The organism is Arthrobacter sp. TJ-263, assembly GCF_058269155.1.
Genome location: NZ_JBZCNE010000001.1, coordinates 1 through 229,942 on the forward strand (window position 1 = coordinate 1; position 229,942 = coordinate 229,942).

Here is a 229,942-nt window from a genome sequence, read left to right on the forward strand (position 1 = left end):
CTGCACCCGAGAGAGTGTGGGAGAGTAGGACACCGCCGGACAACCACTCACGAGCAAAGACCCCACCACGGTGGGGTCTTTCCTCGTTAACCACCCACCCACCACAAGCCGGCCGGCGGTATGCCCGCACACGCGACGTCGTGGCGCAGAGGCATGCACCACAAGCGGCCGTCCCGGGTAGCACGATGAAGTAGAGGCGATCGCTTCGTGGTTCCATAGATGGGTAGAACCCACAGCACAATAGAGACCCGCCGGTAGAGATGCCGGAACCTGATGAGAGGACCGCGCTGCCATGGCTGAGCAGGAGCACACTGCCGGACGAGACGGAGATGCCGACCCGTCGGACGGGGCGCCGGAAGGCAATCAGGGAGGGTCCGGTCAGCCCGAACGCCACCACTCCTGGGGCTCGAAGTCGGCCGGCAAGGACTCTCGCTCGTCGACTCCCCGTGCGTCGGCTGACAGTCGCACCGATCGGCCGGCCTGGAAGGGGCAGTCGGACGCGCATGGTGCTGGAAGCCGGGGCGGGCGGCCTGAGCGAGCCGGCCGGGACCGTGCGGATCGGCCACGCGACGAGCGGACGGGTCAGCCCGGGGCCGCTGGCAGCAGGCAGCAGTGGAGTGACCGCAAAGGTCAGGATCCCGATCGGACAGCACCGCGGTCGACAGGTCGTCCGGCACGAGGCTCCGAGGAGGGGAGAGGCGCCGAGTTGCGTGGATCGGCCTCCCGCGGTGGGTCGTCGTCGGGCTCCGCCGCCGACCGGCAGTCGCGTTCCTCCGGCCGCGGCCAGGCTCCGACGCGCCGGTCCGATGAGGGTCGCGACCGGCCGTGGCAGTCGCGGTCCTCGTCCGGTGAGGGCCAGTCCGGGCAGCGGCGTTCACCCGAGCGCGGCAACGCCAACCGGCGACCATCGGATCGCCAGGAGAGAGGTGCCGGCCCCGAGCGCAGGGACAGTGACCGCCATCAGGGCTACGGGGCGGAGGAGTCCGCAGCGCCACGCCCCCACAACGCACGGGACCTCCGGAGTGCCAACAGGCCGGACCGCGAGCGTTCCCCGGAGATCGACGAGGACGTCAAGGGCGACGAGCTCGACCGCGTGACGCGGGCGCAGATCCGCAACCTCGAGGAACGCAGCGCTCTGTGGGTCGCCAAGCACCTCGTGATGGCGGGTCGACTGCTCGACGTCGACCCGGAGCTCGCCTTCCAGCATGCCCTCGCTGCCAGCCGCCGCGGCGGACGACTCGCTGCCGTCCGGGAGGCCGTCGGGCTGACGGCGTACGGTGCGGGACACTACGGTGAAGCCCTCCGTGAGTTCCGGACGTTCCGCAGGATCAGCGGTTCCAATGTCCATCTCCCGGTGATGGCCGACTGTGAACGCGGTCTGGGGCGTCCCGACAGGGCGCTGGACCTCGCCCGCAGCGAGGAGGCCGAATCGCTGGACGCCGCGGGCAAGGCCGAACTCGCCATGGTGGTGTCCGGTGCGCGCACGGACCTGGGCCAGCTGGATGCCGCCGTCGCCGCCCTGGAGATCCCTCAGCTCGACCTGCACCGGGCGTTCTCCTTCACACCCCGCCTGTTCCGTGCCTACGCGGCGGCTCTCGACGCGGCCGGACGGTCCGGTGAGTCGGAGAAGTGGCGGCGCCAGGCCCGGGTCGCGGAGAAGGCCCTCGGCCTGGACGACGAGCTCGAGCCCGACATCATCGACCTCGGCGAGGACGACGAACCTGCTCCCGGCCCGGTGCCGAAGGTGGCGGAGATCCTCGGTGCACCAGCACCAGCGCCCGCAGGCGCCGCGGCCGACAGGCCTGCCGGTGAGGCGTCAGCAGTGACCGGCGAGTCCGCCGACGAGTCCGCCGACGAGTCCGCGGAAGCCGCTTCGCTCTTCGACGCGGCGGACGCTACGGACGATGTGTCAAGAGTGGACGCAACGGATGATGCCGATGCCGTCGGAGCGGCAGCAGCGGTCGAAGAGCCTGCTGACGGCGAGCGGCCTTCCGCCGCCGTGTCGGAAGGCGCTGACGAGGATACGGACGAGCGCGAGCACGAGGGCGCGCCTGAGCCGGCGGGTGCTTCGACCGAAGCGGATGAGCCGGCAGTGAAGGCCGACCCGGTGCCCGTCGACGCCATCCCGGCCGGTGAGTCGGCTGCTGCGGTGCAGCCGCTCCAGACCGAGATGCTGTTCAGCATGGATGACGCGGGAACCGCTGACCTCGCGCCGTCGGATGCCGGGGATGCCGAAGACACCGAAGATGCCAAGGATGCCGGCTCTGCAGTGGCACCGTCGACGCCGGTCGAGTTCTCAGCGGCGTCCGACGTGACGGGGCCGCAGGACGCCGTCGATGAGTGATCGGTTGATCGACGCCTACGACGGCGTGCTCGCGGACCTCGATGGCGTCGTGTACGCCGGACCTCGGGCCATCCCGGGGGCCACGGCCGCCCTGGAACGGCTCGCGGACGAGGGCAAGAGCCTTGCATACGTGACGAACAACGCGTCGCGATCCTCCGAGCAGGTGGCCGCACACCTGCGGGAACTCGGAGCGCCGGCCCGTGGCGACCAGGTCTTCGGGTCCGCGCTGGCGGGCGCGGAACTGCTGGCCGGCCTGGTGCCCGCCGGCTCGTCGGTCCTCGTGGTCGGCAGCAGGTCCCTCGCCGACTGCGTCCGACAGCAGGGGCTCGTCGTCGTCGGATCAGCGGCTGACACCCCGGACGCCGTCATCCAGGGATTCTCGCCGGACCTCGGGTGGAAGGACCTCGCGGAGGCGGCCTACGCCGTCGCCGCGGGCGCGGTGTGGGTCGCGACCAACACCGACCTGTCCATCCCGCAGGAGCGCGGGATCGCCCCCGGCAACGGGACCCTGGTCGCTGCGGTCACCGCCGCGACCGGACGATCACCCTCTGTGGCCGGCAAGCCGGAGGCGGCTCTCTTCCGGACGGCCGCACGCCATTCGGGCGCCGAGCGCGCCCTCGTGGTGGGGGACCGCCTCGACACGGACATCCTGGGCGGCAACCGGGCGGGCATGGCCACAGCCCTCGTCCTCACCGGCGTGGACTCCGTCAGGACAGCCCTGGCGGCACGCGCCGACGAACGCCCGGACTACCTCCTCGGCTCCCTCGCGGAACTGTACGAGGAGTACCCCGCGGTCACCGGCGAGGCCGGCGCATCCACGTGTGGCGACGCGACGGCGCGCGTCTCCGGTTCGACGGTGACCATCACCGGCCGCGAGGACGACGTCGACAGCTGGCGTGCGGCCTGCGCCGCCTGGTGGGCCGCCCACCCTGGAACGACGACGGCGACCGTACCCCACGTGAGGTTCGACGCCGCTGGCTAGGCCGGACGCAGCACGCGCCGGACACGCAGGCCACACCGCTACACGCAGACCACACCGCTACACGCAAACCACCGGGAGGGGATCAGATGGACGAGGCGCAGGCCGACGCCCCGGAGGGCGGCACGCCGTCGTCCTGGACGGGGGACACACACGTCGACCGGATCCTCCGACTCCTCGACGGGCTGGAGGACCTCCCGGTCGCGGAGCACGCCGGCGTGTACCTGGACGTCCATGACCGGCTGAGCGGGGAGCTGGACCAGGACCGGACGCCCCGTCAGGCGGGAGCCCATGGCTCGGCTTGACCAGGAACTCGTGGCCCGGGGGCTGGCACGCTCCCGCTCGCACGCGGCCCAGCTGATCGCCGCCGGCAGGGTGCTCAGGGGCGGCGTCGTGGCGCGGAAGCCCTCGATCCCGATCCCGCCCGGGGACGTCCTCTCCGTCGAGGAGCAGGGCGAGGACTACGTGAGCCGTGCAGGGACCAAGCTCGACGGCGCCCTGCGCGCCTTCCCCGGCGTCGACCCGGCGGGTCGGCGCTGCCTCGACGCCGGAGCCTCCACCGGCGGGTTCACGGATGTCCTGCTCCGCCGCGGTGCACGCGAGGTCGCGGCAGTCGACGTGGGTCACGGCCAGCTCGTGCAGCAGCTGCGCGACGACCCGCGGGTGCACGTGTTCGAGGGCATGAACGTCCGGCACCTCGAGCCCGCGGACATCGGCGGGCCCGTCCAGCTGACCGTCGCCGATCTCTCGTTCATCTCCCTCCGGCTCGTGATGGCGGCCCTGGCGGGCGCGACGGTCCCCGGCGGAGATCTGCTCCTGATGGTGAAACCCCAGTTCGAGGTGGGGCGCAGCGGCCTCAACCGCCTCGGCGTCGTCACGTCGCCGGAGGCCCGCCGGCGCGCGGTGGCCGGCGTGCTGCGCAGCGCCCTCGAGTGCGGGCTGGACATCGGCGGCCTCGCGCAGAGCGAATTGCCCGGACAGGATGGCAACCTCGAGTACTTCGTGTGGATAAAGATGCCGAGCCGGGCGATGGTGCCTAGGATCGAGGGGGAGCTCGACCGGTTGACGGAACAGGCGCTCGCCCAGGCAGCACTCTTCCCGCCGCCCCGACCGACCAATCAGACGGAGCTTGATGAGTAGACGAATTCTGGTGCTCGCGCACACAGGCCGCAGGAACGCGATGATCGCGGCGCAGGAAGCGTGCACGCGCCTCCACGACCTCGGGCTCACGCCCGTCATGCGCCAGGAGGAACTCGCCGACCTCCAGGGCGAGTACGGCGCCCTCGCCGCGCCCGCCGAGGAGCTGGCCGACGGCGTCGACTTCGGCGACGTCGAGCTCGTCATGGTCCTCGGCGGCGACGGCACCATCCTGCGCGCCGCGGAGCTGGTGCGGGAGGCCGACATCCCCCTGCTCGGCGTCAACCTCGGGCACGTGGGCTTCCTCGCGGAGAGCGAGCGGGCCGACCTCGCCGAGACGGTGCGCTGGGTCGCGGACCGCAGCTACACCGTCGAGGAGCGGACCACCATCGAGGTCCTCGTCTGGCAGGGCGATACCCTGCTCGGGCAGAGCTGGGCGCTGAACGAGGCCGCCATCGAGAAGGCGAACCGCGAACGCATGATCGAGGTGGTCATGGAGGTCGACGGCCGCCCGGTCAGCTCCTTCGGTTGCGACGGCGTGGTCCTCGCCACCCCCACCGGATCGACCGCGTACGCATTCTCCGCCGGCGGACCCATCGTGTGGCCGGAGGTCGAGGCACTGCTCATGGTGCCCATCAGCGCCCACGCCCTGTTCGCGAAGCCGCTCGTCGTCGCGCCCACCTCCGTGCTCGCCGTCGAACTGCTGACCCGCACCGACGCCGCCGGCGTGCTGTGGTGCGACGGACGGCGGAGCATCGACCTGCCGCCCGGCGCGCGCATCGAGGTGCGACGCTCCGACAACCCGGTACGCCTCGCCCGCACCCGGCAGACGCCGTTCTCCGAGCGCCTCGTCCGCAAGTTCGAACTGCCCATCCAGGGGTGGCGGGGCCCCCTGCAGCACCAGGACGGACCCACACGATGATCGAGGAAATGCGCATCCGCGACCTCGGCGTCATCACCGACGCCACCCTCCGCCTCGGGCCCGGCCTGACGGTCGTCACCGGCGAGACCGGCGCGGGCAAGACGATGGTCATCACGGCCCTCGGACTGCTCCGCGGTGCCCGGTCCGACGCCGGCGCCGTCCGGCTCGGGGCCGGATCAGCGTCCGCCGAGGCCGTGCTGCGGCTCGAACCGACGAGCTCCCCCGCCCTGCGGGCCGCGGAGGCAGGAGCCGCCCTGGAGGAGTACGACGGCATGGCCGAGCTGATCCTCGCCCGTACCGTGACCAGTGAGGGTCGCAGCCGGGCGTACGTGGGAGGCCGCGCCGCGCCCGTAGGGGTCCTCGCCGAACTGGGCGACGAACTCGTCGTCGTGCACGGGCAATCGGACCAGTTGCGGCTGAAGGGCGCAGCCGCGCAGCGGCAGGCGCTCGACAAGTTCGGCGGCAAGCCCGTCGACGAGGCGCTCCGCGCCTACGGTGAGGCGTTCCGCCAGTGGCGCGACGCCCTCACCGAGCGTGACCGGTTGAGGAGCGAGGCTCGGGAACGCCTGCGGGAGGCCGAGGGCCTCGAGGCGGCGCTGACGGAGATCGGCGACCTCGACCCGCAGCCGGGAGAGGACGCCGCCCTGAAGGCCGAGTCGATGCGCCTCGGCAACCTCGAGGAGCTCCGCACCGCGGCGCTCGTGGCCCATCAGGCCCTCGTGTCCGAGGAGATCGGGGCCAGCGCGGACGCGGTCTCCCTGGTCGACGAGGCGAAACGCCAGCTCGAGGCCGTCGCGGAGCACGACGCCGACCTGGGCAGGCTCGCCGAGCGGCTCGCCGAGGTGGGTTACCTCCTGGCGGACATCTCCGCGGAACTGGCCGGTTACGGGACGGCGCTCGACAGCGAGGGCGCCGGCCGGCTCGAGGAGGTCGAGTCGCGGAGGGCCGCACTCTCCGTCCTCGTCCGGAAGTACGCCCCCACCATCGACGAGGTGCTGGCGTGGCAGGAGGACGCCGTCAAGCGGCTGCTCGAACTCAGCGGCGACTCCTCCCGCGTGGAGGAACTCGACGACGTCATCGCCGACCTCGACCGGCAGGTGCACGGGCTCGCCGACACCCTGTCCTCCCTCCGCCGCGCGGCGGCCGAGAGCCTGGCGCGGAAGGTGAGCGACGAGCTGACGGCGCTGGCCATGCCGGACGCCGAACTGCTCATCGAGGTCACGCCGGGCGAGTCGCTCTCCGTCCACGGTGCGGACGACATCTCCTTCAACCTGCAGCCGCATCCCGGCTCCGCGCCGCGTGCCCTGGGCAAGGGGGCGTCGGGCGGAGAGCTCTCCCGTGTCATGCTCGCGATCGAAGTGGTCCTCGCCGCCGTCGACCCGGTGCCCACCTTCGTGTTCGACGAGGTGGACGCAGGCGTCGGAGGCAAGGCCGCCGTCGAGATCGGTCGGCGGCTGGCCATGCTGGCCGAGCACGTACAGGTCATCGTGGTGACCCACCTGCCGCAGGTCGCCGCGTTCGCCGCCCGGCACATCCGGGTCACCAAGAACGTCTCCCGGGACGGGGAGGGCGGGGGAGTGACGGCCAGCGACGTCGAGGTGCTGTCCGACGACGAGCGCGTCCGCGAGCTCGCGAGGATGCTCGCCGGCCAGGAGGACTCGGCCTCGGCGCGCGCCCACGCGGAGGAACTGCTCGCTGATGCTGCCCGGACCGCCGCTCGGTGATAGTCTCGAATTCCGTGGCGCAGCAACTAAACTCCCGGTTCCTTAAATCCGCAACGACCAAGCACATCTTCGTGACTGGCGGCGTGGCCTCCTCACTCGGCAAGGGACTGACGGCCTCCAGCCTGGGTCACCTCCTGAGGGCGCGTGGCCTCTCCGTGACGATGCAGAAGCTTGATCCCTACCTCAACGTCGACCCCGGCACGATGAACCCCTTCCAGCACGGTGAAGTCTTCGTGACGGACGACGGCGCAGAGACCGACCTCGACATCGGGCACTACGAGCGGTTCCTCGACGAGAACCTCGACGGGTCGGCGAACGTGACGACCGGCCAGGTGTACTCGACGGTCATCGCGAAGGAACGCCGCGGCGAGTACCTCGGCGACACAGTGCAGGTCATCCCGCACATCACGGACGAGATCAAGCGGCGCATGCGCCTGCCGGCGGAGCACACTCCGGGCAAGAAGGCACCGGACGTCATCATCACCGAGATCGGCGGGACGGTGGGCGACATCGAGTCGCAGCCCTTCCTCGAATCGGCCCGCCAGGTCCGCCAGGACATCGGCCGGAACAACGTCTTCTTCCTGCACGTCTCCCTGGTCCCGTACATCGGACCCTCGCAGGAGCTCAAGACCAAGCCCACCCAGCACTCCGTGGCGATGCTGCGCTCCATCGGCATCCAGCCCGACGCCATCGTGATCCGCTCGGACCGCGAGGTGCCCATGGCGATGCGGGAGAAGATCGGCCGCATGTGCGACGTCGACATCGACGCGGTCGTCAACGCGGCCGACGCCCCGAGCATCTACGACATCCCGAAGACGCTCCACGCCCAGGGCCTCGACGCGTACATCGTCCAGGCGCTCGACCTGAAGTTCAAGGACGTCAACTGGACGCGGTGGAACAAGCTCCTCGACGTCGTCCACAACCCGAAGCACCACGTCGAGGTGGCGCTCGTCGGCAAGTACATCGACCTGCCCGACGCGTACCTCTCCGTCACCGAGGCGCTGCGCGCCGGCGGGTTCGCGAACAAGACGAAGGTCACCATCAAGTGGGTCCCCTCGGACGAGTGCCAGACCCCCGAGGGGGCCAAGCAGGCCCTCGACGGCGTCGACGCCATCTGTATCCCGGGCGGCTTCGGCATCCGCGGCCTGGAGGGCAAGCTCGGCGCGCTGACCTACGCCCGGGAGAACAGGATCCCCACCCTGGGCCTCTGCCTCGGACTGCAGTGCATGGTCATCGAATACGCCCGGAACGTCGTCGGCCTCGAGGGCGCGTCGTCGAGCGAGTTCGAGCCGGACACGAAGTACCCGGTCATCGCGACCATGGCGGAGCAGCTCCACATCGTCAGCGGTGAGGGTGACATGGGCGGCACCATGCGCCTGGGCCGCTGGGAGGCCAAGCTCCAGGAAGGCTCCGTGGTCGCCGGGACCTACGGCAAGACGACGGTGTTCGAACGCCACCGCCACCGGTACGAGGTGAACAACGAGTACCGCGAGCAGATCGCTGACGCCGGCCTCGTGTTCTCCGGCACGACGACGGACGGCAAGCTGGTGGAGTTCGCGGAGCTGCCGAAGGACGTGCACCCGTACTACGTCTCGACGCAGGCCCACCCCGAACTGGGCTCGCGCCCCACGCGGCCGCACCCGCTGTTCGCCGGCCTGGTCAAGGCCGCCCTCGAACGCCGCGGCGCGAAGGTCTGACGTGCAGCCCTCGGGGAGCAGCGACGCCGGCTTCGGCGACGAGCAGAGCCCGCGCCGGCTCCTCGGGACCACCACGGTCTACGAGGGGCGGGTGTGGGACGTCGTCAGCGAGCAGTTCACGCTGACCGGCGACGGTGAGACCATCACCCGGGACTTCATCCAGCACCCGGGTGCCGTCGCCGTGCTGGTGCTGAACGACGACGGCCAGGTCCTCCTGCTGCGCCAGTACCGGCACCCGGTGCGCATGGCGCTGTGGGAGATCCCCGCCGGCCTGCTCGACGAGGAGGGCGAGGACTTCGTCGACGCCGCGGCCCGCGAGCTCGCGGAGGAAGCCGATCTCACCGCAGGGCGATGGAACGTCCTCGTGGACCTGTTCCTCTCGCCGGGGTCCTCCTCGGAGGCGCTGCGCGTCTATCTGGCGCGCGACGTCGGGGATGTCCCCGAGGCGGACCGGCACACGCGCACCCATGAGGAAGCCGAGATCGAGCTGAAATGGGTGGACCTCGACGCCGCCGTGGACGCCGTCCTCGAGGGGCGCATCCACAGCCCGTCCGCGGCCGCGGCGATCCTCGCGGCCCGGGTGGCACGCGAGGACGGCTTCGCCGCTCTCCGCCCCGCGTCGGCCCCCTGGCCCGAGCACCCCAGCCAGCACTCCGCCTGGCCGCGCGGTGCAGTACTCGGGGACTGACGATCATGCCGGGAACGGCACCCGCGGGCGACGACGGACCGCTGACCGTGCTCGTCCGCGACTATCTGCAGCACATGTCCGTGGAGCGAGGCCTGTCGGCCAACACGCTCGCGGCCTACCGGCGCGACCTGCGGCGGTACGAGGCGTTCCTCGGCGCCCGGGGCGTGGAGGACGCCGCCCGCATCACGCGCCATGACGTCTCCGCCTTCGCGCAGGCCGTCGTCTCGGGGGAGGACGGCCTGTCGCCCCTGAGCCCGCGGTCCGCCGCGCGGACCGTCGTCGCAGTCCGGGGCCTGCACCGGTTCTGGGCCCTGGAGGGCATCACCGCGGGGGACCCGGCCCGCGACGTGCACCCGCCCCTGGCGGGGCGCCGCCTGCCGAAGGCGATCCCCGTCCCGGAGGTGGTGCGCATCCTCGAGGCCGTCGACACGGGCTCGCCCTCGGGCCAGCGCGACCGCGCCCTGCTCGAGTTCCTGTACTCGACGGGGGCCAGGATCAGCGAGGCGGTGGGGCTGGACGTCGACGACGTCTCCGTGACCGACGCCGCGGACGGCCCCGCCGTGGTCCGGCTCACCGGCAAGGGGTCGAAGGAGCGCCTCGTCCCCGTCGGGTCCTACGCCGCCCGGGCCGTCGAGGCCTACCTCGTGCAGGGCCGCCCGGGTCTGGCCTCGAAGGGCACGGGCAGTCCTGCCCTGTTCCTCAACATGCGGGGAGGGCGCCTCAGCCGCCAGAGCGCGTGGACCATCCTCAAGACCGCGACAGAACGCGCCGGGGTCACGCGCGAGGTGTCGCCCCACACGCTCCGGCACTCCTTCGCCACCCACCTGCTCGAGGGCGGGGCGGACGTGCGCGTGGTGCAGGAACTCCTCGGCCACGCCTCGGTCACCACGACGCAGGTCTACACGCTGGTCACCGCCGACACGCTGCGGGAAGTGTACGCGGCGGCCCATCCGCGGGCCCTTGCCTGACACGGGAGCGCCGGGGCGGGACGCGGGTCCCGTGCCATCCGGCGAGTGGGTGCGCATCGACGGCGTCGACTACCGGCGTGTGGTCCTGTGCTTCCTCTTCCGGGACGGTGACGGTGACAGGGTCGGTGACGGCGACCAGGGCGGTGACGGTCGCGGCGGCAGGCAGGTACTGCTCGGTCTCAAGCGCACCGGGTTCGGTACCGGCCGGGTCGTGGCCCTCGGCGGGAAGATCGACGGTCGGGAGACCGCCCGCGAGGCGGCGGTGCGCGAGGTCGCGGAGGAGAGCGGCATCGATCTCGTGCCGGCGGACGTGCATGCGGCCGGGGAGATCACCTGGCACTTCCCCGCAGAGCCCGCCTGGAACATGGCGGCGTCGCTGTTCACGGCAGAGGCCGGGGACGCCGCAGCCGAAGCCTGCGAGGAGATCGAACCGCGCTGGTACGGCGTCGACGCCATCCCCTGGCAGGACATGTGGCAGGACGCCCCGCACTGGATCCCGGCGCTCCTCGCAGGACGGCCGGTCCGTGCCCGGTTCGTCATGGCCACCGACAACGAGAGCGTCGCCGGCGTCGTCGTCGACTGAGCACGACGACGACGACGCCGCCGACGGCGGGCTCAGCCCCCGACGTGCCGCTCGTCCGGCCCGTTGTAGAGGCTCAGCGGGCGGATGAGCGAGTTGGCGGCCGTCTGCTCCATGATGTGCGCGGTCCAGCCGGTGATCCGCGCCGCGATGAAGAGCGGTGTGAACATCTCCGTGTCGAACCCCATGAGGTGGTAGGTGGGCCCGGCGGGGTAGTCGAGGTTCGGCTTGATGCCCTTGGCCTCGTCCATCGCCGTCTCGAGGCCGGAGTACAGCCCCAGGATCTCGCTGCGGCCGTAGTGTCGAACCATGGCGTCGAGCGCGGACTTCATGGTGGGGACCCGGGAATCGCCGTTCTTGTAGACGCGGTGGCCGAACCCCATGACCTTCTTCTTTGCGGCCAGCGCCTCCTCCATCCACGCCTTCGCACGGGCCGCGGCCTCCTCGGTCGACTCGTCCTCGCGGATGCCGATCTCCTCGAAGGTGTGCATGACGGCCTCGTTCGCCCCGCCGTGCAGTGCTCCCTTGAGGGCGCCGATCGCGCCGGTCACGGCCGAATGCAGGTCGGAGAGGGTGGAGGTGATGACCCTCGCGGTGAAGGTCGACGCGTTGAAGGAATGCTCCGCGTACAGGACCATCGAGACGTCGAACGCGTGCACCACCTCGGCGGGGGCCTCCTCCCCGAAGGTCATCCACAGGAAGTTCGCCGAGTAGCCGAGATCGTCGCGGGGCTCCACGCGGGCCTGCCCGCGGCGGCGGCGCTGATCGTACGCGACGACGGCGGGGAACACCGCGAACAGCGTGGCGGCCTTCTCCATGTTCGCCTCGACCGAGGTGTCGTTCGCCAGCGGGTGGCAGGCGCCCAGCACGGAGACCGCCGTCCGCGCCACGTCCATGGGGTGGGCCGTCAGCGGCAGCAGGTCGATCGCCGCGACCACCTGCTCGGGGAGGGCCCGGTGCGCGCGCTCGAAGGCGTCGAACCGCGCCCGCTCCCCGGGGTCCGGCAGTTCGCCGTTCCACAGCAGGTAGGCGACGTCCTCGACGTCGCGGTGCCCGGCGAGCTCCTGCACGGGGTATCCCCGGTACAGGAGCGAATTGGTGTCCGGATTGACCTTCGAGATCGCGGTGTAGTCCACCACGACTCCCGCGAGCCCCTTGTGGATCTGTGGTTCTGTCACGCCTGGTCCTCCTGTGCAGTCGGTCGTGCGGATCCGGGGCTTCCCGACGGGCGTCCGTCGGGAATCTCGAAGTCGAAGACGGAGGAGTCGAAGCGGTTGTAGCCCTCGTAGTCCACCAGCTCGTAGAGCCGGCTCCGCGTCTGCATGCCGGCCACGGCCGGCTCCTGCGTCCCCTGCGTCCTGATCGAGTCCAGCGTACGCTCGGCGGCGCCCATCGCACTGCGCAGCAGCGTGACGGGATAGATCACCATGGTGACGCCCACCTCCTGCAGCTGTTCGACGGTGAAGAGGTCGCTCTTGCCGAACTCGGTCATGTTGGCCAGGATCGGCACGTCCACGGCGTCACGGATGGCGCGGAACTCCTCGAGGCTCCGCAGGGCCTCGGGGAAGATGGCGTCGGCCCCGGCTTCGACGAGAGCCCGCGACCGCTCGCAGGCGGCCTCCAGGGTGTCCGTGCCGCGGATGTCCGTGCGCGCCATGATGAGGAAGTTCGGGTCCCGGCGGGCGTCGGCGGCGGCACGGATGCGCTTCACGGCCGTGTCGAGGTCGACGACGTTCTTCCCGTCGAGGTGGCCGCAGCGCTTCGGGTTGAACTGGTCCTCGATGTGGCAGCCCGCGAGGCCCGCGTTCTCGAGCTCCTGCACGCTGCGGGCCACGTTCATCGGCTCGCCGAACCCGGTATCGGCGTCGACGATGCACGGCAGGTCGGTCATGCGCGCGATCTGCCCGGCGCGCTGCGCGACCTCCGTCAGCGTCGTGAGGCCGATGTCCGGCAGGCCGAGATCGGCGGCGATGACCGCCCCGGAGATGTAGACCCCGTCGAAGCCCTTGTCGGCGATCAGGCGGGCCGAGAGCGGGTTGAAGGCGCCCGGGAACTGCTGGACGCGCCCGGAGGCGAGCCCGTCCCTGAGGGCTCTGCGCTTCTGGTCGGGGGTGACGCTCGAGTACAGCACGGCGGCCTCCTAGAGGAGTCCCTGCGGCGCGGCGGCCGCATCGACGACGCCCGGGCGCGCCAGGATGTTCAGTTGCCCCAGCGAGCCGGCCGGCAGGTCCGGCAGCTGCTCGACGGCGGCGACGAAGCGGTCCAGCTCGGCGTCGTCGACGACGCCCGTGGCGAGCATGCGCAGCTTCGCGATGTAGTCGGCACGGGCGAAGGGACGGGCGCCGAGGGGGTGTGCGTCCGCGACGGCGATCTCGTCGGTGATGACGGTGCCGTCCGTGAGCGTGATCTCGACCCGCCCGCCGAAGGCCTTCTCCGCGATGTCCAGGGAGTGGTAGCGGCGGGTCCACTCGGGGTCCTCGAGCGTGGTGACCTTGTGCCAGAGCGCCACCGTGTCCGGCCGTGCGGCCCGCTCGGGGGCGTAGGAATCCTCGTGGTGCCAGCGACCGTCCTGCAGCGCGACGGTGAAGATGTAGGGGATCGAGTGGTCGAGCGTCTCCCGGGAGGCCGAGGGGTCGTACTTCTGCGGATCGTTGGCGCCGGAGCCGATTACGTAGTGGGTGTGGTGGGAGGTGTGGATGACGACCGAGGCGACGTTCGCCGGGTCCGTGGCCTCGGGGTGCGCGCCGTGGAGACGCCGGGCGAGGTCGATCCAGGCCTGCGCCTGGTACTCGGCGGAGTGCTCCTTGGTGTAGGTGTCGAGGATGGCGCGCTTCGGCTCGCCCTGCGTCGGCAGGGGCACCTCGTAGGCGGCCTGGGGGCCGTCGAGGAGCCAGGCGATCACGCCGTCCTCGCCCTCGTAGATGGGCGTGGGGGAGGTCTGGCCGCGCAGGGCGCGGTCGATGGCCTCGACGGCCATCTTCCCGGCGAACGCCGGGGCGTGCGCCTTCCAGGTGGAGATCTCGCCCTTGCGGGACTGGCGGGTCGCCGTCGTCGTGTGCAGGGCCTGTCCGACGGCGTGGAAGATGACGTCGGCGTCCAGGCCGAGCAGCGTGCCGATGCCCGCTGCGGCGGACGGGCCGAGATGTGCGACGTGGTCGATCTTGTGCTCGTGCAGGCAGATGGCCTTCACGAGGTCCACCTGGATCTCGTAGCCCGTGGCGATCGCCCGGACCAGGTCCCGGCCCGAGGCGCCGGTGTGCTGCGCCGCGGCGAGGATGGGCGGGATGTTGTCCCCCGGGTGCGAGTAGTCCGCCGCGAGGAACGTGTCGTGGTAGTCGAGCTCACGGACGGCGACGCCGTTGGCCCAGGCGGCCCACTCGGCGGAGACGGGGGAGTCGACGCCGAAGACGGCGGCACCTGAGCCGTGCACGGAGACCGGGTGGCTCAGCGCCTGGGCGCGGGCTGCGACGACGGGCGCGCGGTTGAGCGACGCGAGGGCCACGGAGGCGTTGTCGATGATCCGGTTGATCACCATGTCGGCGACCTCCGCCGTGACCTCGACGGGATCCGTGGCGACCTCGGCGATCTTCCAGGCGAGTTGGCCCTCCCGGGGGAGGTTCTCCTCACTGCGGTGGACGCGGACGGGGTGGAGTTCGACCATGGTGTTCCTCTCGGTGCTGCGGGGCTGGTTCGGGGTTCGGTCCAGGAGTGGTTCGGGGGGTCTCCGGGTGCGGGGCGAGCAGGTGGTGGAGGCTCGTGTGGAGGTGCACGCGCATCGAGGCCTCGGCGAGATCGGCGTTGCCGGTGCTCAGGGCGAGGGCGATCTGCTCGTGCTCGCGGGCGGAGGCCAGGAGGCGGGCCGGATGGTCCCGGGCCAGCCGCCGGACCCGCGCCAGATGGGTGCGGATCGGTTTCTGGGCCTGCAGCAGGTAGCGGTTCCCGGCCGCGTCGTCGATCTGCTGGTCCAGCCGCGCCACGAGGGCGTAGTAGGCGTCCTGGCCGCCGTCGTCGTCCCCGATGAGCCGACCGGCCCGGGCGAACTCCCCGGCGAGCGCCGCGAAGACGGTGCGGTCGCCGCGCACGGCGGCGAGCCGGACGGCGGCGCATTCGAGGGGTACACGGACGTCGAAGAGATCGGCGACCGCAGCCAGGGAGATCGTGGAGACGACGACGCCGCGCCCGGCGTGCGGGCTGGCGAGGCCTTCGGCGACGAGCCGTGAGAGCGCTTCGCGCAGGGGGGTCCGCGAGACGCCGAGCCGTGCCGACTGCTCGACCTCGGCGAGCACGTCCCCCGGGGCCAGCCGCCATTCGACGATGTCCGAGCGCAGGAGCGTGTAGGCGCGATCGCTGGCCCGCATCCCGTCTCCTCCCCGCTCGTCCTGGTGGTGCCGGTCCGGCCGCTGTCACGGCGCAGTACCGACTCCAATGTATGCAGAAGTGGCCACTAGTACAAGAATGTACGGCGTTCATCCGGAAAGAATCACGTCTGTGTATACAGAAGGGGATGGTGGATACTGGTCCTCACCATCCACGCGCGACGAGGGGCGATCATGGCTGCTGAACACGATGCCGGACCCGGGGCTCTGCCCGGCCAGGACTACCGACGCCTGCACGCGGAGAGCCTCGCGGACCCGGAACGGTTCTGGCTCGCGGCCGCGCGTGCGATCGACTGGACGAGCCCACCCGCGGCGGCCCTGGACAGCGCGGACGCCCCCCTGCACCGCTGGTTCCCCGGGGCGTCCCTCAACACCAGCTACAACGCGCTCGACCGCCACGTCGAGGCCGGCCGGGGGGACCAGGCGGCCCTCGTCCACGACTCCGCGATGCTCGGGACGGTCCGCACCCTCACGTACGCCGAGCTCCGCGACGAGGTCGCCGTCTTCGCCGGCGTCCTCGCACGCCTCGGCGTCGGCAAGGGCGACCGGGTGCTCGTCTACCTGCCGATGATCCCCGAGGCCGCTGTCGCCATGCTCGCCTGCGCGCGGATCGGCGCCGTCCACTCCGTGGTCTTCGGAGGCTTCGCCGCCGTCGAACTGGCGGCCCGCATCAGGGACGCGAGGCCGGCCGCGATCGTGACGGCGGACGGCGGCATCGAACCTGCCCGCCGCGTCGAGTACCTCCCCGCGGTCCAGGAGGCGCTCGCGCTCGCCGACAGCGTCGGGACGCCCGTCGTCGTCAGGGCACGGGACGGGTTCAGCCACGGTGTCGCCGAGTACCGGGAACCCGGGACGCGGTGGCTGGACTGGGACGAGGCGGTGTCCGACGCCGAGGCCGTCCCGCCCGTGGAGGTCGCCGCGACCGACCCGCTCTACATCCTCTACACCTCCGGCACCACGGGCTCCCCCAAGGGTGTGGTGCGCGACAACGGCGGGCACGCCGTCGCGCTCACGTGGTCCATGCGGGCGATCTTCGGCGTGGGGCCGGGAGACACCATGCTGACGGCGTCCGACGTCGGCTGGGTGGTGGGTCACTCCTACATCGTCTACGGGCCGCTCCTGGCCGGCGCCACGACGGTCCTGTACGAGGGGAAGCCCGTGGGCACCCCCGACGCCGGGGTCTTCGGCCGGCTCGTCGAACAGCACCGCGTCACGGCGCTGTTCACCGCGCCCACCGCACTGCGATCCATCCGTCGGGCGGACCCGACCGGGGCGGCCGTCCGGTCCCACGACCTCTCCTCGCTGGAGACGCTCTTCTCGGCCGGCGAGCGGCTCGACACGGGGACCTCGGAGTGGATCGGGGAGGTCCTGGGGGTGCCCGTCGTCGACAACTGGTGGCAGACGGAGACCGGGTGGCCCATCTGCGGGAACCCGCGCGGACTGGGCGGGGTGCCGCTGAAGGCGGGGTCGCCGTCCCTGCCCTCACCCGGGTTCGACGTCGTGATCCTCGACCCCGGCGGGTCACCGGTCCCGGCCGGGACCGAGGGGAGCATCGCCCTGCGCCTCCCGCTCCCGCCCGGCACCCTGACCACCCTGTGGGGGAGTGACGACCGCTACCGGGACGCCTACCTCAGCGACTTCGAGGGCTTCTACACGAGCGGCGACTCCGGGTACCTGGACGAGGACGGCTACCTGTTCGTCATGGGCCGCACCGACGACGTCATCAATGTCGCCGGCCACCGGCTCTCGACGGGCGCGATCGAGCAGGTGATCGCCCAGCACCCCGCCGTCGCCGAGTGCGCCGTGCTCGGGGTGCAGGACCCGGTCAAGGGACAGCGCGCGAGCGGCTACGTGGTCCTCAAGGCGGGCGTCTCCATCGACCCGGCGACGCTCGAGGACGAGCTCGTGGCGATGGTCCGCCGCACCATCGGCCCCGTGGCCGACTTCCGGTCCGCCGTCGTCGTCGAGGCACTACCGAAGACGCGGTCCGGCAAGATCCTGCGGAAGACGATGCGGCAGATGACGGCCGGCGGCGCGTACGCCGTCCCCTCCACGATCGAGGACCCCTCGGTGCTCGACGCACTGGAGCCGCTGCTGCGCCCGTCGCCGGCCGGGTGAGCCGCCGAGGACCGTCGGGACAGTCGCTACCGTTCCGGCGGGGTCCGTGCCCAGGTGTACTCGAACTCGGGGCGGCCCCGGGTGCCGTAGCGCGGTGTCCTGAGGACCGACCTCTGGTCGGCGAGGTACTCGAGGTACCGCCGTGCCGTGACCCGGGACATGGACAGGGCCTCCGACACCTCGACCGCGGAGGTGGGCTCGTGCCTTCGCTTCAGGACCCCCGAGACGGCGCGCAGCGTCTCCGCCGAGATGCCCTTGGGGAGGGCCGCCACGGTGGCCGGCCTGAGCGAGGCGAAGGCCTGGTCCACCTCCTCCTGCGTGGTCGCCGAGGCCTGCTCCACGAGATTCCGGCGGAAGTCCCGGTAGGCGTCGAGCTTCTCCCGGAAGGCCGAGAAGGTGAACGGCTTGATGAGGTACTGCACGATGCCGGAGGAGATCGCCGAGCGCACCACCTGCAGGTCCCGCACGGCGGTGATCGCGATGATGTCCACGGGGAGGCCGAGGCCGCGGAGGCGGCGGATGATGTCCAGGCCGTGCGCGTCCGGCAGGTTCATGTCGAGCAGGATGAGGTCGACGGCGGCCCCTCCTCGGCCCGGCTCCTCACCGGCCAGCCGGAGGAACGCCGCGAGGTCCGCGCCGCTCCGGGCGACTCCCGCGAGCTCGAACCCCTCGAGCCGCCGGACGTATTCGGCGTGCGCGTCCGCGGCGAGCGGATCGTCCTCCACGACGAGGACGCGGATGGCACTCATACGCCGACCCGGTCGTCGGGAGCCGACGCGACGGGCAGCCGGACGGCGAACCGCGCCCCGCCGTCGTCCGTGTCCGTGACCTCGATGGCTCCCGCGAAGCGCCGGACCGCCTGGCGGACGAGGGCCAGACCGATGCCGCGTCCCGCCGGGGTCCCGCCCTCGGCCGCATGCGGCGGTTTGGTGCTGTACCCGAAGTCGAAGATCCTCGCCTTCTCGGAGTCCGGCAGGCCGTTGCCGTTGTCCTCCACGACGATCTCCAGGACCGGCGCGTCGCCGTCGACCGCGCGCCGCACCGTGAGGCGGACGCGGGGTTCCTCGGACCGCGCGGCCTCGTCGAAGGCGTTGTCGAGGAGGTTCCCGAGGATGGTCACGAGGTCCACGGGATCGAGCAAGCCGGCCTGTGCGGCGGGGTCGATGTCCGAGGTGAGCTCGATCCCGCGCTCGTTGGCCTGGGCGGCCTTGCCGACCAGGAGGGCCGCGACGAACGGCTCGTCGACGGCCTGCACCACTTCGTCCGTGAGCCGCTGCGACTGCTGCAGGTCCCGGGTGGCGAAGTCCACGGCCTCGGCGTCCCTGCCGAGTTCCACCAGCGAGACGATGGTGTGCAGTCGGTTCGCGTGCTCGTGCGTCTGCGAGCGCAGCGCGTCCGTGAGGGTCCGCATGGTCTCGACCTGCCCGGTCAGGGCCTCGATCTCGGTGTGGTCGCGCAGGGTCGTGACGGTGCCCAGGGCCCCCGGGGCCTGGGAGGCGCGGCCCGGGGGAGTGGGCGGGACGGCGGGCTCCTGGTTGACCACCAGGACGCGGGAGTCGGTGAGGTGCACCTCGTCCAGGGCACGCCGGCCCGAGGCGAGCAGCTCGCGCAGCGACGGCGGCACGGCCAGGCGCGACGCCGGGACGGGCTCCTGCGACCCGTCGAGTCCGAGGAGCCGGGCCGCCTGGTCGTTGTAGAGCACCAGGCGCCCCGCCGCGTCGGTCAGGAGCAGCCCTTCCCTCACGGAATGCAGCACCGAGTCGTAGAACACGAACGTGCGGGAGAGCTCGGCCGGTCCCATGCCCAGCGTGACGTCGCGGAGGCGCCGGCTGAGCAGGAACGAGCCGAGGGCTCCCAGCGCCAGCGCGCCCAGGGCGATGCAGGCGACGAGCGGGAGCTGCGCGTTCCGCGCGATGGCGGCCCGGTCCACGGTGATGCCCGAGGCGACCATGGCTCGCACCGTGCCGCCGTCGTCCACGACGGGCACGATCGCACGGATGGACGGGCCGAGGGTCCCGACGTAGGTCTCGGAGTGCGTGGTCCCGGCCAGGGCCTCGGCCACGGACCCCAGGTAGGGCCTGCCGATCTCCTCGGGGTTGCGGTGCGTGAACCGCGTCCGGTCGGTCGCCATGATCGTGACGAAGTCCACGCCCAGGCGGTCCATCACCTCCACTGCGTACGGCTGCAGCGTCACCGTGGGATCCGGGCCCCGGACGGCGTCCAGGACGGCGGGTTCGAGGGCGATGGACGTGGAGACCGCGATCATCCGCTCGGCTGCGGCGTCGTTCACGCCCCGGGCCGCGTCGAGATAGAGGATCACCGACAGGGACGCCGACAGGACCACGATGAAGACGAGCTGGGCCAGGAAGAACTGGCGGGCGAGGCTCCATCGACTCACGCGGCTCCGCGCTCCTTCCGAATGATGCCGGCACCGCCGGGTGGGCCCACGTCCCGCAGGCGTGACCAGTATGAACGCAATCGTGATCCGGGTCACTCGCGCAGGCACGATGGGGAGGAACGACTCAACACTACGCTTCCTGGCCAGACCCCCGCGGACGAAGAACGACCTTCCCCGCCGGCGCCGCCGGGCGGCCGACACCAAGGGAGAACAGCATGGCCATGGCGCCAGCGCGGTCCGACAGCGGACCAGTACAACCCCGCAAGCGGGTGGACAAGACCCACTTCCTGTACATCGCCGTCATCGCGGCCGTGATCCTCGGCGCGGTCCTCGGACTCGTCGCCCCGGAATTCGCGAAGGCCCTCAAGCCCCTCGGCACCGGATTCATCAACCTCATCAAGATGATGATCGCCCCGATCATCTTCTGCACCATCGTGCTCGGGGTCGGCTCGATCGCCAAGGCCGCGACCGTCGGCAAGGTGGGCGGACTGGCGCTCGGCTACTTCATGCTCATGTCGACCTTCGCGCTCGCGATCGGGCTCGTCGTCGGCAACCTCATCCAGCCCGGTGAGGGCCTGGACATCTCGTCCTCGACCTACGCGGTGCCCGAGTCCGCCGAGGGCGGCGAGGGCGGGACGGTCGGCTTCCTGCTCGGCATCATCCCCACGACCCTGCTGTCCGCGCTGACCGGCCCCAGCATCCTGCAGACGCTGTTCGTCGCCCTGCTCGTCGGCTTCGCCCTGCAGAAGATGGGCTCGGCCGGGAAGCCGATCCTCCGGGGCATCGGCCACATCCAGGCGCTGGTCTTCCGCATCCTCGTCATGATCATGTGGCTGGCGCCGATCGGTGCGTTCGGCGCCATCGCCGCCGTCGTGGGCGAGACCGGGGTGCAGGCGATCATCAGCATGGCCACCCTCATGGTCGCGTTCTACGTCACCTGCATCCTCTTCATCGTCGTCGTCCTGGGTGGCCTGCTGCGGCTCGTCACCGGCGTCAGCATCTTCAAGCTGATGAAGTACCTCGGCCGCGAGTACCTGCTGATCTTCAGCACCTCCTCCTCCGAGGCGGCCCTGCCCCGCCTGATCGCGAAGATGGAGCACCTCGGCGTCTCCAAGCCCGTCGTCGGCGTCACCGTACCCACCGGGTACTCCTTCAACCTCGACGGCACCGCCATCTACCTCACGATGGCCTCCCTGTTCGTCGCCGAAGCCATGGGCACGCCGCTCGCCCTCGGCGAGCAGATCTCGCTGCTCGTCTTCATGATCATCGCCTCCAAGGGCGCGGCGGGCGTCACCGGCGCCGGCCTGGCCACCCTCGCGGGCGGCCTGCAGTCGCACCGTCCCGACCTGGTGGACGGCGTCGGCCTCATCGTCGGTATCGACCGCTTCATGTCCGAGGCCCGCGCACTGACCAACTTCACCGGCAATGCCGTCGCGACCGTCCTCATCGGCACCTGGACCAGGGAGATCGACCGCGCCCGCGTCGACGAGGTCCTCGAGGGCCGCGAGCCCTTCGACGAGGCGACCATGAGCACCGACCACCGCTTCGACGACGACGGCATCGAAGAGGCCTCGGCCGTCAGGACCGGCGCCGCGGTCAGCGCACCGACCGCGCGCTGACCGAGGGACGGCGGGAGCCACCCGCCGCGCAGTAACAGCACGAGAAGGACCGACGGCGATGCACCGGGTACCCCCGGTGCGTCGCCGTCGTCGTTCCGGGAGGGAACCCGTCCCCGCGGGAGGCTTCGACCTCAGGTTGAGGATCAAGGCTCGTCGCCCCCGGACGTCGATCTTCACGGCGGCCGCCCTCGGCGTTGTACCGTTGACCTAGAGAAACGCGGCCCCGAGCGATTACGGGCCGGCCTGCACCGACATCGATGGAAGCGTGGAGACATACGTGAGTAGCGACCAGGGTTCAGCGACCCTGCCCAGCGCAGCGGACACGGACCTGGGGCCCACCGGCCGTCCAGTGACGGAGTTCCCGGAACCGAGGGTCCTGGATTCGCACGGCCCTGCGAGGGTCATCGCGATGGTGAACCAGAAGGGCGGGGTCGGCAAGACGACGTCCACCATCAACCTCGGTGCCGCGTTGGCCGAAGCGGGCCGCAAGGTCCTGCTGGTCGACTTCGATCCGCAGGGGGCGCTCTCCGCCGGCCTGGGCACGAACCCGCACGAGCTCGACGTCACCGTCTACAACGTCCTCATGGACCGCAAGGTCTCCATCCAGGACGCCATCCAGCACACCGCGATCGAGAACATCGACCTGCTGCCCGCCAACATCGACCTCTCCGCTGCCGAGGTGCAGCTCGTCAACGAGGTGGCACGCGAGCAGGTCCTCGACCGCGCGCTGCGCAAGGTCTCGGACGACTACGACGTCATCCTGATCGACTGCCAGCCCTCGCTGGGGCTCCTCACCGTGAACGCGCTCACCGCGGCACACGGCGTCATCATCCCGCTGATCTGCGAGTTCTTCGCGCTGCGCGCCGTCGCCCTGCTGGTCGAGACCATCGAGAAGGTGCAGGACCGCCTGAACCCGCGCCTGCAGATCGACGGCGTGCTAGCCACCATGTACGACGCCCGCACGCTCCACAGCCGCGAGGTCATCGCGCGCCTCGTCGAGGCGTTCGGCGACAAGGTCTTCGAGACCGTCATCAAGCGCACCATCAAGTTCGCCGACGCGACCGTGGCGGCGGAGCCCATCACGTCCTACGCAACCAACCACTCCGGCGCGGACGCCTACCGCAGCCTCGCCAAGGAGCTCATCAGCAGGGGCGGAGCACCCTAGTGCAGGTCCCCACCGGATCCTTCCGGTCCCGCTAGGGTGGTGCGCGTGGCGGTCGCCCCGGCGGTCGAGAAGCCGGCGGAGGCCGGAGCCCGCCAGGTCTTCGAGGTGCAGCTGACCAACTTCAGCGGGCCCTTCGACCTGCTTCTGAATCTCATCTCCCGGCGTGAGCTCGACATCACCGAGATCGCCCTGGCCCAGGTCACGGACGAGTTCATCGCCCACATCCGCCGCATCCAGGCCGCCGAGGGGGAGTGGAAGCTCGACGAGGCGAGCGAGTTCCTCGTGGTCGCGGCGACCCTCCTGGACCTGAAGGCGGCACGCCTGCTGCCGGCCGGCGCCGTCGAGGACGCGGAGGACGTCGCGCTCCTGGAGGCGCGGGACCTGCTGTTCGCCCGGCTCCTGCAGTACCGGGCCTTCAAGGAGATGGCCCGGCACCTCGCGGCCCGCCTCGAGGAGGAGGACGCCCGCCACCCGCGCGACGTGCCGCTCGAGCCGCGCTTCACCCGCCTCCTCCCGGAACTCCTCTGGCGGCACTCCCCCGAGGAGTTCGCAGCCATCGCCGCAAAGGTGCTCGCGCCGCGCGAGGAACAGCCCGCCGCGGTGGGCATCGGGCATCTGCATGCGCCGACGGTCAGCGTGGGCGAGCAGGCCCTGCTCCTGCAGGAACTCCTGCAGGGCCGGGGAGCGCTGTCCTTCCGCCACCTCACCGAGGACGCGGCGTCCCGGCTGGTGCTCGTGGCGAGATTCCTCGCCCTGCTCGACCTGTTCCGGGACGGCGCCGTCTCCTTCGAGCAGGCGGCCCCCCTGTCCGAGCTCGTCGTGCGGTGGACCGCCGAGGACGAGCGGTGGACGGCCGAGGCGGACGAGGACGACGACGAGAGGGGTGCGGCATGAGCGAGGAAGCCGCTCCCGACGGGCGGGAACTTCCCGTCGAGGAACTGCCCGGCGGGCTGCGGGCGGCGGTGGAAGCGATCCTCATGGTCGCGGACCGGCCCGTCACCGACGAGCAGGTCGCGGCGGCCCTCGACCGGCCGGCCGGGCAGGTGAACGCGGTGCTGGTGGACCTGCAGCGGGAGTATGACGGCTATACTGGGTCAGGCTCCCAGGGCGCCGAACACTCCGTGCCGCGTGGTTTCGAACTCAGGAACATCGCCGGCGGGTGGCGCATCTTCTCGCGGAAGCACTTCGCGTCCGTCGTTGCAGACTTCGTGCTCGACGGCCAATCAGCCCGGTTGTCGCAGGCGGCGCTCGAGACCCTGGCGGTCATCGCGTACCGCCAGCCCGTGTCCCGTGCCCGGGTTTCCGCGATCCGGGGCGTCACTGTCGATTCCGTGGTCCGCACGCTGCTGCAGCGCGGGCTGGTTGTCGAGCTCGAGACCGATCCCGAGACCGGTGCCGTCCTTTATGGGACCACTGTCCTGTTTCTGGAAAGATTGGGGCTGGGCAGCGTCGACGAACTGCCCCGGATCGCTCCCCATCTGCCGGGCCTCGAGAGCCTTGGGGAGTATGACGAAACGACGTACTGAGCACGACCGACGAGAAGGACTTTCTACATGACACAGCAGCCAGGATCCGGTTCCGGACGCAATACGCCGCGCCGCGGCGGGTCGACCGGGCGCCCATCCGACGCTGCCCGCGCCAGGAAGTCCGCCCCCCGTACCGGGTCGGCGCAGGGCGGCGGACGCTCCGGTGAGGGCCGTCCCTTCCAGGAGCGTTCCGACCGGGGCGGACGTCCGGGTGAGGGCCGCCCCTCCAGGGACGACACCCGCTCCTCCGGAGGCCGCCCCTCCAGGGACGACACCCGCTCCTCCGGAGGCCGCCCCTCCGGCGCGGGCGACCGCCGCGAATCGACTGATCGTCGCGAATCCGCCGACGGACGCGCCCGGTCTGCCGCGGGCCGACCCTCCGCAGGCACCCCCTCGAGCCGCTTCGGGACGAAGGCAGGAGGGCGTGCAGGCAGCAAGCCCGGCCGCCCCGGCGCCGCGACCGGCGGACGCCCGGGCGAGCCGAAGAGTGCTGCGCGCCAGAAGCCTGCCGGCGCCAAGCCCTTCGGGCGCGAGCGTTTCGGGCAGAACCTCGGACCGGTGCGCGCAGCCAGGCCCAAGCGCTCCGGCCGTCCCGCCGACGAGATCGACGTGCACAACCCGGAGGGCGTGCGCCTGCAGAAGGTCATGGCCCTCGCCGGCGTCGCCTCGCGCCGTGTCTGCGAGGAGATGATCCTCGACGGCCGCGTCGAGGTGGACGGCACCGTCGTCACCGAACTCGGGGTCCGTGTCGACGCCGCGCAGGTCGCCATCCACGTGGACGGCATCCGCCTGCAGCTCGACGAGAACCTCAAGTACTACGTCTTCAACAAGCCCCGCGGCGTCGTCTCCACCATGGAGGACCCCGAGGGCCGTCCGTGCATCAGCGACTTCCTGAAGAACAAGAACAAGAACGAGCGGCTGTTCCACGTAGGCCGCCTGGACGCCGAGACCGAGGGCCTGCTCCTGCTCACGAACGACGGCGAACTCACCAACCGCCTCACCCACCCCTCCTACGAGGTCCCGAAGACCTACCTCGTGCAGGTCCGGGGCCCGATGGGTCAGGGCATCGGAGCGCAGATGAAGGCGGGCATCGAACTCGAGGACGGCGTCGCGAAGGTCGACTCCTTCAAGCTCGTCGACTCGACGCCCGGCCACATCCTCGTCGAGGTCGTCCTGCACTCGGGCCGCAACCGTGTGGTCCGCCGGCTCTTCGACGCGGTCGGCCACCCCGTGGAGCGACTCGTCCGCACCCAGCTCGGCCCCATCCGCGTGGGCGACCAGCGCCAGGGCAGCATCCGCGTCCTCGGACGCCAGGAGGTCGGGCACCTGCTGGCATCGGTGGGCCTCTAGACCATGACCATCCGCACGGAGCAGGGCACGCACCTCGCCGGACCGGTCCTCGTCGTCGGGGCCGGCCTGCTGGGTGCCAGCATCGGGCTGGGCCTGCGCGCCCGCGGGCTCGACGTCGTCCTGTCCGACAGCTCGCCCTCCACCGAGGCCGTCGCCCGGGACATCGGGGCCGGTCGGCTCCTCGCGGAGTCGCAGGCCGCGGGGGAGCGGCTGGCCCCGGAACTCGTCGTCGTCGCGACTCCTCCCGACGTCACCGCGCGGGTCGTGGCGGCCGCGCTCCGGGACTACCCCGACGCCGTCGTCCTGGACATCTGCAGCGTGAAGGAAGCGATCCTGCGCGAGCTCGAAGCGACGCCGGACGCCGCAGCGCACCTCTCACGGTACGTGGGGACGCACCCGATGGCCGGCCGCGAGACGTCCGGGCCCGTCGCGGCCCGCGCGGAGCTGTTCACCGGTGCGCCCTGGGTGCTCTGCGGCGCCGAGAGTTCCGCCGAGGCCGTCCTGTGCGCCGAACGGCTCGCCGTCGACCTCGGGGCCGTGCCGGCGAGGATGACCGTCGAGGAGCACGACCAGGCCGTGGCGCTCATCTCCCACCTCCCGCAGGTGGTGTCCTCGCTCGTGGCGAGCAGGCTTCAGGACTCGCCCGTCCGGGCGCTCTCGCTCGCGGGCAACGGGTTGCGGGACGTGACGCGCATCGCGGCGAGCGACCCCCGCCTGTGGGTGCAGATCCTCTCCGCCAACGCCGGCCGTCTCGTCGAGATCCTGTACGGCGTCCGTGAGGACCTGAACCGCCTGATCAGTACCCTCGAGGATCCGACGGGCGGCGGCTCACGCCTCGACATGGCCCAGCTGATGTCCGAGGGGAACGCGGGCCAGGCACGCGTGCCCGGGAAGCACGGCACGCCGCCGAACTCCTTCGCACGCCTGACGGTGCTCGTCGACGACGTGCCCGGGCAGATCGCGAAGCTCCTGACCGAGATCGGCCTCATCGGCATCAATGTCGAGGATTTCCGCCTCGAACACTCTCCCGGCCGTGAAGTGGGCCTCGCCGAACTCTCGGTGATCCCCGGCAAGCGACTAGAACTGACGGAGTCCCTCACGCAGCGGGGCTGGAAGGTAGTGCAGTGATGCAGGTTTCAGCAGTCCAGGCGCCCATCGCGCCCGGGCCGGAGGGCGAGTCCGCGCCGTCCAGTCCGTATTCGGGTTTCCGGCTCGGGAAGTCCCTCGTCGTCGCGATCGACGGTCCCTCGGGCTCCGGCAAGTCGAGCGTCAGTCGGGAAGTGGCACGGCGGCTCCGCGCCGCGTACCTCGACACCGGGGCGATGTACCGTGCCGTCACGCTCCACTGCGTCGCGCAGGGGATCGACCTCGAGAACGGTGCCGCGGTCGAGGCGGCGGCGCGGGACATCGAGCTGTTCATCAGCACCAGTCCGGACCACGAGTCCGTGACCATCGCCGGTGACGACGTCACGGCCGCCATCCGGAAGCCCGAGGTCTCGTCGGCGGTGAGCGCCGTCGCGACGACCATGGGGGCCAGGGCCGAGCTGATCCGGCGCCAGCGCGCGCTGATCGCCGGTGCAGGCCACCGCATCGTCGCCGAGGGGCGGGACATCACCACCGTCGTCGCCCCCGACGCCGAGGTGCGCATCCTCCTCACCGCGAGCGAAGAGGCGCGTCTGCGTCGCCGTGGGGACCAGCTCGGCGGCACCCAGACCGACGCCCAGCTGAAGCGGCAGGTCACCGACCGGGACGCCCGGGACTCGACCGTCGTCGACTTCCACCAGGCGGCGGACGGGGTCGTCACCCTCGACTCCTCGGACCTCGACTTCGAACAGACCGTGGACGCGGTCCTCGGCATCGTGCGCACGGTGGCGCACTGACCGTCCCGCGACGGACCACCGCCAGACCTCGGGCGCGAGCCCACCAGGATTGCCGTCGGGAGACGGCGAACACCAACCGAAGGAATACCAGATGAGCGAGAACCTTTCGCCGGACGAGCAGGGCCCCGGAGCCGACGAGGACTACGAGCCGAGCGGCGAGGACCAGGTCGGCGCACTGCTCGACACCCTCGACGACGCCGAGGCGGAGCAGCGCGCCGCCTCCCTCCGTGCGGGCCTCGAGGACTACGAGCTCGACGACGAGGACGCCGCGCTCCTGGACCGCCGGCACGAGGACTTCGACGAGGAGGCGGAGGGCCGGCTCAACCCCGTGCTCGCCATCGTCGGCCGCCCGAACGTCGGCAAGTCCACGCTCGTCAACCGCATCCTGGGACGCCGTGAGGCCGTCGTCGAGGACACGCCCGGCGTGACCCGCGACCGCGTCTCCTACCCGGCCCAGTGGTCCGGGCGGAACTTCACCCTCGTCGACACGGGCGGGTGGGAGCAGGACGCCAAGGGCATCGCCGCGCGCGTCGCCGACCAGGCGGAGATCGCCGTCGACATGGCGGACGCCGTCCTGTTCGTCGTCGACGCCACCGTCGGCGCCACCGCGACCGACGAGGCCGTGGTGCGCATGCTGCGGCGCAAGAACAGGCCCGTGATCCTCGTGGCCAACAAGGTGGACGACATCCAGAACGAGGCCGACGCCTCCGTGCTGTGGGGGCTCGGCTTCGGGCAGCCCTGGCCGGTGTCCGCGCTGCACGGCCGCGGCACCGCCGACATGCTCGACCAGGTCAACGAGATCCTGCCGGAGTTCTCCGAGCACGGCGGCATCGAACGCTCGGGCGGGCCCCGCCGCATCGCGCTGATCGGTCGGCCCAACGTGGGCAAGTCCTCGCTGCTGAACAAGCTCGCAGGATCCGACCGCGTCGTCGTCGACCCGCTCGCCGGGACCACGCGGGACCCCGTGGACGAGATGATCGAGCTCGGTGGGCGCACCTGGCGTTTCGTCGACACCGCGGGCATCCGCCGCCGCGTCCACATGCAGCAGGGCGCCGACTTCTACGCCTCCCTGCGCACCCAGTCCGCGCTGGAGAAGGCCGAGGTCGCCGTCGTGCTCCTCGCCGTGGACGAGGTGCTCAGTGAGCAGGACATCCGCATCCTGAACCTGGCCATCGAGTCCGGCCGCGCGATCGTGCTGGCCTTCAACAAGTGGGACCTGCTCGACGACGAACGCCGCCGCTACCTCGAGCGCGAGATCGACCAGGACCTGGCCCACGTGGACTGGGCCCCGCGCGTGAACATCTCGGCGCTCACCGGCTGGCACAAGGACCGCCTCGTTCCCGCCCTCGACGTCGCCCTCGAGTCCTGGGACCGCCGTATCCCCACAGGCCGCCTCAACGCGTTCCTCGGGGAACTCGTGGCCGCCCACCCTCACCCCGTGCGCGGCGGCAAGCAGCCCCGCATCCTCTTCGGCACCCAGGCCTCGAGCCGCCCGCCGAGGTTCGTGCTGTTCACCACGGGCTTCCTGGACCCCGGCTACCGCCGTTTCATCACGCGCCGCCTGCGGGAGACGTTCGGCTTCGAGGGCACGCCCATCGAGGTCAGCATGCGCGTCCGCGAGAAGCGCAGCCGCAAGCGCTGACCCCCTCCGCCGGTGTGCGGTTCCGCTGCCGGATGCTGTAGTGTTATCCGAGTGGTTTGGCCTGCTGGACGGGCCGTTCGGGATGTGGCGCAGCTTGGTAGCGCACTTGACTGGGGGTCAAGGGGTCGCAGGTTCAAATCCTGTCATCCCGACCATATGATGTCCTCCGACATCGGCCACGGAACGCCTTCCTTCGGGAGGGCGTTTCGTGTTTCCCGGCTCTTCCACGGGACTCTCGGCCCTAGGCGGGTCCGGCGGCGCGGGCGAGGATCGACGGGTGAACAGCGATCAGCCGCCCGCCGTCGCCGGAGGAGTCCGACCGGACGAGGCCTCCGCCCACACAATCGCTACGCCGTCGGGTCGACGGCCGGGTCCGGGTCTCCTCCAGGACGACACGGGGGGCACCCCTCCGTTGCGTCCGGGGGCCGCATACGGTCTGTCCGCCGCGCTGGGGGCGGCGACACTGCTCGCCGCCTCCGCGTCCTTCTTCGTCCCCGGGGTGCTGGAGGGGCCCGCCGTGACGCGGGGAAACCTTCGCGGAACGGCACTCGTGCTGATGGTCCTCGCCGTCCCGCTGCTCTTCGCCTCGATGTCCTTCGCGGCGAGGAACTCCGCCCGGGCCCTCGTGGTGTGGCTGGGGGTGGTGGCCTACATCATCTACCAGGCCGTGCTGTTCCTGTTCGGTACTCCCTTCAACAGCCTGTTCCTCGTCTACGTGCCCATGCTGTCGCTCGCACTCTGGTCCGCGGCGGCCCTGATGCGGCAGATCGATCTGGGGGAGTTCAGTGCCCGCTTCGACGAACGCCTGCCCGCACGCGGCATCGCGACGTACGCGTTCGTCATCGCAGCCCTCAACGCGCTGGTCTGGTTGCGGACGATCGTCCCCGCAATGCTCAGCGATGCCCCGCACGCATTCCTCGACGGGTCGGGCATGACGACCAACCCCGTCTTCGTCCAGGATCTGGCCGTCTGGCTTCCGCTCCTGATGGTCGCCGCGTGGTGGCTGTGGAAGGCTCGCCCGCTCGGTCGGCTCATCGTCGGTGCGCTGCTCGTCCTGCTGGTGGTCGAGGGCATCGGCGTGGCCACCGACCAGTGGTTCGGTGCGGTCGCGGACCCCGATACGCCGTTCGCGTCGATGGCCGCGGTCCCCCTGTTCGCAGCTCTGGCCGTGATCGGCATGGTGCCGCTGCTCGTGTACCTCCGCCATCTGGAGGCGGGTGGCGGGGAGGCCTCCCGGTCCACGCGGTGACCCTGACCCCGGCCGGGGAGCGGCTGGCTGCGGTCGACGAGGCCAATCTCGTCCTGGACCACGCCGGGCAGGCCAACGTGTTCCTCGTCGCCGGATCTCGATCATCACCTCCGGCTCGTGGACGCCGTGACGGGACCGGCCGGGCTCGCAGGGGGCGGTGGCGATCGTGCAGCGCCCGTGTCCGTCCCGGTGGCGCTGCAGCGTCGGGGACCATCGGGCAACCACGTCGGTGTCATGCTCGTGCACCTGCCGCTCGGCGAGCCCGATCCGGTGGAGCGCCTGCGCCTCGTCGCCGCCCGGACCCGCACCGAGAAGGTGCGGCACGGCAGCAGGGCACGCTCGAGTCCATGCGCGGGCCGCTCGGTGCGCGGGTCCTGCGCTGCAGTGTCCACTTCGACGCGACGGGCGTCCCCGGAGCCGTGTTCGCACGAGGCATGGGGGAGGAGTTCGAACACCGCACCGGGCGTCCTGCGACCGACCGCCCCGGCTGAGCAGCATTGCCCGACGCCGGATCACTCCCGGCGGGACGCCACCGGGACGAGCGACAGTGCCCAGTCGCGGGCGCGCTGCTGTTCTCCCCGGAGGAGATGACTGCCGGAATCGACGAGGAAGTCCTGGTGGGCGTCGAGGACGAGATCCCTGCGGTGGAGCTGTCGCCGGATCACGGCCGTGGCATCGCCGGCGAAGATGCGCGGGATGTCCGCACGCGTCGAGAACGCCGCGAAGCGCGGCTCCGAAGCTGCCAGGGTCATGCGCTCGAGCCACTCCCGAATGCCGGGCTCCAGGGCATCCGCCTCGAGCATGAGGCCCCGGGTCGGGTCGTCGGCCCAGGTGGCTGCCTCCTGCCGTGACGACGGTTGCGGGAGGGTGTGTGCGTGGGTCGGCGCACCGATGACGACGAGGTCGTACCCGGACAGCTGCACCGGGGCCTCGGCGGCGGTCGACACCGCGACGCCCCCGGTGGACCGGAGGGCGTCGGCGACGGCCTCGGCGATCATCCGGGTGCTGCCGAACATCGATTCGTACACGACCAGTGTGTTCATCTCCCGCACCTTTCCTCGGTCTGCGCAGAACAGTCTGCGCCGGCGGCCGGGACCCCAGAAGGGTCCAACGTCCCGTCGCAGCACCGATCGGGTGACCCGATGCCCTGCCTGCAGGCTCCGCCCGGGCACGATGAGAGGCGCGTCACGGTGTCGCGCGTTGTGCCTATACTCGACCAGTACTTGTACCGGGCGGCGCCCCGCGCCGCCGCCGCTCCAGCCCGCGTCCGAAAGGCAACCATGAGCAACATCCCAGACGGCCTCTACTACACCGCGGAGCACGAGTGGATCAGTGAGCCGGCTGTCGACGGCACGGTCCGGGTCGGCATCACCGACTTCGCGCAGGACGCCCTGGGGGATGTCGTCTACGTACAGATGCCCGAGCCCGGGACGGGGGTGACCGGCTCGGACGTCATCGGCGAGGTCGAGTCCACCAAGAGCGTCAGCGACATCTACGCCCCGGTGACGGGTGAGATCGTGGCGCGCAACGAGGCCCTCGACGACGACCCCTCCCTGATCAACTCCGACCCCTACGGTGAAGGCTGGCTGCTCGAGATCAAGGTCGCGGACCCCGGGGTGGTCCAGGGCCTGCTGAGTTCAGCCGACTACTCGCAGCAGGTAGGCTAGATCCACCTCGCAAAGGCAGGGACGGTATGGTCGGCGTCACGCCGGGCCACCGTGCAGTAGGTGGAGGAAAGACCATGGTGCCCGACGTGAATCCAGCCGGAAACGGAGAAGAGCCGAACATGACGTCTCCTGAGACAACGACCATCGGTCTGCCCCCGCAGGTCGAGGTGACCGAACTGGAACGGCATCTGACGCGCGAGGAGCAGGCATCCGTCGCGGCCCTGCCCGCGGGCTCGGCCCTGCTGATCGCCCACTCCGGCCCCAACGCCGGTGCACGGTTCCTGCTGGACGAGGACGTCACGAAGGCCGGCCGCCACCCCAACGCCGACATCTTCCTCGACGACGTGACGGTCTCACGCCAGCACGCCGAGTTCCGCCGTACCGAGAACGGGTTCATGGTCGTGGACACGCGCAGCCTCAACGGGACGTACGTCAACAACGACCGCGTGGACAGTGTGGCACTGCGCAACGGCAACGAGGTGCAGATCGGCAAGTTCCGCCTGACCTTCTACGCGGCGCGTACCGTTTCGGGCCGGGGCGGCCGACACACGACAGCGCAGGCGTAGTCCGCTCCATGCCCGTCTCCCAACCCGCCCGGCATCCGGCCGGCGTCGTCCCCGGTTCCTCCGGCAGCGGTGTCCGCAACATCGGCGAGGTACTGCGTGAGCTGGCCGAGGAGTTCCCCCAGGTCACGGCGTCGAAGATCCGGTTCCTCGAGGAGAAGGGCCTGATCTCCCCGCAGCGCACACGGGCCGGGTACCGGAAATACGCGTCGCACGACGTCGAGCGCCTCCGGTTCGTGCTGGCCCTCCAGCGCGACCAGTACCTGCCCCTCAAGGTGATCAAGGACTACGTCGACGCCATCGATCGCGGTGAGCGTCCGGAGTCCCTGCCCGGCGGGATGACCCTCGCGCCGCGCGTCGTCTCCGACCAGCTCTCCCGCGAACTGCAGGGGCACGCGCGGCGCCTCACCGCGGAGACACTGGCCGCGGAAGCGGGAGCGCCGCGCCGGCTGGTCGACGACCTCGTGAGCTTCGGCCTGATCACGGCCGTCGACAACCGTTTCGACGAGCACGCCCTGAAGATCACGAAGGCCTGCGTGCAGCTCGAGGGCCACGGCATCGAGCCCCGCCACCTGCGGCCCTTCCGTGCCGCCGCGGACCGCGAGCTGGGGCTCGTCGAGACCGTCGTCGCCCCCATGGCCTCGCGCAGGGATGTAGCCTCGAAGGCACGCGCAGCGGAGACCGCACGCGAGATCAGCGAACTCTGCCTCGGCCTCCACAGTGCCCTGGTGCACAGCCACATCGCCCGGATGGACAGTTAGGCGGCTTCCCGTGATCGAAGTAGAAGTGGTCGGCGTGCGGATCGAGCTGCCGTCCAACCAGCCGCTGGTCCTCCTGCGCGAGAGCGCCGGGGAGCGGCACCTGCCCATCTGGATCGGTGCCCCCGAGGCCAGCGCCATCGCCTTCGTGCAGCAGGGGATCGTCCCGCCGCGGCCAATGACGCACGACCTGCTCGTCGACGTCGTCACCGCCGTGGGGAAGCAGATCACCGAAGTGCGCATCACCTCGGTGCAGGACACCGTCTACCACGCGGAGCTCGTCTTCGATGACGGGGTGACGGTCGGTTCGCGGGCGTCGGACGCCCTGGCCATCGCGCTGCGCGTGCCCTGCCCCATCTTCTGCGCGGACGAGGTGCTGGCCGTGGCCGGCGTCGAGATCGCCGAGGCGGACGCCGAGGAGCCGGGGGACGGCGGGACGGAGGAGACGGCCGAGAAGGAGGTCCTCCAGTTCCGGGAGTTCCTCGCGGACGTGGAGCCCGAGGACTTCGAACGGTGAGTTCCCGGACCGCGGAACCGGCTGCTCCGGCGGCGTTCCGCGGGCCGCCGACGACACGGTGATTCTTGAGGCGCATCGTCTTTGACCTTGCCCCTTCCGCGATCTAACGTCGAAGAATACAGTTCCCATTGCGTGCGTGGTGGACCCGGGGCACAGTTGAGTGCACATGCCGGGGTTCCGCCTGATCAGCAGGTGTCCCGGGGAACCCGACGAGGAGGCAGCACGTGAGTCCGAAGGGTGACGCCGGCAAGGCAGCCAGCCCATCAGGCACCGGTGTCCCAGCGAGCGCCCAGGGCCTGCTGTTCACGGAAGACCTCCCCGTCCTCGACGAGGACGCGGGCTATCGCGGCCCCACCGCCTGCAAGGCGGCCGGCATCACCTACCGCCAGCTGGACTACTGGGCGCGGACCGGGCTCGTCGAACCGGCGGTCCGCGGTGCATCCGGCTCCGGCACCCAGCGTCTGTACGGCTTCCGTGACATCCTCGTCCTCAAGGTGGTCAAGCGCCTGCTGGACACCGGGGTGTCGCTCCAGCAGATCCGGACCGCCGTCGAGCACCTCCGCGAGCGCGGGGTCGAGGACCTCGCCCAGATCACCCTCATGAGCGATGGCGCGAGCGTCTACGAATGCACCTCCGCGGACGAGGTCATCGACCTCGTGCAGGGCGGACAGGGAGTCTTCGGGATCGCCGTCGGCCGCGTCTGGCGCGAGGTCGAGGGAAGCCTCGCGGCCCTGCCCAGCGAGCACGCGGTGGACCAGGACTTCCCGGGCGACGAACTCAGCAAGCGCCGCGCCACCCGCAGGATCAGCTGACGCCCCCGGCGCCGTCGCCCCCGGCGCCGTTGCGCTGAGGCACCCTGCCGAGCACCTACCTCCGAGCGGTCCGGCTGCGCATCCTGTCCGGGTCCACGACGTTCGTGAGCAAGTCGTCGAAGTAGCCCGCCGCCTGCTGTGCGGACTCGCCGGGCCAGTGGTGCACGGCGTGGGCGGCACCCTGGATCTGCTGCCAGTTGGCCTGCTCCGGCATGGTGGGGCTCAGGACCAGGTCGCCGAACATCTGCCGCATCTCGCCGAGGCGGAACGCGTGCTCGTGGGACGACTCGCGGACCCGGTTCGCGAGGATGCCGGCGGTCGTCAGGTTCGGCGCGAATTCGCGGCGGAACAGCTCGAGGGCGCGCATCGTGCGCTCCGTACCCGCCACGGAGAACAGGCCCGGTTCGGCGACGAGGAGCACCTTGTTGCTAGCGGTCCACGCCATGCGCGTGAGCCCGTTCAGCGACGGCGGGCAGTCGATCAGGACGAGGCTGTAGCCCTCGACCCGGGACAGGAGGGAGGACAGGCGCCGCTGGTCGCGGCGTCCGAGGTCCGGCCGGTCGTAGATGCCCGAATGGGCCGACCCCATCGCGACGTCGAGCGTGGACGCCCGGGCGCCCGGCTGCTGCGCGGCGGTCGCCACCCAGCCACTGGGGACGGTGTGGGCGCCGAGGTCGCCGCGCCGCGCGTTCTTCAGCAGGCGCCCGATGTCGGTCTGCCCCGACGGTCTGACGCCCAGTCCGGTGGTCGCATCGGCGTGCGGATCGAGATCGACGACGAGCGTCGGGATGCCGGCCGCCAGTGCGGCCGAAGCCAGCCCCAGGGTCATCGACGTCTTGCCCACGCCGCCTTTGAGGCTGCTGATACTCACTACCTGCACGTGTCGAACCCATACCTATCCCTGACCGCGACAGGCGGCCCGATGTCCTTGTGATCCCAGTCCATCATAGAGTGGCGCGGCCTTCCGCCCGGACCCGTGGGGGTCGCCCGTCCACATAGCGGCACCGCCATGGGCCGGCGCTGCCCCACGGGTAGGATCGAGCCACCGTGAAGAACCCGACCGGCAAGGATGCAGGAGTGCGATGTTCTCGAAGATTCTGGTAGCTAACCGCGGCGAGATCGCCATCCGGGCCTTTCGGGCCGGGCACGAAGTAGGGGCGAAGACCGTCGCGGTCTTCCCGCAGGAGGATAGGAACTCCATCCACCGCCAGAAAGCCGACGAGGCGTACCTCATCGGCGAGGAGGGCCACCCGGTCCGGGCTTACCTGGACATCGAGGAGATCATCCGCGTGGCCCGGGAGTCCGGCTGCGACGCCATCTATCCCGGGTACGGGTTCCTGTCCGAGAATCCCGGCCTCGCCCGGGCCGCGGCAGAGGCGGGGATCACGTTCGTGGGACCGCCCGCCGACGTGCTGGAGCTCGCCGGGAACAAGGTCAAGGCCCTGGACGCCGCCCGCGCGGCCGGCATCCCCGTCCTCGCATCGTCCCGCCCGAGCGCCGACGTCGCCGAGCTGATCGCCGCGGCCGAGGAGATCGGGTTCCCCGTGTTCGCGAAGGCGGTCGCCGGTGGCGGCGGTCGCGGGATGCGCCGCGTGGACACGCCCGAGGCGCTGCCCGAGGCGCTGGAGGCCGCGATGCGCGAGGCCGAGTCGGCCTTCGGGGACCCCACCATGTTCCTCGAGCAGGCGGTCCTCCGCCCACGCCACATCGAGGTGCAGATCCTCGCGGACGCAACAGGCAACGTGATGCACCTCTTCGAGCGCGACTGCTCCCTGCAGCGACGGCACCAGAAGGTCATCGAGATCGCGCCCGCTCCGAACCTCGACGAGTCGATCCGTCAAGCGCTGCACCGCGACGCCGTGAAGTTCGCGACCGCGCTGGGCTACGTGAACGCCGGCACGGTCGAGTTCCTCGTGGACACGGTCGGGGAGCGGGCGGGCCGGCACGTGTTCATCGAGATGAACCCGCGCATCCAGGTCGAACACACGGTCACCGAGGAGGTGACCGACGTCGACCTCGTCCAGTCCCAGCTGCGGATCGCCGCGGGGGAGACCCTCGCCGACCTCGGCCTGAGCCAGGACACCGTGACCCTGCGCGGCGCCGCCCTGCAGAGCCGCATCACCACGGAGGATCCCGCGAACGGGTTCCGCCCCGACGTCGGCAGGATCTCCGCCTACCGGTCCGCCGGCGGCGCCGGGGTGAGGCTCGACGGCGGCACCGTCTACGCGGGTGCAGAGATCAGCCCGCACTTCGACTCGATGCTCGTCAAGCTCACCTGCCGGGGCCGGGACTACCCCTCGGCCGTCACCCGGGCGCGGCGGGCCCTGGCGGAGTTCCGCGTCCGTGGCGTGTCGACGAACATCTCCTTCCTGCAGGCCGTCCTGGACGACCCGGACTTCATCGCGGGCAACGTGGCGACGTCGTTCATCGACGAACGCCCCGAGCTCCTGACGGCGCGGGTGCCCGCCGACCGCGGCACCAAGCTCCTCACCTGGCTCGCCGACGTGACCGTCAACCAGCCCAACGGCGCCCGGCCGGCGCACCTCGACCCCCGGGAGAAGCTGCCACAGCTCCCCGAGGACCGGCGCGGCGCCGACGCGGACGCCCCGCCGGCCGGGAGCCGGCAGCGGCTGCTCGAGCTCGGTCCGGAGGGCTTCGCGAAGGCGCTGCGCGAGCAGACCGCCGTCGCGGTCACGGACACCACGTTCCGGGACGCCCACCAGTCCCTGCTCGCCACCCGCGTCCGGACCCGCGACCTCGTCGCCGCCGGGGCGAGCGTCTCCCGGCTGGCCCCGGAGCTGCTGTCCGTGGAGGCATGGGGTGGGGCCACCTACGACGTCGCGCTCCGCTTCCTCGGCGAGGACCCGTGGGAGCGCCTGGACGCGCTGCGCCGCGAGGTGCCGAACATCTGCCTGCAGATGCTGCTGCGCGGGCGGAACACCGTCGGCTACACGCCGTACCCCGAGGCGGTGACGACGGCGTTCGTCCAGGAGGCCGCCGCATCCGGCATCGACATCTTCCGCATCTTCGACGCCCTCAACGACGTGACGCAGATGGAGCCCGCGATCCGGGCGGTCCGGGAGACCGGGACGGCCGTCGCGGAAGTAGCCCTCTGCTACACCTCCGACATGCTCGACCCGGCCGAGAGGCTCTACACGCTCGAGTACTACCTCGACCTCGCGCAGAAAATGGTCGACGCCGGCGCGCACGTCCTGGCCATCAAGGACATGGCCGGTCTGCTCCGCCCGGCCGCTGCCGCGCAGCTCGTGACCGCCCTGCGGGAACGCTTCGACCTTCCCGTCCACCTCCACACCCACGACACCGCCGGCGGCCAGCTCGCCACGCTCCTCGCGGCCGTGGACGCAGGGGTCGACGCCGTCGACGTCGCCAGCGCCGCCCTGGCCGGCACCACCAGCCAGCCCTCGGCCTCCGCGCTCGTCGCAGCCCTGGCGCACACGCCCCGGGACACCGGCCTGGACCTCGACGCGGTCTGCTCCCTGGAACCGTACTGGGAGGCCGTGCGCCGGATGTACGCGCCGTTCGAGTCCGGGCTGCCCGGGCCCACCGGCCGCGTCTACCGCCACGAGATCCCCGGCGGGCAGCTGTCCAACCTGAAGCAGCAGGCCATCGCGCTCGGGCTGGGCGAGCGGTTCGAGGCGATCGAGGACATGTACACCGCGGCGGACCGCATCCTCGGCAGGCTCGTGAAAGTGACACCGTCCTCCAAGGTGGTGGGGGACCTCGCCCTGGCCCTGGTGGGCAGGGACGCCGACCCCGCGGAGTTCGAGGAGAACCCGCAGGCCTTCGACATCCCGGACTCGGTCATCGGGTTCCTCAACGGGGAGCTCGGCAACCCGCCCGGCGGCTGGCCGGAACCCTTCCGCACCAAGGCCCTGCAGGGCCGCGAGTTCAAGCCGCGCGACGTCGAGCTCACCGCCGACGACGAGGCGAAACTCGCCGGCTCCCCGTCGGAACGCCGGTCCGCGCTGAACACGCTCCTGTTCGCCGGACCGACGAAGGACTTCCGGGCCACGCGCGACACCTACGGGGACGTCTCCCTCCTCGGCACGGCCGACTACCTCTACGGACTCCAGCCCAACACCGAGCACGTCATCGAGCTCGAGAAGGGCGTCCGGCTCATCGCCACCCTCGAGGCGGTCTCGGAGCCCGACGAGAAGGGCATGCGGACCGTCATGTGCACGCTCAACGGCCAGATGAGGCCGGTCAGCGTGCGTGACAGGAGCGTCCACAGCGACGTCGCGGCGGCCGAGAAGGCGGACCCGGGAACCCCGGGCCAGATCGGCGCTCCGTTCGCGGGGTCCGTGACCGTCACCCGCGCCGAGGGCGACACCGTCGAGGCCGGGGACACGGTCGCCACCATCGAGGCCATGAAGATGGAGGCCAGCATCACCACACCCGTGGCCGGCACCGTCCAGCGCGTCGCCCTCGCAGGACCCGCGCCCGCACAGGGCGGCGATCTCCTGCTCGTGGTCTCGGCGTCCTGACCGGGGGCCGCGGGTCGCGGTGGAGCCCGCGGCCCGCGGTCCCGCCCGGCCCCGGCCGTGACCGCCGCTAGACTGCGGGTGTGACCCACTACGACCTCGCGATCATCGGCTCCGGCTCGGGCAACACGCTCATCTCCCCGGAATGGGACGACCGCAAGGTGGTGCTCGTCGAGGGCGGGACCTTCGGCGGTACGTGCCTCAACGTGGGCTGCATCCCCACCAAGATGTTCGTGTACCCCGCCGGGCTGGCCTCGGCGCCGGCGGAGTCCTCGCGCCTCGGTGTGGACCTCACCCTGGACGGGGTGCGCTGGCAGGACATCCGCGACCGCGTCTTCACCCGGATCGACGCCATCTCGAGGGGAGGGAGGACGTACCGGGCGGAGGAGCTCGCGAATGTCACCCTCATCGAGGAGTACGTCCGGCTGACGGGGGAGAAGTCCTTCGAGACGCCGGGCGGGGACGTCGTCACCGCGGATCAGCTGGTCCTGGCCGCCGGTTCGCGCGCCACGCTCCCGGACATCCCGGGCATCACCCTGCCCCAGGTGCATACCTCGGACTCCGTGATGCGCCTCGACGAGCAGCCGCGGCGCCTGCTCGTCATCGGCGGAGGCTACATCGCGGCGGAGTTCGCGCACGTGTTCGGCTCGTTCGGGACCCGCGTGACCCTCGCGGTCCGGTCCGACGGCATGCTGCGCCACCTCGACCACACCGTGTCGGAGTCCTTCACCGAGCAGGCCGCGAGCCGGTGGGACCTGCGGCTGAACACCGATGTCACCGGCCTCGCCGCCAACGCCGACGGCAGCGTCACCGCCCGGCTCGACGGGCCGGCCGGGGTCGCCGACCTCGAGGTGGACGCCGTGCTCGTGGCGATCGGCCGCACGCCGAACACCGACCGCCTGGGGGCGTCGGAAGCCGGGCTCGACGTGCACGCCGACGGGCGCCTCGCCGTCGACGAGTTCCAGCGCGTCCTGCGCAACGGGACGCCGGTGGAAGGACTCTGGTCCCTCGGCGACGTGAGCAGCCCCTACCAGCTCAAGCACGTCGCGAACCATGAGGCGAAGATCGTCGCCCACAACCTGCTGCATCCCGAGGCGCTGCGGGCGAGGGACCACCGGTTCGTGCCCGCCGCGGTGTTCTCCCACCCGCAGGCGGCGACCGTCGGCATGACGGAGGCAGAGGCCCTCGCGTACGCCGAGACCCAGGGCACGGCCGTCGTGACGGCCGTCCAGCACTACGGCTCGACCGCGTACGGGTGGGCGATGGAGGACTCGCCCGGTTTCGTCAAGATCATCGCCGAGCAGCACTCGGGCCGGATCCTCGGCGCCCACATCCTCGGCCATGAGGCATCGATGATCATCCAACCGGTCATCCAGGCGATGTCCTTCGGACTGGACGCGCACACGATGGCGCGGGGCCAGTACTGGATCCACCCGGCCCTCACCGAAGTGGTCGAGAACGCGCTGCTGAACCTCAGGGTCGACTGACCCGGCGGTCCCGCCCGCCGGGGCGGGACCTCGGTCCGGTCAGACGGCGGCCTTGCTGTAGATGGACTCCACGACGTCCGAGTAGTCCTTGAGGACCTGGGCCCGCTTGATCTTCAGGGACGGCGTCAGATGCCCGGTGGTCTCGGTGAAGTCGGTCGTGACGATCCGGAACTCCTTGATGGCCTCCGCCCGCGAGACGGTCGAGTTCGCCTGGTCCACGAGGGCCTGGATCTCCGCGAGGACCTTCGGGTGTTCGGCGGCCTCCGCCGTGGTGGTGCCGGCCGGCAGCTGGTGCCGGTCCAGCCAGCCCGGGAGGGCTTCCTCGTCGATCGTGACGAGGGCGGAGATGAAGGGCCGGCCGTCGCCGACGACGACGCACTGGGAGACCAGCGCGTTGGCGCGGATCGCGTCCTCCAGCATCGCCGGGATCACGTTCTTCCCGCTGGCCGTCACGATGATCTCCTTCTTCCGGCCCGTGATGCGCAGGAAGCCGTCGTCGTCGAGCTCGCCGATGTCGCCGGTGCGGAACCACCCATCCAGGAAGGCCTCGGCGGTCAGGTCCGGGCGGTTGTAGTAGCCCTTCATGACGCAGACGCCCTTGGCGAGGATCTCGCCGTCGTCCGCGATCTTCACCGCGTTGCCCGGGAGGGGTGCACCCACGGTCCCGATCTTGATGCGCTTGGGCGTGTTCACCGTGATGGGAGCGGTGGTCTCCGTCAGCCCGTACCCCTCGAGCACCATGAGTCCGATGCCGTGGAAGAAGTGCCCGAGCCGGTCCCCGAGGGGGGCCCCGCCGGACACCGCGTGCTCGACCCGGCCGCCCATGGCCGCGCGGATCTTGCCGTAGAGCAGGCGGTCGAAGACGGCATGCTTGACCTTGAGGGTCAGCGGGACCTTCCCCGCCTGGTCGGCCTTCGACCAGGCGATGGCCACATCGGCCCCCGCGTGGAAGATCTTGCCCTTGCCGCCGTCCTCGGCCTTGAGCATCGAGTTGTTGTAGACCTTCTCGAAGACGCGCGGCACGGCCAGGATGAACGTGGGCCGGTAGCTCTGCAGGTCGGGGAGCAGGTTCTTGACGTCGGGCGTGTGCGCCACCGTGGCGCCCGCCGCCACGCACAGGACCGAGATGAAACGGGCGAAGACGTGGGCGAGGGGGAGGAACATGATGGTCTGCCCACCCTCGCGTGCCACCTCCGGGAGGGCCGCGGCGGCGTTCTCCGACAGTTCGACGAAGTTCCCGTGCGTCAGTTCGCAACCCTTGGGCTTGCCCGTGGTGCCCGAGGTGTAGATGACCGTGGCGACGTCGTCCAACCCGGCGTACGCCCGGCGGTCGGACAGCATCTGCTCGTCCGTGCCCACCCCGGCCGTCCGCAGTGTGTCCAGGCCGTCGCCGTCGAACTGCCAGACGTGCTGCAGTGATCCGATGCCTTCCAGGGCCACGGCCTCACGGACCACGCCCTCGTGGCGTGCGGACTCGACGAAGGCCCCGACCGCGCCCGAATCGCTGAGGATCCAGGCGACCTGCGCGGGGGACGAGGTCTCGTAGACGGGGACGGACACCGCGCCGGCGAACCAGATCGCGAAGTCGGCCAGCGACCACTCGTACCGCGTGCGGGCCATGATGGCCACGCGGTCCCCGGCCTGGACGCCGGAGGCGATCAGGCCCTTCGCGACGTCCTCGACCTGGCGGCGGAACTCGGTGGCCGAGATGTTCTCCCACTCGCCCGAGGGTCCCTTGACGGCGAACAGGGCCGGGTTCGACGGCTTGGTCGCCTGCCGGACCACGAGATCCGTGGTGTTCGTCCGGCGGGGGACGTCGACAAGGACGGGGACGCTGATGTCGCGCACGATAGCTCCTTTGATATCACCCCACGATGAGGTGGTTTCACCCTATATGGTTACCTGTCCGAAACGCCCTCCAGTAATGTACGAATCGGTAACGGGTGCGCGCGCGTCCGCCATGACGAGGAGGACCGCATGCCGATCATGCCCGAGCCGGGAACCCCCCGTGCCCGGCGGCTGCGCTCCGGGACGGGCCTCCCGTGGAGCGGCCCCGGACCGATGGCCGCCCGGCCGGCCCGCACCGCCTTCCCCAATCCCGCCCGCCGCGGCCTGTCGGTCGGGGTGGACATCGGCGGCACCAAGATCGCCGCCGGCGTGGTCGACATCCACGGGCGGATCCTTGCCGAGGCGCGCAGGCCCACACCCGGCCAGGACGCGCGTGCCGTCGAGGCGGCCGTCACCGACCTCGTCCGCGAACTGTCGAGGGAATACCGCGTCCGCTCGGTCGGGATCGGGGCGGCGGGCTGGATGGACCTGTCCAACAGCACCGTGCTGTTCAGCCCGCATCTTGCATGGCGCAACGAGCCGGTGCGGCGCAACCTGGAGAGGCTGCTCCGGCGGCGCGTGACGGTGGTGAACGACGCCGACGCCGCCGCGTGGGCCGAGTGGCGGTTCGGCGCGGGGCGCGGGGAGTCCCGCCTGGTCTGCGTGACTCTCGGGACCGGCATCGGCGGGGCCATGATCATGGGCGGGCGCGTCGAGCGTGGCCGGTACGGTGTCGCGGGCGAGTTCGGCCACCAGATCATCGTCCCGCAGGGGCAGCGCTGCGAATGCGGCAATCGTGGGTGCTGGGAACAGTACGCCTCGGGCAACGCGCTGGGACGCGAGGCACGTGAGCTGGCTGCGGCGCAATCGCCCGTGGCGCAGGGCATCATCGACGCCGCGGCGGCCGACGGCGGCGCGATCACCGGGGCCCTCGTCACCCGGCTCGCCATGGAGGGGGACCCGACGTCCCGGGAACTCGTCGACGACGTCGGCCAGTGGCTGGGGCTGGGACTGGCCAACCTGGCGGCCGCCCTCGACCCCGGCACGTTCGTGATCGGCGGCGGGCTGAGCGCGGCGGGGGACCTCCTCCTGGAGCCGGCCCGGCGTGCCTTCGGAAGGAACCTGACCGGTCGGGGCTTCCGGCCCGTGGCGCGGATCGAGCGGGCGGCGCTGGGACCGGCCGCAGGGCTCATCGGAGCCGCGGACCTCTCCCGGCTGCTCTCACGCAGCGGCACCTGAGGCAGCGGGGCGGACGGGCAGGGCCGCCAGACGACGCCTGCGAGCGTCAGACCTCGGCGCCGTCGTCCCCCACGTCCCGCTGGTTGGGCAATCTGGTGACCAGGTATCCGGCGCCCGCGAGGAAGATCGCGAGCAGGCCGAGGGTCACGGCCATCGGGGCCGTCCGCCAGAACATGGCGATGAGGAACAGCATGATCGGTCCGCCTGCGGCGCCGATCCAGGCGAGGACCGTGAGCGGGTCACCCGATCCGAGCGGCGGCGGGTCCTCCGGCGTGAACCCCTCGTCCTCGTCGGGGTCGTCCGGCGCCGCGTAGTCGCGCGGTCCCGTGGAGCGGAGGGGCTGGTTGCGGAAGATGGCCTCCGCCCGTTCGCGACTGGTGGTCCCGGTGGCGTCACCCGGGACGTCATCCGCCGCACGGACGGCATCATGTGCGCCGTCGTGAGCGCCGCGGGAGGGTGGCTGCTCCTGGCCGTGGGGATCGTCCGGTCGGGGCGCGGGCGCTCCGTCGATCCGCGCGCGGAGCGGCGCGGCGGGGGAATCGGGATCGGTGGGCGTGCCTTCCAGCCGCGCCACGAGGTCCTGCCAGACGGCGTCATCCGTGGATTCGTTCGGTTCCTGCCCTCGGGGGCCCATACTTTGCTACCTGCCGTCGCGTGCTGCGGCCAGGGTTCGGAGGATCTCCGCCCGGCATCTTCGGACATCAGTGGGCGTGCTCGTTCAATCGTGGACACCCTACGGCCCTACGTCAACCGATTCCCAGCGTGTCGGTACTGCCCGGCCACGGGTTCGTGACGCCGTCCGTCACGCCGGCACCCTTAGAGTAGGCTTCCAGAGGAAAAAGCGGGCGGCATTGCCGAGTGCCGCACCGTCCATCCAGGGAGGCTGGCAGCGTGTTCTATTGGGTGATGAAGCGGATCATCGTCGGTCCGATCCTCAACCTCCTCTTCCGGCCGTGGGTCAAGGGACTCGACAACGTCCCCACCTCGGGACCGGCCGTGATCGTCAGCAACCACCTGTCGTTCTCCGACTCGATCTTCCTCCCGATCGTCGTTCCCCGCCCCGTCGTCTTCCTCGCGAAATCCGAGTACTTCACGGGCAAGGGCGTCAAGGGCCGGCTGACGGCGCTCTTCTTCCGGCTGTCCAACCAGCTGCCCATGGACCGCTCGGGCGGGGCGGCGTCGTCCTCCTCGCTGAGCGCCGGGATGGACATCCTGAACGACGGCGGCGTCCTCGGCATCTACCCCGAGGGGACCCGCAGCCCCGACGGGCGCCTCTACCGGGGCAAGACGGGCGTCGCGAAGCTGGTCCTCGCCACCGGCGTGCCGGTGATCCCGGTGGCGATGATCGGCACGGACAAGGTGCAGCCCATCGGCCGCCGCATCCCCAACATCCGCCGTGTCGGCATCATCATCGGCGAGCCCCTCGACTTCTCCCGCTACGAGGGGCTCGAGGACGATCGCTTCGTCCAGCGGTCCGTCACCGACGAGATCATGTACGAACTGATGCGCCTGTCCGGGCAGGAGTACGTCGACGCGTATGCCAGTACCGTCAAGGAGCGGCTCGCCGCGGAGAAGGCCGCCGGCCGGAAGGCGCCCAGGCCCGGCGCCGACACCCGGAGGGCCGCCGTGCGGATCGGCACCGAGGGCGGCACCCCCGCACCGGGCGCCGTCACCGAGGTCGGCCGTGCATCCTCGGATGCGCAGGGCAAGGCCGACGAGGGCCAGGACGCCCCGGGCGACGGGACGACCGGCCCGGCCTAGCGCGTCGGCAGGTCAGCGCAGGTCGGCGCAGGCGCGGCACCGGAGCCTCCGCGGAGGCGCCCCTGCATGAGGTGTCCCTCTGTGACACCGCGCGCGGCTGCCATGACATGCCGAATCGGGCCGTGGTCGCCCAGCCAGTAGAATTCGGGTGTGACCGATTCTCTAGCTCCCGTCCTCCCGCGTACCGCGGATCCCGCTTCGTCCACCCTTGCCGGCCTCGATGCCTGGCGTTCGATGACCGCAGCGCAGCAGCCCTCGTGGCAGGACCCGGGAGTCTATTCGGCATCGGTCAAGGAACTCTCCAGCCTCCCGCCCCTCGTCTTCGCCGGGGAGGTGGACGTGCTGCGTGAGCGGCTCGCCGCGGCTGCCCAGGGCAAGGCCTTCCTGCTGCAGGGCGGCGACTGCGCGGAGACGTTCGACGGTGCGACGGCCGACAAGATCAGTGCCCGTGTCCGCACGATCCTGCAGATGGCCGTCGTCCTGACCTACGGCGCCTCCCTGCCGGTCATCAAGATGGGGCGCATGGCCGGCCAGTTCGCCAAGCCGCGCTCCTCCAACGACGAGACGCGTGACGGCATCACCCTGCCGGCCTACCGGGGGGACATGGTGAACGGCTACGACTTCACCCCGGAGAGCCGCGGGCACGATGCCTCCCGGATGGTGAAGGCCTACCACACGTCGGCGTCGACCCTGAATCTGATCCGGGCCTTCACGCAGGGCGGATTCGCGGACCTCCGGCTGGTCCACCACTGGAACAAGGGCTTCATGGCCAATCCGGCGCACTCCCGCTACGAGTCGCTCGCCCGGGAGATCGATCGCGCCGTCCGTTTCATGGACGCGTGCGGCACCGACTTCGAAGCCCTGAAGCGCGTCGAGTTCTTCGCCAGCCACGAGGCCCTGCTCCTCGACTACGAACGGGCGCTGACACGGATCGACTCCCGCACCTCCCTCCCGTACGACACCTCCGCGCACTTCCTGTGGATCGGGGAGCGCACTCGCGAGATCGACGGCGCACATGTGGACTTCCTGTCGCGGGTGCGGAACCCGATCGGCGTCAAGCTCGGTCCGTCGACGTCGGGGGACGACGCCCTCGCGCTCATCGACAAGCTCGACCCGAACCGCGAACCGGGCAGGCTCACGTTCATCACGCGTATGGGCGCCCGGAACATCCGCGAGAAGCTGCCGCAGCTCGTGGAGCGCGTCACCGACTCGGGTGCGCAGGTCCTCTGGGTCACCGATCCGATGCACGGCAACACGGTGACCTCGCCCAACGGCTACAAGACACGCAACTTCGACGACGTCATCGACGAGGTGCGCGGGTTCTTCGAGGTGCACAACTCCCTGGGCACGTTCCCGGGCGGGCTGCACGTCGAGATGACCGGCGACGACGTCGCCGAGTGCCTGGGCGGCGCCGACCCGATCGACCAGGAGGCCTTCCTCGAGCGGTACGAGTCCGTGTGCGATCCCCGCCTGAACCACATGCAGTCACTCGAGATGGCGTTCCTCGTCGCGGGGGCGCTCTCGAAGAGCTGATGTCCCGACGCACGTCGACACCGGAGGCGGCCACCCTGGTGGCCGCCTCCGGCGTTCGTGGGGGAGCCGGGCCTCAGGTGACCGTGATGCGGATGACGGTGCCCTCGGGCTGTTCGCCCGAAGGTCTCTGCCCGGCGACCAGACCGAGGACCGGGCTGCCGAAGGTGTAGTCGACCTGCACCTCGAAGCCGGCCGCTTCCAGGGCGGCCACGGCACGCTCCTCCGACAGCGAGAAGACGCTGGGGACCTGCACCAGGCGCGGACCGCGGGAGATGGTGAGTGTGACGCCGGTCCCGCGCTGGACGTCGGTGCCGGAAGGGCTCTGGCCCACGACGGCGCCCTCCGGCACCGTCCGGCTGTACTCGCGGGTCCCGTCCACGACCGGCATGAGTCCCGCCTCCTCGAGGGCGGCCACAGCGTCCTCCTCGGCGAGACCGACGACGTCGGGGACGGCGATCGGCGCGGGGCCGAGGGACATCACGAGATCCACGACGGAACCGCGCCGGCGCTCGGCGCCCTGCTCCGGGTCCTGCCGCAGGATCACGCCGGCCGGCACGCTCTCGCTGTACTCCTGGCCCAGCGCGCCGACGGCGAGTCCGGCGGCTTCGAGCTCGGCCGCGGCCTCGTCCTGCGTCCGGCCGCCGAGGTCGGGCACGGCGAACAGCTCGGGCCCCCTGGAGACGAGGAGGTCCACGCGCTCGAAGCGCCGGACCTCGGTGTTCGCGGCGGGCTCCGTGCCGATCACCAGGCCGGGGAGGACCTCCTCGCTGAAGGCCTCCTCCGTGGACACGGACACGAGCCCCTCGTCCTCGAGGACGGCCCGCGCCTCCCCGAGCGGGACGTTCGCGACGTCGGGCAGGGTGACGACCCCGGCCGGCCCGGCACCGAAGACCCAGCCCAGCCCCGCGACCAGGCCCGCGAGGAGGATCAGCAGGGCCACGAGCAGCCGCACGGAACGCCGCCCGGTCCGCCCGCGCAGGGTCTTCTGCGGACGCTGCGCCTCCCGCGCCTGCTGCCGCTTCGACAGCGGGCGGGCGGTGCGTCCGCCGGGACCGCCCGCCGCGGCGGCCGTGCTGCCCGACCGCTCCTTCTCCACGGGCGGTGCGAGCGGGCCCGACGCCGGCGGGACGGCGGGCATCGCTCCGATCACCCGGGTCGCGCTGCGGTCCCTGCCGATGACGCTGGTGCGGTGGTCCTCGCTCGCCCCGCCGGGCAGGACCTCCGTGCGGCCGGTCCCGGCGGCGTCGTCGGGCCCGGCAGCCCACGCGGACCGGGCCAGGGCCACGGTCCGGGCGCCGTCGTCCGGGAGCTGCGGGACGACGGCGACGGTGAGCTGATCCTGCTCCGGGACGGCGTGGGGTGCGTCCTCGGGTGCGAAGTCCAGTTCCTCGTCGGTGAGCGTCGCGCGGATGTGACGGAGCTCGCCGAGCAGCGCCGACCCGTCCACCGGGCGGTCCTCGGGATCCCTGGAGGTGCACCACTGCACCAGCTCGTCGATGTCCGCGGCCAGGCCGGGAAGGAACCGGGACGGCGCCGGCACGTCCGCCTGCGCGTGCTGGATGGCGACCTGGATGGGGGTGTCGCCCGTGAAGGGCTGCCGCCCGGTGAGGAGTTCGAAGAGCATCACGCCCGTCGAATAGATGTCGCTCTGGGCTTCGGCGGGCCGGCCGAGGACGAGCTCGGGGGACAGGTAGGCGACGGTGCCCACGAGGGTCGCCGTGCCCGTGGTCGCCGACACGGCGCGGGCGAGCCCGAAGTCGGCGATCTTCACCTGGCCCGTCTCGGAGAGGAGGACGTTCTCCGGCTTCACGTCGCGGTGGATCAGGCCTGCGTCATGGGCGGCGGCCAGCCCCTCGACGACCGCGTCCAGCAGGTCCAGCGCATGGCGGGGTGTGAGCCGGCCGTGCTCGCGCAGGACGTCCCGCAGGGTGCGGCCCTGGACGAACTCCATGACCAGGTAGGCGACGTCCTGCCCGTCGACGTCGTCCACGCCCTGGTCCAGCACGCCCACGACGTGCGGGTGGGACAACCGGGCCGCGGATTTCGCCTCCTGCTCGAAGCGGTCGATGAAGCCGGCCTCCTCGGCCAGGTGCGGGTACAGGACCTTGAGCGCCACGCGCCGGTCCAGGCGGCGGTCGGTGGCGAGGTAGACGGTGGACATGCCCCCGCGGGCCAACCGCGAATGGACGACGTAGCGCCCGTCGACAGTTGCTCCCTCGAGGGGGTCCTTCCGTTGCTGGTGCACCCTTCGATACTAAACGGGAGCAGCGAAAAGGGGGTGGGACCACACGGCCCCACCCCCTCACCGGTACCGGGCCGGCGTCGACCTACCGGAAGGTCTTCTGGAGGGCCTTGACCGACGCGACGTACTGCTTGGTGTCCGCGAACATGCCCCGGGTCTGCACCGAGTACTGGCCCTGGTAGTAGGACGCGATGGCGATGTCCAGCGACGGACTGGTGCGGGTGAGCGAGCGGATGATCGCGACACCGGCCGTGGCGTTGTCGTACGGGTCCAGGAGGTTGAGCTTGCGCCCCACGAGGTCGCTCGCCCACTGACCGGACGACGGGATGACCTGCATAGTGCCGATGGCGTTCGCCGGCGAGACCGCGCGCTGGTTGAAGCCCGATTCCTGATGGGCGAACGCCATGGCAAGGCTCGGGTCGACGCCCATGGAGCGTGCGGTGTCGGCGACGATCTTCTTCATCTCGGCCTGCGACGGCGCGGGAAGCGCGTTGAGCAGGGCCTTGTTCGCGTTGGCGTCCGCGACGACCTTGTCCGGGTACGTGAACCCGAGGAAGCTCGACGGCACGAGGCCGGTCGGCGCGGGGGCCGGGGCGGGGGCGGGCGTGGCGCCCGGACGCGGGATGGTGAGCTTCTGTCCCGGGTAGATGACCGTGGTCATGCTCATGCGGTTCGCGGCGAGCAGGCCGGAGAGGCCCACACCGTTCCGGGAGGCGATGGCGCCCAGCGTGTCGCCGGCCTTCACGGTGTAGGACCCGGCGGACGGAGCGGGCGCGGGGGCCTGCACCTTCGGGGGTGTCGCCTGCGGCGTGACGGAACCGGTGAGCTTCAGCTTCTGGCCGGGGTAGATGATCGACGACCGCGAGAGGCCGTTGGCGGTGAGCAGCGTATCCAGGCCGATGCCGTTGCGTGAGGCGATGGCTCCGAGCGTGTCGCCGGACTTCACCACGTAGGTGCCGCCCGCCGGGGAGGGCGCCGGTGCGGGCTTCGACTTGACGGGAGCGGGAGCGGGAGCGGCGACGGGAGCCTTGCCGCCGAGGCTGAGCTTCTGGCCGGGGTAGATGATCGAGGACATCGAGAGCCTGTTGGCCGTGAGGACGCTCTGCAGGCTCACCCCATGGCGGGAGGCGATGGCACCCAGGGTGTCGCCGGGCTTGACGACATAGGTCGCCGCGGCGGCCGGGGCGGCCGGTGCTGCGGGGGCGGACTTCGCCGCAGGGACGGACCCACCGGTCAGCTTGATCTTCTGTCCGGGGTAGATGACGGTCCGCGCGGTCAGTCCGTTGCGCGTCAGGACGGCCGCGGTGGAGAGTCCGTACCGCTTGGCGATCGCGCCGATGGTGTCGCCGGGCTTCACGGTGTAGGTGCCGGGCACCGTCTGCGCGACGACGGCGATCTTCTGTGCGGGGATCTGCGCGGCGACGAGGCCGGCCGGGACGACGGCCCGCGGGGGAAGGACCGTCTGCGTTGCTCCGAGGTGCCGGGTGACCGGGACCTGCACGGCGGGAGTCGCCGACGCCGGCTGGGCGAGGGCCACGGAGGAGAGAAGCACCGCGGGGAGGGCGGCGGTGGTCACGGCGACGTTCAGGCCGCGCCGGCTCGCGCCGTCGGCCTTCCTGCGGGTGCCGTTCAGCGGTGCGTTCGATCGCTGGGCAGTCATGTTTCGTTCCTCGTCTGTTGGCGGATGAGTCCGCGCGGACGCACGCCCCCGGGATGACTCTTCCTGTCCGGGAACGTGCAGGTGCTGATGATGCTGCTGTTTTACGTGTTAATGGTGTGATCTGTGTGACTCAAGTGAATCTACACGATGGGTTCGATAGCACAAGGGCGTGAAAATGCAGGGAATCGTCAAGATCGGCGTGTCCCTCCCGGTGCTTCTTGAGGAGTCCTTGCCGAAGGGGCGGCCGGGTGGAGTTGGGTGCGGGAGCATGGCACCCTTGGACGGTGACTGAACTCGAACAACTCGTTCCGGCCTGGCTCAATCTCCCCGAGGTGGCCGAGGCGCTCGATCTGCCCATCACCCGCGTGCACTCGCTCGTCAGCGAGCGTGCACTCGTGAGCGTGCGGATCGGAGAGCGCAACATCCGCAGTGTGCCGGCGGACTTCCTGGTCGACGGGGGCGTCCTCGACAGCCTCAAGGGCACCGTGGTGGTCCTGGCGGACAGCGGCTACGGCGACGAGGACATCATCCGGTGGCTGTACACCGAGGACGAGTCGCTGCCGGGCCGGCCCATCGACGCCCTGCGGGAGGGCCGGAAGACGGAGATCCGCCGCCGCGCCCAGGCCGCCGCCTGGTAGGGATCCCCGTCCGACCCGGACTGTCCGGGGCGGGTGCTTCCCGGTGCGGGACCGTCAGGCGGTCCGCGTCACCGCAGCCTCCGCGAGGAGGCGCAGCGCCCGCAGGGAGACGGCGTCCACCTCGAGGTCCCCGAGCGCCAGGAACGCCTCCTCGGATTTCTGCCCGATGAGCTGCTCCGTGTGGGCCAGCGCTCCGCTGTCCACGATGATCGCCCGCAAGATGTCCACCGCGTCGGCGTCGAGGGACGTGTCGCCGAGCATCGCGTTGATGCGGGCACGCCCGGTCCCGGTACTGGATCCGAGTGCCCGCGCGATCAGAAAGGTCCGCTTGCCCTCGCGGAGATCGTCCCCGGCGGGTTTGCCCGTCACCGACGGGTCGCCGAAGACGCCGAGGACGTCGTCGCGCAACTGGAACGCCTCACCCAGCGGCAACGAGAACGCCGAGTAGGCGGCGAGCAGGGCGTCGTCCGCGCCGGCGAGCGCTCCACCGAGCATGAGGGGCCGCTCCATCGAGTACTTCGCGGACTTGAAGCGGAGGATGTTGAGAGCGCGGTCCGCGGCCACCGCCGGGGTCTGGTCCGGACCGACAGCCTCTTCCAGCAGGTCCAGGTACTGGCCCGCCATCACCTCCGTGCGCATGCGATTGAAGATCACCCGCGCCGCGGTCCCGGCGTCGCCCGTGACGCCGGAGCAGCAGCCCGTGAAGAGCTCCTCGCTGAAGGCGAGGCAGAGATCGCCGGCCAGGATGGCCGCGGCGACCCCGAACCGCTCCGCGTCGAGGTGCCATCCCGCGTCTGCGTGGCGGGCCGTGAACTGCCGATGGACGCTCGGGCGCCCGCGCCGGGTGTCGGACCGGTCGATGATGTCGTCGTGGATCAGCGCCGCGGCCTGGAAGAACTCGAGGGCCGTGCCTGCCGTCACCGGGGCGGACGCCAGCGGTGATCCGCCCGCCGCCCGCCAGCCCCAGTAACACAGCAGCGCCCGCATCCGCTTCCCTCCGCTCGTCAGCGTGGCGATGCTCGAGATGAGGGGAAGCGCCTCGTCGGAGATGGAGCCGAGGACCGTGCTCTGGTCGGCGAGGAAGCCCTCGATGGACCGCGTGAGGGAGGATCGGAACCGTTCCTGCTCCACGGTGATGGCGTCGGGAGCGGGGCCGCCCTGGTCGGGGATGGCAGGTGCGGACAGCATGAATCTCCCGTGCGGCTCGTCTTCGGTGGTGTCCCCACTCTAACCGGCGGCCCCTGCGGTGTCGGTGCCGGTGCGTACGATGAAGGCGTGCCAAAGGACGCGGGGCAGGAACCTGTCGAGTATGCGGAGTGCCACATCCTGCATATCGACATGGACGCTTTCTACGTCTCCGTGGAACTGCTGGACCACCCGCACCTGCGTGGCGTGCCGGTGGTCGTGGGCTCCCCGTCCGGACGGTCGGTGGTCCTGTCCGCCTCCTACGAGGCCCGCCGGTTCGGCGTGCGGTCCGCGATGCCGATGGCGGTCGCGATGCGGCAGTGCCCCACCGCGGTCATCCTCCCTCCGCACCACCGCCGGTACTCGGAGGTCTCCGCCCAGGTCATGGGGATCTTCCGGTCGGTCACGCCGGAGGTCGAGCAGCTGAGCGTGGACGAGGCCTTCCTCGACGTCGCCGGCTCGCTCCGGCGACTCGGCAGCCCGCGGGCCATCGGTGAGCAGATCCGCGCGGAGATCCACTCCACGCTGGGGATCACGGCGAGTGTCGGGGCCGCGACGACGAAGTTCGTGGCGAAGATCGCCTCCACGAGGGCCAAGCCGGACGGCCTCCTGCTCATCCCGGGGGACCAGACGGTCGCCTATCTCCACACGCTGCCCGTCTCCGCCCTCTGGGGTGTGGGCGCGAAGACGCAGGAGGTCCTGGCCCGTATCGGCATCCGCACCGTCCAGGACGTCGCGCACACCCCGGTGGCCACCCTCCGACGCCTGCTGGGCGCCTCGGGCGAGCACGTGCACCACCTCGCCTGGGGCCGCGACCCGAGGAGGGTCGTGGTCTCACGTCCCGAGAAGAGCATCGGTGCGGAGGAGACGTTCTCCCGCGACGTCGAGGACTCCGACGTCCTCCGGCGGGAACTGCTGCGGCTTGCCCACCGCACCGCGACGAGGCTGCGGGCCTCGGGCCACCGCGCCGGGTCGGTTGCGCTCAAGCTCCGCTACGAGGATTTCTCGACACTCACGCGATCGAAGAAGCTCGACGAGCCCGTCGACAATGCGAATGCGCTCTACCGGGCGGCGACGGCACTGCTCGCCGGTCTGGGCGACAGGCCCATGGCGGTGCGGCTGATCGGCCTCCGCGCGGAATCTCTCGTGACCGGCGGCGACGGCTCCACGCAACTGACGATCGACCGGCAGGACGACAACTGGAGGCTCGCCGAACGGGCCCTCGACGACGTGAACCGGAAGTTCGGGGACGCCGGTGTCATGCCGGCGGGCCTCCTCGCACGAGGACGCCCGCCGGCACCTCCGGGCAAGCCCGGCGGCGGCCTGCCGCCGGAGGCCGACGACGACCGGGCCGGGACTCCTCCGGACGTCCGTGGCGGTGGTCGGCCGCCGCCGTCCGGACCGTCCGGAGGGTCACGGCGGGGACCTGTGCAGGGCGATCGGGATCCTCGCCGTTGAGCGCCAGGAGGGTCCCATATCATCCAGAAGAGGTGGCTCCCAACACCGCATTGTGACTTTGCGCCCCGGGGGTAGCACACTAGTCTTTAACCCGGTAGTCCAACTACCGGTCATGACGCAAATCCACCACCCGGAACCTGCGGTCCCGGACCCCCGCATCGGGAACCGGGACAGCGTCAGGAGCGTTGGTTGGGTGGAGGAACGTTGGTACCCACATCAAGGAGGCGGTCATGGCACTCTCGGAACACGAGCAGAGGTTGCTTGATCAGCTTGAACAGCAGTTGCACGCCGACGATCCCAAATTCGCGCACTCCATGGCCTCGGACAGTCGGAAGTCGATGTCGACCCGGCGCCTGGTCATCGGTTCGCTCATCACGATCGCGGGCATCCTCGTCCTTCTGGCGGGCATCGTCTACCAGAACATCTTCATCGGCGTCGCAGGCTTCCTGATCATGGGAGGTGGCGTGTACTTCGCCACGACGAAGTCGAAGCAGGTCGATGCCGGCCAGCCACTCGGCAAGCCGACCAAGGCATCGACCGGAGGCAAGAGCGGTTTCATGTCCAGTCTCGAAGACAAATGGGACGAGCGGAAGCGCGACCAGACATAGGAGTCAGGGACGCCCGACCGTAGTCCAGAAGGATCCGCCCCGGCGGGTCCTTCTTCGTTTAACCCCTCCACTTCACTCCCCGCGGGGATCGGGCGCGCCGTCGCGCGGTCGCCCGCCGCGCAGACCGCGACACGCCGCGACGAAAAGGGCGCGGCGCGCGCCGAATACGTTGACCGGGGAGAGTTGTGGAGTAAAGTGGGGAATATAAGAGCGGTACGGCACCAAGCTGGGCTTGGCGGACTCAGAACAGGCGGTCAGGGATGTTCCTCGGAACTCACACCCCCCGTCTGGACGAGAAAGGCAGGCTCATTCTCCCTGCGAAGTTCCGCGAGGAACTGAGCGAGGGTCTTGTCCTCACGAGGGGCCAGGAACGGTGCATCTACGTCTTCAGCATGAGTGAGTTCGAAAGGGTTCACGAACAGATGCGCGCGGCCCCCATCTCGTCACGCCAGGCGAGGGACTACAACCGCATCTTCCTGTCGGGCGCCTCGGACGAGGTACCCGACAAGCAGGGCAGGATCACCATCCCGCCCGCGCTGAGGACCTACGCGGGACTCGACCGGGACCTCGCGGTCATCGGGGCGGGGAGCCGCGCGGAGATCTGGGCGGCGGACGCCTGGGACTCCTACCTGACGGAGAAGGAGACGGCGTTCTCCGAGACGGACGAGGATGCCTTCCCGGGCATCCTCTGAACAACAGCAGGACCAGCACGCAGCACGACGGCGCAGGTGGGAACGTCCCTTGGATGAGATCTCCAGCCGCCGGATCCGGTACGCCTCCTGGCTTCACTTCCCCGAAGCCAGGCGACGACCCTCCGGCCGGATGGGGGTCTGATCCAAGAAGGCCGGCCTCCCTACCTGCCTGCAGTGACACCCGAGACGAGTACGAACTGCAGGAGGGAGAGGACGCATGACGGGTGACCGGCCGACGGGGGAACGCCACGTCCCCGTCCTCCGCGACCGCTGCGTCTCCCTTCTCGCACCCTCCGTCGCCGCAGCGGAAGCCGCCGGTCGTCGCGCGGTCGTCGTCGACGCCACGCTCGGCATGGGAGGCCACGCCGAGGCCATGCTCCAGCGCTTCCCCGATGCGCACCTCGTCGGCGTCGACCGCGACACCGAGGCGCTCGGACTCGCCGGCGAACGGCTCGCCCCCTACGCGGCCCGCACCGACCTGGTCCATGCCGTGTACGACGAGCTGCCCGAGGTGCTCGAGGACCTGGGCATCGACGGCGTGGACGGCGTCCTCTTCGACCTCGGCGTCTCCTCCCTGCAGCTCGACGAGCGCGATCGGGGGTTCGCCTACTCCTACGACGCCCCGCTCGACATGCGCATGGACACGAGTCGCGGCATCACGGCGGCCGAGGTGGTCAACACCTACGGCGAGGACGACCTCCTCCGCATCATCCGCACCTGGGGCGAGGAGAAGTTCGCCGGCAGGATCGCATCGGCGATCGTGCGGGGGAGGGAGACCGGACCGTTCAGGACCACGTCCCAGCTCGTGGACGTCATCCGCGGCGTCGTCCCCGCCGCGGCAGCCCGCACCGGCGGCCACCCCGCCAAGCGGACGTTCCAGGCGTTGCGGATCGAGGTCAACGAGGAACTCACCGTTCTCGAGCGGGCCGTCCCCGCGGCCATCGCCTCCGCCCTGATCGGTGGCCGCGTCGTCGCGATGTCCTACCACTCCCTGGAGGACCGCATCGTGAAGAGCGCCTTCACCGCGGGAACGAAGTCCTCCGCGCCCGTCGGGTTCCCGGTGGAACTCGAGGAGCACAAGCCCTACCTCCGATCGCTGACCCGCGGCACCGAAGCGCCCACCGCGGCGGAGATCGAGGAGAACCCGCGGGCGGCCTCGGCCAAGCTGCGGGCAGTTGAACGAATCAAAGCCGGACCCGTCGACAGGATGACCATATGAGCCAGGCACTGACCGTGGAGAAGCGCCACGGCGTCGCGGCCTTCTCCGGGAACGGCGCCTACGCGCTGGCCCCGGGACGGCTGACCGGACCGTCCACCGCAGCCATCGCCACCCCGAAGGCCCGGACGCCGCTGTCCGTGGTCCCCGCGCGCCCGGCCCGACGCAAGGTGCCCTTCGCCGTCTTCAGCCTGCTCGTCCTCGCCGCGGCGCTTGCCGCGGTGCTCATGCTCAACATCTCCGTCTCCGGCACGCAGTACGAACTCGTGCAGCTCCGCAACCAGCAGACAGCCCTGAGCCAGGAGAACGAGGCGCTCGTGCTCGCCATCGAGGCGAGGGAAGCCCCCCAGAACCTGGCCGCCGCCGCGACGAAACTCGGCATGGTGTCCTCCCCGACCTTCGGGACCATTGAGCTAGATTCGATGAAGGTGACCGGCACGCCGGAGCCCGCGACCGAGGGCCCCGAACCCGAGGTCCTCATCCCTGCGCCGAACCTCGGGTCGGACCCGACCGGTCCCGCGACGGACGGGGACGCGGCGGCGAGCAGCGGGTCGGGAACGATCCCCGGTCCCGAGCAGCTCGGCTCCGGCCAGTAGCAGAACGGTTCCAGAACTTCGCCCCAGACCGATCGACAAGGATTCTCCGTGACCCCTGCACGCCTCGGCAGCCCCGACAGCATGCGTCTGGCCCTGGGTTCCAGGCGGCTCCGCGTAGGGCTCGCGTTCGTCCTCGTCCTCCTGATGGTCCTCGGGGTGCGCCTCTTCCAGTTGCAGGCTCTCGATCTCGACGGCATGGCACAGGCCGGTCTGTCCAAGCGGCTCACGACCACCGCCGTGCAGCCCGTGCGCGGTTCGATCGTCGACATGAACGGCAAGTACTTCGCACGGAGCGTGGAGCGCTACGACCTCGTGGTCGACCAGCGCCTGAGCGACGTGGAGGAGTTCCGCCGCTTCAACGACGACCTCGAGGAGTGGGAGGTCATCCCCATGGACCAGGCGGTCTCGGAGCTCTCCGCCGTCATCGGCATCGATGGGGAGACGCTGAGGGGCGCCGTCCTCGGTGACAAGAGCTTCAACTACATCCTCAAATCGGTGACACCCGAGGTCAAGAACCGGGCCCTCGCCGTGAAGATCCCCGGTGTCTACGCCGACGAGACCAGCGTGCGGACCTATCCGGCGGGCGCCGTCGGCGGGTCGATCATCGGCTTCGTGTCCGAGAACGGCGAGCCGCAGGAGGGCCTCGAGTACTCGCTCAACGATGCGCTCGAGGGCACTGCCGGTAGCAGGACCTTCGAGATCGGCGGGGACGGCATCCGCATCCCGTACGCCACGAACGAGGACGTCCCGGCGGTCGACGGCCAGAACGTGCGGCTCACCATCGATCAGGACCTGCAGTGGTTCGCGCAGCAGACGATCGCGTCGCAGGTCGAGGAGTACGACGCCGAGTGGGGGAACATCGTCGTCGTCGAGGCGGACACGGGCGCCATCCGCGCGATGGCCGAGTCCACGACGCCGGACCCCAACGACCCGACCGCGACGCCGGCCGAGCAGCGCCGACCCAACTCCGTCAGCGCGTCCTTCGAACCGGGTTCCACGACGAAGGTCATCACGATGGCCGCCGCGCTCGAGCAGGGGCTCATCGAGCCGACCTCCAGGTTCACCCTCGAGAACCGGTACACCATCGATGGCCAGACGTTCAAGGACGCCTTCGAGCACAAGACGGAGAAGCGCACCGCAGCGGGCGTCCTGGCGAAGTCGATGAACACCGGGACCGTGCAGGTGGGCCAGAAGCTGACCAAGCAGGAACGGTACGACTGGCTGAAGAAATTCGGCATCGGCGAACCGCTCGGAACCGGGCTCAACGAGGAGAACCAGGGCCTGCTGACCACCCCCGACAAGTGGGACGACCGCCAGCAGTACACCGTCCTGTTCGGCCAGGGACTCGCGCAGACCGCGCTGCACACCGCCATGGTGTACCAGACGATCGCCAACGACGGGGTGCGCCTGCAGCCGCGGCTGATCGACGCGTACATCGACCCGGACGGCACCGAGCACACGGTCCCCCAGGCGGAGGGCACGCGGGTGGTGTCCGCGGACACGGCTGCCAAGACGCGGAAGATGCTCGAGACGGTGACCGAGGAGGGCTCGGGCAAGACCGGGCAGCTCGAGCAGTACCGCGTGGGATCGAAGACCGGCACCGCCGAGGCCCCCAGTCCGGCGGGCGGCTACGATGGCTATACCCTGTCCTACGCCGGGATCGCGCCGATCGAGGACCCCGAGTACGTGGTCGTCGTCACGCTCCAGCGTCCGCAGGGCGACCTGTACTACCTCATCCCGGGGCAGTCGTTCCAGAAGGTGATGAAGCAGGTCCTCAATTCCAACAACGTCCCGGCGTCCACGATGAAGCCGGACATCTATCCGGTCGAGTACTGACCCGGAGGCCGGAGTATCGTGCAATCGAACAACTCGCGGGGAGGCGGCGCCTCCCTGATGCGACCGCGTGCCCCGCACCCGGTCGCCCTGTCCGCCGCCCTGGCCGCGATCGGGCCGCTGGCCGGATCGGCCGGTGCGCCGGATCTCCCCGTGGTCACAGGCCTCACCCTGGATTCGCGGTCGGTGCTCCCCGGGGATGTCTACGCGGCCGTCGCCGGAGCCACACGCCATGGCGCGGACTTCGCCGAGCAGGCGGTGCGTGCGGGCGCGGTGGCCGTCCTGACGGACGAGGCAGGCGCCGCGATCGTGGCCCGTGCCGCGGCGACGGCCGGCTTCGACGCCCCGCCCGTGGTCGTCGTCCCCGACCCCCGCCGGGCCGCCGGACCGCTCGCGGGCGTGATCTTCGACAGCCAGCCGGACGCCCCGGACGCCGCCCCGATCCTCTTCGGGATCACCGGCACGAACGGCAAGACGACGTCGACCTACTTCCTCAACGCACTCCTCGCCGCACTGGGCCGGACCACGGGGCTCATCGGCACCATCGAGATCCGGGCCGGCGAGGACGCCATCCCGAGCGCGCTCACCACGCCCGAATCACCGCAGGTCCACTCCCTGCTCGCCCTCATGCGGGAGCGGGGCCTCCACGCGGCCTCCATGGAGGTCTCCTCGCACGCCCTCGAGTTCGGGCGGGTCGACGGCGTCCGGTTCGACGTCGCCGGCTTCACCAACCTCACCCAGGACCACCTCGACCTCCACGGGACCATGGAGGACTACTTCGCCGTGAAGGCGACGCTCTTCACGGTGGACCGCTGCCGGCGCGCCGTCGTCCTCGTCGACGACGCCTGGGGGCGCCGCCTCGCCGGCACGGCAGGGGTGCCCGTCCTGTCGCTGCGGACCGAGCAGGACGCCGACGGGGCGCCGGCGGCCGACTGGACGGTGACGGACGTGCGGCCCAGCGGCCTCGGGCACGCCTTCGCCCTCGAGGGTCGGGCAGGGGAGCGGCTGCTGGTCCGCACGGGCCTCCCCGGGACGTTCAACGTCTCCAACGCCGCCCTGGCCACGGTCATGGTCCTCGCGTCGGGCGTCGCCGTCGGGGACGTCCAGCGCGCCCTGGACGACCACGACCCGTTCACCACCGAGGTGCCGGGACGCATGCAGCTCGTCGGCGAGGAACCCGCAGCGATCGTCGACTTCGCGCACAATCCCGACGCGCTCGAACGGACCCTGGCCTCGGTCCGGCGACCCGGCGGCCGGGTCATCTCCGTGTTCGGCGCCACCGGGCAGCGCGACGAATCCAAGCGACCCGTGATGGGGGCCGTCGGAGCCCGCCTGTCCGACATCCTCATCGTCACCGACGACGATCCCCACGACGAGGACGAAGCGGTCATCCGCCGGGCCGTCCGGGCGGGCGCCGACGCGGCGGTCCGCGCGGAGGGGCTCACGTGCGAGGTACTGGAGGTCTTCCCCCGGGCGGAGGCGATCGAGCGCGCCGTGGCCCTGGCCCGCCCGTCCGACACCGTCATCGTCGCGGGCCGGGGCCACGAGGTCTGGCAGGAGGTCAAGGGCGTGAACCTGTCACTCGACGACCGGGAGGAACTGCGTTCCGCGTTGACAAGGCACGGATTCTCTGGGCTTTCCCGCCCCGGGATAGAGTCCTGAACCGTCATGATTGAATTCACCGCAGCCGAGATCGCGGCACTCACGGGCGGACGACCGGTCGGGATCGATCCCGCCGGCCCCGCCATCACCGTCACCTCCGCAGCCACCGATTCGCGGGAGTGCGTCCCCGGGGCGCTCTTCGTCGCCAAGCCCGGCGAGGAATCCGACGGGCACCTCCACCTGGGAGGTGCCTTCGCCCGCGGGGCGGTCCTGGCGCTGGCCGAGCGCGAGGTCACCGGACCAAACGACACCCCCTACCCCTCCGTCGTCGTCCCCGATGCGATCCTCGCGATGGGCGAGCTCGCCGCGGAGACGGTCCGCCGGCTGCGGGCCGCCGGCGACGTCACCGTCATCGGCATCACCGGCTCGGCCGGGAAGACCACCACCAAGGACCTCCTCGCGGGCATCCTCGCCCAGGCAGGCCCCACCGTTGCTCCCCGGGGTTCCTACAACGGCGAGGTCGGCGTCCCGCTGACGGTCTTCGAGGCGACGTGGGAGACGCGGTACCTCGTGATCGAGATGGGCGCCACCAAGCCCGGCCACATCGCCTACCTCGCCTCGCTGGTCCAGCCGGACGTCGGCGTCGTCCTCGGCGTCGGTTCGGCCCACGCGGGGGAGTTCGGCGGCGTCGAGAACATCGCCCGGGCGAAAGGGGAGCTCGTCGAGGCCCTCGCCGCGACGGGTACCGCCGTCATCAACGCCGACGACGAGCGCGTCCTCGCGATGCGGTCCCGGACCGGTGCGCGCACCGCGTTCTTCACCTCCTCGGAGGACTTCGCAGCCGAAGGAGACGTGGTCCGGGCGAGGAACAGTACGACGACGCCCGAGGGGAACCCCTCGTTCACCCTCACCTTCCCGGACGGCAGCGACCACGAGGTCGTGTCCCCGCTCCTCGGACTGCACCACACGACGAACCTGCTGGCCGCAGCGACCGTCGCCTACGAGGTCGGATGCGCCCCCGACCGGATCGCGGAGGGCCTCCGCAGCCTGGCGGCCGCGAGCCGCTGGCGCATGGAGCGCTCCGAGCGCGCCGACGGGGTGACCGTCATCAACGACGCCTACAACGCCAACCCCGAGTCGATGCGCGCAGCCCTGCGGACCCTCGCCGAACTCGGCCGCGGTCGCCGGCGGACGTGGGCCGTCCTCGGCGAGATGCTCGAACTGGGCGAGAGCAGCATCGAGGAGCACGACCTCCTGGGACGCGTGGTCGTCCGGCTCAACATCTCGAAGCTCGTCTGCGTGGGCCCCAACACGCGGGCGCTCTTCAACGGCGCCGTGCTCGAGGGATCATGGGGCAGCGAAGCCGTGCACGTCGACGACGTCGAGGCGGCCGAGCGGCTGCTCGCCGCCGAGCTCGAGCCGGGCGACATCGTCCTGTTCAAGTCCTCGAACGGGGCCGGGCTCCGGTTCCTCGGAGACCGGATAGCGCAGCAGCCCAACCCGGACCACAGCCCGAACCACACTGCAGCAGACTCTGAAGCGGTCGGTACGCCAGACGCTTCCGGAAAGGCCCCCCAGCCGTGATAGCAATCCTCATAGGCTCGGCCGCCGCCCTGATCTTCGCCTTCGTCGGAACGCCCCTGTTCATCAGGCTCCTCGTGAAGAAGAGCTACGGCCAGTTCATCCGCGACGACGGACCGACCGCGCACCACACCAAGCGCGGGACGCCGACCATGGGCGGCGCCGTGATCGTCGGATCCGTGCTGCTGGCCTACTTCCTCACGCACCTGCTGATGATGGCGATCGGGGCTCCCGCCTCCGGGCCCAGCGCCTCGGGCCTGCTGCTCCTCTTCCTCGCCGGCGGCATGGGCCTCGTGGGCTTCGCCGACGACTACATCAAGATCTCCAAGCAGCGCAGCCTCGGCCTGTCGGCCCCGGCGAAGATCGCCGGCCAGACGGGCGTCGGCGTCGCGTTCGCCGTCCTGGCCCTGATGTTCCCCAATGAGCAAGGGCGTACCCCGGCCTCAACGGCGATCTCGTTCATCCGCGACACCCCGATCGACCTCGCCTTCGCCGGGACGGTCCTCGGAGCGATCCTCTTCGTCATCTGGTCGAACCTCATCATCACCGGGGCCAGCAACGGGGTGAACCTCGCGGACGGCCTCGACGGACTCGCCGCCGGCGCCTCGATCCTCGTCTTCGGCGCGTACATGCTGATCGGCATCTGGCAGAGCAACCAGAGCTGCGGCTCGCCGGGCGCGGGCAGCGTCTGCTACGAGGTGCGGGACCCCCTGGATCTCGCGCTGATCGCCGGGTCGATGTGCGGTGCGCTCGTCGGGTTCCTGTGGTGGAACACCTCACCCGCCAAGATCTTCATGGGGGACACCGGGTCCCTCGCGATCGGCGGCGCGATCGCCGGGTTCGCGATCCTGTCCCGCACCGAACTGCTCCTGGTGATCCTGGCCGGCCTGTTCGTCATGATCACCCTGTCCGTCATCATCCAGGTGGGCTACTTCAAACTCTCGGGCGGCAAGCGCGTCTTCAAGATGGCGCCGCTCCAGCACCACTTCGAGCTCAAGGGCTGGCAGGAGGTCACCGTGGTGGTCCGGTTCTGGATCCTGGCGGGCCTCTTCGTGGCCGCAGCGCTCGGCATCTTCTACGCGGAATGGGTCGTGGGATGAGCGCACCGGACGGGAAGGGCGTGCCCAACACCTGGGAGACACCGCGCCTCGCGGGCCTCACCTCGTGGGACGCCGACTGGGCCGGGCTCAGGGTCGTCGTCGCCGGCCTCGGAGCCTCAGGCTTCTCCGCGGCGGACACCCTCATCGAGCTCGGCGCCGTCGTCGTCGTCGTCGACGCCGGGGTGACGCCCGCGAACGAGGCGAAGGCCGACACCCTGCGGATCGTCGGTGCCCGCGACGTCCTGCTCGGTGCGGACCATGCCGCAACCCTGCCCCTGGTCGACGGCGAGCGGCCCGATCTCGTCGTCACCTCGCCCGGGTGGCCTCCCACGCAGCCGCTGCTCGCCGACGCAGCGGCCGCCGGGATCCCCATCTGGGGCGATGTCGAGCTGGCGTGGCGCGTCAGGATCCGCGAGGGCCGCACCACCGCCGAATGGCTCACGATCACCGGGACCAACGGGAAGACGACCACGGTCGGCCTGACGGAGTCCATGCTGATCGCCGACGGCAGGCGCGCCGTCGCCGCAGGCAACGTCGGCACCCCGATCCTCGACGTCATCCGCGACCCCCTGGGCTACGACGTCCTCGCCGTCGAACTGTCCAGCTTCCAGCTGCACTGGGCCCATTCCATCGAACCCCTGGCGAGCGTGTGCCTCAACATCGCCGAGGACCACGTGGACTGGCACGGCAGCTACGAGGCCTACCTCGCGGCCAAGGCCTCGGTCTACGAACGGACGAAGATCGCCTGCATCTACAACGTGGAGCAGCGCGAGACGGAGACCATGGTCGAGAACGCCGAGGTCATGGAAGGCTGCCGCGCCGTGGGGTTCACCACCGGCATGCCGTCGATCAGCATGATGGGCGTCGTCGAGGACCTGCTGGTCGACCGCGCGTTCATCGAGCAGCGCAAGGACTCGGCCGCCGAACTCGCGTCCATCAGCGAACTCGGCGAGGTGGTGCCGCGCCACCTCGTCGCCAACGCGCTGGCCGCCGCCGCGCTCGTCCGGGCCGCCGGCGTCCCCGCCGCAGCGGTACGCGACGGGATCCGCGCCTTCCAGCCGGGCGACCACCGCATCCAGGTGGTCGCGAACGAGGACGGCGTGCTGTGGATCAACGATTCGAAGGCCACCAACCCGCACGCCGCCTCGGCATCGCTCGCCTCCTTCCAGTCCGTCGTCTGGATCGCCGGTGGCCTGTCCAAGGGAGTCTCCTACGAGGACCTCGTGCGGGAGCACGCCGGGCGCCTCCGCGCCGTCGTCCTGCTCGGCGAGGATCCCGCACCCCTCCAGGGGGCGCTCTCCCGACACGCGCCCGATGTTCCCGTCTCCCTCCCGCCGAGCCTTCACACTGGACGGGGGCCCGGCTCCGGCGGGCCACCCGACCCGCCGGCCGGAGACGCCCTGATGCGGTGGGCGGTCGCGGAAGCAGGGCGGCTCGCCCGGGACGGCGACACGGTACTCATGGCGCCGGCCGCCGCGTCGATGGACCAGTTCTCCTCCTACGCGCACCGGGGGTCGGCCTTCATGGCGGCCGTCCGGGCCCGCGGCGGACAGGGCATCACCGCTAAGGAGTCGTAATGAGCACGCCAACCCGTCCGGGAGGACGCAAGCCCTCCGTCCGGTCCGGCCGGACCACGGGGGCGGGGCGGCCGGCGCCTTCCGGAGGGACGCCCTCCTCGCCGTCGACGCCCCGTCCCGCGATCACCGGGCGTACCGTCCGGGGCGGTGCCACCACGGCGGCCCCCGGCGGGCGAGCAGGCGCGCCCGCCGACGAGCCGGCGAAGGGCCTGCTCGCGCGGGTGCGGCGCGGCTGGGAGGTCCTCGAGGGCTCGGACCACTCGCCGTCCGGCTCCAGCTACTACCTGATCCTGGGCGCGGCCCTGGCGCTCACCGCCATCGGCCTCATGATGGTGCTCTCGGCGTCCTCCGTCGAGGCGATCTCCGAGGGCAAGGACACGTTCGACCTCTTCCTCAAGCAGGCCGTCTGGGCCGGTGCCGGCCTGATCCTGATGCTGGTGCTGTCCCGGGTCGGACCCCGCGCCTATAAGGCGCTCGCCTGGCCGAGCCTCGGGATCGCGATCGTGCTGCTCGTCCTCGTGCTGGTCATCGGCGTCGAGATCAACGGCAACAAGAACTGGATCCGGATCGGCTCGCAGACGATCCAGCCCTCCGAGCCCGCGAAGCTCGCGCTGGCCCTGTGGTTCGCGGCGGTGCTCGAGCGCAAGAAGGCCCTGATCCGCGACTGGAAGCACGCCCTGATCCCCGCACTGCCGCTGGGCGGGCTGCCCATCGGCCTGGTCCTGATCGGCGGGGACCTGGGGACCGGGCTCGTGCTCATGATGATCGCCGCCGCGGCGCTCTTCTTCGCCGGCGCGCCGCTGAAGATGTTCACGCTGGTGGGCGCGGTGGCCGTCGTCGGGTCCCTCCTGATGGTCGCGACGAGCTCGAACCGTGGCGGGCGCATCGCCGCGTGGCTCCGGCTCAACTGCGACGACGGGACGGACCTGTGCATGCAGTCCGACAACGGGCTGTTCGCCATGGCCTCCGGCGGCTGGTTCGGGGTCGGGATCGGCCAGAGCCGGCAGAAGTGGAACTGGATCCCCGAGGCCCACAACGACTTCATCTTCGCCATCATCGGTGAGGAGTTCGGGCTGATCGGCACCTTCGTGGTCGTGCTGCTGTTCGGCATCCTCGCCGTGGCGACCATCCGCGTGGCGATGCGCTACACCGATCCGTTCGTGCGGATCCTCATGGGGTCCATCCTCGTCTGGCTGATCGGCCAGGCGTTCGTCAACATCGGCATGGTGACGGGCCTGCTGCCCGTCATCGGCGTGCCGCTGCCCTTCATCTCCTACGGCGGGTCCGCGCTGACCTTCACGCTCGCCGCCGTCGGTGTCCTGCTCTCCTTCGCGCGGAAGACCCCGCACTCCGCCGTCGCGGCACCGGACCGGTCCGCGTCCTAACCTCCGGAAGAGGCCCCGTACTTCCATGACACACCCCACCACCGACGACCGCGCGGTGTCCGTCGTCCTCGCCGGCGGCGGCACGGCCGGCCACATCAGCCCGCTGCTCGCCATCGCGGGGGCCATCACCGAGGACCGTCCGGGCACGCGCATCACGGCGGTCGGCACCGAAGCGGGCATGGAGACGCGCCTCGTCCCGGCGGCCGGCTACGAGCTGCGGACCATCGACCGGGTGCCCATGCCACGACGGCCGTCGACGGACCTCCTCAAGCTCCCGGTGCGCCTCCTCCGGGCCGTCCGGCAGGCGCGGGCGATCGTGACGGACGCAGGGGCCGACGTCGTCGTCGGGGTCGGCGGGTACGTGTCGACGCCCGTGTACATCGCCGCGTGGACCCGGCGCATCCCCGTCGTGATCCACGAGGCGAACGCCCGCCCCGGGATCGCCAACCGGGTGGGCGCGCGGATCGCGGCACGCGTCGCCGTCGCGTTCGACGGCACCGGCCTGACGGACGCGGTCCTGGTGGGCATGCCCATGCGCCGCAGCATCGCCGACCTCGACCGCGCCGCCGGACGCGTCGACGCCCGCACCTCCCTCGGGCTCCACCCGGACCGGCCCACGCTCATCGCCACGGGCGGGTCGTCGGGAGCGGCGAGCCTGAACCGCGCCGTGGCCGGCGCCGTGCCCGAGCTCACCGCGGCGGGCATCCAGATCCTGCACATCACCGGCAGGGGCAAGCAGGTCCCCGGCGACGACGGCGCGCCGCTGGCAGTGCCCGGGTACCACCAGGTCGAGTTCGTGGACGGGATGGAGCGCGTGTACGCGGCCGCCGATCTCCTGGTCGCGCGCGCGGGTGCCGCGACCGTGAGCGAGGTGGGCGCCGTGGGTCTGCCTGCCGTGCTGGTCCCGCTGCCCCACGGCAACGGTGAGCAGCGGCTCAACGCGGCGGGGCTCGTGGAGTGCGGCGGGGCGATCGCCGTCGACGACCAGGCCTTCACCGCCGACTGGATCCGGAGGAACGTCCTGCCGCTGGTCTCCGACGCCCCGCGGCTCGCCGCGATGTCGACGGCGTCCTACGCCCAGGGCGTACGGGACGCGGACCGGCGCATGGCGGAGCTCGTCCTGGCCCTCGCAGAGTCCCGCCGATGAGCGCCGGACACGACAGGACCGCCGGCGATGGGACCTCCACACCCGCGAACGGCACGACGGAAGGCACCAGCATCACCACGAGCATCACCACGACCAGCACCGGAGCCGCCCACGCGGTCCTGGCCGAACCCGTCCACTTCATCGGCCTGGGGGGAGCCGGCATGTCCGCCGTCGCCCGCGTGCTCCTCGGGCGTGGACTGCGCGTCTCGGGGTCCGACGCGGCGGAGTCCCGGGGGCTGCGCGCCCTCGCCGCCCTCGGCGCCGACGTGCAGGTGGGCCACACCGCGGCCGCGGTCCCGGAGCACGGGACCGTCGTCATCTCCTCGGCGATCCGCGACAGCAACCCGGAGCTCGCCGAGGCCCGGCGCCGCGGCCTGCCCGTGCTCCACCGGTCGGAGGCACTGGCCGCGGCGATGAGCGGCCGTCTCGCCGTCGCGGTCGCCGGGACCCACGGCAAGACGACGACGACGGCCATGATCACGGTCCTGCTGCGGCAGGCAGGGCTCGACCCGTCGTTCGCGATCGGGGGTGACGTGGCGGCACTCGGCGTCAACGCGGAGTGGGCCGGCGGGGACGTGTTCGTCGCCGAGGCCGACGAATCCGACGGCTCCTTCCTCAACTACTCGCCGCGCATCAGTGTCGTGACGAACGCCGAGGCCGACCATCTGGACCACTACGGCACCGCCGACGCCGTCCATGCCGCGTTCCGGCGGTTCGCGGACCGGCTGCCCGAGGACGGACTGCTGGTCGCCTGCGCCGACGACCCGGGGGCCGCCGCGCTGGCCGCGGCCATCCCCGGGACGCGCCGGGTCCGGACCTACGGCTACGCCGACACGGCCGACATCCGGATCGGCGCCACACGGGCGGTCGGCAGCACCACGAACAGCGTCCTGTCCTTCGCCGTCGACGGCCTGGACGCCGAGCAGGACCTGCAACTGAGCGTGCCGGGGCGCCACAACATCCTGAACGCGGCGGCGGCGTTCGCGGTCGCGCTGGAACTCGGCGTCGACCCGGCCGTCGCCGCGACGGGCCTGTCCCTGTTCTCGGGTGCCGCACGCCGGTTCGAGGCGCGTGGCGAGGGCGACGGCGTGCGGGTCTTCGACGACTACGCCCACCACCCGACCGAGGTGCAGGCAGCGCTCACCGCGGCGCGGACGGTGGCCGGGGACCACCGCGTGCACGTCCTGTTCCAGCCGCACCTGTTCTCCCGCACCCGGGAATTCGCCGCAGGGTTCGCCGACGCGCTCTCGCTCGCCGACACCGCCGTCGTCCTGCCGGTCTACGCGGCGCGGGAGGACCCCGTCGACGACGTGGGAGGCTGGACGATCACCGACCTCATGCGCGGCTCCGGCGGGGCGTACGTCCCGGACCCGGACGAGGCCCTGCAGGCCGTGGTCGGCGGCGCCCGGTCCGGTGACATCGTCCTCACGATCGGCGCCGGGGACGTCACGCAGTACGGCATCCGGCTCGTCGGCCTGCTGACGGACCGGGCCGCCGGTGCGGGCCCGGCGGGGGCCGCCGGATGACGCCGCGGAAGCCCCCCGCGACGCGGGTGCCCGGCGCGAGAGGCACCCGGGCCCCGGGCGCGAGGAACATCACCGCCGGCAGCACCGCCCATGGCGGCACCGCCACGCTCGCCGGGCGACCGGAGCGGGGCGCCTCCGGGACGGTCCTCGACTTCCCGGCCCCGCGGCGCTCCCACCGGCTGAGGAACACCCTGATCGCCGTCGTCGCCCTGATGCTCGTCCTCGGAGGGCTGGTCGCGTACGTGATCTTCTCGCCGGCCCTCGCCCTCCGCACGGTCTCCGTGCAGGGCAATACGCTGGTCACGACCGCCGAGGTCGATGCGGCCCTCGCGCCCCTGACCGGGACGCCGCTGACCCGGATCTCACGCGAGCAGGTGGCGGACCTGCTCGCCGACAAGGCACCTATCGAGGACGTCGGGATCGCGGCGGAGCCGCCGTCCACGCTCGTGGTCACGCTGAAGGAGCGCGTGCCCGTCGCCGTCCTGCAGAACGGCCGCGAATTCGTGCTCATCGACGCGGAGGGCCGGCAGCTCGAGCAGGTCGCCCGGCGCGACGACGTCAGGCTGCCCCTGATCGACGGCGGCGCCAACGCCGTCAACTCCGAGGTGTTCTCCTCGATCACCGCCGTCCTGGTCGAACTGCCCGCGGGCATCCTGTCGCGCCTCAACAGCGCGTCGGCGTCGAGCGTCGATTCCATCCAGCTCTCGCTCTCGGGGGAGCAGAAGATCTTCTGGGGCAGCGCCGAGCGCAGTGCGGAGAAGGCGAGGGTCCTCGAGGCGATGCTGTCGGTCCCCGCGACCGACCCGCCCGTGAAGGTGTTCGACGTCAGCACACCCGACCGGCCGGTGACACGATGACGCCGCGGAGGCCTGCGACACGGGGGATCGGGGGCCGACACGCCGACACACTGTGCCCGGTCTTTGCAACGGGATGCGTATGCACCTAGCGTCGAACATAGAAGTTACTTGACATAACGTTAACCCTCAACCTGAACGTTAACGTTATTTCGGGTGAAGGTCGACGCCGGAGCACCGGCGGACCCCCGTACAGCACACAGATTCGAACAAGGGACACAGGACGTGGCAGCACCTCAGAATTACTTGGCCGTCATCAAGGTCGTCGGCATCGGCGGCGGCGGCGTCAACGCCGTCAACCGGATGATCGAGGTCGGACTCCGTGGCGTGGAGTTCATTGCCATCAACACCGACGCCCAGGCCCTGCTCATGAGCGACGCCGACGTCAAGCTCGACGTCGGCCGCGAACTCACGCGCGGGCTCGGCGCCGGAGCGGATCCGGAGGTCGGCCGCCGCGCCGCCGAGGACCACTCCGAGGAGATCGAGGAGGTCCTGCGCGGGGCCGACATGGTCTTCGTCACCGCTGGTGAGGGTGGCGGAACCGGCACCGGTGGTGCGCCCGTCGTCGCCCGGATCGCCCGCTCCCTCGGCGCCCTGACGATCGGCGTCGTCACGCGTCCGTTCACCTTCGAGGGACGTCGCCGGTCGAACCAGGCGGAGAGCGGCATCGACACGCTCCGCGAAGAGGTCGACACGCTCATCGTGATCCCGAACGACCGCCTGCTGTCCATCAGCGACCGCAACGTCTCGATGCTCGACGCGTTCCGCTCCGCGGACCAGGTCCTGCTCTCGGGCGTCCAGGGCATCACCGACCTCATCACCACGCCGGGCCTCATCAACCTCGACTTCGCCGACGTGAAGTCCGTCATGCAGGGCGCGGGCTCGGCCCTCATGGGCATCGGTTCCGCACGCGGCGAGGACCGTGCCGTCAAGGCGGCCGAACTCGCCATCGCGTCGCCGCTGCTCGAGGCCTCCATCGACGGTGCCCACGGCGTCCTGCTGTCCATCCAGGGCGGCTCCGACCTCGGCCTCTTCGAGATCAACGAGGCGGCGCGCCTCGTCCAGGAGGTCGCGCACCCCGAGGCCAACATCATCTTCGGCGCCGTCATCGACGACGCCCTCGGTGACGAGGCCCGCGTGACGGTCATCGCGGCAGGATTCGACCAGGTGGACGCCACATCCCAGCCCGTCGCTGCAGCAGCACCGGCGGCACGGCCCGCCGTCGCCCCCCGCGTGGGCGGCGACCAGCAGCGCATGGCCGGTGCGGCGACCGCGGGCCTCGGTGCCTGGTCGCAGCAGCGTGCCCAGAACGTCCAGGCCGTCCCGGCGGACTCGGGCTTCGACGTCGACCTGCCGGCCATCGTCGAGCCCGACCTGTCGGCCGGCCGCTCGGACGACCTCGACGTGCCCGACTTCCTCAAGTAGTCGGTGGACACGGACGGCGTGCCCGGGCCGACCTCCGCGTTCCACTGGCACGAGGAGGTCGGCGCGGGGCTCAGGGTCGCGTTCACGGCCGTGGGGGCGGGCAACCTCGCCCTCCACGTCGGTGATGAGCCCGACGTCGTCCGCGGCAACCGCCGCCGGCTGGAGTCCGCGATGGGCATCCCCTGCGGTGCGCTGCGCTTCATGAGCCAGACCCATTCGGACCGCGTCGCCGTCGTCGGCCCGACCACGCAGGACCCGCCCGACGCGGACGGCATGGTGTCGCTGGACGGGAGCGAGCCGCTCGCCGTCCTCGTTGCCGACTGCGTGCCGGTCGTCCTGGCGGACGCCCCGATCGCGGACGGCGGGACGGGGGCCACGGCCGTGGTGCACGCGGGCCGCGTGGGTGTCGGCAACGGCATCATCGAGCACGCGGTCAGGACGCTCCGCCGCCACGGAGCACGCGAGCTCACGGCGTGGATCGGTCCGTCCGTGTGCGGCTCCTGCTACGAGGTGCCCGACGACATGATGAGGACGATGGCGCACGTCCTGCCCGAGGCCGCGTCGCGGACGCGGCAGGGGACGCCGGCACTCGACCTGCCGAGGGCGGTCCACCTGCAGCTCGCACGGGCCGGCGCCAGGGTCGAACCCCTGCGTGGGAGCGGCCCCTGCTGCACCGTCGAGAACCCCGGGCTGTACTCCCACCGGCGGGAACCCGGAGCCGGGCGCATCGCTGGCCTCGTGTGGCGGACGTGAGCCCCGAGGTGTCACCGGGTTCCGCCCGGGACCGCGAGCTGGCGGAACGCCTGCGGGCCGTCCGGACCCGCATCTCCTCCGCCGCGGCGTCGGCCGGACGCGGCGAACCGGAGCTGATCGTCGTCACCAAGTACTTCCCGGCCTCCGACGTGCGGATCCTCGCCGGACTCGGCGTCACCGACGTCGGTGAGAACCGCGACCAGGAGGCGGCGGCGAAGGCGGGCGAACTGCAGGACCTCACCCTGGCGTGGCACTTCATCGGGCAGCTGCAGACCAACAAGGCCCGGTCGGTGGTCCGCTACGCCCACAGCGTGCATTCCGTGGATCGCCTCCCGCTCATCGCGTCGCTCGGCAAGGCCGTCGGGGCGGAGCAGGAGCGGCGGGCCGCTGCGGGGACCGGTGCCCGGGAGGACCTGCGGTGCTTCCTCCAGTTCACCCTCGATACCGGAGCCGGTCCCGCGGAGGCATCCGCGGGCAGGGGAGGGGCCCACCCCTCCGAGGCGGCGGCACTGGCGGAGGCCTGCGCGGCGACGGACGGCCTCCAGCTCGCAGGGGTGATGGCCGTGGCGCCCCTGGGCGCCGACCCGGTCGAGGCGTTCGAACGGCTCCTGCGCATCTCGGCCGAGGTCCGCGGCGTCGACCCTGCCGCATCCGCCGTCTCGGCGGGGATGAGCGGTGACCTCGAGGAGGCCGTTGCCGCCGGGGCGACACACCTCAGGATCGGGTCTGATGTCCTCGGTCCGCGTCCGGCGGTGGGGTAGCGTCGACGCTAGAACGGCGGTACGACGGGCACCGGGGTCGGTGGCCTATGGCAGGACCCCGGACCCACCGATCCACTCTCAGAACAGGAGTCACCATGGCTGGCGCACTGCGCAAGACAATGATCTACCTTGGGCTCGCCGACGGTGATGAGCACTACGAGCCCGAAACGAAAAGCGCGCAGAGCAGGAACGAGGACTACACGGTGGATTACGATCGCGACGAGCGTCACCTCGAGCCGGCTCCGGCCGCCGTCCGCGTGGCCCCCGCCGAGGAATACCGGGCCCCAGTCACGCCGATCAAGCGCGCGCCGTCGTCCCGCGAGGACTCCGCCGCCCTGCGCCAGATCACCACGATCCACCCCCGCTCGTACAACGACGCGAAGCTCATCGGCGAGAGCTTCCGCGACGGGATCCCCGTGATCATGAACGTCACCGACATGGGGGAGTCCGACGCCAAGCGCCTCGTCGACTTCTCGGCGGGCCTCGTGTTCGGCCTGCACGGGAGCATCGAGAGGGTCACGAATAAGGTGTTCCTGCTCTCGCCGTCGTATATTGAAGTACTCGGCGAGGACCTGAAGGCAAGCGAAGGACAGACCAGCTTCTTCAACCAGAGCTGAGCTGCGGCCCTCCGGTCGCGCAAGACCCTCCAAGGCACGAAGGACTGAAACTGCTCTGTGAGTCTGGTATTCGCCCTGATCTACCTGGTACTGATGCTGTTCCAGCTCGCCCTGATCCTGCGCATCATCTATGACGCCGTCCAGGGATTCGCCCGCGACTGGCGTCCCCAGAAGTCGGCGCTGGTGCTGGCTTCGGGCATCTACTCGGTCACGGATCCCCCCATCAAGGCCCTGCGCCGGCTCATTCCGCCCCTCCGCCTGGGCGGGGTCCAGCTCGATCTGGCGTTCCTGGCACTGTTCGTGGTCGTGCTGATCCTGATGTCCGTGTCCGCCAATCTCGCACGATAGCCTCCGGGGCCGTTTCGGCAATGACACCCGGGAAGATATACGCTGATGCACAGTTCGACGTGAGTCCAGCGGTTCATGTCCACAATCCGGTACCGCAGCCATGACCGCCAGTCGGCGGGCCGGCTCCTATCAGTATGAGGTGACCACATGGCTTTGACGCCAGAAGACGTTGTCAACAAGAGGTTCCAGCCGACGAAGTTCCGCGAGGGCTACGACCAGGACGAGGTGGACGACTTCCTCGACGAGATCGTCGTCGAGCTCCGCCGCCTGAACTCCGAGAACGAGGAACTGCGCCGCAGGCTCGGGGACGACCCCTCGGACGCCTCGCAGGCCACGACGATCCCCGCCCCCGTCGCGGCGAGCACGCACACCGAGAAGGCGACCGACGAGGAGTCCGCCCAGGTCACCCAGGCCGACGACGAGACCAGCCCCGCTGCGATCCCCGCGACCGCGGCCTCCGTCACCTCGGCAGAATCCGCCGCCGGCGTCCTCGCCATGGCGCAGCGCCTGCACGACGAATACGTCAACGCGGGCGTCGAGCAGCGCGACAAGATCATCGCCGAAGCCCAGCTCGAGGCCACCGGCCTCGTCGACGCGGCCGAGGAGAAGAGCCGGAAGACCCTCGGGGACCTCGAGGAGCAGAAGACGGTCCTCGAGAGCACGGTCGAGCAGCTCCGCGGCTTCGAGCGCGACTACCGCGCACGCCTCAAGGCCTACATCGAGGGCCAGCTCCGCGACCTCGATGCCCGCGACTCCCTCGCGACCGAGTCCGCCTCCTAGCGAGACGTCCTGGCCCGACCCGCGTCGGGGCAGCAGTGGAAGGGCCGGTTGCCGGGGCACGACCCCGGGAGCCGGCCCTTCCGGCGTCGGGAGCCACCGCGCCCGCCCGATGGCCCCGACGACAGACCACACAGCCCCGACACCCTGGATGGACCGTGAACGAGCACCAGCCCGCCGACACCACCCCCGAGCCCGACGGCGATCCGTCGGCCGCAGCGGACAGCACCCCGGCGGACGCCCCGGGACCCGCGCACCGCATCCCGGCGCGCTACGGGCTCCTGATGCTCGCGTGCGCGCTGGTCGTCTATGTGGCCGACCAGCTCACCAAGTGGTGGGTCGTGTCCACGATGACCGAAGGGCAGATCACGCCGGTCCTCCCGCCCCTGCTCAGCTGGCGTTTCTTCCGTAACCCGGGGGCCGCGTTCTCGATCGGGACGGACTACACCTGGGTGTTCACGATCATCATGGTCGTCGTGTCCACCGCCCTCATCCTGCAGGTGAGGAAGGTCGCCTCCCGCGGGTGGTCGGTGGCGCTGGGACTCGTCCTCGGGGGCGCCCTGGGCAACCTGACGGACCGCCTCCTGCGCGAACCCTCGTTCGGCCAGGGCCACGTGGTGGACTTCATCGCCCTGCCGAACTTCGCCATCTTCAACATCGCCGACTCGGCGGTCGTCAGCGGCGTGGTGCTCATCTGCATCCTGACCCTGCGGGGCATCGGTTTGGACGGTCGCCGCGACGACGAGCCGACCGACGAGCCGGCCGGCCCGGCAACGGGCCCGGCGGCCGACCCGACCCAGCACCGGGACGATCATGGCAGGTGACCGCCGGGAGCTCATCATCCCGGAGACCGAGGCCGGGAACAGGGCGGACGCCGTCCTCGCCCGCCTGCTGGACGCCTCCCGCTCCGCCGTCGCGCAGTGGTGTGCGGACGGGCGGGTGCTGCGCGGCGGCGTGCCGCTGGCGAAGTCGGACCGCGTCCACGCCGGTGACGGCATCGACGTCGCCCTGCCGGATCCGCAGGACAGGCACCGCGTCATCCCGGAGGCGGTCGACGGCATGGGCATCCTGCTCGACGACGAGGACTTCGTGGTCGTGGACAAGCCCGTCGGCGTCGCCGCCCACCCGTCGCCCGGCTGGGTGGGACCCACGGTGGTCGGCGCACTCGCCGCGGCCGGCTACCGCATCTCCACGTCGGGAGCCCCCGAGCGCGTCGGCATCGTCCACCGGCTCGACGTCGGCACCTCGGGGGCGATGGTCGTCGCCAAGACCGAGCCCGCCTACACGGCCCTCAAGCGCGCCTTCAAGGAGCGCACGGTCGACAAGGTGTACCACGCCGTCGTGCAGGGGCTGCCGGAGCCGCTGAAGGGCACCATCGACGCGCCGATCGGACGCCATCCGCACCACGAGTGGCGCTTCGCGGTCATGGAGGGCGGCCGCGACTCGGTGACGCACTACGAGGTGCTCGAGGCCTTCGGCCGGGCCAGCCTGGTCGAGGTGCACCTCGAGACCGGCCGGACGCACCAGATCCGCGTCCACTTCTCCGCGCTCCGCCATCCCTGCGCGGGGGACCTCACGTACGGGGCGGACCCCCGCCTGGCGGCCGAACTCGGCCTCACCCGGCAGTGGCTGCACGCCCACCGCCTGGGCTTCGCGCACCCGCGCACCGGTGAGCCGGTCACCGCGACGAGCCCGTATCCGGTGGATCTCGCGTACGCCCTGACGGCCCTGTCCGACGGCCTGGTGTGACACGCCGGGGCGACCCCGGACGACACGCCCGGGGCCCGCCGCGGGGTAGGGGGAGCACTAGACTCGGGGGGTGGCTACTCCTGCATCAACAGATTCGTTCGTCCATCTCCACAACCACACCGAGTACTCGATGCTCGACGGCGCCGCCCGGCTGACGGACCTCTTCAGCCACACCGAGGAACTCGGCATGAAGGCCCTCGCCACCACGGACCACGGGTTCGTCTTCGGGGCCTTCGACTTCTGGAGCAAGGCCACCAGCGCCGGCATCAAGCCCATCATCGGCGTGGAGGCCTACCTCACCCCGGGGACCGCCAGGAACGACCGCACCCGCGTGCAGTGGGGCGGCGGCGGGCGCGACGACGTCTCCGGTGCGGGCGCCTACACCCACATGACCCTCTGGTCGGAGACCACCGAGGGCATGCACAACCTCTTCCGGATGTCCTCCCTCGCCTCCCTCGAGGGCTACCTCTACAAGCCGCGCATGGACCGGGACCTCCTGCAGACCTACGGCAAGGGGCTCATCGCCACCACGGGCTGTCCGTCCGGCGAGGTCCAGACCAAGCTCCGGCTCGGCCTGTACGACGAGGCGCGGCAGGCGGCGTCGGACTTCCGCGACATCTTCGGGGCGGAGAACTACTTCTGCGAACTGATGGACCACGGGCTCGACATCGAGCGGAACGTCAAGGCGGACCTGATCAGGCTCGCGAAGGACCTCGGGCTGCCGCTCGTGGCCACCAACGACCTGCACTACACGCACGCCGAGGACTCCAAGGCCCACGCGGCCCTGCTGTGCGTCCAGTCCGGGTCCACCCTCGCGGACCCGAAGCGCTTCAAGTTCGACGCCGACGAGTTCTACCTGAAGTCGCCCGCCGAGATGCGCGCCATCTTCCGCGACTACCCGGAAGCCTGCGACAACACGCTGCTCATCGCCGAACGGTGCGACGTCGAGTTCAACACCAAGGCCAACTACATGCCCCGGTTCCCCGTGCCGGAGGGCGAGAACGAGCAGTCCTGGTTCGTCAAGGAGGTCGAGACCGGGCTGCAGTACCGCTACCCGGCGGGCGTACCCGACGACGTCCGCAAGCAGGCGGAGTTCGAGGTCGGCGTCATCACGCAGATGGGCTTCCCCGGCTACTTCCTCGTGGTCGCCGACTTCATCAACTGGGCGAAGAACAACGGCATCCGGGTGGGGCCGGGCCGCGGCTCGGGTGCCGGGTCCATGGTGGCGTACGCGATGCGCATCACCGACCTCGACCCCCTGAAGCACGGCCTGATCTTCGAGCGCTTCCTCAACCCCGAGCGCGTCTCGATGCCCGACTTCGACGTCGACTTCGATGATCGGCGCCGCGCGGAGGTCATCCGGTACGTGACCGAGAAGTACGGCGACGAGCGCGTGGCCATGATCGTCACGTACGGCACCATCAAGGCCAAGCAGGCGCTCAAGGACTCCTCCCGCGTCATGGGGTACCCGTTCTCCACAGGGGAGCGGCTCACCAAGGCCATGCCGCCGGACGTCATGGGCAAGGGCCTCGCCCTGGCCGACGTGCACAACAAGGACGCCAAGCGCTACTCCGAGGCGGAGGAGCTGCGTGAGCTCCTGAAGACCGACGCCGACTCCGAGAAGGTGTTCGAGACGGCCCTCGGCCTCGAGGGCCTGAAGCGCCAGTGGGGCGTACATGCCGCCGGCGTCATCATGTCCTCCGACCCGCTGATCGACATCATCCCGATCATGCGCCGTGAGCAGGACGGCCAGATCATCACCCAGTTCGACTACCCCACCTGCGAGGGCCTCGGACTGATCAAGATGGACTTCCTCGGCCTGAGGAACCTGACGATCATCACGGACGCCGTCGAGAACATCAAGGCCAACAAGGGCGTCGACCTCGTCCTGGAGGACCTGGAACTCGACGACAAGGAGTCCTACGAACTCCTGGCACGCGGCGACACGCTGGGCGTGTTCCAGCTCGACGGCGGGCCCATGCGGTCGCTGCTGAAGCTCATGCGCCCCGACAACTTCGAGGACATCTCCGCCGTCCTGGCGCTGTACCGGCCCGGTCCGATGGGCGTGAACTCGCACACGAACTACGCCCTGCGCAAGAACGGCCTGCAGGACATCGAGCCGATCCACCCCGAGCTCGAGGGGCCGCTCGAGGAGATCCTCGGCGGCACGTACGGCCTCATCGTCTACCAGGAGCAGGTGATGAGCGCCGCCCAGAAGCTGGCGAACTTCACGCTCGGCCAGGCGGACATGCTCCGCCGCGCGATGGGCAAGAAGAAGAAGTCCGAGCTGGACAAGCAGCAGGCCGACTTCTTCGCGGGCATGAAGGCCAACGGCTTCTCGCAGGCCGCGATGGACAAGCTGTGGATCGTCCTCGAATCCTTCTCCGACTACGCGTTCAACAAGGCACACACCGCGGCGTACGGGCTCGTGTCCTACTGGACGGCGTACCTCAAGGCGCACTTCCCGGCCGAGTACATGGCGGCACTGCTCACGAGCGTGGGCGACGACAAGGACAAGCTGGCGATCTACCTCAACGAGTGCCGCCGCATGGGCATCACCGTCCTGCCGCCGGACGTCAACGAGTCGAGCGTGAACTTCACCCCGGTCGGCAAGGACATCCGCTTCGGCATGGGCGCGATCCGCAACGTCGGCGCGAACGTCGTCGGCGCGATGGTGGGGGCGCGGGAGGAGAAGGGGGCGTTCACCTCGTTCAGCGACTTCCTGCAGAAGGTGCCCGCCGTCGTCTGCAACAAGCGCACCATCGAATCCCTGATCAAGGCCGGCGCCTTCGACTCCCTGCGGCATCCGCGGCGCGCCCTCGCGATGATCCACGAGGAGGCCGTGGATTCCGTGATCGTCCTCAAGCGCAACGAGGCGGCGAACCAGTTCGACCTCTTCAGTGCGTTCGACGACGCCGGAGGCGTCGTGGGCGGCCTGTCCGTCGAGGTGCCGGACCTGCCCGAGTGGGACAAGAAGGACAAGCTGTCCTTCGAACGGGACATGCTCGGCCTGTACGTCTCGGACCACCCCCTCCAGGGGCTGGAGGGCATCCTCGGCCAGCACGCCGACTCCTCCATCCCGTCCATCATCAGCGAGGAGGGGCCGGCGGACGGTGCGATCGTCACCATCGCCGGCATGATCACCTCGCTCCAGCGCAGGATCGCCAAGAACAGCGGCAACGCCTACGCGCGGGCGGAGGTCGAGGACCTCGCAGGGTCCATGGAGGTCATGTTCTTCGGCCAGGTCTACGGCCCCATCTCGGCGGTCCTCGCGGAGGACCTGATCGTCGTGGTGCGCGGCCGTCTCCAGCGCCGCGACGACGGCGCCGTGATGCTCAACGCGCAGGAACTGACGGTGCCGGACCTCAGCGAGGGGCACTCCGGGCCGGTGGTGATCTCCATGCTGCAGCACAAGGCGACGGAGACCGCGGTCACGGCGCTGGGTGACGTGCTGAGGACACACCCCGGGACCAGTGAGGTGCTGATCCGGCTCAACGGCTCGCGGAAGGTCGAGGTGATGAAGCTGGGCGTTGACCTGCGCGTCAACCCGACACCGGGACTCTTCGGGGACCTCAAGATCCTGTTCGGGCCGGCCTGCCTCGACGCCTGACCGGCACGTCCGGGCGGGTGCCGGCGTCAGATGACGTTGTGTCAGATGACGTAGTCGGTGGCCGTCGGCGTCCCGTAACTGCCGCCGTGGTACAGGAGGGGAGCGCCGTCGCGACCGATGGTCCCCGCGACCACCTCCGCGACGACCACGGCGTTGTTCTCGAAGGACAGGCGCATGCTGATGCGTCCCACGAGCCAGCCGGCGACGTCCCGGAGGATCGGGACGCCCTCCGGTCCCGGCTCCCAGTGGTCGCCCGTGAACCGGTCCTTCGTGCGCGCGAAGCGGTTCGCCAGGCCCTCGTTCTCGGTGCTGAGCATGTGGACGCCCACGAAGCTGGTGTTCGCGACGGCCGGCCACGAGGACGAGGACCGCGCCATGTTGAACGAGAAGCGCGGCGGTTCGGCGGACAGCGACGCCACGGACGTCGCCGTGAAACCGTAGGGCACGCCGTCGTAGGTGGCGGTGATGATGGCCACGCCGGCGGCATGGCGGCGGAAGACCTCGCGGAAGGACTCCGCGTGCACGCCCGTGGGCGAGGTCGATGGCGGCGCGGCGGTGCCTGGATTGCTCACGTGGTTCCTCCGGGGGCTCTCGGCGTTGGACACCCCAACCCTAGGCGCGCACCCCGGGCGCGGAGCGGTTTGTTAATGTAGAAGTCATGCGTGCCAGCAAGGAACCGGCCACCGGACCGAGCAACTACCCGCCTCCCGTCTACTCCGTGGCCGAGGACCGGCGATCGGTGCCGCCCGCCGGGGTCTTCTGGTGGCTCGGGTCCACGATCCTCCTGGGCGCCGTCGTGGGCGCCGCATGGTGGCTCCTCGCTCCCACCGGACGCCTGTTCGGCGATCCGTCCTCCGCCGACCAGTGGCTCCTCCGGGACCTCACCCTCGCCGGCCTCGAACTCGTCGCCGGGATCGCCGTCGGCACCGTGGTGGCCCTGCGGCTCATGCTGCCCGCCGCGGTGGCGCGCATCCTTGCCGCCGTCGGCGGGTCCGCCCTCGGCTCCCTCCTCGCCCTCGCCGTCGGGGAGGGCCTCGCGTACCTGCTCGGACCGCACGGGCAGGACGGGCTGCCCGGATCCGACTTCCTGCTGCACTCCTACGGCGCCCTGGCCATCTGGCCGGCCGTCGCCGCCGTCATCATCTTCGCCACGGCCCTCATCGGCCTCGCGCGCCGCCGGACCTGACCACGGCGCCTGTCGGGAGGGACGCCCGTGGGTGAGCGGGCGTACGGCACTCCCGATAGACTCTCAGGGTGAATCCACCGTCCAGCACCTCCCCGACCGTCGGCTTCCGCACCATCGACCTGCGCGGCCGGACCCTCTCGCCGGGCGACCTGAAGAGGGCTATGCCGCGCGCCGCCGCGGATGCCCGCTCCTCGGAAGCCGCCGTGCAGGCCATCATCGACGATGTCCGTGCCCGCGGCATCGAGACCCTCCGGGAACTCGCCCTGCGCTTCGACGGCGTCGAGCAGGAGCACCCGCGGGTGCCGGCCGAAGTCGTGGACGCCGCCCTCGCCGGCCTGGACGACGACGTCCGGGCCGCGCTCGAGGAGGCCATCCGGCGGGCGCGCGTCTTCGCCCGGGCCCAGGTGCCGGACGACGTGGACGTGCAGGTGGCGCCCGGAGCGCACCTGACGCACAAGTGGATCCCCGTGGACCGGGTCGGCCTCTACGTGCCCGGCGGGCTCGCCGTCTACCCGTCCTCCGTGGTCATGAACGTGGTGCCCGCGCAGGCCGCCGGCGTCGGATCGATCGCCCTCGCCTCGCCCCCGCAGAAGGAGTTCGGCGGCTGGCCGCACCCCGTGATCCTCGCCGCCGCCGCCATGCTCGGCGTCACCGAGGTGTACGCCATGGGCGGCGCCCAGGCCGTCGCCGCCCTCGCCTACGGGATCCGGGACCACTCGGGGACCGGCCGGGACATCGATCCCGTGGACGTCGTCACCGGGCCCGGCAACGTATTCGTGGCCACGGCCAAGCGGCTGGTCCGCGGCCAGGTCGGCATCGACTCGGAGGCCGGCACCACGGAGATCGCCGTCCTCGCCGACGCGAGCGCCGACCCCGACCTCGTCGCCGCGGACCTCGTGAGCCAGGCGGAACACGATCCCCAGGCGGCGTCCGTCCTGGTGACGGACTCCGAGGAGCTCGCGGCCGCCGTCGTCCGGGCACTCGAGGCCCGTGCCGCCCGGACGCGCCATGCGGAGCGGGTGCGGACCGCCCTGTCCGGGCCGCAGTCCGGCGTGATCCTGGTCGACGACGTCGAGCACGGGATCGCCGTGTGCGACGCCTACGCGGCCGAGCACCTCGAGATCCAGACCATCGACGCGGCGGAGGTCGCCGGGCGCATCCGCAACGCCGGCGCCGTCTTCATCGGCGCCTACAGCCCGGTCAGCCTCGGGGACTACTGCGCGGGGTCCAACCACGTCCTGCCCACCAGCGGGACGGCCGCCTTCGCCTCCGGGCTCAACGTGACGACCTTCCTGCGCGCCGTCCAGCTCGTGCACTACGACCGCGAGGCGCTGCGTGAGGTCGCGTCCTCGATCCTCTCGCTGGCGGAGGCCGAGAACCTCCCCGCGCACGGGGAGGCCGTCGCGGCCCGTTTTGACGCCGGCGCATCCTGATCCGCGGCCGCACCCACGCCGCACCCACTCCTGCGGTCGGCCACTACATCTGGTAATTACAGTGTTGTTGTTTCACTACATGTAGTCCTAAACTGGTCTCGGCACGTTGTTGGAACGGCCTACGGAGCGGGAGGGACCCATGTACTGTCCGTACTGCCGTAACCCCGACTCCCGCGTCGTCGACAGCCGCCTCGCGGACGACGGATCCGCGATCCGGCGCCGTCGCCAGTGCCCGCAGTGCGGCCGCCGCTTCAGCACCGTGGAGACGACGAGTCTCAGCGTGGTCAAGCGCTCCGGAGCCGGCGAACCGTTCAGCCGGTCCAAGATCATCAACGGTGTCCGCAAGGCCTGCCAGGGCCGCCCGGTGACCGAGGACGACCTCGCCCTCCTGGCGCAGGAGGTCGAGGAGAACGTCCGGGCCAGCGGCGTCGCGGAGATCGACGCGCACGAGGTGGGGCTCGCCATCCTCGAGCCGCTCCGGAAGCTCGACCAGATCGCCTACCTGCGGTTCGCCAGCGTGTACCAGGGGTTCGAGTCCCTCGAGGACTTCGAGGAGGCCATCGGAACCCTGCGCCGGCAGAACGAGGACCACGGGCAGCGCGTCCCCACCGGGATGCAGCGGCCCTTGACGGCGCATTAGCGCCCTACAGACCCCGGTGGTGGCTGCGGAGGGGAAGCCGACGCCACCACCGGTTCCACGTCCCTCCCGCGTCGCCGAGGCGGGGGAGCAGGCGTCCGGGGTTCTCCGACGTCAGGCCTTCGGGCCGGAGAGCAGTGCGGCCTGCAGCGCCCCGCCGACGATCCCCGCCTGGTTCTTCAGCTGTGCCGGGATGATCGGGGTGCGCAGCTCCAGCGACGGCAGGTACTCGCTGCTGCGCTTCGAGATCCCCCCGCCCACGATGAACAGTTCGGGGGAGAAGAGGAACTCCACGTGCGAGAAGTAGCGCTGGAGGCGGACGGCGTACTCGTCCCAGTCGATGCCGTCCCGCTCACGGGCGACGGCGGACGCCTTCGTCTCGGCGTCGTGCCCGTCGATCTCGAGGTGGCCGAGCTCCGCGTTCGGCACCAGCTTCCCGTCGAAGATGAACGCCGAACCGATACCCGTACCCAGGGTGATCACGAGGACCGTGCCCATCCTGCCCTTGCCGGCCCCGTAGCGGACCTCCGCGAGACCGGCGGCGTCGGCGTCGTTGATCACGTGGACCTCCCGGCCGAGGACCTTGCTGAAGAGGCCGTCGACGTCGGTGTCGACCCAGCTCTTGTCCACGTTCGCCGCGGACCGGGCGATGCCGTGCTGGATGATGGCGGGGAAGGTGACGCCCACCGGGACGTCGGCAGCAGGGCCTTCGGGCCGGGAGGAGAGCTCCGCGACGATCTGGGCGACCACCTCGGCGACGGCCTCGGGCGTCGAGGGCTTCGGCGTCGGGATCCGGTACCGTTCGCCGACGATCACACCCTTCTCGAGGTCGACGATGCCGCCCTTGATGCCCGTGCCGCCGATGTCCACGCCGATGACCGTGGCGGGGAGCTTCTTCGATTTCTTCTTCTCGGTGTCCTTGGGCATGACTCTCTCTCGACGGATGGGTTGAGGCGTCGTCCGGCGCGTGCCGGACATGGTCGTGGTGCAGCGTGCGGAGTGGATCGCTGAGGCGGTACTACGGGAGGGTCAGGACCTCGGCGCCGCGATCGGTGACCAGGAGAGTGTGCTCGAACTGCGCCGTCCTCTTCCGGTCCTTCGTCACGACGGTCCAGTCGTCCGCCCACATGGTCCAGTCGACGGTCCCGAGCGTGAGCATCGGTTCGATCGTGAAGACCATCCCCGGCTCGATCACGCGGTTGTACGCCGGGGCGGCGTCGTAGTGCGGGATGATCAGCCCGGTGTGGAACGCCTCGCCCACGCCGTGCCCGGTGAAGTCACGGACAACACCATAACCGAAGCGCTTCGCGTAGGACTCGATGGTGCGGCCGATGACGTTGATCTCGCGGCCCGGTGCGACCGCGCGGATGGCGCGGTTGAGGGATTCCTGCGTGCGCTCGACGAGCAGGCGGGACTCCTCGTCGACGTCGCCGATGCAGAAGGTGTAGTTCGTGTCGCCGTGCACGCCGTCCTTGAAGGCCGTGATGTCGATGTTCAGGATGTCCCCGTCCTCGATCACGGTGGAGTCCGGGATGCCGTGGCAGATGACCTCGTTCAGTGACGAGCACAGCGACTTGGGGAACCCCCGGTACCCGAGCGTCGAGGGATAGGCGCCGTGGTCGAGCAGGAACTCGTGGCCGACCCGGTCGAGCTCGTCGGTGGTCACGCCCGGTTTCGCGTGGTTGCCGACCTCGACGATGGCCTGGGCGGCGATCCTGCCGGCCACACGGATCTTCTCGATCGTCTCCGGCGTCTTCACCTCGGATCCGGTGAAGGGGGCGGGCGCCTTGCGGCCCACGTACTCCGGGCGTGCGATACCCCGGGGAACGGGGCGCTGGGGCGAGATGGCGCCGGGCGTCAAAGTCCCAAGGGGCGCGGCGGCGGAAGTCTGGGGCATACCCTGATTCTATAGCGGGCGCTGGTCGGCGGCCGAAAAGGCGCTGCCGGACCGGCCGGCGGACACCACGTTCCGCGCCCGGATCGAGGAGGTCGACATGACGGAGTACTGGTTCAACGTGCGCACGCACGAGATCGAGGAGGACCGGCAGTCGGACTGGTCGCAGCTCATCGGACCGTATGCGACGAGGGCCGAGGCCGAGAAGGCCCTCGAGAAGGTCCAGCAGCGCAACGAGGCCTGGGACCGGGACGACGACGCGTAGGCCCCCGGGCCGTACAGCTAGAACGTGTGCTCGGGGCCGGGGAACGTGCCGGCCCGGACGTCGTCCGCGTAGGCGCGGGCGGCATCCGTGAGGACCGTCCGGACGTCCGCGTACTGCTTGACGAATCTCGCCTGCCGGCCGCCGCGCAGCCCCGCCATGTCCTGCCACACCAGCACCTGGCCCGTCGTGCCCGGGCCGGCCCCGATGCCGATCGTCGGTACGCGCACGGCGGCCTCGACGGCGTCCGCGGTCCTGCTGGGCACCATCTCCATGAGGATGCAGAAGGCCCCGGCGTCGGCGAGGGCGACGGCGTCGTCGACGATGCGCTGCGATGCGTCCCCGCGCCCCTGGACCCGGTACCCGCCGAGCGCGTGCTCGCTCTGCGGCGTGAAGCCGATGTGCGCCATGACCGGGATGCCGGCGCGCACGAGCGCCCGGACCGTTCCGGCGTACTCGGCGCCACCCTCCATCTTCACGGCGTGCACCAGGCCCTCCTTCAGGAGGCGGACCGAGGATTCGACGGCCTGCTGGGGGGACACCTCGTAGCTGCCGAAGGGCAGGTCGGCGACGACGAGGGCCCGCCGGGCCGCCGTGCTCACCGCCCGGCTGAAGAGGATCATCTCGTCCAGCGTGATGGGCAGCGTCGTGGCGTGTCCGAGGACGTTGTTGGCGGCCGAATCGCCGATGAGGAGCACCTCGATGCCGGCCTCGTCGAACACCTGCGCCGCGTACTGGTCGTACGCCGTCAGCATCGCGAACCGCGTGCCGTTCTCCTTGGCCTGCTGCAGGTGGTGGATGCGGATGCGGCCGGTCGGGGTGGCTGCGGGCGGGGTCGGCGTCGTGCCTGCGCCCGCTCCGTAGGGGGCGGGCAATTCGGCGGAAGTCATGACACGAGACTATCGGACGGCGCTGCGCCGTCCTGGGGCCGCTCGAGGCGGGCCGCCCGCCGTAACCGGCCGTTAACACGGGCGCGCGAGAATGGCGAGGCGCGGCCGCGCATGTTCCGGGCCCGCGGATCAGTAGAGTGATGACGGCGCCTCACGCGCGCCCGGGGCGGCCCTGAGCCGTGCGGGCGGCCCGCGGCGCCGGAGCAGGGCGTCCCGGGCAGGTAGTGCCTGCCGCCCCGACCGAGCGGTCCGGGCATCGATTCGAGGAATGAGGTTGTCATGGACCGGCAGCAGGAATTCGTACTGCGCACCATCGAGGAGCGGGACGTGCGCTACGTACGGCTGTGGTTCACCGACGTCGTCGGGTCCCTGAAGTCGGTGGCGCTCGCCCCGGCCGAGGTCGAGGGTGCGTTCGAGGAGGGCCTCGGGTTCGACGGGTCCTCCATCGAGGGGCTCGCGCGGGTGTACGAGTCCGACATGCTGGCCCAGCCGGACCCGTCGACCTTCCAGATCCTGCCCTGGCGCGGCGAGAAGGAGCAGACGTCCCGGATGTTCTGCGACATCCTCACCCCGGACGGCCGGCCGTCCACCGCCGACCCGCGCGGGGTCCTCAAGAAGACCCTCGCGAAGGCCGCCGACATGGGGTTCACCTGCTACACGCACCCGGAGATCGAGTTCTACCTGCTGAAGTCCGCGGAACCGGGCGCGGACGGCCAGCCCGTGCCGGTGGACCAGGCAGGCTACTTCGACCACGTGCCGGGCGGCGTGGCCCAGGATTTCCGGCGGACGGCCGTGGCGATGCTCGAGTCCGTGGGCATCTCCGTGGAGTTCAGCCACCACGAGGCGGGGCCCGGGCAGAACGAGATCGACCTGCGCTATGCCGACGCGCTGCAGACCGCGGACAACATCATGACGTTCCGCACCATCATCAAGGAGGTTGCCCTGACCTCGGGCAGCTATGCGACCTTCATGCCGAAGCCCTTCTCCGAGCATCCCGGGTCCGGGATGCACACCCACTTCTCGCTGTTCGAGGGCGATACGAACGCGTTCTACGAGGCGGGCGCCGAGTTCCAGCTGTCGAAGACCGCACGCCAGTTCATCGCCGGCATCCTCCGGCACGCCCCCGAGTTCACCGCCGTGACCAACCAGTTCGTGAACTCCTTCAAGCGGCTCTGGGGTGGCGGCGAGGCGCCGAGCTACCTGTCCTGGGGCCACAACAACCGCTCCGCCCTGGTGCGGGTGCCCCTCTACAAGCCCAACAAGGGCCAGTCCGCGCGCATCGAGTACCGTGGCATCGATTCCGCGAGCAACCCCTACCTCGCGTACTCGGTGCTCCTGGGCGCGGGCCTGAAGGGCATCGAGGAGGGCTACGACCTGCCGCCGGCCGCCGAGGACGACGTCTGGAGCCTGACTGCCGCCGAGCGCCGCGCCATGGGACACGACCCCCTCCCCGCCAGCCTGCACGACGCCATCCGCGTCATGGAGGAGTCCGAGCTCGTCGCCGACATCCTGGGCGAGCAGGTCTTCGAGAACTTCCTGCGGAACAAGCGCGCGGAGTGGCACGACTACCGCATCCAGGTGACACCCTACGAGCTGCGCCGGAACCTCAACATCCTGTAAGGCCGTCCCGGAGGACATGGCTAGGGTTGGGGCATGAGCCTCAACCGCAAGCTGATCAGCTACGGCTTCACGGACCTCGAGAAGAGCCGGCGTTTCCTCGACGCCCCGGAACTGCGTGGCCTCGACGACGACGACCTCTTCGCCGGTCTCGCCCTGTCCGCCAACCCGGACATGGCGCTGCAGTCCTTCGTGAGGCTCCTGGCGGTGGATCGCACGGCGGTCACGGCGGCCTTCTCCGACGAAGGCCGACGCGGCCTCCTGTTCCGGCTGCTGGGCGCCACCGAGGCGCTCGGGGAGTTCCTCATGCGCCGCCCCGAACACCTGGACGTCGTGAGGACCAGGCCGGCTACGCCGCCGGTCGTCGCTCCCGAGGGGCTGCGCGCCGAGTTGCTCGGCTCCGTCGACGCCGATCCGGCCGCGGCCAATCCCGTCGCGGGCGTCGTCGGCGTCGATGCGTACTGTCGGCTCCGGGTCGCCTACCGGAGGCTCCTCACGGACCTCGCCGTCCGCGACCTCGGGCACTGTGCGCCCGTCGACTACCTGCCCGTCGTCGCGCGTGAACTCGCGGACCTCGCCGCCGCCGCGCTGGAGGCGTCGCTCGCCGTCGCGCGGGCGGAACTCGGCGAGGTGTACGGGCCCGACGTCGTCGCCCGGGTCAGGCTCGCCGTGATCGCGATGGGCAAGTGCGGTGCCCGCGAACTGAACTACATCTCCGACGTCGACGTCGTCTACGTGGTGGAGGGGGAGGACCTCGACGACACGACGCTCACCCGGATCGGGACGGGACTCGCGTCCGGCATGTCCCGGGGCGTGTACTCGCCCGGTCCGGAGCCGGCCCTGTGGGAGGTGGACGCGAACCTCCGGCCGGAGGGCAAGGACGGCCAGCTCGTGCGGACGCTGCAGTCACACGTGTCCTACTACGAGCGGTGGGCCAAGACCTGGGAGTTCCAGGCCCTCCTGAAGGCCCGGGCCGCGGCAGGGGACGCCGACCTCGGCCGGCGGTACGAGGAGGCCATCGCCCCGCTCATCTGGGCGTCGTCGCAGCGGGAGGGTTTCGTCGAGGGCGTCAGGGCCATGCGCCGCCGCGTCACGGACAACATCGCGCGCGACGAGGAGGCACGCCAGCTGAAGCTCGGCCCGGGCGGCCTCCGCGACGTCGAGTTCACCGTGCAGCTGCTGCAGCTCGTCCACGGACGGCTGGACGAGTCGCTGCGGGTCCGCGACACCGTCTCCGCCATCGCCGCCCTGAGCGCCGCCGGGTACGTGGGGCGCTCCGACGCGCTGGACCTCGACGACTCCTACCGCTACCTGCGGGTCCTCGAGCACAGGATCCAGCTCATGCAGATGCGCCGCACCCACCTGATGCCCGAGGACGAGACGTCGCTGCGCGCCCTCGCGCGGTCCTCCGAGGGATGCATGGTGCGGGTACGTCCGAGCGCCCAGAGCCTCCACGACAAATGGCAGTCCACGCGGCGCCTCGTCCGGCGGCTCCACGAATCGATCTTCTACCGGCCCCTGCTCAACACCGCGGCGACGCTCCGGCCCGAGGACGTGCAGCTCACCGCGGAGGCGGCGCAGGCACGCCTCGCGGCGCTGGGCTACCAGGATCCGCGGGGCGCGATGCGCCACATCGAGGCGCTCACCGGTGGGCTCCGGCGACGCGCACTGCTGCAGCGGCAACTCCTGCCCATCCTGCTGGGCTGGTTCGCCGACGGCGTCGATCCCGACGCCGGGCTCCTCGGGTTCCGTCGGCTCAGCGAATCGCTCGGCGAGAGCCACTGGTACCTGGGCATGCTGCGCGATTCCAACGCTGCGGCGGAACGCCTCTGCGCCGTCCTGTCGAGCAGCCGGTTCATCACCGATCTGCTGGAGGTGTCCCCGGAATCGACGCAGTGGCTGGGCTCCGACGCCGAGCTCGTCCCGGAGACCTTCGAGGCCCAGTGGCACGAGATCCGGTCGAAGATGTCCAGGCACCCGGAGCCCGAGGATGCCATCCGCCTGATCCGCCTCATCCGGCGCCGCGAGCTGCTGAGGATCGCCGTCGCCGACAGCTCGGGCCTGCTGTCCCAGGCGGAGGTAGGGGAGGCGCTGTCCGACACCGACCGGGCGGCGGTCCTCGGTGCCCTGCACGTGGCCGAGAACCAGGTGTCCGCGCGCGAGGAGCAGCTCACCGACGTCGTCGTCATGGCGATGGGACGCCAGGGCGGCCGCGAGATCACGTACGGGTCCGACGCCGACGTCATCTACGTGCACCGGCCACGACCCGGGGCGGACGAGTCCGCGGCGCAGAAGCAGGCGGAGACGATCGTCGCACGGCTGGTCGCGCTGCTCACCCAGCCCTGCAAGCCCGCCGTGCTCGCCGAACGCGTGCTGGAGATCGATGCCGCCCTCCGCCCGGAGGGCAAGCAGGGCCCGATGGTCCGCTCGATCGGCTCCTACCGCGAGTACTACCGCCGCTGGTCGCTCGTGTGGGAGGCGCAGGCGCTCCTGAGGGCCCGCCCACTGGCGGGCGACGACGGCCTCGCCACCGAATTCCTGGACCTCATCGACCCCGTACGGTATCCCCGCGACCTCGCCGAGAGCGACGTCCGCGAGATCCGGCGCATCAAGGCGCGTGTCGAGGCGGAACGGCTACCGCGCGGGGCCGACCCCTCGCGGCACCTGAAGCTGGGGCGCGGTGCCCTCAGCGACGTCGAGTGGCTGGTGCAGCTCCTCCAGCTGCAGCACGCGCATGCTCTTCCGGCCCTGCGCGTGCAGTCCACCCTCGCCGCGCTCCAGGTGATCGAGGCCGAAGGGCTGGTCCCGGCGGAGGACGTCGCCATGCTGCGCGGCAGCTGGACCCTGGCCACCCGGATCCGTGCGGCGAACCTCATCTGGAGCGGCCGGGGGTCCGACCTGCTGCCGTCCTCACGCCGCGACCTCGAGGCGGTGGCGCGCTGGTGCGGCTACGGTCCGGACAGCGGCTCCCACCTGGAGGAGGACTACCTCCGGATGACGAGGCGCAGCCGAAGCATCTTCGAGCGGCACTTCTACGGGTACTAGCGCTCCCGTTCCTGCTGCGGGACCGGCGACGGCGGCCGCCCCCGCAGTGGGGACGACCGCCGTCGCATGTGGTGCGGGGTGCTGCTAGACGCCGTAGTAGAGCTCGAACTCGTAGGGGTTCGGGCGCAGGGAGAGCGGCTTGATCTCCATCTCGCGCTTGTACTCGATCCACGTGTCGATCAGGTCCTGCGTGAAGACGTCGCCCGCCTGCAGGAACTCGTTGTCCGCCTCGAGGGCCAGGAGGGCCTCCTCGAGCGAGCCGGGAGCCTTCTGGATGTCCTTGGCCTCCTCGGCGGGGAGCTCGTAGAGGTCCTTGTCGATGGGGTCAGCGGGCTCGATGCGGTTCTTGATCCCGTCGAGGCCGGCCATGAGCTGCGCGGCGAAGGCGAGGTACGGGTTCGACGACGGGTCCGGCGCGCGGAACTCGATGCGCTTGGCCTTCGGGTTGGACCCGGTGATCGGGATCCGGATGCCGGCGGAGCGGTTGCCCTGCGAGTAGACCATGTTGACCGGGGCCTCGAAGCCCTTGACCAGGCGGCGGTAGGAGTTGACCGTCGGGTTGGTGAAGGCCAGGACGGCGGACGCGTGCTTGAGCAGGCCACCGATGTACCAGCGGGCCATGTCCGAGAGTCCGGCGTAACCGCGCTCGTCGTAGAACAGCGGCTGGCCGTTGCTCCACAGGGACTGGTGGCAGTGCATGCCGGAGCCGTTGTCGCCGAAGACGGGCTTCGGCATGAAGGTGGCGGACTTGCCCCAGGCGTTCGAGACGTTCTTGACGATGTACTTGAACTTCTGCAGGTCGTCCGCAGCGTGCGTCATGGTCGTGAACTTGTAGTTGATCTCGGCCTGGCCGGCGCCGCCGACCTCGTGGTGGGATCGCTCGACCTCGAGGCCCGCCTTGTCCAGTTCGACGCAGATCGCGTCGCGCAGGTCCGCCTGCTTGTCGACGGGGGACACCGGGAAGTAGCCGCCCTTGAACGGCGTCTTGTTGCCGAGGTTACCGCCGACCTCCTCGCGGCCGCTGTTCCAGGGTGCCTCGATGGAGTCCACCTTGTAGAAGCTGCCCTGGGGGGAGGACTCGTACTGCACGTTGTCGAAGATGAAGAACTCGGCCTCGGGGGCGAAGAACGCCGTGTCCGCGATGCCGGTCGAGGAGAGGTACGCTTCGGCCCGCTCGGCGACGCTGCGCGGATCGCGGTGGTAGGGGTCGCCGGTGCGCGGGTTGACGATGGAGAAGTTCAGGGCGAGGGTCTTCTCGACGCGGAACGTATCGATGAACGCCGTCGTCACGTCCGGGATCAGCTGCATGTCGGACTCGGCGATGCCCTGGAAGCCGCGGATGGAGGAGCCGTCGAAGAGCTGCCCGTGGATGAAGAAGTCCGCGTCGACCGTCTTGGCGGGGACGTTGAAGTGCTGCTGCACGCCGGGCAGGTCGGTGAACCGGACATCGACGAACTTGATGTCTTCGTCGGCGATGAATTTGAGGACTTCGTCCGCATTCTTGAACATTCATGCTCCTATCGCAGGGCTGGGGGAAAGACTGGGCGCCAGCGCGTGCCCCTGCACCGCGCGGGAAGTCACGAACTCCGGCGGAGTGGGACGCTGCCGCCGTCTCGCTCCAACTGTAGGAGCGGGCAGTTTCTCGCTGGTGTCGCCGTTGTTTCCGGGACGTTACATGAGGGGAAGTGCGTCTCCCACCCTAGCGCGTCCCTGAGGTGGGGGGCATAATGGGGCCGCTCACCGCCGGGTACGCTGGAGGCGTGGTAAGTAGACATGACCTCGGCTCGTGGATGGAAGGCCCCTCACCGTCGGGCAACCAGCAGTGGCCCGGCCAGCGGCTAGGACGGCCCGAAGCGGGTCCGGGGTCGATCGCCCGATTCGGGCCGAGGGCCGCGGCGCTCCTGATCGACTGGGTCATCTGCTCGCTGCTGTCCGCAGCGTTCTTCGGGTACGATTCCTTCGCCACGCTGTACCTCTTCCTCGCCGAACAGATCCTGTTCGTCGGGTTCTTCGGCTACAGCATCGGGCATCGCATCCTGCGCATGCAGGTGCAGACCCTGGACGGCAGGCCGGCGGGCTATCTCACCGCGATCATCCGGAGCGTGCTCCTGTGCCTCGTGATCCCGGCGCTCATCATCGACGCGGACCAGCGTGGAATCCATGACCGGGTGCGCCGGACCGGGCTCTTCCGCATCTAGCCGGCACGACGGACCGGACGACGAGGAGCCCCTCCCGACGGGAAGGGCTCCTCGTGTGTCAGCGAGACCGGCACGGCGACCCGCGGGTCAGCGCCCGCGCATCGCCTTCCGGTCGGGCCGGGCCTTGAACGGGTCCACGCCCTTGGGGATCGGGAGCTTCGTACCGAGGGCGCTCAGCCGCTTGTCCACGGCCGAAACCTCCTGCTTGGTGAGGGTCTTCTTGAGCTTCTGGACGGTCTTCGGGAGCTTCGACAGGGGGACCTGACGATCGTCACGGCCGGTCTCGATCACGTGGACGGGCACGTTGGGGATGATGCGGGCCATCTTGCGTTTCTCGCCGTCCACGAGCTGCTTGACCCGGGTGGACGGACCCTCCGAGACGAGGATGACTCCCGGGCGACCGATCACGCGGAACACGGCGTCCTGGGTGCGCGGGTTCACGGCGACGGGCTGCTCCTGGAGGATCCAGCCGCGACGCAGGACGCTCAGGGCGGCTCCGGCCGCGCCCGGCTTCCCCTCGATCTGCGAGAACGCCGCACGTTCGGCCCGGCGCGACAGGATGAAGATCGCGGCGAGGAACGCGAGCGGGATGGCGATGATCATCAGCGTGACGACGTTGTCGATCAGCAGCCCGATCAGCAGCCCCAGGGCGATGATGCCGACGAACGCCAGCAGCATGAACCAGACGACGCTCGGATCGTTGCGCCGGGTCATCTTGAAGACCTCGGAGACCTGCTTCATTCGCCCGGTCTTCTTCGGGCCCTTCGCGGCCTTCGGCTTGCGGGAGAACAGGCGGCGTTTGGGCGTGGGGGAACCGGAAGGATCGATCGTGTGCGACATAGTTCTTCGATTCTACGGGATGGCGGGGGAGCGGCGGCCGGACTGCCCGCCGTCGTGTGCGGCGGGCAGGTCAGCCGGCGAGGAGCGAGGACGCTTCCTGCAGGGCGGTTCCGGACTCGTCCAGGTGGGCGAGTTCCGGGGGGAGCTCGAGGCCCTTCTTCCGCATGGCGCGCGCCCAGAGGCGGCCGGCGCGGTACGACGAGCGCACGAGGGGGCCGCTCATGACGCCGAGGAATCCGATCGCCTCGGCTTCCTCGCTCAGTTCGACGAACTCGCCGGGCTTCACCCAGCGGTCCACCGGGAGGTGGCGCTCGCTCGGGCGCAGGTACTGCGTGATCGTGATGAGGTCGCAGCCGGCGTCGTGCAGGTCGCGGAGGGCTTCGGAGATCTCTTCCCGGGTCTCGCCCATCCCGAGGATGAGGTTCGACTTCGTCACCATGCCGCGGTCGCGTCCCTGGGTGATGACGTCGAGGGAGCGCTCGTAGCGGAATGCCGGCCGGATCCGCTTGAAGATGCGGGGGACCGTCTCGACGTTGTGCGCGAAGACCTCCGGGGCCGCGTCGCAGATCGCGGCGATGTGCTCGGGGCGGCCGGAGAAGTCGGGGATGAGGATCTCCACGCCCGTGCCCGGGTTCATGCTGTGGATCTGCCGGATGGTCTCGGCGTAGAGCCACACACCCTCGTCGGGCAGGTCGTCGCGCGCGACGCCGGTGACGGTGGCGTAGCGCAGGTTCATCGACTGCACCGACTGGGCGACCTTGAAGGGCTCGCTGCGGTCGAGGGGCTGCGGCTTGCCGGTGTCGATCTGGCAGAAGTCGCACCGCCGGGTGCACTCGGAGCCGCCGATCAGGAACGTGGCCTCCCGATCCTCCCAGCACTCGAAGATGTTGGGGCAGCCTGCTTCCTCGCAGACGGTGTGCAGGCCCTCCTTCTTCACCAGGTTCTTCATGGACACGAATTCCGGGCCGATGTTGACCTTGGCCTTGATCCAGTCGGGCTTTCGCTCCACCGGTGTCTCGGCATTGCGCGCCTCGACGCGCAGCAGTCGGCGGCCCTCGGGTGCAAGACTCACAGGGAAGCTCCTTCTGGCTGGTTCTGGGCGGGGCCGGACGTGCCGGCACCGGCAGGGTGGGGTGTCCCGGTGTCATCGTTGCCCACCAGCACCGCCTCATTCTTGCGCAGTCCCGCCTCGATCGACGAAACGAGATCGGCCGGGGTGACCGTGCGGCCGCATTCGGCGGAGATGGAGGTGACGCCGGCGTCCGCGATGCCGCAGGGGACGATCTGCTGGAAGGGCGCGAGGTCGTTGCTGCAGTTGACGGCGAAGCCGTGCATGGTGACGCGGTTCCTCACGCGGATGCCGATGGCCGCGATCTTGCGCGCGGGTCGCGCGCCGGTCTCCGCGAGCCAGACCCCGGAACGCCCGTCGATCCTGATGCCGTCGATCCCGAGGGGGCGCAGGGAGGCGATAATGACCTCCTCCAGGGTGTGGACGTAGTCGGCGACGCGCGCCGGATCCCGCAGCGCGAGGACCGGGTATCCGACCAGCTGTCCTGGCCCGTGCCAGGTGAGTTTGCCGCCACGATCGACGGGCACCACGGGTGTGCCGTCGAAGGGCCGCTCGTGATCTTCGGTGCGTTTGCCTGCCGTGTAGACGGGGCTGTGTTCGAGGAGCAGGACGGTGCTCGGCGCGGCGCCCTCCACCACCCGGGCGTGAAGTGATTTCTGCATCTCCCACCCCTGTGTGTACTCGATGAAATCCGGAGCGAGGCCGACGCGTGAGAGCACAAGGGTCATGGCACAAGCCTAGTCCTGCCCGGCGACACCGTCCTGCCGCCGTCCTCCGGGCCGGGCCTGCACGGTCAGCACGGCGATCCGTGCCGGTCCTCGGAGCGATCGGGGAGGTCGAAGGTCGCACCGAGGCGGACCAGTCGCCAGTCCGTCCCCGCGCGCCGCACCTCGAAGTGGAGGATCGGGGAGACGGGGCCGGTCTGGGCCCGGAACCGCCAGAAGTCGGCCCGCCACGGGTGGACCGGCCGCACGTCCTCCCTGTCCGCCCGCGTCGAGGGCAGTGCCCGCCACGTGGACCAGTGACGACGGGGACCCACCACCTGCCACAGGGAGCCCCGCCAGCGCAGCCGGCAGGGCTGCGGGAGGCCGTCGACGTCCTCGAAGGTGAGTCGGACGGCCTCGTCCACAGGACGCCAGGCCTCGGTTGCATCAGGGGGAGTGCGTTTCATGACTACCTGCCTCGTCCGGAACTGTGCATTAAAAATAGAACAAATGTTCTAGTGCTGCAATCGGGTCCGGAGCGCGTCGCCGGCTGGGCTGTGGATAACCCGCGCGGACGGCTCACGTGCCCTAGAACTGGACCATGGACGATGACACCGGGTCGATGGCGGCGAGGCCTTCAGCAGGCACGACGACGGGCACTGCGGCGGGGGATGCCGCATTCCCGCCCAACGTACCGGACGGGACGGTGAGCGCGGATCCCGACGACGCAGAGCGGCCGGCCGTCCCGGGACTGCGGGTCGGGCGTCTCCTGGGACGCGGCGAATCCTCCGCGGTATGGCTGGTGACAGACGACGAGGGTCGGCGTCTCGCCCTGAAGGTGCTCGCACCGGTTCCTGCGGGTGCCGCGGAGGGACGAGGCGCGGAGCGGGCCGTGGTGCCGGGCCGTCGCGGGAGGCGCGCTGCCACCGGCGCTGCGCCGTCGCCCGCCTCCGGTGCGGGGTCGAACGGTGCTGCGGCGCCCTCCCCGTCATCCGGCGTCGGGGGCGGCGTGGGCGTGAGCGTCCTCGTGCGCGAACTGAGGTTCCTGCAGCGGTTCGCCCATGATCACCTGGTCAGGGTGCACGGCGTCGTCGAGACGGATCAGGGCCCCGGCCTGCTGATGGACCTCGCCCCGGGCGGCTCGCTCCTCGCCCTCGTCACGAGCCGTGGACCGCTGCCGATCCCCGAGGTCGTGACAGCCCTGGTCCCGGTGGCGCAGGCTCTCGGCTACCTGCACGGCGCCGGCGCCCTGCACGGGGACGTGACGCCGGGGAACATCCTCTTCACGGCCGAGGGCAAGCCACTCCTCGGTGATGTCGGGACCGGACGCCTCCTGGGAGCCGGGCGGGACGGCGTCGCGGGGACCCCCGGCTTCCTCGATCCGCTCCACGACGGGTCGTTCGACGCCGGCGCCGACGTCTTCGCCCTGGCGGCCGTGGCCTGGTTCGCCCTGACCGGCCGGATCCCCGGACCCGCCGAGCAGCGGCCGCCGCTCACACTGATCGTCCCGGAGGTACCCCTGGAGCTCATGCAGCTCATCGAGGATGCATTGAGCTCCGACAGGGACCGACGCCCCACCGCGGACCACTTCGCCCGCGGCCTGCTGGCCGGCTCGGCGCCGGCTCCCATCGACCTCGTGCCGGCGGTGCATGCGAGCGTCCTGCCGGAGCTGCTGACCCGACGGGCCGACCCGCCTCCCGGCGATCCGCCGTCCCGGTGGAGGCGGCCGGGCGGCATCCGCCCGTCCGCCGGTGGGGGTGGACCGGGGGCCGTGCGCGCAGAACGCCTGCCCGGAGGCAGCTCCCAGGAAGCACGGCTCCGGGGACCACGCAGTCCAGGAGGGTCCGTGCCGGGAGCACGGCCACGGGGAGGACGCCGTCGGGGTCGAGGGCAGGCCCCTGCTTCCCGTCGAGCGGGCCCGGTGTCCCGGCAGCGGGGCCGCTCCGGTTCGCGGGAGCGGCGTACCCGGGGCGTGCTGACGCTCCTGGCCGGGGTCGCCGCCGTCGTGCTGCTCGTCGCAGGGATGGCCCTGACCCTCGACGTCGTCCGTTCCACGGAGCCGGCGGCCGGTCGTGCACCCGACGCCGCACCCGACGCCGTGCGCGGCGCCGCTCCCCGTGCCGTCCCCGGCGGGGCCCCGGCGAATCCCGGGCCGGACCCTGCGGACCCCGGCCCGTCGGATCGGAGCGAGGCCGGCGGGGGGAAGGAGCGGCCGGGCGCGGACCCGGCCCGGGACGGGACGGGCACCGGCAGCCCCGACACGGACCGGGCAGCACGAACCGGTGATCCCGCCGTCGCGCTGCATGGACTGGCCGACGCGAGGGCACGGGCCTTCGCCGAGGCGGATCCGGACCTGCTCACCATGGTCGACGTCGCGGGGTCGCCGGCGATGGCGGCGGATCGGGAAGCGGTCGGTGCGCTCGCCGGGACGGGCAGGGCTCTGCGCGACCTGTCGATCGACATCCGGGACCCGGCCGCCCTGACGGACGCGGAGCTGGCAGACCTCCCGGCGCTCGCGAGTCTCCCGGCGGTCACCGACCCGCCGCGATCCACCGAGGTGTCCGTGGTCCGGGCGACGGCGGCGCTGTCCTCCTACACCGAGACGGCGTCGGCACCGGCCCTGCAGGGATCCGGGCCGGGCCCGCTCATGGCGGCCGACCGGCAGGAGCTGATCTTCATCCTGTGGGGGTCCGCCGACGGGTGGCGGATCCACTCCGTCGTCGCGTCGCCCGCCTGAGCCGTGCCGTCCGCGGGGTCAGGACGTCACGGAGCGGTGCACCCAGGAGGCGAGGGCCTCCGGAGTGGGCTCGTCGAAGGTGAAGCCGGCCCTGGTCAGCGCGCGGGGCTCCATGCGGACGCTCGCCAGCAGGAGGTTCGTGGCGAGCTGCCCCATGACGACCTTCAGGAAGATGCCGGGGACGCGGAACCACACCGGTCGGTGGAATGCCTGGCCGAGCTGCAGCGTGATCGTGTCCACGGTCGACGGCGTCGGCGCGTTGACGTTGACGGGACCCGACAGGGGCGCGGTGAGGAGGAACTCGAGGGCGCGGACCTCGTCGTCGAGGCTGATCCAGGGCCACCACTGGCGGCCGGAGCCGAGCGACGTACCGGCGAAGAAGCGGATCGGGGTCAGGAGCGCGGGCAGGGCCCCGCCCTGCTTCGCCATCACGACGCCCGTCCGGGTGAGCACGACGCGCACGGCATCGGGAGCGCGCAGCGCCTCCGCCTCCCAGCGCCGGCAGATATCGGCCATGAGGGAGTCACCCGAGGTGGAGCCCTCGGTCAGCACCTCGTCGCCCCGATCCCCGTAGTAGTTGGACCCCGACTGGCTGATGAACACCGTGGGTGGGGTGGCCGCCTTCCGCATCGCCTCGACGAGGGTCCTGGTGGCAGTGATGCGCGACGAGTACAGCGTCTCGATATAGCGCCTCGTCCAGAGTCCGCCCGCGATGCCCGCCCCGGAGAGATTGATGACGGCGTCCGCCCACTCGACGGCCTCGACGTCGAGGTCCCCGGCGGACGGGTTCCACCGGACCTCCTGCGGACCCTTCGGCGCCCTGCGCACCAGGCGTCGGACCTCGTGGTCCGTCTCGAGCTTGCGGGCGAGGGCAGTACCGATGGTCCCGGACGCGCCGGCGAGGAGGATACGCATGCTCCCATCGAACCACTTGTCACGGGGGAACGGTACCGGAGCCGCCGTGCGGGGGCGGCCTCGCCGGGACGACGGCAGGCGCCGCAGGACGAGGGACCCCCGGACGCCGTCCGGGGGTCCCTCGTCCTGCGGGATGGAAGGGCTCAGCCCTGCAGGGTGGCGGTCAGCGAGATGTCCTTCACGGCGGCGAGGGCCTGCGAGACGGGGCAGCCCTCCTTGGCGGCCTGCGCGAGGCGCTGGAAGTCCTCCTCGGACAGGCCCGGCACCGTGGCGTCCACCGTGAGGCGGATGGCGGTGATCCCGGTGCCGGGCTGGAAGTCGACCTCCGCCTTCGTCTCGATGCGCTCGGCAATGTTGCCCTCCTCGCTGAGGGCGAGGCTGAACGCCATCGAGAAGCAGGCGGAGTGCGCCGCCGCGATGAGCTCCTCGGGGCTCGTCTTGCCGCCCGACTGCTCTGCGCGGGCCTTCCAGGTGACGTCATAGGTGCCGAGGCCGGACGAGTCGAGCGTGACCTGGCCTGAGCCGGTGGGGAGGTCCCCGCTCCAGACGGTGTGGGCTGTACGAACGGTAGCCATGGTTCTCCTTGCTGTGGAACGGACGCGGAGGTCGCATCCGGTGCTTCGGTCCCATCCTAGGGAGCGGGGGAGAACAGGAGAAGCCGCCTCCCTCACGGGAAGCGGCTTCTCCTGCGACCGGGTGGCCGGTCAGGCGCTACAGACCGAGGTCGGCCTCGAACGCGCCGGCCTCCAGGCGTGCCTTCAGCGTCTGCAGGAATCGACCCGCGTCCGCGCCGTCCACGAGGCGGTGGTCGTAGGTCAGGCTCAGGTACATCATGGAGCGGATCGCGATCGTGTCGTCGCCGTCGGGGCCGGTGATGACCACGGGACGCTTGACGATGATGCCGGTCCCGAGGATGCCGACCTGCGGCTGGTTGATGATCGGCGTGTCGAACAGGGCTCCGGCGGATCCGATGTTCGTGATCGTGAACGTCCCGCCCGAGAGCTCGTCCGGACCGATCTGACCGTTGCGGGTCCGTGCGCCGACGTCGGCGATCTTCTTGGCGAGGCCGCCGAGGTTGAGGTTGCCGGCGTCCCTGATGACCGGGACGAGCAGACCCTTCTCGGTGTCGACCGCGATCGCCAGGTGCTCGGCGTCGTGGTACGTCACTTCCTTCTTCTCCTCGTCGAACGAGGCGTTCAGCTTCGGGTGCTGCTTGAGCGCCTCGGTGACGGCCTTGGAGAGGAAGGGCAGGAAGGTCAGCTTCGCGCCGTTCTGCGCCTGGAAGGTGTTCTTGGACGCGGTCCGCAGCTTCGCGATGCGCGTCATGTCGACCTCGATCACCTGGGTGAGCTGGGCGGACACCTCGAGCGACTCGCGCATGCGCTTGGCGATCGTCTGCCGGATGCGAGGGGCCTTCTCGACCGTGCCGCGCAGCTTCGAGGGCTCGACGGCGGGGGCCGCGGGCTTCGACGGTGCGGCGGACGCAGGGGCCGGGGCGGACGCTGCTGCCGCGGGCTCCGCCTTCTGGGCCTTCCTGGCCTCCGCCGCCTCGAGGACGTCCTGCTTGCGGATCCGTCCGCCGACGCCGGTGCCCTTGACGGTCGAGAGGTCGACGTCGTTCTGGTTGGCCAGACGACGCACGAGGGGGGTCACGTAGGCTGCGGCGTCCGAGGTTCCGGATTCCTGCGCCGGCGCGGATTCGGCCGCGGGCTTCTGGGCGGCCTTCTCGACGGGCTTCTGGGCGGGCTCGTCCTCGGAGGGGGCGGGCTTTGCTGCGGGCGCGCCGTCGTCGTCGGACGGGGCGGCCTGCGGGGCCTTCTCGACCGGAGCGTCGTCGCGTTCCTCGGCGGGTGCCGCGGCCAGCGGTTCGCCTGAAGCGGCTTCGACCTTCTTGGGCGCGGCAGCCCCGGAGCCGATCACGGCGAGGACCGCGCCGACCTCGGCGGTCTCGTCCTCGTTGACCCGGATCTCCTGGAGCTTGCCAGCGACGGGGGACGGGATCTCGGTGTCGACCTTGTCGGTGGAGACCTCGAGGAGCGGCTCGTCGACCTCGACGTCGTCACCGACGGCCTTGAGCCAGCGGGTGACGGTGCCTTCGGTGACGCTTTCGCCGAGAGCGGGGAGGGTGACCTCGGTGCCCTCCGACGACTCCTCCGAGGATCCGGCGGACGACTCCTCGGCGGGGGACTCGGCGGCCGCAGGAGCCGACTCCTCCTCGGGCTCTGCCTCGGCGGGGGCTTCGTCGGCGGCCGGGGCGGCGCCGGAGTCGGCGCTGCCTGCATCGCTGCTCCCGGAGCCGTCACCGATGCGCACGAGCGGGGCGCCGACCTCGGCGGTCTCGTCCTCGGCGACCAGGATCTCCTCGATCACACCGGCGATCGGGGACGGGATCTCGGTGTCGACCTTGTCGGTGGAGACCTCGAGGAGGGGCTCGTCGACCTCGACACGGTCACCGACCTGCTTCAGCCAGCGGGTCACGGTGCCTTCGGTGACGCTTTCACCGAGAGCGGGCAAGTTCACGGATTCAGACATAGTGCGCCCGTTTCTCCTTCGTAGATCGTTCCTTTGGCAGCTGGTCGACGTGCGGGCCTGCTCAGCTGGACGTGCTCGGTTTTTCTGCTTCCGAGCTTAGTCCACGCCCTCGGGGCGTGGACCAAGCCGGTGCGGTGCCTGCAGGATTGTGCGTCAGCCGTGCAGCGGCTTGCCGGCCAGGGCGAGGTGGGCCTCGCCGAGGGCCTCGTTCTGCGTGGGGTGCGCGTGGATGAGCGGGGCGACGTCCTCGGGGTAGGCCTCCCAGTTGACGATGAGCTGCGCCTCGCCGATCTGCTCGCCCATACGGCTGCCGAGCATGTGGACCCCCACGATCGGGCCGTCCTTCTCGCGGACGAGCTTCACGAGTCCGCCCGTGCCGATGATCGAGCTCTTGCCGTTGCCGGCGAGGTTGTACTCGTGCGTCTCCACACGGTCGTCACCGAACTTCTCGCGGGCGGCCTTCTCGGTGTAGCCCACGGAGGCGATCTCGGGATCACTGTAGGTGACCTTGGGGATGTTCAGGTCGGCGACGACGACGGGCTTCAGGCCGCCGATCTCCTCCGCCACGAAGATGCCCTGCTGGAAACCGCGGTGGGCCAACTGCAGGCCGGGGACGATGTCGCCGATCGCATAGATGTTCCCGACGCCGGTGTGGAGGCGCTCGTCGGTGATGACGAAGCCGCGGTCCAGGGTGAGGCCGGCCTCCTCGTAGCCGAGGTCCCGCGTGACGGGTCCGCGTCCGACGGCGACGAGCATGAGGTCCGCCTCGAAGGTCTTGCCGTCCTCGAGCGACACCACGACGCCGTCCTCGTTCTGCTCGACGGACTTGAAGCGGGTGCCGGTGTTGAACTTGATGCCGCGCTTCTTGAACGCCCGCTCGAAGCTCTTGACGATCGAGGCGTCCTCGTTCGGGACGAGGGAGGGGAGGGCCTCGATGATGGTGACGTCCACGCCGAACGACTTCCAGACGGACGCGAACTCGCAGCCGATGACGCCGCCGCCGAGGATGATCGCGGTCTTCGGCACGAAGTCCATGGTGAGGGCCTGGTCCGAGGTGATGACCTTGCCGCCGATCTCGAGGCCGGGGAGGCTGCGCGAGAAGGAGCCGGTCGCCAGCACGATGTGCTTGCCGGTGTAGACGGTGCCGTCGACGTCGATGGTGTTCTCCGACGCGAGCTTGCCCGAACCCTCGATGACCGTGATGCCCTTGGACTTGATGAGTCCCTGCAGGCCCCGGTACTTGCCCGCGATGATGCCGTCCTTGTACGCGTTGACGGCGTTCATGTCGATCGACTCGAACGTCGCCTTGACACCGTACTTCTCGGCATCGCGGGCGCCGTCGGCGATCTCGGCGGAGTGCAGGAGCGCCTTCGTGGGGATGCAGCCGTTGTGGAGGCAGGTGCCGCCGAGCTTGCCCTTCTCGATGAGCCCCACCGTGAAGCCCAGCTGCACCGCGCGGAGGGCTGCAGCGTATCCGCCGCTGCCTCCACCCAGTACCAGGATGTCGAATTCTTGCGCAGTTGCCGATGCGGCCACTTGGACGCTCCCTCGCGTGGTCTGTTGACGCGCAGGGCGCGTCGGTTGATAGATCGGTTGATGAATCGATGACTGATGCGGTCGCGGTGCGGTCGCAGGTGCTTCGTACCCTCGTTTTTCACCCTATCCCCAGATGTGGTCCGCATCCACCTGAAGCGCGGGCGCTGCACGCCGCAGTTCGCGGATGTGCGCATTCTCACCCGGCCCGGGGAGGGGCGGGGACCAGGCACGCGGGGCGCCGGACCGGCGTGCGGTCCGGCGCCCCGGGGTGCTATGCGGTGCGGGCGAGGACGTCCTCGACGTACGCGAGCAGGGTGCGGACGCCGACGCCGGTGCCGGCCTTGGGGGTGTACCCGTACGGCGCGCCCTCGTTGAAGGCCGGTCCCGCGATGTCCAGGTGCGCCCAGGGGATCTTCTCGCCGTCGACCTGCCCGACGAACTCGCGGAGGAACACCGCGGCGGTCATCATGCCGCCGTTCCGCTCGCCGATGTTGGCGATGTCCGCGACCTGGGAGTCGAGGCTGGGGCGCAGTTCCTCGGGCAGGGGCATGGGCCAGAACTGCTCGCCCGCCCGGTCCGCCGCGGCCTTCACGGCGTCCCGCACGCCGTCGTCGCCCATGACGCCGGAGACGCGGGTGCCGAGGGCGACCATCTGTGCGCCCGTGAGCGTCGCGATGTCGATGATGGCGTCGGGTGCCTCCTCGCTGGCGGCCGCGAGGCCGTCGGCGAGGACGAGGCGGCCCTCCGCGTCGGTGTTGAGGACCTCGACGGTCCGCCCGCCGTAGATCGACAGGACGTCCTCGGGGCGCTGCGCGGTCCCGGAGGGCATGTTCTCGGCGAGGCACAGCCAGGCGGTGACCTTGGCGGGAAGGCCCAGTTCGGCGACGGCGAGGAGCGTGGTCAGGACGACGGCGGCGCCCGCCATGTCCAGCTTCATCGTCTGCATGCCCGCGGCGGGCTTCAGCGAGAGTCCGCCGGAATCGAAGGTGATGCCCTTGCCGACGAGGGCGAGGTGCACGGCGGACCTGGCGGGGGAGTACTCCACCTTGACCATGCGCGGGGGCCGGGAGGATCCCTTGCCGACGCCGAGGATGCCGCCGTAGCCGTCACGCTCGAGGCGCTTCTCGTCCATCACGGTGACCTTGACGGGCAGGCCGCGCGTGAGCTCCTTCGCGGCCTGCGCGAACGTCTCCGGGTAGAGGTGGCTCGGCGGCTGGTTCACGAGCGTGCGCGTGGCGTTGACGTTCTTGCCGAGGATGACGGCGCGCCGCAGCGCGGGGACGAGCCCGGCGTCGTCGGCCACGGGCGTGTACACGACGACGCTGCGGACGGCGTCCCGGTCCTTGGCCGGGGCGACCGTGCCGTCCGGTTTGAGCCCGGACTTGTGGCCCTCGTAGCTGTAGGCGCCGAAGGCGGCGCCCTCCGCGACGGCGGTCGCGGCGACGACGGTCTCGGCCGGCAGGGCGAGGACGACGGTCTCCAGTCCGGTCAGCTGGCGGATCGCGGCGCCCGCGGCGCGGCGGAGGGTCTCGGGAGGGAGTACCGCTCCGGCGGACACCGGTCCGACGCCGGAGAGCACCAGCGAATCGGCACCGGTCTCGGGGAGGCCGGGGAAGCGGCGGACCTCGTCCGCGGCACCCGTGATGCCGAGGACCTGCAGGGAGTCCCCGAGCGCACGCGCGGCCTTCGCGGGGAGCGGGCTGTCGAGCAGGACGGGCCCGTCGGCCCCCTTGGCGACCGCGATCACGAGCGCGTCGCTCGGAATCTTCTTGAGGTCCTTCGCGGAAGCGGTCAGGTGTAGTTCGGTGGTTCTGATCACGGAATCTGTCTCCTCGTGTCCGGGTGCGTGTCCGGATCGGCGTCGCAGGTGGTCCCGGTATCCGGTGGTCCGGGAACCGTCCTGACGATCGTAGTCTCTACGCCGCGGCGGCCCGGAATGAAGGCGGCGCGGGTGGTGTTGAGGAGAGCAGGACCTGACCGGAGGAGAGAGCCATGCTGGATCCACGAACCCTGTACACCACCGACACCGACGTCTTCGACGACCCCGGGAGCAGGGGGCTGCCCCTGCTGGTGAGCCTGACCGGCTTCATGGACGCCGGGCAGGTCGTCTCGCAGGTCAGCGAGGAGCTCCTCGAGGTGCTCGAGCACGAGCCCGTCGCCGAGTTCGACGCCGACCAGCTCATGGACTACCGCGGACGCCGCCCGAGGATCACCTTCGCCGAGGACCACCTGACGGACTACCGGCCGCACCGGCTCGAACTGCACCGCCTGTACGACGGACTCGGTGAGCCCTTCCTGCTGCTCACCGGCGCCGAGCCGGACCTCCAATGGGAGCGCTTCGCGAGCGCGGTCGTCGGACTCGTCGAGGACCTGGACGTGCCGATGACCTCGTGGATCCACGCGATCCCGATGCCCGTCCCGCACACGCGGCCGATCGGCGTGACGCTGCACGGAAACCGTTCCGACCTCATCGACGGCATGAACGCCTGGCGTCCCACCGCCGAGCTGCAGGCCTCCATTGGGCACGTGCTGGAACTGCGCCTGATCGAGGCCGGGCACGACGTCGTGGGGCACGTCATCCACGTGCCGCACTATCTCGCCGAGGCGGAATACCCTCCAGCCGCCGTGGCGGGCCTCGAATACCTGGGCGCGACCGCCGGACTCGTGCTGCCCACCGACCGCCTGCGGGAGACCGGGCGCGACGTCGAGCGGCAGATCGCCCGGCAGGTCGGCAATTCCACGGAGGTGCAGTCCGTGGTTTCCTCGCTCGAGAAGCGCTACGACGAGTACGCCGACGGCGTCGCCCGGAAGTCGCTGCTGGTCAAGGACAACAGCGAGCTCGCCAGCGCGGAGGAGCTGGGTGCCGCGGTCGAGGCCTACCTCGCGAGCCCGCAGGCGGAGGAGGAGTCCACGCTGCTCTGGGACACCGAGTTCCTGGGGACCACGCCCATCGACTACGACCGCTCCGGCGCCGAGGACGGTGGCGCCGACCACGAGGACGCATCTCCCGGGACCGGCGCCGCGCCGAAGCCCGGCGCCTCCGACCGGCACGACGACGGACCGGACGGCGCATCTCCCACGGGATAATGGGCGGGTGAATTCTTCGCGGGCACTCCTGGTCTGGGCGGCAGGGGTCGCGGCCTACCTCGTCGCCGTCACGCAGCGCACCACGTTCGGCGTGGCCGGCCTCGAGGCGACGGACCGCTTCAGCGCCTCGGCCTCGCAGCTGTCGATCTTCACCGTCGTCCAGCTGCTCGTCTACGCCGGACTGCAGGTGCCGGTCGGCGTCCTCGTCGACCGTTGGGGCCCCCGGACGCTGATCGTCACGGGCGGCGTGCTCATGGCGCTGGGGCAGGCGCAGCTGGCCTTCGCGGATTCCGTGGGGGCCGGCATCGCCGGCCGCCTGTTCGTGGGGGCGGGGGACGCCATGACGTTCATCAGCGTGCTCCGGCTGCTTCCCGCGTGGTTCGAACCGCGCCGCATCCCCGTCCTGACGCAGTGGACGGGGATCATCGGCCAGCTCGGGCAGGTGGTCTCGGTCATCCCGTTCGTCGCGGTGCTCTCCGCCTTCGGCTGGCAGTCCGCGTTCCTCTCCGCCGCCGCGCTCTCGGCCCTCGCCGTCGTCCTCTCGGTCAGCCTGATCCGGGACTCGCCCGTCGTCCGCCCGCGGAGCGCCCAGACCATCCGGGAGACCGGGACCTCCCTCGCCGCCGCCTGGAAGCAGCCCGGCACACGGCTCGGCCTGTGGGCGCACTTCACCATCCAGTTCCCCGGCACCGTCTTCGTCCTGATGTGGGGCTACCCCTACCTGGTGCGGGCCGAGAAGGTGGGAGAAGGCGCGGCGTCCGCGCTGATGACCCTGTTCGTCGCCGTCGGGATCGTCTGCGGCCCGTTCCTCGGCCGCTACGTGGGCCGGCATCCCCTGCGTCGCTCCACCATGGTGCTCGCGATCGCCGCCCTGATGGCCGGGGCCTGGCTGGCGGTCCTCCTCTACCCGGGACCCGCGCCCCTCCCGCTCCTGACCCTGCTGGTGGTGGCGCTCGCCGTCGGTGGGCCGGGGTCCATGATCGCGTTCGACTTCGCCCGCACGTTCAACCCTGCCGCACGCATGGGTACGGCCATCGGCATCGTGAACATCGGCGGCTTCATGGCGTCCCTGCTGACGATGTTCGCCATCGGGACCGTCCTCGACGTCCTGCTCGCCACCGGGTTCTCGCAGGGCGACCTGTACGCCCTGCCGTCCTTCCGCCTCGCGATGTCCGTGCAGCTCCTCGTCGTCGCGGTCGGCGCCATCGCCGTCGTCATCGCGCGGCGGAGGGTCCGCCGGAGGATGGCCGAGCAGGGGGTCGTCGTCCCGCCGCTCCGTGATGCCCTGGCCCGCGAACGCCGGCGACGCCGGGAGCAGAGAGCCGCCCGGAACCAGTAGGACGGCAGCCCCGCGGCAGTTGTCCACATAGTCCCGGACCCCCGTGCGCCCCGCAGGCGACCCGAGGACGCTGGCGGCATGTCATCTCCCACGAGCCCCGCGTCGGGCACCCCGGCGTCACCGTCCTTCGTCGTCACCTCACCGGCCGACATCCTCTCCTACATCCCGCACGCCCTCGGTTTCATGCCCGACGAGAGCCTGGTGGTCCTGACGACCAGCGGCAGGAGGCTCGGGGCCACGCTGCGCGTGGACCTCCCCGGCGCCGGGACGGATCCGCTCGGGTTCGCCGACGGTGTGCTCTCCTTCCTGCAGGGCGACGTCGACGCCGACGGCACGCTGATCGTGGTGTACACGGAGGAGCACTGGGAGAGACACGCCCCGGCACCGCGCAGCGGCCTGGTGCTGACCATGGAGACGGTCCTCGGCACCGCAGGCCTCCCCGTCCGCGGCGGCTGGTTCGTCGGGCGGTCAGGGTGGCGCGACATCTTCTGCACGGACGAGGAGTGCTGCCCCTGGCCGGGCCAGCCCCTCGACACCGTGGCGCACAGCGCACTGAACGCAGAGCTGGTCTTCGGGGGGAGTGCGTTCGACGCATCCGCGCCCGACGCCGTCCTCCGTGCCGCGCCCTCCGTCGCCGCACGGGACGTCCCGGGCGCGGCTGCCCCCGACCCGGCGGTCCGGGCCGTCGAAGGCGCGCGGGCGCACTATGCCGCGTGCTGCGCAGGCCGGTGGACGGCGCCCGGGCAGTTCCGCGCGACGTCGGCCCTGTGGGACGCCGTCCTGCCCGGCGCGAAGGGCTTCGACGTCGAGGCCGAGCCCGACGTCGCGGGCTTCCTGCTGGCGAGCGTCGAGTCGCGGGCGGTCCGCGACTTCCTCCTCGCCAGTGCGTGCCTCGGGTCCGCGGCAGCCCTCGACGGCGCGACGGCCTGCGGGTTGCTCGCGTCGGAGGCGCGGGCCGACACGCCGTCGACAGCACCGGAGGGGGAACGGCCCGGCGCTGCGCGGGTCCTGCCGGAGGTGCGGAGCGCCGGTCCGCTCCAGGGCGCCATCGCCGCCCTCCGGACGGACGGGGCCGGCGCCGGAGGGGACTCCGGGTCCGAGGCGACGCCGACGGCAGGACCTGCTCCCTGTGGCGCCGAGGCGCTGCTCTATGCGGATGTGCTGGCCGGCAGGTACTCCGGCGCGATCGCCTGGGGCCGCGTCGATGCGATGAGCGTCCTCCTCGCGCGGCTCGCGGCGGTATCGGAGGGCGAGTCCCGTGCCGCGGCCCTGACCATGAGCGCCTGGTTCGAATACGCACGGGGTCGGGGATCGCGCGCGGCCGTCTTCCTGGATGCGGCGGAGCAGGCGGTGCCCGGCTATCGCCTCGCACGCCTGCTGCACGAACTCCTGCGGCGCGGCGGGCTGCCGGCGTGGGCCCGGAGCCGTGCGACGGCGTGGACGGCGGGGGCCGCGACGGCCCTGCATAACGCGGCCTGAGGCCGTCGGCCGGACCCTCGGGAACGGCGGCAGGAGCCGGCCACCGGCGGCCGGGGTGATTTCCGGCGGAACGGCGAGCCGTGAGATAATGAAAGTTGAGACCCGGTTGGGTCCGTGCACCAGAACTTCACCGAGCGTTTCCACGCGGGTTGTTGCCGAAGGGCGGCTCCCGAGGAATAGCGAGGGCTGCAGGACTGTTCCCTTGGGAACTGACCCGAGCAGCATCCGTCTGGTATCGAGCGCGGACTTGACAGGGTCATAGTGGTGTTGTCCCTCTGACGATGCCACACACCGCCGTACGAAAGGTTCTCTGTGTCGGTAAAGAAGACAGCAGCACCGGCGTCGCCAGACGCTGGTACCACCACTACCAAGCGACGGGTGGCGGCCAAGAAGCCGGCGACCAAGGCCGCTTCGGCCGCTGCAGCGAAGGCCTCGGCAGCGGATGCCCAGGGTTCCGTGGACGCCGTCGACACACCGGATCCCGCCGTCGAGGTCGACGTCGACGCCGAGGATGCGAAGCCCGAGACCCCCGAGGTCGGGACGAGCACCGGCTTCGTCTACTCCGATGCCGACGACGACGACGCACCCGCGCAGCAGGTCGTGTCCGCCGGCGCGACCGCGGACCCCGTCAAGGACTACCTGAAGCAGATCGGCAAGGTCGCCCTGCTGAACGCGGAGCAGGAAGTGGATCTGGCCCTCCGCATCGAGGCCGGTCTTTTCGCGGAGGAGAAGATCGCCGCGGATCCTGACATGGACCCGAAGCTGAAGCGCGAACTCGAGTTCGTCATCCACGACGGCAAGCGCGCCAAGAACCACCTCCTCGAGGCGAACCTCCGCCTGGTCGTGTCGCTGGCCAAGCGGTACACCGGACGCGGCATGCTCTTCCTGGACCTCATCCAGGAAGGCAACCTGGGGCTGATCCGTGCGGTCGAGAAATTCGACTACACCAAGGGCTTCAAGTTCTCCACCTACGCGACCTGGTGGATCCGCCAGGCGATCACGCGTGCCATGGCGGACCAGGCCCGCACCATCCGCATCCCCGTCCACATGGTGGAGGTCATCAACAAGCTGGCCCGCGTCCAGCGGCAGATGCTGCAGGACCTCGGCCGCGAACCCACCCCCGAGGAACTCGCCCTCGAACTCGACATGACGCCGGAGAAGGTCGTCGAGGTCCAGAAGTACGGCCGCGAACCCATCTCCCTGCACACGCCGCTCGGCGAGGACGGCGACTCGGAGTTCGGTGACCTGATCGAGGACTCCGAGGCCGTGGTCCCGGCCGACGCCGTGAGCTTCACCCTCCTGCAGGAGCAGCTCCATTCGGTGCTGGACACCCTCTCCGAGCGGGAGGCGGGCGTCGTGGCGATGCGCTTCGGGCTGACCGACGGCCAGCCGAAGACGCTGGACGAGATCGGCAAGGTCTACGGCGTCACGCGTGAGCGCATCCGCCAGATCGAGTCGAAGACGATGTCGAAGCTGCGCCACCCCTCCCGGTCCCAGGTCCTGAGGGACTACCTCGACTGACCCTCGAGCCTCCTTACGCCAAGGGCCCTTCCTGCGGGAGGGGCCCTTCGTCATGGGGCTGGGAGGCCCCATGACAGGGAAAGGCCCGCTCCGTCCGGAGCGGGCCTTTCCCTGTACGTCAGCGCCTGTACACGGGGCGCCTCATGGTCTTCGTGGTCGGTGGTCCCTGCGGCGGTCAGTCGCCGATGAGGGCCGGCTTCGCGTGAAGCCGCTGCGTCTCGTCCTGCCACTCGGACGTGAGTGGCTTGAGGTTAGCTTCGACGGCGCGCGCATGGTGGCCGCAGAACAGAAGCTCTCCACCGGAGGACTGAAGGACTGCCCGAACGTAGGCCTGGGCGCCGCAGCGATCGCAGCGGTCCAGGGCAGTGAGCTCGCGAGTGGCTACTGCAGTGGTCATGAATGCCTCCTCATGTGGATCGTGTATTCATATAACCACTATTCGTCGCCGCTCCTTCGCAGGCTGGGCCCCCTTTCGCTGGCGGCGTATCAGAGGTATGGGTCACGTCCGGGGGACGCCGCCGACGCCTCCTGCCGGTTCCTGTCGGCGCGAGGTAATAAACTGGGGCCACCCATCCCGGCAACCACCCTCCTGACGCTTGTCCGGGATCGTGCCCGTTCCGCCAAGGAGACTGATACACCGTGACCCCCACCTCGGACTACACCGCCCGGCACCTCTCGGTCCTCGAGGGCCTCGAGGCGGTGCGCAAGCGTCCCGGGATGTACATCGGGTCCACGGACTCCCGGGGCATCATGCACTGCCTGTGGGAGATCATCGACAACTCGGTCGATGAGGCGCTGGCCGGCCACGGCCAGAGCATCAGGGTCATCCTGCACGCCGACGGCTCCGTGGAGATCCACGACGACGGCCGGGGCATCCCCGTGGACATCGAGCCCAAGACCGGCCTGACCGGCGTCGAGGTGGTCTTCACCAAGCTGCACGCCGGCGGCAAGTTCGGCGGTGGCTCCTACACGGCCTCGGGTGGCCTCCACGGCGTCGGCGCCAGCGTGGTCAACGCGCTGTCCTCCCGCCTGGACGTCTTCGTCGATCGCGGCAGCAAGACCTACGCCATGTCCTTCCGCCGTGGTGAGCCGGGCATCTTCAAGGACGGCAGGACGCCGTCGCCCACCGCCCCCTTCGAGCCCTTCCTCGACGGGTCGCGCCTCGAGATCGTCGGGACGGCCAAGCGCGGTGTGACGGGGACGCGCATCAGGTACTGGGCGGACCGCCAGATCTTCACGCCGGACGCCACGTTCTCCTACGAGGAACTGCAGACCCGCGCCCGCCAGACGTCCTTCCTGGTGCCGGGCCTGCGCATCACGCTCCGGGACGAGCGGAGGCTCCCGGGCACGCCGGCGGAGTCCGGGCCCGTGGAGGAGATCTTCCAGCACGACGGTGGCATCTCCGAGTACGCCGAGTTCCTGGCGCTCGACGCTGCGGTCACGGATGTGTGGCGCTTCCACGGGTCGGGTCGCTTCAAGGAGTCCGTGCCCGTCCTCGACGACCGCGGGCACAGCCACATGGCGGAGGTGGAGCGCGACTGCGAGGTGGACATCGCGTTGCGCTGGGGCATCGGCTACGAGACCACGGTCCGCAGCTACGTGAACATCATCGCGACCCCCAAGGGCGGCACGCACCAGAGCGGCTTCGAGCAGGCGCTCCTGAAGACCTTCCGCAAGGTCATCGAGGCCAACGCGCGCAAGCTCAAGGCCGGTAGCGACAAGATCGAGAAGGACGACGTCTTCGCCGGCTTGACGGCTGTCCTCACCGTGCGCCTCGCCGAGCCGCAGTTCGAGGGCCAGACCAAGGAGATCCTCGGGACCTCCGCCGTCCGGGCGATCGTCGCGAAGGTCGTCGAGAAGGAGCTGCAGGCGCGCCTGTCCTCGACGTCCCGGAACGATAAGGCGCAGTCGGCGCTGCTGCTGGAGAAGGTCGTCGCGGAGATGAAGTCCCGCATCTCGGCGCGGGTCCACAAGGAGACCCAGCGGCGCAAGAACGCACTCGAGACCTCCTCGATGCCGGCGAAGCTCGCGGACTGCCGCATCGACGACGCCGAGCGGTCGGAACTCTTCATCGTCGAGGGTGACAGCGCGCTCGGTACCGCGAAGAACGCCCGTTCCTCCGACTATCAGGCGCTGCTGCCGATCCGGGGCAAGATCCTCAACGTGCAGAAGGCCTCGGTGGGGGACATGCTCTCCAACGCCGAGTGCGCCGCCCTCATCCAGGTCATCGGGGCGGGGTCGGGGCGGAGCTTCCAGCTGGACGCGCGACGCTACGGCAAGGTCATCCTGATGACCGATGCCGACGTCGACGGCGCCCATATCAGGACGCTGCTCCTCACCCTGTTCTTCCGGTACATGCGTCCGCTGGTGGAGGCCGGCCGGGTGTACGCCGCCGTCCCGCCATTGCACCGGGTCGAGGTGATCAACGGGGGCTCCAAGGCCAACGAGATGATCTACACCTATTCGGAGGTGGAACTCACGCGGCTCCTCGCGTCCATGGAGAAGCAGGGAAAGCGCTACAAGTCGCCGATCCAGCGCTACAAGGGGCTCGGGGAGATGGACGCGGACCAGCTCGCGGAGACCACCATGGATCCGCGGCACCGGACGCTGCGACGCGTCCGCATCCAGGAGGCCGAATCCGCCGAACGCGTCTTCAACCTGCTGATGGGCAGTGACGTCGCGCCCCGGAAGGACTTCATCGTCGCGGGAGCGGCCTCCCTCGACCGGGACCGCATCGACGCCTGACGGGCACTCAGCCCAGCAGCTCGGGGGCCACCAGGAGCAGCGGAGGAATCACCAGCAGCAATCCTGCGGAGGACAGGGCGAGTCCCTGCTGGATCAGGCTGAGGGGTGGCAGGGGGCTCAGCAGGCGGCGCAGGCGCGGCACCGTCGAGGTCACGTCGGAGGTCCCGCCGGATACCGCCCTGGCGGTCGTTAAGGGGATGCCGCTCTCGTCGGCCAGCGCATCATCGAGGGCGTCCGGCGTCGACGGCGCAGCTCCCGCGCCCACGATGGCGATCGCACGGACGAGCGTCGGTTCGTCCACATGGCGCAGGGCCTCGTCGTCGGCGAGCATCTCGATCAGTTCGCTGACGGCCTGCTGTGCGAGGCGTGAGGTGGGCAGCCACGGCAGCGCCGCCCGCCAGGCCGCGAAGGCCCAGAGCAGCAGATGGTGCCGCTGGTGCAGGTGCGCGTTCTCGTGCGTGAGGACGGCGTCGAGCTCCGCCTGGCTGAGGAGGTCCATCAGTCCGTCCGACATGACGGTGACGGAGCGGGCACCGCCGGGCAGGCAGTAGGCGACCGGCGCGGGGTGCTTGATGACGAGCGTCGCGGGCTGACCGGCCGCGGGGGAGCTGAGCAGGGTGAGCATGTCCCGATGCCGCCGGCGCTGCCGGTGGATGCGCACGAAGGTCAGGGCCAGGGTGAAGACGAGGTGTCCGAAGAGGAGGATCGCGGCGCTGACCGCGAAGACGTGGATGACGCCGAGGGATTCGGCCGACCCGTCAGCGAGCAGGATGTCGAGGAACGCCGCCGAGGCCGTGACGAGATTGTCGCCGAGGGGCTCGAGGCCCCAGACCAGCATGGCGCCGATCATGGACAGGCCGCCGGCCAGGGCTATCGACTGCCACAGCACCATGGCCGTGAAGGGCGCCCTGGCCGGCCAGCCGGCCCGCGAGAGCGCGATGGGTGCGGGCCACGCGAGGATGATCGCGAGCGCCGCGAGCAGGTAGGAGGCCCAGAACACGGGGCGGGTCAGCTGCCGCCGAGCAGCTTGCGCAAGGTCTGGGCTTCGGCCTCGGACACGCTGCCGATGAAACGGGCGAGCACGGCTTCGCGGTCCGGTGCGGTCACGAGCACTTCGTGCATGAGTTCCGCCGTGTGGTCCTCGCGGCTGGTGACGGACATGTAGCGGTGCGGGCGGCTGTCGCGCTCCCGCTTGACGAGGCCCTTCTTCTCCAGCCGCGACAGCACGGTGAGGACCGTCGTCACGGCCAGTTCCCGCCCCACTTCTCCCGACGGCGCCTCGGCGATGGCATCCCGCAACTCGTTGGCGGTCATCGCCTCCGGTGTCGTCCACAGCAGGTCCATCACTGTGCGTTCCAGGTCTCCGAGCGTTGCCATGTTCGTTCCTTCGATCAATCGCGATCCGCGCTCGTCGGGGGACGAGGCTGCATTCCCGGGAGGGAGATGGTGAAGCGTGGTAGCTCTAACGTACAACCTCCCGTCCAACGATTCTACTCCGTGTAGAAGTGTCGTCGGCATGTTCTACGATATGTAGAAGAACAAGTTCTACAGACCGTAGAAGTTTCGTCGACATCGGCGCGACGCACTGCTGAAAGGGCCCGATGGAAGCCTTGGAGATTGCCCGCTGGCAATTCGGAATCACGACTGTCTACCACTTCGTCATGGTCCCCCTGACCATCGGACTCGGCCTGCTCGTGGCCGTCATGCAGACCCTCTGGTACCGCACCGGTCAGGAGCACTACCTCCGGATGACCAAGTTCTGGGGGAAGCTCTTCCTCATCAACTTCATCGTGGGCGTCGCCACCGGTCTGGTGCAGGAGTTCCAGTTCGGCATGGCGTGGAGCGAGTACAGCCGCTTCGTCGGCGACGTGTTCGGCGCGCCGCTCGCGATGGAGGCGCTCCTGGCCTTCTTCGTCGAGTCCACGTTCCTGGGCCTCTGGATCTTCGGCTGGGGACGGCTTCCGCGCCTGGTCCACCTGCTCTCGCTGTGGGCCGCGGTGCTCGCGTCCGTCTTCTCCGCCTACTTCATCCTCGTCGCGAACTCCTGGATGCAGCACCCCGTGGGCGTCGAGATGGTCGACGGCCGGCCCGTCATGGTCGATGCCTGGGCGGTCTTCACCAACAACACCGCCCTCGTCGCCTTCCCGCACACCCTCTTCGGCTGCCTCGCCGTCGCCGGTGCCTTCCTCCTCGGCATCAGCTGGTACCACCTGTGGAAGAGGCGCCATGACGGTCTGGACACCCTCGGCCCCGACGGGACGGTCGTCGTCGGTGACGGCGGCGGTGCACGGGACACGGCGGATCACACCGTGTGGCTCCGCTCGGCACGGGCCGGCGCCGTCGTCGCCATGATCGCCTTCGCCGGCACCGGCATCACCGGCGACCTCCAAGGCAAGCTCATGTTCGACCAGCAGCCCATGAAGATGGCGGCCGCCGAAGCGGCCTGCCATGACGGCACCGGGTTCTCCATCCTGTCGGTCGGCAACCTCGGCGCGCAGAGCTGTGAGGACATCACCGCGGTCATCGAGGTGCCCGGCGTGCTGTCCTTCCTCGCCAACGGCGACTTCACCACCGAGGTCAAGGGCGTCAACACCCTCCTGCCCGAATACCAGGAGAAGTACGGCACGCACCTGCCGGACGATCCGATGTACGGGGACCTGGCGGGGTCGGAGATCGACTACCTGCCGGTCATGGAGGTCACCTACTGGGGATTCCGCATCATGATCGGGTTCGGGGCAGTCGCCGCCGCGGCGGCCGCCGCCGCCCTGTGGGTCCTGCGGAAGGGCACCGTCCCGGAATCGCGGTGGCTCATGCGGCTGGCGGTCTTCGGGATCCTCGCGCCGTTCGGGGCGAACATCGCGGGATGGGTCTTCACCGAGATGGGTCGCCAGCCCTTCGTCGTCGCACCCAATCCGGACCCGACCGGCATCGACGGCGTCTTCATGTTCACCGCAGCGGCGGTCTCGCCCGGCGTGTCCCTCCCGGAGCTGGTCACCTCGCTCGTCCTGCTGACCCTCGTCTATGCCGCCCTGCTCGTGGTCGAGGTGAAGCTGCTCGTCACCTACGTCCGCGGCGGCACCGCCTCCGCGATGCCCGAGCTCGCCCGTCCGGAGGGCGACCCGGGGGCCGACGGCGGCAGGAAGGACGACGGCGATGTCCTCGCTTTCGCCTACTGACCGGACCACCGGGCCCGCGGTCGCGAGCCGCCCGCACCACCCCGGCAACGCCACCGCCCCGCACCCCGACTCCCTGCCCCTCTCGACCGCCCGGAAGGATCCCCGATGACCGAGGCCCTGCCCACCCTCTGGTTCGTACTGATCGCCGTCCTGTGGTCCGGCTACCTCTTCCTCGAGGGCTTCGACCTCGGCGTGGGGATGCTGATGAAGCTCATGGCCCGTGACGACACCCAGCGGCGCGTGCTGCTCAACACGGTGGGCCCGGTGTGGGACGGGAACGAGGTCTGGCTCGTGACGGCGGTGGGCGCCACGTTCGCGGCCTTCCCCTACTGGTACGCCTCCCTCCTGTCCGCGCTCTACCTGCCGTTCCTGCTGGTCCTGCTCGGTCTGATCTTCCGGGCCGTGGGGTTCGAGTGGCGTGGCAAACGGCACAGCGACACCTGGCGCAACGGCTGGGACCGGGCCATCGCGCTCGGGTCGTTCGCCGCGGCAGCCGGGATCGGCGCGGCGCTCGCCCTGACGACGACCGGCCTGCCGCTCGACGCGAACGGCGACCGCGTGGGCGGTGCCTTCGCCTGGGCCACTCTGCCGGCACTCCTCGGTGCCGCCGCCGTCGTGCTGTTCTGCCTCGTCCATGCCGCCGCGTTCATCGCCCTGAAGACCGACGGCGGCGTGCGCCTGCTGGCGGACCGCCTGTTCCGCCGGCTCCTGCCGGTCGCGATGCTCCCGTTCCTCGCGTGGGCGCTCCTGGTGCAGCTGGACACGGGATCGGTGCTCACCTGGCTCGCCGTGGTCGTCGCCGTCGGCGCGCTGACCGCCGCCCACCGTTTCTCGTCGGTGGGCCGTGACGGCCGCGCGTTCGCGGCGCTGGGCCTCGGGATGCTGGCGCTGGTCGGGTCGATCTTCGGGGCCGTGTTCCCCGTGGTCCTCCCGTCGACGATCGACCCCGCCTTCGACCTGACCGTGCAGAACGCGTCGTCCTCGCCCTACACGCTCGGCCTGATGAGCATCGTCGCCTGCTTCGGGGTGCCGCTCGTCCTCGCGTACCAGGCGTGGACCTACTGGGTCTTCCGGCAGCGGGTCTCGGAGTCGAGCATCCCGGCGGCGCACGCCGTCACCGCACTGTGAGCGGCGCCCTCGGGACCGCCGTGTCCCGGCCGGATGCCGGACGCGTTCCGGTCACCCCGGAGGAAGGCGACGCCGTACCGGCGGGCCGGCGCGTCTCGCCGCTGACCACGCTGAGGGCAGGAGGGCCCGCGGGCGCCGCGGGGTCGACGTCGGCGCTGTACCTTCTCGGCGTCCTGGCCGCCGTCCGCGCGGCCGGGCTGGTGCTCCTGGCGCAGGCCCTCGCCCTCGGTATCGGCTCCCTCGCCGCCGGCTCGCTCGACGTCCGCGGCGTGCTGTTGCAGGGTGTCCTCGGTGCCGGACTGCGCACCGTCGCGGCGTGGGGGCAGGACGCCACCGCCGCGCGCCTCGCGCTCGGTACCAGGGAGCGGATGCGCGAGGCGGCGCTCCTGCGCCTGCTCGACGACGGCGGCACCACGCGTGCCGCCGCGGGCAGCGGCACGGGCTCCCTCGCGGTGCTGCTCACCCGAGGGCTCGACGGGCTCGACAAGTACTACACGCAGTACCTGCCCGCGCTCGTCACATGCGCCGTGGTCCCGCTGCTCATCGGGGCGCGGATCCTCGCCGCGGACTGGGTCAGCGCGCTCGTCGTCGTCCTGACGGTGCCGCTCGTGCCCGTGTTCATGGTGCTGATCGGCCTCCACACGCAGGAGCACACGCAGCAGGCCACCACCGCGCTGGGACGCCTGTCCGACCACCTGCTCGAACTCGCGCGGGGTCTCCCCGTCCTCGTCGGGCTCGGCCGCGCCGCCGAACAGACCCGCGCCCTCCGGGACATCGCCGACACCTACACCTCCCGCACCATGACGACCCTCCGCACGGTCTTCCTCTCCTCCCTCGCCCTCGAGCTGATCAGCACCCTCTCGGTGGCGGTCGTCGCGGTCTTCGCGGGCGTGCGCCTGATCCACGGTGACCTGGGCCTGGAGACCGCGCTGATCGCCCTCATCCTCGCGCCCGAGTGCTACGGCCCCCTGCGCGACGTCGGTACGGCCCACCACGCCAGCGAGGACGGGGAGGAGGCCGGCGCCCGCGTCCGTGCGGTCATCGACGCCTCCGCGGCACCGCCGGAGGACCTGCCGGTGCGCGCGGGCCAGGCGGACGGCGGGGCGGGTGGACCGGACGCCATCCGGGTGGAGGGCCTCACTGCCCGGTACGACGGCCTCCTCGAGCCGGTCCTCCCAGGCATCTCCCTCGTGCTCGAGCCCGGGACGCTGACCGCGCTCCGGGGCCCGAGCGGTTCCGGGAAGTCCACCCTGATGCGCGCCCTGGCCGGGGGAGCGGCCCTCCCTCCCGGGCTCCGCCTCGGGGGCCGGGTGTCAGGGCTCCGGCCCGGCGCGGTCGCCTGGGTGCCGCAGCACCCCGAACTCCTGCTCGAGACGGTTCGCGCCGAACTCGCCCTCTATGCCGGGCTTCCCGCGGGATCGCCCATCCTCGACGCCCAGCTCGCCGCCGTCGGTGCCACCGGACTCGCCGACCGCCGCAGCACGGAACTGAGCCCGGGCGAACTGCGGCGCGTCGCCGTCGCCCGCGCCCTGCTGCGCGCACAGGATCCGTCCGTCACCCTCCTCCTCCTCGACGAGCCGACCGCCCACGTGGACGACGACGCCTCCCGCGCCATCCGCGCAGCCGTCATGGAGCGCCGCACCGGCCTGACCGTCCTGCTGATCGCGCACGACGACGAGACGGCGCGCCTCGCATCGGCCGAGGTGCGCCTCGGCGGGCCGCCTTCGCGCGGTGGTGCGCCCGGCCCGATGCCCCGTTCCAGGGCGGAGATCCCGGAGATCCCGGACATCCGGGACATCCGGGACATCCCGGACATCCCGGAGAGGGCGGGGATGCCGGAGGTCCGGTCCGGCCGCGTGCCGGCGGAGCCCGACGCAGGGACCCGGCCCACCACGCGGGCCGATACCGTGCCCGGCACCACCCCCGAATCCGCGGTATCCCGGACCCCCTCCGGGGATGCGGTCGGGCGCCGGTCGCACGCCCCCGCGGCGTCGTGGCCGCACGTGGCCCGTGATGTGCTCGCGCTGGTCCGGCCGTGGGACCGGCGGTTCCTCGCTGCAGCCGTGCTCGGGCTCGGCGCCTCGGTCTTCGCCGTCGCCCTGACCGCGCTCAGCGGCTGGCTGATCGTCCGGGCCGCCGACCAGCCGCCCATCCTCTACCTGCTCACCGCGATCGTCGGGGTCCGCTTCTTCGGCATCGGCCGCTCCCTCCTGCGCTACGAGGAACGTCTCTGGCTGCACCGCGCCGTGTTCCGCCGGGCGGACGATACGCGGCTGCGCCTGTGGACCGGCCTGCTCGGCACCGGGCGGTCGTGGCGCACGATCGCCCGGGGCTCCGGGGGCATCGAACGGCTGGTCGGGGACATCGACGAGCTCCGGGACCTGTCCTCGCGCGCCCTGCTGCCCTTCCTGGTCTCGGTGCTGACCGGCACCGGCGCGCTCCTCACGACGGCCGTGCTGCACCCGGCCTCCCTCGGGTGGCAGGCACTGTCCGTCGTCGCGGCCCTCGTCGTCGCACCGGCCGTCGCCGTCCTGCGTGAGCGGGCCGCGGGCGCAGCCGCGATCCGGTTGCGGGCCCAGGGCCTCGAACGCGTCACGAGCCTGCTGCGGGCCGCCCCCGATCTCCGGGTGAACGGCGTCCACCGGCCCGCGCTCGCCGAAACGCGTGAGCTGGGGGGATCGGTCGCGGCGGCGGCGCGTCGTTCGGCCGCGGCGGCGGGTGCGTCGACGGCCGTGATCGTCGCCGCGTGCTGCACCGCCTCCCTCGGCATCCTCGTCGGCGCGGGCGGTCTGCCGGCGGACCTCACGGCCGTCCTGGTGCTCATGCAGCTCGCCCTGATCGAGCCGTTCGTCGCCGGCACGTCCGCCGTGCAGCACTGGGGTCCACTGGCGGCCGTGACGGGCCGGATCCTCCCGCACCTCAGCCCTGCCGGCTGGGAGGAGGGCCTGCAGCACACGGACGGCAGCATCGGCGGCCCGCCCGCGCAGTCCGCCGCGCTCCGCCGGGCGAGCATCGGCTACGAGCCCGGGCGCCCCGTGGTCGCCGGCCTGGACCTCGAGCTGGCACCGGGGCGCTGGACCGGGCTCACGGGTCCCTCCGGCAGCGGCAAGTCCACGGTGATCGGTGCCCTCCTCGGCTTCCTCCCCCTCGAACGCGGGACACTCCTCGTGAACGGGGAGCCCGGGAACGACGGCGATACACCGCGCATCGCCTGGTGCCCCCAGGAAAGTCATCTCTTCGATTCCAGCCTGCGCTCCAACCTGCAGCTCGCCCGTGCGCCCGGCGACCCGGCCACGGACGCCGAGCTGGACGCCGTCCTCGGTGCCGTGGGACTGACCGGCCTGGTCGAAGGGCTCGACGACGGGCTGGATGCACCCGCCGGCGCGGGAGGATCCAGGCTCTCCGGCGGGCAGCGGCAGCGGCTCGCCGTGGCGCGCGCCCTGCTCACGCGGTCCGGCGTCGTCCTCCTGGACGAACCCACCGCCCATCTCGACGCCGACGGCGCCCGGTGGCTGCTCGAGGATCTGCGGCGGGGACTCCCCGACACCGCCGTACTCCTCGTGACGCACGACCCCGCGGAGGCCGCACGGTGCGACGACGTCGTGGCGCTGGACGCCCGCGCCGTCCACGACCGGACGTCCCGGGGGGTGGACGCCTGACCGGCGGGGTCACGCCAGGCCGGCCGGGTACGCCACGGACTGCTCCGTCCTGCCCTGGGTGAGGGTGGGCGCGCTCCTCCTGGAATACGCTGGGGCCATGAACACGCCCTCCACGCCCGGCCACGACGCCGGTGCGGACACCCCGGCACCGGATGCTCCACAGCTGCCCGACGGGCTGCAGTGGCGGGCGCTCACCTACGCCGACATCCCCCGCTGGCATGCGCTCATCCAGCGCATCGCGGAGCAGGACCAGCCGGACTGGGTGGAAGAGCGCGCCGACCTCGAGCAGGCATTGCGGGCCTCGAAGAACGATCCCCGCAGGGACACCGTCGCCGGGTTCGACGGCGACGGCGAGCCGCGGGCCTTCGGGCGCCTGTCGCGGAATCCCGGCTCGTCGCTCATCCACGGCGCCGGCGGGGTCGACCACGCGTGGCGCGGTCGCGGTATCGGCCGGGCCGTCCTCGCCTGGCAGGCCTGGCGCGCGGAGATGCGGCTGCGGGAGACCGGACACACGGAGGGGGTCTTCCGGAACTACGTCGAGGAGCGCAACCCCTCGCACCTGGCGCTGCTCACCGCGAGCGGCAGCAGCATCGTCCGCTACTTCACGGAGATGACGAGGCCGCTGGACCAGCCCATCCCCGACCTCACCTTCCCCGAGGGGCTGCAGCTCCTCACCTTCGCCGAGGGCGCGGACCGCGGCATCTCCGAGCTGGTCCGCCTCGCCCACAACGACGCCTTCCAGGACCACTGGGGGAGCGAGCCGCGCGATCAGGAATCGTGGCAGTTCACCGTCAGCCACCCGGAGTTCCGTGCGGACTGGAGCCTCGCGCTCCTGGACCCCTCGACGGGCGAGGTCGTCGCCTACCAGCTGTCCAGCTACGATCCCGATTCCCAGCGGCTGCTCGGCCGCACGGAGGGCTATACCGACCTCCTCGGTGTCCGGCGGACCTGGCGGGGTCGCGGCCTCGCCCCGGCCCTGCTGGCCGAGGCGATGAGGCGGTACCGCGCGGCGGGCATGCAGAACGCGGGGCTCGGCGTCGACACCGAGAACCCCTCGGGGGCGCTCGGCCTGTACGAGCGCATGGGCTACGTCCCGACCCAGCGGTCGATCGTGTTCGACCTGCCGTTGCACGTGCGCCCCGCCTGACCCTTCCCCCACCTCTTCCCCTCGGCGGGCGGACTGTGGTTCACTCGTAGGCACGGAGGGGAGTATCCCCACATCCGGTTCGTCGTCACTACGAGGGTCCCGGCACCCTCCGGCGGACAGGGCCACCCGGGTGGCCGGGAGAGACCTCCAGTTGGTATCCACTGACTGGAAGGCACTTCATGGACGTCCCCCTCTGGGTCTGGTTCGCCGTCATCGGCTTCATCCTCCTCATGCTCGTCGTCGACCTCGTCGCACACCGGCACGCCCACGTCATCAGCGTCCGCGAGGCGGCCGCCTGGTCCGGCGTGTGGGTGTTCTGCGGCATCGTGTTCGGGATCATCGTGTGGCGGGTCTGGGGCGCCGGGTTCGGGCAGCAGTACTTCGCCGGCTACCTCATCGAGAAGTCCCTCGCCGTGGACAACGTCTTCGTCTGGGCGATCATCTTCACGTTCTTCGCCGTCCCCCGCGAGTACCAGCACCGCGTCCTGTTCTTCGGGGTCCTCGGCGCCCTGGTCTTCCGCGGGATCTTCATCGCCGCCGGGTCGGTGCTGATCCAGAACTTCTCCGGGGTCCTCTACGTCTTCGCGGCCTTCCTGCTCTTCACCGGATACCGGATGCTCGTCCAGCGCGACGAGCACATCGATCCGTCGAAGTCGCGGGCCCTGAAGCTCTTCCGCCGGTACGTGCCCACGACGGACGCCTTCCACGGCCAGCGGTTCCTCATCCGGAAGAACGGGATCCTGCTCGCCACCCCCCTGCTCGCCGTCCTCGTCCTGGTGGAAGTCACCGACATCGTCTTCGCCGTCGACTCCATCCCCGCGATCTTCGCCGTCACCGACGAGGTGTTCCTCGTCTTCACCGCGAACGCGTTCGCGATCCTGGGCCTGCGCGCCATGTACTTCCTGCTGGCCGACCTCATCCACCGCTTCGTGTACCTGAAGGTCGGGCTCGCCCTGGTCCTCGTCTGGGTGGGCATCAAGATGGCCCTCAAGATCGACCTCTACTACATCCCCACGCCGATCTCCCTCGCAGTGATCACCACTATCCTCACCGCCGCCGTCGTCGCGAGCCTGGTCGCCACCCGCGGCCAGGCACGGCGGAACCTGCCGGGACCCGCCGTCGCCCCCTTCCGCACCGCCGGCGAGGAGGAGATGGCCGCCCTCCAGCCGCTCCGGGGCGGGCGCCGCGGCTCGACGGCGCGGGCTCGGGCCGGCCGGGACGGCGGGCCGGAGATGTCCACGGGCGACGACGCGCAACCGACGCCCGGCCCGGGGCCGGATCAGGGCGAGCCCGCGGACGGCGGGACGAGCGGCGTGGACCGCCGGTCATGACGCCGGAGCGGAGGGCTGCCGAGCGGGTGGGGTCAGCGCGCCGCGCGGCTGCGCCAGGGCCGGCAGCACCAGCGAACTCATGGCGCATCCTCCCCACCCTCGTCCTGCGCCGCGGGCTCGCCCTGACCGTCCCGTCCGAGGACCCGGTCGCGGGTGGCTACTCGTGGACGGGCTCTCCGGTCACGCGGTGGTCGGCGTGGTTCATGCCCTCGAGGATGAGACGGGACAGATGTCCGTCCACGATGCTGTAGATGACGTTGCGCGCATCCTTCCGCGTGGAGACCAGCCCGGAGAGCCGGAGCTTGGCCAGGTGCTGGCTCACGGCCGTCCGGTTCGCGCCGGTGGCAGCAACGAGGCTCCCGACGTCGGCGGGCCCGCCGGTGAGGATCCAGAGGATGTGCAGGCGGGTCGGATCCGACAGCATCCGGAAGGTCGCCGCGCCGGCCTCGAGGCGCTCGGCGTCCGGCTCCACCGGGTGGACGAGGCTCGGCCCGCCCTGCGGGCCGTCGTCCGGAGCGGCGGGCTCCCGGGGGTCGGCGGACTCCCCACCCAGATGTCCACCCAGATGTCCGCCCATGCCGACCACGTCCCTTCCCTTCCTGGCCCCTGCGGTGATGTCCTGACCTACCGTCCGCCGCCCGCGGGCCGGGCCGTTCGCCCGTCCGGCGTCATCGACGTCGGAGCGTGGCCGTCCCGGGCCCCCGACGGCCACACCACGAAGGCGACGACGGTGCCCGCGAGCGCGAGTGCCGCGAGGGTCAGGGCGGCCACGGCCTGGCCCGCGGCCGCGCCCACCCAGCCGGCGACGGGGTAGGTGAGCATGAAGCAGGCATGGGACAGGGAGAACTGGGCGGTGAAGAGGTAGCTCCGGGTGCTGTCGGTGGCGGCGCGGCGCAGCAGCCGCGAGGAGGGGGTGCTGATCATGGAGGTGCCGATGCCGAGGACGGACCACAGGCCGAGCAGGATCGCCCACGAAGTGCCGGTGAGGGGCACCCGGCTCTGCTCGGTCAGGGCGAGAAAGGCCGCGGCCGGCAGTCCCGCCGTCAGGACCGCTGCGCCGATGAGCATGAAGGTCCGGTCGGGGGTGCGCTCCAGGACGCGCGGCGCGAGGAAGGCGACGAGCATGGAGCCCGCACCGAAGGACGCCAGGGCGATCGCCACGTCGGTGTTCGATCCGCCGAAGAGGTCCCGCGCGTAGACGACCGTATTGACCAGCACGAGGGCCGTGGCGGCCGCGACGACGAGGTCCAGGGCCAGCAGCCCGCGCAGGGGTGGCTCCCGCAGGAAGATCCGGCTGCCGAGGGTGGTGCGGTGCAGCAGGGAGCCCTGCTGCACCGCCGGCGGGATCGCCGGCAACGCGGTCGCGAGGACCATGGCCGCGGACACCAGGAAGCCGAGCATGGTTCCCACGAACAGGGTGTGGAACGTCATCACCGTCAGGAGGGCCGCAGCGAGCAGCGGGCTGACCAGGGACTCGAGATCGTAGGCGAGCCGGGACAGTGACAGCGCCTTCGTGTAGTCCTTCTCCTCGGGCAGCACCACCGGGATGAGGGCCTGGAACGCCGGGGTGAAGGTCGCCGACGCGGACTGCAGGACGAACACCAGAACGTAGACCTGCCAGACCTGGTCGATGAACGGCAGGCTCAGGGCGATCGCCGCGCGCACCAGATCCGCGCCCACGAGGACCGCCTTCCGGGGGAGGCGGTCGACGAGCGCCGCCATGACGGGTGCCACGAAGACGTAGGCGACCATCTTGATCGTCAATGCCGTGCCCAGGACCGCGCCCGCCCGACCGCTCGCAAGATCGAAGGCCAACAGGCCGAGCGCCACGGTCAGCAGGCCCGTCCCCAGCAGGGCGACGACCTGGGCGGTGAAGAGATTCCGGTACGCGGGACGGCGTAGGACGGACAGCATGGCGGAGGACCCGTCTCGAGCAGGAGTACTTTACCTCAGCATAAGTGCACCAGTACGCACGTGGTCACATGTCGTGCATGATCGTCGGTCCGTTCAGCCCGCCGGGGCGAGGTCCCGGCGGCGCATGAGACCCAGCGCCAGAGCGCCGCCCGCCGCGACGGCCGCGACCAGCCACCACAGGCCCTCGACGTCGACGCCGTCGCCCGTCACCGTAGGCGTGACGCCCATGGGTGACAGCTGGACCACCCAGTCCGGGAAGCCGAACAGGGGCCCGAACAGCCCGAGCATCATGCTGACCAGCACGAGCGCCCACCCGAGCGGGATGGTCAGCCGCGGGGCGACGACGAAGATCACCGCCGTGACGACGAGGAACACCGAGGCCGCGGCGATCTGCCCAGCACCGGTGATGGCCACATCACCCAGCAGAGCCCAGTCGCCGTCGCGGGAGGCGAGGCCCGCCGCGGCGCCCGCCAGGGCCGCCCCGATCACCACCAGGATGCCGACGAAGGCGATGACGAGGAAACTCGCGAGCCACCGGACGCGGTCCACCGGGGTGCTCAGCACCAGCTCCGCCGTGCCGCGCGTCTCCTCCTGGCGTGCCCTGCAGACCGTCTGTACGGCGCAGCACGCGGCGAGGATGCCCAGCATCGTGAAGAAGACGACGACCGTGCCCTGTTCAACGTCCGCGCCGCCGGCTATCGAGCGGATGACCTGCTCGACGGCGGGGTTGTCCGTCCCGATGTCACGGATCACCGCGGCGAGGGTGGTTGCGAGGATCCCCGTGACCAGGCCCCCGACACCCCACCCGAGGATCGAGGCCCGGGTCTGATGCGCGACGAGACCGAGCGGGGTCGACAGCGTCGCGGGGGCGCTGCGCCTGCCCCGCCGCTCGGGGACGAAGCTCCCGCCGAGGTCACGGACCGAATGCAGGGCGACCGCGACGCCGGCCAGCACCATCCCGAGTGCTGCACACCAGAGGATCGGCCACAGGTTGTCCTCGGCGAACGGCCGGGTCTGCTCTCCCCACCCGAACGGTGACAGCCAGGTCAGCCAGGAGCTCTCGATGCGCTGCAGATCGTTGCTCGGCGTGCCGAGGGCGTTGCCGACCCCGGCTGTCAGGAACGAGACCATCAGGACCCAGACGGCCAGGGAGTTCGCGCCCGACGACGTCCTCATGAGCTGGGCGGAGACGAGGCCCACACCGAGGAAGGTCAGCCCCACGGCGCCGGCGCCCAGGCCGGACACGACCGAGCCCCGGACCCCGAGTCCGGCGGCGGTCAGTGCGACGGCGCTGAGGGTCGCCAGCACGACATTGGCAAGGATGCCGTGGGTCAGCGTGGCACCGAGCGGTGCCCGGCGTCCGGCCCGGGTGGCTGCCACCAGTTCGGCGCGCCCGGTCTCCTCGTCGCCGCGTGTGTGCCGCACGGCGAGGAACGAGCTCATCAGGGCCGCGAGGAGCGCCAGGAACGGGAAGATCAGGAAGAGCATGAAGGCGCCCTCGCCGGCTCCCGACGGCAGTCCACGGAAGAGCAGGATCACGGGATTGGCCATGACCACCGCCAGGATCGAGGCGCGGGCCTCCTCGGTGCCGTACGCCTGCGCGACACTCACCTTCGTCAGGTAGGCCAGCAGGGCGGTGCCGGCCGTCCACAGCAGCAACTGCACCCCGTCGCGCCGCACTCGCTGGCCGAGGAGCACCGGGAACGTCGTCATCGGGCCGCTGTCCTGTGCCGCTCGCGAACGGTCCCGTCCTGACCGGTCGGGGCTATGTCGTCGCCGTAGTGCCGGAGGAACAGCTCCTCCAGGGAGGGTGGTTCGATGCGGAGCCCCTCGACCTGCAGTGCCGTGAGCGCCGGCAGCACCGAGGAGACGTGGTCGCTGTCGACGGTGAACCGGGCCCGTCCGTGCTCCAACCGCACATCGTGGGCGTCCGGGATGGACTCGAGCGGCGAGGCGTCCGCTGCCGCGAAGGAGACCTCGGTACGGGTGAGGTGGCGCAGGTCGGCGAGGGTGCCGGACTCCACGACCTTCCCGGCACGCACGATGCTCACGACGTCGCACAGCTGCTCGACCTCGGAGAGGACATGGCTCGAGAGCAGGACGGTGGCTCCGCCCTCGCGCACCCGGGTGATCTCGTGCTGGAACACCATCGCCATCAGGGGGTCCAGGCCGCTGGTCGGTTCGTCGAGGATGTAGAGCTCGGCGGGCACCGCGAAGGCCGCGATCAGCGCCAGCTTCTGGCGGTTGCCTTTGGAATAGGCCCGGCCCTTCTTGCGCGGGTCGAAGAGGAAGGCCTCCACCAGCCGCTCCCGCTCGAGGCGGTACCCGCGCTCGTGGCGTCGGACGCCGCGCAGGCGGGAGAGGAAGTCGATCGTCTCCCCGCCGGACAGGTTCGGCCAGACACTGACATCGCCGGGGACGGACGCGATCCGGCGGTGCAGGGAGGCGGCCTCACGCCAGGGGTCGGCGCCGAAGACCTCGACGGTGCCCGACGTCGCGCGGGCCAGGCCGAGCAGGACGCGGATCGTCGTGGACTTCCCGGCACCGTTGGGCCCGAGGAAACCGTGGATCCGGCCCTCTCCGACGTCAAGGTCCAGCCCGTCGAGTGCATGCACCCGACCGTAGTACTTGGCGAGATCACGGGCCGAAAGGACGCTGGCCATGCAGGGGAGCATACGCCCGCTGCGAAACCTTGGGAACGGTCCTCGGGCCCGGTGGCCGGCCCTAGAGCAGCGTGCCCTGGGCGTCGTCGTCCGGGAGTGCGTCCCGTGCCGGATCGCCGGGCTGCGACGCCGCCGCCGTCGGTCCACCGACCTCCGGCACCGCCGGCCGCGTCGCCTCGATGAGACCCACCAGGTTCGGTCCGACGGCGTCGATCTGCTGGGTGAGGGGGACACCGGAACCGTCGCGCCGCCCGTGTTCGGTGGGCAGGGCGCGGGCCACGCCGTTGGCGGAGGCGGCACGCGCGGGGCCATGGCCCGCCCATGCCAGGGAGAGCGACTCCTCGCCTCGGAGGAAGCGGTGCGCGCGCACACCGGCGGTGGCACGGCCCTTGACGGGATACTCGGAGAACTCGGTGACCTTTGCCGAGCCCGCAGCCGTCCCGGGCAGCGCGTCGCCCGCCGCGGCCACCGTCACCACCACGCCCTGCCCGTCCCCGTGGGACACCGCCCCGAAGTGCAGGACGGCGTCGCCGGCCGCGAGCTTGATGCCGGCCACCCCGCCGGCCGTCCGGCCCTGCGGCCGCACGACCGAGGCCGGGAACCGCAGGAGCTGGGCCAGGCGGGTGATGAAGACGAGGTCGTCGGCATCGGAGGCCGCAGCGATTCCTACCACTTTGTCCTTCGGCTTGAGCGAGATGATGCCCCAGTCGTCGCGGTTCAGCGGGTAGTCGGGCTGCACGCGCTTCACCACGCCCTGCGCGGTGCCGAGGGCGACCACCGCCCCCAGTGGGGCGAGCCCCACGAGGCTCTCGCCGCGCTCCAGCGTGATGAACTCCGACGACGGCACTCCGCCCGCGAGGTTCGGCACGCCGGCCGTGGGCGGCAGGGCGGGCATGTCCATGACCTGGAGGCGGATCATCCGGCCGGCCGAGGTCACGGCACCCACCTCGCCGCGCGCCGTGGAGGCGAGGACGGACCGGAAGGCGTCGTGCTTGATCCGCTGCCCGTCCCCGAAGGGCTGCCGATCGGAGGTACGGGCGAGCTGGCCGGACGCCGAGAGGAGGACCCAGCAGGGATCGTCGGCGATCTCGAGCGGCATCAGCGCCTTCGCACCCCTGGCAGCGGGCGCCGGGAGGGTGGAGCCCTTCAGCGGGGCGGCCGCCTCGGACTCCAGCAGGACGGTGCGCCGGGGGGTGGCGAACTGGTCCGACAGCGCGGCGAGCTCGGCGGAGACCAGGGTGCGGAGCCGTTCCTCCGACCCGAGGACGGCGTCCAGCTCGGCGATCTCGAGGCGGAGCTGGTCCTGCTCCTTCTCGAGCTCGATGCGCGAGTACTTCGTGAGCTGGCGCAGCCGCAGCTCGAGGATGTGGTTCGCCTGGACCTCGGAGAGGTCGTAGATGGACATCAGGCGCTCCCGCGCGGCGGAGGTCTCGTCCGAGGAGCGGATGATCTGGATGACCTCGTCGATGTCCACGATCGCGACGAGCAGGCCCTCCACGAGGTGCAGGCGGTCGCGCTTGCGCTGCAGCCGGTAGGAGGTGCGGCGGCGGACCACGAGGATCCGATGGGTGATGTAGACCTGCAGGAGCTCCAGCAGTCCGAGCGTGCGGGGCTGCCCGTCCACGAGGGCCACGTTGTTGATGCCGAAGGAGTCCTCCATCGGCGTGAAGCGGTACAGCTGCGCGAGGACCGCGTTCGGGTTGAAGCCGTTCTTCAGCTCGATCACGAGGCGCAGGCCGTGCTTGCGGTCCGTGAGGTCGACGATGTCGGAGATGCCCTGGAGCTTCTTGGCGGTGACGGCGTCCTTGATCTTCTCGATCACCTTCTCCGGGCCCACGGTGTAGGGGAGTTCGGTGACCACGAGGCCGGTCCGGCGGGCGGAGAGCTGCTCCACCTTGACCGTGGCGCGGGTCTTGAAGGAGCCGCGTCCCGTCGCGTAGGCGTCCCGCACGCCGTCGAGCCCCACGATCTTCCCGCCGCTCGGGAGGTCCGGTCCGGGCACGAAGCGCATGAGGTCCTCGAGCGGGGCCTCCGGGTGCGCGATGAGGTGGCGTGCTGCCGCGACGACCTCGCCGAGGTTGTGCGGCGGCATGTTCGTCGCCATGCCGACGGCGATGCCGCTGGCACCGTTGACCAGGAGGTTCGGGAAGGCGGCGGGGAGCACCTCCGGCTGGGTGAGCTGGTTGTCGTAGTTCGGGACGAAGTCGACGACGTCCTCGTCGAGGTGGTCGGTCAGCGTCAGGGCGGGGGCCGCCAGGCGCGCCTCCGTGTACCGGGCGGCCGCCGGGCCGTCGTCGAGCGAGCCGAAGTTGCCGTGCCCGTCGATCAGCGGCAGGCGGAGGGAGAAGTCCTGGGCCATGCGCACCATGGCGTCGTAGATGGCGCTGTCGCCGTGCGGGTGGAGCTTGCCCATCACCTCGCCCACCACGCGGGCGGACTTCACATGCCCGCGGTCCGGGCGCAGGCCCATGTCGGTCATCATGTAGAGGATGCGCCGCTGGACGGGCTTCAGGCCGTCGCGGGCGTCGGGGAGTGCGCGCGAGTAGATCACGGAGTACGCGTACTCCAGGAAGGAATCCTCCATCTCGGTCTCGACGTCGATGTCGATGATCTTCTCGGTGAAATTCTCCGGCGGTGCGGAGTTCTGGCGCCTGGCCACGTGGCGGTTCCTCAACAACTCAGGGGTACGGTTCGGGGTGGTCGAGCGGCATCCGCGACCCGGGGACGGTTCCGACCGCGGTCCCGGCCCGGCCCGGGGGATGCCGACTACCCTGAGTCTATGGTGGCAGACGGACAATACCCCGAATACTGGGAAGCTGATGTCGTCCTGCGCGACGGCGGGACGGCCCATCTGAGGCCCATCTCACCCTCCGACGCCGACGCCGTCCAGGCGTTCCACGTCCGCCAGTCACAGAATTCCATCTACCTGCGGTTCTTCACCTACAAGGCCAGGCTCAGCGCCAAGGAGCTCCGGCGCTTCACCGAGGTGGACCACCGGGACCGCGTCGCGTTCGTCATCACGCGGGGCGGGGACATCATCGGGATCGGCCGCTACGACCGGCTCGACGACCCGCTCGAGGCCGAGGTGGCGTTCAACGTCTCCGACCACCACCAGGGGCGCGGCGTCGGCTCCATCCTGCTCGAGCACCTCGCCGCCGCCGCCCGCGAGAACGGCATCGGGCGGTTCTCCGCGGAGGTCCTGCCCGAGAACCGGAAGATGATCACGGTCTTCGCCGAGGCCGGCTACGAGGTGGAGCGGCACTTCGACGACGGCGTCGTGATGCTCAGCTTCGACATCGACCCCACCCGGAAGTCCCAGGCGGTGATGGAGGCCCGTGAGCACCGCGCGGAGGCGAGGAGCATGGCGGAACTCCTGACGCCGTCGTCCGTGGCCGTGATCGGTGCCAGCCGCGAGTGGGGGACCGTGGGCTACGCGCTGCTCGACCACCTGGTGGACGGCGGTTTCACCGGGCGCGTGTACGCCGTCAACCCCGAGGCCTTCGAGCTGCACGGCATGGTCTCCCACGCCTCGCTCGCCGAGGTCCCGGAACCCGTGGACCTCGCGGTCGTCGCCGTACCGCAGGACCAGGTCGAGGCCGTCGTCGACGAGTGCGGGCGTGCCGGGGTCAAGGGCCTGCTCGTCGCCACCGCCGGCTACGGGGAGGACGACGGCGACGGCCTGGCGCGGCAGCGCGCCCTCGTGCACAAGGCCAGGGCGCAGGGCATGCGCGTGGTCGGGCCGGCGTCGCTGGGCCTCGTGAACACGGATCCCGCGATCCGGCTCAATGCCTCGATGGCGCCCGGGCTGCCGATGCGCGGGGCGCTGTCCCTCTTCAGCCAGTCCGCAGGCCTCGGCGTGCTCCTCTACGCCAGCGCGTACCGGCGCGGGCTCGGCGTCTCCTCGGTGATCTCCGCCGGGAACCGCGCCGACGTCTCGGGCAACGACGCCATGCAGTTCTGGGAGGACGACCCGACCACCCGCGCCGTCGGCCTGTACTTCGAATCGATCGGCAACCCGAGGAAGTTCTCGCGGATCGCCCGCCGCCTGGCCCGGACCAAACCCGTGATCGTCGCGAAGAGCGACGTCACGGGCCTGCAGCTCCCCCCGGGCCACGCCGTCCGCACCAGCCAGGCGCCCCCCGGCGCCCTCGACTCCATGCTCCGGCAGTCCGGGGTGATGCGCGTCGAGACGACGGAGCAGCTCATGGACATCGCGCAGATCGTCGCGAGCCAGCCCCTGCCGCAGGGCCCGGGCGTGGCGGTGTTCAGCAACTCGTCCGCCCTCGGCAAGGTGGTGGCCGACGGCGTCGTGTCGCAGGGCATGACCGTCGCGCGGCTGGAGACCGGGCTGCTGCTCGACACGGGGCAGTCGGTCGCCCTGCCCGCCCTCACCGCGGCCGTGGCGGATGCACTGCGCGACGACGCCGTGCACACGGCGATCGTCACCACGCTGCCCGCCCGCGGGCTCACCGCCGAGGCCGTGGCCGCGTGCCTGCAGCGGTGCGCCGAGGCCGCGGGCAAGCCCGTCATCGCGTCCTTCACGGGCATCCTCGATGCCGGGGTCCAGCTCGACGGGCTGGTGGCCGCGCCATCGTCCGGCGACGTGCCCGCACCCCCCGCTGCCCCCGCCGCAGCCGATGCATCCGCGGCGCCTCCCGACCCCGGTCCCGTCCGGGCGCCCGCCGCGCCGGCCCCCGCCGGGCAGGCCACCACCGACACCGGGCGCGCGCTGCCCCTGCAGCGCGGACTGCCCTGCTTCCCCAGTCCGGGAGCGGCCCTGGCCGCGCTCGGCGCCGTGGTCCGGTACGCGCACTGGCGCTCCCGCGACCACGGGGAGTTCGTGGATCCCGACGGCGTCGACGTCGACGCAGCGACGCGGGTCCTGGCGGGCGTGCGGGCCAGGGTGGCCGACGTCGAACTCACGAGGCTCACCGCCGGGGAGAGCGCCGCGCTGATGGGCTGCTACGGCATGCACCTCCAGCCGTCCGCCCGCTTCTCCTCCGCCGACGAAGCGGTCGAGGCTGCCGGACGCCTCGGCTGGCCGGTGGCGCTGAAGACCATGGACGAGAACCTGCGCCACCGCCTCGACCTCGGCGGCGTCCGGCTGAACATCGACGACGCCGAGTCGCTGCGCAGGAACATCACCCTGATGGAGAAGGTGCTCGCCCCGTTCGGCAGCTTCGGCATGGAGGTGCAGTCCATGGCTCCCTCCGGTCAGGCGTGCAGCCTCCGCGCCATCGAGGATCCGCTCATGGGCCCGGTGATCTCCTTCGGTCTGGCGGGCGACGCCGTCAACCTGCTCGACGACTGGGCCCACGCCGTCCCGCCCCTCAGTACCGGCGACATCGCGGACCTCGTGCGCGCCCCGCGGGCGTCCCGCAAGCTCTTCGGCTACCAGGGCCTGCCTCCCGCCGATGTCGCGGCCATCGAGGACCTCGTGGCGCGCGTGGCACTGCTGAAGGACAACCACCCGGAGATCGCCCGGCTCGAGTTCAACCCCGTGCTCGTCGCCGCGTCCGGCCTCTCGGTGCTCAGTGCCGCGATCGACGTCGGCAATCCGCAGCGCCGCACCGACAGCGCACGGCGTGCGATGCGCGACTGACGGCGCCCGTGCCGCGTGCGCGGGTTGGTTAGGCAGGAGGCGGGCCGGTGGGGGAAACTGGGGATATGACCCCATCGCTTTCCGTACAGTGGCGCGACCTCGATGCATCGCTCGAGCGGGCAGGCTTCTATCCCCGGCTCGTGGCCGACGTCGTCCATGACGCCCTCGACGGCCGGGAGCCGCTCTCGCACGTCGCGCACCTCGAGACGCACTTCGAACGCACCGAGGTGCACCGCCACATCACGGTCCTGGTCCTCACCGAGGACATGCTGGTCATCACGCACGTGGACGACCAGCAGCTCGACGACGCCGGCGAGCAGGTCATGGCGCAGATCTCCACGGAGTCCGTCCCCGTCAGCCAGATCCGCTCCGTGGTCCTCAGCTACCTCTACGCGCAGCCGCAGGACTACAAGCCCACCGACCAGGTCCGCGAGATGACCCTCGCCATCGCCTGGTCCGGCGGGCAGCGCCTGGACATCGGCCCCGCCAGCTGCGGGGACCCGCAGTGCGACGCCGACCACGGCCTCACGGGGACAATGGCGCAGGAGGACATCGTCCTGCGCGTCAGCGCCGAGGCGGACGGTGCGCAGGCGGTGCAGAACGCCAAGGGGTTCGCCCGGGCGCTGCGCAAGGTCAACACGGCGAGCCCCGTCTCGGGCGGGTACGTCGCCGCCCCGGACGTGACGCCGCGCCGGCAGCCCGGCTTCGGCGCGCGGTTCAACAGGCCGCACCACCAGCGGTAGCGCTTGATGCCTTTCCTCCATAGGGAGCCCCTTCCCGCCCCGCCTGCCTACGGCGCGTCCACGGTGGCCGAGGTGATGACCAGCTCGGCCGCCGCGCTCGGCGTGGACGGCTTCACCAACTCCCTCGGCCTGCCCGACGCACGGCGTATCGCCGTCGTCATGGTGGACGGGCTCGGCATGGCGCTGCTGCGCAGATACGCGGCGCATGCCCCGTTCCTGCGGGAGAGCCTCGCGTCGGCGCGGATCCTCTCCTCCGCCTTCCCCTCGACGACGGCGGCATCGCTGGCCAGCCTGGGTACCGGCCTCGCCCCGGGCCAGCACGGCCTGGTGGGCTACGACGTCCTCGATCCCGCGCAGGACACCGTGGTCAACATGCTCGGCCGGTGGGACGACGCCGTCGATCCGCTCGCCTGGCAGCCACACCCGACGGTCTTCGAGAGGGTGTCCGCGCACGTCCCCGTCGTCACCGTGAGCCACCCCCGCTTCGAGGACTCGCCCATGACGCGCGCGGCACTGCGCGGCGGCGCCTTCGCCGGGGCGAGCACCATCCACGCGCAGATCGACGCCGCCGCCGTCCGGCTGGCAGCGGCGCCGACCATGCTGATGTACTTCTACGTCAACGACCTCGACAAGGCCGGTCACCGGTGGGGCGTCGACTCCCAGCACTGGCTACGGGCGCTCGAGGATCTCGACGCCGCCCTGAAGCTCCTGGCCCGCCGCGTGCCGTCGGACACCCTCCTGCTCCTGACGGCGGACCACGGCATGGTGGACATCGCGGCACCGCAGCGGATCGACTACTCCGAGCAACCGGACCTCCTCGAGGGCGTCGCCCACACGGGCGGCGAGCCGCGGATGCTCCACCTCTACCTCGCCCCGGACCTCCCCGCCGGGGAGCGGGACGCCCTGGCACTGCGCTGGCACGAAGTTTTCGGGTCCCGGGCTTGGGTCCTGACGCGGGACGAGGCCGTCGCCGGAGGCTACTTCGGGCCCGTGCGCGAGGACGTGCTGCCGCGCATCGGCGACCTGCTCGTGCTGGCACGGGAGGGGATCGCCCTCATCGACGGGCGGCGCGTGCAGCCGACCGCCTTCGAGCTGGTGGGGCAGCACGGCTCCCTCACGCGGGCCGAGCGCGACATCCCCCTCATCACCCTGGCGAAACCCGCCGGTCCCGGCCGCCCCCGGGGGAGCCGCGGCAAGGGGGCCCGCCGTGGCTGAGCTCCTGTTTTTCTCGGGCACCATGGACTGCGGGAAGTCGACCCTCGCGCTGCAGATGGACCACAACCACAAGGCCCGCGGCCGCCGGGGGGTGCTCTTCACCTCCCACGACCGGGCGGGGGAGTCCATGATCTCCAGCCGCCTCGGGCTCCAGGTGCCGGCCGTCGAGGTCTTCCCGGACACCGACTTCTGGACCGAGCTCACCCTGCGGCAGACCATGGGCGCGCGGATCGACTACGTGATCTGCGACGAGGCCCAGTTCTACACCATCGACCAGATCGACCAGTTGGCGCGCGTCGTGGACGAGATGGACATCGACGTCTTCGCCTTCGGGATCACCTCGGACTTCCGCACGCGGCTCTTCCCCGGGTCGCAGCGCCTGATCGAACTCGCGGACCGCGTGCAGGTGCTGCAGGTCGAGGCGCTGTGCTGGTGCGGCAAGAGGGCCACCCACAACGCCCGGACGGTGGACGGCGTCATGGTCGTCGAGGGGGACCAGATGGTGGTCGGCGACGTGGACCAGCCGATCGACGACGACGCCCCGGCGCTCCTGCGGCGTCCCGAGGACCATCCGCTGTCCGGCGGACGGGACCGCGAGCCCGTGGTCGGGTACGAGACGCTGTGCCGACGGCACCACATGCGACGCCAGACCTCCAGGACCTCGCCGTCGCTCTACTCCAACGAGGTTCCGCTGCCCTTCGAGGCGCGGGAGCATGAATCTGGCAGAATCTGACCATGCCACCCACAGACGATCATGCAGAGCACAGGCAATACCACGACGCCGACACGCTCCGGGTCCCGTTCTGGATCCCTCTGGCCGGAGTCGGGGCCGGCGCCTTCTGGGCACTGGCCGGGGTGGTCGTCGGCGTCGCGATCACCCGCCGTCGCCGCGCCTGACCGGGACACTCGGCCGGGCCGGCGGGGGAGGGTCAGTCGTTCTTGCGCCCGAACACGATGTCGTCCCAGCTCGGCACGCTCGAGCGCTTGGGCTTGACCCGGCGCTCAGCCGCGACCTCCGCCCCGTCCTTGCCGGTGTCCTTGCTCGATTCCGCGGCAGCGTCCCTGCCGGTGCCCTTGCCCGCACCCCTGGGCACGTCCCGGCCCCCAGGGCGGGCAGCCCGGCCGCTGCCGTCGGGACCGGTTCCGGCCGGCGGCTGATCCCGGCGTGAGGGCTGCGCGAAGATGCTGATCTCGCGGGTGTCCGTGCTGACTCCGTCGTAGAGCCGCGGTGTCCCGTCCTCGTGCTGGGCCGTCCCCTCCTCGGACCCGGCTTCTCCGGCGAGCACGTCGTCGTCCCCGAAGCGCGGCGCGAGCGCGAGCCCGGGGGCTGCCGCGTCCCGTTCCGTCGACCCGTCCTGGTGGGCGCCGGCCTCGTCCGTCCCGGTGCCGCTGGTCCCGGTGTCCTCGGTCCCGTCGTCGACCCTCGGATGGGCGGCCGGGATGCCGCCCCGGGTGAGGAGCTCCGCGAGGGCGTCGTCGCCGTCCTCGTCCGCGCCGAGGCGCTGGCCGCGGCGCGAGCGGAGGACGTCCAGCAGGCCGTCCTGGTCGGCGGGGGTGGGTTCCGGTGCCTCGTCGGCCTTCTCGGCCTCGAAGTCGAACACGCGATCCGCCACGGCGCTGAGTCGCCGGGCGGGGAGCGGACCGTCGAGGGGTTCGAGCTCGCTGAGTACCTGCGCCCACCGGTTGCCGTTGACGACCGTCTTGCGCGTGGGGTTGTAGGTCCACTGCGCGGGCGGTTGCTCACCCAGGTCGACGGTCGAGCCCTCCGGCAGCTCGAACGACGCCTCCACGTGCCAGGTCCCGTCCTGTCGCCGCCACGAGTCCCATTCGAGCGACGCCGGGTCCACCCCGTAGCTCTGGACCCGGTAGGCGACCATGTCGCCGAGGAGGGCGGGGTCGTCGCCGAAGGCGGACCGGTAGCCGTCATGGCTCGGAAGCGGCGAGGCGACCTCCACGCGCTGCGCGAGGTAGGCGAGGTAGTCGCGCTCGGCGCGTACGGGACCTTCGTAGCGCTGCACGTGGGCGAGGTCGAGGTCCGATTCGGCGGCGACCTGCTCCGCCGTCGCACCCATCCGGATACGGGCCTGGATGTCACGGGGGGTCAGGTGGACCGGGGCTTTCGGCGGCTTCGTCCGGGTCTCCTTCGGCGACGCATCCCGCGCCGGGGCCGGAGCGTCGGCCGGGGCGGTCGCACGGCGCAGCGCGTCGTCGATGGGCAGCCGGTAGGACGTGCCCTCCTCGCCGCTCAACAGCAGATGTCCGCCATCCTCATGGACACCCACCAGGCGTAACTCCTGCATCAATTCCTCCAGCCGACAATGATTCCTAGATGAAACTGTGCCACTGAATGGCGGTCATTCCTACTACGTGATCAGGCGTGGCGGGCCGCAGCGCGGCAGCGGGCACAAATGGGGAGGCAGTAGCGTTATGGCAGCCGTGGGCAGACGACCCGCGGATGGCCGGACAGAATCCGGACCGTATGGAGCGTGAGAAGGCGGATATGGCGACAGACTACGACGCGCCGAGAACGACGGTGGACGACGACGGCGACACCCGCAGCGACCGACTCGAGGCGCTCGGCACCGGCGCGACGCTGCAGACGGCGGTGATCGACGACGACGAACTCGAGGCCGCCGATTCCTTCGACCTGCCCGGCGCCGACCTCTCCAGCGAGGAGATCTCCGTGCAGATCCTCGCGGCCCAGGCCGACGAGTTCACGTGCGCCTCCTGCTTCCTCGTCCGGCACCGCTCGCAGATCGCCCTGGACCGGGGCGGGCAGTTGTACTGCGTGGACTGTGAGGGCTGAGCCTCAGCCGTCGAGGGCGGCGACGAGGCGCTCGGGCGTACGGGAGGACGCGAGCCAGTAGGGGGTGCGGTCCTCGGGATCCGTGACCTCGATCCTCACGACCGGCGAGATCCAGCCCCTGATGCACAGGTAGGCGAGGCCGTGCAGGCCCGGGCCGCGCTGGTAGGTCGCGTCCTCGCCGCCGTACCAGTCCACCGTCCCGAGGTACTGCCGCTCGATGGTCGCCCGGCCCACCGACAGCGTGGTCGGGGTGACCGTGATCCGCGGCGTGGACAGGATGAGCAGGGTGAAGATGATGATCGCGACGACGACGGCGACCGCGTAGCCGACGACCATCGAGATGGGCGCGAACATGATGATCGTCGCCGCGGAGAACCCTGCCGCGATCAGCCAGATCCAGGGTGAGGGCCACAGGCGCTCGTCGTAGAGGACGGTCTGGTCGGGTGTGTTCTGGGGTGCTTCCCCGGGCGCGCTGGACATGACACCAGCATTCCACCCTTTGGCCCCCGTCTCATCCCCGCCCCACCTGACAGGTGCGGCCCACGGAGGGTCCCGCCACTGTCAGGTGGGGCTCGGGCAAAGGGGCTAAAGTGGGGTGCTGGTCACCGGATAGCTCGCGTTGGAGATGCAGTTCATGGGTACACAGCAGGACCTCCCGGTCCAGATCTTGATGCTCGACGACGGCCTCGAGCCCCCCGCGTACGCCACCGACGGCGATGCGGGCGCGGACCTGCGCTCCGCCGTCGACCTCGTCCTCGCGCCGGGCGAACGCGCGCTCGTCCCCACGGGGGTCGCGATGGCGCTCCCGCCGGGCTACGTGGGCCTGGTGCACCCGAGGTCGGGGCTCGCAGCCCGGCACGGGCTGACGATCGTGAACGCCCCGGGAACCGTCGATGCCGGCTACCGCGGAGAGATCAAGGTCTGCCTCCTCAACACCGACCGGCAGGACGCCGTCCGCCTCTCGCGCGGCGACAGGATCGCCCAGCTGGTCATTCAGCGTGTGGAGCATGCCGTGTTCGCCGTCGTCGACCAGTTGCCCGACAGCGCCCGGGGCGCCGGGGGCTTCGGCTCGACCGGAGGCTTCGGGACTCCCGCCCCGCCGGCCGGCGTCGCGACGCCCGCCGGCGGCTGACGCCCCACCCCGCGTCGCAGCAGCGACCACCGAAGATGTCACCACCTCGACCACGTCACCAGGAAAGGAACCCGGACATGGCTTTTGGGCGCCTCAGGAAGAAGAAGCAGGACGACGCCGCCGACGCGTCGGAGCACCAGGACCACGACGGCACGGCCGCGCCGGAGGAGACGGCCGCGACGGCCGGGACCGCCCCTTCCGCTGAGGCGGTGGTGCCCGCTGACGACGCAGCGTCCGCACCCGGGATCCCGCAGGCCGCCGCGCTCGTGTCCAGTGCGGACTACGACCGCACCACCCTCGGGCCCTTCGACCTCTCCGAGCAGGACACCGCGCACGGCTACATCGACCTCGGCGCCCTGCGGATCAACGCGGCCGAGGGGCTGCAGCTGCGCCTCGAGGTCGAGGAGCGCAGCAAGCGCGTCATCGCCGTGACCCTGGACCTCGGCGGATCCACCCTCCAGCTGCAGGCCTTCGCGGCGCCGAAGACGGAAGGCCTGTGGGACGAGATCCGCGAGCAGATCGGCGCGTCGGTGGGATCCCAGGGCGGCACGGTCGAGGAACGGCCGGGCAGGCTCGGCACCGAACTCTTCGCCAAGCTCCCCGCGCAGACACCCGACGGCCAGGCAGGCTACCGGGTTGCACGGTTCGTGGGCATCAACGGCCCGCGCTGGTTCCTGCGGGGAGTCTTCGGAGGACCCGCAGCCCTCGAGCCGACCGCCGCTGCACCCATGGAGCAGCTCTTCCGCGGCGTCGTCGTGGTCCGCGGCGACCACCCCCTCCCGCCGCGCGAACTGCTGCAGCTCAGGCTGCCCAAGGACGCCTCGGCAGGGGTTCCGGCCGCTCCCCCCGCTCCTGCGCGTCCCGATCTGAATCCGCTCGAGCGCGGTCCCGAGATCACCGAGATCCGCTGACCGTCATGCCGGCGCTGCCGTCAGGGCGAGATCCCGCCGACCTGGCGGGGCGTTCTCCCGCACCCGCCGCCGCGTTGCCGCAGCGTGGCAGGATCACGGCCCACGGTATGGTGACCAGCCTCACCATCGCACCCGTCATGGCCGCTCCCTCCTTCAGCGTCCTCGTCAGGATCGATTGGAACGGCGCGCGGGTGGCCGTCCGGATCATCTGGATGGGTCAGCGGCGCGTACCGGGCGTCGAGGCAGGAGTCGCCCTGCGGTTCGAGGGGATGCTCACCACGGTGGACGGCACGCCCACCGTGTACAACCCCCGCTACGAGATCATCGGCCGCCCGGACGAGAACGGATGAGGAACCCCGACATGAGCCACCCCATCGAGGACCCCGACGCCCCCCGGCGGCCCGCGGACCAGGAGATCCTGCCGGACGGCGAAGCCGGCCCGGTCGAGGACCGGCCGGGAGGCCCGCAGGCCGGGCCGACGGCGGCGGACCTCGCCCTGCAGTACGCCGCGAAGTCCGGGGTGAAGCGCTCCGATTCCGGCCAGATCGACGTCCTCTCCTCGATCGGAGGGATCCAGGGACTCGCCGAGAGCATCGCCCCCGGGCTGGTCTTCACCGTCCTCTTCACCCTGACGAGGGACCTCACGGTCTCGCTCGTCGCGGCGCTGGCGGTCTCCGCCGTCTTCGCCGTCCTCCGGCTCGTCTCGAGGACCCCGCTGACGCAGGCCCTCGCGGGACTCATCGGTGTGGCGTTCTGCGCCGTCGTGGCACAGCGCACCGGCAACGCGGAGGACTTCTTCCTCCCGGGCTTCTTCATCAACGGCGGCTACATCATCGCGCTGACCGCCTCCGTGCTGTTCCGGTGGCCCTTCGCCGGGCTGCTCTTCGGCTTCATCCGCAACGAGGGCATCGAATGGCGGAAGGACCCCGCACGCGTCCGCGCCTACGCGGTCGCCACCTGGATCATCGTGGCGGTGCTGGCGCTGCGCCTGGCCGTCCAGGTGCCGCTCTACCTGGCCGGGAACATCGCCGCGCTGGGATCGATGCGCGTCGCCATGGGCCTGCCGCTGTACGCGCTCGGCCTCTGGCTCGCGTGGCTGGTCTCGCGCCCCCGCCCGGCCGCCGACGCCGGACCGTCCGCCGTCGGGTAGTCGTACTCACCGGATGCGGCCGGCCCTCTCAGGTCGTACGTGCAGTCCAGCCGGTTCGGGAGGCCTCCGACCGGATCGCTTCGGCGAGCTCGCGGGGACGGCTCCACATGGGCCAGTGCCCCGTCGGGAGGTCGATGACGTCGAGGTGCTCGATGGTCGCGACTTCGGCGAACATGACATGGCCTGTTCGGGCCAGCTCCAGCACCTGCGCGCTCGGGATCGAGCAGCACACCAGGGTGGTCCGGACCTTGCGGCGGGCATCGTTCGTGAGCTCGACGGGCTGACGAAGCACGGGGCCGGGCTCGGGGACGGCCCGGGCCCGGAAATGCTCGAGGACCTCCGCGCTCAGGCCCTCGAGGCTCGCCTGCTGTGCGAGGACGTCGAGGGGCGGCAGCGGAAGCTCCTCCAACCCCTCAGGGAGGTCCGGGGCGGAGACGCTTCCCGTCGCCACAGGGCCGGAATCGACCCACACCACCCGGTGGACGAGCTCGGGGTGCCGGTCGAGGACGAGACTGACGGGGGCATTCGCCCCACTGTGAGCGACGATGGTCGCCGGCTGATCCTCGGAGACCCCGAGGCCGGCAAGGACGTCCAGGACCGCTGCGGCTTGATCGTCGAGAGTCCTCACCGCACGCTCGGGATCGTCCCCATCGAGACCGGGCAGCGTCATCGCGACTGCACGGGAGTGGTCGGTCCCCAGGTGTTCGAGGACGTCATCCCACGCCCAGGCACCCAGCCAGTGACCCGGGATGAGAAGAATGGTCGGACTGCTCGTGGTAGTTGTCATGTCGACATCCTCGTGGGCGCTACGGGCAGGTGTATGTCACCATTTCTGTCATGAATTTGGTGCGGACCGGACGGTGAAGCGAGCAGAACGACTCCATGCCCTGTCCGAGATGCTGCGCCGTAACGGATCACGGGGTTGCTCCGCCGAGCGGCTGGCGGGAGAGTTCGGCGTGTCCGTGCGCACGGTCAAGAGAGACCTCGCTGCGCTCGGGAACAGCGGCGCGCCCGTATGGTCGCGCCCGGGTCCGGGCGGTGGCTACGGATTGGCCGCAGGCGCCTCCCTGCCGCCTGTCAGCCTGTCCCCGGCGCAGGCCGTGGCGCTCATGGCGGCCGTGTCCGCCGCACCCGATGCCCCCTACGCCGATCTGGCGGCAGCCGGGATCCGGAAGATCCTGGACGTCCTCGATCCCGGGACCCGAGCACGAGCCGACGAGCTGGCCGGCCGCGTCTGGGTCGACGCCATGCCCTCCTCCTCGCGCACCATCAGGTCGGCACTGGAGGAGGGGATGGCCGAGCAGCGGGTCATCCGTCTCCGCTACACATCGGGAGACGGGACCACGACCACCCGCGACGTCGAACCCGTGCTGTTCGCCTCCACGAACGGCCAGTGGTACCTCGTCGGGTGGTGCCGACTGCGCAACACGATGCGATGGTTCACCGTGTCGCGCATCGAGCGGGCCGACGTGACCAGGACGGCCTGCGGCGGCCATGCCCTCCACGAGGTCGGAGACCCCCCGGCGAACGCCAGGCCGGTGCATGGTCAGGACGGGTGAGCCCCTCGATCGACGCTCCGGCCGGGACGGCTAGTCGTCGTCGTTCCGGGCGGAGAGTGCCACCCGGAGTTCGTCCTCCGCCGCGATGGCCGCGAGGAAGAACAGCTCGTCGCCACCCTCCACCAGGTCGTCCGGGCTGGGCGTGATGGGGGAGTCGTCGCGCAGGATGGCGACGGCGGCGCAGTCCTGCGGGAGGTCGAGGGAGCCGATCGTCTCGCCGATGAGGGGGGAATCCTGGGGGACGGTGAACTCCACGATCGAGGACACCCCGGTCTGCAGCGTCAGCAGGCGCACGAGGTCGCCGATCTCCACGGCCTCCTCCACGAGGGCCGTCATGAGCCGGGGCGTGTTGACGGCCACGTCCACGCCCCAGGAGTCGTCGAACATCCAGTCGTTCTTCGGGTTGTTCACCCGGCCGACCGTGCGCCCCACCCCGAACTCGCTCTTGGCGAGCAGCGACACCACGAGGTTGACCTTGTCGTCACCGGTCGCGGACACCACCACGTCGGCCTCGTCGAGCCGCGCATCCTTGAGCGTCGTGAGCTCGCACGCGTCCCCGATCAGCCACTTCGCACCCTTGAGCCCGCTCCGGCCGATCGCCTCGGGCTTCTCGTCGATGAGCAGGATCTCGTGCTTGTTGCCGAGCAGCTCCCGTGCGATCGACGAGCCGACGCTCCCGGCCCCCGCGATGACGACCCTCATTGGTTCTCCTCCTTCGGTGCGGCGGCGAGGATGCGCCCGATCTCGCCCGTCGCGGTGGTCTTCATCATGGCGTGCAGGATGTCGCCCTGCTGGTAACTCGTCTCACCGGTGGGCAGGATGCCCTCGCCGAACCGCGTGAGGTACGCGATCCGCACGCCGCTCGCGGCCTCGATGCTCCTCAGCGACCGCCCCAGCCATGCGTCGCTCAGCGCGAGTTCGGCGAGGATCAGGCGGCCGGAGGTCTCGCGGAAGTCGCCGTTGATGGTCTGCTCGGGCAAGATCCGGCGGAGCACCTGATCGGCGCTCCAGCGCACGGCGGCGACCGTGGGGATGCCGAGGCGCTGGTAGATCTCCGCACGTCCCGGGTCGTAGATGCGCGCCACCACGTGCGGGACGTGGAACGTCTCGCGCGCCACCCGGGTGGCGAGGATGTTCGAGTTGTCGCCGCTGGACACGGCTGCGAAGGCGTAGGCGTCCTGGATCTCGGCGTACTTCAGGGTCTCCCGGTCGAAGCCGACACCCGTGACCTTGCGGCCGCCGAAGGACGAGCGGAGGCGGCGGAACGCGCGGTCGTCCTGGTCGATGATCGCTACCGAGTGGCCCGATTCGTCGAGTGTGTGGGCGAGGCTGACGCCCACCCTGCCACAACCCATGATCACAAAATGAGCCACCGAGGGCACCCCTGATTCTTGGTGTAGATCCTGCCGTTCCCTGCCGTACCAGCACCAAGCCTAGTGGCTGGCCGGACGCCCGGACGCGCTAGTGTTTGGGCTGTGCTGACATTTCTCGAGGCCGTCAAGCGGGTGCTGGTGGGCAAGCCCTTCGCCAGCGACAGGCTGAGGAACAGGAGCCTGCCGAAGCGCCTCGCCCTGCCCGTGTTCTCGGCCAGCGCGCTGTCGTCGGTCGCCTACGCACCGGACGAGATCCTCCTGACACTCGCCCTCGCGGGGGTGGCCTCCGTCGCTATCTCGCCGTGGGTGGGCCTCGCCGTCATCGCCGTCCTGCTCGTCGTCGTCGCCTCCTACCGGCAGGCGGTCCACGCCTATCCCTCCGGCGGCGGCGACTACGAGATCGCGAAGCGGAACCTCGGACCCCGGGCGGGCACCACGGTGGCCTCGGCGCTGATGATCGACTACCTGCTCACCGTCGCCGTGTCCGTCTCGGCGGCTGCGCAGTACGTCGTCTCGCTCGCCCCCGCGCTGGAGGACGTGCGCGTGGGCCTCGCCGTCGCCGGCGTCGCGGTGCTCGTGCTGCTGAACCTGCGCGGCATCACGCGGGGCGTCCGCGCGCGCGCCGTCGTCACGTACGGCTTCCTGACCGGGATCCTCGCCCTGTGTGTCACGGGCGCCGTACAGGCGCTCACCGGGACCCTGGCGGAGGCGCCGAGCGCGCGCTTCGAGATCGTCCCCGATGCCGCGTTCGACGCCGGCCTGGTGGGTCTCGCGGGCGGCCTCCTGATCCTCCGGGCGTTCTCCGCGGGAGCTGCCGCCCTGACCGGGCTCGAAGGCCCGGGCTCCAACGTGCCGCGCTTCGAGAAGCCGCGCTCACGCAATGCGGCGACGACGCTCCTGGTTCTCGGCCTGGTGTCCTCCGCGATGCTCGCGGGCGTCATCTACCTCGCCAACGCCGCGCGCGTGCACGTGGTGCAGAACCCCGCAGCACAGCTGCTGCTCGACGGCGGACCGGTCCCGGAGGGCTACATCCAGGCGCCCGTGGTCAGCCAGCTCGCCCGCACCGTCTTCGACGCCGGCTCGCCGGCCTTCTACCTGGTCGTCGCCGCGACGGCGCTCATGCTGATGCTCGCGGGCCACGCGGCCTTCAATGCCTTCCCCGTCCTGGCGTCCATCCTCGCCACGGACGGCTACCTCCCGCGGCAGCTGCGGACCAGAGGGGACCGCCTGACCTTCAGCAACGGCATCATCGCGCTCGGACTCGGCGCCGTCGTCCTCATCCTCGTGTTCCGGGCGGACGTCACCGCCCTGGTGCAGCTGTACATCGTCGGCGTGTTCGTCTCCTTCACCGCCGGCCAGCTGGGGCTCATCCGGCACTGGAACAGGGTGCTCCGCAGCACCGTGGGCAAGCAGAACCGGTGGACCATCCACAAGTCCCGAGCCATCAACACGCTCGGCTTCGGCCTCACGGCGGCGGTCCTCGTGGTGGTCCTCGTCACCAAGTTCGAATACGGGGCCTGGATCGCGGTGCTCGCCATGGCGGTCCTGTTCGTCCTCATGCGTGCCATCAAGAAGCACTACGACGCCGTGGCGGCGGAACTCGCGATCGACGACGCCGTCCGTCTGCGCGCCCTGCCCTCGCGGGTCCACGCCGTGATCCTCGTCTCCCACGTGCGGAAGCCGGTGCTGCGGGCCCTGGCCTTCGCCCGTGCCTCCCGGCCCTCACGGCTCGACGCCATCACGGTCGACGTCGACGCCGACCAGACACGCCGTACCCTCGCGGACTGGGACAAGTACGAGATCCCGGTGCCGATCACCGTGCTCGCCTCGCCCTACCGGGACACCATCTCCCCGATCCTCGAGTACATCCGTTCGATCCGCAGGGACTCGCCCCGCGACCTGATCGTGGTCTACATCCCCGAGTACGTGGTGGGAAAGTGGTGGGAGCAGCTGGTGCACAACCAGACCGCCCTGCGCATCAAGGCGCGGCTGCACTTCGTGCCCGGGGTGATGGTCGCCAGCGTGCCGTGGCAGCTCGCGTCCTCCGACGCGGCCCAGATCTATCAGGACATGAAGTAGGAAGAAACCCATGAGCGACGCCGCCCCAGCCTCCGATCCCGCGACGCCCGGAGGTCGGCCCGACCCGGCTGCCGACGAGGGCGCCGAAGCGACCGGTGAACCGACCGCAGAACCGACCGCCGAACTGACCGCCGAACTGACCGTAGGGAAGGCCGCGCATGGGGGCCACTTCGTGGCCCGGCACGAGGGTCGCGTCGTCTTCGTCCGGCACGCCCTGCCGGGTGAGCGCGTCAGGGTCCGCTTCACGGAGACGGACGACGCCGCGAGCTTCTGGCGCGCGGACGTCGTCGAGGTGCTCGAGGCCTCACCCGCCCGGGTCACCCATCCCTGGCCCGTCGCGGACGCCCTGAGGGCCGCGGCCCGGGGGCGCACGGCGGTCGGCGGCGCGGAGTTCGGGCACATCGCCCTCGACGAGCAGCGCCGGCTCAAGGGTGCCGTCTTCGAGGAGCAGCTGTCCCGCCTGGCGAGGGTCGACCGCCCGGTGACCGTGGAATCGGCACCGGGGGAGTCGGCCGACGGTCTCGGCTGGCGCACCCGCGCCGCGTTCGCCGTCGACCGCGCCGGGCGGCTCGCCATGCACCCGCACCGTTCGCACGAGGTCGTCCCGGTCCGCGAGATGCCCCTCGCGGTCGCAGCCGTCAACGATCTCCGCCTGTGGACGCTGGACCTGACCGGCATCGAGCGGGTCGACGTCGCCGTACCGTCCGGCGGGGGCGAGCCGCTCGTGCTGCTCGTGCCGGCCGCGGCGACCTCGCCGCGTCGCGTCGCGGCCGTCGCCTCCTCCATCGACGGCGCCTCCGTGGGCGTCCTCGAGCCCGAGTCGGGGCAGGTGCAGCGGCTGACGGGCCGCACGTGGCTCCAGGAGAGCGTGCTCGGCCTCGACTACCGCGTCACGGGCGCGGGCTTCTGGCAGATCCACCGTGGAGCGCCCGAGGCCCTGGTCTCCGCCGTCCTCGACGGACTCCAGCCGGCGGCGGGCGAACGCCTCGCCGACCTCTACGCCGGCGCCGGTCTCTTCACCGTGCCGCTCGCCCGCGCCGTCGGACCGGACGGCAGCGTGCTGTCCGTCGAGGGATCACCGGGCACGAGCCGCGACGCGAAACGCAACCTCCACGGCCAGGACCACGTCTCGATCGTGCAGGGACGGGTGGACACCGTGCTCGGGCGCTGGAACGAACCGCTCGACGGCGTCCTGCTCGACCCGCCGCGCGCCGGGGCCGGCAAGAAGGTCGTCCGGCAGATCGTCGAGGCCCGCCCGAGGGTGGTCGGCTACGTCTCCTGCGACCCGGCGTCCTTCGCCCGCGACCTCGGCTACTTCCTCGCCGCCGGATGGTCGCTCGACGCCCTGCGGGTCTTCGATCTGTACCCGCACACGCACCACATGGAGTCGTTCGCGCGCCTCCTGCCGCCCGCCTGAGCCGGAGCGTGCCCCGACCGGGCCGGAGCGCCCACCGCTGCGCGGACGCCTGTCAATGGCACCCTCCCCGGACCCCGAACGTTAGAGTTAAGGACCACTCGGGGCGGCCACGCCGCCCGCCGAACGAATCAAGGAGGCGCGGATGGGACTCTTGGAGACGATCCACGGCCCACAGGACCTCAGCAAGCTCAGCCACGCGCAACTGACGGCACTCGCGCGGGAGATCCGCACCTTCCTGGTGAGCAACGTCTCGCGCACCGGCGGCCACCTGGGCCCCAACCTGGGGGTCGTCGAACTCACGCTCGGCATCCACCGCATCTTCGACTCGCCGCGCGACAGCATCATCTTCGACACCGGCCACCAGTCCTACGTGCACAAGCTCGTGACCGGACGCCAGGACTTCAGCACACTCCGGCAGGAGGGCGGACTGTCCGGGTACCCCTCGCGGGCGGAGTCGGTGCACGACATCGTGGAGAGCTCGCACGCCTCGTCCTCGCTCTCCTGGGCCGACGGCATCTCGCGGGCCCGCGTCCTCAGCGGTGAGGGGGACCGCTACACCGTGGTCCTCGTGGGCGATGGCGCCCTCACCGGCGGCATGGCGTGGGAGGCGATCAACAACATCGCCGCGGACAAGAGGCGCCGCGTGGTGATCGTGGTCAACGACAACGGCCGCTCCTACGCACCGACCATCGGCGGCGTCGCCGACTACCTCGCGTCCCTGCGGCCCACCCTCGACTCGGTGCGGACCCACCGCATCTACGAACGCACGCTGGACCGGTTGAAGAACCGCATGCAGAACGGCGGGCCGGTCGGGGAGTTCAGCTACAAGAGCCTGCACGCGATGAAGAAGGGCGTCAAGGACTGGTGGGCGCCGCAGGGCCTCTTCGAGGACCTCGGCATGAAGTACGTGGGCCCCGTCGACGGCCACGACCAGTCCGCCGTCGAGCAGGCCCTGCAGCTCGCCAAGAACTACGAGGGACCGGTGATCGTGCATGCGATCACGGAGAAGGGCCACGGCTATGCGCCCGCCCGCGCCCACGAGGCCGACCAGTTCCACGCCGTCGGCATCATCGACCCCGAGACCGGCGAACCCGTGGACGGCGCTGGTTCCCAGTCCTGGACCTCAGTCTTCGCGAACGAGATCGCCGACATCGCCGACGAGCGCCCCGACATCGTGGGCATCACCGGGGCCATGCTGATCCCCGTGGGACTGCACCGCTTCGCGGCCCGGCACCCCGACCGCGTGTTCGACGTCGGCATCGCCGAGCAGCACGCCGTCACCAGTGCGGCGGGCATGGCCTACGGCGGGCTCCACCCGGTCATCGCCCTCTACGCCACCTTTCTCAACCGTGCCTTCGACCAGCTCCTCATGGACGTCGCGCTGCACAAGGCGGGGGTGACGGTGGTCCTCGACCGGTCCGGCGTCACCGGACCCGACGGCGCGAGCCACCACGGCATGTGGGACATGGCCCTGCTGCAGGCCATCCCCGGTCTGCACCTCGCCGCGCCCCGGGATGCCTCCCGGCTGCGCGAGGAACTGCGCGAAGCCGTCTCCATCTCGGACGCCCCCACCGTGGTGCGGTACTCCAAGGGTTCGGTGGGCGCAGAGGTGGAGGCTGTCGAGCGCCTGGACGACGGCGTCGACGTCCTGTCTCGCCGGCCCGCCGGCTCACGGACCAACGACGTCCTGATCGTCAGTGTCGGTGCCATGAGCGAACTGGCGCTCGACGTGTCGAACAGGCTCGGCGCGCAGGGCATCAGTTCCACCGTCATCGACCCCCGCTGGCTCCTGCCGGTCCGCCGATCGGTGATCGACCTCGCCGCGGAACACCGGATCGTGATCGTCGTCGAGGACGGCGTCCGGGCCGGCGGCGTGGGGTCCAGGATCCGCCAGGAGATGCGTTCAGCGGGCGTGGACACCGCGCTCAACGAGGTGGGTCTCCCGGTCGAGTTCCTCGACCACGGCTCGCGCAGCCAGGTCCTCGAGCGGGTGGGACTGACCGCCCAGAAGATCACGCACGACGTCGTCGCGCAGGTTCTCGGCACGAAGGTTCCCGTGGCCCGTCCGCTCGCCGGCGACCACGCTACCGCCACGGACCGGTTCCCGCGGAGCTGACAGGTCCGGGAGCAGTTCCCGGGGGCGTCCCGAGCGCGTCCACGCCGCACGGGACGCCCCTTTCGGGGGGTGGTGTGAGACAATGACGAAGGCTGGCGAGGGAACCACATTCCTCCGCCGGTCCAGTGACAGGCTTCCGTTCCGCAAGCGATGCTTCCGTCCTACCGAGTCCGCCCGTCGGCGGAAGTAGGCGGAATCCGCCGGCGGGACCCACCGTCCACCACGGCGGCTGAGTTGGAAAAGCGCCACTGGTCGCCGAGTGATTCAGCACCCCCATGACGGTGCGACCTCGGACGACATGACATCGACTTCCGGTCAGCCGCCGGGCGAAAGGCCCGCGGTCGGCCGACAGACCGCCCTCGAGGGTGCTGGAATGTGGCCGGTGCCGCAGGGGCTTGGAGCGAGCACCCATGGATCAGTCAGAACAGCAGGGCAACGACCGGACCGCAGCGGAAGCATCCGTGACCACGCAGGCACCCGAGGCCCAGGCCGCACCGGCGAGGGCGCCGAGGAAACGCCGCACGGCGAGTGCCCCGGCCGGGGCGCCGCCCTCGGCGACGCAGGTGATGCCCGACGCCGGGACCGCCGCGGACACCGCTGCAGGGGCCGCCGCCCCCACCGAGATCACCACCGATACTCCAGCCGAGACCGCCGCGCCGGTCCGCAAGCGGGCCCCGCGCGTCCGCAAGCCGGTCGTCGTGACCGACCAGACGACGTCCCCCGGGATCACGGCGGACGCCGGGGAGGCGCCGCCGGCAGCAGCCGACGACGCCCCGGCCGCCCCTGCGCGGTCGCCCCGCACCCGCCGTCGTGCCGCCAGCGCCGAGGCAGGACCCGCGGGCGTGGCATCGGCCCCCGTCGAGCCCGTAGCGGTCCCTGCCGTCGGAAAGACGGCGGAGCCGGCCGCGATCGAACCGGCCGACGCCGTGGACGCCTCGACCGGGACGGCGTCGCCCGCCGCCGGCGATCCCGCCGAGGCTCCCGCCGCCCCCGCGCGGGCATCCCGCACCCGCCGTCGTGCCGCCAGCGCCGAGGCAGGACCCGCCGGCGCCGTCGACACCGCTGTCGCCACCGCTGTCGACAGCGCGATCGGGCAGGCCGCGCTGGTCACCGCCGACGCGCCTGCCGTCGACGCCGAGGCGGCAGCCGAGACTGCCGTGGAGGAGAAGCCGGTCCGCGCCCGCCGCACCTCCGCGCGGACCCGCAGCCGCCGTGCCTCCGAGCCCCCGCAGCAGGACGAGCAGGCGGGGATCGATCCCGCAGCAGCAGAGCCCTCCGCCACGAGCGGTGCGGCCGCAAGGGCCGACGACACTGCCGACGACACCGCCCGCGGAACCGTCGACGCAGCGGAGGACGCAGAGTCCGGGGAGACCCCGGACGGCGGCCGCCTCGATCCGTTCGCGATCCCGGAGTCGCCGCTGTCCCTCCTGTTCCACGCGCCGGACCTCACCACGGTCTCCGTGCCGTCCGTGAAGGTCGCACCGCCGCGCGAGGAGGAAGCGGGCGAGGACGAGACCGAGGAATCCGGCCGCCGCTCGCGCCGCAGCCGCCGCAGCAGGGGCCGCGGCCGGGGCGACTCCGGCCAGGCTGAGGCCGCCACCGAGGACGCCGACAGCCCTGATGACCAGCCCGACGGCAACGGTCCCGAGGAGGGCGCCAGCGTGACGTCCCGTCGCCGCCGCCGTCGCCGTCGTGGTGACCAGGACCTGGAACTTACCGGCGGCGAGGACGACGATCCGCCCAACACCGTCACCCGCGTCCGGGCGCCGCGGCAGGCCAGCGAGCCCGTCTCCGACCGCGTGACCAGCGTGCGCGGGTCGACGCGCCTCGAGGCGAAGAAGCAGCGCCGCCGCGAATCGCGCGACACCGGGCGCCGCCGCACGGTCATCACCGAGGCCGAGTTCCTCGCCCGCCGCGAGTCCGTCGACCGCCAGATGATCGTCCGCCAGTCCGACGACAGGATCCAGATCGGCGTGCTGGAGGACGGCATGCTCGCGGAGCACTTCGTCTCCAGGACGCAGCAGGATTCGCTGATCGGCAACGTGTACGTCGGCAAGGTCCAGAACGTGCTGCCGAGCATGGAGGCCGCCTTCGTCGACATCGGACGGGGACGGAACGCCGTGCTGTACGCCGGTGAGGTCAACTGGGACGCAGCGGGCCTCGACGGGCAGCCGCGCCGCATCGAGCTCGCCCTGAAGTCGGGGGATCCCGTCCTCGTCCAGGTCACGAAGGACCCGGTGGGACACAAGGGTGCCCGGCTCACGAGCCAGATCTCCCTGCCCGGCCGCTACCTCGTGTACGTCCCGGGCGGGTCGATGACGGGCATCTCCCGCAAGCTGCCCGACGTCGAACGCAACCGGCTCAAGCGCATCCTCAAGGACCGCCTGCCCGAGAGCGCCGGCGTGATCGTCCGCACCGCGGCCGAGGGCGCCAGCGAGGAGGAGCTGACCCACGACATCAACCGCCTCCGCGCGCAGTGGGAGGAGATCGAGCGCAAGGCCGGCTCGACCAAGACCCTCGCGCCCGAACTGCTGTACGGCGAGCCCGACCTCACCATCAAGGTGGTCCGCGACGTCTTCAACGAGGACTTCTCCAAGCTCGTCGTCTCGGGCGAGGACGCGTGGGACACCATCGAGGCCTACGTCATGTACGTGGCGCCGGACCTCGTGGGCAGGCTGGAGAAGTGGACCAGCGAGGAGGACATCTTCGCGGCGTCCCGCATCGACGAGCAGATCTCCAAGGCCCTCGAGCGCAAGGTCTACCTGCCCTCCGGCGGGTCCCTCGTGATCGACCGCACTGAGGCCATGACCGTCGTGGACGTCAACACTGGGAAGTTCACCGGCAGCGGCGGCAACCTGGAGGAGACCGTCACCAAGAACAACCTCGAGGCCGCCGAGGAAGTGGTGCGCCAGCTGCGCCTGCGTGACATCGGCGGCATCATCGTCATCGACTTCATCGACATGGTGCTCGAGGCGAACCGCGACCTCGTCCTCCGGCGTCTCGTGGAATGCCTCGGCCGGGACCGGACCAAGCACCAGGTCGCCGAGGTCACCTCGCTGGGCCTCGTCCAGATGACGCGCAAGCGCATGGGCACGGGCCTGCTCGAGGTCTTCGGAGAGGACTGCGAGCACTGTGCGGGACGCGGCGTGGTCACCTACATGGAGCCCGTGGAGCACCGCCGGTCCACGACCGCCGAGAGCCAGCAGCAGCCCCGCCAGGACAAGCCGTCCCGGAGCGAGCGCAAGCGCAACCGAGGCCGCGGGGGCCCGCAGGACGAGGGCCTCGCACTGCCCCCGGTGCCGGTCGCCGAGAGCCCCGACCGTGTGGCGAAGGCCGAGGCCGCCCGCGCGGCCCTGGCGAGCATCGCCGCCGCGACCCATCACGCCCACGAGGAGGCGTCCGAGCAGGACGTCCCCGCCCCGGACGTCCAGGTGACGGAAGCCGTCCTGACGATCAACGGCGAGACGGTCACCCTGCCCCGGGCGGACGGCCGCCGACCAGCCGTCGAGGAGGCCGTCGAGGCTCCGGCCACGCGTCTGACCCTCGACAGCCTGAGCGAGGCCTTCAACCGGAAGCCTGCCGCGGCGGGCGACAGTGAGGAGCCGTCCGGGCCGGTGCCGGCGGAGACGCCGCGCACCGAACCGACGACCGCCCCCGCGGTGGTCTCCGGACCGCCGTCGGACGGCACTCCCGCCCGCGCATCCCGTCCGCGCCGTCGCGTGGCGCGCAGCGCGCAGGGAGCGGCGGACACGGCCATCGAGACGCAGGGTGCGGAGCCCGCCGTCGAACCGGCCGGGACCCGGCACGTGGCGAAGGCCGCGGCACCCGCGCGGACGCCCGATGCATCCGCCGCCGAGCCGCTGATCTTCGGCGTCGGGGTGCCTGCCTCAGAGCTGTAGGGATCGCCAGGCACGGCAGGACCGTTCCATCCGGGAGGGCCGGAGTCCGCAAGGGCTCCGGCCCTCTCGTGTCTGCCCGGGGCACCACGGCCAGTGCACCGGACCCGGAGGCGCCGCTGATTTGCGGGAAGAGGCGGTACTGCCGTAATCTTGACCCTCGGTGCATCCGCCTGTTAACCGGCATGTCCGTGGATATCCGCCAGGGGTTCTGACCCGTCAGATCCTGACGACCAGCAGCCCCAGGGTTCGGTGTCTTGGACACACGGAGCGGGGCAGGCGCGAAGAGCAACCTCAGGATTGCTGCCGAGGCGCACCCTAGTTTTTTCATCAGAAGTCAAGATTGTCGAGAGAAGTGAGTTCCCAAGTGGTGTACGCGATTGTCCGCGCAGGCGGCCGCCAAGAAAAGGTTTCTGTAGGAGACCTCGTTACCCTTGACCGCGTCACCGGTCAGGCTGGAAGCACGTTCAAGCTTCCTGCCCTCCTTCTGGTAGACGGCGCCAAGATCACCTCCGCAGCGGAGGACCTCGCAAAGGTCTCCGTCACTGCCGAGATCGTCGAGAATCTTCGTGGACCGAAGATCGTCATCCAGAAGTTCAAGAACAAGACCGGCTACAAGAAGCGCCAGGGTCACCGTTCGGAACTGACCCGCGTCAAGATCACGGGCATCGCGTAGTCCCTTCGGACCATCGATCTCCTCACGTAGAACATTCCAGCGAAGGCAGGCATAACCCATGGCACATAAAAAGGGCGCAAGCTCCACTCGCAACGGCCGCGACTCGAACGCACAGTACCTCGGTGTGAAGCGCTTCGGTGGCCAGGTCGTCAAGGCCGGCGAGATCATCGTCCGCCAGCGCGGCACCCACTTCCACCCGGGCGCCAATGTCGGCCGCGGCGGGGACGACACCCTCTTCGCACTCGAGGCAGGTGCCGTGGAGTTCGGCACCCGCCGCGGACGCAAGGTCGTCAACATCGTGGGCGCTGCAGCAGAGTAATTCTGCGCACGGTACACCAGGCATTTCGGGTGGGGTGAGCCTCTACGGCTCGCCCCACCTTTCTTTTAAGCCGATTAGACTCGGCACAGTGAAGCATTTGTAGAAGGAGATCAACGTGGCGAGCTTCGTTGACCGCGTAGTCCTGCACGTATCCGGCGGCACCGGCGGCCACGGCTGCGTTTCCGTCCACCGCGAGAAGTTCAAGCCTCTCGGCGGGCCCGACGGCGGCAACGGCGGCGACGGCGGCGACGTGATCCTCCGCGTGGACCACCAGACCACGACCCTCCTCGACTTCCACCACGCCCCCCACCGTCACGCCACCAACGGCGGCAACGGCATGGGCGACTGGCGCGGCGGCAAGAGCGGCGAGACCCTGATCCTGTCCGTCCCGGACGGCACCGTCGTCAAGACGAAGGACGGCGAAGTGCTCGCCGACCTCGTGGGCGAGGGCACCGAGTTCGTGGCAGCGGCCGGCGGACAGGGCGGACTCGGCAACGCCGCCCTGTCCTCCCAGAAGCGCAAGGCCCCCGGGTTCGCGCTGCTCGGCATCCCCGGGGACCAGCGCGACGTCGTCCTGGAGCTCAAGTCCATCGCGGACATCGCCCTCGTCGGTTTCCCCTCCGCCGGGAAGTCCAGCCTCATCGCCGCCATGTCGGCGGCCCGCCCGAAGATCGCGGACTACCCCTTCACCACCCTCGTGCCGAACCTCGGCGTCGTCGAAGCGGGCTCCACGCGCTTCACCATCGCCGACGTCCCCGGCCTCATCGAGGGTGCGAGCGAGGGCAAGGGTCTCGGCCACCACTTCCTCCGCCACGTGGAACGCTGCGCCGCCCTGGTGCACGTACTCGACTGCGCCGCGCTCGAGACGGACCGTGATCCCCTCAACGACCTCGCGATCATCGAGGGCGAACTGGACAAGTACGCCGTCGACATGAGCTTCGCCGGACCCGACGGCGACGTCGTCCCCCTGAACGAGCGCCCCCGCCTGGTGGCGCTGAACAAGGTGGACGTGCCCGACGGCAAGGACATGGCCGGCTTCGTCCGCCCCGAGCTCGAGGCGCGCGGCTACCGCGTGTTCGAGGTGTCCGCCTCCAGCCATGAGGGCCTGCGCCAGCTCGGCTTCGCCATGGCGGAGATCGTCGAGAACGCACGCAAGGCCGTGGCGACGGCCCCGCCGAGGATCGAGCCCCCGGTGCTCCGCCCCCGCGGCGTCAACGCCGCCTCGTTCCGGATCCGCCACGAGGAGAAGGACGCCCTGCCGCTCTTCCGCGTCCTCGGCGAGAAGCCCGAGCGCTGGGTCAAGCAGACGGACTTCACGAACGACGAGGCGGTCGGCTACCTCGCGGACCGCCTCGCCAAGCTCGGCGTGGAGGAGCAGCTCTTCAAGACCGGCGCGAAGCCCGGCGACACCGTGGTGATCGGCGAGGGCGACGGCGTCGTCTTCGACTGGGAGCCGACCATGATGGGCGGCGCCGAACTGCTCGCCGGTCCGCGCGGGTCCGACCTGCGCCTGGCCGAGTACGTACGGCCCACGCGCGAGCAGAAGCGCGAGGAGTACCAGGAGCGCAAGGACGCCAAGGCGGCGGCCCGCGCCGAGCTCGAGGCCGACCGCAAGGCGGGCGTCTGGACCGAGTCCGTGCAGAACCGCAAGCAGGCTGCCTCCGCCCAGAAGGGCGCAGACACCGAGTCCGAGGACTAGGCCCCCTTGGCTGTGGACCACTCCCGGCACCCCCTCGCGTCCCGCGCGGGGCTCGCCGCGGCCGGAAGGATCGTCGTCAAGGTCGGCTCGTCGTCCCTGACCTCGGTCTCCGGGGGGATCTCCGGAGAAGCCCTCGTGCGGCTCGCCGATGTCCTCGCCGAGCGGCGTACGGCCGGGACCGAGGTCATCCTCGTGTCCTCCGGCGCCATCGCCGCCGGCCTCGCGCCCCTGGGGCTGGCACGCCGCCCGTCCCAGCTGTCGGCGCAGCAGGCCGCGGCGAGCGTGGGACAGGGCCTGCTGATGGCCCAGTACTCACAGGCCTTCGCGGCGCACGGCGTCACCGTGAGCCAGATCCTCCTGACGGCGGACGACCTCATCCGGCGGTCCCACTACGCCAACGCGCACCGCGCCATGGAGCGGCTGCTGAACTTCGGCGTCGTGCCCATCGTCAACGAGAACGACACCGTCGCGAGCCATGAGATCCGCTTCGGCGACAACGACCGCCTCGCCGCGCTAGTCGCGCACCTCGTCAAGGCGGAGGCGCTCATCCTGCTGTCCGACGTGGACGCCCTCTACGACGGACCTCCGGGTGCCGGGGCCAGCCGGATCCCGCACGTCGGGTCGCCCGCCGACCTCGAGGGGGTCACCATCGGGCGGGCGGGCCGGGCCGGCGTCGGGACCGGCGGCATGGTCACCAAGGTCGAGGCCGCGACGATCGCGGCGTCCTCCGGCATCCCCGCGCTGGTCACGTCCACGGCGAACGCCGCGGCGGCGCTGCGCGGCGACGACGTCGGGACCTGGTTCACGGCCACCGGCAAGCGCCAGCCCATCCGGTTGCTCTGGCTGGCCCACCTCGCGCGGGTCCTGGGCACGCTCGTGCTCGACGACGGCGCGGTGCGTGCGGTGGGGGAGCGGCGCCGCTCCCTGCTGGCCGCCGGCGTCGTGGACGTGGACGGCGTGTTCGAGGCCGGGGACCCGGTTCAGCTCGTGAGCGGTGACGGCACGGTGGTGGCGCGAGGCCTCGTGAACTACAGTTCCGCCGAGCTTCCCCGCATGCTCGGCCGGTCCACGCATGATCTCGCGGAGGAACTCGGCACCGAGTACGAGCGCTCCGTGGTGCACGTCAACGACCTCGTGGTGCTCCAGGCGGCCCCCCGCGTCATGAAGGGCCGGTCCCCGGAGGCCGAAGCGGCTCCTCGCTAGACTGGGACGATGACCGACCTGCAGGCCGAGCCCACCCATCGGAACGACACCCCCGTGGCGCTGTCCCCGGACCAGCTCACCGACGCCGTCCACGCCATCACCGACCGCTCCCGTCAGGCGTCGCGCATCCTGGCCCGCGCCACCCGGGCCCGTAAGGACCGCGTGCTTCTGGCGATCGCCGACGCCCTCGTTAGCCGACGCGACCTCGTGCTCGCCGCGAACCGGACCGACGTCGACCGCGGCCGCGCCGCCGGCACCTCCGCGTACCTCCTGGACCGCCTGAGCCTGGACGCCGAGCGCGTGGGGAAACTCGCCGAGGCGCTGGCACAGCTCGCCGCCCTGCCGGATCCCGTGGGCACCGCCGTCCGCGCGGAGACCCTGCCCAACGGCCTCCGGATGAGCCAGGTCCGCGTTCCCCTCGGGGTGGTCGCCGCGATCTACGAGGCACGCCCCAACGTGACCGTGGACATCGCCGGCCTGGCCCTCAAGAGCGGCAACGCTGTGATCCTGCGCGGCGGCAGTGCAGCCGCGGCCACCAACGCGGCCCTCGTCGGGATCATCCGCGACACCCTCGAGGACCACGGACTGCCCGACGACGCCGTCCTCACCATCGACGAGTTCGGCCGGGAAGGCGCCCAGGTCCTGATGAAGGCCCGCGGCCGGGTGGACGTCCTGATCCCGCGGGGCGGGCGGGAGCTGATCCAGTCCGTCGTGACGACGGCGCGCGTCCCCGTGATCGAGACGGGGGAGGGCAACGTGCACATCCTGCTCGACGAGAGCGCCGACGAGGAGATGGCGGTGGAGATCCTGCTCAACGCCAAGACGCAGCGTCCCAGTGTCTGCAACACCGTCGAGACGCTCCTCGTCCACGCCCGGTCTGCGGCCGCGCCCGGCGTCCTCGCCGCGCTCGTCCGCGCCGGCGTCACGCTGCACGTGGACGAGCGGTCACGTGGTCTCCTCCCGGCCGGGACGGACGCGCCGACGGCGACCGACGAGGACTGGGGGCGCGAGTACATGCAGCTCGACCTCGCGGTGAAGACGGTGGACAGCGTCGACGACGCCCTGCTGCACATCCGCCGGTGGAGCACCGGCCACAGCGAGGCGATCATCACGAACAACCTCGCCTCCTCCGAGGAGTTCGTGGCCGGCGTCGATTCCGCTGCCGTGCTGGTCAACGCCTCCACGCGCTTCGTGGACGGCGGCGAGCTGGGCCTCGGCGCCGAGGTGGGCATCTCCACCCAGAAGATGCACGCGCGGGGTCCGATGGGCCTGGCCGAACTCACGACCACCAAGTGGATCGTGCAGGGCGCAGGGCACGTCCGGCGCTGACGCCCCCGGCGTAAAGGGCCGACCCTCCTTTACGCGTACCATGGGACCTGATGACCGCGCCGGTCCGCAACGGACCGGCGGACCCTGAACCGACAGAGGAACGACGATGCTCTACTCCCTCGGCAGTACGCTGCTGGCCACCGAAGCCATGGAACACCACACCGAACTGCCGATGCCCGCCCTCGCGTACGGGTTGATCGTCATGGGCATCCTGCTCACCCTCATGCTCGTCACAGTGTCCTTCTCGAACGTGCGGAACCGCCACGAGGCCGTCGAGGAGCACCTCGACCCCCACAAGCAGCACACCAACAAGCACGACCACGGCGAAGCGAACCGGCACTAGCGGTCCAGATGGCAGCAGACATCACCGAGCGGGACGTCCTGGGCGGCTTCAGGCAGCGGCATGACGGATCGTCCTGGCGCCTCGGGGTGATGGGTGGCACGTTCGACCCCATCCATCACGGGCACCTGGTCGCCGCGAGCGAGGTCGCTTCGGTGTTCGACCTCGACGAGGTGGTCTTCGTCCCGACCGGCCAGCCCTGGCAGAAGGTCGACAAGGAGGTGACGGCCGCCGAGCACCGCTACCTGATGACGGTCATCGCGACGGCGTCCAATCCGAGCTTCACCGTGAGCCGCGTCGACATCGATCGCCCCGGTCCCACCTTCACGATCGACACCCTGCGCGACCTGAAGGCGGAGCGTCCGGCTGCGCAGCTGTTCTTCATCACCGGTGCCGATGCCATGGCCCAGATCCTCACCTGGAAGAACGCGGAGGAGCTCTGGTCCCTTGCCCACTTCATCGGGGTGACACGCCCCGGGCACGAGCTCGACGGCCGTGGCCGCGACGTCAGCCTGCTGGAAGTGCCCGCCATGGCGATCTCGAGCACGGACTGCAGGCACCGCGTCGGCGAGGGGAAGCCCGTCTGGTACCTGGTGCCCGACGGCGTGGTGCAGTACATCGCCAAGCACCGCCTCTACCGGCAGGTGGGACTGCCCGGGGCGGGACCGGCGTCGAAGCAGGGCGACGAGCGCGTCCCGCCGACGGAACGAGAGCACCGGGACAGCCCGAGCTCCATACAACAACCAACCGGATGAATCAGCGATGAGCAAGGTAGAGGACGACGCACCGATGACGGGGTCGACCGCGAACCGTGCCGGGTCAGGGGGATCGGGCATGCCAGTGGAGGACAGTTCGACGGGCACCGGTCCGCAGGGCGCCCCGGCGCACGATGACGGCGTGGTACGGGTGGAGACTCCCACGCGGCGTCAGCTGCGGTTGCAGCAGGTCGATGGGCGGGCGGTGGTGCCCGAGCCGGCGACCGACCAGCGGCCGGACGGTCTTAAGGCGCCGCTGCCCGGCGGGCGCCGGGACCGTCGCCGTCGGCAGTCCGAGGCACGGCAGACGTTCGCCGAGGACGCGAGCGGTCACCTCGCCGGCCTGCAGGCGGCCGGAACGGATGCCCCCTTCGTCGTGGACCCCGCGGTGCTCGCGCAGCAGAAGGCGCTGGCCGCCCGCGCGGCGGCCCTGAATTCCCGTGCGCGCCGAATGCAGGAGCCATCGGAGCGGGACGGGCAGCGCACGCCCCCGCCGAACGACCCGACCGCGGCCCACAACCTGTCGATCATCACGCCGCCCGAGTTCGTCCGGGTGCCCGGCAGCGCGCAGTCCGTCCTCCGGGCACCCGCGACGTCCCACATCCCTGTGGTCCTGCCGCGTCCCGGACAGCCGGCGAGCGTCCCGCGGCCTCAGGTGCAGGGGAGCGGATCTGCCGGGAGCCCGGATCCCGGCACGGTCACCGAGCCCGTCGGGGCGCGGGATGCCTTCGGCCTGGACCCCCTCGACGCGATGACTGCGGGACTCGGAAGGCTGAGACGCGTGCGGTACCTGCAGTACTCGTTGCTCGTCGTGGGCGCGACCGCCCTCGCGACCGGGATAATAATGACAGTCAGCTCCCTCAATGGGTGAAAATGCTGGCCACACACAAGGAGATCAGTGAGCGCTACCGAACAGTCCATTGGCATAGCCCGCACGGCGGCGCATGCTGCAGCGGACAAGATCGCCCAGGACATCGTCGCCATCGACGTCAGTGACAGGCTTGCGATCACGGACATCTTCGTGATCGCCTCCGCGCCGAGCGAGCGGCAGGTCAACGCGATCGTCGACGGCATCGAGGAGGAGCTGTCCAAGCAGGGCCTGAAGCCCGTGCGCCGTGAAGGCCGCAGCGAGGGCCGCTGGGTGCTCCTCGACTACGCCCAGGTCATCGTCCATGTGCAGCACGAGGAGGACCGCGTGTTCTATGCCCTCGACCGGCTGTGGAAGGACTGCCCCTCCGTGGACCTCCAGCTCGAGGAGGCCCTGCAGAGCTCGCCGCAGGTCGCCGCGTCCGACGTCGTCCCGGAGTGACGCGGTCCCCCCACGCCCATCCCGCGGCCCGGCGCATCGTCTTCTGGCGCCACGGCCGCACCGAATGGAACCACTCCGGCCGCTTCCAGGGCCAGGAGGACATCGACCTGGACGAGACCGGCCGTGAGCAGGCCGTGCGGGCGGCCGAGGTGCTCGCGACGCGGGAGCCGTCGCTGATCGTCTCCTCGGACCTGCGCCGGGCGGCTGATACGGCCCTGACGCTGGGGGAGCTCACAGGGCTGCCGGTCCTCTACGACGAGCGCCTTCGTGAGACGAACGCCGGCTCGTGGCAGGGTTTGTCCTTCGCCGAGATCGACGAGCGGTTCCCGGACGATAATGCCGCCTGGCGGGGCGGGGACCCCGAGGTACGTGCCGGCGGTGCCGAGAACCGTGTCGAGGTCGGGGACCGCATGCTCGCGGCGGTGACGGAGGCCGTGGGGCGGATCGGCCGTGCCGAGACGCTCGTCGTCGTCAGCCACGGTGGATCCATCCGGGCGGCCCTTGCGGCCCTGATGGGGTTGCCGCCGGAACGGTGGGGGGCACTCGCGGGGTTGTCCAACTGCCACTGGTCCGAAGTGCACGAGGTGGTGGACAGGGCCGAGGCGCTGTTCTCGTGGCAGCTGACCGAGCACAACGTAGGACTCGGTTCCCTGCCCGAGGAGCCGCTGGAGGGTTGAGCGGGCCCATCGGCCGATTTGGCGAAGCCGCCAGAATTTACTAGACTGATCGAGTTGCTTCGGCCGGTTCGCCCGGAAGAAGCGATGCAGATTCGGGGCTATGGCGCAGCTGGTAGCGCACCTGCATGGCATGCAGGGGGTCAGGGGTTCGAATCCCCTTAGCTCCACAACGAACCGCCGGAATCCAAGGTAAGAACCTTGGTCCGGCGGTTTTTTGTTGCCCTGCAGCGGCAGGTGCCCTTATTCTGCCATCGCTTCGATACAGCAGGTGAGACGCTTCGGATGGTCAACAAAGGCGACTACGGCCCCGCAGCTTCCGTTGGAGCTGCCGAATCCCGGCTGCCAACGGAAGGGAGCGGTGGTGGATGGCTGCGTCCACGAACGATTCCATCGTCGTGAGGAGGTCGGCGAACCGTACGGCTATCGCTCCTGGCATTGGGCGGACCCGCCAGGACAAGTCACCTCACGCCGGTACCGGCGCGGGCCGGTAGCGCAGGGCTACTGCCCCCGACCGGAACTCATGGCGATTCACGAGCTCAAGCTGGACGCGTTTGCGCAGACCGGCGAGCAACGTCGGCCCGTGTCCGGCAAGGACCGGCTGCACCAGGAACTCGTACTCGTCGATCAGTCCCAGATCTGCCAACGCGAGGGGGAGCGTCACGCCACCCACCCACAGGCTCTCGCCCGACTCCTGCTTGAGCCGCTGAACCGCTGGCCCCATGTCGCCCTGCACCAGCTCGGCATTCCAATCGACCCCGCTCAGTGTGCTCGACACGACGTGCTTCTTCGCCCCATGGATGGCCTCGGCGAACGGGATCTGCCACTCACCCATCCACTCAGGCCACGTGCCCGCGGCCGGCTGCCGCCACGCAGACTCCATCATCTCGTAGGTCACCCGGCCGAAGAGCAGAGCGTCGGCTCGCTCCATCTCAGCGGTCCAGTAACGCATCGACTCCTCGTCGGGCGGGAGCCCCGCCTCGTGATGACAGCAGCCGTCGAGCGTGACGTTGATCGAGTATCGAAGGTGTCTCATCCCGTTGCCCTCACTTGATACGCGCAGCGCGTTTCCACGGGACAGTACTCAAACTACATTCGGCGAGCAACTGTCGCCCTGAGGATCCCGTACCGGAATGGGCGTTGGTGACCGACTGCTGACGATGAGCAATCCTTTCGCGCCCGGTACCTCGAGCTGCGGACGGCCCTCTTCGGGCACTGACGGAATCGGCTGACGGCCTGGAACCTGACCGCTATCCGATCCGCGTTCTGCAGCGGCTTAGGTACCGTCTGACGTGCGGAAGTCGTTCAGTGCCGACATCGACGAGGACGTTCATGGGCAAAGTCGCTTGGGGTTTCACTTGTTCACTCAACGGCTTCATTGCAGGCCCTGAGCATGACATGAGCTGGTTGGCTGCTGCGGAGCCATTGGCCTACGGTGTCACCGAGCGCCTGGCCGGGGCAGTCGCCGTCATCATCGCCGGCAGGAACGGCTACGACGCTGCGCAAGCCCAACGCGACGAGCGGGACGAGATGACCTCCGAGGCGTACGGTGGCGCATGGTCGGGAACCGAGATCATCCTTACTCACCGACCCCACGAGATAGCCGACGATCCTTCGATCGTCGCGATGAACTGTGACATAGGTGAGGCGATAGAGCGCGCTCAGCAGATCGCCGGTGACCGGGACATACAGATCATCAGCGCGGACATCGCCCGCCAGGCCCTGGAGCATGACCTCATCGATGAGCTGCAGGTCTTCGTCGCGCCAGTGTTCCTCGGTGATGGCACCCGTATCTTCGATGTACCTGGCGGACACCGGTATGACTGGGAACTCGCGGGAACGTACGAGGGCGCCGAACGCAGCTTCGGCCGGACATATCGCCCACGAGGTCATCGCCCGAGCTAGCGATCAACCCAGTACATCTCATCAACCCCGAGCAACCGAGTCCCAACGAGGCGCCCGGTCGCAGTGCGACCGGCCACAAGCGGATGCACGCGCGCAGTCTGCGGCACGGACACTGTGGTGACTCGCGTGGTGGACCCGCGGCGCCACGTCAGTATCAAGAGTCTGGTTCCGGGAGGGCTTTGGCCTACGAGATGGGCGGGTTAATCGCCGGTGGGACGATCAGCGGCCAGCAGTTCGAGCGCGCGAATTGTCTGTTGGAGGCCGAAGGCGTACGCATGGTGCGGATCGTGCGCGCTGCCGTGGGCGGCGCCGGCCGCGCTCCCCACGCGCGAGGCGAGGGGGTAACACTTGTCGTTGACGTTCTGTGCCAGGAGAGGCGCGGCTTCATCCCACCATTCCCGGTCGGTGCCGCTCGCTCGCGATGTGTCACGCGCGCCGTGGATGTCGCGAGCAGCGTTGCGCACGAAACTCAACAGGAACGTAAGAGCATCGTCCGTCGCAAGGTCACCCAGGCCTGAGCCGTCAAAGGCGGAAAGTTCGTACTCGTACTTGGCCATCTGGCCCGGCCCCAGTGGAGGGCGCAGCGTGGATAGGTGAGTTGCCCAGGAGTGCCGCTCGTACAGGTCGAAGTTGCTCGCGGCCACGGCGCGCACCCTGACCTGCCATGGCGCGGTCTCGAACGGCGGGCGGGGCATCTTCAGATAGGCGTCGTCGAGGATCACATCCAGCAGCTCGGCGCGACCGGGGATGTAGGTGTAGAGGCTCATTGGCCGAATGTTCAGCCGCTCGGCGAGGCGGCGCATCGTCAATGCGGTGAGGCCGTGTTCGTCGGCGAGGGACGTCGCAGCTTCCACGATTGTGTTGAACTCGAGTCCCCGTCGGGGACCGCGGCGGGGACTCGAGTCTGGAGGAAGATGCTCGCGCCAAAGGAGTTGCAACGTCGCCGCCGGGTTGCCGGAGCTGGTGACGTCGTTCATGTAGTCATCCTCCTGTTTCCCGCGGCCCCGTGTCACATCTGGTCGTGCCAACCTCCGGCTACCATCGTCTGGAACTTCCATCCATCGGGTGTTCGAACGAGCAGGTCGCCATATCGCATCTGCGTCTCAACGCCTCCGACGACGAACGATGCATCCGTGACGACGAAGCACAGCGCGGGCGAGATGAAGGTGGGATGCCGCCTCGACTGCATCTCGGTCCCTTCAGAGCCTTCCAGCACCTGCCGCATCTGCTCGATGTACGTCATGCGATCGCAAGAACGGGTCACAGCATGACCCGTCGCGTCGTCAGACACCTCGTTCAGCGGGAACGAAGCCAGGTCGGCCATGCCTTCCACATCGCCAACCTGAACAAGCGCGTCGTACTGTGCGAACCAATCCAGAATCTCCTGGGTGGCGGCGGGGGACGCCGAAGCGCCGGCTGCGGCTGATGTCGTGTCATTCATTCGAGTCTCCGATCTCGTGTCCTTAATGCCGTACGGCGTACTGAGATTATTCCTCTTTGCGGAGGCGCGCTCTAGAGGCAGCTTCGTCGGAACTTCGAAGACCCAGCCACGAGGACTCCACCCTGCCCCTCCGGACATGGAATCGGCGCAACCAGCGGATCCCTCGACGTGCATGATGGGGTCCGGGTAACAGGCCGCCCGGCCTGCCTCGGTAGGCTTGACGGCGATGAGCAGAACCACGGGCCCCGCACACACGACGAGCAAGACGACCTCCCGATCCTCCCGCCTGACCCTCGCCGCTGCCGGCGCCCTCCTCGCGCTCGGGCTCTCCGGCTGCGACGCCAGGGCCGTGCTGGACGGTCCCACCGGCCCGAACTCGGCCGCGAGCCAATCTCCGGCAACCGCCGGCACTGCGCTGGCCGCCCTCGAGCAGATCCCCCTCAAAGGCCGCGCCCCGAAGACCGGCTACAGCCGCGAGGAGTTCGGGTCCGCGTGGGCCGATGTCGACCGCGATGGCTGCGACACCCGTAATCAGGTCCTCAACCGGGACCTTTCCGACGTCGTGCACGCCACCAGCGTGCCCTGCAAGGTGGAGTCCGGGGTCCTCGACGACCCGTACACGGGCACCCGCATCGAGTTCCAGCGCGGCCAGGACACCAGCTCCGACGTCCAGATCGACCACATCATCGCCCTCTCGAACGCCTGGCAGACCGGCGCCCAGCAGCTCACCGCCGAGGAGCGGCTCCAGCTGGCCAACGACCCGCTGAACCTCCGGTCTGCCGACGGCCCCACGAACGGCGTCAAGGGCGACGGGGACGCCGCCACCTGGCTGCCGCCGAACAAGGCGTTCCGCTGCGAGTACGTCGCCACCCAGACCGCCGTGAAGGCCAAGTACGAGCTCTGGATGACCGCCGCCGAACACGACGCCATTGTGCGCGTCCTCGACACCTGCCCCGACCAGCCACTGCCGACCCGAGGCGGCGCCAAGGGACAGCCGGTGGCCGTCGACGAAACGCCCGCACCTGCGGCGACTGAGGAGCCCGGCACAGAGGCTTCTGCAGCTCCGGCCGGCGAGATCGCCTACGCCGACTGCGCCGAGGTGAAGGCCACCGGCGCCGCACCGATCATGGCCGGCGATCCCGGGTTCAGTCCCGCCTTCGACGGCAACGGTGACGGCATAGGGTGCGAATCGTGACGGTGGGGGCGGACGGTGGCATCGTGTGTCGGCTCACCCTGCCTGGATTCGAAGTCCATCTGGAGAGCGTCCGCTCCTGCCCATCACCGGCGTTCCGGAACGTGTGCCACTGGTCCCGAGGTTTCACCACGATCTCTCCCGGTCCGGCGTAGGACACCTCGTCGTCGAGCAGGAAACCGACACGACCGTCGGTGACGATGGTGCATTTCATCAGCGCGGTTGCGCATATGCAGTGGTACTCCGAGTTCGCGGCCCGTCGGGTTGAAGCTCCTATCGTCAGCTACCGGAACAGACCGATTGAGCAGGTGTTGAGGAGATCCGCGACGGCCGGTTCAGCCTGCTGCAGGACCACCTGTTCAAGAGCCCGAGCACCGCAGACGCCGTCGTCGCAGGCCTCAACCCCGCGCGGTGCGCCGGGCGGTGTACCGATACATCCTCACGGCCAAGAACACGCGGTTCGACCTCGCCGTCCAGCACCTACTGCCCGGCACCCGCCGACACCAAGCCCGGGAACGCTTTCGTCGAGACCCGCCAGGCCGTCAGCGGCGGGTGTGCGGCCGCGCGTAGCGGCGCATCAGATCGGTCAAGGCCAGGATCGTGATGATGATCGACACGGCGACGGCGGCGAGGCCCACGTAGAGCCCCGTCAGCATCGCCATGGGCGAGCTCGCGCCGGCCAGGTAGCCGATGCCACCGATGGCTCCGACAAACCAGAACACGGCCACCGCGAGCAGCACCAGCAACGACGGCAGAGCCGCCCGATTGTCCCTCAACCACTGCGTCGGACGTACCTTCTCGATCCCCATGAGCGCCATGATCCAAGCATGAGTCCGGGACACGGCACCGCCGCCGTCGACACGTACCGGTTCGGTCACGATGTGATCCGATGAATGGCCTGGGCGCCGTGGATCACGGTGCACCCAGCCCCTTGACGCTATATCCAACAGATTCAGTTGGAGGTAATATCCGCCTCGGGGGATGAAGCAGGGCAGGGTTCTTGCCGGGCGGCCCCTCGCTGTCCACAAAACTTCGTTCTCAGGATGATCTCCGTGCCCAAACTGCCGTCCCTCCTCGCCCTCGCCGCGACCACCGCCCTCCTCGCAGGCTGCGCCAGCGCCCCTGATGACGAGCGGGCCGCGGCTCCTACGGCTGCCGCCAAGACTGCTTCGGCATCTCCCAGCGCTCCGAAGCCGTCCGCCACCCCCGTAGCGACCCCCTCTGCTACCCCGCCAGCGGCCCCTGCAGCGGAGTCGGTCGCACCGGAGGCTCCCGCGACGGTGCCCGCCCCCGCGATCACCCCGCCTGTTGCCCTTCCAATTGAAGCTCCCGCGGCCCCTGCAGTGACCGAGGCGCCGGCGGCGGCTCCAACCATCACGGCCGATCCGGAAGCCGTGGTACCCGCAGGCGTCGTCGTCACGCCGCACCCCGAGTGGGGCGTGGTGAGCACCACCGTCACCCAGGGGTCCTCGTTCACGATCAACGGCAGCGGCTACCAGCCCGGGCAGCAGATCATCATCAACATGGGCATCGCCCAGTCCGACGGCATGGTGATGGACGAGCAGTCAGCGATCACCGACGCCGGAGGGGCCTACAGCTTCACGATCACGATCGGGCAGGATCTCGTGCCGCGGACCTATGGCGTCCTGACCTATCCCGCGGATGCTCTGGGGAACGGCCCGGCCCTCGAAGCCTCGAAGCGCTTCGCCGCCATCGAGGTCGTCGCACCGTAGCCGAAGGGTCGCACCCGGCTTCGTCGGCAGCCTGGCGCCGGCTCCGGTCGCGCGAGCCGGATGCGGAACGGAGACACCGGGCGTGCCTACGGGCGGCGGTACCGGCTGATCATGGGACAGTCGAAAGGGTCCCGGGCAGACAAGCCAACGTGGTTGAGGTGGGTGATCACTGCCCTGTAGGACGCCAGCACGCGGACTTGTGTGTAGGGAATGCCCACCCTCTTGCAGTGTTTCCTGACGATGAGGCTTGCTCGGCGCAGGTTCGGCCGGGGCATGTTCGGGAACAGATGGTGTTCGATCTGGAAGTTCAGGCCACCGAACACGGAATCAGTGAACGTGCCGCCTGTGACGTTGCGCGAGGTGCGCACCTGACGTTCGAGAAAATCCGCGGTGGTGTCGTGGGCCAGAATCGGCATTCCTTTGTGGTTCGGGGCGAAGGCGGCGCCCATGTAGACACCGAAAACCGCCAGCTGCACGCCGAGGAACGCGCAAGCCATCCCTACTGGCAGGAACCAGAACAGGACGCCGAGGTAGCCGCCGAAGCGCACGCCGATCAGGGCCAGTTCCACCCAGCGGCCAGACACCGGTTTCCGCTCGACCAAGGTCCTGAAGGACTGAACATGCAGGTTGAGGCCTTCAAGAGTCAGCAGTGGGAAGAACAGATAACCCTGCCGTCGCGTGAACCACGCGCTCAAGCCCGTCTTCGCGGCAGCGTCATCGGCCCGGAAGGAAAGGGTGCCCATGGCGATGTCGGGGTCTTTCCCGACGGTGTTCGGAGTGTTGTGGTGTCGTGTGTGTTTGGTGATCCACCAGGCATAGCTGATCCCCACGAAACCCGCGGCGAGTATCCTGCCTGCCCATTCATTGGCCGTACGGGAGGTGAAGATCTGGTGGTGGGAAGCTTCGTGGCCGAGGAACGCGAGCTGTGTGAGGATGACTGCCAGGGTTGCGGCGATGAGCAGTTGAGCCCAGTGGACACCGACCAGCACGAACCCGATACCCGTCGCGGTCAGGGCGAGCATGAGCAGGAGAAAGACGCTGATGTAGAACGGTCGGCGCCTCTCGAGCAGCCCATCGGCCCGGATCTGCTTCAGGAGCGTGGCATATGAAGCAACGGCGTCATTCGGTGTGGCGATCCGCACCTTGCGCGTCACCGACGGAGCGCGTCCGGTGCCTGGCGGTCCCTGATTCGGAGAAGCCCATAGGCCAGGGTCGGCGACACCGGATGTTGCATCGTCCACAGGGTTCATCTGCCAGCCCCTCTTGTCTCAGCCTCGTGGCGCCGATGGAACGGCGAATGGCCCGCTGGCAGGGTCCGGGACAGCACCATCAGGATACGTCTGCCCAGAACCACCGGTACGATCCAGAACAACGTGATGCTCGGCGTCCGAATGCGGGTTGCCTGATTTACTATCCAGCGCAAGACCCATGGCCGTCTGCGTCAAGGCCACCCGGCCCGCCCGTTCAATACTGGTTCCGAGGTCTATCAACCTGTCCCCACGATGCCGCAGAAATCGACGTCCGCGGTAATTTCTACGCGCGCCCGTGCCTCACCAATGTGTCTCACGTCGACTCCTCTTGACCTCTTGACACCACTCGTCCTTTCCATTCCACTGGTGTCGGTCTCCGTGATGGTCCGTGGTCATAGGAGGGCTTCGAATGGATGGGGAGCCGGGGCAAGTTGCGGCGTTCGATCGGGCGATTCTGGGGTTGGCGGATGTCAGCGACGACGCTCTCGGGTCGATCATCGAGGACGATCTCGGCGTCCGTGGCGTCGAGTTGGCGAGTTGCCACGCAGAGGTGGCCGAGTACGACCTCGACGCGCTCACCACGGCAGGGCGCTACAGGGTTCATGGCACTGCCAGACACGCGGGCGGTGTGTCTCCGTACTCCTTCTTCGTCAAAGTGGTGCAGTCCTGGACCCGCTCGCCCCAGTTCGAGCAGGTTCCCGAGGCGTTCCGTGAGATAGCGGCGGCGAGCCTTCCGTGGCGCAACGAGCCTGCTGTCTACAGGTCCGATCTCCGGGATCGTCTCCCCGACGGTTTCTCGATGCCCCGTGCGTACTCCGTTGTCGACATCGACGAGTTCTCGGCCGGTCTGTGGCTCCAGTTCATCGACCACGACGCGAGTCGATGGGGAATCGATACCTTCGCGCGCGCCGCCTACCTGCTCGGCAGATTGGCCGCGAGCCCGACCGTTCGACCGCTCCGCACTCTCGGTAGCACTGACGTGGTCCGTGGCTACGATCGTGGTCGGCTCGAACATCAGGTGCTGCCGGTGCTCCGCAGCGAGGAACTCTGGGCTCATCCGCTGGTGGCGGGGGCGTTCGATCCTGACCTGAGGCATCGCATACTGGATGCAGCTGAAGCGCTGCCGCGCTTTGTGGAGGAGCTCGACGGAGCTCCGCTGGGCAGCGCGCATGGCGACGCCTGTCCCCGCAATCTGCTCGCGACGAGCGGGAACCAGGAGACGCTGGTCCTGATCGACTTCGGATTCTGGTGCGAGGCGCCGCTGTCCTTCGACCTCACCCAACTCATGGTCGGGGAGATTCAGACCGGGGAGCGTCCTGCGTCCGAGCTCTCCCACCTGGAAGGCGTGTGCCTGCCGGCCTACCATCGGGGGCTGATCGACGAAGGATGCACCGTCTCCCTCGACGCCCTCAGACGCACCCACGCGCTCCTGATGCTGCTGTTCTACGGCTTGTCCGCGGTGCCGCTCGAGGTACTCTTCGGTTTGCCCGCACCAGGGTCGGCAGACGTCGTGCGGGAGCGTGCGCGAGCAGCCTCCTTCGTCCTCGATCTACTCGACTCCACCCGCGGCCCGTGAGTCGGCGACGTCGGAGCGGATCATGTGAACCACTGGTAGGTCGTCTTCAATCTTCTCGATCCCGTCCGGCCGAAATCCGTGTTTGCGGTAGAACGCCTGTGTTCGAGGATTCGGACGGGCTACCCATAAGGTCGCTGCTTCCCATGGGGCGAGCACCGCTTCGAGCAGGTTCGTCCCGGCCCCGGACCCATGCCACTGCTTCAACACGTAGAGGACGTAGAGGTGAAGTGGATCGGACTCCTGAGCACCCGGCCCTGACATGGCGATCCCGACGATGATTCCGTTGTCCTCCGCGACAGCTACTCGGTGAGTGATGAATCGTGGATCCGTCAGCACAGTGTTCCATTGCCGCTCCCGTGCGGAGGTGAAGCCCGGATCGTCGAGGATGTGATCAGAGATCAGGCCGCGATAGGTCTCGTTCCACGCCTGCACGTTGACGTGCGCCATTGCAGGGACATCGGTCAGCTGCGCAGGGCGAACCCTGATGGTCTGAGACATTTCGTGAGTATAGGGGCCGTTCCCTCCGCTGCCCGGCCCGCCGCGGGCCAGACGTGCGTCCTCGCTACAGTGCCGCGGCAACCAGGGTGATCAGCGGAGGTACACCCTGACCGAGCGCACCGCCGATCCCCTTGCCCTTCGGTCTGCCCATCGCCATCCGGTCGGCAATGAACAACACAATGCCGGAGAGCATCATGAACCAGCAGATATAGATCACCAGGGCGCGGCCGACGGCTTCATCACCCATGGCCCAGAGGGCGACACCCAGAATGATGCCGGCGGCGAGGAACAGGTTATAGAAGCCGACACCGAAGGCCCACAATCGGACGGCCGGAACATCGGCGGTGTCCGTGAGGAAGACCCGATAGTGCACCCCTTCCCGCTCGAACAACAAGGCCTCGCAGACGAACACGGCGACGTGGATCAGTGCCGCGATCAGGGCGAAAGTCCAGACAACGGTCGTCATGGCACGCCCTCCAGTGTCACCGGATGCCGGGCCAGGACTGCCTGAAGCTCAGCGGCGGCGTCCTGGATGGATCGGCCACGGGGGACGGCGGCATCAAGGTCGGCATGGAACCGGCCCATCGCTCCTGTCAGGCTCATGACGAGGAATGTGGTGGACGGGGTGAGCACAGTGAAGGTGTGGAGGGCGTTGGCAGGGATGGCAAGGGAACATCCTGGACCCAGGTCGTAGCCCTCGTCCCCCACCTGGACGATCATCCTGCCGTGCAGCACATAGTAGGTCTTGTCCCAGCCGGTGCGGTGCAGCGGAGTCGCGGGACCGCGGGGCGCCATCACCTCGAACAGCTCGTACTGATCGGCCGTGCTCTCGGCGCCGACCTTGACCGTGAGCACCGCGTCCGGGGAAGCGAGTTCCACGCCGTCGCCGGCTGGTGTGTATTGGACCGTGGTTTCCATGCGGCCCACGGTAGGCGCGGCGTCGTGCAGCGGTCGATCCCAGAATTGTGGGGATGTGAGGAGGGTGCCGCGGTGCCATACTTCTGGTGTGTGGGACGAACGCGCTTCCCGCCTCCGCCGGGAAATCACCCAACTCGCTGCCGCCGGACTCAGTGTCAGCGAACTCCATGCCGCGGCGATCGAGCTGGTGGGCCGGACCGTCAGCACCGATCTGACCTGCTGGGCCAGCATCGACCCGGAGACCCAGGTCATCAGCTCCATGGTCAGCGGTCAGAACCGGATACCGACCGAATATGAGTCTCGACTGGCCGAAGCCGAGTACTCATTGGATGAACCGCATACCTTCGCCGCCCTCGCACGTCAGGGCGCCACCCTCGCCAGACTTTCTGACCTGTCCGCCGACGATCGGAGGCGCAGCACCAGGCTCCACAGCATTTGGCGACCACTCGGGATGGACGAGGAGCTCCGAGTCATGTTCAGAGCCGACGGCGTATGTTGGGGTGCGGCGGGCCTGGTCCGGTCAGGAGTGGAGTTCACGGCGCGGGAAGTGGAGTTCCTGGCGGCAATTGCGCCGGCCATCGGATCGGCCACCCGACTCGCAGTGCGCTCGGAGGCGCAGGGCGGTACGGGGCCGGGTCGGCCGGCCCTGGTGATCATCGCCGCGGATGGCCAGCTCGTAGGGGTGACGCCTGACGCCCGGGAATGGCAGGAGCGGCTCGACGCAATTGCTCCCGGGCGATTCCGGGTGATGATGCAGGTCATGGCGTCAGGCTCGCATGCAGCGGCGGCGGGATACTTCAAGGCACGGCTGCGCGACGCCGATGGGCGGTGGGCGGTCCTCCAGGCCAGCACCCTGATCGGCGGGGAGGAGGATCAGGTGGCGGTGGCCATCGAGCCGGTCACAGGCGACCAACTGGTCGGGCTGCTGCTGCTGGCCTACGACCTGAGCGCCCGGGAACGGGAAATCTGCCGTGAGGTGATCGGTGGACACTCCACAGCTGAGATCGCCGGTCACCTGTTCATATCAGTCCACACGGTGCAGGATCATCTCAAGTCGGTCTTCGCGAAGGTCGGCGTCCGTAGCCGTGGCGAGCTTGTCGCCCGGTTGCGCCCCGACAATGCGGACGGATACGCCACCACCGGCCCGCAGTTCGCTCGGCTCTGACTGTTGCTCCGGATCCTTGAACAACCGGGCGCCGGTCGGATGGGCCTACTGCGCGTCGCGGGATATTTCCTTGAAGTAGCGGGCAACGGGCCACCGGTCGAATCCGGATGCCTCGTAGAGCCGACGGGCCGGCGCGTGTCCCGGATCATCGCCGGTCTCCACCATCACCATGCGCATTCCCCTTGATCGCACGCGTTCGATCGAATGCTGGATGAGCGCGCGACCAAGTCCTTTCCCCTGGTGCGGTGGGTCGACAGCGAGGACGTAGATCTCACCCATGCTGTCCTCCGGGTGGAGTCGTGTGCAGACCCACCCGACGGGTGAGTCGTTGATCAGCGCGACATCTATGTTCTCCGGTTCACCGTCGAGGGTGGCAGCCAAATCGTCGTACTGGCGCCTGCGCCAACCCTCGGGATAGAACGACTCGTAGACGAATGCGGAGACGGCCGACTCCAGTCGAGGAAAGACGGGTTCCCACGCGCGGAGCGACAGTGCCAGGAGCGGTTCGCGGTGTTCGGCAGCAAACGGGACGATTCGCATGGATCAACATTAGCCAGAGGAGCTCACCCCGGTGTCGGCATTGCCCGTAAGCATCTGTCTCACACCGGGACGTTCGGCAACGTCCGCGAGCGGATGGCTTCGCTCTATCGGTGCTTGGCCGACCCCTTCCCGCACGCCTCGCTTGCGGACATCCCCGGGTCCGACAACGGCATCGGTGGCGGCCATAATGATGGCTCGAGGTCGCACGGGGAAGGAACACTGATGGCTATGCCGACGCACGACTGGCAGCTCACCACCGCTGAGACGGTTGCCCGGGCACTCGCCGTTCTCACCGAACACCGGTTGGGTCTGAACGGCGGAGGCGTGCCCGGACAGCTGAGCCTTACCGGCGGGAGCAGCCTCGAGGGTCTGCTCACCAAAGGGGACATCGACTTGCACCTGCGGGTGATGCCCGGTGAGTTCGCGATTGCAACGTCCAAGCTGACGCTCATCTTCGATCGGGCTCGACAAGAGATCTGGACACCATCGTTCGCCGTGTTCGAACGAGATTCCACGCCACCGGTCGGGATCGCCGTGACGGTCGTCGATTCGGAACACGATCGGCGGTTCGTTCGGTCCTGGGAACGAATGCGCACCGATGAAACAGCACGACGCGACTACAACCTGCTCAAACGACGGGGTGGCGACGTTGAAGCCGCCAAAGCGCAGTTCTTCACCGATCTGGTTGCATGATCGTGCCGACGATCGGCAGGTGTATTTCCTTACTGTCCGCCCGGAGCAGTGGTTGCTGGGCACCGCTTCAATCTTGACGGCGACCACAGCCGGCGGGAAACTGATTGCCTCATCGCGAGCCTCGTCGAGGCCAGTCGCCCCGCCGCCATGGCGGCCGGACACCATGACAGTCACCCATGCGTGACAAGGAAATCAGAGCCCGAGTCAGGAGATCCTGATGAACACCGCACTTCGCGGCACCACTCCGACCACTGCGTCGATCGCCGCAACGGAGGGACCATGATGTGGACCACGGACCAAGTCATCCAGATGCGCGCGGACCGACCGGTCTACCGCGACACCGTGCAGGACAATGAGATCGCCTGGATCCGCACCGGTGAGGAGACCGGCGGGGAGTACAGCCTGCTCTACAGCGATTCCTCCGCTGGCGCCGGCGTGTTCCCGCACTTCCACACGCGCTATGAAGAGACCTTCTACGTGCTGGAGGGATCCCTCGACATCGAGATCAGCGGTGCAGACCGCCATCTGCAGCCGGGGGAGAACGCCACTGTGCCGTTGAGGGCGGTCCACCAGTGGCAGAACACCAGCGATCGCCGGGTGCAGTTCGTCGTCGAGGTCCGGCCCGCCTACCCGTCGTTCGAGAAATGGCTCGCGGTGCTGCAGAACATGTCCTCCGACGGAATGACCCACGCCGATGGGCGCCCGAAGAATATCTCGCACGGGGCGCTGATCATCGTGGACTCCGACATCCACCTCGTGGGCCGCGACCGGGCGATGATGCCGGTGTTCCACCTGCTGGCGCGCCGGGCCCGACGCAAGGGCGTCGACCGCCAGCTCGAAGAGCGCTACTGGCACCAGCACTGACGGAACAGGCCCCGGTCGTGCATCGCGGGCATCGAATTACGGTGCTTCCAGAGCAATCCCTCGGGGCCGAGCAGGACCATGGTGTTGTAGAAACTCCCAGGCCGCACGGATTCCCGTTCGTCCACACCGAGGACGCAGTACATCTCATGCTTGGCCCAGGCCTGGATGGACCTGTCGATCCGGGCCCCAGGGACATCGATGGAGTTGTTCCAGAGGCGGATCCAGAGTTCATCGAATCCGTCGAATCGGGTTGCTTTATGGGCCCAGACCCCTGAGGGTAAGGCGGGATGAAGGTTTCGGGGAGGACTGCGAGCTTGACGCCCTGGCATGATGCCTCGTCCAAAAAGCGATGCGCCTTGGATACCGACGCCTCGGCATCGAGGATCACGGGTGTGGCCTGAACTGCTGCGATGCGCACAGTATCCGCGGACATGACGCGCAGTCTTCACCCGGCTCAGCACGTCATCAATGCTATGGCGGCGCTTCGGCCGGTGTGCCGGCCGGGACCTGTGACTCCGCTGGCTCTCCGTTCGGGGAGCTCTCTGAAGCCGTTACTGGCGAGAACCCGGCGGTGCCAGCAATGCGTCCTGAAGTTCTTTGCTGACGCCTTCGGGAACGTCCAGATCGACGCCCATCGCCAGCAATGCCCTGCTGAAGAAGTTTCGCGCGGCCGCAGCCAGAGTGATGTCGGCGATCTCACGGTCGTTGAAACCAACGTCGCGTAGTCGCTGCGCGTCGCTTTCAGTCATGGAAGCGGCATCGGCACTGAGCTTCCCTGCGTAATCCATCATGGCCACCTCCGCTTCTGAAAGGCCTGCATTATGGAAGTCCCTCGCTATGGCCAGCAACTGTTCTTCACCGATGAATTTGAGCGTCCTTTTCCCGTGAGCCAATCTGCAGTGGCTGGATCCAATGACCTGCGCCGCAGCCAGCGTCACCAACTCGTAGCGGCGAATGCCCAGGGAGGAGCTGATCGCTTTGGTGAGGGACTCCCAGGCGAGGTAAGCCTCCGGGTTCAGGCTCATTGCCTTCGTGTGGCTCGGCACATAGCCGAGCGATTTGCGGTCGGCGTCGTAGATTTCAGCGATCGAACCGCGGGCCTCGGCCTCGGGCGGCATTTTCAGGATTGTCATTGAAAGCTCCTTGCAAGTGGGGCGGTAGGCAAGGCTGGGATCCGGGGGAGGCTTCGGGCCCGCCGGTGGAGGCCACCGGACCCATTCTGGTCTTCCAGCAGATGCTTTGTAAACGACGCCCAAGAGACCCGGCTCCAGCGCAGTCGGTGGGTCACCCAGCGTCAGGCCGGGAGCGTGCAGGTCACCTACGCCCTGTGTCTGTCGAGGCGCGGTCAGGTGGAATCTCTCGCGCAGTGCCGTGCATAGCGTTCGAGCGCCTCGCCTCCTGGTTTTCTCCGCAAATAGATATGCAGGTGCTGTCCCGATGGGGGATAAGCAGTGCGGGTTATCGCTGGGCAATTCCTCGTGGCCCATACCTATTCTCTTTCGGGAAATGCCTTTCCGCGCAACTGCCTTCCCTCCTCGACCTCGCTCCTATCACCACCCTCCTCGCAGGTTGTGCCAGTAAGCCTGTCAACGAGCCTGCCGCATCCCCGAAGCCGTCCGCGACCCCTTCTCCGCACCCTCCAACACGGCGAAGCCCGGGCGGACGCCATGGCGCGTTGGCCTTCATTTTTCTACCGCCCCCATGTCAATGCTCAGCCGATGCCTGCTGACCCCTATATCCGGCGCTTGTAGTGGTCGTGGGTCAGCTTCAGCTGCTCTGCCCAGAACGCGTACTTCCGCTCGTCGGATGCGTTCGGCTCCAGATGGCCGAGGTTCTCCGCAAGGGTGTAGAACTCGCTTCCGGGCTCCCGTTCCACCTCCGAGAGCGTCGCGACCGACGAGAGCATGAACCGACTGTGCAGGAGGTCCTCCTTCACGACGTCGGCGAGGAGCGCGCCGAGCGCATCGCGGTCAGCAGCCTGGGAGAAATCGAACGGTTCCGTATCGGTGTCCTCACTGATCTGTCGATTGAGGTCCTCATAGGTGATCAGCTCCTGCCGGCGGGCAGTGTGGACCATGATGCTGCGGGCAGCCTCCATGACTATGGCCCGGTCCTCGTCAGTGCGTGCGTGCGGCATGCTGCCCCTTCCGTCGGCTTCCGAAAGCCTATCCGTCCCAGCTCCGACGATCTCCCGATGCCCAGGCAGTCCGGGCGTGCCCGGGAACCACACGGCGACCGGTGGTTTCTGCTCCACCACGATATTTACACGATGCCGAGGCGCGGTGTATGGCTTGACCCATGAGGAGTCATCACGTGAGCCGGATCATCACGGCATCTCCGGAGGCTGTCTACGACGTCGCGTCGGACATCGGCAACCTGCCGAAGTGGGCCGCCGGCCTCGCGCAGTCGGAGGTGGTGCAGGACGGGCGGGATCTGTTCGTCGAGTCCCCGATGGGGCGGGTCCGTATCCAGTTCGTGGAACGGAACCGGTTCGGGGTGCTTGATCACGACGTCGTTCTGCCGTCCGGGACTGTCGTCACGAATCCGATGCGGGTGGTCTCCCACCCAGACGGTGCCGAAGTGCTCTTCACCGTTCGCCAGATCGAACTCAGCGATGCGGAGTTCGCGCGGGACGTCCGGATGGTCGAGGCCGATCTCGATCGTCTCGCAGCGCTGGTGAGCAACGGGGCACCCGCAGTTCCGGGCGGTAAGGGGGAGTAACCCACGTGCGGCCAGGGCGCCGGGCATCCAGCGTCTGGCCCGGTTGCCCGGGTGCGGAGGGGGATCGGCCTCCGGGCCGTAGCCGAACGGTAGGGTGACGCTGACAGAAGGGCTGCAATGTGTTCTCTTCACCATGAGGTGGATCGTCGGGTCGCCGAGCCGCTGGCCGCTTCGCTCGACCGCACCGGACATCTGGTCACCTCGGTCGTCCCGCCAGGCTATGAGCGCTACGTGCGCGTCCTCAACCCTGTCGCCATCGGTGACGGTTCGGTCATCAGGTGGTCGGACATCATGGAACGCAACGGCCTCGAACCAAGCCCCTGGATGCAGTGGGACGAGCTGAAAGCCCACCCTGACGCCGTTCTTCCCGCCGGCAACGCAGAACCTGCGATGGGTGATCCTCATCCAAGCCTTGCAGGAGCCCTGATCCGCGAGCTCCACGTGGACGAGGGCCGACACTACTTCGCGAGCTGGACCGGCTACGTCGAAGGAAGCGCTCCGCCGATCATCGAGTTCTCACCATCCCGACGGGAGATGGCGCTGTACTCGGGCGTCCTCATCGATGCCGAGGGCTCTGTGGTTGTACCGACTACGGACACGGGCCGCGTTCCCACGTACTGGTGGCCAGGAGATCTGCAGTGGTGCGTCGGCCAGGACCTGTACGCACGAAGCCTCATCGTCGGCTGCGACCTACCCACCGCCGGCAGAATCCTTGCGGCCGAAGACCTGGACTCCCACCTGATCCGCGAATCGGACATGGTTCCCTCCGAGGACTTCTGAACCTCATATGCCCCGTTTCGGGACGGGGGTCCTTCGCTGGGACAGAATCGCATCGTCGGCTAGAGGGCGGGCAGTGTCACAACCGCCTCACCGTACGTAAGAGTGACGTCCTGGGTCCTGTCGATCTCCGTGGGGGTACTGATGACGTGGGTCCGTGGTGCCATGTCGGCTGAGCACACCGTCGCCTCGTGGCGGTCGATGCCCACCTTCACGGTGTGAGGACCGACGACCTCGATCGATGAAGGGAAGGCGGGGCAACTCCCGCTGCCCACCAGGACGATCGCGAACGTGTCGCCGCCGTCGAGCCACCCAGCCCTCGGGAAGGGGTAGGCGGAGCCCGGGGAGCGGGGAGGTTGCTCTCCGATGATTGCTTCCGCGGGGAGTCCTCCCCGGATCTCGGACTCGGCGATCGACTGCTGCAGCGAGTCCGTCGCTTCGGGAGCGGGAGGTGACCCTGTGGTGCCGGGTTCTGCCGTGCATCCTCCGATCAGCAGGACGGTCGCGGCCACCACGCCCACAGCAAGTCGATCCCCCATGACACGAGACCAGGGTGCACCGGAGACATGTAGCCCAGGGCACTGGTCACGCGGTGTCCGGCGTCCACGCGCGTCGCCGGGATCCAGGTGGTCGAACCCTCGGCGGGGACAGCGACAGGAGCGCGGCGTCACGGAGCGTCCGGGCCCGACGACGCATCCAGGATGCGCGCCGCGCCCGACTCCGCGGCAAGCTGCTCGTCGGTCAGGGCCGCTCCGCGCAGGAAGCCGCTCCGGGCGAGCATCCCCCGGAGTTCACCGGCACCATAGGGGCGGGGCCATCGGCTGTGGGCAACCACATGGCAGGTGGGGCACAGCGGAACGAGGTCGACGAGCGGATCGACGGCGTAGTCGGCGTCGACGTACTCCGGCGGGGTGATGTGATGCATCTGGATCAGGTCACTGCCGTCGAGGCCGTACCTCTGTTCGAAGTCGAGGCCGCACGCATGGCAGGCGGAACCCCGGTGGGCGACGACCGTCCTCCGCACATCCGGGTCGTGCTCGAACCGGTTGACGTGCACCCGCTTGCCGGCCGCCGGCGGCAGGGAACCAGGGGCCGGATCGAGTGAGCCGGCGTCGGGGGTGAACGCCTCTCTCCAGGCCGTACGCAGCGCCGCCTCGTCCGTCCCCTCGATCACGATCGGTCTGCCGTCGGCGGCCAGGACGCCGGGTGCGAGTTCCACGAGCCGCGTCAAGGCCAGCTGATCGCCGTGGGGGAGGAGGGCGTCGAACTCGATCTGCGCCGGTGTCATCGGCTCATCCTCCGGCTCTGATTCGCCGACGGCAGCGAGGGTGCCGTGGCCGATGAGGCCCTGCGCGGCCGGGGGACCGGTGAGGATCACCAGCCACACGTCCATGCCGCGTGAGGGGGCGGTGGGCGGTGCGGCAGCGTGCGACGAGGCGAGGAGTGCGGGGAGGGTCCAGCGCTGCCGGACCACGCCGTCCCGGCGCACGGCATCGATGTCGGCTACGTACGGCCCGTCCCACTGGGGCTCATCCGGGTTCCAGGGAATGATCACTGCCACCATGGCACGAGTGTGACAGATACCCGCCCTCGCGGTTCAGCCTCGAAGCACCCATCTCTCGGCTTCCTCCCACTCGGTGAAGAAGCGAGCATCGGTGCGGGCCTTCACCAGGAACGCGGTGAGCACGAGGTCGACGGCGTCGGTCCCGAGCACGGCGACCCGGGCGGGGAACTCGTGGGAGAGGATCGCCGTCCTCGCCTCCCACGTGATCTCCTTCAGTTTCGTCACCTCCACCAGCAGCGGCAGGGTGGGCGAGCCGGACATGGCGATGGCGGATCCGACGCCGGAGATGTCGCTCCGATCGATGGCGATGCGTGGTGTCCAGCGCAGGTGGAGCATGTGCGGGAGGACGTCGAGCGAGAATCGGCCCGTCCTGCGGTCCGCCGCCCCTCGGGAGTCACACCGCTGCATCATGTTCGTATCCATTCGGCAGACCCCCGGAATCACAGCGTCACCGCGCGCGAGGTACTGCCGCCGAGTTTCGGGGTGTGGGCCACGCGGGCGGTCGGTCGCGCAGGCGCGCGGACTGGAGGATGTTCGACGCCGCCTGGGGCACGGATGGGTGAACAACCGAAGCAGGTGGCGTTGCGCCCGTCAGGGGAGCGGGGGCGTCACAGCTCCCACCGCGGCTGATCCTGCCAGAGCATCATGCCGTCGAAGCTGTTGATCACCTCGCGCACGCCCGGTGCGAGGACGGGAAGTCCGCCGTCGAGGGCGATCAGCGGTCCGTAGTGCCGCAACTCCGCCATCTCATTGGCGAAGTGGAGGGCGCGCGCGTGATCGGCCGTGAGGCCCACGCCGCCCGCCGCGACGGCTTCGAGAGCCGACTGGGCCCGGCCGAACAGGATGGCATGGGCGAGGTCGATCGCCGTCGTCTCGGGGTCCTGTTCCGCCTCGGTGGCCCAGCTCCGCAGCACAGGGTCTTCCTTGAAGCGCACGCTCGCCTGATCCCGTTCCACTGCCATGACGTCCCCGCTGATCGTTGGCTGTATCGAAGTCCAAGCGTCCCAGTCGCCGCCTCCACCGACAAGACCGGCCGATCCGAAATACGAAGTTGTTAGCCGCCCGTGATCTGTGCAGACTCCGCTCGTCCGTCGCGGTGGGTCGTGCCAGACTGGGACCATGCGCCCACATCCCCTGAAACCGCACGCGCGCTCCACCAGCCCGGACCGTGCCATGACCCCTGCCGGCGAGGAGCGTCATGTCGCCATGCGCCTCGACGACGCCTGGCTCCGATTCCAGACCCGGCGGGCGATCCGCCGTGGACGGGTGGAAACCGTCATCCCCTACACGGGTTACGGCTCGACGTCGTGGGTGCGCGTCCTGGCGCGCGTTGTCCTCAGCGATCCGAGGGACGCCGTCCCGGGGTCGGACGAGGGCCGCCTGAAGCCGCTGCAGGACGGCATGCGCGGCTGGCGCAACTTCACGAGCGCGCCGGTGGCGCACGCCGTCGTGCACGTCACCATCGGTGACACGGTGCACGACGTCGAGGCGGACCGCGGTGGCGTGGTGGACGCCCGGATCCCGGTGAACCTCGCCGCCGGGTGGCACAACATCACCCTCCAGACGGGCGGATCCAGGACGGCGGAGGCCCCCGTCAGGATCGTCGAGGGCGGGACGGAGTTCGGCGTCGTGTCCGACATCGACGACACCGTCATGGTGACGGCGCTGCCCCGACCGTTCCTCGCCGCGTGGAACACCTTCGTGCTGGACGAGCACGCGCGGACGCCCACCCCCGGCATGGCCGTGCTCTACGAGCGCATCGTGCGCACGATCCCGTCGGCTCCCGTCCTGTACCTCTCCACCGGGGCCTGGAACGTGGCGCCGACGCTGTCGCGGTTCCTCTCCCGGAACCTCTACCCGGCAGGGCCGAAGCTGCTCACCGACTGGGGGCCGACGCGCGACCGGTGGTTCCGCAGCGGGCAGGAGCACAAGCGGCTCTCCCTCGAGCGGCTGGCCGAGGAATTCCCCGAGATGAAATGGCTGCTCGTCGGCGACGACGGTCAGCACGACGAGGCGATCTACGCCGAATTCGCCCGCCGTCACCCCGAGAACGTGCGGGCCATCGCGATCCGGCAGCTGTCGGTGAGCGAGGCAGTGCTCGCAGGTGGCCGCTCGAAGACCGGCGTGCAGCCGACCCCGGGCATCCCGTGGATCTACGCCCCCGACGGCGCCGGCATGTCCGCCCGCCTTGAGGAGATGGGCATCATCGAGCACACGGTGCGTACCGCCGACGTGCCCGAGGAGGGCGACATCGCGGGGGAGTCGGACTGACCGGGCGGCGCCGCAGTTCGTCATGAAGGCCAGGAGTCTTGATGGCACCACCGCTCTGTCGTAGCGTGGGCGCCTAGCTACCGAAGGTAGCGGGTCAGCGACTTCCGCAAGGAAGTGTGGGTGCCTCCATGTGGGCCTGACATTCGTACGCAGTATCACGATGATTCGTCACCGTAATGTCCCTGCACCTTCTCCCGCCCTCCGCCGCAGCAGGCGGCGCGGTGGCACGTACGAAGAGGATCCCATGTCAGCACCCGCGTATCCGGCTCTCTCCTACGAGCTGTACCCACCGCGGAACCCCGTCGCGGAGGACTCCCTCTGGACGACCATCCGCCGCCTCGAGGACACGCAGCCCGATTTCGTCTCCGTGACGTACGGCGCAGCGGGACGCAACAGGGACGCCGCGTTCACCCTCCTGCGGCGCCTGCTCACGGAGACCACGCTGAAGCCGCTCGCCCATCTCACGTGCGTCGGGACCAGCCGTGAGGAGCTCACCGAGATCGTCGACCGGATGATCGGCGGCGGAGTGCGGGGCATCCTCGCGCTGCGCGGGGACATGCCGGATGGCTACGGACCCGACGAGGACGAGGTAGAGCACGCCGACGGGCTCGTCCGGCTCATCCGCGATGTCGAGGCCCGGCGGACCGCCCAGCTCGCGGCCGGCCGCATCTCGGTCGGCGTCGCGGCGTATGCGACACGCCACCCGGAATCGCCGAACCTGGAGCAGGACATCGAGGTACTGCTGGCGAAGGAGGCCGCCGGTGCCGACTTCGCGATCACCCAGGTGTTCTTCCAGCCCTCCGACTACTCGCGGCTCGTGACCCGTGCCCGCCGCGCCGGGGTCACGATCCCGATCATCCCCGGCGTCATGCCGCTGACGAGCACCCGTCGGCTGGAACGGCTGAGCGGCCTTGCGGGCGTCGACGTCGACGACGCCCTGTGGTCCCGGCTGGCAGCCGCCGGCTCCGACGGCGAGCGCCGTCGGGTGGGTGTCGCGGCCACCGTCGAACTCGCCCGGGCGGCACTGGACGACGGCGCACCCGGCCTCCACCTCTACACCTTCAACGAGCATGCCGCAGCCCTCGATGTCCTCGACGCGCTCGAGCTGGAACGACCGCCCCAGGCCGGACTGGCCGCATCCCTCTAGCCCGGCGTCCCCGTACCCCGCCCCTCCGCCGCCACCAGGAGACCGACGTGCCCACACCGTTCCCGCACAGCACCGTCCTCGGCTACCCGCGCATCGGACCGCGTCGCGAGCTGAAGAAGGCCCTCGAGGCGTACTGGTCCGGGCAGACCGACCGGGAGTCCCTCGAGGGTGAGGCGCGGCGCATCCGCGCGTCGACCTACGCACGCCTGACGGAGCTCGGGCTCAACCCGCACGACTGCTCCATCCCGGCGTCGTTCTCGCTCTACGACCAGGTGCTGGACACCGCCGTCGTGCTCGGTGCCGTGCCGGAGCGGTTCGCGGACCTGCCGGACGACGACGGTGCCCTGGACCTCGACGCCTACTTCACCCTCGCGCGGGGCGACGCGACGCGCCCACCGCTCGAGATGACGAAATGGTTCGACACCAACTACCACTACCTCGTGCCGGAGATCGGGACGGCCACGCCCTTCACCCTGTCCCCGGGGACCGTGCTGCGGGACGTCGACGAGGCGGCCGGGGCCGGATACCGGATCCGGCCCACGCTGATCGGCCCGGTGACGTTCCTGCTGCTGAGCAAGGCGGACGACGGCGAGGACCCCGCCTTCATCCCGCTGGACCGGCTCCACGACGTGCTGCCCCTGTACCGGGAGCTCCTGCGCCGGTTGGCGGACCGGGGCGTGCGCTGGGTGCAGTTCGACGAGCCCGGCCTCGTCGCGGACACGGTGGTGCCCGAGAAGCGGATCGAGGCGGCCGTCCGGGACGCGTACGGTCACCTCACGGACGGCGCGGACCGGCCGGCGCTCTTCGTCGCCGCCCCCTACGGCTCCCTCGGGACCCGGCTCGCACCCCTCGCCGCCGCCGGGGTCGACGCCGTGCACCTCGACCTCGTCAAGGGTGCCGTCCCCCCGGCCGAGGACATCGGCCTGCTGCGTGGCAGGACGCTCGTGGCGGGCGTGGTCGACGGCCACAACGTCTGGAAGGCCGACCTCGCCGCGGCGTGCGGAGTGCTCGACGCCCTGAGGAACGACGGCGTCGCCCTGTCCGTCACGACCTCGACCTCCCTCCAGCACGTACCGCACGACGCCGGCATCGAGCAGGCGCTGGACCCGCAGCTACGCTCGTGGCTGGCCTTCGCCGACCAGAAGATCCAGGAGGTCGCCCTCCTGGCAGGGCACGTCGCGCACCCGGGCAGCATCGACGGCGAGATCGCGGCCGCCGCCCGGGTCCTCGCCGGGAGGCGGACCGCGCCCGGCGTCGAGGTCCCGGCCGTCCGCGCGCGGACCGCGGCCCTCACGCCGTCGGACTTCGTCCGGGGCGACGTCGGGGAGCGGCGCACGGCGCAGCAGGCCGCGCTGGACCTGCCGGTCCTGCCGACGACGACGATCGGCTCCTTCCCGCAGACCGCGGAGATCCGCTCGGCGCGGGCACAGGCCGCACGGGGGGCGTTGTCGGGGGAGCAGTACGAGGCTGCCCTGCAGGACGAGATCCGGCGCGTCGTGACCCTGCAGGAGGACCTGGGCTTCGACGTGCTGGTGCACGGGGAGGCCGAGCGCAACGACATGGTGCAGTACTTCGCCGAGCACCTGGACGGCTTCGACGTCACCCGGCACGGCTGGGTGCAGTCCTACGGCTCACGGTGCACGCGCCCGTCACTGCTCTGGGGGGACGTCAGCCGGCCCGCGCCCGTCACCGTGCCCTGGACGGCCTTCGCGCAGTCCCTCACCGACAGGCCGGTCAAGGGCATGCTGACCGGACCGGTGACCATCCTCGCGTGGTCCTTCGTCCGCAACGACCAGCCGCTCGCCGACACCGCGAACCAGGTGGCGCTCGCGCTCCGCGACGAGGTGGAGGACCTCGAGCGGGCCGGGACCCGCATCATCCAGGTCGACGAGCCGGCACTGCGCGAACTGCTCCCCCTCCGCAAGGCGGACCAGGCTGCGTACCTCGCGTGGTCGGTACGTGCCTTCACCCTGGCGACGGCCTCCGCGGCACCGGCTACGCAGATCCACACGCATCTGTGTTACTCGGAGTTCGGCAGCGTCCTGGCGGCCATCGACGGGCTGGACGCCGACGTGACCTCGCTCGAGGCCGCGCGCTCGCGGATGGAGGTGGTGCACGATCTCGAGGAGCACGGGTTCGGGCGGGGTGTGGGGCCGGGGGTCTACGACATCCACTCGCCGCGCGTGCCGTCGGTCGAGGAGATCCGGGCCCTCCTGGAGCGCGCCGTCCGGCATGTGCCGGCGGCGCAGCTGTGGGTGAACCCCGACTGCGGGCTCAAGACGCGCGGGTATCGGGAGACGGAGGAGTCACTGCGGAACCTGGTCGAGGCCGCGCGGGCTGTGCGGGCGTCCGTGGAGGCTCCGGCCGGTTAGGTGCGGTCCGACGTCGTGTGCCGGGGCGCGATGCTCTGGCTGCGGAGGATCTCGGCCAGGTGGTCCAGGAAGAGCCGCACCCGGGCGTCGTCGGCATCACCGGTGCGGAGCGCGAAGATGCTGCGGGCGAGCCTGATCTCGGGCACGTCCAGTGCCACGATGCCCTCGGGCCGGTTGACCATCGCGAGCTCCGGTACGAGGGCGGCCCCCAGGCCCGCCGCGGTGAGTTCGAGGCTGGCGTTGAAGTCGTCGCAGTACGCGCTGATGCGCGGGTGGAGGTTGCAGCTGGCGAAGAGCCGTTCGATCACCGTGGCGTCCGCCGTGCCGGGGTGGTGCATGATCCACGGCATGTCGGCCAGCTGGTCGGCGCTGACCCGGGCTCCGCTACGGATGCCCCAGCTCGCGGGCAGGATGACACGGAAGTCGTCGTCGCCGATCCACTGGCGGCTGAGGGTCGACGGCCAGGCGAGCCCCGCCTGGCCCACCTGGTAGACGAGCGCGAGGTCGAGGTCCCCTCCCGTACGCAGCCCCTGGATGGCATGGGCGGGCTCCCCGACGAACAGGCGCAGCGACACCCCGAGGCGCTGCCACTCGGGCATGCGGAGGAGCCTCGGCAGCGTGAACGTGGCCAGGCTGGGGAAGATGCCGAGCCGGAGCTCGTGCGCCGGGCCCGACCCGGCGCGGGCGGTCGAGGCGAGCAGCGCGTCGATGTCCGTGAGGACCTTCGCCGCGTGCCGGGACATGGCGACGGCGGCGTCGGTGGGGACGGCGCTGCGGGCCGAGCGGGTGAACAGGGCGACACCGGTGTCGCGTTCCAGTGCGGACATCTGCTGTGACACCGCCGACGCCGTGTAGCCGAGGCTGGTGGCCGCACCGCTGAAGGATCCGTGGCGGATCACCTCGAGCAGCGTCCGCAGGTGGATCGGGTTGACCATCCAGCACTCTCCATCCCGTGGTCCGGACCGGGCCGTAGCCGGCACGGGTCCTGTCGAGCTTACCCGCGAGCCTCCGATGGGGACGGGCGCCGCGGGCCGGAGCCCCTGTGGTTCATTGCGCAGATATGGCGGGTGTCCGACGGCGGAACCCGCCACTGGTGCGCACCCACCGGGTGCTCGAGAGGGAGGGGCGCAGCGAGGACCGCGACACGCCGGGAGGAACGCGACACGAAGTTTTTCTGCCTGTGCGGAAGTCCTCCACAGAGCTGTGGACGACGCCCCCGCGAGGCCGCGGATCGGCTGATTCCCGGGGTTCCGCTGGGCGCTGATCTGTGGACATCGTGTGGACTACGACCCCTCCGAATGACATACTTGTAATACATCATCTAGGGGTTGGCACCACGGGCCTGCACTAGATGTAGTATCGAAGGACAGAAACAGCCGCTGGACGGCATGGGTTTGCCAGACGCGGGAATCCCCGGATTTCTTCCCCTTCCGGGGTCGCGCGCCGCTCATGACGCGGCAGCTGTTTCATCGATGAATCTCGTATCAGTAGTAGAGAAAAGGGGACCAGGACATGACCGTCACGGTGTACACGAAGCCGGCTTGCGTACAGTGCAACGCCACCTATCGCGCTCTGGACAAGAAGGGCATCGCCTACCAGAGCGTCGACATCTCGCAGGACCCGGCCGCCCTCGAGCGCGTGCGCTCCATGGGGTACATGCAGGCCCCGGTGGTCATCACGGACAACGACCACTGGTCCGGCTTCCGCCCCGACAAGATCAACCTGCTGGCCGATGCCGCCGTCAGCTCGGTAGCCTGACCGGTCCCTTCGGGGATCGCCGGCGAGGCATCCTGAGATGGTCACCATCGCGGACAACCGAGCCGCCCCCGCTGAACCGGCTGCTGCCGGGGACGCCGAGGGACCCCTCACCGATGCGCCGCTGATCTACTTCTCGTCCGTCTCGGACAACACCCACCGCTTCGTGAAGAAGCTGGGGGTCCGGGCCGCCCGCATGCCGCTGCTCACCAAGGAGCCCACGCTGCGGGCAGCCCGGCCGTACGTCCTGGTCCTTCCCACCTACGGCGGGACCACCGGCAATGGTGCGGTACCCCGCCAGGTCGTGAAGTTCCTGAACAACCAGCAGAACCGCAGCCTCCTGAGGGGGGTGATCGGGGCCGGTAACACCAATTTCGGTGAGACCTACTGCCTTGCCGCCGACATCGTCGCCGCCAAGTGCAACGTCCCCGTTCTCTACAGATTTGAAGTCATGGGCACGTCCGAGGACGTGGACCGGGTAACCAAAGGATTGGAAGAGTTTTGGACATGAGTGTTGCAGAGACAGAGGCGGGTGCTCCCGCAGCCGCAGTGGACCGCTTCAAGGACATGGGCTATCACGAGCTGAACGCCATGCTCAACCTGTACGGGCCGAACGGCGAGATCCAGTTCGACGCCGATCGCGAGGCTGCGCACCAGTACTTCCTGCAGCACGTGAACAACAACACGGTCTTCTTCCACGACCTCGAGGAGAAGCTCGACTACCTCGTGAAGAACGAGTACTACGAGCGCGAGACGCTCCACCAGTACACGATGAACTTCATCCGCGACCTCTTCAAGCGTGCGTACGCGAAGAAGTTCCGCTTCGAGACCTTCCTCGGCGCCTTCAAGTACTACACCTCGTACACACTGAAGACGTTCGACGGCAAGCGGTACCTCGAGCGCTACGAGGACCGCGTGTGCATGGTCGCCCTGCACCTGGCCCGCGGCAACGAGGCCCTCGCCGAGCAGATGGTTGACGAGATCATCGACGGACGCTTCCAGCCCGCCACCCCCACGTTCCTCAACGCCGGCAAGCGCCAGCGCGGCGAGCTCGTCTCCTGCTTCCTCCTGCGCATCGAGGACAACATGGAGTCGATCGGCCGGTCCATCAACTCGGCCTTGCAGCTCTCCAAGCGCGGCGGCGGCGTCGCGTTCGCCCTCACCAACATCCGCGAGGTCGGCGCGCCGATCAAGCAGATCGAGAACCAGTCCTCCGGCGTCATCCCCGTGATGAAGCTCCTCGAGGACAGCTTCTCCTACGCCAACCAGCTCGGTGCCCGCCAGGGCGCCGGCGCGGTGTACCTGCACGCCCACCACCCGGACATCAACCGCTTCCTCGACACCAAGCGTGAGAACGCGGACGAGAAGATCCGCATCAAGACGCTGTCCCTCGGCGTCGTGGTCCCCGACATCACCTTCGAGCTCGCCAAGCGCGACGAGGACATGTACCTGTTCTCGCCGTACGACGTCGAGAAGGTCTACGGCATGCCGTTCTCCGACATCTCGGTCACCGAGAAGTACTACGAGATGGTGGACGACGCCCGGATCAAGAAGACCAAGATCAAGGCCCGCGAGTTCTTCCAGACCCTCGCGGAGATCCAGTTCGAGTCCGGCTACCCGTACATCATGTTCGAGGACACCGTGAACCGGGCCAACCCGATCGACGGCAAGATCATCATGTCCAACCTGTGCTCCGAGATCCTCCAGGTCTCCGAGCCCACCACGTACAACGAGGACCTGTCCTACGACCAGGTGGGCAAGGACATCTCCTGCAACCTGGGGTCGCTGAACATCGCGAAGACCATGGACTCGCCCGATTTCGGCCGGACCATCGAGACCGCGATCCGCACCCTCTCGGCCGTTTCGGACATGAGCCACATCGGTTCGGTGCCCTCGATCGCCAAGGGCAACGACGCCTCGCACGCCATCGGCCTCGGCCAGATGAACCTGCACGGCTACCTGGCCCGTGAGCGCGTCCACTACGGTTCGGAGGAGGGCCTGGACTTCACGAACATCTACTTCTACTCCGTGGTGTACCACTGCATCCGGGCGTCGAACCTGATGGCCATCGAGACCGGGCGTGCGTTCGCCGGCTTCGAGAAGTCCAAGTACGCCAGCGGCGAGTTCTTCGACAAGTACACCGATCAGGTGTGGGAGCCGGCGACGCCGCGCGTGCGTGAGCTGTTCGCCGACGTGCGCATCCCCACGCAGGAGGATTGGCGTGCGCTGAAGGCCTCGGTCATGGAGCACGGCATCTACAACCAGAACCTGCAGGCCGTCCCGCCGACCGGCTCGATCTCGTACATCAACAACTCGACGTCCTCCATCCACCCGGTGGCGTCGAAGATCGAGATCCGCAAGGAAGGCAAGCTGGGCCGCGTGTACTACCCGGCGCCGTACCTCACCAACGACAACCTGGAGTACTACCAGGACGCGTACGAGATCGGCTACGAGAAGATCATCGACACCTACGCCGCTGCCACCCAGCACGTGGACCAGGGCCTGTCCCTGACGCTGTTCTTCAAGGACACCGCCACCACGCGTGAGATCAACAAGTCGCAGATCTACGCCTGGCGCAAGGGCATCAAGACCGTCTACTACATCCGTCTCCGCCAGCTCGCGCTGGAAGGGACCGAGGTAGAGGGCTGCGTCAGTTGCATGCTCTAGGCAACTGAATTGGCCAGGCCGGGCGGTATGCCCGGCCTGGCTTCCGGCACACCAGGCAGTACCCACGCAGACAAGGAAGACACCATGAGCGAGAAGCTGAAGCTCGTAGACCAGGTCCAGGCCATCAACTGGAACCGTATCCAGGACGACAAGGACGTGGATGTCTGGAACCGCCTGGTGAACAACTTCTGGCTGCCCGAGAAGGTGCCGCTGTCCAACGACGTGCAGTCGTGGGCCACCCTGACGCCGGAGGAGCAGCAGCTCACCATGCGCGTCTTCACCGGCCTCACCCTGCTCGACACCGTGCAGGCGACGGTCGGCGCGGTCAGCCTCATCCCGGATGCCCTGACCCCGCACGAGGAGGCCGTCCTCACGAACATCGCGTTCATGGAGTCGGTGCACGCCAAGAGCTACTCCTCGATCTTCTCCACGCTGGCCTCCACCAAGGAGATCGACGAGGCGTTCCGCTGGTCCACGGAGAACGTGAACCTGCAGCGCAAGGCGCACATCGTCACGGACTACTACCGCGGCGACGATCCCCTGAAGCGCAAGGTGGCCTCGACGCTGCTCGAGTCCTTCCTGTTCTATTCCGGCTTCTACCTGCCGATGTACTGGTCCTCGCGCGCCAAGCTCACGAACACGGCGGACCTCATCCGCCTCATCATCCGTGACGAGGCCGTGCACGGGTACTACATCGGCTACAAGTACCAGCGCGGGCTGGAGAGCGCGACGCCGGAGCGCCGCCAGGAGCTCAAGGACTACACGTTCGAGCTGCTGTTCGAGCTGTACGAGAACGAGGTCCAGTACACGCACGATCTCTACGATTCCGTCGGCCTGGCCGAGGACGTCAAGAAGTTCCTGCACTACAACGCCAACAAGGCGCTCATGAACCTGGGCTACGAAGCGATGTTCCCGTCCTCCGTGACCGATGTGAACCCGGCGATCCTCTCGGCGTTGTCCCCGAACGCCGACGAGAACCATGACTTCTTCTCGGGCTCGGGCTCCTCGTACGTGATCGGCAAGGCCGTGAACACCGAGGACGAGGACTGGGACTTCTAGGTCTCTGTGACGTGAACCTATAGTTGCGACTATTGCGAAGTTTGCGCGACTTTTGAACACCTACTCGCGACATAGTCGTGACTATCTGTGGGACGTCATCCAACCTGAGTGTGAGGTCTCGATTTATCTGAGCAGTATTGCCCTTTTCTGAGCATCGCTTAGACAGGACCGCACGGTAGGTGAACGGCTTCCTGGGAGTCGGACTGCGAAGTTCAGTCTCGACTCCCGGGGAGCAGTTTAATGGATACGCGTAGTTTGTTGTCGGTGGATCAGCGTGAGGCGGCTGTAGCGGGATTTGAGAAGGGCATCGCGGATATGGGAGTTTCGACATCGCTGGGTGTGGCTCATCAGCCGGTCGGGCGTTTGTATCAGCGGTGAAAGATCTATGGTCGAAGAGCGCCCGTGACCAAGCCGACGAAGCAGGTCTACTCGTTCAAGGTCAAGCGCGGATTCCCAGAGCTTCACGATCGCCGGATACCGTTCGCCCCACTCGACGGTGAACTCTTGGAAGCGGTCCTTCGCAGCCTGCTCGCTCGAACCCGTGTAGACGGGCTTGATTGCCGTGACGATGCCGTCGCGGTCTTGCCGACCCGCGTACCGGAAGCTGTTGTGGATCAGGCGCACGATGCACTGCTGCACCACGGTCCGCTGCCAGGTCGCGGGAATCGCTTCGGGAGGCCTTTCAACCCGTCGCAGACCGCGATGAGCACGTCCTCGGCGCCCCGGTTCTTCAGCTCGGAGAAAACTTGCAGCCAAAAGCGGGCGCCTTCACCCCCGTCGCCGGCCCAGATGCCTGGGATGTCGCGTTCCCCGTTCGCGGTGACGCCCAAGACAGGCGTCGATCGGGGTGTTGCGTACCTGCCCGTCGCGGACCAACACCCATGAGCGCTGGGGGTACCTCCCACGAAGTGGGGGACGACGAACAGGACCGGGTAGAGCGGGTCCAGCGGGCGGCCGGACCACTCCGCCAGCTCACCGGCGACCCTCTCCGTGATCTTCGCTGATCGTGTCCTTGGAGACCCTCGCCCTATAGACCTCCTCGAAATGCGCTGCGATCTCTCCGGTCATCAGTCCGCGGGCGGACAGGAAGAGCACGATCTGATCGATCCCGCCCAGGAGCCGTTTCCGCTTGGGCACGATCACTGGCTCGAACGACCCGTCCCGATCCCGCGGCACCTCGATCTCGACCAGACCGATCTCTGTCAGCGCGATCTTCATTCGGGCGCCATTGTGCATGTTCTCCGCGATCGGCGCCTGCCCGTGCTCATGCCCGAGATGCTCGGTCAGCTCGGCTTCCAGAGCGGTTTTCAGGACGTTCCTGGTCAGCTGGTTCAGTGGCCCGCCGGGTCCGACGAGGCTTACGTCCTGCTCCTTGGCGTGGGCGAGTAGCCGTTCGGCAAGGTCCAACAGAAACGATGAGCTTTCCTGTCGCGGGATCGATCATCACCCTCTGATACCTCGGTCGTGAAGTCGTTTACGGCCATCTCTTCTCGGATCAGGCCGGACCCTTACACACCGTTTTTCTTACAGTCCCCCCAAGTTCAGATATCCGGCGGGGTTTCTTCGTGGTGTGGCGGCTTTTTTACCAGCGCGCTGCTTTAGAGGTCGTGGACCCCGATGGAGTCGACACCGTGCCTGACGACGCAGGAACGCCACGGGCTTTCGAGGGCCTGATCGGCTTCGCGGTAATGTATCGCATGCGGGTCGAGGGTCTGGTGCGCAGCTGGCCGGCTTCATGATCAGGAACTCGGCTGGATTCCTGCTGCGCGTTCTGCCGAGGGGCTGACGGCAGCTTCACTGCCGCGAGTTTCTTCACGGTGTCGGAAGTCGTGCGACCGAGCTGCTTGTCGAGGATGACCTTGATCTGGGCAGCGAAAATCTCTCCGCGCAGGGCTTCGAGCAGCTCGTCCTTGGTGCGCTTGCGATCGGTCATCATTCCTCCTTTGTACGTTCATTGTCTCCCGGTGCGGGTGAATCGTCTATGAGGCCCCCGATCGAGGACTGCTCCTCATCCGTCAGGCCACCGGCTGCGGCAATCTCCCTGACCAGCTGCTGGATATTGTCGTCGTCCATATGGGTCTCCGACTTCTTCCAAATGGCGTCGAGCACCTTCTTGTCGTCCTTGCTGGCCATCCTGCTCTCCAGCAGGCGTTTCACCATCTCCCGGCCGTAGGCGACCATCTTGGGATTCTCCGACGTAGTCGCGTCCAGCGCCCACTGGGTGCGCTTCCACCACTCACTTCGGTCGTCGGACTCGCGCCTCTGTCGCAGGGTGCGCCAGGCGACCCCTGCGATCAGGAACGCAGCAACAAGTGCCGAGAACGGCGCGAAGGCGGCGATGATCTCCCAGGCAGCCGGCTCTCCCGGTGCCAGGCTGTTCAGAGCTGCGACGACCTGGTCAGCGATGTCCTGGATCTCGTCGTCGGTCATCGGCACACCGCAGTCGGATCGCGGTCCATAGGTGTCTCGCTCTCGTAGGTCTCACTGAAGTCTTCCATAGGAGATCCCGGAACCGGCTCCGCCGGTTCGCGTCGACGTCGCGACGCGATCACCACCAGCGCAAAGTAAAGCTCACTGCCGCGGCGCCGAGCTTCGAACGTGCCGGGAAGGTATGGTTGCCCTCACCGCGAAGGGGAGCGAATGACAGACAGCGAGCCGAAAATTCGGCGGCAATTCCGGGTTCAAAAAGATGACGGTCAGTTCTGGAACATGAACTACACCAACGCCGGACTGCGTTGGGAACGAGTAGACACCGGTTTTGATAATCCCGTTCCAAATGCGGGCATCTTTCCTCCGCCTAGGGGATCAACGAGCGCTGCGTCGATTATCAGCGAGGTAGCCAACACAGCGACGAACATCGGCATGTGGTGGGAGACCCGGCAGCAGCGCCTTCTCAATGAGGCAATGAACGACGAGACGCGAAGACTGCCTTGGCTGGCGGAGATGATTGCGCGGTGGGGCGATGCTCACCGCGACGGCGATCAGCTGGACCTACGAGTCTCAGAGTATCTGGCGCGCGAGACCCGAGAGATGATGGACGCAATTGTCGCGAACAAGCGCGTCGCGTTGCCGCAGTCTGTACTGTACGAGCTCGAGATGATTCAAGACACGCTTCGTTCGTTCCGTTCGCTGATAGTCAGTCAATTTGAGGCCCTGTCATGTTCCACTCGAATCGATCTCAATGGGGCGGTACGAAGCGCACTGCCTAATGGTCGGCTCGATATGGACTTCATTCATTCTCTCGGTCAGGACCCCGCAGTGGAATGGGCCGAGCGAGTGCGAACCAAGACGACTGGAGAATTCGAGCTGGAACTGACTCAGGCCCTACGTCACCCGCCTACATTTTTCTCACGTGTGTTTCCCAGCAGCACACAGGGCACTCCGTCCACGACTGAGCAGGAGAAGAACCTTCGCGTCGTGGATCGTCTCGTCGGCCTTCTTGCACCCGCACTCCCACGACTCTTGGCGACGGACCCCCGATCAGACGGATCTGACAGACGAGACGCCTTCCGCGAACTGTCGCTTTTTCCGGCCGAAGTTGCAAGAGTGAAAGCCCTCAACTCAGCTTGGCTTATTACTAGTGCGATCGTAGAAGCGAATTCCGACAGTCGCATGCATGTGCAGGCGAGCGGCCGGGGAATACAGGTAGAGCTAGCGCCGGCGCATCCTATGCAACAAATTTCGTCTATCTGAAAGGCGAGAGACCACTAAACAGCGTTGGGATAGTCTTCTGCACAGATGCCCAGAACATCAGACTGACCGTCAACTTCTATGGGCACCTGGTGCTCGAAGAGCACGGAGAGATGGCCGAGATAGCGAGCGCGAGTTTTCTGTAGACGAATCAGGGTTTGATCCCATTGCTCGACTGAGCACATGTCGGATAGTGACATGGCTCGCTTGTCGCATTCGTCGTGCTAATGTTTCTCGACTGCAACTAGAGCAGTCATCAGGAGTCTGAGCAGTTCGCCTGCTCAGCGTGGTCTCGCAGCAGGATGGAATTAGGGGAAGATGAACAAGAGGGTCAGGTGGGCTGGGATCAGCGTGCTCGCGGCAGGTTTGTTTGCTGGTGGTATCGGAATGGGTAACGCGGTCGCTGACCCCACCGTCAGCGAGGAATACGTTGCAGTTGTAGCAGACAAGGACGCTAAGCAGGCCACGATCGAAGAAAAGGATGCCTACGTGGACTCCCTTCAGACTCGGCAGAAGGAGCTGGAGGCGCAGTTAGATCAGGCTCGAGCGCGGGAAAGTGGTTTGGAGACTCAGGAAAACTCGGTCAAGGAACGGGAAACGGCAGTCGGAGAAGCCGAAGCCGCCGTAAAGAAGCGCGAGGACGCAGTCAAGGGCGCAGAGGCCCGTAAGGCTGCCACATCAATCAGCGAAGGAACGTGGACAGTCGGCAGAAACGTCGAGCCTGGGACGTACACGACAAGCGCTCCTGTCACCGGCCGTTGCTACTGGGGGATTTACGTGTCTGGGACTAATGGCGACGATATCGTAGCCAATGACAACGTAAACGGTGGCCAGCCCACCGTGACGCTGCAGGTTGGTCAGGACTTCAAAACCGCCCGTTGCGGTTCGTGGTCGAAGATCGGTTAACCGTCCAATGAGGAACCGTGCAGCTTCACGCTTGGGCGGTCTTCCTTGTCCGAACTCGAGGCGTGTCCTCTGCACAAATAAACCGTCGTGGAGTTCCCGCTCCGATCAAGGCAATACTAACAAGCGCGAGGGGACTCAGCGGGGATGTAACCGAACCCTGGAGAACAGGTACAACCCCAGGTCCCGCGGCCAATTAATTCAATTGTGCGTCGGCGGCTACACACAAGTCAACCCTTATCCTTATAGGGCCAGCCTTCTTGCTGTGCGAGTTTGCGAAGGAAGGATCGCCTGATGGACCATTCCCCACCTGGTCGAGGCGGGATCTGCCAGGCTTGATGTTCCATCAGGTCATTGGAGTCGCGAAGAGTCCGCAACTTGGCGCGCAGTGTTCGGTCACTCCTACCGACGGTCGCGGCAGCTTCCACTGCATCGAGAATATCTTTCATGCACCGATTCTGTCAGCACGCAGGCGAACGCTCAACGGGCCTCTTCAATCTGGCTTGCCGTGAAGCTCTCGCCCGCACGGATCACCACGGGTGAGTGGTTGAGGAGCTACTCGATTAGGCCACGCCGAACAGTGAGACCATGGGCACACCCGACCCGGAACCAGGATCTCCAGCGTCCCCGGTCGACGGATACTCCCACACGTATGCCTCCATCACGCTTTCGCTCGTTGATGCTCCGCACCAATGCGAGATCTCCATGATCGAGAATCGATGCACCGGGCTGGGTTCGCCAGGATTCGATGATGGTTCTTTTGCGGTGCCGTGCATGCTCAGAGTGGGATGATGACCTTGTGGCCACAGACAGCACGGACGGTTCTCCTCATGTGATCCGATGCGAGCACTGGTGCGAAGAGCTTCGTCGCTTCCATGGGTGGTACCCCCACGAAGGCCCCCACGCGTGCGATTGGGGGAACCACGATGGCGAGTGTCCGTACTGGGCGAGCGTTGGTGGGCGGCCGGACTCCTAAACGCAGCCTGACAGGAGCAAAGCTGCTGCGATCATGGGAGCCCGGTGGCTTTCTAATCGACCAGGTACCGGCGTCATCGCTTGGTGCCGTCGGTCGTCGCACAACCGTTGACCGCTCGAACTGCCGGGACGGCAAAGAGGCCGGTCGCCTCTCGACGACCGGCCTCCTCCTAGAATTCCTTCATGCCCGTCACGCCGCGATCGTTGTCGGTGTCGACCCGCGATGGATACTGTCTTGAACTCTTCGGGAAGGGGAGTTAGTGGGCGGCGTTGTAGGCGTCGATGATGGACTGGGAGATCCGGCCTCGGGCGCTGGTGCTGTGCCCGTTTTCCTGCGCCCACTGACGGATCCGCTGCGTATCCTCACGCTTCGACTTACCCGAGCCAGACCCCGAGGGCGCGGCGGACTTGCCACCCTGTCCGCGCCGAGTGCTGGCTTTGCGGGCCTTGTCCACGTATTCGGAGAGGGTGGCGCGGAGTGTCTGGGCATTCTCGGTGGTCAGGTCGATCTCGTACTCGGTGCCGTCGACGCCGAAGCGGACGGTTTCTTGGGCAATCTCTCCGGTGAGGTCATCGACGAGTTCGACCTGTACACGCTGTGCCATTATCGGGTTGCTCCTAAATATTGTGGACTTGAATTGCTGAACCCCATTCGTCGACCCTATCGCGAACAAATATGTTCTGCACATCCACCTATTACTCGAAAACGCCGGGGCATTACTCGTCCGGGGGCCGAGTCGGTTCGTCGGCTTGCCACCGCATGAATCAGCGGGCGCACTCCAGTACTCCTCTCAGTGTTCCGATTAGTGCTCGTGCAGGTATTCATCGCCGGTTTTTGTGCTGCGGGTCACGTCAAAGGGAGTGGGATTTTCGGAGCATCGACCGGAGTGATCGTCCATGGTGAAGTGTTCCGTAGGATCAGGTTTTATGGACCTGGGTGCCGGCGGTCAGCCGAGAGTGAAGCGTGCGCGTCGTGGGGATGTGCTTGCCTTGAGTTGGAGCACGTCGTTGGCCCTGAGTCGGGGGAAAGGGGCGCGGGTTCGCTGGTGGGGGGCGTTGCCGGGCTGTGCTGATGCTGCCGATTCTCGGTCTTGTCTTCCTCATGTACATCCCCGCAGGGGACGTGGTTACCACCCCGTCGCGTGATGCCGTGATCTTCTTGACGGAGGCCAGGAACCCGAAGAAGGCCCTGCAGCGTGCCGGATCCATGATCCTGGTGTGCCTGGGTTTCTTGGTTGCGTTTGTTCTCTGGCTGGTCGCTCTGACGGCTCTAGGTGATCTCGTGCAACCGTGGGTTGCCGTGCTGTGGCCGCTCTGGTGCGTGGCCGGGCTCTTGTGCCTGGCCCCGTCGGCCGGGGGAAGTTTGTCTTCCGTGATGGAGGCGCTGATGACGCGTCCGAGAGGGGCCTATTGGGTGGCGCAAGCCCTCGCGTCCGCACCCGGTGCGCAGTGGCGGGGCCTGGACTTCGCGAAGATCGCGATCGAGACCTTCGTCCCCGTCGGGGCCCCGGTTATTGCCACCGCGGCGTCGGAGAAGATCGCGGTGATTTACGAGCGGTTTGGCTTCGTGCGACACAAACCCGGCAGCCTGAACCTGACCCGGAGAAGGTAACCCGGTGACCGGCCGGATACTGTCTGGAACGGTCAGCACCGGGTGCCAGGATGACTCCGGCCCTGGTGCAATGCTGTATTTGCCGCGCTCCGACGAAGTTCGTTGATGAGGGTCGGCCGCTGCGCGCGGGCTGGGTGTACTGGACGATTACCGTCGACGTCGGCCGCTACTACCGCCCGGAGCACTAGCATCGCGCCTCAGGCCGGGATGCTAGTGAGCTACGCTGCGCTGCATGCCGAGTAGGGGAGTGAGGGGGCGGCAGGGTGACTGTGACAGGGAGGATCTGTCGCCCCCCGTTAGCGCCGGCGTGTCATCCTGTGGGCATGGTTGATCTTCAACTGCGAGCACTGGAGGCCGAAGCCAGGCGTGTGCCCGACCCAGGCGGGCCCCTGAGCAACTACTCGGACGCGCTGGAAGCGTGGGCTGCCACGCACCCCGAGCTGCCCTATAGAAGGCTGAAGCCCATCATCGACCGCTTGATGTGGGAGCACCGATAGATCTCGCAGGCATCGAAGGTGCCGGTAGTTTGAGAGACGACCCAGGCCCTACTGCGCCTCAACAGATGTCCTTGTCACGAGGGAACCCCGGAGACGGAACCATGTAATGCGGTTTTCGTCTCCACCGCTTTATGGCGTCGATTAGGGCCGTCGATCAGCAGCGTGGTGTGTGGCGGCTGGGATGCTGGGTAGATGACAGACCAACCCCCGGACGAGGGGCAGTCCAGGCCGCTGCGGTTCCTGACCCTGCAGCAGGTCGCCGAGGAGCTGAACACCACCCCGAGCACCATCCGAGGGCTCATCGCCTCAGGGGAGTTGCCGGCCATCCAGATCGGCAGCCGGGGCCAGTGGCGCATCGAACGCACCCAGCTCGAGGACTACATCGCCGGCGCCTACACCAGGGCCCGCACCGACCTGGCCAAGGGCGAGGTGTAGGGATGGATGCTGCGCAGATCGAGGCGTTGCGTGCCGAAGCAGCCGCGATACCGGACCCGGGCGGACCACTCCTCGGCGCGTACGCTGACGCGCTGAACACCTGGGCTGCTTCTCACCCCGAGGCGGACCGCAGCGTGTTGACGAGCATCATCATCCGGCAGCTCAGGATCCATATGTAGGCGGCAACGCCTCGACCTACGCTGGACGGTCGTCCTTTTCGACAGTTGCCGGCGTGACCGCGTTCAGCCACACCCAGCCCTCGCGCTGGATGTGGATGAGGGGTTTGAGGAATCGGATTTTCACGGCGGTGTGCGTGTAGGAGACGGCGTGAGCCTGGATGCGGAAGGCTTTAGAGGGGTACCGGATCCACGCATACACCCTGCGCGGTTCCGGGAAATCGGTGGCAGGAGTGTTCTCGAGGTCGAGTTCGGCCGCGGTGAGCATGATGAGTTCCTCGCGCATCACGAACTCCTCGATCCGCTCATCCATTGCCCGGGCGTAATGGCCCTTGTGCCTTCGGTTCTGACCCATAATTCACTACTTGCTTCGCTATCTCCGGTGTGTATTGGCCCGGCACGAACCGCTCACACCCGACCGGGTCCAATAGAGGCATCAATTGTGAGTTGATCAGGGACCGATCAGGGCTGCTCAGCGTTGGTTGGTGTTTTGTTGGAAGCCGTCGACGGTGGTGACGCCGGGCAGCCGCCAGTCCGTCGAGCGTGGGTCCGCGCTCATCTCGAACTCCAGCACCGGGGACGCCGGCCCGGTCTGGGCCTGGAACCGTCAGAATCGGGTGCCAGCACTACCCCCAGACTCGGGTAGGGGAGGAGGGGTCGAGGTGGGTCCGGGTCGGTTATTTGGGCTGGACCAGGAGGCGGGTGCGCCGATGACCTGCCACAGGCCGCCCCGCCAGCGCAACGCCAACGGGAGCCCCGAGGGCAGGAACCGGACGGCCGCGGCCTCATCGAGCACCAGATCAGCACCCGGCCCACCCTTCGTTCCGCCATCGGCCCCACTATTGGCCCCACTACCCGTCCTGCCGCCGGCCCTGCCGCCCTGTGCGGGGGCGTGCTGGTGGGTGCTGTTCCTGCGGTGGGTGGTCGTGGTTGCCATAGGTGTGTTTCTCCTGATCCTGCCTGTCGTCCCTCGGACAGGTTCCTTAAAATAGAACACAAGTTCGATTATTTGGAAAGCTGCACCTGATGATTCGGCCCGGTTGCTGACACATGGGGGTGCGGGGGATCCCCGTGTGGGCGGGTGGAGCCCGTGAGGGGCTCACTGCCGTCCACGGGGGGGTGCGCCGCACCCCCCCCCGCTCCGCGGGTCCCCTGGTCGCCCTCGACACCATGAACCGCACGAACAGTACGGATCAGACAGGCCGGACGGATCACACAGGCCAGGCGGACTGGATAGGTCAGGTGGACGAATCGGGATCCGGTGGCGAGGTTGATGCGATGGATGAGCTGGCCGCGTTCATCCTTGCGCGTGTCACCGACGATCTGGAGGTCCTCGCTGCCGCCGGCGTGATGCCGGTCCAGGTGGGGGAGCGGCTGCTGGCCGAGTGTGAGGTCAAGCGCCGCGTGGTCGGACTCGTCCAGAGCATCGACTGGGCGTATGAGCCGGCCAGGGATCAGGACTACAGAGGCAAGATCCTCGAGCTGCTCGCCCTGCCCTGGGCCGCACACCCCGCCTACAACCCAGACTGGGCGACCTGAACCCCATGCAGATCCCCATCCAGGCCCCTGCTGACCCGATAAAGGCGCCGTCGGCGTACGCCGGAAACGACGTGACGATGGGTCCCGTGCGGATGGGTGAGCCGATCGTGTCCGAGGACGAGGGCCCGCTGGGGCCGTGTGAGAGCAGGCAGGAGTGGCTGCTCATGTACTCCCGCGGCGTACCCGTACCGGTGATCGCTGCCTGGTGCCGGGCCGCCGTGAAGCGCGTGGTCCGTGCCGTTGACCGGCAGATCGCCCGGGACCCGGCCTGGTTCGACGCGTGCTGGCTGATCCATGACCAGCCCGCGCGGCCGGCGAACAGGAAGGACCGCCGGAAGACCCGGGAGCAGGCGTGGTGGGAGCACTACGCTCGCCTCGCAGCGCATGTGCGCGAGCACGGGAGGATCCCGGCGCAGAACGAGAGTCGAGGTCCGTGTGCTGTATCGGTGGGTGGAGAACCAGCGCAGGAACCATGACGCCGGCACCCTCACCTCCGACCGGGTCGAAGCCCTGGACGCGCTGGGGGAGTGGGTGGGCACCCGGAGGGGCAACGCCAACGCGCTGTGGGAGCGGCGCTTCGAGGAAGTGCGGCAATTCAGGGATGAAATGGGTCGCTTGCCGTATTCGGACCGAGATCGGTACCCCGAGGAAAGAACACTCGCCATCTGGCTTGTCCGGCAACGCACGTGGCAACGCAAGAACCGCCTACGACCCGACCGGCACCAGCAACTGAACGAGGTTCTGCCCGGTTGGCACACGTCCACCAACACCTGGTCGCAACAAGCGGGGTCCGTAATGGGATAGATAAGGGGGCTAGCGGCGTCGGGATTGCCAGGACTGCCGGGCGAGGCCGCTGGGATCGAAGTCATGCTCGTAATTGATGATGCTGTCGATGGGCTCAGAGGCTTTATTGCGTATCCAAAACTGGGCCGATGTCTGTTGGGCGAGCCAGTGAGCTTTGACGTGCACGATCTCGTTAGTAAGGAATCCTTCTCTCAATTCCTCGCGCAACTCGCTGACAACCTCAGAGCGAATGGATTCGGCCCAGGTTCGTTGCTTATCACTGCCTCTCAGGATCGGCCATGTCGTTGGCCAGATTCCGTTCATACTCTCGGGCCCGGAGCGTTGCTGCTTTCGGAGCGCCTCACGGTTTGCCTGTCGATTCTCGGAGTAGCGTCGGCGGGTCGTTGCGTCCCTCGCCTCCTTTGCGGCGTGAAGCTTTGCCGCTGCTGCAGCTTCCGGCCGCTCTCGATCCTGCTCCAAGGATCGGCGACGACCAACAGTAGCTCGGATAATGCACAAGCAATGGCTCCGCAGTATCTATGAGGGGCAACAGCCTGAACGATATGTCATGGAAACGTAATGGCGCAGCTGGTTTTCCTGCCTTGTATCGTCTATGGAAGCCACTTCACGATGACGCCGGTATAATCCACGAAGACTTCGATCGGAGTCATCCGCCCCTGAATATCCCTCAACTGCGTCCACTCGCTATGAGGTAAGTCTGCCAGCTTGTACTTGTTGAATGGTCCGGACAGGGTCGTGTAGGGCGTGCCCAGGAAAAGTTCGCTGTTCGCCAAGTCGTAACTGATACCCCAGCCAAGATATACCGGATGGAAAGCCATCAGCCCCTCGAGACGGAAGGGCTGGTATGGGTCCGGAGGTGGAGAAGGGCCAACCACGGAGCGAACATTTGGGTTGACTGACCAGCCGCCCTTTGAATCGGCGTCGGACCCTTTTTTCTTGGGTTTGCCAAACATGCTGCCCTCCAAATGGGAGAAAGGACTATGGGGACTACGAGGTCTTTCGGGCCTTCGGCCCTCGATGGCGGCGGAACCACCAATCTTTCCGAAGCACTTCAGGGCTCTCCCTGACAGGATCAGTTACACGTTCCTTAAACAGCCGCTTAAATTCTTCGGGGTCACTTGTCTCCTCCATGATCGCTTCCATGGTTCCCAGAACGTAGGCATGGTAGTTGTCGGAGTGTCTGCCTCTGTGGGGCAGTTTCTCGGCCATGTTCCATGCTTCACCCAAATCTAAACCGTAAAACTCCGCCATTTTTAGGGCGATGTCACTACGTTCAGTCTTGGTCGCCTTGTTTGACGCGAGGTGGTGATCCTCAAGGGGCAATGTATTCGTGAAGGCATCCCACTCCTGCTTGGTGCTGTCCGCGTTCAGCTTCGAACTGATCGAATCACTGCCCCGCCTATCAACGCCAAATTGGTCTTCAAGTTCAATCGGAGCGCATGCCTTGTGGTAGGAGCCGTTACTCGGGGACAGGCAAACCGGGCACAGAGGTTCCTTCGACCGTTCGGACCGAGTATCCCGCAGTTCATCATCACGTCTGTGAAGTTCCTCAGGGTCGGTGCTGCGTTCGATGAAACTTTCGTTGAGAATTACCGGAGGGTACGTGTCCGTTTCAGATATTGCTGGATTCAGGGCTGTTACGGAGTTGTCATGCTTATGGGCCGGAGGGTCATGGTGTTCACCCGATTCCGTCAAGCGGCCGGGGCCTTCTGCGAGAGGCAACGACTTCTCATTCATGTCCCGCTGACGGTTGCCCGATTGCTCCTTGAAGCCAAGGCCAACTGAGCTTTCCGGGGGAGTCGGTCCATCCAGTTCTGCGTTCATTCGCTCCAGCGTGTCGCCAATTGCGAGGTCCTCCGTGATGTTGCGCTGAGGGTCGATGTCCAAGCCTGCATCGTTGTCGGTGGCATCCCTGTAGGCGGTGACTATGTCATCGACACGGACTGCCAATTGGTTGACTTGAAATAGTTCGTGAAGTAGCCCGGGATGACCTTGTGAGTCCCCGCCGTTCTTCATTTGGTCACAAGCCGGATGCGCTCCAGGTCCAGCCATCAAGGTGCCGCAGACTAGGCAGCAGTAGCTATCAGTCACCGGGCTTCACCCCCGCGGCTTCGGGTAACGGTAAGCTCCATCTATGCGCAGGAGAAAGGCGTCTTGCCGGTCCGCTGCATTGTGTCTTTTTGTTTCTGCCTCTTCAGCGGAGTTGTAGGCATTTCTTGAGGCGTCCCGTGCTTCGCGAGCCCTGCTGCTGTCACCTTTTGCGGCATAGACAGCTGAAATTCGTTCGTAGACTAGACCTGCCTGGCGATAGCGAGGGACTGCTACTGAGGGATTCCGCTCCGCCATTTTGGCCAAAGCCTCCAGCGAGGCTGCAAGCGTCCATGACCTTTGACTCTTGTCGGTTTCAAAGTCGGGATAAGCATGAAGGATCCTCGCGAAGTATCGCTGGGCTTCCACTGCCTCTCCTCGCCTCTTGGCGTCTGTAGCAGCGCGGTAAAGGCGTTCCGCGTTCTGGCGGTCATCATCGCGAGCACCAAAGGGCGATTGGCCGGGTGTGCTGGGTGAGGCTACAGCTGTTGCCTCACCCTTGGGCCCGGCTGAAGCTCGGCCAGGTGTGAAGGGTGCGTTCACCGATCTTTCTGAGCTGGTGGCTGCACCATTTTTGCGAGCAACGTTTTCGACCCCATTTTTCCTTGGTCTGGAGAAGAAGCCCATCTCATTGCCTCCCACAAGGCATCCGGCCAAGGCCTCTAGACCTTGGCAATCCGTCGGATAGCAATATCATCCCGCAAAGGCGTGTTCACTTCTAGTGGTCCGCCTTTGAGGTGGTTGGGCGGTTGGCCTTCCTGAGGATCTCGGTGCTGGTCTTGGTCCAGGTCATGAATCCTCCCAAACAATTCATGAGCACGGGTCGCCGGAGTCCGAAAGACGCGGCTGACCTCCGTACCCTCGCACCGAAACCTAGCGGCGTTCGGCTGCCCGTCACATCACCCGAAAAGCATGAGGCGTACATCCACGCCGGGCATCGGCGGGTGACTGCCGCGGTGATGGATCCTGTAACCCTGCAGCACCCGCGGACGCCCCTATCGGTCCGTTCCGAACATTGCCAGGAAGGCGCCATCGGTGCGGCACCCGGGGCCTGGCTACTACACCGGGCACTGAATAGCATGAAGGGGTGATCCCTCGACGGGCCGTCGGGCCAGCACCCCACAGGAGAAACACGATGAGCCTGAGTAACACGATCAAGAATGCGGCGAAGAAGCTCGCCGGCAAGGCCAAGCCACAGGCAAGGCGACGGGTGACGACCGCCTCGAGGCTGAGGGAAAGGCCGACCAGGTCAAGGCGGACCTGAGGCAGGCCGTTGAGAAGGTGAAGGACGCCTTCAGGAAGCGTTGACGGCTCGAGCGTGCGCGGCGTCCGCGCAGGAATTCCAGGCTGCGACCGATCAACGGTGAGCTGAGATGCGACGGCAACGATTCATGGGTACCTCTCCGGAGCAATTCACGAGAAAGAATGTGGATCACGTCGTGCAGATCAGACGGTCATCGGAGTAGGGTGCGCCGACAGTGCCTTCTGCTTGAGCGCGTCGAATTCGTCCTGGTTAATCGTTCCGGCGTCGAGGAGGTCCTTGGCTTTGACGATTTCGTGGGCCGGTGAGGGGTTGGCGCCGACGACGCCGCGAATGTACTTGTCTGTCTCTGTCTGCGCTTCGCGCACTGCTTGTCCCTGGCGTTCGTTCATCCCGGGTCCGCGGGCGATCAGATAGATCACTGCGGTGAGGAACGGTATGAAGACGAGGAGTAGTATCCAGGCGGTTTTCGTCGTCCAGTTGAGGGAGCGATCACGCGTCACGTCGCCGAGGACAGCGAACAACACCATGAGGTAGGAGATGAACACAGTGATCCAGAAGAAGTACGCAACGATGTCCCAGAAGTTCATGAGCTGACCCGTTCTGTAGGAGGATGCCGGCGGCGTCGCAGTGCCCCGACCGTAGCCTCACAGCGCTCCTGCTCACGTCATCCAGAGAGGGTGACGACTCCGCCGGGCAGTCGCACGTCCGTTGCCTGATAACGCGACAGCGCACCAGGAGTGACACGTCGAAATCCAGGCTGAAGGAACGAACGGCATGGGCTGCACCCGATGACCGCAAGGTCGTCGTCGATCGACCGGCCGATGACCCTTGGCCAGGGAATCGAGGAATGCAGTCTCGTCGGGCCCGCCGCCGTAGCACTGCCAACTCCAGCCCATTTAGAGAGTGCCATACGTCCCTTTCCCTTCAAGAAAACGTATGGCGCTGGTGGGCGCGACAGGTGAGGGCCATCCTGAGGGTAGGTCTCGCGAAAGATTCGTTATGAGTCAGTCGGAGGACGGGGGAAGTATGCCGGAGGCAGGCAATCAGGATCAGCAGGTGAGGGACATCACGGTGTTCCTTCTTGATGACCATGAACTGGTACGGCGGGGATTGCGGGAGCTGCTGGAAACCCAAGGGTGTGTGATTGTCGGGGAAACCGGGTCTGCCGTGGAAGCCACGCGTCGGATCCCGTCCCTGGCACCGGATGTCTCGATTCTGGATGTGAGGCTTCCGGACGGGACGGGGATCGAGGTGTGCCGGAATGTGCGCTCTATCGACCCTTCCCTGTCCTGCGTGATCCTGACCAGTTACGACGATCGCCAGGCGCTGCGCGGTGCGGTACTCGCCGGGGCCTCGGGGTACATCCTGAAGGAGATTCTCGGCTCCGATCTGGTCGGGAAAGTCCTGCGGGCCGCTGCGGGCGAGTCTCTGTTCGAGCCGGGCATGAAGGAGCTCGTTATCGCGGGGCTGCACGACATACCGGAGGAAGACGCACGCTTTGCCCGTCTCACGACCCAGGAGAGGAAGATCCTGATCCTGATCGGGCAGGGCATGTCGAACCGGCAGATCGCTAACGAGCTGTTCCTGGCCGAGAAGACGATCAAGAACCATGTGTCCTCGATCCTGGCGAAGCTGGGCTTCCAACGGAGGGTTCAGGCCGCCGTCTACGTCTCCAGGTTGGTCGATCTCTCGTCCTATTAGCTGTTGTGGGTCGTGACCGCTAGTGGCACGCACCAACTAGCCGCCCACGGGAATGCTCTGGGGTTGGCGTGCGATGCCGGTCATGACCCCATGGGTGCGGCGGGAGGCAAGATGCGCCGGACCGGCCTGACCGAAGAGGAAAGGTTGCAGGGCGGCCCGGGCCCCCTGCAATCTTCAATGAGACCATGCTGCCAGCTGCCTGACGCACTGAGTCTCACCCTGATGCCCTGTTTAGCCCCGGCGGCGGTTCCGTGTCCGGGCGTACCGGCGGGCGATGTCGTTCAGGGCGAATGTGGCGATGATGATCGAAACCGCGACGGCGGCCAGGCCGATGTAGAGTCCGGTGAGCATTGCCATCGGTGAGCTCGCGTCGGCCAGGATTCCGATCCCGCCGATCGCTCCGACCCAGAACATGGCTGTATCAGCAGTCTGTAGCAATGGCAAGGCTCCGCACGACGGCGGATGCGTCGAGGCCGGCACGATCATTATGATCAGCGCGTACCCCTACGCAGCAAGGCCGCTGCAAGCAGTTCGACCGTGACGTGTTGTATCTGCACGCTACTTTCCGATGGGAAAGCAGCCGGAGTTCAACGTGCCTAGGGGTGACACGGAACACCGGCTGCTTCTGTCATCGAGCTTATCTGTCGTCTGCGGCAGATATGAAACCAGGGCACGGTACTAAGCCGGTTCTTGGGCTGGCCCCTTTCGGCGCGTGAAGTAAGCGGCAGCGGCCATACCTCGCGGGCTTGCGGGAGAAGGGTGGTGCCACGACGGTAGAGGTAGGTCGACTCTCCCCGTCTACCTCCACCTTGCACGTCATACGCTGAGGTCCATGTCAGCGTTCCGCCGCTTGAGCAAGCGGGGGTTGTCGCATCTCGCCGTGGACCGGATCCAGATCATGGAGTCAAATCTTTGTAGATGCCTGGAGTGGACTGCGCGCTGTACGGTGCACTGAGGGCCTGCAGTCTCTGCTGCTGCGAATAGGCCGGGGACGTGTTTGTTCTTCGTCCTTCAGAGGGTTCCATTGTTGAGATCGGTGGGTGTCATGGATTCGGCGTTGTCTGCTGTGCGCGATCAGGTGTTTCGGCGTAACCCGGGTGAGACGGAGTTCCATCAGGCTGTGGTCGAGGTGTTCGACTCGCTGGGGCCGGTGTTGAAGAAGCATCCTGAGTTCGTCGATGCGGCGGTATTGGAGCGATTGTGCGAACCCGAGCGGCAAATCATCTTCCGGGTTCCCTGGGTCGATGACGTTGGGAACGTGCAGATCAACCGAGGGTTCCGGGTGGAGTTCAACTCTGCGCTGGGGCCCTTCAAGGGGGGCCTGCGGTTTCACCCCTCCGTGTACCTGGGGATCGTGAAGTTCCTCGGTTTCGAGCAGGTCTTCAAGAACGCACTCACCGGGATGCCGATCGGTGGGGGGAAGGGCGGCTCGGACTTCGACCCCAAGGGTAAGTCGGATGGGGAGGTCATGCGGTTCTGCCAGTCCTTCATGACGGAGTTGTACCGGCACATCGGCGAATACACAGACGTCCCGGCCGGTGATATCGGAGTCGGCGGACGGGAGATCGGTTACCTGTTCGGGCAGTACAAGCGGATTACGAACCGGTATGAATCCGGGGTACTGACCGGCAAGGGGATCAGCTGGGGAGGGTCACTGGTCCGCCCGGAAGCAACAGGGTACGGGGCGGTCCTGTTCGCCCGGGAGATGCTTCGAGCGCGAGGACTGGACCTCGAGGGACAGCGAGTCATCGTGTCCGGTGCGGGCAATGTCGCTGTTCATGCCATCGCGAAAGCAGAGCACTTCGGTGCGACCGTCGTGGCCTGCTCGGACTCCTCCGGCTATGTCGTGGACGAGACTGGCATCGACGTAAACCTGCTGCGAGAGGTGAAAGAGAACGAGCGCGGACGGATCTCCGATTACGCGCAGCGTCGAGGTTCCAAGGCTCACTTCGTAGCGGGTGGTTCGATCTGGGATGTGGGAGCAACCGTCGCACTGCCGTGTGCCACGCAGAATGAACTCGACGAAGCAGCAGCAGGCTCGCTCATCCGCTCCGAGGTGCTGGCGGTGGCAGAGGGGGCGAATATGCCGTGCACACCGCAGGCTGTGGAAGCTTTCCAGCAGGCCGGTGTCCTGTTCGGTCCCGGAAAGGCTGCCAACGCCGGCGGTGTTGCAACATCGGCACTGGAGATGCAGCAGAACGCCAGCCGCGATTCCTGGACCTTCGAGCATACCGAGCAACGCCTCACCGAAATCATGGTGGGCATCCATGACAGATGCGCGGCAACCGCGGAGGAGTATGGTCTGCCGGGAGACTATGTGGCAGGCGCGAATATCAGCGGCTTCGTGAAGGTCGCGGACGCCATGCTTGCACTCGGAGTTGTTTGATCACACTTCCCTGATGGCTATCAGCGGCCCTGAGCTTCGGGCGCACCTACACCCGATGAGTGAGAACCCGGATCGCCGACCACCCCACTACGAGGTTCTCACCGCGCGTTCCACGCACTAAAGGACCCACCCCGACACAGGAAGGTGCCGCCAGCGCGAAACGTCTTCCACGCTGTACTGCCTGTTGGATCTGCTTGGGAGCAGGGAAGGGGCTGGCACTAACCCGTCCCTTCCCTGTCAGGTTGGTAAGCCGATTCGTGTCGCACGCAAGGGCTCTTCTCTTTTCTGTGGCCGGGACCAGGCTCAGGCTGTCGTAGCGCGGTCGTGTTGGGCGTGCGCGAGTGCCCACTCCAGCGCGTAGTCGGCGACCTCTTCCCAGCCTGGTTCCGCGCAGATCCAGTGCGAGCGGCCGGGGAACTCGTGGTATTCGGTAAGGGAGGGTGATTTCGCCCAATGCTTCGCATTGGACTTGTTCACTGACGGGGGCATGATGTGGTCCTCGCTGCCGCCGATGAACAGCAGCGGAGCGCGCTCGAGGGAGTAATCCACCCAGGTCTCCTGCGGACCGGGCTTGAAGTTTGCGATCAGTCCGTACGCCCATACCCAGTTGCCGGGCGCGGCGATCGCATACTTCTCCCAGGCCGCGTCGGAGTCTTCCTTCGACAGCGTGTTCGCGAACGCGTAGTGGAACTCATCGCGGGTGAATGCAACCGCCCTGTGAAGGTTCGCCGGGTTCTTCAGCGCCGGAAAAAGCGAGCGGACCTGTGACAAGGGGGTCAGCCGCACCCCCTCCGTCGGGGCAGAATCCACCACAACCGCTGCCGCCCCGAGACCGCGGGCGGCGAGCAGTTGAGTCAGCGTCCCGCCGAAGGAGTGTCCCATGATGATCGGCGGCTTTGGCAGTGCCTCGATATGTGCTGCGAGGTGCTCGACCGTCTCGGGAACGGTCGCGTTGGCGATGACGTTGGGGTTCTCGCGGAGCGCTTCGACCTCGATCTCAAATCCTGGGTAGGCGGGGGTCAGCACGGTAAAGCCCTTGGCTTCGTAGCGGGCCTTCCACCCCTCCCAGCTGCGGGGAGTCATCCATAGCCCGTGGACGAGAACGATGGTGTCAGGTACTTCAAGGTTGTTCATGACGTTGCCTTTCAGGTGAGTAATGCCGGATCGGGTTTCAGGCTTCGATGAACGCCAAGATATCGGCGTAGAGTCGTTCGCGTTCGGTGTCGGGGAGGCCGGGGGCTCCGCTTTCGTAGACGATGAGCTGGGCGTTCGAAACGGACCTGGCTGACTGCTTGCCGCTGATCTCGAAGGGGACGATCTGGTCGTCGTCGCCATGGATGACCAGTGTGGACCACCTTGGAGCGCGTCAACTGGAATGCTGAGCTGCTGCACGTGAATCTGGCCGAGGGAATTCGGGAGCCGATGAACGACTCCCAGTTACCGCACCAGCAGCAGTTCCGACGAGGAATGTGAGCCGTCCAGGGTCGGGCGCTGCGCGCTTGTGTCATCCGCCAGCCGATGCCATGCTGTCGGCGTTCTTTCGAGCCAACACCGCGTCGAGGACCCTGTACTCGGCTTCCTCCACGGCCCAGTAGGCGTATGCGATCGCGAATTTCGCGTCTTCCTCGGCGTCCTCTGCTGTTCGCTGCGCGGCCTTGACGTCGTGCTCTGCCTTCTTGGATTCGATGTCGCGGCGGATCGACGCGATGTCCTCGTCCCAGCTCGTCTGCACGTCGCTCCACCACGCGGCGACCTTTCCCTTGTTCGCTTCGGCGGTCTCGCGCAGCCGGTCCGTGCCCTTCTGCAGCGAGTTCCGTGCGCTCCGGACGTCCTGCTGCAACTTCGCGTGCGCATCCTGTTCGGCGGCGGCAAAGCGGTCTTCAGCCTCTTTGGCTCTGGCCGCGAGCCTGCTCAGATCATCGGAGAGGGGCATGAGAATGTCCTTTCACACTGTGGTGACTCTGAACGTGTGGCGATGGGGATTGTTGTCTCCGAGACGGCGGCGCCACCCGTAGGAGCGAATCTCACCGTCCCTCCTAGACTCACCCTTGGGCTCGCGCCCGTTTAGGGCCGAAAGTCCTTCGGGCCGGGTGCGCGCACGGCTTCCGCCAACGGAAAGCAGGTCAGCAGCACACACGGGTGAACGGTGAACCGCGCACAATCCATCCAACCCGCCTGTGCCCACCGACTGCTGTTCCGAGCCGGCATGTACGTGTCGGTGGTGAGCGGGAAGGAATGCCGTTCTCGGCCCTCATGGTCTCGGGCGTTCTATGGACGGTGGCATAGCGTGCGCGCTGACTTTGAGCGTGTGAGCTGGACCCGCGTCGGGGCGCTACTGCCCGTTTAACCTGCACGATGAGGATGCGCGGAAGGGTATGACTTGCGTGCGTTCATGCGATCCTTACACCGGTCATACGCAGTTCAAGCAAAGGATCCTTTGCTGAGATCCTGCAGAAGGATTCGGTTCCAGACGGAGGCGAAGCGTTCTCCAGTCGCCATCAACGCTTTTGCTGCTGGTTCCGGTCTAGCGAGCGGAGGGTGCCAACTCGTAGAAGCGGAAGAAGCCGAAGTCCTGTATGGGGAGAATTTTGAACTCGTCGAAGCCGGCGTCCGAGGCGTAGCGGCGCAAGATTTCAGAACGCATGACCGTGCCGGTTCCGGCGCTGTTCGGGTGCGACATCCCATCAGGCAGGCAGATCAGCAGGCTGAATCCGTACATAAGTCGCTCGACCTCGGTACCGGGAGGGTCGAAAGTCTCGGCGACGGCTTCATCCATGACTACCGCTGTTCCACCCGGTCTCAGCGATTTCCGTACACCAGAGAGCACGTCCTGGGGATAGGGCATGTCGTGTATGCATTCGAAGGCAAATACCGCGTCGAATTGATCAGTCGGCAACCCGGAGGCGTCCAAGTGCTGAAATCCGACGGCGCTACCGGCCCCGGCCGCGTTGGTGCGCGCAAGGTCCACTGATGCCGCGTCGATATCGAATCCGGTGACGCGCGCGGACGGGAAGACCTCCGCGAGGGCTATGGTCGACCAGCCGCCGCCGCAGCCGATGTCCGCAATCTCGATACCGGGCTCCTGCAACCGGGCAACCAGGTCGGGAACCTGACTCAAGGCGTTCCCGAGTTCCTGTTCGAACCACGGGCGGTTCATGTCGGCCTGTGATTCCCTGACCTCATTGCCGAAGTCCTCCCAGCTGACTCCCGTCCCGGCCCTGTATGCGTCCTGTAGCGCTGGTAGCTGCACTGCAGCGCCTGCAAGCATCCGGGCCAGGGGTGCAAGGTAGTTCAGGCTATTCGCGTTCGTGAGGACCACGGCGGCACCCGGTGGCAGGCGGAATCGGGTAGTTTCGCCGTCGTTGTCCGCAGCGAGAAGACCGGTGGTTGCCTGCTGTTGGAGCCATTCACGGGCATAGCGCTCTGATGTTCCGGTGCGTGCCGCGAGCTCGGATGGCGTCGCCGGCCCTGCGGCTGCGAGGCTCCTGTACCAGCCGAGGCGGTCCCCGAGGTGTATGGAGAGCACGTCCATCATGCCGAGTGACGCGGCAAAAACGCGCTCGGCGACCGTTTCAGCGTCAGGCTCCTCGTCCATCTTTCCTCCCACAAACGTTTCAACACTGGACGCGTGCAGCCAAGGATGAACCTGCTGTCCGCGGTTGGCAAGAGGCTTTTGATGTCCCGACGCAGTCCGAACATCAGGGCTACTTCTAATGTGAGACACGCAGCGGTTCGTGGCACCGTGATCTGCGGATCTGCGGATCTGCGGATCTGCGCCGGCAGACGTACCAGTGTGCTCTTCACCCAGTGCCGTTCGGTCTGCCCGGTGTCCCGTTCGTGGTCCCAGCCTTTTGGCCAGTCCGGTGCACTGGCACGTAGACGGCAGGGAAAGGTGAGCATGCCTTAGTGGAGTATGTCCAGGTTCCGCTTGCGGCCGCGGTAGTGGAGGTGCAGGGGCGTGGGAGGGGTGAGCCCGTCTTGCTGATTCAGGCAGCCGTCACCGCTAACGAATTCCTGCCCATCGCGGTCCATCGTGAACTCGCTGACGATTATCAGGTCATTGTTTATCACCGCCGTGGCTACGGGTAGCAGTCCCGTCGACGGACGTGGGTCGCTGGAGCGGGATGCGCGGGACTGCGAGCATTTACTGGACGCGTTTGGCTTCGAAAAGGCACACATATTCGGGGGGCCTGCAGCGGGGACTAGAAGGGCGACGGTGTGAGGGGGAGGATGCCGACTCCGATGAACAGAAGCCCGACGATGGAGAGAGCGAGCATGCTTCCCCTCTTTCCTCGTCGCAACGACTCACCGTCCTCCTTCGGATGTGAGACGAACCAGCGCAGGCCAATAACGCAAAGTACTAGGCCAGGCACCTTTGGCCGCGAACCGAGAAGGGTCGAAAGCGATCCTCACTCGGGCAGCACCCGAATCACGAGGAGTGTCGAGTGGCCTCCGGAGAACGCAGAGCCGTATCGACCCGGGGTTCTTGGGCTTAGCTACCGGACGCGCTGCGCTGCTGGCGAATGACCAGCACAGCCATCGCGACGCCGAATATCAACTTCATGCGCCCGCATGCAGGTCGCTCACCGTTCTCAAAATGCAAAATTTTCGGGAGTCTTAGGGACGACCGTCCATAGAACACGTCCGTGCATAAGTGGCGAGAACGGCGCGTCGTGTTTCACGGGCTGTGTCCGAGAGCTATGTGTTGTCACGCAGCTCTGCGGTACCGTTCTGGGCATGGCAACTGTTGGTTATGCGCGGGTCTCGACGCGTGAACGCTCCTCGGGGACCAACACCGGACGGGGCAGTTTCCACTCACGGTGATAATCCGCATACGGGGCGTTATGCACTGGTGAGCTACTGACTTGAGCGCACGACGGCGGGGAGAAGTCCTTCGGTGCGCAGATTCAACACCGCGTAGGACTCCAGCAGTTCCCGACAGGGGATTCTTTGAACGGACAAGCGGCCAGGTCCGATGGCGCTGCGCGATGGGTCGGCAAACTCCAGCATCGGCGGGGGAGTTCGCGACCGCGTGAAGGACTCGATCGCCTCATATCTTTCTGAGTGGGTCTCGGCGCTGGCCGGGTCTGACTGAATCGTGATCAGCGACACGGGGCTTGTCGGGGACCGCAAAGCCACCGGGTTACTAGGCTTTGGTTTGACCGCACGTGGTGCCTCACAAGGCTCCGCCTTCTCTGCCGGTCGATTCCTATTCCTGCCGCTGGGCATCAGCGCTGCGGAACAATCACTCGTACGTCAACTGGGAGAACAACCATGACCACCGCACATACGCCCCGCACGGGCGAACGCACCAATGTCCAGAAAGCAGCCCTCGCCGTCGGCGCGGTCTTCCTGCTCGTCGGGATCCTCGGTTTCATCCCCGGCATCACGTCGGACTACGACACCATGATGTTCGCCGGACACGAGTCGGAGGCCAAACTCCTCGGCCTGTTCCAGGTGTCAATCCTCCACAACATCGTCCACCTGCTCTTCGGCGCAGCCGGGATCGCCATGGCCCGCACCATCAGCGGCGCCCGTTCCTACCTGCTGTTCGGCGGCGTCATCTACCTCGTTCTGTGGGTCTACGGCCTGGTCATCGACCACGACTCGGCTGCCAATTTCGTCCCCCTCAACAACGCCGACAACTGGCTGCACCTGCTCCTGGGCATCGGCATGATCGCCCTGGCACTGCTGCTCACCCGCGACCGCAAGAACACCGCAACGAAGCACGCGTGACCGCCGCGGGTTGACCCGCACCAACTCTAGGAGCGGGGCGCGGACAAGATCCGGGCCCCGCTGCTTTTTAACCTCCTGTCAACATCCGCGGCATTGGATCCTCTGGTGCGACAGCACTGGGGCTCATTGCTCAAATCTCACACCGTCCCGCTCAGAGATGGCTCCTCGTGTTGATACTCGTCAGAGTGTCGACGTGAGCACCCCTCGATCGGCCCGCACGGCAGCCCCATTCGTCGCAGACGGAAGTCGCCCGCACGGAAGGGTCCCTGATCCATGCGGCCCGGCATGCCGGCTCGTCTTGGAAGCGGTTGCACGGTGTCTGGGGGTCAGCAAGTAGGCCGTCCACCGTACGGAAAGCAATAAGCACGCGGGCGTTGTCGAGCGTCAAGGCTGGACGAGTGGGAGGCAGACACGGAATACCGTCCTGCCGGGAACGGATTCGAGATCGATCGTTCCTCCGTGCCGCTCGACGACGATTCTTCGAGCGATATCCAGACCAAGTCCGGTCCCTTTACCGACGTCCTTCGTTGTGTAGAACGCCTCGAAAGCCCGCTTCGCTACCGGTGGTGGAAGACCCGGACCAGTGTCACCGATTTCTACCGTCACGTCGGCTCCGTCGCTGAGAGTAGTCACCCTCAGGGTGCCGACGCCATCCATCGCGTCCACTGCGTTGTCGATGAGATTGGTCCACACCTGGTTCAGCTCGCCCGGGTAAGCATCAATAGAGGGAAGGTTATCGCTGTACTCGCGCACTATTTCCACCCCACCGCGAAGCTTGTGCCCCAGCATGACCAGCGTGCTTTCGAGGCCTTCGACCACGTCGGTGTTCTGGCGGGAGCCCCTGTCCATCTGTGAATAGGACTTCACTGCTGCGACGAGCTCGGAGACCCGCCGTGTTGACTCCCTTACTTCGGAGAGCAGCTTCTCCATGGACAGGGTAGCGGCTACCCACGCCAGCGCCGGATCCAGGGCGGGCCCGTCGAACAGCGACTCAGCACGGTTGCACCATTCCAGGTCGGCGCCGGCAGCGGCGAGGGTCGGGCCAATAACCCAATCCCGTTCTACGTTCCGCGCTGACAGCCAATCGGCCAGGAGATCCTCTAGATCTGCAAGCTCGAGTGCATCCGGAACTGACGCCGTCGTCGTAAGTTCGGCGCGCAGAGCCTCCAACCCAGCGAACTGGGCAGGAGTGATGCCGGTGCGGGACAGGCGACCGACGGAGGTGAGCAGCATCTGCGAGGCGTTTTCCAGGGCGTCCACCGCGCGGCTTGCCGCCGCGGCCGGGTTGTTGATTTCGTGGGCCAGGCCGGCCGAGAGCGTGCCGAGCGTCGCCAGCGCCTCTCGCTGTCGAATAGTTGACTCGACCCGGCGTACCGTCCCGTACAGGCCCTCGATGAAGTGCACGCCAAAGGGGAACCACTCGGCGTAGAGCCTTCGCAGGGCCGTGGCTGGGACCCGGAGTAGCCGTCCCTCCTCACTTCCCCGCCCGGTGGCCAGGTAAACACTGCTCTCATCCCAGGCACGGAAGCCGCCGGCCCATCGTCCAGGCACATCCATCGTTCCGACGACGGTGTTCTCACGTCCGATGTGACGAAGCAGCTGGAGGGCGCCGTCGACGAGGACCCACCAGAAGTCCGCCGGTTCGCCCTCGTCCCATAGGTTCACGCCGGGTTCGATGAGGACCTCGGCACCCGTTTCGACGAGGTCGGAAAGTTGTTGGTCGCTGAGGCCCTTGAAAAGACTGATGCCCCGGAGCTCGCTCGCGTGCATCAGATGGTTCCCAGGTAGCGGTGCACGAGATAAACAGCCATCGCGCCTTCACCGACCGCTGATGCCACACGCTTCATGGAGTCAAGCCGAACATCACCGGCGGCAAAAACTCCGGGCACGCTCGTCTCCAGCGCGAATGGTCCGCGGGTCAGTGGCCAGGGCATCGGATTACCGGGATTTATCAGGTCGTGACCGGTGACGATGAAACCGAACTTGTCACGAACAATCTCCGCACCCAGCCAGTCGGTTCGAGGAGAAGCACCGATGAAGATGAAGAGCCAGCTGGCCGCCACCTCCTGCGTCAGTCCCGTGTCCCGGTCGGCGAGTTCCAGGAACTCGAGGTGCCCATCTCCACGGGCGGCCACAACCTCGCTCCGGTAGCGGACCTCTATCACCGGTGAAGCGAGGATCCGCTGCACGAGGTACTGAGACATGGTGGTCTCGAGCGTGCCTGACCGCACGAGGAGGATCACCCGCTTTGCGAATCGCGAGAAGTTGATGGCGGCCTGGCCGGCCGAGTTGGCGGCTCCGACGATGTAGACATCGTCACCCGCGCACTGGTCGGCCTCGCTGGCGTTGGCGCCGTAGTAGATTCCCCGACCGCTGAAAGTATCGATGCCTTCAGCTTCCAACCTCCGGTAAGAAACGCCGGTGGCGATAATGAGTGCCCGTGCCTCCAACTCTCCCGAGCCCAAGAGCACTGCCCGCGCCTGCCCTCGCGATTCGAAGCCCACCACGTCGTTCGCCAGTACCACTTCCGCGCCGAAGCGTGACACCTGCGCCATGGCACGCTGCGTCAAATCGGAGCCGCTCAGGCCCTTCGGGAAGCCAAGATAATTTTCAATAGCGGCGCTCTGGCCTGCCTGTCCGCCCGGCGCCTCGCGCTCGACGACGACGGTGCTGAGCCCCTCAGACGCTGCGTAAACGGCCGCGGCCATACCGGCCGGTCCACCTCCAACAATGCAGACATCGTAGAGAGGCCGCTCAGCAACGGTGCGCAGACCCAGGGCGGAGGCCAGATCGAAGGTCGAGGGGGAAGAAAGCACTGAACCATCGGGCAGGATAACCAACGGCATATCCGCCGTGCTCGCTTCCGCAAGATCCAGCAGGCGCGCGGCCTCAGTGTCCCTTTCGATGTCATGCCAGCGGTAGGGCACATGATTGCGGGCCAGGAATGTCTTGATCTCGTGGCTACGGTCCGACCAGCGGGCGCCGATCACCCGCACGTCGGATGTGTGATCGGGATTGGCCCGACGCCAGTCATCGAGCAGGTCATCCACGACCGGATACAACCGGTCAGCGGGCGGATCCCACGGTTTGAGCAGGTAGTGATCGAGCCCGATGTCGTTGATCGCCTTGATTGCGACATCGGTGTCCGCGTAAGCCGTGAGAAGGAGGAGCTTCGCCCCTGGAGCATGCGGTTGCGCGCGCTCCATCAAGTCGATCCCCGTCATCTGAGGCATTCTCTGGTCCGCCGCGATCAGGGCAACCCTCTGATCGCGCAACGCCAGCTTCGTGAGAATTTCCATGGCTTCGGCGCCGGAGGTAGCCCGGAGGATCCTGAATTCGGACCCGTATCTGGTACGAAGGTCGCGGGCGACTGCCGCGGAAACCTGCGGGTCATCGTCGACCGTCAGAATGTTCGGCTTTGTCATGACCGAATTCCCATGGTCATATCCATAGCGTGACCCATCTGTTCGGGAGACCTAGCGTGAAGCCTATCCAGAGCCGCTCAGTGAGTCCATGGGTCCGCCGAACGCGTTGGCGAACCTCAACGAGTCGCGGTCAGGGAGCAATCGGTGCGTGGTCGGGTCGCGGCTTTCCACGTGACGACCGATGCTCCTCCTTGCCGGTCCTGCGGTACTCGAGGTCATCGATGAGGGCCAGCAGGTTGCGGGTGTTACGTCCCGACCGGTCCAGTTTCCAGACCACGACCTCACCGCCCCTTCGTAGATGATCGAGGAGCCTGTCGAGCTCGGGTCAACCGGCAGTCATTCAGCTCACACCGTAGTCGGCGAACATCCGGTCACAGCCGTCGGCGGTGAGCGCTGCACACTGAAGATCCGCGTTCTGCTGGAAGGTGTTAACCCTGGCGTACCGCATGCTTCCCACTCGCACCCTCCTTGCACTCACCAAAGGTTCTTTTCCCCTAGTCGGAAATCGCCGAAGTGAGACACATTGCTGAGACAAGACACGGGCGCGAGCTTTCCCGCAGATGCTGGTTTTTCCGACTCTATGCCGAGCCCAGGCGACCGTCCGTCCAAAGAACGCACTCGCCCGGGCAGGCGGTGATTCGCATGCGCGTAACTGGAGCGGGGTAGCAGAATCCGTCGCACTCATCGCAAAGCGACGACGACGCTTCGCACACGCCTTATGCACCACTTTGTGCCCGTCTACCCGTTGCACAACCACGGAGTGCTCAACGGATCGATAGTGAGACACCCGATGGGACTGGCGCTGAAACGCTCGACGGCGCACCGCGCAGAGGCGCCGTTCCTGCATTTACCGACCTGATGCGAGGTCCGACGAGGTCGCGTCAGGAACGGAGGAAGAATCCTCGCCCGAGGATCTTGTCATAGTTCCGATCAGCTGTCGTCGCCGTCGTCATCGTCGTCGTCATTGTCGTTGTCATCGCCAGCGCCGTCGCTGTCGACTCGCAGACGCCGCCCGACCCGAACGCCCTCACGAGCACTGCGTTACAAGGCGATGCTCACGAATCATGACCTCACCGGAGAAGTAGCAATCATCACCGGGGCAGGCGGTCCGTGCCCGGTTCGAGGTGACGGGTCCAAAGCCTGTTATCTGGTTGAGTTGATGACCGCGGTGATGAGGCGGTCGATGTGGACGATGCCTGTGTAGCGTCCGGCATTGTCGGTGGTCGTCAGGGAGTCGTAGCGTTGGTGTTCATCACGAGTGAGAGCGCGGAGCAGTGCGTCTTTGAGGGGCGTGTCGAGATTGAGGCGGAGTCCGGGACTGACCACTCCGAGGTCGGCGTGCTGAGCGTCCACGATCCAGAGGGGTCGTTGATATTCATCGATGACGACGATCCGGCGTAGATACGGCTGGGCGGCGAACAGGTCGGCGGCCGCGCGCGTGCTGGGGGCGGTGGGACAGGTCTCTCGGACGCTGCGCAAGGTTGCCCCGCCGGTGTCGCGGGTGCGCACGGTCATGCGGTGCGCGAGGTCCAGGTCGATGTCCGACCACGAGGCCTGGGGTCGCCCGAGAAGGTAGCCCTGCACGAGGGGTACCTTCAGGGTGATGAGGGTGTCTAGTTCTTCGACGCGTTCGATGCCTTCGGCGAGTATCCAGGCATCGATGCGGCCGGCGAAGGCGCCGATCATCTACCAGTGCGCGTTTGGCGGGGTCCTCGTCGACGTCCCGGACCAGTTCGCGGTCCAACTTGATCAGGGCGGGGCGGATCGCCAGCAGGTGATTGAGGCCGGCGTACCCGGCGCCGGCATCGTCGACCGCGATCATCGCTCCGGCGCTACGGAGCCGGTGCAGCGCTGGTTCGAGCTCAAGGTAGGACTCGATCGGTGTCTGCTCGGTCAACTCCACGACGATCCCGCCCAGGCCGCCCTGATCGGCCCATACCGCCTGCACCTCGTGGCTGAGCAGCAGCGCTGGGGAGACGTTCACGGTCAGGAAGCAGTTGACGGGCAAATCAGGGCGGCGGGCCAGAGCACTGCGCAGGGCGGCGGCTTCGAACTCAGCGGCCAGGCCAAGCTCCCGTGCGGCGGCGAACCACACCTCGGGGTTCTTCTGCTCGTATCCAGGAAACCTCGCCAACGCCTCGTACCCGACGATGCTGCCTCGAGCGGTGTCGACGATCGGCTGATAAGCCGTCGCGGAGCCATGCCCCTGACAGACCGCGACCACCATCTCCCGCGTCACGGTACCGCGCGTCACGTCCCCGCGAGGCACCGTTGTTCCATCGATTGTGGCTGAGGCGTCGGCGAGCCCGTCCGTGCTGGGCGTCTGGGCAGGAGTAGCTTCAGCCATCACAGCCTCGCCCGCTCACGGTTCCCCTGTTCATATTGCTGTCGTGTTGTCTCGGGTGTCGTGGACCTTCGGGACAACCCAGTGTGATGGGTCCGTGGTCAGGTGCAGCAGCACCTTCAGGCGTCGAGGTCGGGAAGAGGAGACCAGTGGTCGCGGTGATGGGTCAACCAACGGACATGATGGAGGACCTGACCTGTGCCACGACATTGTCCGGTAGGTCATGGAGGCCGTGAGCCGAGGCGGCGTGGGCTGCCACGCTTGAGAGGATCTCCTCATCTGAACTGCAGACCCACCGGGCATCGCATCCGGGCACGACGTCGCCGCACGCAAAAGACTTCATCTACTGCTCCGTTTCATCGACCGCTTCTTCGCTGAAGCAACTTTACCGAATATACGCACCCCTAAAGCGGTGACTAGATGCGGTAACGGCATGTCGCCAGTCCGATAAACGTGGAGAACGGGTGGCGTCCGGGTCTGCGGCGGCTTAGGCGGCGTTGAAGAACTACTGGGAGGGGTAGGTCAAGCTGAAATAGGGCTGGTAACGGGGGCCGGAGGTTCTACGCAGCCTCTTCGTTTCTGCTGTCGACCGTGGCGGTGATAATGAATGCATGGTCTCTTCCTCGCATGAACTGTTACTGCGGTCTGCCCTGGCCACGGCGCGCCCCTTCGATGTTTGATGCTGCGCGGCCTTCGAGGGTTCCTTTCCTCGAGGGTTTGAGTCAGAGGGCTCGCATGGTGCTGAGCCAGTTACCGCTCACGGTGATCATCGGATGTGTGGTCCTGGCCGCACCTGCTGTCTGGCCAGGACTCCTGGGTGACGGGCTCTTCCAGGTCTCGGTGCTGGTCCACGTCGTGCTGTTCGTCTTGTGTTGGGTGGTCCCCTGGGGCCGCCTGCCTCCGGCCGCCGCTTTGGGTATTCCATTGGGAGATATGCTCGGCATCTTCCTCTCGCACATTGGTGCGGCCGATTTCCTGCCCGGTCTGGGTATCCTTCTGATCTTCCCGGTGATCTGGCTGGCGGCGTCGGGGTACCTGGTGAAGCTTTCGGTGCTCCTCAGTTTCCTCGTTCCACTGGTCACAGGACTCGTTCCGCTGATCAGCAGACCGGCAGGGGCCACGCCAGCACAGCTGACCAATACGATGCTTGTGGCGCTGATGCTGCTCGCGGTGGCTTTAACGGTCCGGTTCGTAGCTGCGACCCTGAGTTTGCAGCAGCGGAAGCTGGAGCGCAAAGACGCGGAACTGCGACAACTGCTTCACACCAAAACGGAGAGCGAAGATCTTCTCAAGACCATCCTCGACACCATTGATGTCGGTATTACAGCGGTCGATGCCACGGGACGCGTCGTCTTGCGCAATCGGCAGCAGGAAGCTCTCGAGCGCTCCACCCCGCGTGCGGATGACCCCGAACCCAACGCACCTACGTTGCAGCTGTATGGGCAGGATCGCGAGACCCTGTTGCCCGAGGACAAGATGCCGCTGACCCGGGCGGTGCGCGGGGAGACGTTCGCTGATTACTATGTTTGGGCCGGTGAAGGAACGGACGCGCGGGCGTTGTCGACTGCCGCACGGGGCATCACGACCGCATCCGGAAGTTTCGCGGGGGCTGTCATCGCCTACAACGACGTCACCAGCCTGCTGGAGGCCGTGACCGCCAAAGACGATGTCATCGCCACGGTGTCTCATGAACTTCGGGCGCCTCTGACGTCCATCGTGGGCAACCTCGAATTCGCTCAAGACGCAGCAGGAACACCAACAGCATCGGATCACGTCGACATCGCCTACCGGGCCGCCGAGCGCCTGACGACGTTGGTCTCTGACCTGCTGTTGTCGACTTCGGCCGCGGTGACGGTCCACCCGCGCCAAACGGACATCGCGGGCCTCATCGATTCGGTCATCGATGCGGTATCACCCCAGGCAGCGACCGCTGGCATCGAGATCAGGACGGATGTCCCGGCGCCCTTGTGGACGCAGGCAGATCCACTGCGGATGGGTCAGGTACTCGATAACCTGCTCTCGAACGCCATCAAATACACCCCCGACGGCGGTACCGTCGCGGTCACGGCGCGTCACACCGAGGACGGGCAACTGACCTTGGACGTCAGGGACACCGGGATGGGGATGTCACCCTCGGACGCGGAAAGGGTCTTCGACAAGTTCTTCCGCACCGGGGCAGTTCGTACCTCAGCGATTCCTGGGACAGGGCTCGGGCTATCCATCACCAAAGCGATCGTCGAAGGACACCGCGGGAAAATCTCCTGCAGGAGTGAAGTCGGCAAAGGCTCCACATTCACGGTCAATCTCCCCGCCCTAGCCTGAAGCCAGAACCGCCCGCAGCGCCCCTTGAGGAGAAGACAGGTACCCGAGCACCGTTCCCGGGGCTGCGTTCAGCGACGCCGACGCGCTAGACCTCCAGCGCATGGCGCTGGATCTCGAAGTCGAGATCTGGGTCGGCGACACCGACTAGGAACCAAGGGTTCATGACTCCGGTCGACGCAGGCATGCCCGCTATCTGAGGTTCACGCCAGGGCTCGACATTAACGGTGGGGCCCACTATCAGGTGTGCGTTGTAGCTGGAGAGGGGCATTCAAGCACAGCTCCCCTATAGCCGCTAGGGCAATGTTTCGACGCCGGTGCCAGCTATCTTTTCTGGACTGAGAAGCCTACGCTTCGAGGGACTCAGGGTCCAGAAAGCGGCCTCGGGTAGGCGCCCACGTTAGGCACCCATGAAAACCTCTAATCTTCACCCCGTCGGATCCAGTGTCGGTCTCACCGCGGAGCCCGGTGAGGTACATGTCGGGCCGCAGCGTGAACTTCCCGACCCGGGCCGCGCGGTCGAGGTGGTGGCCTTCGCTCGGAGGTTCGAAGCGCTCGAGCAGGCATGGGAGCTGGAGGAGCGAACGTTCACAGCGGCAGAGGTCTCCGCCATGCCTGTCCAGCGGTTGCGCCGATTGTGCGATGCAGCGTTTGCCGCCCTCGATGCTGATTTCCCGGCCTGGGGTGCCCGTGACGAGTACGAGCTTCTGCGCGCCGAACTCACTGCCCGTGCGAAGGCTCTCCAGGATCGGCCGAGGTCTGACCACAATTGAGAGGGTCTCGGTCCATCGGCTGTGGTTTACCCGGTCATGGGTGGCGCCGACTGAGGACCAGCGTGATCACAGCGCCTTGAGGAGCTCCTGCAGCGCCCGGTCGCGGACCTGGGGCTGGTCCTGACCGGTGAGTGTCACGGCCCGGTCGATGATCTCCTGGGCGATGACGACGACCTTGCGGTTGGTGCGCTGACTGTGGGAGCTGAGTTGGGCGAAGGCTTCGGTCGCGGTGAGGCCAGCGCGGCCCATGAGGATGCCTTTGGCCTGCTCGATGACGGAGCGGCGGAGGGCGGACGCGGCGACGGCCTCGTTGGCGAGCTGGTGTCGGTCGATGTGGATGGAGCGGGTGAGGTCCACGACCAGCGCCCAGACCCCGACGGGCTCGGTGTCCTCGACGATCAGGTCCGCGGAGATGAGGAGTTTGCGGGTGGTGCCGTGGAGGTCCCTGAGGGACGCGTACACCGAGGATGGTCCGCCGCTGGTGGTGACCTTGGTCCAGAACGCCTGGACAGCGTCCCGGTCCGCGGGGTCGAAGTGGGACATGCCGAGTTCCAGGGTGGGGACCACGTCGCCGCGTTCGTAGCCGTGGATCCGGTACAGCTCGTCCGACCAGTTGTAGGTGTCGTCGGCGAAGTAGTGCTCCACGGTGCCGGTGGGGCAGTCGATGAAGTACTCGACACTGGACACGGCTTCGGGCAGGGGCACGGACGAATCAAGGGTGGAGGTCATGACAAAGCCGTTCGACGCGGTCTGATCCGGGCTAGCGTCTTAACCCGGACCTCAAAAGAGCAGACTAGCAAGAGCCGGCTAATCCCTGGCCGCCCCGCTACTAACCCGGTAGCTACCTGAGGAGCATCGCCCACCCCCGGCAGTCTGAAGCAGAGGCCAACGGGTTGCCGGTGTCCCTCCGGTGGCCGGCTGCTTGACGACTGGAGGGACTCCCACGTTCGTGCACGAGGCTCGTCGGTGTGTCCGGCTGAGGCCCGCGGACAGATCCGGGGACATCGTTAGGGTGACACCAGTATGCGGCCCCGATTATGCAGCGCCGCCGGAGGCGCCATCAAGATCAGCTGTAGTTATCCCTGCACAAAGTGCTACGAATTCTCAAACCGCGATGCTCTCACCGGGGAGTTTGCCGTTGCTGATGAGGTGCTCGGCGACGCTCCACAGCTTTAGGTGGGTGCGCTGGCTGGCCATCGACAGCACGATGAACGCCTGCTCACCGATGATCTTGTGGCATTCCACGAGGATGCCCAACGAAAAACTTCAGCATCCCCTCAGCGGCATAAACCCGTCAGTGAGCTCGTTGCCGCCTGATCCCCGAAAAAGCGAGTTCAACCCTGCCCCTGCCGGCACAGCTCCCGGACCAGAGCGCTGGCAAAACTGGCCAGTGGGGCGGGTACTCCGCGTGGTTCGGCCACCGGAGGACAGACCACGGTGATCAAATGGTGATCGGGTGGTGATCTTGAGGTTTCGCTCAGGAACCAGGACCACCACCTGCGGGGTCTCATGTCCGCTGCGTGCTCATCGATGGGGGCGAGGAGCGCTCCTCGTGCAACCAAGCAGACCAGTCTGTCCGGGCTGCGCTGGATGAGGGTCGGTCCCGGCACCGGCGGAAGAGGGCGTATGTTCCTGTGGTGGACCATTCTGTGAAAAACGCGCGGCAGCGGATCCTTGACGCATCCTACGACCTGTTCGTCCAGCGCGGCGTCCGGGCGGTGGGCGTCAACGAGATCATCAGCACCGCGGGAGTGGCGAAAGCGTCCTTCTACAGCCACTTCCCGTCCAAGAATGAACTCATCATGGCGTTCCTCAGTCGCCGACGGGAACTGTTCACCATCGGCTACCTGGGCGTCGAATCCCGGAAGCGGGGGCACTCCCCGCAGGATCAGCTCCTGGCGATCTTCGACATCTTCGACGAGTGGTTCCAGACCGAGGACTTCGCCGGCTGCCCCTACATCCGAGCCCTGGTCGAGACGAGCGCGGGCGATGACGTCGGCGCGGCCAGCGCACAGTATCTGCGGGACATGCGTCAGGAAGCTAGGAACGCCGCCGCAGCGATAGGACTCATCGACCCGGACGATTTCGCCGAATGCTGGATGATCCTCCTCCAGGGCTCCGTCGTCGCCGCCATGGGCACCGGCTACACCTCGCCCCGAAGGATCAGGAACCTCGGGCAACTCCTCATCATGAGCCACACGCCCCAGAATGCCGCCCTCTGATCAACTGCCATGCTGCAGCCGTTACGGCTGCCACCTGCACAACCCGCTGCCTGCGCGCTCCGAGAACCCAGTGATCCTCGACAAGGACTCGGCCCTGGACACGGCCCCGGACAGGGGGGCCTGGGCGGTGGTCATGAGAAAAGCCGTTCGGCGTGCTCGATACGGCTAGCCGAAACCTGTGTCCGAACGTACGCATTAGCAAGGACCGGCGCATCGTCCTACCTCGCGGGTCCGGGCCGGTGAGGTAGGACGATCCGCTCACTTCGCCGCCCCCTGCGTGTGGCCCTAGGTGTTGTCTGATGCGCCCTGTCCTCTGCCGTCCTCGTTAAGGTCGTCGCGGTCGTCCTGGTGGTCGAGGACATCGAGGGCGACCAGAACATCGGGTTCGTCGGATTCGTCCGATTCGTCCGATCTGTCAGGGTCGTCGGGGTCGTTGCTGTAGGGGGCGGTCGGTGGGAGTCTTTCGGCGATGAGTTCGTTGACCGCGAGGGACACGAGGTCCCGATCCAGAGGGGTGAGGGTGATCAGCCCGTTGAGGTAGGCGTCGACCTCGAACTCGTCGACGTCCCCGGTGAACGAGAAGTAGCGGACCCATACGCTCTGCACCCCGAGTCCACTGCTGTGGATGGCGTGCAGTGTGCGTTGTCGTTGTTCGTCGGGGGTGTTTTTGGACATGGTGTGCTTGGTCATCATGGATCAGGGGTGGGTTTGGTGTCGTCCTGACGTTCACTGATGATGGCGGCGATGGAGCCGATGGTGGTGTTCGCGTCGGTGGCGAGGTCGATCAGGTGGTTCATGGCTGCCTGCCGGTCCAGATCAAGGCGTTCCATCAGGATGCCGCGGGCGACTCCGATGGTGTCCCGTTCGGCCAGGGACGCTTTGACGTCGTTGCTGATCCGCTGGGGGGTGTCGCTGGCCTGGATGTGGTCGAGGAGGGTCGCGGCGGAGCGGGCGAGGTTGATCAGCAGCCGCCGGTCCTTGCCCGAGAACGCGTCGACAGTGTTCGAGTAGACCTTCATCGCCCCGAGGCCTGTCGGTTTGTCCAGCAGGGGCACGCTGAGGCAGGAGCGGATACCGAGCGGCGCTACCGCGGTCGTCCACTTCTGCCACCGCTGATCGGTGTGGGTGTCGGCGATGTACACGGGCTCACCCTCCAGCCAGGCGCTCATGCAGGGTCCTTGGCCGAGCTCGTACTGCTGGTCATCGGCTTCTAGCACGCGCGGGTCGGTCGCGCCCACGCTCATACGGGTGCCGTCCGTGTCGATGAGGCTGACGCCGGCGCCCTCGGCGGCGCCGATGATGTCGCGGGCGATCTCAGCCAAGCCATCGACCGCGTCGTGGGCGGTCTGCTCTGTGAGGAGGTGACCATTGGTCCGCCCGAAAATCGCCAACAACTCAGGCGGAAACAGGGACGGCGATGATGAGGAGGATGGGGGAGTGGTATTCACGGTGGGCCTCTAGGTGTTCTTGTTGGGGAGTTCGCCGCTGCTGATGAGGTGATCGGCGACGCTCCAGAGCTTCAGGTGGGTGCGCTGGCTGGCCATGGACAGCACGATGAAGGCCTGCTCACCGGTGATCTTGTGGCGTTCCATGAGGATGCCCTTGGCCTGACCGATGGCGTCCCTGGAATCGATGGCCTCGTGGAGTTGTCGGGTCTTCTCGGCCTCGGCGAACGCCACCGACGCGTGGGAGGCGACCAGCAGGCCCACGTTCTCCGACTCGTCCGTGAACGCATTGGCCCTGTACGAGTAGAGATTCAGGGCGCCCAGGTCGTCTCCCTCGACCCACAGCTGGATGGAGAGCATCCCCCGGGCGCCGGCCTCGGTGGCCCGCTGCGCGAACAGCGGCCACCGCTCCTCGTGTGCCATGTCGGCCACCCGCACGGTCCGGCGCTCGTACGCCGCTTCCAGGCACGGTCCTTCCCCGGTCTCCTCCTGCAGCGCGTCGATGCGCTCGGGTAGGCTGCCGGACGCGCCGCGGGATCCGACGT

General features: G+C 68.9%; 206 protein-coding genes, 2 tRNA genes and 6 pseudogenes (1 of these 214 cut by a window edge). 130 read left to right on the forward strand and 84 right to left on the reverse strand.

Annotated elements, in window-relative coordinates; genetic code table 11:
• The first annotated feature begins 706 nt into the window (after positions 1-706).
• The 10 genes from AC4D2F_RS00005 (at position 707) to AC4D2F_RS00050 (ending at position 11,042) form a co-directional block, all read left to right on the forward strand.
• Positions 707-2,344 carry a hypothetical protein gene (locus AC4D2F_RS00005; protein WP_490909014.1) on the forward strand — a complete coding sequence of 546 codons (1,638 nt, stop codon included), beginning with the start codon at positions 707-709 and terminating at the stop codon, positions 2,342-2,344.
• On the forward strand, positions 2,337-3,326 hold the full coding sequence (locus AC4D2F_RS00010; protein ID WP_490909015.1) for an HAD-IIA family hydrolase: 990 nt from the start codon (positions 2,337-2,339) through the stop codon (positions 3,324-3,326). Before AC4D2F_RS00005 ends, AC4D2F_RS00010 begins: the two co-directional genes overlap by 8 nt.
• A gap of 86 nt (positions 3,327-3,412) precedes the next feature.
• Positions 3,413-3,628 (forward strand): hypothetical protein, encoded by a 216-nt coding sequence (locus AC4D2F_RS00015; protein WP_490909016.1) that lies wholly within the window; start codon positions 3,413-3,415, stop codon positions 3,626-3,628.
• A complete protein-coding gene (locus tag AC4D2F_RS00020; RefSeq protein WP_490909017.1) occupies positions 3,615-4,463 on the forward strand; it encodes a TlyA family RNA methyltransferase in 849 nt (282 codons plus the stop codon). The genes AC4D2F_RS00015 and AC4D2F_RS00020 overlap by 14 nt, the downstream gene beginning before the upstream one ends.
• Positions 4,456-5,382, forward strand: coding sequence for an NAD kinase (locus AC4D2F_RS00025; RefSeq protein ID WP_490909018.1), 927 nt, complete (start codon positions 4,456-4,458; stop codon positions 5,380-5,382). The genes AC4D2F_RS00020 and AC4D2F_RS00025 overlap by 8 nt, the downstream gene beginning before the upstream one ends.
• Positions 5,379-7,106, forward strand: coding sequence for a DNA repair protein RecN (gene recN / locus AC4D2F_RS00030; RefSeq protein WP_490909019.1), 1,728 nt, complete (start codon positions 5,379-5,381; stop codon positions 7,104-7,106). Before AC4D2F_RS00025 ends, recN begins: the two co-directional genes overlap by 4 nt.
• The gene (pyrG, locus tag AC4D2F_RS00035; protein ID WP_490909021.1) at positions 7,103-8,803 is read left to right on the forward strand and encodes a CTP synthase; all 1,701 of its coding nucleotides are present in this window, start codon (positions 7,103-7,105) and stop codon (positions 8,801-8,803) included. Before recN ends, pyrG begins: the two co-directional genes overlap by 4 nt.
• Position 8,804: 1 nt before the next feature.
• The gene (locus AC4D2F_RS00040; RefSeq protein ID WP_490909022.1) at positions 8,805-9,491 is read left to right on the forward strand and encodes an NUDIX domain-containing protein; all 687 of its coding nucleotides are present in this window, start codon (positions 8,805-8,807) and stop codon (positions 9,489-9,491) included.
• Between the two features lie 5 nt (positions 9,492-9,496).
• A complete protein-coding gene (xerD, locus tag AC4D2F_RS00045) occupies positions 9,497-10,459 on the forward strand; it encodes a site-specific tyrosine recombinase XerD (protein WP_104164178.1) in 963 nt (320 codons plus the stop codon).
• Positions 10,460-10,490: 31 nt separating this feature from the next.
• The gene (locus tag AC4D2F_RS00050) at positions 10,491-11,042 is read left to right on the forward strand and encodes an 8-oxo-dGTP diphosphatase (RefSeq protein WP_181033504.1); all 552 of its coding nucleotides are present in this window, start codon (positions 10,491-10,493) and stop codon (positions 11,040-11,042) included.
• A 32-nt stretch (positions 11,043-11,074) separates the two neighbouring features.
• On the opposite strand, the gene AC4D2F_RS00055 is transcribed toward AC4D2F_RS00050, so the two are convergent.
• From AC4D2F_RS00055 to AC4D2F_RS00070, 4 genes are read right to left on the reverse strand one after another with little or no spacing between them, the layout of a single operon-like run.
• The gene (locus AC4D2F_RS00055) at positions 11,075-12,217 is read right to left on the reverse strand and encodes a bifunctional 2-methylcitrate synthase/citrate synthase (RefSeq protein WP_104164182.1); all 1,143 of its coding nucleotides are present in this window, start codon (positions 12,215-12,217) and stop codon (positions 11,075-11,077) included.
• The gene (gene prpB / locus AC4D2F_RS00060) at positions 12,214-13,170 is read right to left on the reverse strand and encodes a methylisocitrate lyase (protein ID WP_490909023.1); all 957 of its coding nucleotides are present in this window, start codon (positions 13,168-13,170) and stop codon (positions 12,214-12,216) included. The genes AC4D2F_RS00055 and prpB overlap by 4 nt, the downstream gene beginning before the upstream one ends.
• A 9-nt stretch (positions 13,171-13,179) precedes the next feature.
• A complete protein-coding gene (locus AC4D2F_RS00065; RefSeq protein WP_490909024.1) occupies positions 13,180-14,700 on the reverse strand; it encodes an MmgE/PrpD family protein in 1,521 nt (506 codons plus the stop codon).
• A complete protein-coding gene (locus tag AC4D2F_RS00070) occupies positions 14,663-15,397 on the reverse strand; it encodes a GntR family transcriptional regulator (protein WP_490909025.1) in 735 nt (244 codons plus the stop codon). Before AC4D2F_RS00070 ends, AC4D2F_RS00065 begins: the two co-directional genes overlap by 38 nt.
• Before the next feature lie 192 nt (positions 15,398-15,589).
• Here AC4D2F_RS00070 and AC4D2F_RS00075 point away from each other — a divergent pair, with 192 nt between their 5' ends.
• Positions 15,590-17,533: an AMP-binding protein gene (locus AC4D2F_RS00075; RefSeq protein WP_490909026.1), complete on the forward strand. Its 1,944-nt coding sequence runs from the start codon at positions 15,590-15,592 to the stop codon at positions 17,531-17,533.
• Positions 17,534-17,559: 26 nt separating this feature from the next.
• On the opposite strand, the gene AC4D2F_RS00080 is transcribed toward AC4D2F_RS00075, so the two are convergent.
• The gene (locus tag AC4D2F_RS00080; RefSeq protein ID WP_490909027.1) at positions 17,560-18,282 is read right to left on the reverse strand and encodes a response regulator; all 723 of its coding nucleotides are present in this window, start codon (positions 18,280-18,282) and stop codon (positions 17,560-17,562) included.
• Positions 18,279-19,931 (reverse strand): sensor histidine kinase, encoded by a 1,653-nt coding sequence (locus tag AC4D2F_RS00085; RefSeq protein WP_104164194.1) that lies wholly within the window; start codon positions 19,929-19,931, stop codon positions 18,279-18,281. The genes AC4D2F_RS00080 and AC4D2F_RS00085 overlap by 4 nt, the downstream gene beginning before the upstream one ends.
• A gap of 221 nt (positions 19,932-20,152) precedes the next feature.
• Between AC4D2F_RS00085 and AC4D2F_RS00090 the strand changes: the two genes are divergently transcribed.
• The 11 genes from AC4D2F_RS00090 (at position 20,153) to AC4D2F_RS00140 (ending at position 30,853) form a co-directional block, all read left to right on the forward strand.
• On the forward strand, positions 20,153-21,550 hold the full coding sequence (locus tag AC4D2F_RS00090; protein ID WP_490910492.1) for a cation:dicarboxylate symporter family transporter: 1,398 nt from the start codon (positions 20,153-20,155) through the stop codon (positions 21,548-21,550).
• A gap of 277 nt (positions 21,551-21,827) precedes the next feature.
• Positions 21,828-22,715 (forward strand): ParA family protein, encoded by an 888-nt coding sequence (locus AC4D2F_RS00095; protein WP_490909028.1) that lies wholly within the window; start codon positions 21,828-21,830, stop codon positions 22,713-22,715.
• A 39-nt stretch (positions 22,716-22,754) separates the two neighbouring features.
• Entirely contained in the window at positions 22,755-23,609 is an 855-nt protein-coding gene (locus AC4D2F_RS00100) for a segregation and condensation protein A (protein WP_490909029.1), read from the forward strand.
• On the forward strand, positions 23,606-24,241 hold the full coding sequence (gene scpB / locus AC4D2F_RS00105; RefSeq protein WP_490909030.1) for an SMC-Scp complex subunit ScpB: 636 nt from the start codon (positions 23,606-23,608) through the stop codon (positions 24,239-24,241). The genes AC4D2F_RS00100 and scpB overlap by 4 nt, the downstream gene beginning before the upstream one ends.
• Before the next feature lie 27 nt (positions 24,242-24,268).
• Positions 24,269-25,591, forward strand: coding sequence for a pseudouridine synthase (locus AC4D2F_RS00110; protein ID WP_490909032.1), 1,323 nt, complete (start codon positions 24,269-24,271; stop codon positions 25,589-25,591).
• A gap of 3 nt (positions 25,592-25,594) precedes the next feature.
• Entirely contained in the window at positions 25,595-26,719 is a 1,125-nt protein-coding gene (locus AC4D2F_RS00115; protein WP_490909033.1) for a prephenate dehydrogenase, read from the forward strand.
• Entirely contained in the window at positions 26,719-27,471 is a 753-nt protein-coding gene (cmk, locus tag AC4D2F_RS00120) for a (d)CMP kinase (protein WP_490909034.1), read from the forward strand. The genes AC4D2F_RS00115 and cmk overlap by 1 nt, the downstream gene beginning before the upstream one ends.
• Positions 27,472-27,562: 91 nt before the next feature.
• The gene (gene der / locus AC4D2F_RS00125) at positions 27,563-29,113 is read left to right on the forward strand and encodes a ribosome biogenesis GTPase Der (protein WP_104164206.1); all 1,551 of its coding nucleotides are present in this window, start codon (positions 27,563-27,565) and stop codon (positions 29,111-29,113) included.
• A gap of 78 nt (positions 29,114-29,191) precedes the next feature.
• Positions 29,192-29,268 (forward strand) — tRNA-Pro (locus AC4D2F_RS00130).
• A 122-nt stretch (positions 29,269-29,390) separates the two neighbouring features.
• Complete coding sequence (locus AC4D2F_RS00135; protein ID WP_490909035.1) at positions 29,391-30,362, forward strand: hypothetical protein; 972 nt, start codon at positions 29,391-29,393, stop codon at positions 30,360-30,362.
• Positions 30,363-30,709: 347 nt separating this feature from the next.
• Positions 30,710-30,853 (forward strand): hypothetical protein, encoded by a 144-nt coding sequence (locus tag AC4D2F_RS00140; protein WP_490910549.1) that lies wholly within the window; start codon positions 30,710-30,712, stop codon positions 30,851-30,853.
• 21 nt (positions 30,854-30,874) lie between these two features.
• Here AC4D2F_RS00140 and AC4D2F_RS00145 read toward each other — a convergent pair whose 3' ends face one another.
• Positions 30,875-31,405, reverse strand: a complete 531-nt coding sequence (locus AC4D2F_RS00145) for a flavodoxin family protein (protein ID WP_490909036.1) — start codon at positions 31,403-31,405, stop codon at positions 30,875-30,877.
• A gap of 237 nt (positions 31,406-31,642) precedes the next feature.
• Here AC4D2F_RS00145 and gcvH point away from each other — a divergent pair, with 237 nt between their 5' ends.
• The 5 genes from gcvH (at position 31,643) to AC4D2F_RS00170 (ending at position 34,679) form a co-directional block, all read left to right on the forward strand.
• A complete protein-coding gene (gene gcvH, locus AC4D2F_RS00150) occupies positions 31,643-32,029 on the forward strand; it encodes a glycine cleavage system protein GcvH (protein ID WP_490909037.1) in 387 nt (128 codons plus the stop codon).
• 74 nt (positions 32,030-32,103) lie between these two features.
• Entirely contained in the window at positions 32,104-32,595 is a 492-nt protein-coding gene (locus AC4D2F_RS00155) for an FHA domain-containing protein (protein ID WP_104164214.1), read from the forward strand.
• 8 nt (positions 32,596-32,603) lie between these two features.
• Entirely contained in the window at positions 32,604-33,353 is a 750-nt protein-coding gene (ftsR, locus tag AC4D2F_RS00160) for a transcriptional regulator FtsR (protein ID WP_490909038.1), read from the forward strand.
• Between the two features lie 10 nt (positions 33,354-33,363).
• On the forward strand, positions 33,364-33,867 hold the full coding sequence (locus tag AC4D2F_RS00165; protein ID WP_104164217.1) for a bifunctional nuclease family protein: 504 nt from the start codon (positions 33,364-33,366) through the stop codon (positions 33,865-33,867).
• A 224-nt stretch (positions 33,868-34,091) separates the two neighbouring features.
• On the forward strand, positions 34,092-34,679 hold the full coding sequence (locus tag AC4D2F_RS00170; RefSeq protein ID WP_490909040.1) for a MerR family transcriptional regulator: 588 nt from the start codon (positions 34,092-34,094) through the stop codon (positions 34,677-34,679).
• Positions 34,680-34,734: 55 nt separating this feature from the next.
• Here AC4D2F_RS00170 and AC4D2F_RS00175 read toward each other — a convergent pair whose 3' ends face one another.
• The gene (locus tag AC4D2F_RS00175) at positions 34,735-35,559 is read right to left on the reverse strand and encodes a ParA family protein (protein WP_104164221.1); all 825 of its coding nucleotides are present in this window, start codon (positions 35,557-35,559) and stop codon (positions 34,735-34,737) included.
• A 202-nt stretch (positions 35,560-35,761) separates the two neighbouring features.
• Here AC4D2F_RS00175 and AC4D2F_RS00180 point away from each other — a divergent pair, with 202 nt between their 5' ends.
• Positions 35,762-39,184 carry a pyruvate carboxylase gene (locus AC4D2F_RS00180; RefSeq protein WP_490909041.1) on the forward strand — a complete coding sequence of 1,141 codons (3,423 nt, stop codon included), beginning with the start codon at positions 35,762-35,764 and terminating at the stop codon, positions 39,182-39,184.
• A gap of 80 nt (positions 39,185-39,264) precedes the next feature.
• On the forward strand, positions 39,265-40,668 hold the full coding sequence (locus AC4D2F_RS00185) for a mycothione reductase (protein WP_490909042.1): 1,404 nt from the start codon (positions 39,265-39,267) through the stop codon (positions 40,666-40,668).
• A gap of 39 nt (positions 40,669-40,707) precedes the next feature.
• Here the strand turns inward: AC4D2F_RS00185 and AC4D2F_RS00190 are convergent, their stop codons facing one another.
• The gene (locus tag AC4D2F_RS00190; RefSeq protein ID WP_104164227.1) at positions 40,708-42,516 is read right to left on the reverse strand and encodes an AMP-dependent synthetase/ligase; all 1,809 of its coding nucleotides are present in this window, start codon (positions 42,514-42,516) and stop codon (positions 40,708-40,710) included.
• A 213-nt stretch (positions 42,517-42,729) separates the two neighbouring features.
• Between AC4D2F_RS00190 and AC4D2F_RS00195 the strand changes: the two genes are divergently transcribed.
• Positions 42,730-43,734 carry an ROK family glucokinase gene (locus AC4D2F_RS00195; RefSeq protein ID WP_104166543.1) on the forward strand — a complete coding sequence of 335 codons (1,005 nt, stop codon included), beginning with the start codon at positions 42,730-42,732 and terminating at the stop codon, positions 43,732-43,734.
• Between the two features lie 46 nt (positions 43,735-43,780).
• Here the strand turns inward: AC4D2F_RS00195 and AC4D2F_RS00200 are convergent, their stop codons facing one another.
• Positions 43,781-44,368, reverse strand: coding sequence for a hypothetical protein (locus tag AC4D2F_RS00200; RefSeq protein WP_104164229.1), 588 nt, complete (start codon positions 44,366-44,368; stop codon positions 43,781-43,783).
• A gap of 257 nt (positions 44,369-44,625) precedes the next feature.
• Between AC4D2F_RS00200 and AC4D2F_RS00205 the strand changes: the two genes are divergently transcribed.
• Positions 44,626-45,495 carry a lysophospholipid acyltransferase family protein gene (locus AC4D2F_RS00205; protein WP_490909043.1) on the forward strand — a complete coding sequence of 290 codons (870 nt, stop codon included), beginning with the start codon at positions 44,626-44,628 and terminating at the stop codon, positions 45,493-45,495.
• 150 nt (positions 45,496-45,645) lie between these two features.
• On the forward strand, positions 45,646-47,028 hold the full coding sequence (locus AC4D2F_RS00210; protein WP_258069602.1) for a class II 3-deoxy-7-phosphoheptulonate synthase: 1,383 nt from the start codon (positions 45,646-45,648) through the stop codon (positions 47,026-47,028).
• 73 nt (positions 47,029-47,101) lie between these two features.
• Here the strand turns inward: AC4D2F_RS00210 and pknB are convergent, their stop codons facing one another.
• Positions 47,102-49,273, reverse strand: a complete 2,172-nt coding sequence (pknB, locus tag AC4D2F_RS00215; protein WP_490909044.1) for a Stk1 family PASTA domain-containing Ser/Thr kinase — start codon at positions 49,271-49,273, stop codon at positions 47,102-47,104.
• A gap of 82 nt (positions 49,274-49,355) precedes the next feature.
• Positions 49,356-50,930 (reverse strand): LysM peptidoglycan-binding domain-containing protein, encoded by a 1,575-nt coding sequence (locus AC4D2F_RS00220; RefSeq protein WP_490909045.1) that lies wholly within the window; start codon positions 50,928-50,930, stop codon positions 49,356-49,358.
• 284 nt (positions 50,931-51,214) lie between these two features.
• Between AC4D2F_RS00220 and AC4D2F_RS00225 the strand changes: the two genes are divergently transcribed.
• A complete protein-coding gene (locus tag AC4D2F_RS00225; RefSeq protein WP_104164233.1) occupies positions 51,215-51,568 on the forward strand; it encodes an Rv2175c family DNA-binding protein in 354 nt (117 codons plus the stop codon).
• A 54-nt stretch (positions 51,569-51,622) separates the two neighbouring features.
• Here AC4D2F_RS00225 and AC4D2F_RS00230 read toward each other — a convergent pair whose 3' ends face one another.
• Complete coding sequence (locus AC4D2F_RS00230) at positions 51,623-52,756, reverse strand: polyprenyl synthetase family protein (protein WP_104164235.1); 1,134 nt, start codon at positions 52,754-52,756, stop codon at positions 51,623-51,625.
• Positions 52,757-52,906: 150 nt separating this feature from the next.
• Here AC4D2F_RS00230 and dinB point away from each other — a divergent pair, with 150 nt between their 5' ends.
• The 23 genes from dinB (at position 52,907) to dnaE (ending at position 79,968) form a co-directional block, all read left to right on the forward strand.
• Entirely contained in the window at positions 52,907-54,211 is a 1,305-nt protein-coding gene (dinB, locus tag AC4D2F_RS00235; protein ID WP_490910493.1) for a DNA polymerase IV, read from the forward strand.
• A gap of 230 nt (positions 54,212-54,441) precedes the next feature.
• Positions 54,442-54,819 (forward strand): SCO2097 family morphological protein, encoded by a 378-nt coding sequence (locus AC4D2F_RS00240; protein ID WP_104164237.1) that lies wholly within the window; start codon positions 54,442-54,444, stop codon positions 54,817-54,819.
• Between the two features lie 260 nt (positions 54,820-55,079).
• Positions 55,080-55,511 (forward strand): division/cell wall cluster transcriptional repressor MraZ, encoded by a 432-nt coding sequence (mraZ, locus tag AC4D2F_RS00245; protein WP_104164239.1) that lies wholly within the window; start codon positions 55,080-55,082, stop codon positions 55,509-55,511.
• A 217-nt stretch (positions 55,512-55,728) separates the two neighbouring features.
• Positions 55,729-56,730, forward strand: a complete 1,002-nt coding sequence (rsmH, locus tag AC4D2F_RS00250; RefSeq protein ID WP_104164241.1) for a 16S rRNA (cytosine(1402)-N(4))-methyltransferase RsmH — start codon at positions 55,729-55,731, stop codon at positions 56,728-56,730.
• Positions 56,727-57,323 (forward strand): cell division protein FtsL, encoded by a 597-nt coding sequence (gene ftsL, locus AC4D2F_RS00255; RefSeq protein WP_104164243.1) that lies wholly within the window; start codon positions 56,727-56,729, stop codon positions 57,321-57,323. Before rsmH ends, ftsL begins: the two co-directional genes overlap by 4 nt.
• A gap of 48 nt (positions 57,324-57,371) precedes the next feature.
• The gene (locus AC4D2F_RS00260; protein ID WP_258069607.1) at positions 57,372-59,159 is read left to right on the forward strand and encodes a peptidoglycan D,D-transpeptidase FtsI family protein; all 1,788 of its coding nucleotides are present in this window, start codon (positions 57,372-57,374) and stop codon (positions 59,157-59,159) included.
• 57 nt (positions 59,160-59,216) lie between these two features.
• Positions 59,217-60,818: a UDP-N-acetylmuramoyl-L-alanyl-D-glutamate--2,6-diaminopimelate ligase gene (locus tag AC4D2F_RS00265; RefSeq protein WP_490909046.1), complete on the forward strand. Its 1,602-nt coding sequence runs from the start codon at positions 59,217-59,219 to the stop codon at positions 60,816-60,818.
• Between the two features lie 6 nt (positions 60,819-60,824).
• Positions 60,825-62,342, forward strand: a complete 1,518-nt coding sequence (locus AC4D2F_RS00270) for a UDP-N-acetylmuramoyl-tripeptide--D-alanyl-D-alanine ligase (protein WP_490909047.1) — start codon at positions 60,825-60,827, stop codon at positions 62,340-62,342.
• The gene (gene mraY / locus AC4D2F_RS00275) at positions 62,339-63,439 is read left to right on the forward strand and encodes a phospho-N-acetylmuramoyl-pentapeptide-transferase (protein ID WP_104164249.1); all 1,101 of its coding nucleotides are present in this window, start codon (positions 62,339-62,341) and stop codon (positions 63,437-63,439) included. Before AC4D2F_RS00270 ends, mraY begins: the two co-directional genes overlap by 4 nt.
• A complete protein-coding gene (gene murD, locus AC4D2F_RS00280; protein ID WP_104164251.1) occupies positions 63,436-65,016 on the forward strand; it encodes a UDP-N-acetylmuramoyl-L-alanine--D-glutamate ligase in 1,581 nt (526 codons plus the stop codon). The genes mraY and murD overlap by 4 nt, the downstream gene beginning before the upstream one ends.
• Positions 65,016-66,401 (forward strand): putative lipid II flippase FtsW, encoded by a 1,386-nt coding sequence (gene ftsW, locus AC4D2F_RS00285; RefSeq protein ID WP_490909048.1) that lies wholly within the window; start codon positions 65,016-65,018, stop codon positions 66,399-66,401. The genes murD and ftsW overlap by 1 nt, the downstream gene beginning before the upstream one ends.
• 25 nt (positions 66,402-66,426) lie before the next feature.
• Positions 66,427-67,548 (forward strand): undecaprenyldiphospho-muramoylpentapeptide beta-N-acetylglucosaminyltransferase, encoded by a 1,122-nt coding sequence (murG, locus tag AC4D2F_RS00290; protein ID WP_490909049.1) that lies wholly within the window; start codon positions 66,427-66,429, stop codon positions 67,546-67,548.
• Positions 67,545-69,074, forward strand: a complete 1,530-nt coding sequence (gene murC / locus AC4D2F_RS00295; protein ID WP_490909050.1) for a UDP-N-acetylmuramate--L-alanine ligase — start codon at positions 67,545-67,547, stop codon at positions 69,072-69,074. Before murG ends, murC begins: the two co-directional genes overlap by 4 nt.
• Positions 69,071-69,931, forward strand: coding sequence for a cell division protein FtsQ/DivIB (locus tag AC4D2F_RS00300; protein WP_490909051.1), 861 nt, complete (start codon positions 69,071-69,073; stop codon positions 69,929-69,931). The genes murC and AC4D2F_RS00300 overlap by 4 nt, the downstream gene beginning before the upstream one ends.
• Positions 69,932-70,153: 222 nt before the next feature.
• Complete coding sequence (gene ftsZ / locus AC4D2F_RS00305; protein ID WP_104164261.1) at positions 70,154-71,353, forward strand: cell division protein FtsZ; 1,200 nt, start codon at positions 70,154-70,156, stop codon at positions 71,351-71,353.
• Positions 71,354-71,356: 3 nt separating this feature from the next.
• A complete protein-coding gene (locus tag AC4D2F_RS00310; RefSeq protein WP_490909052.1) occupies positions 71,357-72,106 on the forward strand; it encodes a purine nucleoside phosphorylase YfiH/LACC1 family protein in 750 nt (249 codons plus the stop codon).
• The gene (locus tag AC4D2F_RS00315; RefSeq protein ID WP_490909053.1) at positions 72,103-72,867 is read left to right on the forward strand and encodes a YggS family pyridoxal phosphate-dependent enzyme; all 765 of its coding nucleotides are present in this window, start codon (positions 72,103-72,105) and stop codon (positions 72,865-72,867) included. The genes AC4D2F_RS00310 and AC4D2F_RS00315 overlap by 4 nt, the downstream gene beginning before the upstream one ends.
• Positions 72,868-72,962: 95 nt before the next feature.
• Positions 72,963-73,484, forward strand: a complete 522-nt coding sequence (locus tag AC4D2F_RS00320) for a cell division protein SepF (protein ID WP_490909054.1) — start codon at positions 72,963-72,965, stop codon at positions 73,482-73,484.
• Between the two features lie 57 nt (positions 73,485-73,541).
• Positions 73,542-73,832 (forward strand): YggT family protein, encoded by a 291-nt coding sequence (locus AC4D2F_RS00325; protein ID WP_104164265.1) that lies wholly within the window; start codon positions 73,542-73,544, stop codon positions 73,830-73,832.
• A 147-nt stretch (positions 73,833-73,979) separates the two neighbouring features.
• On the forward strand, positions 73,980-74,612 hold the full coding sequence (locus AC4D2F_RS00330) for a DivIVA domain-containing protein (protein ID WP_104164267.1): 633 nt from the start codon (positions 73,980-73,982) through the stop codon (positions 74,610-74,612).
• A gap of 281 nt (positions 74,613-74,893) precedes the next feature.
• On the forward strand, positions 74,894-75,433 hold the full coding sequence (lspA, locus tag AC4D2F_RS00335; protein WP_490910494.1) for a signal peptidase II: 540 nt from the start codon (positions 74,894-74,896) through the stop codon (positions 75,431-75,433).
• On the forward strand, positions 75,423-76,358 hold the full coding sequence (locus AC4D2F_RS00340; protein WP_490909058.1) for an RluA family pseudouridine synthase: 936 nt from the start codon (positions 75,423-75,425) through the stop codon (positions 76,356-76,358). The genes lspA and AC4D2F_RS00340 overlap by 11 nt, the downstream gene beginning before the upstream one ends.
• 70 nt (positions 76,359-76,428) lie before the next feature.
• Positions 76,429-79,968, forward strand: coding sequence for a DNA polymerase III subunit alpha (gene dnaE / locus AC4D2F_RS00345; protein ID WP_490909059.1), 3,540 nt, complete (start codon positions 76,429-76,431; stop codon positions 79,966-79,968).
• Positions 79,969-80,009: 41 nt separating this feature from the next.
• On the opposite strand, the gene AC4D2F_RS00350 is transcribed toward dnaE, so the two are convergent.
• Positions 80,010-80,540, reverse strand: a complete 531-nt coding sequence (locus tag AC4D2F_RS00350; protein ID WP_258069611.1) for a flavin reductase family protein — start codon at positions 80,538-80,540, stop codon at positions 80,010-80,012.
• Between the two features lie 86 nt (positions 80,541-80,626).
• On the opposite strand from AC4D2F_RS00350, the gene AC4D2F_RS00355 reads away from it, so the two are divergent.
• The 3 genes from AC4D2F_RS00355 (at position 80,627) to nrdR (ending at position 83,227) form a co-directional block, all read left to right on the forward strand.
• Positions 80,627-81,154 (forward strand): hypothetical protein, encoded by a 528-nt coding sequence (locus AC4D2F_RS00355; protein WP_490909060.1) that lies wholly within the window; start codon positions 80,627-80,629, stop codon positions 81,152-81,154.
• A 68-nt stretch (positions 81,155-81,222) separates the two neighbouring features.
• On the forward strand, positions 81,223-82,587 hold the full coding sequence (hisD, locus tag AC4D2F_RS00360; protein ID WP_490909061.1) for a histidinol dehydrogenase: 1,365 nt from the start codon (positions 81,223-81,225) through the stop codon (positions 82,585-82,587).
• Between the two features lie 139 nt (positions 82,588-82,726).
• On the forward strand, positions 82,727-83,227 hold the full coding sequence (gene nrdR / locus AC4D2F_RS00365; protein ID WP_104164275.1) for a transcriptional regulator NrdR: 501 nt from the start codon (positions 82,727-82,729) through the stop codon (positions 83,225-83,227).
• Positions 83,228-83,338: 111 nt separating this feature from the next.
• On the opposite strand, the gene ppgK is transcribed toward nrdR, so the two are convergent.
• Complete coding sequence (ppgK, locus tag AC4D2F_RS00370) at positions 83,339-84,151, reverse strand: polyphosphate--glucose phosphotransferase (protein WP_104164277.1); 813 nt, start codon at positions 84,149-84,151, stop codon at positions 83,339-83,341.
• Between the two features lie 91 nt (positions 84,152-84,242).
• Complete coding sequence (gene map, locus AC4D2F_RS00375) at positions 84,243-85,121, reverse strand: type I methionyl aminopeptidase (protein WP_104164279.1); 879 nt, start codon at positions 85,119-85,121, stop codon at positions 84,243-84,245.
• 97 nt (positions 85,122-85,218) lie between these two features.
• Here map and AC4D2F_RS00380 point away from each other — a divergent pair, with 97 nt between their 5' ends.
• Positions 85,219-85,383 carry an SPOR domain-containing protein gene (locus AC4D2F_RS00380; RefSeq protein ID WP_146067326.1) on the forward strand — a complete coding sequence of 55 codons (165 nt, stop codon included), beginning with the start codon at positions 85,219-85,221 and terminating at the stop codon, positions 85,381-85,383.
• A gap of 17 nt (positions 85,384-85,400) precedes the next feature.
• Here the strand turns inward: AC4D2F_RS00380 and panB are convergent, their stop codons facing one another.
• Positions 85,401-86,270, reverse strand: coding sequence for a 3-methyl-2-oxobutanoate hydroxymethyltransferase (gene panB / locus AC4D2F_RS00385; protein ID WP_490909062.1), 870 nt, complete (start codon positions 86,268-86,270; stop codon positions 85,401-85,403).
• Positions 86,271-86,549: 279 nt separating this feature from the next.
• Between panB and glnA (AC4D2F_RS00390) the strand changes: the two genes are divergently transcribed.
• Both glnA (AC4D2F_RS00390) and AC4D2F_RS00395 read left to right on the forward strand, forming a co-directional pair.
• On the forward strand, positions 86,550-87,890 hold the full coding sequence (gene glnA / locus AC4D2F_RS00390) for a type I glutamate--ammonia ligase (RefSeq protein WP_104164283.1): 1,341 nt from the start codon (positions 86,550-86,552) through the stop codon (positions 87,888-87,890).
• A 33-nt stretch (positions 87,891-87,923) separates the two neighbouring features.
• Complete coding sequence (locus AC4D2F_RS00395; protein WP_490909063.1) at positions 87,924-90,932, forward strand: bifunctional [glutamine synthetase] adenylyltransferase/[glutamine synthetase]-adenylyl-L-tyrosine phosphorylase; 3,009 nt, start codon at positions 87,924-87,926, stop codon at positions 90,930-90,932.
• Positions 90,933-91,016: 84 nt separating this feature from the next.
• Here the strand turns inward: AC4D2F_RS00395 and glnA (AC4D2F_RS00400) are convergent, their stop codons facing one another.
• Positions 91,017-92,441 carry a type I glutamate--ammonia ligase gene (gene glnA / locus AC4D2F_RS00400; protein WP_104164287.1) on the reverse strand — a complete coding sequence of 475 codons (1,425 nt, stop codon included), beginning with the start codon at positions 92,439-92,441 and terminating at the stop codon, positions 91,017-91,019.
• A gap of 251 nt (positions 92,442-92,692) precedes the next feature.
• On the opposite strand from glnA (AC4D2F_RS00400), the gene AC4D2F_RS00405 reads away from it, so the two are divergent.
• Positions 92,693-93,130, forward strand: coding sequence for an RDD family protein (locus tag AC4D2F_RS00405; RefSeq protein ID WP_490909064.1), 438 nt, complete (start codon positions 92,693-92,695; stop codon positions 93,128-93,130).
• 87 nt (positions 93,131-93,217) lie between these two features.
• On the opposite strand, the gene AC4D2F_RS00410 is transcribed toward AC4D2F_RS00405, so the two are convergent.
• The 4 genes from AC4D2F_RS00410 to AC4D2F_RS00425 all read right to left on the reverse strand — a co-directional run bounded on the left by AC4D2F_RS00410 (position 93,218) and on the right by AC4D2F_RS00425 (position 96,210).
• On the reverse strand, positions 93,218-93,970 hold the full coding sequence (locus AC4D2F_RS00410) for a DUF4191 domain-containing protein (RefSeq protein ID WP_490909065.1): 753 nt from the start codon (positions 93,968-93,970) through the stop codon (positions 93,218-93,220).
• A gap of 70 nt (positions 93,971-94,040) precedes the next feature.
• Positions 94,041-95,042 (reverse strand): lipoyl synthase, encoded by a 1,002-nt coding sequence (lipA, locus tag AC4D2F_RS00415; protein ID WP_490909067.1) that lies wholly within the window; start codon positions 95,040-95,042, stop codon positions 94,041-94,043.
• Positions 95,039-95,767, reverse strand: coding sequence for a lipoyl(octanoyl) transferase LipB (lipB, locus tag AC4D2F_RS00420; RefSeq protein WP_490909068.1), 729 nt, complete (start codon positions 95,765-95,767; stop codon positions 95,039-95,041). Before lipB ends, lipA begins: the two co-directional genes overlap by 4 nt.
• Positions 95,768-95,832: 65 nt before the next feature.
• Positions 95,833-96,210 carry a hypothetical protein gene (locus AC4D2F_RS00425; protein ID WP_490909069.1) on the reverse strand — a complete coding sequence of 126 codons (378 nt, stop codon included), beginning with the start codon at positions 96,208-96,210 and terminating at the stop codon, positions 95,833-95,835.
• A gap of 134 nt (positions 96,211-96,344) precedes the next feature.
• Here AC4D2F_RS00425 and AC4D2F_RS00430 point away from each other — a divergent pair, with 134 nt between their 5' ends.
• Entirely contained in the window at positions 96,345-98,480 is a 2,136-nt protein-coding gene (locus AC4D2F_RS00430) for a serine/threonine-protein kinase (RefSeq protein ID WP_490909070.1), read from the forward strand.
• A gap of 18 nt (positions 98,481-98,498) precedes the next feature.
• Here AC4D2F_RS00430 and AC4D2F_RS00435 read toward each other — a convergent pair whose 3' ends face one another.
• The 5 genes from AC4D2F_RS00435 to AC4D2F_RS00455 all read right to left on the reverse strand — a co-directional run bounded on the left by AC4D2F_RS00435 (position 98,499) and on the right by AC4D2F_RS00455 (position 105,282).
• Positions 98,499-99,395, reverse strand: a complete 897-nt coding sequence (locus AC4D2F_RS00435; RefSeq protein WP_490909071.1) for a TIGR01777 family oxidoreductase — start codon at positions 99,393-99,395, stop codon at positions 98,499-98,501.
• A 143-nt stretch (positions 99,396-99,538) separates the two neighbouring features.
• Positions 99,539-99,970: an OsmC family protein gene (locus AC4D2F_RS00440; RefSeq protein WP_104164303.1), complete on the reverse strand. Its 432-nt coding sequence runs from the start codon at positions 99,968-99,970 to the stop codon at positions 99,539-99,541.
• 136 nt (positions 99,971-100,106) lie between these two features.
• Positions 100,107-101,927: a 2-oxoglutarate dehydrogenase, E2 component, dihydrolipoamide succinyltransferase gene (gene sucB / locus AC4D2F_RS00445; RefSeq protein WP_490909072.1), complete on the reverse strand. Its 1,821-nt coding sequence runs from the start codon at positions 101,925-101,927 to the stop codon at positions 100,107-100,109.
• A gap of 153 nt (positions 101,928-102,080) precedes the next feature.
• Entirely contained in the window at positions 102,081-103,463 is a 1,383-nt protein-coding gene (gene lpdA / locus AC4D2F_RS00450; RefSeq protein WP_490909073.1) for a dihydrolipoyl dehydrogenase, read from the reverse strand.
• A 271-nt stretch (positions 103,464-103,734) separates the two neighbouring features.
• Positions 103,735-105,282, reverse strand: a complete 1,548-nt coding sequence (locus AC4D2F_RS00455; RefSeq protein WP_104164309.1) for a leucyl aminopeptidase — start codon at positions 105,280-105,282, stop codon at positions 103,735-103,737.
• Positions 105,283-105,455: 173 nt separating this feature from the next.
• On the opposite strand from AC4D2F_RS00455, the pseudogene AC4D2F_RS00460 reads away from it, so the two are divergent.
• The 4 genes and pseudogenes from AC4D2F_RS00460 to AC4D2F_RS00475 all read left to right on the forward strand — a co-directional run.
• Positions 105,456-106,349, forward strand: a pseudogene (locus AC4D2F_RS00460) (proteasome assembly chaperone family protein); the annotation flags it as partial.
• Between the two features lie 208 nt (positions 106,350-106,557).
• The gene (locus AC4D2F_RS00465; protein WP_104164313.1) at positions 106,558-107,889 is read left to right on the forward strand and encodes an MFS transporter; all 1,332 of its coding nucleotides are present in this window, start codon (positions 106,558-106,560) and stop codon (positions 107,887-107,889) included.
• Positions 107,890-107,967: 78 nt separating this feature from the next.
• The gene (locus tag AC4D2F_RS00470) at positions 107,968-109,368 is read left to right on the forward strand and encodes a DUF4192 domain-containing protein (RefSeq protein WP_490909074.1); all 1,401 of its coding nucleotides are present in this window, start codon (positions 107,968-107,970) and stop codon (positions 109,366-109,368) included.
• 378 nt (positions 109,369-109,746) lie between these two features.
• Complete coding sequence (locus AC4D2F_RS00475; protein WP_258069614.1) at positions 109,747-110,889, forward strand: RNA polymerase sigma factor; 1,143 nt, start codon at positions 109,747-109,749, stop codon at positions 110,887-110,889.
• 175 nt (positions 110,890-111,064) lie between these two features.
• On the opposite strand, the gene AC4D2F_RS00480 is transcribed toward AC4D2F_RS00475, so the two are convergent.
• The gene (locus AC4D2F_RS00480; RefSeq protein WP_104164319.1) at positions 111,065-111,286 is read right to left on the reverse strand and encodes a DUF7455 domain-containing protein; all 222 of its coding nucleotides are present in this window, start codon (positions 111,284-111,286) and stop codon (positions 111,065-111,067) included.
• A 242-nt stretch (positions 111,287-111,528) separates the two neighbouring features.
• On the opposite strand from AC4D2F_RS00480, the gene AC4D2F_RS00485 reads away from it, so the two are divergent.
• Entirely contained in the window at positions 111,529-113,634 is a 2,106-nt protein-coding gene (locus AC4D2F_RS00485) for a DNA gyrase/topoisomerase IV subunit B (RefSeq protein WP_490909075.1), read from the forward strand.
• A gap of 7 nt (positions 113,635-113,641) precedes the next feature.
• On the opposite strand, the gene AC4D2F_RS00490 is transcribed toward AC4D2F_RS00485, so the two are convergent.
• Positions 113,642-114,634 carry a M56 family metallopeptidase gene (locus tag AC4D2F_RS00490; protein WP_490909076.1) on the reverse strand — a complete coding sequence of 331 codons (993 nt, stop codon included), beginning with the start codon at positions 114,632-114,634 and terminating at the stop codon, positions 113,642-113,644.
• Between the two features lie 8 nt (positions 114,635-114,642).
• The gene (locus AC4D2F_RS00495; protein WP_104164325.1) at positions 114,643-115,011 is read right to left on the reverse strand and encodes a BlaI/MecI/CopY family transcriptional regulator; all 369 of its coding nucleotides are present in this window, start codon (positions 115,009-115,011) and stop codon (positions 114,643-114,645) included.
• 224 nt (positions 115,012-115,235) lie between these two features.
• Here AC4D2F_RS00495 and AC4D2F_RS00500 point away from each other — a divergent pair, with 224 nt between their 5' ends.
• The 5 genes from AC4D2F_RS00500 to AC4D2F_RS00520 all read left to right on the forward strand — a co-directional run bounded on the left by AC4D2F_RS00500 (position 115,236) and on the right by AC4D2F_RS00520 (position 124,075).
• The gene (locus AC4D2F_RS00500; protein WP_104164326.1) at positions 115,236-116,810 is read left to right on the forward strand and encodes a cytochrome ubiquinol oxidase subunit I; all 1,575 of its coding nucleotides are present in this window, start codon (positions 115,236-115,238) and stop codon (positions 116,808-116,810) included.
• A gap of 105 nt (positions 116,811-116,915) precedes the next feature.
• Positions 116,916-117,938, forward strand: coding sequence for a cytochrome d ubiquinol oxidase subunit II (cydB, locus tag AC4D2F_RS00505; RefSeq protein ID WP_490909077.1), 1,023 nt, complete (start codon positions 116,916-116,918; stop codon positions 117,936-117,938).
• Positions 117,935-121,597, forward strand: a complete 3,663-nt coding sequence (gene cydC, locus AC4D2F_RS00510; protein WP_490909078.1) for a thiol reductant ABC exporter subunit CydC — start codon at positions 117,935-117,937, stop codon at positions 121,595-121,597. The genes cydB and cydC overlap by 4 nt, the downstream gene beginning before the upstream one ends.
• Positions 121,598-121,694: 97 nt before the next feature.
• Entirely contained in the window at positions 121,695-122,744 is a 1,050-nt protein-coding gene (locus AC4D2F_RS00515) for a GNAT family N-acetyltransferase (protein ID WP_490909079.1), read from the forward strand.
• A gap of 179 nt (positions 122,745-122,923) precedes the next feature.
• The gene (locus AC4D2F_RS00520; RefSeq protein ID WP_490909080.1) at positions 122,924-124,075 is read left to right on the forward strand and encodes a TerC family protein; all 1,152 of its coding nucleotides are present in this window, start codon (positions 122,924-122,926) and stop codon (positions 124,073-124,075) included.
• Positions 124,076-124,232: 157 nt separating this feature from the next.
• Here AC4D2F_RS00520 and AC4D2F_RS00525 read toward each other — a convergent pair whose 3' ends face one another.
• The 5 genes from AC4D2F_RS00525 to AC4D2F_RS00545 form a co-directional block, all read right to left on the reverse strand.
• On the reverse strand, positions 124,233-124,652 hold the full coding sequence (locus AC4D2F_RS00525; protein WP_490909081.1) for an ArsR/SmtB family transcription factor: 420 nt from the start codon (positions 124,650-124,652) through the stop codon (positions 124,233-124,235).
• 47 nt (positions 124,653-124,699) lie between these two features.
• Entirely contained in the window at positions 124,700-125,989 is a 1,290-nt protein-coding gene (locus tag AC4D2F_RS00530) for an MFS transporter (protein WP_490909082.1), read from the reverse strand.
• Between the two features lie 93 nt (positions 125,990-126,082).
• Complete coding sequence (locus AC4D2F_RS00535) at positions 126,083-127,702, reverse strand: ABC transporter permease (protein ID WP_490909083.1); 1,620 nt, start codon at positions 127,700-127,702, stop codon at positions 126,083-126,085.
• Positions 127,699-128,652, reverse strand: coding sequence for an ABC transporter ATP-binding protein (locus AC4D2F_RS00540; protein ID WP_490909084.1), 954 nt, complete (start codon positions 128,650-128,652; stop codon positions 127,699-127,701). The genes AC4D2F_RS00535 and AC4D2F_RS00540 overlap by 4 nt, the downstream gene beginning before the upstream one ends.
• A 61-nt stretch (positions 128,653-128,713) precedes the next feature.
• Entirely contained in the window at positions 128,714-131,311 is a 2,598-nt protein-coding gene (locus AC4D2F_RS00545) for a DNA gyrase/topoisomerase IV subunit A (protein WP_490909085.1), read from the reverse strand.
• 120 nt (positions 131,312-131,431) lie between these two features.
• Between AC4D2F_RS00545 and AC4D2F_RS00550 the strand changes: the two genes are divergently transcribed.
• The 5 genes from AC4D2F_RS00550 to AC4D2F_RS00570 all read left to right on the forward strand — a co-directional run bounded on the left by AC4D2F_RS00550 (position 131,432) and on the right by AC4D2F_RS00570 (position 137,109).
• The gene (locus tag AC4D2F_RS00550; RefSeq protein WP_490909087.1) at positions 131,432-134,254 is read left to right on the forward strand and encodes a bifunctional acetate--CoA ligase family protein/GNAT family N-acetyltransferase; all 2,823 of its coding nucleotides are present in this window, start codon (positions 131,432-131,434) and stop codon (positions 134,252-134,254) included.
• Between the two features lie 65 nt (positions 134,255-134,319).
• Positions 134,320-134,997, forward strand: a complete 678-nt coding sequence (locus AC4D2F_RS00555) for a DUF5998 family protein (protein WP_104164340.1) — start codon at positions 134,320-134,322, stop codon at positions 134,995-134,997.
• 75 nt (positions 134,998-135,072) lie between these two features.
• Positions 135,073-136,212 carry an alkaline phosphatase family protein gene (locus tag AC4D2F_RS00560; RefSeq protein WP_490910495.1) on the forward strand — a complete coding sequence of 380 codons (1,140 nt, stop codon included), beginning with the start codon at positions 135,073-135,075 and terminating at the stop codon, positions 136,210-136,212.
• The gene (locus tag AC4D2F_RS00565; RefSeq protein ID WP_490909088.1) at positions 136,205-136,945 is read left to right on the forward strand and encodes a thymidine kinase; all 741 of its coding nucleotides are present in this window, start codon (positions 136,205-136,207) and stop codon (positions 136,943-136,945) included. The genes AC4D2F_RS00560 and AC4D2F_RS00565 overlap by 8 nt, the downstream gene beginning before the upstream one ends.
• Before the next feature lie 2 nt (positions 136,946-136,947).
• Positions 136,948-137,109, forward strand: a complete 162-nt coding sequence (locus AC4D2F_RS00570) for a hypothetical protein (RefSeq protein ID WP_490909089.1) — start codon at positions 136,948-136,950, stop codon at positions 137,107-137,109.
• A gap of 32 nt (positions 137,110-137,141) precedes the next feature.
• On the opposite strand, the gene sepH is transcribed toward AC4D2F_RS00570, so the two are convergent.
• A complete protein-coding gene (gene sepH, locus AC4D2F_RS00575) occupies positions 137,142-138,512 on the reverse strand; it encodes a septation protein SepH (protein ID WP_490909090.1) in 1,371 nt (456 codons plus the stop codon).
• 200 nt (positions 138,513-138,712) lie between these two features.
• Between sepH and AC4D2F_RS00580 the strand changes: the two genes are divergently transcribed.
• Positions 138,713-139,018 (forward strand): DUF4193 domain-containing protein, encoded by a 306-nt coding sequence (locus tag AC4D2F_RS00580; protein WP_104166571.1) that lies wholly within the window; start codon positions 138,713-138,715, stop codon positions 139,016-139,018.
• Between the two features lie 3 nt (positions 139,019-139,021).
• On the opposite strand, the gene AC4D2F_RS00585 is transcribed toward AC4D2F_RS00580, so the two are convergent.
• Positions 139,022-139,498, reverse strand: coding sequence for a DUF3093 domain-containing protein (locus AC4D2F_RS00585; protein ID WP_490909091.1), 477 nt, complete (start codon positions 139,496-139,498; stop codon positions 139,022-139,024).
• Between the two features lie 145 nt (positions 139,499-139,643).
• Between AC4D2F_RS00585 and dut the strand changes: the two genes are divergently transcribed.
• From dut to AC4D2F_RS00605, 4 genes are all read left to right on the forward strand, one after another.
• Positions 139,644-140,150, forward strand: coding sequence for a dUTP diphosphatase (gene dut, locus AC4D2F_RS00590; protein WP_490910496.1), 507 nt, complete (start codon positions 139,644-139,646; stop codon positions 140,148-140,150).
• Positions 140,151-140,227: 77 nt separating this feature from the next.
• Positions 140,228-141,061: a DUF3710 domain-containing protein gene (locus tag AC4D2F_RS00595; protein ID WP_490909092.1), complete on the forward strand. Its 834-nt coding sequence runs from the start codon at positions 140,228-140,230 to the stop codon at positions 141,059-141,061.
• Positions 141,062-141,168: 107 nt separating this feature from the next.
• Entirely contained in the window at positions 141,169-141,411 is a 243-nt protein-coding gene (locus AC4D2F_RS00600) for a hypothetical protein (RefSeq protein ID WP_490909093.1), read from the forward strand.
• 11 nt (positions 141,412-141,422) lie between these two features.
• A complete protein-coding gene (locus tag AC4D2F_RS00605; RefSeq protein WP_490909094.1) occupies positions 141,423-142,211 on the forward strand; it encodes a DUF3159 domain-containing protein in 789 nt (262 codons plus the stop codon).
• Positions 142,212-142,239: 28 nt separating this feature from the next.
• On the opposite strand, the gene AC4D2F_RS00610 is transcribed toward AC4D2F_RS00605, so the two are convergent.
• A complete protein-coding gene (locus AC4D2F_RS00610; protein ID WP_490909095.1) occupies positions 142,240-142,998 on the reverse strand; it encodes an alpha/beta fold hydrolase in 759 nt (252 codons plus the stop codon).
• Between the two features lie 73 nt (positions 142,999-143,071).
• Here AC4D2F_RS00610 and AC4D2F_RS00615 point away from each other — a divergent pair, with 73 nt between their 5' ends.
• The gene (locus AC4D2F_RS00615) at positions 143,072-143,770 is read left to right on the forward strand and encodes a helix-turn-helix transcriptional regulator (protein ID WP_490909096.1); all 699 of its coding nucleotides are present in this window, start codon (positions 143,072-143,074) and stop codon (positions 143,768-143,770) included.
• Positions 143,771-143,800: 30 nt separating this feature from the next.
• On the opposite strand, the gene AC4D2F_RS00620 is transcribed toward AC4D2F_RS00615, so the two are convergent.
• Positions 143,801-144,472, reverse strand: coding sequence for a potassium channel family protein (locus AC4D2F_RS00620; RefSeq protein ID WP_104164357.1), 672 nt, complete (start codon positions 144,470-144,472; stop codon positions 143,801-143,803).
• The gene (locus AC4D2F_RS00625) at positions 144,469-145,143 is read right to left on the reverse strand and encodes a potassium channel family protein (protein ID WP_104164359.1); all 675 of its coding nucleotides are present in this window, start codon (positions 145,141-145,143) and stop codon (positions 144,469-144,471) included. Before AC4D2F_RS00625 ends, AC4D2F_RS00620 begins: the two co-directional genes overlap by 4 nt.
• Before the next feature lie 102 nt (positions 145,144-145,245).
• Here AC4D2F_RS00625 and AC4D2F_RS00630 point away from each other — a divergent pair, with 102 nt between their 5' ends.
• The 15 genes from AC4D2F_RS00630 (at position 145,246) to AC4D2F_RS00700 (ending at position 163,125) form a co-directional block, all read left to right on the forward strand.
• On the forward strand, positions 145,246-147,222 hold the full coding sequence (locus AC4D2F_RS00630) for an APC family permease (RefSeq protein WP_490909097.1): 1,977 nt from the start codon (positions 145,246-145,248) through the stop codon (positions 147,220-147,222).
• Positions 147,223-147,232: 10 nt separating this feature from the next.
• Entirely contained in the window at positions 147,233-148,639 is a 1,407-nt protein-coding gene (locus tag AC4D2F_RS00635; RefSeq protein ID WP_490909098.1) for a class I SAM-dependent RNA methyltransferase, read from the forward strand.
• 142 nt (positions 148,640-148,781) lie between these two features.
• On the forward strand, positions 148,782-150,755 hold the full coding sequence (gene dxs / locus AC4D2F_RS00640; RefSeq protein WP_490909099.1) for a 1-deoxy-D-xylulose-5-phosphate synthase: 1,974 nt from the start codon (positions 148,782-148,784) through the stop codon (positions 150,753-150,755).
• 410 nt (positions 150,756-151,165) lie between these two features.
• Entirely contained in the window at positions 151,166-154,654 is a 3,489-nt protein-coding gene (locus AC4D2F_RS00645) for an Rne/Rng family ribonuclease (protein ID WP_490909100.1), read from the forward strand.
• A 364-nt stretch (positions 154,655-155,018) separates the two neighbouring features.
• Positions 155,019-155,327: a 50S ribosomal protein L21 gene (gene rplU / locus AC4D2F_RS00650; protein WP_043444935.1), complete on the forward strand. Its 309-nt coding sequence runs from the start codon at positions 155,019-155,021 to the stop codon at positions 155,325-155,327.
• A 58-nt stretch (positions 155,328-155,385) separates the two neighbouring features.
• Positions 155,386-155,646, forward strand: a complete 261-nt coding sequence (gene rpmA / locus AC4D2F_RS00655; protein ID WP_028280075.1) for a 50S ribosomal protein L27 — start codon at positions 155,386-155,388, stop codon at positions 155,644-155,646.
• A gap of 115 nt (positions 155,647-155,761) precedes the next feature.
• Positions 155,762-157,345, forward strand: coding sequence for a GTPase ObgE (gene obgE / locus AC4D2F_RS00660; protein ID WP_104164367.1), 1,584 nt, complete (start codon positions 155,762-155,764; stop codon positions 157,343-157,345).
• A 6-nt stretch (positions 157,346-157,351) separates the two neighbouring features.
• The gene (proB, locus tag AC4D2F_RS00665) at positions 157,352-158,548 is read left to right on the forward strand and encodes a glutamate 5-kinase (RefSeq protein ID WP_490909101.1); all 1,197 of its coding nucleotides are present in this window, start codon (positions 157,352-157,354) and stop codon (positions 158,546-158,548) included.
• Positions 158,549-158,557: 9 nt separating this feature from the next.
• Positions 158,558-159,877 carry a glutamate-5-semialdehyde dehydrogenase gene (locus AC4D2F_RS00670; protein WP_490909102.1) on the forward strand — a complete coding sequence of 440 codons (1,320 nt, stop codon included), beginning with the start codon at positions 158,558-158,560 and terminating at the stop codon, positions 159,875-159,877.
• 106 nt (positions 159,878-159,983) lie between these two features.
• The gene (locus AC4D2F_RS00675; RefSeq protein ID WP_104164373.1) at positions 159,984-160,220 is read left to right on the forward strand and encodes a hypothetical protein; all 237 of its coding nucleotides are present in this window, start codon (positions 159,984-159,986) and stop codon (positions 160,218-160,220) included.
• 89 nt (positions 160,221-160,309) lie between these two features.
• Positions 160,310-160,972, forward strand: coding sequence for a nicotinate-nucleotide adenylyltransferase (gene nadD / locus AC4D2F_RS00680; protein WP_490910497.1), 663 nt, complete (start codon positions 160,310-160,312; stop codon positions 160,970-160,972).
• A gap of 79 nt (positions 160,973-161,051) precedes the next feature.
• Positions 161,052-161,843 (forward strand): hypothetical protein, encoded by a 792-nt coding sequence (locus tag AC4D2F_RS00685; RefSeq protein WP_490909103.1) that lies wholly within the window; start codon positions 161,052-161,054, stop codon positions 161,841-161,843.
• A gap of 27 nt (positions 161,844-161,870) precedes the next feature.
• Complete coding sequence (gene rsfS, locus AC4D2F_RS00690) at positions 161,871-162,281, forward strand: ribosome silencing factor (protein WP_043444948.1); 411 nt, start codon at positions 161,871-161,873, stop codon at positions 162,279-162,281.
• Positions 162,278-162,958, forward strand: coding sequence for a histidine phosphatase family protein (locus AC4D2F_RS00695; protein ID WP_490909104.1), 681 nt, complete (start codon positions 162,278-162,280; stop codon positions 162,956-162,958). Before rsfS ends, AC4D2F_RS00695 begins: the two co-directional genes overlap by 4 nt.
• Before the next feature lie 94 nt (positions 162,959-163,052).
• Positions 163,053-163,125, forward strand: a tRNA-Ala gene (locus AC4D2F_RS00700).
• A 296-nt stretch (positions 163,126-163,421) separates the two neighbouring features.
• Here the strand turns inward: AC4D2F_RS00700 and AC4D2F_RS00705 are convergent.
• Positions 163,422-163,991, reverse strand: a complete 570-nt coding sequence (locus AC4D2F_RS00705; protein ID WP_490909105.1) for a dihydrofolate reductase family protein — start codon at positions 163,989-163,991, stop codon at positions 163,422-163,424.
• A 296-nt stretch (positions 163,992-164,287) separates the two neighbouring features.
• Here AC4D2F_RS00705 and AC4D2F_RS00710 point away from each other — a divergent pair, with 296 nt between their 5' ends.
• Positions 164,288-164,860, forward strand: a complete 573-nt coding sequence (locus AC4D2F_RS00710; RefSeq protein ID WP_490909106.1) for a dihydrofolate reductase family protein — start codon at positions 164,288-164,290, stop codon at positions 164,858-164,860.
• Between the two features lie 200 nt (positions 164,861-165,060).
• On the opposite strand, the gene AC4D2F_RS00715 is transcribed toward AC4D2F_RS00710, so the two are convergent.
• Together AC4D2F_RS00715 and AC4D2F_RS00720 are read right to left on the reverse strand one after the other, a co-directional pair.
• Positions 165,061-165,837 carry a TetR/AcrR family transcriptional regulator gene (locus AC4D2F_RS00715; RefSeq protein ID WP_490909109.1) on the reverse strand — a complete coding sequence of 259 codons (777 nt, stop codon included), beginning with the start codon at positions 165,835-165,837 and terminating at the stop codon, positions 165,061-165,063.
• Between the two features lie 32 nt (positions 165,838-165,869).
• Entirely contained in the window at positions 165,870-166,301 is a 432-nt protein-coding gene (locus AC4D2F_RS00720) for a hypothetical protein (RefSeq protein WP_490909110.1), read from the reverse strand.
• Between the two features lie 226 nt (positions 166,302-166,527).
• On the opposite strand from AC4D2F_RS00720, the gene AC4D2F_RS00725 reads away from it, so the two are divergent.
• Complete coding sequence (locus AC4D2F_RS00725; protein ID WP_490909111.1) at positions 166,528-167,496, forward strand: GmrSD restriction endonuclease domain-containing protein; 969 nt, start codon at positions 166,528-166,530, stop codon at positions 167,494-167,496.
• Here AC4D2F_RS00725 and AC4D2F_RS00730 read toward each other — a convergent pair.
• Positions 167,447-167,707 (reverse strand): cupin domain-containing protein, encoded by a 261-nt coding sequence (locus AC4D2F_RS00730; protein WP_490909112.1) that lies wholly within the window; start codon positions 167,705-167,707, stop codon positions 167,447-167,449. The genes AC4D2F_RS00725 and AC4D2F_RS00730 overlap by 50 nt on opposite strands.
• 328 nt (positions 167,708-168,035) lie before the next feature.
• A complete protein-coding gene (locus AC4D2F_RS00735) occupies positions 168,036-168,371 on the reverse strand; it encodes a hypothetical protein (RefSeq protein WP_490909113.1) in 336 nt (111 codons plus the stop codon).
• Between the two features lie 174 nt (positions 168,372-168,545).
• Here AC4D2F_RS00735 and AC4D2F_RS00740 point away from each other — a divergent pair, with 174 nt between their 5' ends.
• Positions 168,546-169,226, forward strand: coding sequence for a hypothetical protein (locus AC4D2F_RS00740; RefSeq protein WP_490909114.1), 681 nt, complete (start codon positions 168,546-168,548; stop codon positions 169,224-169,226).
• A gap of 86 nt (positions 169,227-169,312) precedes the next feature.
• On the opposite strand, the gene AC4D2F_RS00745 is transcribed toward AC4D2F_RS00740, so the two are convergent.
• Positions 169,313-170,380, reverse strand: a complete 1,068-nt coding sequence (locus tag AC4D2F_RS00745) for a fatty acid desaturase family protein (protein ID WP_490909115.1) — start codon at positions 170,378-170,380, stop codon at positions 169,313-169,315.
• Positions 170,381-170,885: 505 nt separating this feature from the next.
• Here AC4D2F_RS00745 and AC4D2F_RS00750 point away from each other — a divergent pair.
• The gene (locus AC4D2F_RS00750; protein ID WP_490909116.1) at positions 170,886-172,052 is read left to right on the forward strand and encodes a phosphotransferase; all 1,167 of its coding nucleotides are present in this window, start codon (positions 170,886-170,888) and stop codon (positions 172,050-172,052) included.
• Here AC4D2F_RS00750 and AC4D2F_RS00755 read toward each other — a convergent pair.
• The 3 genes from AC4D2F_RS00755 to AC4D2F_RS00765 form a co-directional block, all read right to left on the reverse strand.
• Positions 172,026-172,550 (reverse strand): GNAT family N-acetyltransferase, encoded by a 525-nt coding sequence (locus tag AC4D2F_RS00755; RefSeq protein WP_490909117.1) that lies wholly within the window; start codon positions 172,548-172,550, stop codon positions 172,026-172,028. The two genes, AC4D2F_RS00750 and AC4D2F_RS00755, sit on opposite strands and share 27 nt — an antisense overlap.
• Positions 172,551-172,614: 64 nt before the next feature.
• Complete coding sequence (locus tag AC4D2F_RS00760) at positions 172,615-173,016, reverse strand: DUF1304 domain-containing protein (protein WP_490909118.1); 402 nt, start codon at positions 173,014-173,016, stop codon at positions 172,615-172,617.
• Positions 173,013-173,468 (reverse strand): cupin domain-containing protein, encoded by a 456-nt coding sequence (locus tag AC4D2F_RS00765; protein WP_490909119.1) that lies wholly within the window; start codon positions 173,466-173,468, stop codon positions 173,013-173,015. The genes AC4D2F_RS00760 and AC4D2F_RS00765 overlap by 4 nt, the downstream gene beginning before the upstream one ends.
• Positions 173,469-173,556: 88 nt before the next feature.
• Here AC4D2F_RS00765 and AC4D2F_RS00770 point away from each other — a divergent pair, with 88 nt between their 5' ends.
• The gene (locus tag AC4D2F_RS00770) at positions 173,557-174,633 is read left to right on the forward strand and encodes a response regulator transcription factor (RefSeq protein ID WP_490909121.1); all 1,077 of its coding nucleotides are present in this window, start codon (positions 173,557-173,559) and stop codon (positions 174,631-174,633) included.
• 45 nt (positions 174,634-174,678) lie between these two features.
• Here the strand turns inward: AC4D2F_RS00770 and AC4D2F_RS00775 are convergent, their stop codons facing one another.
• The gene (locus tag AC4D2F_RS00775; protein ID WP_490909122.1) at positions 174,679-175,173 is read right to left on the reverse strand and encodes a GNAT family N-acetyltransferase; all 495 of its coding nucleotides are present in this window, start codon (positions 175,171-175,173) and stop codon (positions 174,679-174,681) included.
• 222 nt (positions 175,174-175,395) lie between these two features.
• On the opposite strand from AC4D2F_RS00775, the gene AC4D2F_RS00780 reads away from it, so the two are divergent.
• Complete coding sequence (locus tag AC4D2F_RS00780; protein WP_490909123.1) at positions 175,396-175,866, forward strand: hypothetical protein; 471 nt, start codon at positions 175,396-175,398, stop codon at positions 175,864-175,866.
• 279 nt (positions 175,867-176,145) lie between these two features.
• Positions 176,146-176,730 (forward strand): cupin domain-containing protein, encoded by a 585-nt coding sequence (locus tag AC4D2F_RS00785; protein ID WP_490909124.1) that lies wholly within the window; start codon positions 176,146-176,148, stop codon positions 176,728-176,730.
• Between the two features lie 277 nt (positions 176,731-177,007).
• Here AC4D2F_RS00785 and AC4D2F_RS00790 read toward each other — a convergent pair.
• From AC4D2F_RS00790 to AC4D2F_RS00800, 3 genes and pseudogenes are all read right to left on the reverse strand, one after another.
• A pseudogene (locus AC4D2F_RS00790) lies at positions 177,008-177,163 on the reverse strand (nitrilase-related carbon-nitrogen hydrolase); the annotation flags it as partial.
• Between the two features lie 118 nt (positions 177,164-177,281).
• Entirely contained in the window at positions 177,282-177,863 is a 582-nt protein-coding gene (locus AC4D2F_RS00795) for a carboxymuconolactone decarboxylase family protein (RefSeq protein ID WP_490909125.1), read from the reverse strand.
• Between the two features lie 599 nt (positions 177,864-178,462).
• A complete protein-coding gene (locus AC4D2F_RS00800) occupies positions 178,463-178,987 on the reverse strand; it encodes a hypothetical protein (RefSeq protein WP_490909126.1) in 525 nt (174 codons plus the stop codon).
• Positions 178,988-179,043: 56 nt separating this feature from the next.
• Between AC4D2F_RS00800 and AC4D2F_RS00805 the strand changes: the two genes are divergently transcribed.
• A complete protein-coding gene (locus tag AC4D2F_RS00805; protein ID WP_490909127.1) occupies positions 179,044-179,451 on the forward strand; it encodes an SRPBCC family protein in 408 nt (135 codons plus the stop codon).
• A 117-nt stretch (positions 179,452-179,568) separates the two neighbouring features.
• Entirely contained in the window at positions 179,569-180,231 is a 663-nt protein-coding gene (locus tag AC4D2F_RS00810) for a hypothetical protein (RefSeq protein ID WP_490909129.1), read from the forward strand.
• A gap of 59 nt (positions 180,232-180,290) precedes the next feature.
• Here AC4D2F_RS00810 and AC4D2F_RS00815 read toward each other — a convergent pair whose 3' ends face one another.
• The 4 genes from AC4D2F_RS00815 to AC4D2F_RS00830 form a co-directional block, all read right to left on the reverse strand.
• Positions 180,291-180,767: a hypothetical protein gene (locus AC4D2F_RS00815; protein ID WP_490909130.1), complete on the reverse strand. Its 477-nt coding sequence runs from the start codon at positions 180,765-180,767 to the stop codon at positions 180,291-180,293.
• A gap of 128 nt (positions 180,768-180,895) precedes the next feature.
• Positions 180,896-181,792 (reverse strand): HNH endonuclease, encoded by an 897-nt coding sequence (locus AC4D2F_RS00820; RefSeq protein WP_490909131.1) that lies wholly within the window; start codon positions 181,790-181,792, stop codon positions 180,896-180,898.
• A 33-nt stretch (positions 181,793-181,825) separates the two neighbouring features.
• The gene (locus AC4D2F_RS00825; RefSeq protein WP_490909132.1) at positions 181,826-182,203 is read right to left on the reverse strand and encodes a hypothetical protein; all 378 of its coding nucleotides are present in this window, start codon (positions 182,201-182,203) and stop codon (positions 181,826-181,828) included.
• 197 nt (positions 182,204-182,400) lie between these two features.
• Entirely contained in the window at positions 182,401-182,754 is a 354-nt protein-coding gene (locus AC4D2F_RS00830) for a hypothetical protein (protein ID WP_490909133.1), read from the reverse strand.
• Positions 182,755-182,911: 157 nt separating this feature from the next.
• Between AC4D2F_RS00830 and AC4D2F_RS00835 the strand changes: the two genes are divergently transcribed.
• From AC4D2F_RS00835 to metE, 3 genes are all read left to right on the forward strand, one after another.
• Positions 182,912-184,063: an App1 family protein phosphatidate phosphatase gene (locus AC4D2F_RS00835; protein WP_490909134.1), complete on the forward strand. Its 1,152-nt coding sequence runs from the start codon at positions 182,912-182,914 to the stop codon at positions 184,061-184,063.
• Positions 184,064-184,307: 244 nt separating this feature from the next.
• Positions 184,308-185,210: a methylenetetrahydrofolate reductase gene (locus AC4D2F_RS00840; protein ID WP_490909135.1), complete on the forward strand. Its 903-nt coding sequence runs from the start codon at positions 184,308-184,310 to the stop codon at positions 185,208-185,210.
• A gap of 47 nt (positions 185,211-185,257) precedes the next feature.
• Entirely contained in the window at positions 185,258-187,582 is a 2,325-nt protein-coding gene (metE, locus tag AC4D2F_RS00845; protein ID WP_490909136.1) for a 5-methyltetrahydropteroyltriglutamate--homocysteine S-methyltransferase, read from the forward strand.
• Here the strand turns inward: metE and AC4D2F_RS00850 are convergent.
• The gene (locus tag AC4D2F_RS00850; protein ID WP_490909137.1) at positions 187,579-188,517 is read right to left on the reverse strand and encodes a LysR family transcriptional regulator; all 939 of its coding nucleotides are present in this window, start codon (positions 188,515-188,517) and stop codon (positions 187,579-187,581) included. The two genes, metE and AC4D2F_RS00850, sit on opposite strands and share 4 nt — an antisense overlap.
• Before the next feature lie 577 nt (positions 188,518-189,094).
• Between AC4D2F_RS00850 and nrdH the strand changes: the two genes are divergently transcribed.
• The 4 genes from nrdH (at position 189,095) to nrdF (ending at position 193,063) form a co-directional block, all read left to right on the forward strand.
• Entirely contained in the window at positions 189,095-189,340 is a 246-nt protein-coding gene (gene nrdH, locus AC4D2F_RS00855) for a glutaredoxin-like protein NrdH (protein WP_104164474.1), read from the forward strand.
• Between the two features lie 37 nt (positions 189,341-189,377).
• Positions 189,378-189,848, forward strand: a complete 471-nt coding sequence (gene nrdI / locus AC4D2F_RS00860; protein WP_104164476.1) for a class Ib ribonucleoside-diphosphate reductase assembly flavoprotein NrdI — start codon at positions 189,378-189,380, stop codon at positions 189,846-189,848.
• The gene (gene nrdE / locus AC4D2F_RS00865; RefSeq protein WP_104164478.1) at positions 189,845-192,004 is read left to right on the forward strand and encodes a class 1b ribonucleoside-diphosphate reductase subunit alpha; all 2,160 of its coding nucleotides are present in this window, start codon (positions 189,845-189,847) and stop codon (positions 192,002-192,004) included. The genes nrdI and nrdE overlap by 4 nt, the downstream gene beginning before the upstream one ends.
• 84 nt (positions 192,005-192,088) lie before the next feature.
• On the forward strand, positions 192,089-193,063 hold the full coding sequence (gene nrdF / locus AC4D2F_RS00870) for a class 1b ribonucleoside-diphosphate reductase subunit beta (RefSeq protein ID WP_104164480.1): 975 nt from the start codon (positions 192,089-192,091) through the stop codon (positions 193,061-193,063).
• Positions 193,064-193,300: 237 nt separating this feature from the next.
• Here the strand turns inward: nrdF and AC4D2F_RS00875 are convergent.
• The 4 genes and pseudogenes from AC4D2F_RS00875 to AC4D2F_RS00890 form a co-directional block, all read right to left on the reverse strand.
• Positions 193,301-194,109: pseudogene (locus tag AC4D2F_RS00875) on the reverse strand (transposase).
• Positions 194,036-194,470 carry a transposase gene (locus AC4D2F_RS00880; protein WP_490909139.1) on the reverse strand — a complete coding sequence of 145 codons (435 nt, stop codon included), beginning with the start codon at positions 194,468-194,470 and terminating at the stop codon, positions 194,036-194,038. The pseudogene AC4D2F_RS00875 and the gene AC4D2F_RS00880 overlap by 74 nt, the downstream one beginning before the upstream one ends.
• 175 nt (positions 194,471-194,645) lie before the next feature.
• On the reverse strand, positions 194,646-194,996 hold the full coding sequence (locus AC4D2F_RS00885) for a hypothetical protein (RefSeq protein WP_490909140.1): 351 nt from the start codon (positions 194,994-194,996) through the stop codon (positions 194,646-194,648).
• The gene (locus AC4D2F_RS00890; RefSeq protein ID WP_490909141.1) at positions 194,996-195,493 is read right to left on the reverse strand and encodes a hypothetical protein; all 498 of its coding nucleotides are present in this window, start codon (positions 195,491-195,493) and stop codon (positions 194,996-194,998) included. The genes AC4D2F_RS00885 and AC4D2F_RS00890 overlap by 1 nt, the downstream gene beginning before the upstream one ends.
• 210 nt (positions 195,494-195,703) lie before the next feature.
• Here AC4D2F_RS00890 and AC4D2F_RS00895 point away from each other — a divergent pair, with 210 nt between their 5' ends.
• The gene (locus AC4D2F_RS00895) at positions 195,704-196,756 is read left to right on the forward strand and encodes a hypothetical protein (protein ID WP_490909142.1); all 1,053 of its coding nucleotides are present in this window, start codon (positions 195,704-195,706) and stop codon (positions 196,754-196,756) included.
• Between the two features lie 315 nt (positions 196,757-197,071).
• Positions 197,072-197,659, forward strand: coding sequence for an Rv1352/Rv1906c domain-containing protein (locus tag AC4D2F_RS00900; RefSeq protein ID WP_490909143.1), 588 nt, complete (start codon positions 197,072-197,074; stop codon positions 197,657-197,659).
• Positions 197,660-197,886: 227 nt separating this feature from the next.
• Here the strand turns inward: AC4D2F_RS00900 and AC4D2F_RS00905 are convergent, their stop codons facing one another.
• Together AC4D2F_RS00905 and AC4D2F_RS00910 are read right to left on the reverse strand one after the other, a co-directional pair.
• Positions 197,887-198,105, reverse strand: coding sequence for a hypothetical protein (locus AC4D2F_RS00905; RefSeq protein ID WP_490909144.1), 219 nt, complete (start codon positions 198,103-198,105; stop codon positions 197,887-197,889).
• 783 nt (positions 198,106-198,888) lie between these two features.
• Positions 198,889-199,236, reverse strand: coding sequence for a histone-like nucleoid-structuring protein Lsr2 (locus AC4D2F_RS00910; protein ID WP_490909145.1), 348 nt, complete (start codon positions 199,234-199,236; stop codon positions 198,889-198,891).
• A gap of 467 nt (positions 199,237-199,703) precedes the next feature.
• Here AC4D2F_RS00910 and AC4D2F_RS00915 point away from each other — a divergent pair, with 467 nt between their 5' ends.
• From AC4D2F_RS00915 to AC4D2F_RS00925, 3 genes are all read left to right on the forward strand, one after another.
• Entirely contained in the window at positions 199,704-200,243 is a 540-nt protein-coding gene (locus AC4D2F_RS00915) for a hypothetical protein (protein WP_490909146.1), read from the forward strand.
• A 689-nt stretch (positions 200,244-200,932) separates the two neighbouring features.
• On the forward strand, positions 200,933-201,175 hold the full coding sequence (locus AC4D2F_RS00920) for a helix-turn-helix domain-containing protein (protein ID WP_490909147.1): 243 nt from the start codon (positions 200,933-200,935) through the stop codon (positions 201,173-201,175).
• 2 nt (positions 201,176-201,177) lie between these two features.
• On the forward strand, positions 201,178-201,354 hold the full coding sequence (locus tag AC4D2F_RS00925) for a hypothetical protein (RefSeq protein ID WP_490909148.1): 177 nt from the start codon (positions 201,178-201,180) through the stop codon (positions 201,352-201,354).
• A gap of 16 nt (positions 201,355-201,370) precedes the next feature.
• Here the strand turns inward: AC4D2F_RS00925 and AC4D2F_RS00930 are convergent, their stop codons facing one another.
• Positions 201,371-201,664, reverse strand: coding sequence for a hypothetical protein (locus AC4D2F_RS00930; RefSeq protein ID WP_490909149.1), 294 nt, complete (start codon positions 201,662-201,664; stop codon positions 201,371-201,373).
• Positions 201,665-202,629: 965 nt separating this feature from the next.
• Between AC4D2F_RS00930 and AC4D2F_RS00935 the strand changes: the two genes are divergently transcribed.
• From AC4D2F_RS00935 to AC4D2F_RS00945, 3 genes are read left to right on the forward strand one after another with little or no spacing between them, the layout of a single operon-like run.
• The gene (locus AC4D2F_RS00935) at positions 202,630-202,890 is read left to right on the forward strand and encodes a DUF6221 family protein (RefSeq protein ID WP_490909150.1); all 261 of its coding nucleotides are present in this window, start codon (positions 202,630-202,632) and stop codon (positions 202,888-202,890) included.
• Between the two features lie 5 nt (positions 202,891-202,895).
• Positions 202,896-203,366 (forward strand): hypothetical protein, encoded by a 471-nt coding sequence (locus tag AC4D2F_RS00940; RefSeq protein WP_490910550.1) that lies wholly within the window; start codon positions 202,896-202,898, stop codon positions 203,364-203,366.
• The gene (locus tag AC4D2F_RS00945; protein WP_490909151.1) at positions 203,275-203,694 is read left to right on the forward strand and encodes a helicase associated domain-containing protein; all 420 of its coding nucleotides are present in this window, start codon (positions 203,275-203,277) and stop codon (positions 203,692-203,694) included. The genes AC4D2F_RS00940 and AC4D2F_RS00945 overlap by 92 nt, the downstream gene beginning before the upstream one ends.
• A gap of 9 nt (positions 203,695-203,703) precedes the next feature.
• On the opposite strand, the gene AC4D2F_RS00950 is transcribed toward AC4D2F_RS00945, so the two are convergent.
• The 3 genes from AC4D2F_RS00950 to AC4D2F_RS00960 all read right to left on the reverse strand — a co-directional run bounded on the left by AC4D2F_RS00950 (position 203,704) and on the right by AC4D2F_RS00960 (position 205,785).
• Positions 203,704-203,997, reverse strand: coding sequence for a hypothetical protein (locus AC4D2F_RS00950; RefSeq protein ID WP_490909152.1), 294 nt, complete (start codon positions 203,995-203,997; stop codon positions 203,704-203,706).
• Positions 203,998-204,284: 287 nt separating this feature from the next.
• The gene (locus AC4D2F_RS00955; RefSeq protein ID WP_490909153.1) at positions 204,285-204,647 is read right to left on the reverse strand and encodes a hypothetical protein; all 363 of its coding nucleotides are present in this window, start codon (positions 204,645-204,647) and stop codon (positions 204,285-204,287) included.
• A gap of 34 nt (positions 204,648-204,681) precedes the next feature.
• On the reverse strand, positions 204,682-205,785 hold the full coding sequence (locus AC4D2F_RS00960; RefSeq protein ID WP_490909154.1) for an AHH domain-containing protein: 1,104 nt from the start codon (positions 205,783-205,785) through the stop codon (positions 204,682-204,684).
• Positions 205,786-206,917: 1,132 nt separating this feature from the next.
• Here AC4D2F_RS00960 and AC4D2F_RS00965 point away from each other — a divergent pair.
• A pseudogene (locus AC4D2F_RS00965) lies at positions 206,918-207,090 on the forward strand (CsbD family protein).
• Between the two features lie 138 nt (positions 207,091-207,228).
• Here AC4D2F_RS00965 and AC4D2F_RS00970 read toward each other — a convergent pair.
• Positions 207,229-207,633 (reverse strand): SHOCT domain-containing protein, encoded by a 405-nt coding sequence (locus AC4D2F_RS00970; protein WP_490909155.1) that lies wholly within the window; start codon positions 207,631-207,633, stop codon positions 207,229-207,231.
• Between the two features lie 439 nt (positions 207,634-208,072).
• On the opposite strand from AC4D2F_RS00970, the gene AC4D2F_RS00975 reads away from it, so the two are divergent.
• Positions 208,073-208,747, forward strand: a complete 675-nt coding sequence (locus tag AC4D2F_RS00975; RefSeq protein WP_490909156.1) for a response regulator — start codon at positions 208,073-208,075, stop codon at positions 208,745-208,747.
• 231 nt (positions 208,748-208,978) lie between these two features.
• Here AC4D2F_RS00975 and AC4D2F_RS00980 read toward each other — a convergent pair whose 3' ends face one another.
• Complete coding sequence (locus AC4D2F_RS00980) at positions 208,979-209,161, reverse strand: hypothetical protein (protein WP_490909157.1); 183 nt, start codon at positions 209,159-209,161, stop codon at positions 208,979-208,981.
• A 631-nt stretch (positions 209,162-209,792) separates the two neighbouring features.
• On the opposite strand from AC4D2F_RS00980, the gene gdhA reads away from it, so the two are divergent.
• Positions 209,793-211,133 carry an NADP-specific glutamate dehydrogenase gene (gdhA, locus tag AC4D2F_RS00985; protein WP_490909158.1) on the forward strand — a complete coding sequence of 447 codons (1,341 nt, stop codon included), beginning with the start codon at positions 209,793-209,795 and terminating at the stop codon, positions 211,131-211,133.
• A 303-nt stretch (positions 211,134-211,436) separates the two neighbouring features.
• On the opposite strand, the gene AC4D2F_RS00990 is transcribed toward gdhA, so the two are convergent.
• The 3 genes from AC4D2F_RS00990 to AC4D2F_RS01000 form a co-directional block, all read right to left on the reverse strand.
• On the reverse strand, positions 211,437-212,267 hold the full coding sequence (locus AC4D2F_RS00990) for an alpha/beta hydrolase (protein ID WP_490909159.1): 831 nt from the start codon (positions 212,265-212,267) through the stop codon (positions 211,437-211,439).
• A gap of 370 nt (positions 212,268-212,637) precedes the next feature.
• Positions 212,638-213,066 carry a hypothetical protein gene (locus tag AC4D2F_RS00995; protein WP_490909160.1) on the reverse strand — a complete coding sequence of 143 codons (429 nt, stop codon included), beginning with the start codon at positions 213,064-213,066 and terminating at the stop codon, positions 212,638-212,640.
• A 591-nt stretch (positions 213,067-213,657) separates the two neighbouring features.
• On the reverse strand, positions 213,658-214,728 hold the full coding sequence (locus AC4D2F_RS01000; protein ID WP_490909161.1) for a class I SAM-dependent methyltransferase: 1,071 nt from the start codon (positions 214,726-214,728) through the stop codon (positions 213,658-213,660).
• 1,679 nt (positions 214,729-216,407) lie between these two features.
• On the opposite strand from AC4D2F_RS01000, the gene AC4D2F_RS01005 reads away from it, so the two are divergent.
• The gene (locus AC4D2F_RS01005) at positions 216,408-216,869 is read left to right on the forward strand and encodes a DUF4383 domain-containing protein (protein WP_490909162.1); all 462 of its coding nucleotides are present in this window, start codon (positions 216,408-216,410) and stop codon (positions 216,867-216,869) included.
• 384 nt (positions 216,870-217,253) lie between these two features.
• Here the strand turns inward: AC4D2F_RS01005 and AC4D2F_RS01010 are convergent, their stop codons facing one another.
• From AC4D2F_RS01010 to AC4D2F_RS01035, 6 genes and pseudogenes are all read right to left on the reverse strand, one after another.
• Entirely contained in the window at positions 217,254-218,639 is a 1,386-nt protein-coding gene (locus AC4D2F_RS01010; RefSeq protein ID WP_490909163.1) for a sensor histidine kinase, read from the reverse strand.
• Complete coding sequence (locus tag AC4D2F_RS01015; protein WP_490909164.1) at positions 218,639-220,294, reverse strand: NAD(P)/FAD-dependent oxidoreductase; 1,656 nt, start codon at positions 220,292-220,294, stop codon at positions 218,639-218,641. The genes AC4D2F_RS01010 and AC4D2F_RS01015 overlap by 1 nt, the downstream gene beginning before the upstream one ends.
• Positions 220,295-220,424: 130 nt before the next feature.
• Positions 220,425-220,607 (reverse strand): annotated as a pseudogene (locus tag AC4D2F_RS01020) (recombinase family protein); the annotation flags it as partial.
• 830 nt (positions 220,608-221,437) lie between these two features.
• Positions 221,438-221,980 (reverse strand): hypothetical protein, encoded by a 543-nt coding sequence (locus tag AC4D2F_RS01025; protein WP_490910551.1) that lies wholly within the window; start codon positions 221,978-221,980, stop codon positions 221,438-221,440.
• Positions 221,981-222,038: 58 nt separating this feature from the next.
• Positions 222,039-222,641, reverse strand: a pseudogene (locus AC4D2F_RS01030) (EAL domain-containing protein); the annotation flags it as partial.
• 163 nt (positions 222,642-222,804) lie between these two features.
• Entirely contained in the window at positions 222,805-222,981 is a 177-nt protein-coding gene (locus tag AC4D2F_RS01035) for a DUF1059 domain-containing protein (protein WP_490909165.1), read from the reverse strand.
• 392 nt (positions 222,982-223,373) lie between these two features.
• Between AC4D2F_RS01035 and AC4D2F_RS01040 the strand changes: the two genes are divergently transcribed.
• Entirely contained in the window at positions 223,374-224,960 is a 1,587-nt protein-coding gene (locus AC4D2F_RS01040) for a sensor histidine kinase (RefSeq protein ID WP_490909166.1), read from the forward strand.
• Positions 224,961-225,796: 836 nt separating this feature from the next.
• On the opposite strand, the gene AC4D2F_RS01045 is transcribed toward AC4D2F_RS01040, so the two are convergent.
• Complete coding sequence (locus AC4D2F_RS01045) at positions 225,797-226,459, reverse strand: ANTAR domain-containing protein (protein ID WP_490909167.1); 663 nt, start codon at positions 226,457-226,459, stop codon at positions 225,797-225,799.
• Between the two features lie 375 nt (positions 226,460-226,834).
• Positions 226,835-226,987 (reverse strand): ANTAR domain-containing protein, encoded by a 153-nt coding sequence (locus tag AC4D2F_RS01050; protein WP_490909168.1) that lies wholly within the window; start codon positions 226,985-226,987, stop codon positions 226,835-226,837.
• A 380-nt stretch (positions 226,988-227,367) separates the two neighbouring features.
• On the opposite strand from AC4D2F_RS01050, the gene AC4D2F_RS01055 reads away from it, so the two are divergent.
• Complete coding sequence (locus AC4D2F_RS01055; RefSeq protein ID WP_490909169.1) at positions 227,368-227,952, forward strand: TetR/AcrR family transcriptional regulator; 585 nt, start codon at positions 227,368-227,370, stop codon at positions 227,950-227,952.
• A gap of 285 nt (positions 227,953-228,237) precedes the next feature.
• Here AC4D2F_RS01055 and AC4D2F_RS01060 read toward each other — a convergent pair whose 3' ends face one another.
• The 3 genes in view from AC4D2F_RS01060 to AC4D2F_RS01070 are tightly spaced (at most 14 nt apart) and all read right to left on the reverse strand, a layout consistent with a single transcriptional unit that may run on beyond the window.
• Complete coding sequence (locus AC4D2F_RS01060) at positions 228,238-228,627, reverse strand: hypothetical protein (protein ID WP_490909170.1); 390 nt, start codon at positions 228,625-228,627, stop codon at positions 228,238-228,240.
• Between the two features lie 14 nt (positions 228,628-228,641).
• Entirely contained in the window at positions 228,642-229,400 is a 759-nt protein-coding gene (locus AC4D2F_RS01065) for a GAF and ANTAR domain-containing protein (RefSeq protein WP_490909171.1), read from the reverse strand.
• 9 nt (positions 229,401-229,409) lie between these two features.
• Positions 229,410-229,942 carry the 3' portion of a GAF and ANTAR domain-containing protein gene (locus AC4D2F_RS01070; RefSeq protein WP_490909172.1) on the reverse strand. Its footprint extends 217 nt past the window's final position, so 533 of the gene's 750 nt are visible here — the last part of the coding sequence; its start codon lies off the right edge, out of view; its stop codon occupies positions 229,410-229,412.

Coding starts and splice junctions, on each gene's coding strand:
- AC4D2F_RS00010 (WP_490909015.1), top strand. CDS start 2,337: ATGAGTGATCGGTTGATCGACGCCTACGACGGCGTGCTCGCGGACCTC.
- AC4D2F_RS00015 (WP_490909016.1), top strand. CDS start 3,413: ATGGACGAGGCGCAGGCCGACGCCCCGGAGGGCGGCACGCCGTCGTCC.
- AC4D2F_RS00020 (WP_490909017.1), top strand. CDS start 3,615: ATGGCTCGGCTTGACCAGGAACTCGTGGCCCGGGGGCTGGCACGCTCC.
- AC4D2F_RS00025 (WP_490909018.1), top strand. CDS start 4,456: ATGAGTAGACGAATTCTGGTGCTCGCGCACACAGGCCGCAGGAACGCG.
- recN (WP_490909019.1), top strand. CDS start 5,379: ATGATCGAGGAAATGCGCATCCGCGACCTCGGCGTCATCACCGACGCC.
- xerD (WP_104164178.1), top strand. CDS start 9,497: ATGCCGGGAACGGCACCCGCGGGCGACGACGGACCGCTGACCGTGCTC.
- AC4D2F_RS00065 (WP_490909024.1), bottom strand. CDS start 14,700: ATGGTCGAACTCCACCCCGTCCGCGTCCACCGCAGTGAGGAGAACCTC.
- AC4D2F_RS00070 (WP_490909025.1), bottom strand. CDS start 15,397: ATGCGGGCCAGCGATCGCGCCTACACGCTCCTGCGCTCGGACATCGTC.
- AC4D2F_RS00075 (WP_490909026.1), top strand. CDS start 15,590: ATGGCTGCTGAACACGATGCCGGACCCGGGGCTCTGCCCGGCCAGGAC.
- AC4D2F_RS00080 (WP_490909027.1), bottom strand. CDS start 18,282: ATGAGTGCCATCCGCGTCCTCGTCGTGGAGGACGATCCGCTCGCCGCG.
- AC4D2F_RS00090 (WP_490910492.1), top strand. CDS start 20,153: ATGGCGCCAGCGCGGTCCGACAGCGGACCAGTACAACCCCGCAAGCGG.
- scpB (WP_490909030.1), top strand. CDS start 23,606: ATGAGCGAGGAAGCCGCTCCCGACGGGCGGGAACTTCCCGTCGAGGAA.
- AC4D2F_RS00110 (WP_490909032.1), top strand. CDS start 24,269: ATGACACAGCAGCCAGGATCCGGTTCCGGACGCAATACGCCGCGCCGC.
- AC4D2F_RS00115 (WP_490909033.1), top strand. CDS start 25,595: ATGACCATCCGCACGGAGCAGGGCACGCACCTCGCCGGACCGGTCCTC.
- cmk (WP_490909034.1), top strand. CDS start 26,719: ATGCAGGTTTCAGCAGTCCAGGCGCCCATCGCGCCCGGGCCGGAGGGC.
- der (WP_104164206.1), top strand. CDS start 27,563: ATGAGCGAGAACCTTTCGCCGGACGAGCAGGGCCCCGGAGCCGACGAG.
- AC4D2F_RS00140 (WP_490910549.1), top strand. CDS start 30,710: ATGCGCGGGCCGCTCGGTGCGCGGGTCCTGCGCTGCAGTGTCCACTTC.
- AC4D2F_RS00145 (WP_490909036.1), bottom strand. CDS start 31,405: ATGAACACACTGGTCGTGTACGAATCGATGTTCGGCAGCACCCGGATG.
- gcvH (WP_490909037.1), top strand. CDS start 31,643: ATGAGCAACATCCCAGACGGCCTCTACTACACCGCGGAGCACGAGTGG.
- AC4D2F_RS00155 (WP_104164214.1), top strand. CDS start 32,104: ATGGTGCCCGACGTGAATCCAGCCGGAAACGGAGAAGAGCCGAACATG.
- ftsR (WP_490909038.1), top strand. CDS start 32,604: ATGCCCGTCTCCCAACCCGCCCGGCATCCGGCCGGCGTCGTCCCCGGT.
- AC4D2F_RS00180 (WP_490909041.1), top strand. CDS start 35,762: ATGTTCTCGAAGATTCTGGTAGCTAACCGCGGCGAGATCGCCATCCGG.
- AC4D2F_RS00195 (WP_104166543.1), top strand. CDS start 42,730: ATGGCCGCCCGGCCGGCCCGCACCGCCTTCCCCAATCCCGCCCGCCGC.
- AC4D2F_RS00200 (WP_104164229.1), bottom strand. CDS start 44,368: ATGGGCCCCCGAGGGCAGGAACCGAACGAATCCACGGATGACGCCGTC.
- AC4D2F_RS00220 (WP_490909045.1), bottom strand. CDS start 50,930: ATGACTGCCCAGCGATCGAACGCACCGCTGAACGGCACCCGCAGGAAG.
- AC4D2F_RS00230 (WP_104164235.1), bottom strand. CDS start 52,756: ATGCTGTCCGCACCTGCCATCCCCGACCAGGGCGGCCCCGCTCCCGAC.
- dinB (WP_490910493.1), top strand. CDS start 52,907: ATGGACGCTTTCTACGTCTCCGTGGAACTGCTGGACCACCCGCACCTG.
- AC4D2F_RS00240 (WP_104164237.1), top strand. CDS start 54,442: ATGGCACTCTCGGAACACGAGCAGAGGTTGCTTGATCAGCTTGAACAG.
- mraZ (WP_104164239.1), top strand. CDS start 55,080: ATGTTCCTCGGAACTCACACCCCCCGTCTGGACGAGAAAGGCAGGCTC.
- rsmH (WP_104164241.1), top strand. CDS start 55,729: ATGACGGGTGACCGGCCGACGGGGGAACGCCACGTCCCCGTCCTCCGC.
- ftsL (WP_104164243.1), top strand. CDS start 56,727: ATGAGCCAGGCACTGACCGTGGAGAAGCGCCACGGCGTCGCGGCCTTC.
- AC4D2F_RS00265 (WP_490909046.1), top strand. CDS start 59,217: ATGCGACCGCGTGCCCCGCACCCGGTCGCCCTGTCCGCCGCCCTGGCC.
- AC4D2F_RS00270 (WP_490909047.1), top strand. CDS start 60,825: ATGATTGAATTCACCGCAGCCGAGATCGCGGCACTCACGGGCGGACGA.
- murD (WP_104164251.1), top strand. CDS start 63,436: ATGAGCGCACCGGACGGGAAGGGCGTGCCCAACACCTGGGAGACACCG.
- ftsW (WP_490909048.1), top strand. CDS start 65,016: ATGAGCACGCCAACCCGTCCGGGAGGACGCAAGCCCTCCGTCCGGTCC.
- murG (WP_490909049.1), top strand. CDS start 66,427: ATGACACACCCCACCACCGACGACCGCGCGGTGTCCGTCGTCCTCGCC.
- murC (WP_490909050.1), top strand. CDS start 67,545: ATGAGCGCCGGACACGACAGGACCGCCGGCGATGGGACCTCCACACCC.
- AC4D2F_RS00300 (WP_490909051.1), top strand. CDS start 69,071: ATGACGCCGCGGAAGCCCCCCGCGACGCGGGTGCCCGGCGCGAGAGGC.
- AC4D2F_RS00320 (WP_490909054.1), top strand. CDS start 72,963: ATGGCTGGCGCACTGCGCAAGACAATGATCTACCTTGGGCTCGCCGAC.
- AC4D2F_RS00330 (WP_104164267.1), top strand. CDS start 73,980: ATGGCTTTGACGCCAGAAGACGTTGTCAACAAGAGGTTCCAGCCGACG.
- lspA (WP_490910494.1), top strand. CDS start 74,894: ATGCTCGCGTGCGCGCTGGTCGTCTATGTGGCCGACCAGCTCACCAAG.
- AC4D2F_RS00340 (WP_490909058.1), top strand. CDS start 75,423: ATGGCAGGTGACCGCCGGGAGCTCATCATCCCGGAGACCGAGGCCGGG.
- AC4D2F_RS00355 (WP_490909060.1), top strand. CDS start 80,627: ATGCGTGCCAGCAAGGAACCGGCCACCGGACCGAGCAACTACCCGCCT.
- nrdR (WP_104164275.1), top strand. CDS start 82,727: ATGTACTGTCCGTACTGCCGTAACCCCGACTCCCGCGTCGTCGACAGC.
- ppgK (WP_104164277.1), bottom strand. CDS start 84,151: ATGCCCAAGGACACCGAGAAGAAGAAATCGAAGAAGCTCCCCGCCACG.
- map (WP_104164279.1), bottom strand. CDS start 85,121: ATGCCCCAGACTTCCGCCGCCGCGCCCCTTGGGACTTTGACGCCCGGC.
- AC4D2F_RS00380 (WP_146067326.1), top strand. CDS start 85,219: ATGACGGAGTACTGGTTCAACGTGCGCACGCACGAGATCGAGGAGGAC.
- panB (WP_490909062.1), bottom strand. CDS start 86,270: ATGACTTCCGCCGAATTGCCCGCCCCCTACGGAGCGGGCGCAGGCACG.
- glnA (WP_104164283.1), top strand. CDS start 86,550: ATGGACCGGCAGCAGGAATTCGTACTGCGCACCATCGAGGAGCGGGAC.
- AC4D2F_RS00395 (WP_490909063.1), top strand. CDS start 87,924: ATGAGCCTCAACCGCAAGCTGATCAGCTACGGCTTCACGGACCTCGAG.
- glnA (WP_104164287.1), bottom strand. CDS start 92,441: ATGTTCAAGAATGCGGACGAAGTCCTCAAATTCATCGCCGACGAAGAC.
- AC4D2F_RS00410 (WP_490909065.1), bottom strand. CDS start 93,970: ATGTCGCACACGATCGATCCTTCCGGTTCCCCCACGCCCAAACGCCGC.
- lipB (WP_490909068.1), bottom strand. CDS start 95,767: ATGACCCTTGTGCTCTCACGCGTCGGCCTCGCTCCGGATTTCATCGAG.
- AC4D2F_RS00425 (WP_490909069.1), bottom strand. CDS start 96,210: ATGAAACGCACTCCCCCTGATGCAACCGAGGCCTGGCGTCCTGTGGAC.
- AC4D2F_RS00430 (WP_490909070.1), top strand. CDS start 96,345: ATGGACGATGACACCGGGTCGATGGCGGCGAGGCCTTCAGCAGGCACG.
- AC4D2F_RS00435 (WP_490909071.1), bottom strand. CDS start 99,395: ATGCGTATCCTCCTCGCCGGCGCGTCCGGGACCATCGGTACTGCCCTC.
- AC4D2F_RS00440 (WP_104164303.1), bottom strand. CDS start 99,970: ATGGCTACCGTTCGTACAGCCCACACCGTCTGGAGCGGGGACCTCCCC.
- sucB (WP_490909072.1), bottom strand. CDS start 101,927: ATGTCTGAATCCGTGAACTTGCCCGCTCTCGGTGAAAGCGTCACCGAA.
- AC4D2F_RS00470 (WP_490909074.1), top strand. CDS start 107,968: ATGTCATCTCCCACGAGCCCCGCGTCGGGCACCCCGGCGTCACCGTCC.
- AC4D2F_RS00480 (WP_104164319.1), bottom strand. CDS start 111,286: ATGACCACTGCAGTAGCCACTCGCGAGCTCACTGCCCTGGACCGCTGC.
- AC4D2F_RS00495 (WP_104164325.1), bottom strand. CDS start 115,011: ATGGCAACGCTCGGAGACCTGGAACGCACAGTGATGGACCTGCTGTGG.
- AC4D2F_RS00500 (WP_104164326.1), top strand. CDS start 115,236: ATGGAAGCCTTGGAGATTGCCCGCTGGCAATTCGGAATCACGACTGTC.
- cydB (WP_490909077.1), top strand. CDS start 116,916: ATGACCGAGGCCCTGCCCACCCTCTGGTTCGTACTGATCGCCGTCCTG.
- AC4D2F_RS00515 (WP_490909079.1), top strand. CDS start 121,695: ATGAACACGCCCTCCACGCCCGGCCACGACGCCGGTGCGGACACCCCG.
- AC4D2F_RS00520 (WP_490909080.1), top strand. CDS start 122,924: ATGGACGTCCCCCTCTGGGTCTGGTTCGCCGTCATCGGCTTCATCCTC.
- AC4D2F_RS00525 (WP_490909081.1), bottom strand. CDS start 124,652: ATGGGCGGACATCTGGGTGGACATCTGGGTGGGGAGTCCGCCGACCCC.
- AC4D2F_RS00530 (WP_490909082.1), bottom strand. CDS start 125,989: ATGCTGTCCGTCCTACGCCGTCCCGCGTACCGGAATCTCTTCACCGCC.
- AC4D2F_RS00535 (WP_490909083.1), bottom strand. CDS start 127,702: ATGACGACGTTCCCGGTGCTCCTCGGCCAGCGAGTGCGGCGCGACGGG.
- AC4D2F_RS00540 (WP_490909084.1), bottom strand. CDS start 128,652: ATGGCCAGCGTCCTTTCGGCCCGTGATCTCGCCAAGTACTACGGTCGG.
- AC4D2F_RS00550 (WP_490909087.1), top strand. CDS start 131,432: ATGGTGGCAGACGGACAATACCCCGAATACTGGGAAGCTGATGTCGTC.
- AC4D2F_RS00555 (WP_104164340.1), top strand. CDS start 134,320: ATGACCCCATCGCTTTCCGTACAGTGGCGCGACCTCGATGCATCGCTC.
- AC4D2F_RS00560 (WP_490910495.1), top strand. CDS start 135,073: ATGACCAGCTCGGCCGCCGCGCTCGGCGTGGACGGCTTCACCAACTCC.
- AC4D2F_RS00570 (WP_490909089.1), top strand. CDS start 136,948: ATGCCACCCACAGACGATCATGCAGAGCACAGGCAATACCACGACGCC.
- sepH (WP_490909090.1), bottom strand. CDS start 138,512: ATGCAGGAGTTACGCCTGGTGGGTGTCCATGAGGATGGCGGACATCTG.
- AC4D2F_RS00580 (WP_104166571.1), top strand. CDS start 138,713: ATGGCGACAGACTACGACGCGCCGAGAACGACGGTGGACGACGACGGC.
- AC4D2F_RS00585 (WP_490909091.1), bottom strand. CDS start 139,498: ATGTCCAGCGCGCCCGGGGAAGCACCCCAGAACACACCCGACCAGACC.
- dut (WP_490910496.1), top strand. CDS start 139,644: ATGCAGTTCATGGGTACACAGCAGGACCTCCCGGTCCAGATCTTGATG.
- AC4D2F_RS00595 (WP_490909092.1), top strand. CDS start 140,228: ATGGCTTTTGGGCGCCTCAGGAAGAAGAAGCAGGACGACGCCGCCGAC.
- AC4D2F_RS00600 (WP_490909093.1), top strand. CDS start 141,169: ATGGTGACCAGCCTCACCATCGCACCCGTCATGGCCGCTCCCTCCTTC.
- AC4D2F_RS00605 (WP_490909094.1), top strand. CDS start 141,423: ATGAGCCACCCCATCGAGGACCCCGACGCCCCCCGGCGGCCCGCGGAC.
- AC4D2F_RS00610 (WP_490909095.1), bottom strand. CDS start 142,998: ATGACAACTACCACGAGCAGTCCGACCATTCTTCTCATCCCGGGTCAC.
- AC4D2F_RS00620 (WP_104164357.1), bottom strand. CDS start 144,472: ATGAGGGTCGTCATCGCGGGGGCCGGGAGCGTCGGCTCGTCGATCGCA.
- AC4D2F_RS00635 (WP_490909098.1), top strand. CDS start 147,233: ATGAGCGACGCCGCCCCAGCCTCCGATCCCGCGACGCCCGGAGGTCGG.
- dxs (WP_490909099.1), top strand. CDS start 148,782: ATGGGACTCTTGGAGACGATCCACGGCCCACAGGACCTCAGCAAGCTC.
- AC4D2F_RS00645 (WP_490909100.1), top strand. CDS start 151,166: ATGGATCAGTCAGAACAGCAGGGCAACGACCGGACCGCAGCGGAAGCA.
- rpmA (WP_028280075.1), top strand. CDS start 155,386: ATGGCACATAAAAAGGGCGCAAGCTCCACTCGCAACGGCCGCGACTCG.
- AC4D2F_RS00670 (WP_490909102.1), top strand. CDS start 158,558: ATGACCGACCTGCAGGCCGAGCCCACCCATCGGAACGACACCCCCGTG.
- AC4D2F_RS00675 (WP_104164373.1), top strand. CDS start 159,984: ATGCTCTACTCCCTCGGCAGTACGCTGCTGGCCACCGAAGCCATGGAA.
- nadD (WP_490910497.1), top strand. CDS start 160,310: ATGGGTGGCACGTTCGACCCCATCCATCACGGGCACCTGGTCGCCGCG.
- AC4D2F_RS00685 (WP_490909103.1), top strand. CDS start 161,052: ATGCCAGTGGAGGACAGTTCGACGGGCACCGGTCCGCAGGGCGCCCCG.
- AC4D2F_RS00705 (WP_490909105.1), bottom strand. CDS start 163,991: ATGAGACACCTTCGATACTCGATCAACGTCACGCTCGACGGCTGCTGT.
- AC4D2F_RS00710 (WP_490909106.1), top strand. CDS start 164,288: ATGGGCAAAGTCGCTTGGGGTTTCACTTGTTCACTCAACGGCTTCATT.
- AC4D2F_RS00715 (WP_490909109.1), bottom strand. CDS start 165,837: ATGAACGACGTCACCAGCTCCGGCAACCCGGCGGCGACGTTGCAACTC.
- AC4D2F_RS00720 (WP_490909110.1), bottom strand. CDS start 166,301: ATGAATGACACGACATCAGCCGCAGCCGGCGCTTCGGCGTCCCCCGCC.
- AC4D2F_RS00725 (WP_490909111.1), top strand. CDS start 166,528: ATGAGCAGAACCACGGGCCCCGCACACACGACGAGCAAGACGACCTCC.
- AC4D2F_RS00730 (WP_490909112.1), bottom strand. CDS start 167,707: ATGAAATGCACCATCGTCACCGACGGTCGTGTCGGTTTCCTGCTCGAC.
- AC4D2F_RS00750 (WP_490909116.1), top strand. CDS start 170,886: ATGGATGGGGAGCCGGGGCAAGTTGCGGCGTTCGATCGGGCGATTCTG.
- AC4D2F_RS00755 (WP_490909117.1), bottom strand. CDS start 172,550: ATGTCTCAGACCATCAGGGTTCGCCCTGCGCAGCTGACCGATGTCCCT.
- AC4D2F_RS00760 (WP_490909118.1), bottom strand. CDS start 173,016: ATGACGACCGTTGTCTGGACTTTCGCCCTGATCGCGGCACTGATCCAC.
- AC4D2F_RS00765 (WP_490909119.1), bottom strand. CDS start 173,468: ATGGAAACCACGGTCCAATACACACCAGCCGGCGACGGCGTGGAACTC.
- AC4D2F_RS00775 (WP_490909122.1), bottom strand. CDS start 175,173: ATGCGAATCGTCCCGTTTGCTGCCGAACACCGCGAACCGCTCCTGGCA.
- AC4D2F_RS00780 (WP_490909123.1), top strand. CDS start 175,396: ATGGCTATGCCGACGCACGACTGGCAGCTCACCACCGCTGAGACGGTT.
- AC4D2F_RS00785 (WP_490909124.1), top strand. CDS start 176,146: ATGATGTGGACCACGGACCAAGTCATCCAGATGCGCGCGGACCGACCG.
- AC4D2F_RS00795 (WP_490909125.1), bottom strand. CDS start 177,863: ATGACAATCCTGAAAATGCCGCCCGAGGCCGAGGCCCGCGGTTCGATC.
- AC4D2F_RS00810 (WP_490909129.1), top strand. CDS start 179,569: ATGTGTTCTCTTCACCATGAGGTGGATCGTCGGGTCGCCGAGCCGCTG.
- AC4D2F_RS00815 (WP_490909130.1), bottom strand. CDS start 180,767: ATGGGGGATCGACTTGCTGTGGGCGTGGTGGCCGCGACCGTCCTGCTG.
- AC4D2F_RS00820 (WP_490909131.1), bottom strand. CDS start 181,792: ATGGTGGCAGTGATCATTCCCTGGAACCCGGATGAGCCCCAGTGGGAC.
- AC4D2F_RS00825 (WP_490909132.1), bottom strand. CDS start 182,203: ATGATGCAGCGGTGTGACTCCCGAGGGGCGGCGGACCGCAGGACGGGC.
- AC4D2F_RS00830 (WP_490909133.1), bottom strand. CDS start 182,754: ATGGCAGTGGAACGGGATCAGGCGAGCGTGCGCTTCAAGGAAGACCCT.
- AC4D2F_RS00835 (WP_490909134.1), top strand. CDS start 182,912: ATGCGCCCACATCCCCTGAAACCGCACGCGCGCTCCACCAGCCCGGAC.
- AC4D2F_RS00840 (WP_490909135.1), top strand. CDS start 184,308: ATGTCAGCACCCGCGTATCCGGCTCTCTCCTACGAGCTGTACCCACCG.
- AC4D2F_RS00850 (WP_490909137.1), bottom strand. CDS start 188,517: ATGGTCAACCCGATCCACCTGCGGACGCTGCTCGAGGTGATCCGCCAC.
- nrdH (WP_104164474.1), top strand. CDS start 189,095: ATGACCGTCACGGTGTACACGAAGCCGGCTTGCGTACAGTGCAACGCC.
- nrdI (WP_104164476.1), top strand. CDS start 189,378: ATGGTCACCATCGCGGACAACCGAGCCGCCCCCGCTGAACCGGCTGCT.
- nrdE (WP_104164478.1), top strand. CDS start 189,845: ATGAGTGTTGCAGAGACAGAGGCGGGTGCTCCCGCAGCCGCAGTGGAC.
- nrdF (WP_104164480.1), top strand. CDS start 192,089: ATGAGCGAGAAGCTGAAGCTCGTAGACCAGGTCCAGGCCATCAACTGG.
- AC4D2F_RS00885 (WP_490909140.1), bottom strand. CDS start 194,996: ATGACCGATCGCAAGCGCACCAAGGACGAGCTGCTCGAAGCCCTGCGC.
- AC4D2F_RS00890 (WP_490909141.1), bottom strand. CDS start 195,493: ATGACCGACGACGAGATCCAGGACATCGCTGACCAGGTCGTCGCAGCT.
- AC4D2F_RS00895 (WP_490909142.1), top strand. CDS start 195,704: ATGACAGACAGCGAGCCGAAAATTCGGCGGCAATTCCGGGTTCAAAAA.
- AC4D2F_RS00900 (WP_490909143.1), top strand. CDS start 197,072: ATGAACAAGAGGGTCAGGTGGGCTGGGATCAGCGTGCTCGCGGCAGGT.
- AC4D2F_RS00905 (WP_490909144.1), bottom strand. CDS start 198,105: ATGAAAGATATTCTCGATGCAGTGGAAGCTGCCGCGACCGTCGGTAGG.
- AC4D2F_RS00910 (WP_490909145.1), bottom strand. CDS start 199,236: ATGGCACAGCGTGTACAGGTCGAACTCGTCGATGACCTCACCGGAGAG.
- AC4D2F_RS00915 (WP_490909146.1), top strand. CDS start 199,704: ATGCTGCCGATTCTCGGTCTTGTCTTCCTCATGTACATCCCCGCAGGG.
- AC4D2F_RS00920 (WP_490909147.1), top strand. CDS start 200,933: ATGACAGACCAACCCCCGGACGAGGGGCAGTCCAGGCCGCTGCGGTTC.
- AC4D2F_RS00925 (WP_490909148.1), top strand. CDS start 201,178: ATGGATGCTGCGCAGATCGAGGCGTTGCGTGCCGAAGCAGCCGCGATA.
- AC4D2F_RS00930 (WP_490909149.1), bottom strand. CDS start 201,664: ATGGATGAGCGGATCGAGGAGTTCGTGATGCGCGAGGAACTCATCATG.
- AC4D2F_RS00935 (WP_490909150.1), top strand. CDS start 202,630: ATGGATGAGCTGGCCGCGTTCATCCTTGCGCGTGTCACCGACGATCTG.
- AC4D2F_RS00940 (WP_490910550.1), top strand. CDS start 202,896: ATGCAGATCCCCATCCAGGCCCCTGCTGACCCGATAAAGGCGCCGTCG.
- AC4D2F_RS00945 (WP_490909151.1), top strand. CDS start 203,275: ATGTGCGCGAGCACGGGAGGATCCCGGCGCAGAACGAGAGTCGAGGTC.
- AC4D2F_RS00950 (WP_490909152.1), bottom strand. CDS start 203,997: ATGAACGGAATCTGGCCAACGACATGGCCGATCCTGAGAGGCAGTGAT.
- AC4D2F_RS00955 (WP_490909153.1), bottom strand. CDS start 204,647: ATGTTTGGCAAACCCAAGAAAAAAGGGTCCGACGCCGATTCAAAGGGC.
- AC4D2F_RS00970 (WP_490909155.1), bottom strand. CDS start 207,633: ATGAACTTCTGGGACATCGTTGCGTACTTCTTCTGGATCACTGTGTTC.
- AC4D2F_RS00975 (WP_490909156.1), top strand. CDS start 208,073: ATGCCGGAGGCAGGCAATCAGGATCAGCAGGTGAGGGACATCACGGTG.
- AC4D2F_RS00980 (WP_490909157.1), bottom strand. CDS start 209,161: ATGTTCTGGGTCGGAGCGATCGGCGGGATCGGAATCCTGGCCGACGCG.
- gdhA (WP_490909158.1), top strand. CDS start 209,793: ATGGATTCGGCGTTGTCTGCTGTGCGCGATCAGGTGTTTCGGCGTAAC.
- AC4D2F_RS00990 (WP_490909159.1), bottom strand. CDS start 212,267: ATGAACAACCTTGAAGTACCTGACACCATCGTTCTCGTCCACGGGCTA.
- AC4D2F_RS00995 (WP_490909160.1), bottom strand. CDS start 213,066: ATGCCCCTCTCCGATGATCTGAGCAGGCTCGCGGCCAGAGCCAAAGAG.
- AC4D2F_RS01000 (WP_490909161.1), bottom strand. CDS start 214,728: ATGGACGAGGAGCCTGACGCTGAAACGGTCGCCGAGCGCGTTTTTGCC.
- AC4D2F_RS01005 (WP_490909162.1), top strand. CDS start 216,408: ATGACCACCGCACATACGCCCCGCACGGGCGAACGCACCAATGTCCAG.
- AC4D2F_RS01010 (WP_490909163.1), bottom strand. CDS start 218,639: ATGCACGCGAGCGAGCTCCGGGGCATCAGTCTTTTCAAGGGCCTCAGC.
- AC4D2F_RS01015 (WP_490909164.1), bottom strand. CDS start 220,294: ATGACAAAGCCGAACATTCTGACGGTCGACGATGACCCGCAGGTTTCC.
- AC4D2F_RS01025 (WP_490910551.1), bottom strand. CDS start 221,980: ATGATCGGCGCCTTCGCCGGCCGCATCGATGCCTGGATACTCGCCGAA.
- AC4D2F_RS01035 (WP_490909165.1), bottom strand. CDS start 222,981: ATGAAGTCTTTTGCGTGCGGCGACGTCGTGCCCGGATGCGATGCCCGG.
- AC4D2F_RS01040 (WP_490909166.1), top strand. CDS start 223,374: ATGGTGCTGAGCCAGTTACCGCTCACGGTGATCATCGGATGTGTGGTC.
- AC4D2F_RS01045 (WP_490909167.1), bottom strand. CDS start 226,459: ATGACCTCCACCCTTGATTCGTCCGTGCCCCTGCCCGAAGCCGTGTCC.
- AC4D2F_RS01060 (WP_490909170.1), bottom strand. CDS start 228,627: ATGTCCAAAAACACCCCCGACGAACAACGACAACGCACACTGCACGCC.